At 67.4% G+C, this 227,459-nt stretch carries 221 protein-coding genes, 2 pseudogenes and 1 riboswitch (2 of these 224 cut by a window edge); of the genes and pseudogenes, 150 read left to right on the forward strand and 73 right to left on the reverse strand.

The features are described from left to right. From ACIP5Y_RS27595 to ACIP5Y_RS27625, 7 genes are all read left to right on the forward strand, one after another. On the forward strand, positions 1-130 hold the 3' end of the coding sequence (locus ACIP5Y_RS27595; RefSeq protein ID WP_400354283.1) for a M48 family metalloprotease. Its footprint begins 812 nt before the window's first position; the window shows 130 of its 942 coding nt (coding positions 813-942); its start codon lies off the left edge, out of view; the stop codon is at positions 128-130. Then, positions 123-1,550 (forward strand): DEAD/DEAH box helicase, encoded by a 1,428-nt coding sequence (locus ACIP5Y_RS27600; protein ID WP_400354284.1) that lies wholly within the window; start codon positions 123-125, stop codon positions 1,548-1,550. Before ACIP5Y_RS27595 ends, ACIP5Y_RS27600 begins: the two co-directional genes overlap by 8 nt. A 149-nt stretch (positions 1,551-1,699) precedes the next feature. Continuing rightward, positions 1,700-1,918: a hypothetical protein gene (locus ACIP5Y_RS27605; RefSeq protein WP_400354286.1), complete on the forward strand. Its 219-nt coding sequence runs from the start codon at positions 1,700-1,702 to the stop codon at positions 1,916-1,918. A gap of 1 nt (position 1,919) precedes the next feature. Further along, on the forward strand, positions 1,920-3,356 hold the full coding sequence (locus tag ACIP5Y_RS27610) for a GuaB1 family IMP dehydrogenase-related protein (protein WP_400354288.1): 1,437 nt from the start codon (positions 1,920-1,922) through the stop codon (positions 3,354-3,356). A gap of 288 nt (positions 3,357-3,644) precedes the next feature. Next, entirely contained in the window at positions 3,645-5,033 is a 1,389-nt protein-coding gene (locus ACIP5Y_RS27615; RefSeq protein WP_400354289.1) for a hemolysin family protein, read from the forward strand. After that, positions 5,026-6,090 carry a hemolysin family protein gene (locus ACIP5Y_RS27620; RefSeq protein ID WP_400354291.1) on the forward strand — a complete coding sequence of 355 codons (1,065 nt, stop codon included), beginning with the start codon at positions 5,026-5,028 and terminating at the stop codon, positions 6,088-6,090. Before ACIP5Y_RS27615 ends, ACIP5Y_RS27620 begins: the two co-directional genes overlap by 8 nt. Further along, positions 6,087-6,992 carry a 3-methyladenine DNA glycosylase gene (locus ACIP5Y_RS27625; RefSeq protein WP_400354293.1) on the forward strand — a complete coding sequence of 302 codons (906 nt, stop codon included), beginning with the start codon at positions 6,087-6,089 and terminating at the stop codon, positions 6,990-6,992. Before ACIP5Y_RS27620 ends, ACIP5Y_RS27625 begins: the two co-directional genes overlap by 4 nt. On the opposite strand, the gene ACIP5Y_RS27630 is transcribed toward ACIP5Y_RS27625, so the two are convergent. Further along, complete coding sequence (locus ACIP5Y_RS27630; RefSeq protein WP_400354295.1) at positions 6,989-7,798, reverse strand: helix-turn-helix domain-containing protein; 810 nt, start codon at positions 7,796-7,798, stop codon at positions 6,989-6,991. The genes ACIP5Y_RS27625 and ACIP5Y_RS27630 overlap by 4 nt on opposite strands. A 175-nt stretch (positions 7,799-7,973) precedes the next feature. Here ACIP5Y_RS27630 and ACIP5Y_RS27635 point away from each other — a divergent pair, with 175 nt between their 5' ends. The 3 genes from ACIP5Y_RS27635 to ACIP5Y_RS27645 all read left to right on the forward strand — a co-directional run bounded on the left by ACIP5Y_RS27635 (position 7,974) and on the right by ACIP5Y_RS27645 (position 10,627). Next, on the forward strand, positions 7,974-9,551 hold the full coding sequence (locus tag ACIP5Y_RS27635) for an LVIVD repeat-containing protein (RefSeq protein WP_400354297.1): 1,578 nt from the start codon (positions 7,974-7,976) through the stop codon (positions 9,549-9,551). Then, the gene (locus ACIP5Y_RS27640) at positions 9,548-10,261 is read left to right on the forward strand and encodes a DUF305 domain-containing protein (protein ID WP_400354299.1); all 714 of its coding nucleotides are present in this window, start codon (positions 9,548-9,550) and stop codon (positions 10,259-10,261) included. Before ACIP5Y_RS27635 ends, ACIP5Y_RS27640 begins: the two co-directional genes overlap by 4 nt. Positions 10,262-10,483: 222 nt before the next feature. After that, positions 10,484-10,627, forward strand: a complete 144-nt coding sequence (locus ACIP5Y_RS27645) for a hypothetical protein (protein ID WP_400354300.1) — start codon at positions 10,484-10,486, stop codon at positions 10,625-10,627. A gap of 36 nt (positions 10,628-10,663) precedes the next feature. Here the strand turns inward: ACIP5Y_RS27645 and ACIP5Y_RS27650 are convergent, their stop codons facing one another. Then, on the reverse strand, positions 10,664-11,005 hold the full coding sequence (locus tag ACIP5Y_RS27650; protein WP_400354302.1) for a hypothetical protein: 342 nt from the start codon (positions 11,003-11,005) through the stop codon (positions 10,664-10,666). After that, entirely contained in the window at positions 10,942-11,634 is a 693-nt protein-coding gene (locus tag ACIP5Y_RS27655) for an RNA polymerase subunit sigma-70 (protein WP_400354304.1), read from the reverse strand. Before ACIP5Y_RS27655 ends, ACIP5Y_RS27650 begins: the two co-directional genes overlap by 64 nt. Before the next feature lie 116 nt (positions 11,635-11,750). Between ACIP5Y_RS27655 and ACIP5Y_RS27660 the strand changes: the two genes are divergently transcribed. Continuing rightward, positions 11,751-12,146, forward strand: a complete 396-nt coding sequence (locus ACIP5Y_RS27660; protein ID WP_400354306.1) for a PPOX class F420-dependent oxidoreductase — start codon at positions 11,751-11,753, stop codon at positions 12,144-12,146. A gap of 62 nt (positions 12,147-12,208) precedes the next feature. Then, the gene (locus tag ACIP5Y_RS27665; protein ID WP_400354308.1) at positions 12,209-12,928 is read left to right on the forward strand and encodes a PaaI family thioesterase; all 720 of its coding nucleotides are present in this window, start codon (positions 12,209-12,211) and stop codon (positions 12,926-12,928) included. Here ACIP5Y_RS27665 and ACIP5Y_RS27670 read toward each other — a convergent pair. The 4 genes from ACIP5Y_RS27670 to ACIP5Y_RS27685 all read right to left on the reverse strand — a co-directional run bounded on the left by ACIP5Y_RS27670 (position 12,925) and on the right by ACIP5Y_RS27685 (position 16,019). Then, positions 12,925-13,251, reverse strand: a complete 327-nt coding sequence (locus ACIP5Y_RS27670) for a VOC family protein (RefSeq protein WP_400354310.1) — start codon at positions 13,249-13,251, stop codon at positions 12,925-12,927. The genes ACIP5Y_RS27665 and ACIP5Y_RS27670 overlap by 4 nt on opposite strands. Before the next feature lie 92 nt (positions 13,252-13,343). Continuing rightward, complete coding sequence (locus tag ACIP5Y_RS27675) at positions 13,344-14,633, reverse strand: acyl-CoA dehydrogenase family protein (protein ID WP_400354311.1); 1,290 nt, start codon at positions 14,631-14,633, stop codon at positions 13,344-13,346. A 10-nt stretch (positions 14,634-14,643) separates the two neighbouring features. Further along, positions 14,644-15,276 (reverse strand): TetR/AcrR family transcriptional regulator, encoded by a 633-nt coding sequence (locus ACIP5Y_RS27680; RefSeq protein ID WP_400354313.1) that lies wholly within the window; start codon positions 15,274-15,276, stop codon positions 14,644-14,646. Next, a complete protein-coding gene (locus ACIP5Y_RS27685) occupies positions 15,273-16,019 on the reverse strand; it encodes an SDR family NAD(P)-dependent oxidoreductase (RefSeq protein ID WP_400354315.1) in 747 nt (248 codons plus the stop codon). Before ACIP5Y_RS27685 ends, ACIP5Y_RS27680 begins: the two co-directional genes overlap by 4 nt. Before the next feature lie 195 nt (positions 16,020-16,214). Here ACIP5Y_RS27685 and ACIP5Y_RS27690 point away from each other — a divergent pair, with 195 nt between their 5' ends. From ACIP5Y_RS27690 to ACIP5Y_RS27720, 7 genes are all read left to right on the forward strand, one after another. Continuing rightward, positions 16,215-18,398, forward strand: coding sequence for a malate synthase G (locus ACIP5Y_RS27690; protein ID WP_400354317.1), 2,184 nt, complete (start codon positions 16,215-16,217; stop codon positions 18,396-18,398). Positions 18,399-18,575: 177 nt separating this feature from the next. Next, complete coding sequence (locus ACIP5Y_RS27695) at positions 18,576-19,760, forward strand: ROK family transcriptional regulator (RefSeq protein WP_400354319.1); 1,185 nt, start codon at positions 18,576-18,578, stop codon at positions 19,758-19,760. A gap of 22 nt (positions 19,761-19,782) precedes the next feature. Beyond that, positions 19,783-21,129 (forward strand): ABC transporter substrate-binding protein, encoded by a 1,347-nt coding sequence (locus tag ACIP5Y_RS27700; RefSeq protein WP_400354321.1) that lies wholly within the window; start codon positions 19,783-19,785, stop codon positions 21,127-21,129. After that, a complete protein-coding gene (locus ACIP5Y_RS27705; protein ID WP_400354323.1) occupies positions 21,104-22,090 on the forward strand; it encodes a carbohydrate ABC transporter permease in 987 nt (328 codons plus the stop codon). Before ACIP5Y_RS27700 ends, ACIP5Y_RS27705 begins: the two co-directional genes overlap by 26 nt. Positions 22,091-22,092: 2 nt before the next feature. Further along, positions 22,093-22,989 carry a carbohydrate ABC transporter permease gene (locus ACIP5Y_RS27710; protein ID WP_400354324.1) on the forward strand — a complete coding sequence of 299 codons (897 nt, stop codon included), beginning with the start codon at positions 22,093-22,095 and terminating at the stop codon, positions 22,987-22,989. Then, positions 22,989-24,275: a 6-phospho-beta-glucosidase gene (locus ACIP5Y_RS27715; RefSeq protein WP_400354326.1), complete on the forward strand. Its 1,287-nt coding sequence runs from the start codon at positions 22,989-22,991 to the stop codon at positions 24,273-24,275. Before ACIP5Y_RS27710 ends, ACIP5Y_RS27715 begins: the two co-directional genes overlap by 1 nt. Then, on the forward strand, positions 24,272-25,303 hold the full coding sequence (locus ACIP5Y_RS27720) for an N-acetylglucosamine kinase (RefSeq protein ID WP_400354327.1): 1,032 nt from the start codon (positions 24,272-24,274) through the stop codon (positions 25,301-25,303). The genes ACIP5Y_RS27715 and ACIP5Y_RS27720 overlap by 4 nt, the downstream gene beginning before the upstream one ends. 171 nt (positions 25,304-25,474) lie before the next feature. On the opposite strand, the gene ACIP5Y_RS27725 is transcribed toward ACIP5Y_RS27720, so the two are convergent. Next, positions 25,475-26,452 (reverse strand): helix-turn-helix transcriptional regulator, encoded by a 978-nt coding sequence (locus ACIP5Y_RS27725; protein ID WP_400354329.1) that lies wholly within the window; start codon positions 26,450-26,452, stop codon positions 25,475-25,477. A 106-nt stretch (positions 26,453-26,558) separates the two neighbouring features. On the opposite strand from ACIP5Y_RS27725, the gene ACIP5Y_RS27730 reads away from it, so the two are divergent. Next, positions 26,559-27,398 carry an alpha/beta fold hydrolase gene (locus ACIP5Y_RS27730; protein ID WP_400354331.1) on the forward strand — a complete coding sequence of 280 codons (840 nt, stop codon included), beginning with the start codon at positions 26,559-26,561 and terminating at the stop codon, positions 27,396-27,398. On the opposite strand, the gene ACIP5Y_RS27735 is transcribed toward ACIP5Y_RS27730, so the two are convergent. Next, the gene (locus ACIP5Y_RS27735; protein ID WP_400354333.1) at positions 27,332-28,564 is read right to left on the reverse strand and encodes an NADH:flavin oxidoreductase; all 1,233 of its coding nucleotides are present in this window, start codon (positions 28,562-28,564) and stop codon (positions 27,332-27,334) included. The genes ACIP5Y_RS27730 and ACIP5Y_RS27735 overlap by 67 nt on opposite strands. 94 nt (positions 28,565-28,658) lie before the next feature. On the opposite strand from ACIP5Y_RS27735, the gene ACIP5Y_RS27740 reads away from it, so the two are divergent. The 5 genes from ACIP5Y_RS27740 (at position 28,659) to ACIP5Y_RS27760 (ending at position 35,369) form a co-directional block, all read left to right on the forward strand. Beyond that, a complete protein-coding gene (locus ACIP5Y_RS27740) occupies positions 28,659-30,005 on the forward strand; it encodes an FAD-binding oxidoreductase (protein WP_400354335.1) in 1,347 nt (448 codons plus the stop codon). A 135-nt stretch (positions 30,006-30,140) separates the two neighbouring features. Beyond that, a complete protein-coding gene (locus tag ACIP5Y_RS27745; protein ID WP_400354337.1) occupies positions 30,141-30,923 on the forward strand; it encodes an ABC transporter ATP-binding protein in 783 nt (260 codons plus the stop codon). Further along, positions 30,923-33,430, forward strand: a complete 2,508-nt coding sequence (locus ACIP5Y_RS27750) for an ABC transporter permease (protein WP_400354338.1) — start codon at positions 30,923-30,925, stop codon at positions 33,428-33,430. The genes ACIP5Y_RS27745 and ACIP5Y_RS27750 overlap by 1 nt, the downstream gene beginning before the upstream one ends. Then, positions 33,427-34,737, forward strand: a complete 1,311-nt coding sequence (locus ACIP5Y_RS27755; RefSeq protein ID WP_400354340.1) for a sensor histidine kinase — start codon at positions 33,427-33,429, stop codon at positions 34,735-34,737. Before ACIP5Y_RS27750 ends, ACIP5Y_RS27755 begins: the two co-directional genes overlap by 4 nt. After that, entirely contained in the window at positions 34,722-35,369 is a 648-nt protein-coding gene (locus ACIP5Y_RS27760; RefSeq protein ID WP_400354341.1) for a LuxR C-terminal-related transcriptional regulator, read from the forward strand. The genes ACIP5Y_RS27755 and ACIP5Y_RS27760 overlap by 16 nt, the downstream gene beginning before the upstream one ends. Here the strand turns inward: ACIP5Y_RS27760 and ACIP5Y_RS27765 are convergent. Further along, a complete protein-coding gene (locus ACIP5Y_RS27765; RefSeq protein WP_400354343.1) occupies positions 35,356-36,402 on the reverse strand; it encodes an ABC transporter permease in 1,047 nt (348 codons plus the stop codon). The two genes, ACIP5Y_RS27760 and ACIP5Y_RS27765, sit on opposite strands and share 14 nt — an antisense overlap. A gap of 136 nt (positions 36,403-36,538) precedes the next feature. On the opposite strand from ACIP5Y_RS27765, the gene ACIP5Y_RS27770 reads away from it, so the two are divergent. Then, positions 36,539-39,799 (forward strand): arabinosyltransferase domain-containing protein, encoded by a 3,261-nt coding sequence (locus ACIP5Y_RS27770; RefSeq protein WP_400354344.1) that lies wholly within the window; start codon positions 36,539-36,541, stop codon positions 39,797-39,799. Between the two features lie 9 nt (positions 39,800-39,808). Here ACIP5Y_RS27770 and ACIP5Y_RS27775 read toward each other — a convergent pair whose 3' ends face one another. From ACIP5Y_RS27775 to ACIP5Y_RS27785, 3 genes are read right to left on the reverse strand one after another with little or no spacing between them, the layout of a single operon-like run. Continuing rightward, on the reverse strand, positions 39,809-41,305 hold the full coding sequence (locus tag ACIP5Y_RS27775; RefSeq protein WP_400354346.1) for a sensor histidine kinase: 1,497 nt from the start codon (positions 41,303-41,305) through the stop codon (positions 39,809-39,811). A 23-nt stretch (positions 41,306-41,328) separates the two neighbouring features. After that, positions 41,329-42,036: a response regulator transcription factor gene (locus tag ACIP5Y_RS27780; RefSeq protein ID WP_400354348.1), complete on the reverse strand. Its 708-nt coding sequence runs from the start codon at positions 42,034-42,036 to the stop codon at positions 41,329-41,331. 21 nt (positions 42,037-42,057) lie between these two features. Beyond that, positions 42,058-43,011 (reverse strand): UTP--glucose-1-phosphate uridylyltransferase, encoded by a 954-nt coding sequence (locus tag ACIP5Y_RS27785; protein ID WP_400354349.1) that lies wholly within the window; start codon positions 43,009-43,011, stop codon positions 42,058-42,060. 266 nt (positions 43,012-43,277) lie between these two features. Here ACIP5Y_RS27785 and ACIP5Y_RS27790 point away from each other — a divergent pair, with 266 nt between their 5' ends. From ACIP5Y_RS27790 to ACIP5Y_RS27800, 3 genes and pseudogenes are all read left to right on the forward strand, one after another. Then, positions 43,278-45,161, forward strand: a complete 1,884-nt coding sequence (locus tag ACIP5Y_RS27790) for a glycosyltransferase family 39 protein (protein WP_400354351.1) — start codon at positions 43,278-43,280, stop codon at positions 45,159-45,161. Next, complete coding sequence (locus ACIP5Y_RS27795) at positions 45,136-45,708, forward strand: hypothetical protein (RefSeq protein WP_400354353.1); 573 nt, start codon at positions 45,136-45,138, stop codon at positions 45,706-45,708. Before ACIP5Y_RS27790 ends, ACIP5Y_RS27795 begins: the two co-directional genes overlap by 26 nt. A 54-nt stretch (positions 45,709-45,762) precedes the next feature. Continuing rightward, positions 45,763-46,359, forward strand: a pseudogene (locus ACIP5Y_RS27800) (phosphatase PAP2 family protein); the annotation flags it as partial. Between the two features lie 195 nt (positions 46,360-46,554). Here the strand turns inward: ACIP5Y_RS27800 and ACIP5Y_RS27805 are convergent. Further along, a complete protein-coding gene (locus tag ACIP5Y_RS27805) occupies positions 46,555-47,109 on the reverse strand; it encodes a GtrA family protein (RefSeq protein ID WP_400354355.1) in 555 nt (184 codons plus the stop codon). Between the two features lie 397 nt (positions 47,110-47,506). On the opposite strand from ACIP5Y_RS27805, the gene ACIP5Y_RS27810 reads away from it, so the two are divergent. The 15 genes from ACIP5Y_RS27810 (at position 47,507) to ACIP5Y_RS27880 (ending at position 77,922) form a co-directional block, all read left to right on the forward strand. Further along, a complete protein-coding gene (locus tag ACIP5Y_RS27810) occupies positions 47,507-48,334 on the forward strand; it encodes a type II CAAX prenyl endopeptidase Rce1 family protein (protein WP_400354357.1) in 828 nt (275 codons plus the stop codon). A 12-nt stretch (positions 48,335-48,346) separates the two neighbouring features. Then, a complete protein-coding gene (locus ACIP5Y_RS27815; protein ID WP_400354359.1) occupies positions 48,347-51,610 on the forward strand; it encodes a type I polyketide synthase in 3,264 nt (1,087 codons plus the stop codon). Beyond that, positions 51,594-57,020 carry a condensation domain-containing protein gene (locus tag ACIP5Y_RS27820; protein ID WP_400354360.1) on the forward strand — a complete coding sequence of 1,809 codons (5,427 nt, stop codon included), beginning with the start codon at positions 51,594-51,596 and terminating at the stop codon, positions 57,018-57,020. Before ACIP5Y_RS27815 ends, ACIP5Y_RS27820 begins: the two co-directional genes overlap by 17 nt. Continuing rightward, entirely contained in the window at positions 57,017-60,310 is a 3,294-nt protein-coding gene (locus tag ACIP5Y_RS27825) for a type I polyketide synthase (RefSeq protein ID WP_400354361.1), read from the forward strand. Before ACIP5Y_RS27820 ends, ACIP5Y_RS27825 begins: the two co-directional genes overlap by 4 nt. Then, positions 60,303-65,978 carry an amino acid adenylation domain-containing protein gene (locus ACIP5Y_RS27830; protein WP_400354362.1) on the forward strand — a complete coding sequence of 1,892 codons (5,676 nt, stop codon included), beginning with the start codon at positions 60,303-60,305 and terminating at the stop codon, positions 65,976-65,978. Before ACIP5Y_RS27825 ends, ACIP5Y_RS27830 begins: the two co-directional genes overlap by 8 nt. Continuing rightward, positions 65,975-67,843 carry a fatty acyl-AMP ligase gene (locus tag ACIP5Y_RS27835; RefSeq protein ID WP_400354363.1) on the forward strand — a complete coding sequence of 623 codons (1,869 nt, stop codon included), beginning with the start codon at positions 65,975-65,977 and terminating at the stop codon, positions 67,841-67,843. Before ACIP5Y_RS27830 ends, ACIP5Y_RS27835 begins: the two co-directional genes overlap by 4 nt. Next, positions 67,840-68,997 carry a hypothetical protein gene (locus ACIP5Y_RS27840; RefSeq protein WP_400354364.1) on the forward strand — a complete coding sequence of 386 codons (1,158 nt, stop codon included), beginning with the start codon at positions 67,840-67,842 and terminating at the stop codon, positions 68,995-68,997. The genes ACIP5Y_RS27835 and ACIP5Y_RS27840 overlap by 4 nt, the downstream gene beginning before the upstream one ends. Continuing rightward, complete coding sequence (locus ACIP5Y_RS27845) at positions 68,994-70,745, forward strand: HAD-IIIC family phosphatase (protein ID WP_400354365.1); 1,752 nt, start codon at positions 68,994-68,996, stop codon at positions 70,743-70,745. The genes ACIP5Y_RS27840 and ACIP5Y_RS27845 overlap by 4 nt, the downstream gene beginning before the upstream one ends. Then, on the forward strand, positions 70,735-70,986 hold the full coding sequence (locus ACIP5Y_RS27850) for an acyl carrier protein (protein WP_400354367.1): 252 nt from the start codon (positions 70,735-70,737) through the stop codon (positions 70,984-70,986). The genes ACIP5Y_RS27845 and ACIP5Y_RS27850 overlap by 11 nt, the downstream gene beginning before the upstream one ends. Before the next feature lie 50 nt (positions 70,987-71,036). Further along, positions 71,037-72,692 (forward strand): SDR family NAD(P)-dependent oxidoreductase, encoded by a 1,656-nt coding sequence (locus tag ACIP5Y_RS27855; RefSeq protein WP_400354369.1) that lies wholly within the window; start codon positions 71,037-71,039, stop codon positions 72,690-72,692. After that, positions 72,655-73,635 (forward strand): ABC transporter ATP-binding protein, encoded by a 981-nt coding sequence (locus ACIP5Y_RS27860; protein ID WP_400354371.1) that lies wholly within the window; start codon positions 72,655-72,657, stop codon positions 73,633-73,635. The genes ACIP5Y_RS27855 and ACIP5Y_RS27860 overlap by 38 nt, the downstream gene beginning before the upstream one ends. Continuing rightward, positions 73,622-74,413 (forward strand): ABC transporter permease, encoded by a 792-nt coding sequence (locus ACIP5Y_RS27865; RefSeq protein ID WP_400354373.1) that lies wholly within the window; start codon positions 73,622-73,624, stop codon positions 74,411-74,413. Before ACIP5Y_RS27860 ends, ACIP5Y_RS27865 begins: the two co-directional genes overlap by 14 nt. 57 nt (positions 74,414-74,470) lie before the next feature. Continuing rightward, positions 74,471-75,607 (forward strand): AbrB family transcriptional regulator, encoded by a 1,137-nt coding sequence (locus ACIP5Y_RS27870; protein ID WP_400354375.1) that lies wholly within the window; start codon positions 74,471-74,473, stop codon positions 75,605-75,607. Continuing rightward, the gene (locus ACIP5Y_RS27875) at positions 75,604-76,239 is read left to right on the forward strand and encodes a LysR family transcriptional regulator (RefSeq protein ID WP_400354377.1); all 636 of its coding nucleotides are present in this window, start codon (positions 75,604-75,606) and stop codon (positions 76,237-76,239) included. Before ACIP5Y_RS27870 ends, ACIP5Y_RS27875 begins: the two co-directional genes overlap by 4 nt. A gap of 63 nt (positions 76,240-76,302) precedes the next feature. Beyond that, on the forward strand, positions 76,303-77,922 hold the full coding sequence (locus ACIP5Y_RS27880; protein ID WP_400354379.1) for a DUF222 domain-containing protein: 1,620 nt from the start codon (positions 76,303-76,305) through the stop codon (positions 77,920-77,922). Positions 77,923-78,200: 278 nt separating this feature from the next. On the opposite strand, the gene ACIP5Y_RS27885 is transcribed toward ACIP5Y_RS27880, so the two are convergent. Beyond that, positions 78,201-78,395 (reverse strand): hypothetical protein, encoded by a 195-nt coding sequence (locus tag ACIP5Y_RS27885; protein WP_400354381.1) that lies wholly within the window; start codon positions 78,393-78,395, stop codon positions 78,201-78,203. A 63-nt stretch (positions 78,396-78,458) separates the two neighbouring features. After that, a complete protein-coding gene (locus ACIP5Y_RS27890; protein WP_400354383.1) occupies positions 78,459-79,286 on the reverse strand; it encodes an SDR family NAD(P)-dependent oxidoreductase in 828 nt (275 codons plus the stop codon). Between the two features lie 61 nt (positions 79,287-79,347). On the opposite strand from ACIP5Y_RS27890, the gene ACIP5Y_RS27895 reads away from it, so the two are divergent. Next, complete coding sequence (locus ACIP5Y_RS27895; RefSeq protein WP_400354385.1) at positions 79,348-80,331, forward strand: dimethylarginine dimethylaminohydrolase family protein; 984 nt, start codon at positions 79,348-79,350, stop codon at positions 80,329-80,331. A 40-nt stretch (positions 80,332-80,371) separates the two neighbouring features. Here ACIP5Y_RS27895 and ACIP5Y_RS27900 read toward each other — a convergent pair whose 3' ends face one another. Further along, positions 80,372-80,806 carry a Fur family transcriptional regulator gene (locus ACIP5Y_RS27900; protein WP_400354387.1) on the reverse strand — a complete coding sequence of 145 codons (435 nt, stop codon included), beginning with the start codon at positions 80,804-80,806 and terminating at the stop codon, positions 80,372-80,374. Positions 80,807-81,001: 195 nt separating this feature from the next. Between ACIP5Y_RS27900 and ACIP5Y_RS27905 the strand changes: the two genes are divergently transcribed. From ACIP5Y_RS27905 to ACIP5Y_RS27990, 18 genes are all read left to right on the forward strand, one after another. Beyond that, a complete protein-coding gene (locus tag ACIP5Y_RS27905; RefSeq protein WP_400354389.1) occupies positions 81,002-82,144 on the forward strand; it encodes a HoxN/HupN/NixA family nickel/cobalt transporter in 1,143 nt (380 codons plus the stop codon). A 35-nt stretch (positions 82,145-82,179) separates the two neighbouring features. Then, positions 82,180-82,554: a hydrogenase maturation nickel metallochaperone HypA gene (locus ACIP5Y_RS27910; RefSeq protein WP_400354391.1), complete on the forward strand. Its 375-nt coding sequence runs from the start codon at positions 82,180-82,182 to the stop codon at positions 82,552-82,554. Next, positions 82,512-83,408, forward strand: coding sequence for a hydrogenase nickel incorporation protein HypB (hypB, locus tag ACIP5Y_RS27915; protein ID WP_400354393.1), 897 nt, complete (start codon positions 82,512-82,514; stop codon positions 83,406-83,408). Before ACIP5Y_RS27910 ends, hypB begins: the two co-directional genes overlap by 43 nt. Before the next feature lie 100 nt (positions 83,409-83,508). Continuing rightward, the gene (locus ACIP5Y_RS27920; protein ID WP_400354395.1) at positions 83,509-84,564 is read left to right on the forward strand and encodes a hydrogenase expression protein HypE; all 1,056 of its coding nucleotides are present in this window, start codon (positions 83,509-83,511) and stop codon (positions 84,562-84,564) included. Positions 84,565-84,574: 10 nt separating this feature from the next. Beyond that, positions 84,575-86,371: a nickel-dependent hydrogenase large subunit gene (locus tag ACIP5Y_RS27925; RefSeq protein ID WP_400354397.1), complete on the forward strand. Its 1,797-nt coding sequence runs from the start codon at positions 84,575-84,577 to the stop codon at positions 86,369-86,371. 30 nt (positions 86,372-86,401) lie between these two features. Next, positions 86,402-87,559: a NifU family protein gene (locus tag ACIP5Y_RS27930; RefSeq protein ID WP_400354399.1), complete on the forward strand. Its 1,158-nt coding sequence runs from the start codon at positions 86,402-86,404 to the stop codon at positions 87,557-87,559. Beyond that, positions 87,556-88,188 (forward strand): DUF5947 family protein, encoded by a 633-nt coding sequence (locus ACIP5Y_RS27935; protein WP_400354401.1) that lies wholly within the window; start codon positions 87,556-87,558, stop codon positions 88,186-88,188. Before ACIP5Y_RS27930 ends, ACIP5Y_RS27935 begins: the two co-directional genes overlap by 4 nt. After that, positions 88,185-88,835, forward strand: a complete 651-nt coding sequence (locus tag ACIP5Y_RS27940) for a DUF6084 family protein (protein WP_400354403.1) — start codon at positions 88,185-88,187, stop codon at positions 88,833-88,835. The genes ACIP5Y_RS27935 and ACIP5Y_RS27940 overlap by 4 nt, the downstream gene beginning before the upstream one ends. Next, on the forward strand, positions 88,832-90,169 hold the full coding sequence (locus tag ACIP5Y_RS27945; protein ID WP_400354405.1) for a hypothetical protein: 1,338 nt from the start codon (positions 88,832-88,834) through the stop codon (positions 90,167-90,169). Before ACIP5Y_RS27940 ends, ACIP5Y_RS27945 begins: the two co-directional genes overlap by 4 nt. Before the next feature lie 82 nt (positions 90,170-90,251). Beyond that, positions 90,252-90,371 (forward strand): DUF6893 family small protein, encoded by a 120-nt coding sequence (locus ACIP5Y_RS27950; RefSeq protein ID WP_400354407.1) that lies wholly within the window; start codon positions 90,252-90,254, stop codon positions 90,369-90,371. A gap of 47 nt (positions 90,372-90,418) precedes the next feature. Further along, a complete protein-coding gene (locus tag ACIP5Y_RS27955; RefSeq protein ID WP_400354409.1) occupies positions 90,419-90,910 on the forward strand; it encodes a hydrogenase maturation protease in 492 nt (163 codons plus the stop codon). A 3-nt stretch (positions 90,911-90,913) separates the two neighbouring features. Next, positions 90,914-91,171 (forward strand): HypC/HybG/HupF family hydrogenase formation chaperone, encoded by a 258-nt coding sequence (locus ACIP5Y_RS27960; RefSeq protein ID WP_400354411.1) that lies wholly within the window; start codon positions 90,914-90,916, stop codon positions 91,169-91,171. Further along, entirely contained in the window at positions 91,168-93,474 is a 2,307-nt protein-coding gene (gene hypF / locus ACIP5Y_RS27965) for a carbamoyltransferase HypF (RefSeq protein WP_400354413.1), read from the forward strand. The genes ACIP5Y_RS27960 and hypF overlap by 4 nt, the downstream gene beginning before the upstream one ends. Positions 93,475-93,492: 18 nt before the next feature. Next, a complete protein-coding gene (locus ACIP5Y_RS27970; RefSeq protein ID WP_400354414.1) occupies positions 93,493-93,819 on the forward strand; it encodes a HypC/HybG/HupF family hydrogenase formation chaperone in 327 nt (108 codons plus the stop codon). Further along, positions 93,816-94,928 (forward strand): hydrogenase formation protein HypD, encoded by a 1,113-nt coding sequence (hypD, locus tag ACIP5Y_RS27975; RefSeq protein WP_400354416.1) that lies wholly within the window; start codon positions 93,816-93,818, stop codon positions 94,926-94,928. Before ACIP5Y_RS27970 ends, hypD begins: the two co-directional genes overlap by 4 nt. After that, a complete protein-coding gene (hypE, locus tag ACIP5Y_RS27980) occupies positions 94,921-96,039 on the forward strand; it encodes a hydrogenase expression/formation protein HypE (protein ID WP_400354418.1) in 1,119 nt (372 codons plus the stop codon). Before hypD ends, hypE begins: the two co-directional genes overlap by 8 nt. A gap of 117 nt (positions 96,040-96,156) precedes the next feature. Continuing rightward, complete coding sequence (locus ACIP5Y_RS27985; protein ID WP_400354421.1) at positions 96,157-96,909, forward strand: DUF6390 family protein; 753 nt, start codon at positions 96,157-96,159, stop codon at positions 96,907-96,909. 117 nt (positions 96,910-97,026) lie between these two features. Further along, positions 97,027-97,284 (forward strand): hypothetical protein, encoded by a 258-nt coding sequence (locus ACIP5Y_RS27990; protein ID WP_400354423.1) that lies wholly within the window; start codon positions 97,027-97,029, stop codon positions 97,282-97,284. A 66-nt stretch (positions 97,285-97,350) separates the two neighbouring features. Here ACIP5Y_RS27990 and ACIP5Y_RS27995 read toward each other — a convergent pair whose 3' ends face one another. The 3 genes from ACIP5Y_RS27995 to ACIP5Y_RS28005 all read right to left on the reverse strand — a co-directional run bounded on the left by ACIP5Y_RS27995 (position 97,351) and on the right by ACIP5Y_RS28005 (position 98,651). Then, complete coding sequence (locus tag ACIP5Y_RS27995; protein WP_400354425.1) at positions 97,351-97,509, reverse strand: hypothetical protein; 159 nt, start codon at positions 97,507-97,509, stop codon at positions 97,351-97,353. A 3-nt stretch (positions 97,510-97,512) separates the two neighbouring features. Then, entirely contained in the window at positions 97,513-97,722 is a 210-nt protein-coding gene (locus tag ACIP5Y_RS28000; RefSeq protein ID WP_400354427.1) for a CsbD family protein, read from the reverse strand. Positions 97,723-97,832: 110 nt separating this feature from the next. Then, positions 97,833-98,651 (reverse strand): SigB/SigF/SigG family RNA polymerase sigma factor, encoded by an 819-nt coding sequence (locus ACIP5Y_RS28005; RefSeq protein WP_400354429.1) that lies wholly within the window; start codon positions 98,649-98,651, stop codon positions 97,833-97,835. A 259-nt stretch (positions 98,652-98,910) separates the two neighbouring features. On the opposite strand from ACIP5Y_RS28005, the gene ACIP5Y_RS28010 reads away from it, so the two are divergent. Continuing rightward, positions 98,911-100,221 (forward strand): PP2C family protein-serine/threonine phosphatase, encoded by a 1,311-nt coding sequence (locus ACIP5Y_RS28010; protein WP_400354430.1) that lies wholly within the window; start codon positions 98,911-98,913, stop codon positions 100,219-100,221. Here ACIP5Y_RS28010 and ACIP5Y_RS28015 read toward each other — a convergent pair. Further along, entirely contained in the window at positions 100,161-100,517 is a 357-nt protein-coding gene (locus ACIP5Y_RS28015; RefSeq protein ID WP_400354432.1) for an STAS domain-containing protein, read from the reverse strand. The genes ACIP5Y_RS28010 and ACIP5Y_RS28015 overlap by 61 nt on opposite strands. A gap of 218 nt (positions 100,518-100,735) precedes the next feature. On the opposite strand from ACIP5Y_RS28015, the gene ACIP5Y_RS28020 reads away from it, so the two are divergent. Beyond that, positions 100,736-101,152, forward strand: a complete 417-nt coding sequence (locus ACIP5Y_RS28020; RefSeq protein ID WP_400354435.1) for an ATP-binding protein — start codon at positions 100,736-100,738, stop codon at positions 101,150-101,152. Between the two features lie 18 nt (positions 101,153-101,170). On the opposite strand, the gene ACIP5Y_RS28025 is transcribed toward ACIP5Y_RS28020, so the two are convergent. From ACIP5Y_RS28025 to ACIP5Y_RS28050, 6 genes are all read right to left on the reverse strand, one after another. Further along, entirely contained in the window at positions 101,171-101,431 is a 261-nt protein-coding gene (locus ACIP5Y_RS28025) for a GlsB/YeaQ/YmgE family stress response membrane protein (protein WP_397002218.1), read from the reverse strand. 168 nt (positions 101,432-101,599) lie between these two features. Next, a complete protein-coding gene (locus ACIP5Y_RS28030) occupies positions 101,600-102,277 on the reverse strand; it encodes a PAS and ANTAR domain-containing protein (RefSeq protein WP_400354438.1) in 678 nt (225 codons plus the stop codon). A gap of 68 nt (positions 102,278-102,345) precedes the next feature. Further along, complete coding sequence (locus tag ACIP5Y_RS28035; protein WP_400354440.1) at positions 102,346-102,855, reverse strand: anti-sigma factor; 510 nt, start codon at positions 102,853-102,855, stop codon at positions 102,346-102,348. 97 nt (positions 102,856-102,952) lie between these two features. Beyond that, positions 102,953-104,917 carry a potassium transporter Kup gene (locus ACIP5Y_RS28040; protein ID WP_400354441.1) on the reverse strand — a complete coding sequence of 655 codons (1,965 nt, stop codon included), beginning with the start codon at positions 104,915-104,917 and terminating at the stop codon, positions 102,953-102,955. Between the two features lie 22 nt (positions 104,918-104,939). Continuing rightward, positions 104,940-105,257, reverse strand: a complete 318-nt coding sequence (locus tag ACIP5Y_RS28045; RefSeq protein WP_400354443.1) for an STAS domain-containing protein — start codon at positions 105,255-105,257, stop codon at positions 104,940-104,942. 198 nt (positions 105,258-105,455) lie between these two features. Continuing rightward, the gene (locus ACIP5Y_RS28050) at positions 105,456-105,725 is read right to left on the reverse strand and encodes a hypothetical protein (protein WP_400354445.1); all 270 of its coding nucleotides are present in this window, start codon (positions 105,723-105,725) and stop codon (positions 105,456-105,458) included. A 243-nt stretch (positions 105,726-105,968) separates the two neighbouring features. Here ACIP5Y_RS28050 and ACIP5Y_RS28055 point away from each other — a divergent pair, with 243 nt between their 5' ends. Further along, on the forward strand, positions 105,969-107,420 hold the full coding sequence (locus ACIP5Y_RS28055; RefSeq protein ID WP_400354447.1) for an aminotransferase class V-fold PLP-dependent enzyme: 1,452 nt from the start codon (positions 105,969-105,971) through the stop codon (positions 107,418-107,420). 68 nt (positions 107,421-107,488) lie between these two features. Next, positions 107,489-108,052 (forward strand): DUF4142 domain-containing protein, encoded by a 564-nt coding sequence (locus ACIP5Y_RS28060; RefSeq protein ID WP_400354449.1) that lies wholly within the window; start codon positions 107,489-107,491, stop codon positions 108,050-108,052. On the opposite strand, the gene ACIP5Y_RS28065 is transcribed toward ACIP5Y_RS28060, so the two are convergent. Beyond that, complete coding sequence (locus ACIP5Y_RS28065) at positions 108,013-108,222, reverse strand: hypothetical protein (RefSeq protein ID WP_400354451.1); 210 nt, start codon at positions 108,220-108,222, stop codon at positions 108,013-108,015. The two genes, ACIP5Y_RS28060 and ACIP5Y_RS28065, sit on opposite strands and share 40 nt — an antisense overlap. Before the next feature lie 75 nt (positions 108,223-108,297). On the opposite strand from ACIP5Y_RS28065, the gene ACIP5Y_RS28070 reads away from it, so the two are divergent. After that, positions 108,298-108,864 (forward strand): ArsR/SmtB family transcription factor, encoded by a 567-nt coding sequence (locus tag ACIP5Y_RS28070; RefSeq protein WP_400354453.1) that lies wholly within the window; start codon positions 108,298-108,300, stop codon positions 108,862-108,864. A 9-nt stretch (positions 108,865-108,873) separates the two neighbouring features. Here ACIP5Y_RS28070 and dgoD read toward each other — a convergent pair whose 3' ends face one another. The 3 genes from dgoD to ACIP5Y_RS28085 form a co-directional block, all read right to left on the reverse strand. Then, on the reverse strand, positions 108,874-110,022 hold the full coding sequence (gene dgoD, locus ACIP5Y_RS28075) for a galactonate dehydratase (RefSeq protein ID WP_400354455.1): 1,149 nt from the start codon (positions 110,020-110,022) through the stop codon (positions 108,874-108,876). Between the two features lie 52 nt (positions 110,023-110,074). After that, complete coding sequence (locus tag ACIP5Y_RS28080; RefSeq protein ID WP_400354457.1) at positions 110,075-110,698, reverse strand: 2-dehydro-3-deoxy-6-phosphogalactonate aldolase; 624 nt, start codon at positions 110,696-110,698, stop codon at positions 110,075-110,077. Between the two features lie 64 nt (positions 110,699-110,762). Further along, positions 110,763-111,752 carry a 2-dehydro-3-deoxygalactonokinase gene (locus ACIP5Y_RS28085; RefSeq protein WP_400354459.1) on the reverse strand — a complete coding sequence of 330 codons (990 nt, stop codon included), beginning with the start codon at positions 111,750-111,752 and terminating at the stop codon, positions 110,763-110,765. 66 nt (positions 111,753-111,818) lie between these two features. On the opposite strand from ACIP5Y_RS28085, the gene ACIP5Y_RS28090 reads away from it, so the two are divergent. Beyond that, positions 111,819-112,586 (forward strand): IclR family transcriptional regulator, encoded by a 768-nt coding sequence (locus ACIP5Y_RS28090; RefSeq protein ID WP_400354461.1) that lies wholly within the window; start codon positions 111,819-111,821, stop codon positions 112,584-112,586. 48 nt (positions 112,587-112,634) lie between these two features. On the opposite strand, the gene ACIP5Y_RS28095 is transcribed toward ACIP5Y_RS28090, so the two are convergent. Then, positions 112,635-113,846, reverse strand: a complete 1,212-nt coding sequence (locus tag ACIP5Y_RS28095) for a M20 family metallopeptidase (protein WP_400354463.1) — start codon at positions 113,844-113,846, stop codon at positions 112,635-112,637. A gap of 136 nt (positions 113,847-113,982) precedes the next feature. Between ACIP5Y_RS28095 and ACIP5Y_RS28100 the strand changes: the two genes are divergently transcribed. Both ACIP5Y_RS28100 and ACIP5Y_RS28105 read left to right on the forward strand, forming a co-directional pair. Then, positions 113,983-115,011, forward strand: a complete 1,029-nt coding sequence (locus ACIP5Y_RS28100) for an Lrp/AsnC family transcriptional regulator (RefSeq protein ID WP_400354465.1) — start codon at positions 113,983-113,985, stop codon at positions 115,009-115,011. A gap of 218 nt (positions 115,012-115,229) precedes the next feature. Beyond that, positions 115,230-115,679, forward strand: a complete 450-nt coding sequence (locus ACIP5Y_RS28105) for an SRPBCC family protein (RefSeq protein ID WP_400354467.1) — start codon at positions 115,230-115,232, stop codon at positions 115,677-115,679. Positions 115,680-115,704: 25 nt separating this feature from the next. On the opposite strand, the gene ACIP5Y_RS28110 is transcribed toward ACIP5Y_RS28105, so the two are convergent. Beyond that, positions 115,705-116,271 carry a TetR/AcrR family transcriptional regulator gene (locus ACIP5Y_RS28110; protein WP_400354468.1) on the reverse strand — a complete coding sequence of 189 codons (567 nt, stop codon included), beginning with the start codon at positions 116,269-116,271 and terminating at the stop codon, positions 115,705-115,707. 91 nt (positions 116,272-116,362) lie between these two features. On the opposite strand from ACIP5Y_RS28110, the gene ACIP5Y_RS28115 reads away from it, so the two are divergent. The 3 genes from ACIP5Y_RS28115 (at position 116,363) to gcvH (ending at position 120,003) form a co-directional block, all read left to right on the forward strand. Further along, the gene (locus ACIP5Y_RS28115) at positions 116,363-117,484 is read left to right on the forward strand and encodes a zinc-binding alcohol dehydrogenase family protein (RefSeq protein WP_400354470.1); all 1,122 of its coding nucleotides are present in this window, start codon (positions 116,363-116,365) and stop codon (positions 117,482-117,484) included. Positions 117,485-117,534: 50 nt separating this feature from the next. Next, the gene (locus ACIP5Y_RS28120; RefSeq protein ID WP_400354472.1) at positions 117,535-119,295 is read left to right on the forward strand and encodes a CocE/NonD family hydrolase; all 1,761 of its coding nucleotides are present in this window, start codon (positions 117,535-117,537) and stop codon (positions 119,293-119,295) included. 27 nt (positions 119,296-119,322) lie between these two features. Continuing rightward, positions 119,323-119,410, forward strand: a riboswitch (glycine riboswitch). A gap of 158 nt (positions 119,411-119,568) precedes the next feature. Then, the gene (gcvH, locus tag ACIP5Y_RS28125; RefSeq protein WP_400354473.1) at positions 119,569-120,003 is read left to right on the forward strand and encodes a glycine cleavage system protein GcvH; all 435 of its coding nucleotides are present in this window, start codon (positions 119,569-119,571) and stop codon (positions 120,001-120,003) included. Positions 120,004-120,016: 13 nt separating this feature from the next. Here gcvH and ACIP5Y_RS28130 read toward each other — a convergent pair whose 3' ends face one another. Next, a complete protein-coding gene (locus ACIP5Y_RS28130) occupies positions 120,017-120,163 on the reverse strand; it encodes a DUF6307 family protein (RefSeq protein ID WP_400354475.1) in 147 nt (48 codons plus the stop codon). Positions 120,164-120,386: 223 nt separating this feature from the next. On the opposite strand from ACIP5Y_RS28130, the gene ACIP5Y_RS28135 reads away from it, so the two are divergent. Further along, positions 120,387-121,478 carry a fatty acid desaturase family protein gene (locus ACIP5Y_RS28135; RefSeq protein WP_400354476.1) on the forward strand — a complete coding sequence of 364 codons (1,092 nt, stop codon included), beginning with the start codon at positions 120,387-120,389 and terminating at the stop codon, positions 121,476-121,478. On the opposite strand, the gene ACIP5Y_RS28140 is transcribed toward ACIP5Y_RS28135, so the two are convergent. After that, entirely contained in the window at positions 121,475-122,695 is a 1,221-nt protein-coding gene (locus ACIP5Y_RS28140) for an alpha-hydroxy acid oxidase (RefSeq protein ID WP_400354478.1), read from the reverse strand. The two genes, ACIP5Y_RS28135 and ACIP5Y_RS28140, sit on opposite strands and share 4 nt — an antisense overlap. Beyond that, positions 122,692-123,453, reverse strand: a complete 762-nt coding sequence (locus tag ACIP5Y_RS28145) for an SDR family NAD(P)-dependent oxidoreductase (RefSeq protein WP_400354480.1) — start codon at positions 123,451-123,453, stop codon at positions 122,692-122,694. Before ACIP5Y_RS28145 ends, ACIP5Y_RS28140 begins: the two co-directional genes overlap by 4 nt. A 186-nt stretch (positions 123,454-123,639) precedes the next feature. On the opposite strand from ACIP5Y_RS28145, the gene ACIP5Y_RS28150 reads away from it, so the two are divergent. From ACIP5Y_RS28150 to ACIP5Y_RS28175, 6 genes are all read left to right on the forward strand, one after another. Next, the gene (locus ACIP5Y_RS28150) at positions 123,640-124,995 is read left to right on the forward strand and encodes an enolase C-terminal domain-like protein (RefSeq protein ID WP_400354482.1); all 1,356 of its coding nucleotides are present in this window, start codon (positions 123,640-123,642) and stop codon (positions 124,993-124,995) included. After that, the gene (locus ACIP5Y_RS28155; protein ID WP_400354484.1) at positions 124,992-126,104 is read left to right on the forward strand and encodes a sugar ABC transporter substrate-binding protein; all 1,113 of its coding nucleotides are present in this window, start codon (positions 124,992-124,994) and stop codon (positions 126,102-126,104) included. The genes ACIP5Y_RS28150 and ACIP5Y_RS28155 overlap by 4 nt, the downstream gene beginning before the upstream one ends. Beyond that, complete coding sequence (locus ACIP5Y_RS28160) at positions 126,104-127,660, forward strand: sugar ABC transporter ATP-binding protein (RefSeq protein ID WP_400354486.1); 1,557 nt, start codon at positions 126,104-126,106, stop codon at positions 127,658-127,660. The genes ACIP5Y_RS28155 and ACIP5Y_RS28160 overlap by 1 nt, the downstream gene beginning before the upstream one ends. 170 nt (positions 127,661-127,830) lie before the next feature. Beyond that, positions 127,831-128,838: an ABC transporter permease gene (locus ACIP5Y_RS28165; RefSeq protein ID WP_400354488.1), complete on the forward strand. Its 1,008-nt coding sequence runs from the start codon at positions 127,831-127,833 to the stop codon at positions 128,836-128,838. Positions 128,839-128,840: 2 nt separating this feature from the next. Then, positions 128,841-129,152 carry an L-rhamnose mutarotase gene (locus ACIP5Y_RS28170; protein WP_400354490.1) on the forward strand — a complete coding sequence of 104 codons (312 nt, stop codon included), beginning with the start codon at positions 128,841-128,843 and terminating at the stop codon, positions 129,150-129,152. Between the two features lie 5 nt (positions 129,153-129,157). Beyond that, entirely contained in the window at positions 129,158-130,072 is a 915-nt protein-coding gene (locus tag ACIP5Y_RS28175) for an aldo/keto reductase (protein ID WP_400355839.1), read from the forward strand. Between the two features lie 65 nt (positions 130,073-130,137). Here the strand turns inward: ACIP5Y_RS28175 and ACIP5Y_RS28180 are convergent, their stop codons facing one another. Further along, complete coding sequence (locus ACIP5Y_RS28180; RefSeq protein WP_400354492.1) at positions 130,138-130,806, reverse strand: FadR/GntR family transcriptional regulator; 669 nt, start codon at positions 130,804-130,806, stop codon at positions 130,138-130,140. A gap of 38 nt (positions 130,807-130,844) precedes the next feature. Here ACIP5Y_RS28180 and ACIP5Y_RS28185 point away from each other — a divergent pair, with 38 nt between their 5' ends. The 4 genes from ACIP5Y_RS28185 (at position 130,845) to ACIP5Y_RS28200 (ending at position 135,129) form a co-directional block, all read left to right on the forward strand. Beyond that, positions 130,845-131,687 (forward strand): amidohydrolase family protein, encoded by an 843-nt coding sequence (locus ACIP5Y_RS28185; protein ID WP_400354493.1) that lies wholly within the window; start codon positions 130,845-130,847, stop codon positions 131,685-131,687. A gap of 117 nt (positions 131,688-131,804) precedes the next feature. After that, positions 131,805-132,737 carry a VOC family protein gene (locus tag ACIP5Y_RS28190; RefSeq protein WP_400354495.1) on the forward strand — a complete coding sequence of 311 codons (933 nt, stop codon included), beginning with the start codon at positions 131,805-131,807 and terminating at the stop codon, positions 132,735-132,737. 66 nt (positions 132,738-132,803) lie between these two features. After that, positions 132,804-133,646, forward strand: coding sequence for a fumarylacetoacetate hydrolase family protein (locus tag ACIP5Y_RS28195; protein ID WP_400354497.1), 843 nt, complete (start codon positions 132,804-132,806; stop codon positions 133,644-133,646). Positions 133,647-133,671: 25 nt separating this feature from the next. Further along, positions 133,672-135,129, forward strand: a complete 1,458-nt coding sequence (locus ACIP5Y_RS28200) for an aldehyde dehydrogenase family protein (protein ID WP_400354499.1) — start codon at positions 133,672-133,674, stop codon at positions 135,127-135,129. A gap of 18 nt (positions 135,130-135,147) precedes the next feature. On the opposite strand, the gene ACIP5Y_RS28205 is transcribed toward ACIP5Y_RS28200, so the two are convergent. Next, positions 135,148-136,293 carry an FAD-dependent monooxygenase gene (locus ACIP5Y_RS28205; protein WP_400354501.1) on the reverse strand — a complete coding sequence of 382 codons (1,146 nt, stop codon included), beginning with the start codon at positions 136,291-136,293 and terminating at the stop codon, positions 135,148-135,150. A gap of 10 nt (positions 136,294-136,303) precedes the next feature. After that, positions 136,304-137,308, reverse strand: a complete 1,005-nt coding sequence (locus ACIP5Y_RS28210) for an LLM class flavin-dependent oxidoreductase (RefSeq protein ID WP_400354502.1) — start codon at positions 137,306-137,308, stop codon at positions 136,304-136,306. Positions 137,309-137,461: 153 nt separating this feature from the next. Here ACIP5Y_RS28210 and ACIP5Y_RS28215 point away from each other — a divergent pair, with 153 nt between their 5' ends. The 4 genes from ACIP5Y_RS28215 (at position 137,462) to ACIP5Y_RS28230 (ending at position 141,622) form a co-directional block, all read left to right on the forward strand. After that, positions 137,462-139,249 (forward strand): FAD-dependent monooxygenase, encoded by a 1,788-nt coding sequence (locus tag ACIP5Y_RS28215; RefSeq protein WP_400354504.1) that lies wholly within the window; start codon positions 137,462-137,464, stop codon positions 139,247-139,249. Between the two features lie 24 nt (positions 139,250-139,273). Next, positions 139,274-139,972 (forward strand): GntR family transcriptional regulator, encoded by a 699-nt coding sequence (locus ACIP5Y_RS28220; protein ID WP_400354506.1) that lies wholly within the window; start codon positions 139,274-139,276, stop codon positions 139,970-139,972. Positions 139,973-140,199: 227 nt separating this feature from the next. Continuing rightward, positions 140,200-141,105, forward strand: a complete 906-nt coding sequence (locus tag ACIP5Y_RS28225; RefSeq protein WP_400354507.1) for an oxidoreductase — start codon at positions 140,200-140,202, stop codon at positions 141,103-141,105. Positions 141,106-141,319: 214 nt separating this feature from the next. Next, positions 141,320-141,622 (forward strand): hypothetical protein, encoded by a 303-nt coding sequence (locus ACIP5Y_RS28230; protein ID WP_400354509.1) that lies wholly within the window; start codon positions 141,320-141,322, stop codon positions 141,620-141,622. Positions 141,623-141,709: 87 nt separating this feature from the next. On the opposite strand, the gene ACIP5Y_RS28235 is transcribed toward ACIP5Y_RS28230, so the two are convergent. Then, the gene (locus ACIP5Y_RS28235) at positions 141,710-142,561 is read right to left on the reverse strand and encodes a helix-turn-helix domain-containing protein (protein WP_400354511.1); all 852 of its coding nucleotides are present in this window, start codon (positions 142,559-142,561) and stop codon (positions 141,710-141,712) included. Positions 142,562-142,728: 167 nt separating this feature from the next. Here ACIP5Y_RS28235 and ACIP5Y_RS28240 point away from each other — a divergent pair, with 167 nt between their 5' ends. From ACIP5Y_RS28240 to ACIP5Y_RS28255, 4 genes are read left to right on the forward strand one after another with little or no spacing between them, the layout of a single operon-like run. Continuing rightward, on the forward strand, positions 142,729-143,187 hold the full coding sequence (locus ACIP5Y_RS28240; protein WP_400354513.1) for a cupin domain-containing protein: 459 nt from the start codon (positions 142,729-142,731) through the stop codon (positions 143,185-143,187). Between the two features lie 37 nt (positions 143,188-143,224). Beyond that, on the forward strand, positions 143,225-144,031 hold the full coding sequence (locus tag ACIP5Y_RS28245; RefSeq protein WP_400354515.1) for an alpha/beta fold hydrolase: 807 nt from the start codon (positions 143,225-143,227) through the stop codon (positions 144,029-144,031). Positions 144,032-144,070: 39 nt separating this feature from the next. After that, positions 144,071-144,817 carry an MBL fold metallo-hydrolase gene (locus tag ACIP5Y_RS28250; protein ID WP_400354517.1) on the forward strand — a complete coding sequence of 249 codons (747 nt, stop codon included), beginning with the start codon at positions 144,071-144,073 and terminating at the stop codon, positions 144,815-144,817. Between the two features lie 2 nt (positions 144,818-144,819). Further along, positions 144,820-145,269, forward strand: a complete 450-nt coding sequence (locus ACIP5Y_RS28255) for a putative quinol monooxygenase (protein WP_400354519.1) — start codon at positions 144,820-144,822, stop codon at positions 145,267-145,269. Here the strand turns inward: ACIP5Y_RS28255 and ACIP5Y_RS28260 are convergent. Beyond that, on the reverse strand, positions 145,223-145,711 hold the full coding sequence (locus tag ACIP5Y_RS28260) for a cupin domain-containing protein (RefSeq protein WP_400354521.1): 489 nt from the start codon (positions 145,709-145,711) through the stop codon (positions 145,223-145,225). The two genes, ACIP5Y_RS28255 and ACIP5Y_RS28260, sit on opposite strands and share 47 nt — an antisense overlap. Before the next feature lie 167 nt (positions 145,712-145,878). Between ACIP5Y_RS28260 and ACIP5Y_RS28265 the strand changes: the two genes are divergently transcribed. After that, positions 145,879-147,408 carry a flavin-containing monooxygenase gene (locus ACIP5Y_RS28265; RefSeq protein ID WP_400354523.1) on the forward strand — a complete coding sequence of 510 codons (1,530 nt, stop codon included), beginning with the start codon at positions 145,879-145,881 and terminating at the stop codon, positions 147,406-147,408. On the opposite strand, the gene ACIP5Y_RS28270 is transcribed toward ACIP5Y_RS28265, so the two are convergent. After that, positions 147,366-148,121, reverse strand: coding sequence for an IclR family transcriptional regulator (locus ACIP5Y_RS28270; RefSeq protein WP_400354525.1), 756 nt, complete (start codon positions 148,119-148,121; stop codon positions 147,366-147,368). The genes ACIP5Y_RS28265 and ACIP5Y_RS28270 overlap by 43 nt on opposite strands. A 126-nt stretch (positions 148,122-148,247) precedes the next feature. Between ACIP5Y_RS28270 and ACIP5Y_RS28275 the strand changes: the two genes are divergently transcribed. Genes ACIP5Y_RS28275 through ACIP5Y_RS28285 form a run of 3 tightly spaced genes read left to right on the forward strand, consistent with a single transcriptional unit; the run spans position 148,248 to position 150,612 of the window. Then, positions 148,248-148,751 (forward strand): cupin domain-containing protein, encoded by a 504-nt coding sequence (locus ACIP5Y_RS28275; protein WP_400354526.1) that lies wholly within the window; start codon positions 148,248-148,250, stop codon positions 148,749-148,751. Next, the gene (locus ACIP5Y_RS28280) at positions 148,748-149,641 is read left to right on the forward strand and encodes an alpha/beta fold hydrolase (protein ID WP_400354528.1); all 894 of its coding nucleotides are present in this window, start codon (positions 148,748-148,750) and stop codon (positions 149,639-149,641) included. The genes ACIP5Y_RS28275 and ACIP5Y_RS28280 overlap by 4 nt, the downstream gene beginning before the upstream one ends. After that, positions 149,638-150,612 (forward strand): hypothetical protein, encoded by a 975-nt coding sequence (locus ACIP5Y_RS28285; protein WP_400354529.1) that lies wholly within the window; start codon positions 149,638-149,640, stop codon positions 150,610-150,612. Before ACIP5Y_RS28280 ends, ACIP5Y_RS28285 begins: the two co-directional genes overlap by 4 nt. On the opposite strand, the gene ACIP5Y_RS28290 is transcribed toward ACIP5Y_RS28285, so the two are convergent. Then, positions 150,510-151,733 carry an FAD-dependent monooxygenase gene (locus tag ACIP5Y_RS28290; protein WP_400354531.1) on the reverse strand — a complete coding sequence of 408 codons (1,224 nt, stop codon included), beginning with the start codon at positions 151,731-151,733 and terminating at the stop codon, positions 150,510-150,512. The two genes, ACIP5Y_RS28285 and ACIP5Y_RS28290, sit on opposite strands and share 103 nt — an antisense overlap. A gap of 111 nt (positions 151,734-151,844) precedes the next feature. On the opposite strand from ACIP5Y_RS28290, the gene ACIP5Y_RS28295 reads away from it, so the two are divergent. Further along, entirely contained in the window at positions 151,845-152,624 is a 780-nt protein-coding gene (locus ACIP5Y_RS28295) for a helix-turn-helix transcriptional regulator (protein ID WP_400354533.1), read from the forward strand. Between the two features lie 3 nt (positions 152,625-152,627). Here ACIP5Y_RS28295 and ACIP5Y_RS28300 read toward each other — a convergent pair whose 3' ends face one another. Then, positions 152,628-153,467 carry an LLM class F420-dependent oxidoreductase gene (locus ACIP5Y_RS28300; protein WP_400354535.1) on the reverse strand — a complete coding sequence of 280 codons (840 nt, stop codon included), beginning with the start codon at positions 153,465-153,467 and terminating at the stop codon, positions 152,628-152,630. A gap of 132 nt (positions 153,468-153,599) precedes the next feature. On the opposite strand from ACIP5Y_RS28300, the gene ACIP5Y_RS28305 reads away from it, so the two are divergent. Next, positions 153,600-153,983 (forward strand): DUF4282 domain-containing protein, encoded by a 384-nt coding sequence (locus ACIP5Y_RS28305; protein WP_400354537.1) that lies wholly within the window; start codon positions 153,600-153,602, stop codon positions 153,981-153,983. 1 nt (position 153,984) lies between these two features. On the opposite strand, the gene ACIP5Y_RS28310 is transcribed toward ACIP5Y_RS28305, so the two are convergent. The 5 genes from ACIP5Y_RS28310 to ACIP5Y_RS28330 all read right to left on the reverse strand — a co-directional run bounded on the left by ACIP5Y_RS28310 (position 153,985) and on the right by ACIP5Y_RS28330 (position 158,046). Next, a complete protein-coding gene (locus tag ACIP5Y_RS28310) occupies positions 153,985-154,398 on the reverse strand; it encodes a lipopolysaccharide assembly LapA domain-containing protein (protein ID WP_400354539.1) in 414 nt (137 codons plus the stop codon). 76 nt (positions 154,399-154,474) lie between these two features. Next, positions 154,475-155,443 carry a glycine betaine ABC transporter substrate-binding protein gene (locus ACIP5Y_RS28315; protein WP_400354541.1) on the reverse strand — a complete coding sequence of 323 codons (969 nt, stop codon included), beginning with the start codon at positions 155,441-155,443 and terminating at the stop codon, positions 154,475-154,477. Continuing rightward, positions 155,440-156,192 carry an ABC transporter permease gene (locus ACIP5Y_RS28320; protein ID WP_400354543.1) on the reverse strand — a complete coding sequence of 251 codons (753 nt, stop codon included), beginning with the start codon at positions 156,190-156,192 and terminating at the stop codon, positions 155,440-155,442. Before ACIP5Y_RS28320 ends, ACIP5Y_RS28315 begins: the two co-directional genes overlap by 4 nt. Then, on the reverse strand, positions 156,189-157,403 hold the full coding sequence (locus ACIP5Y_RS28325; protein WP_400354545.1) for an ABC transporter ATP-binding protein: 1,215 nt from the start codon (positions 157,401-157,403) through the stop codon (positions 156,189-156,191). Before ACIP5Y_RS28325 ends, ACIP5Y_RS28320 begins: the two co-directional genes overlap by 4 nt. Beyond that, on the reverse strand, positions 157,396-158,046 hold the full coding sequence (locus tag ACIP5Y_RS28330) for an ABC transporter permease (RefSeq protein ID WP_400355840.1): 651 nt from the start codon (positions 158,044-158,046) through the stop codon (positions 157,396-157,398). The genes ACIP5Y_RS28325 and ACIP5Y_RS28330 overlap by 8 nt, the downstream gene beginning before the upstream one ends. 312 nt (positions 158,047-158,358) lie before the next feature. On the opposite strand from ACIP5Y_RS28330, the gene ACIP5Y_RS28335 reads away from it, so the two are divergent. Genes ACIP5Y_RS28335 through ACIP5Y_RS28355 form a run of 5 tightly spaced genes read left to right on the forward strand, consistent with a single transcriptional unit; the run spans position 158,359 to position 164,107 of the window. Continuing rightward, the gene (locus ACIP5Y_RS28335; protein WP_400354547.1) at positions 158,359-160,083 is read left to right on the forward strand and encodes a hypothetical protein; all 1,725 of its coding nucleotides are present in this window, start codon (positions 158,359-158,361) and stop codon (positions 160,081-160,083) included. Positions 160,084-160,118: 35 nt separating this feature from the next. Beyond that, positions 160,119-161,354: an FG-GAP repeat domain-containing protein gene (locus ACIP5Y_RS28340; protein ID WP_400354548.1), complete on the forward strand. Its 1,236-nt coding sequence runs from the start codon at positions 160,119-160,121 to the stop codon at positions 161,352-161,354. Further along, a complete protein-coding gene (locus ACIP5Y_RS28345; RefSeq protein WP_400354550.1) occupies positions 161,351-161,791 on the forward strand; it encodes a hypothetical protein in 441 nt (146 codons plus the stop codon). The genes ACIP5Y_RS28340 and ACIP5Y_RS28345 overlap by 4 nt, the downstream gene beginning before the upstream one ends. A 13-nt stretch (positions 161,792-161,804) precedes the next feature. Beyond that, on the forward strand, positions 161,805-162,326 hold the full coding sequence (locus ACIP5Y_RS28350; protein WP_400354552.1) for a hypothetical protein: 522 nt from the start codon (positions 161,805-161,807) through the stop codon (positions 162,324-162,326). A 29-nt stretch (positions 162,327-162,355) separates the two neighbouring features. Continuing rightward, a complete protein-coding gene (locus tag ACIP5Y_RS28355) occupies positions 162,356-164,107 on the forward strand; it encodes a hypothetical protein (protein ID WP_400354554.1) in 1,752 nt (583 codons plus the stop codon). A 46-nt stretch (positions 164,108-164,153) separates the two neighbouring features. On the opposite strand, the gene ACIP5Y_RS28360 is transcribed toward ACIP5Y_RS28355, so the two are convergent. Both ACIP5Y_RS28360 and ACIP5Y_RS28365 read right to left on the reverse strand, forming a co-directional pair. After that, positions 164,154-165,761, reverse strand: a complete 1,608-nt coding sequence (locus ACIP5Y_RS28360) for an FAD-dependent oxidoreductase (RefSeq protein ID WP_400354556.1) — start codon at positions 165,759-165,761, stop codon at positions 164,154-164,156. A gap of 98 nt (positions 165,762-165,859) precedes the next feature. After that, positions 165,860-166,903 (reverse strand): AraC family transcriptional regulator, encoded by a 1,044-nt coding sequence (locus ACIP5Y_RS28365; RefSeq protein WP_400354558.1) that lies wholly within the window; start codon positions 166,901-166,903, stop codon positions 165,860-165,862. Positions 166,904-167,092: 189 nt separating this feature from the next. Between ACIP5Y_RS28365 and ACIP5Y_RS28370 the strand changes: the two genes are divergently transcribed. The 10 genes and pseudogenes from ACIP5Y_RS28370 to ACIP5Y_RS28415 all read left to right on the forward strand — a co-directional run bounded on the left by ACIP5Y_RS28370 (position 167,093) and on the right by ACIP5Y_RS28415 (position 174,859). Then, positions 167,093-168,799: a hypothetical protein gene (locus tag ACIP5Y_RS28370; RefSeq protein WP_400354560.1), complete on the forward strand. Its 1,707-nt coding sequence runs from the start codon at positions 167,093-167,095 to the stop codon at positions 168,797-168,799. Between the two features lie 11 nt (positions 168,800-168,810). Next, positions 168,811-169,584 (forward strand): annotated as a pseudogene (locus ACIP5Y_RS28375) (NAD(P)-binding protein); the annotation flags it as partial. A 220-nt stretch (positions 169,585-169,804) separates the two neighbouring features. Further along, complete coding sequence (locus tag ACIP5Y_RS28380) at positions 169,805-170,038, forward strand: GMC oxidoreductase (RefSeq protein WP_400355842.1); 234 nt, start codon at positions 169,805-169,807, stop codon at positions 170,036-170,038. 261 nt (positions 170,039-170,299) lie between these two features. Next, positions 170,300-170,656, forward strand: coding sequence for a hypothetical protein (locus ACIP5Y_RS28385; protein ID WP_400354562.1), 357 nt, complete (start codon positions 170,300-170,302; stop codon positions 170,654-170,656). 50 nt (positions 170,657-170,706) lie between these two features. Beyond that, positions 170,707-171,228 carry a carboxymuconolactone decarboxylase family protein gene (locus tag ACIP5Y_RS28390; RefSeq protein WP_400354563.1) on the forward strand — a complete coding sequence of 174 codons (522 nt, stop codon included), beginning with the start codon at positions 170,707-170,709 and terminating at the stop codon, positions 171,226-171,228. Further along, positions 171,225-172,025, forward strand: coding sequence for an SDR family NAD(P)-dependent oxidoreductase (locus ACIP5Y_RS28395; RefSeq protein WP_400354565.1), 801 nt, complete (start codon positions 171,225-171,227; stop codon positions 172,023-172,025). Before ACIP5Y_RS28390 ends, ACIP5Y_RS28395 begins: the two co-directional genes overlap by 4 nt. 103 nt (positions 172,026-172,128) lie before the next feature. After that, on the forward strand, positions 172,129-173,337 hold the full coding sequence (locus ACIP5Y_RS28400; protein ID WP_400355844.1) for a hypothetical protein: 1,209 nt from the start codon (positions 172,129-172,131) through the stop codon (positions 173,335-173,337). 59 nt (positions 173,338-173,396) lie between these two features. After that, a complete protein-coding gene (locus ACIP5Y_RS28405) occupies positions 173,397-173,744 on the forward strand; it encodes an ArsR/SmtB family transcription factor (protein WP_400354567.1) in 348 nt (115 codons plus the stop codon). Continuing rightward, the gene (locus ACIP5Y_RS28410) at positions 173,741-174,265 is read left to right on the forward strand and encodes an SRPBCC family protein (protein ID WP_400354568.1); all 525 of its coding nucleotides are present in this window, start codon (positions 173,741-173,743) and stop codon (positions 174,263-174,265) included. Before ACIP5Y_RS28405 ends, ACIP5Y_RS28410 begins: the two co-directional genes overlap by 4 nt. A gap of 12 nt (positions 174,266-174,277) precedes the next feature. Further along, positions 174,278-174,859, forward strand: a complete 582-nt coding sequence (locus ACIP5Y_RS28415; RefSeq protein WP_400354570.1) for a dihydrofolate reductase family protein — start codon at positions 174,278-174,280, stop codon at positions 174,857-174,859. On the opposite strand, the gene ACIP5Y_RS28420 is transcribed toward ACIP5Y_RS28415, so the two are convergent. The 3 genes from ACIP5Y_RS28420 to ACIP5Y_RS28430 all read right to left on the reverse strand — a co-directional run bounded on the left by ACIP5Y_RS28420 (position 174,794) and on the right by ACIP5Y_RS28430 (position 177,518). Further along, positions 174,794-175,348 carry a DUF1097 domain-containing protein gene (locus ACIP5Y_RS28420; RefSeq protein ID WP_400354572.1) on the reverse strand — a complete coding sequence of 185 codons (555 nt, stop codon included), beginning with the start codon at positions 175,346-175,348 and terminating at the stop codon, positions 174,794-174,796. The two genes, ACIP5Y_RS28415 and ACIP5Y_RS28420, sit on opposite strands and share 66 nt — an antisense overlap. Then, positions 175,341-176,624, reverse strand: coding sequence for an amidohydrolase family protein (locus tag ACIP5Y_RS28425; protein WP_400354573.1), 1,284 nt, complete (start codon positions 176,622-176,624; stop codon positions 175,341-175,343). The genes ACIP5Y_RS28420 and ACIP5Y_RS28425 overlap by 8 nt, the downstream gene beginning before the upstream one ends. Before the next feature lie 243 nt (positions 176,625-176,867). Beyond that, entirely contained in the window at positions 176,868-177,518 is a 651-nt protein-coding gene (locus tag ACIP5Y_RS28430) for a GntR family transcriptional regulator (protein WP_400354575.1), read from the reverse strand. A gap of 90 nt (positions 177,519-177,608) precedes the next feature. On the opposite strand from ACIP5Y_RS28430, the gene ACIP5Y_RS28435 reads away from it, so the two are divergent. The 3 genes from ACIP5Y_RS28435 to ACIP5Y_RS28445 all read left to right on the forward strand — a co-directional run bounded on the left by ACIP5Y_RS28435 (position 177,609) and on the right by ACIP5Y_RS28445 (position 180,555). After that, entirely contained in the window at positions 177,609-178,688 is a 1,080-nt protein-coding gene (locus ACIP5Y_RS28435) for an acetamidase/formamidase family protein (RefSeq protein ID WP_400354577.1), read from the forward strand. Continuing rightward, positions 178,685-179,812 (forward strand): amidase family protein, encoded by a 1,128-nt coding sequence (locus ACIP5Y_RS28440; protein WP_400354579.1) that lies wholly within the window; start codon positions 178,685-178,687, stop codon positions 179,810-179,812. Before ACIP5Y_RS28435 ends, ACIP5Y_RS28440 begins: the two co-directional genes overlap by 4 nt. 74 nt (positions 179,813-179,886) lie before the next feature. Continuing rightward, positions 179,887-180,555 (forward strand): hypothetical protein, encoded by a 669-nt coding sequence (locus tag ACIP5Y_RS28445; RefSeq protein ID WP_400354581.1) that lies wholly within the window; start codon positions 179,887-179,889, stop codon positions 180,553-180,555. A gap of 34 nt (positions 180,556-180,589) precedes the next feature. Here ACIP5Y_RS28445 and ACIP5Y_RS28450 read toward each other — a convergent pair whose 3' ends face one another. Beyond that, positions 180,590-180,760 carry a hypothetical protein gene (locus ACIP5Y_RS28450; RefSeq protein ID WP_400354582.1) on the reverse strand — a complete coding sequence of 57 codons (171 nt, stop codon included), beginning with the start codon at positions 180,758-180,760 and terminating at the stop codon, positions 180,590-180,592. A gap of 104 nt (positions 180,761-180,864) precedes the next feature. Between ACIP5Y_RS28450 and ACIP5Y_RS28455 the strand changes: the two genes are divergently transcribed. After that, complete coding sequence (locus ACIP5Y_RS28455) at positions 180,865-181,335, forward strand: hypothetical protein (RefSeq protein WP_400354584.1); 471 nt, start codon at positions 180,865-180,867, stop codon at positions 181,333-181,335. Positions 181,336-181,340: 5 nt separating this feature from the next. Here the strand turns inward: ACIP5Y_RS28455 and ACIP5Y_RS28460 are convergent, their stop codons facing one another. After that, on the reverse strand, positions 181,341-181,949 hold the full coding sequence (locus tag ACIP5Y_RS28460; protein ID WP_400354585.1) for a hypothetical protein: 609 nt from the start codon (positions 181,947-181,949) through the stop codon (positions 181,341-181,343). 371 nt (positions 181,950-182,320) lie between these two features. Between ACIP5Y_RS28460 and ACIP5Y_RS28465 the strand changes: the two genes are divergently transcribed. Next, the gene (locus ACIP5Y_RS28465; RefSeq protein ID WP_400354587.1) at positions 182,321-182,800 is read left to right on the forward strand and encodes a hypothetical protein; all 480 of its coding nucleotides are present in this window, start codon (positions 182,321-182,323) and stop codon (positions 182,798-182,800) included. A 45-nt stretch (positions 182,801-182,845) separates the two neighbouring features. Here ACIP5Y_RS28465 and ACIP5Y_RS28470 read toward each other — a convergent pair whose 3' ends face one another. Continuing rightward, positions 182,846-183,316: an ester cyclase gene (locus ACIP5Y_RS28470; RefSeq protein ID WP_400354589.1), complete on the reverse strand. Its 471-nt coding sequence runs from the start codon at positions 183,314-183,316 to the stop codon at positions 182,846-182,848. Positions 183,317-183,404: 88 nt separating this feature from the next. Between ACIP5Y_RS28470 and ACIP5Y_RS28475 the strand changes: the two genes are divergently transcribed. Both ACIP5Y_RS28475 and ACIP5Y_RS28480 read left to right on the forward strand, forming a co-directional pair. After that, on the forward strand, positions 183,405-183,878 hold the full coding sequence (locus ACIP5Y_RS28475; RefSeq protein ID WP_400354591.1) for a winged helix-turn-helix transcriptional regulator: 474 nt from the start codon (positions 183,405-183,407) through the stop codon (positions 183,876-183,878). Continuing rightward, a complete protein-coding gene (locus ACIP5Y_RS28480) occupies positions 183,817-184,296 on the forward strand; it encodes a hypothetical protein (protein ID WP_400354593.1) in 480 nt (159 codons plus the stop codon). The genes ACIP5Y_RS28475 and ACIP5Y_RS28480 overlap by 62 nt, the downstream gene beginning before the upstream one ends. A 29-nt stretch (positions 184,297-184,325) precedes the next feature. Here ACIP5Y_RS28480 and ACIP5Y_RS28485 read toward each other — a convergent pair whose 3' ends face one another. Then, the gene (locus ACIP5Y_RS28485; RefSeq protein WP_400354595.1) at positions 184,326-185,522 is read right to left on the reverse strand and encodes an MFS transporter; all 1,197 of its coding nucleotides are present in this window, start codon (positions 185,520-185,522) and stop codon (positions 184,326-184,328) included. Between the two features lie 73 nt (positions 185,523-185,595). Next, positions 185,596-185,790 (reverse strand): hypothetical protein, encoded by a 195-nt coding sequence (locus tag ACIP5Y_RS28490; protein WP_400354597.1) that lies wholly within the window; start codon positions 185,788-185,790, stop codon positions 185,596-185,598. 239 nt (positions 185,791-186,029) lie between these two features. On the opposite strand from ACIP5Y_RS28490, the gene ACIP5Y_RS28495 reads away from it, so the two are divergent. Further along, positions 186,030-187,748 (forward strand): MFS transporter, encoded by a 1,719-nt coding sequence (locus ACIP5Y_RS28495; protein ID WP_400354598.1) that lies wholly within the window; start codon positions 186,030-186,032, stop codon positions 187,746-187,748. A gap of 101 nt (positions 187,749-187,849) precedes the next feature. On the opposite strand, the gene ACIP5Y_RS28500 is transcribed toward ACIP5Y_RS28495, so the two are convergent. Beyond that, positions 187,850-188,809, reverse strand: a complete 960-nt coding sequence (locus tag ACIP5Y_RS28500) for an SDR family NAD(P)-dependent oxidoreductase (RefSeq protein WP_400354600.1) — start codon at positions 188,807-188,809, stop codon at positions 187,850-187,852. Positions 188,810-188,990: 181 nt separating this feature from the next. Here ACIP5Y_RS28500 and ACIP5Y_RS28505 point away from each other — a divergent pair, with 181 nt between their 5' ends. Next, positions 188,991-190,559 (forward strand): LVIVD repeat-containing protein, encoded by a 1,569-nt coding sequence (locus ACIP5Y_RS28505; protein ID WP_400354602.1) that lies wholly within the window; start codon positions 188,991-188,993, stop codon positions 190,557-190,559. Between the two features lie 20 nt (positions 190,560-190,579). Here the strand turns inward: ACIP5Y_RS28505 and ACIP5Y_RS28510 are convergent, their stop codons facing one another. Next, entirely contained in the window at positions 190,580-191,182 is a 603-nt protein-coding gene (locus ACIP5Y_RS28510; protein WP_400354604.1) for a TetR/AcrR family transcriptional regulator, read from the reverse strand. 58 nt (positions 191,183-191,240) lie between these two features. On the opposite strand from ACIP5Y_RS28510, the gene ACIP5Y_RS28515 reads away from it, so the two are divergent. Further along, positions 191,241-191,909: a DUF305 domain-containing protein gene (locus tag ACIP5Y_RS28515; protein ID WP_400354605.1), complete on the forward strand. Its 669-nt coding sequence runs from the start codon at positions 191,241-191,243 to the stop codon at positions 191,907-191,909. Positions 191,910-191,929: 20 nt separating this feature from the next. On the opposite strand, the gene ACIP5Y_RS28520 is transcribed toward ACIP5Y_RS28515, so the two are convergent. After that, positions 191,930-193,174 carry a helix-turn-helix domain-containing protein gene (locus ACIP5Y_RS28520; protein WP_400354607.1) on the reverse strand — a complete coding sequence of 415 codons (1,245 nt, stop codon included), beginning with the start codon at positions 193,172-193,174 and terminating at the stop codon, positions 191,930-191,932. A 144-nt stretch (positions 193,175-193,318) separates the two neighbouring features. Between ACIP5Y_RS28520 and ACIP5Y_RS28525 the strand changes: the two genes are divergently transcribed. Then, positions 193,319-194,296, forward strand: coding sequence for a hypothetical protein (locus ACIP5Y_RS28525; RefSeq protein ID WP_400354609.1), 978 nt, complete (start codon positions 193,319-193,321; stop codon positions 194,294-194,296). Positions 194,297-194,373: 77 nt separating this feature from the next. Here ACIP5Y_RS28525 and ACIP5Y_RS28530 read toward each other — a convergent pair whose 3' ends face one another. Continuing rightward, on the reverse strand, positions 194,374-195,399 hold the full coding sequence (locus ACIP5Y_RS28530; RefSeq protein WP_400354611.1) for a phosphotransferase family protein: 1,026 nt from the start codon (positions 195,397-195,399) through the stop codon (positions 194,374-194,376). A 2-nt stretch (positions 195,400-195,401) separates the two neighbouring features. Then, positions 195,402-196,517 (reverse strand): hypothetical protein, encoded by a 1,116-nt coding sequence (locus ACIP5Y_RS28535; RefSeq protein ID WP_400354613.1) that lies wholly within the window; start codon positions 196,515-196,517, stop codon positions 195,402-195,404. Positions 196,518-196,643: 126 nt separating this feature from the next. Here ACIP5Y_RS28535 and ACIP5Y_RS28540 point away from each other — a divergent pair, with 126 nt between their 5' ends. From ACIP5Y_RS28540 to ACIP5Y_RS28550, 3 genes are all read left to right on the forward strand, one after another. Further along, a complete protein-coding gene (locus ACIP5Y_RS28540; protein WP_400354615.1) occupies positions 196,644-197,258 on the forward strand; it encodes a TetR/AcrR family transcriptional regulator in 615 nt (204 codons plus the stop codon). A gap of 9 nt (positions 197,259-197,267) precedes the next feature. Beyond that, positions 197,268-197,702, forward strand: a complete 435-nt coding sequence (locus ACIP5Y_RS28545; RefSeq protein ID WP_400354617.1) for a GNAT family N-acetyltransferase — start codon at positions 197,268-197,270, stop codon at positions 197,700-197,702. A gap of 63 nt (positions 197,703-197,765) precedes the next feature. Then, positions 197,766-199,169, forward strand: coding sequence for a DUF2252 domain-containing protein (locus tag ACIP5Y_RS28550; protein WP_400354619.1), 1,404 nt, complete (start codon positions 197,766-197,768; stop codon positions 199,167-199,169). A 20-nt stretch (positions 199,170-199,189) separates the two neighbouring features. Here ACIP5Y_RS28550 and mftR read toward each other — a convergent pair whose 3' ends face one another. Next, positions 199,190-199,804: a mycofactocin system transcriptional regulator gene (gene mftR / locus ACIP5Y_RS28555; protein ID WP_400354621.1), complete on the reverse strand. Its 615-nt coding sequence runs from the start codon at positions 199,802-199,804 to the stop codon at positions 199,190-199,192. Between the two features lie 112 nt (positions 199,805-199,916). Between mftR and mftA the strand changes: the two genes are divergently transcribed. From mftA to ACIP5Y_RS28605, 10 genes are read left to right on the forward strand one after another with little or no spacing between them, the layout of a single operon-like run. Then, positions 199,917-200,033, forward strand: a complete 117-nt coding sequence (mftA, locus tag ACIP5Y_RS28560; RefSeq protein WP_400354623.1) for a mycofactocin precursor MftA — start codon at positions 199,917-199,919, stop codon at positions 200,031-200,033. Further along, entirely contained in the window at positions 200,011-200,310 is a 300-nt protein-coding gene (gene mftB, locus ACIP5Y_RS28565) for a mycofactocin biosynthesis chaperone MftB (RefSeq protein ID WP_400354624.1), read from the forward strand. The genes mftA and mftB overlap by 23 nt, the downstream gene beginning before the upstream one ends. Before the next feature lie 16 nt (positions 200,311-200,326). Further along, positions 200,327-201,559, forward strand: coding sequence for a mycofactocin radical SAM maturase (gene mftC / locus ACIP5Y_RS28570; RefSeq protein ID WP_400354626.1), 1,233 nt, complete (start codon positions 200,327-200,329; stop codon positions 201,557-201,559). Next, positions 201,556-202,248, forward strand: coding sequence for a mycofactocin biosynthesis peptidyl-dipeptidase MftE (gene mftE / locus ACIP5Y_RS28575; RefSeq protein ID WP_400354628.1), 693 nt, complete (start codon positions 201,556-201,558; stop codon positions 202,246-202,248). The genes mftC and mftE overlap by 4 nt, the downstream gene beginning before the upstream one ends. Beyond that, the gene (locus tag ACIP5Y_RS28580; protein WP_400354630.1) at positions 202,245-203,048 is read left to right on the forward strand and encodes a mycofactocin-coupled SDR family oxidoreductase; all 804 of its coding nucleotides are present in this window, start codon (positions 202,245-202,247) and stop codon (positions 203,046-203,048) included. Before mftE ends, ACIP5Y_RS28580 begins: the two co-directional genes overlap by 4 nt. Beyond that, positions 203,045-204,511 carry a mycofactocin biosynthesis glycosyltransferase MftF gene (gene mftF / locus ACIP5Y_RS28585; protein WP_400354632.1) on the forward strand — a complete coding sequence of 489 codons (1,467 nt, stop codon included), beginning with the start codon at positions 203,045-203,047 and terminating at the stop codon, positions 204,509-204,511. Before ACIP5Y_RS28580 ends, mftF begins: the two co-directional genes overlap by 4 nt. Beyond that, on the forward strand, positions 204,511-205,686 hold the full coding sequence (gene mftD / locus ACIP5Y_RS28590) for a pre-mycofactocin synthase MftD (protein WP_400354634.1): 1,176 nt from the start codon (positions 204,511-204,513) through the stop codon (positions 205,684-205,686). The genes mftF and mftD overlap by 1 nt, the downstream gene beginning before the upstream one ends. A gap of 7 nt (positions 205,687-205,693) precedes the next feature. Next, positions 205,694-207,283, forward strand: a complete 1,590-nt coding sequence (locus ACIP5Y_RS28595; protein WP_400354636.1) for a flavin-containing monooxygenase — start codon at positions 205,694-205,696, stop codon at positions 207,281-207,283. Then, a complete protein-coding gene (locus ACIP5Y_RS28600) occupies positions 207,280-208,098 on the forward strand; it encodes a mycofactocin-coupled SDR family oxidoreductase (RefSeq protein ID WP_400354637.1) in 819 nt (272 codons plus the stop codon). The genes ACIP5Y_RS28595 and ACIP5Y_RS28600 overlap by 4 nt, the downstream gene beginning before the upstream one ends. Then, positions 208,095-209,249, forward strand: a complete 1,155-nt coding sequence (locus ACIP5Y_RS28605; protein ID WP_400354639.1) for an alpha/beta hydrolase fold domain-containing protein — start codon at positions 208,095-208,097, stop codon at positions 209,247-209,249. The genes ACIP5Y_RS28600 and ACIP5Y_RS28605 overlap by 4 nt, the downstream gene beginning before the upstream one ends. Before the next feature lie 189 nt (positions 209,250-209,438). On the opposite strand, the gene ACIP5Y_RS28610 is transcribed toward ACIP5Y_RS28605, so the two are convergent. Next, positions 209,439-209,906 carry a DoxX family protein gene (locus tag ACIP5Y_RS28610; RefSeq protein ID WP_400354640.1) on the reverse strand — a complete coding sequence of 156 codons (468 nt, stop codon included), beginning with the start codon at positions 209,904-209,906 and terminating at the stop codon, positions 209,439-209,441. 88 nt (positions 209,907-209,994) lie between these two features. On the opposite strand from ACIP5Y_RS28610, the gene ACIP5Y_RS28615 reads away from it, so the two are divergent. Beyond that, positions 209,995-210,609: a TetR/AcrR family transcriptional regulator gene (locus ACIP5Y_RS28615; RefSeq protein WP_400354642.1), complete on the forward strand. Its 615-nt coding sequence runs from the start codon at positions 209,995-209,997 to the stop codon at positions 210,607-210,609. A 49-nt stretch (positions 210,610-210,658) separates the two neighbouring features. Here ACIP5Y_RS28615 and ACIP5Y_RS28620 read toward each other — a convergent pair whose 3' ends face one another. Next, positions 210,659-211,066 carry a MerR family transcriptional regulator gene (locus ACIP5Y_RS28620; RefSeq protein ID WP_400354643.1) on the reverse strand — a complete coding sequence of 136 codons (408 nt, stop codon included), beginning with the start codon at positions 211,064-211,066 and terminating at the stop codon, positions 210,659-210,661. A 28-nt stretch (positions 211,067-211,094) separates the two neighbouring features. Here ACIP5Y_RS28620 and ACIP5Y_RS28625 point away from each other — a divergent pair, with 28 nt between their 5' ends. The 3 genes from ACIP5Y_RS28625 (at position 211,095) to ACIP5Y_RS28635 (ending at position 214,270) form a co-directional block, all read left to right on the forward strand. Then, the gene (locus ACIP5Y_RS28625) at positions 211,095-212,582 is read left to right on the forward strand and encodes a DHA2 family efflux MFS transporter permease subunit (protein ID WP_400354645.1); all 1,488 of its coding nucleotides are present in this window, start codon (positions 211,095-211,097) and stop codon (positions 212,580-212,582) included. A 56-nt stretch (positions 212,583-212,638) separates the two neighbouring features. Beyond that, positions 212,639-213,187 (forward strand): SRPBCC family protein, encoded by a 549-nt coding sequence (locus ACIP5Y_RS28630; RefSeq protein ID WP_400354647.1) that lies wholly within the window; start codon positions 212,639-212,641, stop codon positions 213,185-213,187. Positions 213,188-213,505: 318 nt separating this feature from the next. Next, complete coding sequence (locus ACIP5Y_RS28635) at positions 213,506-214,270, forward strand: SDR family oxidoreductase (protein ID WP_400354649.1); 765 nt, start codon at positions 213,506-213,508, stop codon at positions 214,268-214,270. Positions 214,271-214,338: 68 nt separating this feature from the next. On the opposite strand, the gene ACIP5Y_RS28640 is transcribed toward ACIP5Y_RS28635, so the two are convergent. Continuing rightward, positions 214,339-215,304 carry a hypothetical protein gene (locus ACIP5Y_RS28640; RefSeq protein ID WP_400354651.1) on the reverse strand — a complete coding sequence of 322 codons (966 nt, stop codon included), beginning with the start codon at positions 215,302-215,304 and terminating at the stop codon, positions 214,339-214,341. Positions 215,305-215,396: 92 nt separating this feature from the next. Here ACIP5Y_RS28640 and ACIP5Y_RS28645 point away from each other — a divergent pair, with 92 nt between their 5' ends. Continuing rightward, the gene (locus ACIP5Y_RS28645; RefSeq protein ID WP_400354653.1) at positions 215,397-216,509 is read left to right on the forward strand and encodes a lycopene cyclase family protein; all 1,113 of its coding nucleotides are present in this window, start codon (positions 215,397-215,399) and stop codon (positions 216,507-216,509) included. Between the two features lie 17 nt (positions 216,510-216,526). Here the strand turns inward: ACIP5Y_RS28645 and ACIP5Y_RS28650 are convergent, their stop codons facing one another. Together ACIP5Y_RS28650 and ACIP5Y_RS28655 are read right to left on the reverse strand one after the other, a co-directional pair. Further along, positions 216,527-216,868 (reverse strand): 4Fe-4S binding protein, encoded by a 342-nt coding sequence (locus ACIP5Y_RS28650; RefSeq protein ID WP_400354655.1) that lies wholly within the window; start codon positions 216,866-216,868, stop codon positions 216,527-216,529. Next, a complete protein-coding gene (locus ACIP5Y_RS28655) occupies positions 216,868-218,460 on the reverse strand; it encodes an FAD-dependent oxidoreductase (RefSeq protein WP_400354657.1) in 1,593 nt (530 codons plus the stop codon). The genes ACIP5Y_RS28650 and ACIP5Y_RS28655 overlap by 1 nt, the downstream gene beginning before the upstream one ends. Positions 218,461-218,641: 181 nt before the next feature. Here ACIP5Y_RS28655 and ACIP5Y_RS28660 point away from each other — a divergent pair, with 181 nt between their 5' ends. From ACIP5Y_RS28660 to ACIP5Y_RS28675, 4 genes are read left to right on the forward strand one after another with little or no spacing between them, the layout of a single operon-like run. Further along, positions 218,642-219,580: a metal ABC transporter solute-binding protein, Zn/Mn family gene (locus tag ACIP5Y_RS28660; RefSeq protein WP_400354658.1), complete on the forward strand. Its 939-nt coding sequence runs from the start codon at positions 218,642-218,644 to the stop codon at positions 219,578-219,580. Between the two features lie 2 nt (positions 219,581-219,582). Then, a complete protein-coding gene (locus tag ACIP5Y_RS28665) occupies positions 219,583-220,491 on the forward strand; it encodes a metal ABC transporter ATP-binding protein (protein WP_400354660.1) in 909 nt (302 codons plus the stop codon). Beyond that, entirely contained in the window at positions 220,488-221,393 is a 906-nt protein-coding gene (locus ACIP5Y_RS28670; RefSeq protein ID WP_400354662.1) for a metal ABC transporter permease, read from the forward strand. Before ACIP5Y_RS28665 ends, ACIP5Y_RS28670 begins: the two co-directional genes overlap by 4 nt. Next, positions 221,390-222,259, forward strand: a complete 870-nt coding sequence (locus ACIP5Y_RS28675; RefSeq protein ID WP_400354664.1) for a metal ABC transporter permease — start codon at positions 221,390-221,392, stop codon at positions 222,257-222,259. Before ACIP5Y_RS28670 ends, ACIP5Y_RS28675 begins: the two co-directional genes overlap by 4 nt. Before the next feature lie 12 nt (positions 222,260-222,271). Here ACIP5Y_RS28675 and ACIP5Y_RS28680 read toward each other — a convergent pair whose 3' ends face one another. Together ACIP5Y_RS28680 and ACIP5Y_RS28685 are read right to left on the reverse strand one after the other, a co-directional pair. Then, a complete protein-coding gene (locus tag ACIP5Y_RS28680; RefSeq protein WP_400354666.1) occupies positions 222,272-222,931 on the reverse strand; it encodes a response regulator in 660 nt (219 codons plus the stop codon). Beyond that, the gene (locus ACIP5Y_RS28685) at positions 222,928-224,082 is read right to left on the reverse strand and encodes a sensor histidine kinase (protein WP_400354667.1); all 1,155 of its coding nucleotides are present in this window, start codon (positions 224,080-224,082) and stop codon (positions 222,928-222,930) included. Before ACIP5Y_RS28685 ends, ACIP5Y_RS28680 begins: the two co-directional genes overlap by 4 nt. 257 nt (positions 224,083-224,339) lie before the next feature. Here ACIP5Y_RS28685 and ACIP5Y_RS28690 point away from each other — a divergent pair, with 257 nt between their 5' ends. Beyond that, positions 224,340-224,969 (forward strand): VC0807 family protein, encoded by a 630-nt coding sequence (locus ACIP5Y_RS28690; RefSeq protein WP_400354668.1) that lies wholly within the window; start codon positions 224,340-224,342, stop codon positions 224,967-224,969. 10 nt (positions 224,970-224,979) lie between these two features. Here the strand turns inward: ACIP5Y_RS28690 and ACIP5Y_RS28695 are convergent, their stop codons facing one another. Further along, entirely contained in the window at positions 224,980-225,891 is a 912-nt protein-coding gene (locus ACIP5Y_RS28695; protein ID WP_400354670.1) for a LysR family transcriptional regulator, read from the reverse strand. A 140-nt stretch (positions 225,892-226,031) separates the two neighbouring features. Here ACIP5Y_RS28695 and ACIP5Y_RS28700 point away from each other — a divergent pair, with 140 nt between their 5' ends. Then, entirely contained in the window at positions 226,032-227,111 is a 1,080-nt protein-coding gene (locus ACIP5Y_RS28700; RefSeq protein ID WP_400354672.1) for a tartrate dehydrogenase, read from the forward strand. Positions 227,112-227,117: 6 nt separating this feature from the next. After that, on the forward strand, positions 227,118-227,459 hold the 5' end (the start) of the coding sequence (locus ACIP5Y_RS28705; RefSeq protein WP_400354674.1) for a 2-hydroxycarboxylate transporter family protein. 960 nt of this gene lie beyond the right edge of the window; the window shows 342 of its 1,302 coding nt (coding positions 1-342); its start codon is at positions 227,118-227,120; its stop codon lies beyond the right edge, outside the window.

Consider the following 227,459-nt stretch of genomic DNA (forward strand, 5'->3'; position numbering starts at 1 on the left):
CGGTCCCATCGGGGATATGCGCGTCGCGGTGGCCGCTTATGTGGCCGCGGCCGCGATTCTGGTGGTGCCCACCATGGCGGTGGCCATTCCGTGGCTGGTCGAACTGAGCCGATTGCTGAATCGTGCCTGAGCCCACGAGTTTTGCGGCGCTGGGCCTGTCGCCGGTGCTGGTGCACGCCCTGCGCCGGGACCGGATCGAAACGCCGTTTCCCATTCAGGCAGCGGTGATTCCGGACATTCTCGCCGGTCGCGATGTATTGGGCCGGGCCGCAACGGGTTCAGGCAAGACCCTCGCCTTCGGTTTGCCCATGATGATCCGGCTGGCGAAGTCGCCCAGCCTCCCCGGTCGCCCGCGCGGGCTGATCCTCGCGCCCACCCGCGAGTTGGCGATCCAGATCGAATCGGCGCTGGACGAACCGTCATTGGCGCTCGGGCTACGCGTGGCCACCGCTGTCGGCGGGCTGCCCATCAAGAAGCAGGAAGAGCGCCTGGCACGGGGGGTTGACGTACTCATCGCCACGCCGGGCCGGCTCGCCGATTTGCTGGGGCGCAAGGCAGCGCATCTGGGCGATGTCCGGGTCGTAGCGGTCGACGAGGCCGACCACATGGCCGAATTGGGCTTTCTGCCGCAGCTCACGGCCCTGCTCAACAAGATTCCCGAGGATGCCCAGCATCTGCTGTTCTCCGCGACGCTGGACGAGACCATCGACGCGCTGGTGCAGCGGTATCTGAACGATCCGGTGCGGCACGCGGTGGATGCCGATCCCGCCGCCACGCCGAAGCGCACGACCGCGAAGGGCGCCGGACCCGACTCCACCGAACCCGGTGCCGCCGAGGCGGATTCCGGTCAACTGGCGGCCGTCCCGGATATCGCCCACTACACGGTGCACATCCGCCGCAGCGACAAGCGGAACGTGGTCACCGAGATCGCCGCGCGCCAGGGTCGCACACTGCTGTTCGTCCGGACCCAGTACGGCGCCGACAAACTCGCGCGCCGCCTGCGCGAGATCGGCATCTCCGCGGTCGCCCTGCACGGCGGCAAGGTGCAGAACCAGCGCTCCCGCACCCTCGCGGCCTTCGCCGAGGGTAAGGCCGATGTGCTGGTTGCGACCGATGTCGCGGCGCGCGGCATCCACATCGACGACGTCTCACTGGTCGTGCACGTGGACCCGCCGGAGGATCCGAAGAGCTATCTGCACCGCACCGGGCGAACCGCCCGCGCCGGTGCGTCGGGCACCGTCCTCACCCTGGTGAGCGAGGAGGTCCGCGCCGAGGTCGAGACCCTCACCCGACAGGCCGGAATCACCCCGGTCGAGCTCGAGGTCCGCCCCGGTGACCGCGGGCTGGCCGAGCTCACCGGTGCGCGGCGCGCGCCCGGCAGCCCGATCGCCGATCCCTCCGCCTTCGTGGCGGCGCAAGCCGATCCCGTTGCGGCCGAAGCCGATTCGGCCCGGGCCCGGAAACGTCCCGGTCCGGCCCGCGGCGAAAGTCGCAAGCACACCAAGAAGCGGGGCAAACCGGACTCGGCCCGCCGCCGCACCACCCGCTGACCCGACACGCGCGATAGTGGCGGACACGCCCGGTATTGCCGGTGAATTTCCGCCACTCCCAGCCGACTCCCAGGCAATAGCAATTCCGTGGCAATCAGCAGGGTGACCACGCGAGTTCCACACCGCACCGCGCCCCCGAACGACAGTGGGTGGTGGTGCTGCGCGGCATCATCGACACGACCACCAGCGACCGCGAGCAGCGGCGCTTCGAAGCCGGCGACATCACCCTCGCCCTCGACACCGAAGGCCGCGGCCACCTCGCCGACGCGGTGGGTGACGAGCCGCTCGAAGTGCTGTTCATCCCGTACGTGGGACGATTTCCGGCCCGGTTGCCACTACTTGTAAAGCATTCAGCTACCATGGCGTAACGTGCAGTTTCTTCCTGGGCAGAACCCGCCCTACGACCTGACCTACGACGACGTCTTCCTCGTCCCGAGCCGGACGGATGTGGCGTCGCGATTCGATGTCGATCTCTCCACACTGGACGGGACCGGCACCACCATTCCCCTCGTGGTCGCGAACATGACCGCCGTCGCCGGCCGCCGCATGGCCGAGACGGTGGCGCGCCGCGGCGGCATCGTGGTGCTGCCGCAGGATCTTCCGATCCCGGCCGCCGCCGAGACCATCGGCTTCGTCAAGAGCCGCTCGCTCACCGCCGACACCCCGGTCACCCTCGGCCCGGAGGCCTCGGTCTCCGATGCCCTGGCGCTCATCCACAAACGCGCGCACGGCGCGGTCGTGGTGATCGAGAACAACCGCCCGGTGGGCGTGGTGACCGAGGCGTCCTGCGCGGATGTGGACCGCTTCGCGCGGCTCAGCACCGTCGCCGAGACCGACTTCGTCAGCGCCCCCGCCGACACCTCCCCGCGTGACGTCTTCGACCTGCTCGAGGCCGGACGCGGCCACGTCGCCGTGCTGGTCAACCCCGACGGCACCCTCGCCGGCGTGATGACACGCACCGGCGCCATCCGCACCGGTATCTACCAGCCGGCCGTCGACGCGAGCGGCAAGCTGCGCATCGCGGCCGCGGTCGGCATCAACGGCGACGTCCCGGCCAAGGCCAAGGCCCTGGTCGACGCGGGCGCCGACGTGCTGGTCATGGACACCGCGCACGGCCACCAGCAGAAGATGCTGGAAGCCCTCGCCTCGGTGGCGAGCCTCGGCCTGGGCGTGCCGCTGGTGGCGGGCAATGTGGTGTCCGCCGCGGGCACCCGTGATCTGATCGCCGCCGGTGCGGACATCATCAAGGTCGGTGTGGGCCCCGGCGCCATGTGCACCACCCGCATGATGACCGGCGTGGGCCGACCGCAGTTCTCCGCGGTCGCCGAATGTGCCACGGCCGCAGCCGAACTGGGCAAGCACGTGTGGGCCGACGGCGGTGTCCGGCACCCGCGCGATGTGGCCCTGGCGCTGGCCGCCGGCGCCGCCAACGTGATGATCGGTTCCTGGTTCGCCGGCACCTACGAGTCGCCCGGTGACCTGCGGGTGGACCGCGACGGCAACCGGTACAAGGAGTCCTTCGGCATGGCGTCCAAGCGTGCCGTGGCCGCGCGTACCGCCACCGATTCGGCGTTCGACCGGGCCCGCAAGGCGCTGTTCGAGGAGGGCATCTCCTCCTCGCGCATGCGGCTGGACCCCGAGCGTCCGGGCGTCGAGGACCTGATCGATCACATCACCTCGGGTGTGCGCAGCTCCTGCACCTACGCGGGCGCGCGCAGCCTGACCGAGTTCCACGAGCGCGCCACCCTGGGTGTGCAGTCGGCCGCCGGCTTCGCCGAAGGCCGTCCGCTGCCCTCCGGTTGGTGAGCGCCCGGTAGTACTGCACAGCGGAACCCGGCGGGGTCTCCGGTCTCGAATGATCGGCTCCTCGCCGGGTTTCGCGCGTCCGGACCCGCCGTGCGGAAACCGTAAAGGGCACCCGGTAGCATGGGCGTACCCGGATCCCGCTCACCGCGGATATCCGCCGAGCACATCCGCCGACCCCTGCGAAAGGAACAAGTTGTCACCCGCGTCCGAGGGCGCCGCACAGGAGGGCTCCTCTACCGAGCCGGGTGACAAACCCGGCGTTGTTCTACCGGCACTACAGACAGCCAGGTGGTGCTGACCGTGTCAGCCGTGCTCACCATTCTCAGTTTGATCGGCTTCATCGCATTGACCGCGGGTACCGCGTTGTTCGTTGCGGCCGAATTCTCGCTCACCGCATTGGAACGCAGCACCGTGGAGGCGCACGCCCGCGAGGGTGACCGCCCGGCCCGGCAGGTGCGTCAGGCGCATCGCACGCTCTCGTTCCAGTTGTCCGGCGCGCAGCTGGGTATCACCATCACCACACTGATCACCGGCTATATCGCCGAACCGGTACTGGCCCGGCTGCTGGAGCCCATCTTCCACGCCTGCGGCCTGAATACCGGTACCGCACACGGGATTTCGCTGGCGCTGGCACTGCTGCTCGCGACCTCGCTGTCCATGATCTACGGCGAGCTGGTGCCCAAGAACATCGCCATCGCCTCACCGCTGAACACCGCACGGTGGACCGCGGGCCCGATGATCGCGTTCTCCATGACTTTCCGCTGGCTCATCAATGCCCTCAACGGCGCCGCCAACTGGGCGGTGCGGCGAATGGGCGTCGAGCCGGCCGAGGAATTGCGTTCCGCGCGTTCACCGCAGGAGCTCGGATCCCTCGTCCGCACCTCGGCGCTGCACGGCGCGCTCGATCAGCGCACGGCGCAGGTGGTGGACCGCTCGCTCGAATTCGGTGAGCGCACCGCCGAAGAGCTCATGACCCCGCGCGTGAAGATCCACGCGCTCGATCGCGACGACACCATCGCCGATCTCATCGATGCCGCGCGCGAGACCGGGTTCTCCCGCTTCCCCGTCATCGACGGGGACCTGGACAACACCGTCGGCGTGGTACACGTCAAACAGGCTTTCCTGCATCCGATCGCGGCGCGGCGCAAGGTGCAACTGGAGTCCATCGCCAAGCCGGTGCCGATCGTGCCCGCCAGCCTGGACGGTGACGAGGTGCTGGAGCGGATCCGCGCCGACGGTATGCAGGTGGCGCTGGTGGTCGACGAGTACGGCGGCACCGCGGGCATGGTGACCATGGAGGACGTCATCGAGGAGATCCTCGGCGACGTCCGCGATGAGCACGACGAGGAAGAGGTCGATGTACGCCGCACCCCGGCGGGCTGGAACTGCTCGGGCCTGCTGCGGGTCGACGAGGTCTCGCGCACAACAGGTTACGACGCCCCCGAAGGCGAGTACGAAACCCTCGGCGGTCTGGTGCTGACGCGGCTGGGCCGGATCCCGGTGGCCGGTGACGAGGTACTGCTACCGCAACCGGGCAACGGCCATCACCCGGAGCCGCACACTCGTGGCGGCTGGATCGCGAAGGTGGAGCGCATGGACGGCCGGCGACTCGACCGGATCCTGCTACGCCCGGTCGACGCCGAGGAGCTCGCGAGCTGGGAGCACGACCATGGGTGACGTGTACGCGGTGCTGCTGACGCTGGTGCTGTTGCTGGGCAATGCCTTCTTCGTGAGCGCGGAGTTCGCGCTCATCTCCGCGCGCCGCGACCGGCTGGAAGCCCTTGCCGCGCAGGGTAAGCGGAGCGCGAACACGGTGATCGCGGCCGGGCAGAATCTGTCCATGATGCTGGCGGCCGCGCAGCTGGGCATCACCATCTGCTCGATCCTGCTGGGTCGGGTGGGCGAGCCGGCGGTGGCGCATCTGCTGCAGCAGCCGTTCGATCTGCTGGGCGTGCCGGATTCGCTGCTGCATCCGATCTCGTTCGCGCTGGCGCTGGCGATCGTGGTGGTGCTGCACATCCTGATGGGCGAGATGATCCCGAAGAACATCGCGCTCGCCGGGCCGGAACGGGCGGCGCTGCTGCTGGTTCCGCTGCATCTGATGTGGTTGCGGCTGGCCCGGCCGCTGATCGCGGTCTACAACTTCGCGGCCAATATCACGCTGCGGGCGCTGCGCATCGAACCCAAGGACGAGCTGGATTCCACGGTGTCCTCGGTGGAGCTGGCGGAGATGTTCGGTGAATCCCGTTCGGAGGGGCTGCTCGACGAGGAGGAGCACCGCCGCCTGACGCAGGCGCTGGGCTCCAGCGACCGGGTGGTCGCCGATGTGATGGTGCCCCTCGACAAGACCCGCTCGGTACCGCTGCGCGGTGACGGGACCACGCTCGGCGATATCGAATCCGCCGTCGCCGAAACGGGTTTCTCGCGGTATCCGGTGCGCGCGGCCGACGGATCCATGGTCGGCTACCTGCACGTCAAGGACGTCCTCGACCTGGTCGCCGATGACGATGCGGGTCCGGGCACCCCGATCCCCCGCACCGATATCCGCCCACTGCCCACGGTCAGCATGGGCACCACGCTGTTCGAGGCACTGGCGCGGCTGCGCCGCACCAACTCCCATCTGGGCCGGGTGGTGGACAGCCGCGGCAATACGGTGGGCATCGTGGCGCTCGAGGACCTGATGGAGGAGTTCGTGGGCACCGTCCGCGACGCCACCCATCGCATCGCGGAATGACAGTGAACGCCTCGGATACCGATCTGATCCTGCTTCCGGCGGACGAGTGGCGTGCGCGCGCCGCCGCCCACCGGGAGCGGGTGGACGCCTTGGTCGGGCCGTATCTGACTGTGCGCGCGTCGGGTTCGAAGCATCCGGTGATCGATTTCCTGTTCACCTACTACGGGCACAAGCCGGCGCAGCTGAAGCGCTGGCATCCGGGTCACGGTGTGGCGCTGGCGGATGCGGCGGAGTATGCCGGAACCCGCGGCTATCACGAGATCTCACTCCCCCGGCCGGCCGGCGATCCGGCGGTCGCGTGGACCGCCGATCCGGAATTCCTCGAAAAGCGCCGGAATACCGTCGAGTTCGTGGCCCGCCTATTGTCGGCGACCGCCGCGCGACCGGCCCAGCTGTCCTGCTTCGGCCTGCACGAGTGGGCGATGGTCTATCGCACCGACGAGGTCCGCCATCAGCAGGTTCCACTACGGCTCGGCCACGCCGGCACCGATGCGGTCGTCGAATCGATGCAGTTGCGCTGCACGCATTTCGACGCCTTCCGCTTCTTCACTCCGGAGGCGGTACCCCGCAATATCGAGCCGCTCACCCGTGAGCTGCAGGTCGACCGGGAGCAGCCGGGCTGTCTGCACGCGAATATGGACATCTACAAGTGGGGCTTCAAGTTGACCCCGCTCATCGGTTCCGATCTGCTGCTGGAGTGCTTCGAGCTGGCCTGCGCGGCCCGCGAACTCGATATGAAGGCCAGTCCGTACGACCTCCTCGAATTCGGCTACGAACCGATTCGCATCGAAACACCGGCCGGCCGCGCCGAATACGTACGCAGCCAAGCCGATATCGCCACGCGAGCCGAGACATTGCGCCTGCGCCTGCTGGATGCCTGTCGCACGTTATCCGAGCATTAACCGCCGGTGGACGGCCAGGCCCGGTCGTCCACCGTGAGGAAGGGTTCGGCCGCGGCGGACGCCGGTGGGGCGCCGGTGAATTCGCGGACGTCGCGATGCAGGTGGGATTGGTCGGTGTAGCCGGTGTCGGCCGCCACCCGTGCGGGGGCCTGGCCGCGGACGAGGCGATGGACGGCGTGGTCGAAGCGGACCAGCCTGGCGGCCCGTTTGGGAGTCAGGCCGATCTGGGCGCCGAATCGGGACCAGAGTCGCTGCCGGCTCCAGCCGATCTCCGAGGCCAGCTGCTCGATCCGGTAGCGGCCGTGGCTGCCGGCGATCCGGCGCCAGGCCCAGGCGACCTCCGGGTCGGCCGGCAGATCGTCGCGCAGCCGCGCCGCCAGCGTCGCCTCGATCAGCGCGAATCGTTCCTGCCAGCAAGGCATTTCGTGCAGGCGTTCACACAGCCGCGCCACGTCGCGCCCCCAGAGCTCGTCGAGGCCGACCATCGTTCCACTCAGCTCACTGGGTGGCATCCCCAGCACGGCGGACGCGGCCAGCGGCGACATACGCACCTGTACGCATTCCAAGGCTTCGACGCGCAGCGGGACCGCATCGCGGAGGAGGCCGAGAGCCAGGCTGCCCGTCCGCGTCCGGCCCGCCGGATCCTGGATATCGAAGCGCCCCTCACCGAATTCCAGCAACACCGTGACAGCGGGGTGCGGGATGGCACGCAAAAACTCCGAGCCACCACCGTGGATACGGAATCCGGCCATGTCGAGGCCTCGCACAGCGAGTGCCCGCGACGGTCGCGCAACCTCCCAGGACACATGCCGATTGTAGGCCGCCGACCTTCTTCGATACGGACCCATTGCCGTGTAGCGGCGTTGTCCCCTACCGGCCGGTCAGTTTATGAGTTAGGTTCTCGAGATGTAACCGTGACCACACCGCACATCCGATGTGTGGGCGGCCACGTGAGTTTCGGAGAAGTTCGGGGGTACCGCGATGAGGCGGTTGACTGGGATACGGCGATCCAGGGCCGGAGTGCTGGCCGCGGCCGCGCTCCTGGGCGTGGCGGTGCTGCCGATCGGCGGGGCGTCGGCGGATCTGCAATCCGATATCCAGAATCAGGTGCAGCAGTTCCTGGATGTCGGGCGCACCTCGGTGCCGCGGGCGGAGTGCGGGCCGGATTCCTTGCCGGAGAACGGGATGCAGGGCGATGTACCCGCCGCGGATCGCGACAGTGGGCGCAGTACCCAGGGGTACCGGTGCAATATGTCGTTCGTGGGCGGGTATACCGGGCGCGGGGCGGGTATCACTTCCGCCAGCTACGACCACTGCTCGTACACGGGGTCGATGTTCCCGGGCAATATTCTCGGGCCCGCACAGGGTGTACAGGTGCTCGATGTGTCGGATCCGGCGAACCCGGTGGTCACCGGGAGCCTGACCGAACCCGCCATGCTGGCCGGGACGTGGGAGTCGCTGAAGGTCAATCCCGCGCGGAAGCTGTTGGTGGGCACCGGTGTTCCGGTCGGTGAGGGCGCCGGATACCTGTCGGTGTACGACATCTCCGACTGCGCGCACCCGCGGCTGCTTAATGCCGGTGCGGGCACGAATCTGCTGATGCCGCTGCCGATCACGACCCATGAGGGCGGGTTCTCCCCCGATGGGCGCACCTACTGGGCGTCGGGTATCGCGCCCGGGTTCGTGAGCGCGGTGGATCTCACCGACCCCGCGAATCCGCACGTGATCTGGCAGGGGCTCACCGGGATCGAGGCGCACGGGTTCGGCATCAGCCCGGACGGGAACCGCATGTATCTGTCGGCGCTGGGCGGGTTCACCGTGCTGGATATCAGCGCCGTGCAGCGACGTGATCCGAATCCGCAGGTCGATCACATCGGCCGGGTGTTCTGGACGGACGGCTGGGCGACCCAGCACAGCATTCCGGTCACCTATGACGGCAAGCCGTACCTGTACACCGTGGACGAGGGCGGCGCCGGCGGCGTGAAGCTGGTCGACATCTCCGACGAGAACAATCCCAAGGTGGTCAACAAGATCAAGCTGGAGATCAACCTGCCCCAGCATCAGGATTCGGCCATGGCCTCGGCCATGGGCGGCTCGGTCTTCTCCTACGACGCCCACTACTGCGCGGCCGACCGCCCCGCCAATCCGACCGCATTGGCCTGCGGCTGGGAAGAATCCGGCATCCGGGTCTTCGACGTGAAGGACCCCTTCCATCCCCGCGAGATCGCCTACTTCAACCCGCCCGCGAAAAAGGGCCAGAACCTGCAACTCTGGAACTCCCCGCACGCGCTCGCGTCGATCATCGGCTTCCCGCTCATGGAGTTCCCGTCGGCGGCGCGCGCGATGCTGGAGGGCAAGTTCGATCCGGCCAAGGCGCTCTCGGCCCGCACCGGCCAGATCGCTTTCGGTGACCTCTCCACCGACTGGTGCTTCTCCCCGCCCGAATGGCACGGTCGCCAACTCTGGACCACCTGCAACGACAACGGTTTCATGGTGCTGCAGCTGGCAGACAACGTGTACACCGCGCCGGACGACCAGCATTCGGTGATCGGCTCATGAGGACGCGCCGGCTCGACCGCATCCGCCGCCGCCTCCGCGGCTTCGGCCACCGCTGGCGACGCCCCGCCGGCTTCACCGTGCTCGCCCTGGCCCTGCTCACCACCGGCTTCCTGGTACGGCCACTGATCGTTCCCGAAAATGTCTCCGCCGCACCGGTTCTCACCCCCGTGGAGATCGGCTTCTCCCAAGACATGCTCGTCCACCACGAACAGGCCCTGTTCCTGGTGCAACGCCTGGACCCGGCCGCCGACCCCACGATCCGCCGCCTCGCCCAGCAGATCGCCGACACCCAGCGCACCGAAATCGGCACCATGCTCGGCTGGCTGCGCCTGGCCGACGCCTCCCCCACCAACGCACACCCCATGGCCTGGATGCACACGAAAAGCGCAGCCACAGCCGACAATTCGATGATGGCCATGCCCGCCATGGAAATGCCCGCAACCCAACCGGGCACAACCATGCCCGGCATGGCCACCCAAGCCGAACTCGACCACCTGTCCACCGCCCGCGGCACAGACGCGGAAACCCTCTTCCTCCAACTGATGCTGCGCCACCACCGCGGCGGCGTAGCCATGGCCCAATCCGTCGACCAACTCCTCCCCTCCGGCCCGGTCAAGGAAGCGGCCCGCGGCATGATCACCACCCAAAGCCAGGAAGCCGGCCTCATGTCCCTCCTCCTCGCCCAACGAGGAGCCCAGCCCCTGCCCTGACACGCGCCTCACTCGGCACACCGATCCCACGACGACAATTCCGGACATCAACTCTGAAACCTGCTGGCAACCGCTAGCTTTGCCCCGTGCCTTCCTTCCACGGCAGCGAAGAAGCGATTGGAGGCAATGATGGCTATCAGGTACGAGTACCAAAGCGACTTCGCGCGGCGGTACGTAGCAGAAGGTCGAGCCGAAGGACGGGCCGAGGAGGCTGGGCGGGCCGTGCTCACCGTCTTGGAGGCTCGCGGGATCGAAGTTTCCGCGACCACGCGCGAACGCATCACGCAATGCGTCGACCCGGCCCTGCTCGAAGTCTGGCTGCGGCGGGCGGTGACGGCTGAATCGGCCGAGGAGCTGTTTCTCTGATCGCGGTTACCGTCGATCCGGTGGGGGATCCGGCATTCACACAGAATGGCGGGCCGGGAATCCGCAGTGCCGCACCAGGTTCGGATCTGCGAATACCGTGATGCCGAGGAGCTGCCCTTCCCCGATGGTGAGTATGGCGACTCCGTAGGCGTTATAGGCTTCGTCGTCTCGGTAATAGGCGACGGCGGCGGGGCTGCCGTTGATGCTGGTGGGGAGCATGTGCCAGTCGCCGGGGGTGCCGACGGCGTGGGCGGTGAGGAAGGCTACGCAGGTCTGTTTGCCGGAGAACCAGGTTCGGGAGGGGGGTAGTTCGATCAGGGCGTCGCGGTGCAGGATGCGTTCCAGGGCTGCGGCGTCGGAGGTTTCGAAGGCGTGCATGTATTCGTCGAGCAGGGCTCGGCCGCGGGATCGATCGGGTGGTTGGGGCGGGTTGCGGTGGCGGCGATTTCGGTGAGGTGGGCGCGGGCGCGCTGGAGTTGGCTCTTGACGGCCGCGGTGGTGGTGCCGAGGAGGTCGGCTACTTCGGCGGCGGGGAATTCGAGGACTTCGCGGAGCAGGAAGACGGCGCGCTGGCGGCCCGAAAGGTGTTGCAGGGCAGCGATCAGGGCCAGGCGGAGGCTGTCGCGGGTGGCGGCCAGGGTGGCGGGATCGTCGGAGTCCGAGGTGACCAGCACATCGGGGAGCGGGCCCAGCCAGGGCACGTCCGGATCGGTGGTTGCGGCGGCATGCGGATCACCGCTGGCGGCATCCAGGCCCGAGGGCAGGACGCGGCGGCCGCTCGCGGTGAGCGCGGTCAGGCAGGCGTTGGTGGCGATCCGGTAGAGCCAGGTCCGCAGGGATGAGCGGCCTTCGAAGGCGCCGTAGGACCGCCAGGCGCGCAGATAGGTCTCCTGCACCAGGTCCTCGGCATCGTCGAGTGAGCCGAGCATGCGGTAGCAGTGCGCGAGCAGCTCGCGCCGGAACGGTTCCGTGCGCGCGGCGAACTCCGCCGAGAGATCATGCGTCACCGCTCCATTCTGACGCGAACTCCCTTTTCACCCCGATCTTCGGAGCACCCGATTCCTTCAGGACGCCGGCGCGGTCCATATGTGCGTACCGTCTCCCGATTCCCGAAGGACATGCCATGACCACCGCACTCGACACCCGCACCCGGGCGCTGTTCGACGGCCCGCACACCTCGATCCTCGCCACCAGCGACACCGCGGGCCGGCCGCAGTCGTCGGTCATCTTCGCGATGTACGACGGCGACACCGTCATCTTCAGCACGATCAAGGGTCGCTTGAAGACTCGCAATATGCACCGCAATCCGTGGGTGAGTCTGCTCGTGGTGAGCAAGGAGACCGGGGCCTACGCCGATATTCGCGGCCGGGTCGAGATCACCGAGGATCCGGAGAAGAAGCTGCTGTATCAGATGTACGACCGCTACATGGGCGGCAAGACCCCGCCGCCCGAGCCGGAGGCCGAGCGTTTGATCGTGCGCATCGTTCCCGAGCGCGTCTACGCCTTCCCACCGCGCTGACCGCCGCGGCAGTGCGGAAATTCACTGGCGATCATGGGTCCTGATTTCGATATCGTCGATGCATGACCCAGGCCGCGGCACTGCTGATTCCGGACCGTATCCACGGCTATCCGGAGATCGCCTTCGGTGGTTATGTGGCGGGCGTGCTGGCCGGGCACCACGGTGCGGAGACCGTGCGCGTGGACTTCCGCCGTGCGGTCCCGGTCGGCGCTCCGCTGCAACTGACGACCACCGGCGATATGACGGCCTTGACCGATGGCGAGGGCACGCTCCTCGCCTCGGCCGCGGCCGCCACGCTCGAGTTCACCGTCCCGCCCGCCCCCAGCTGGGCCGAGGCGAAAACAGCTTCCGAACAGGCTCTTTCGTCTCCGCACCGGCCGATCGGCGACTGCTACGGCTGCGGTGCCGCCTGCGCACCCGGGCAGGGACTGCGGCTGTTCCCGTGGGGTCTGCCCGATCGCGAGATCATGGCGGCGGCCTGGACGCCGGATCCGGGTCTGGCGGGCGAAACCGGTGAACTCCCGCCCGAAAACGTCTGGGCCGCACTCGATTGCCCGGGCGGCATAGCGGCCTGGCATTACGCGAAGATGGCCCGCGGGGCCGTCACCGCGGCCCTCACCGCCACGCAACTGCGCCCCGTCCTGGCGGGCGCCGAATACATCTCGCACGCTTGGCCGCTCGGCCGCGATGGCCGCAAACACACTGTCGGCGTGGCACTCTCGACCGCCGACGGTGAACTCTGCGCGCTGGGCGAGGCGTTGTGGATCGAGCCCAAAGCCTAGCGGCGACCAGCGATTTGATAGACGTTGCCGAACGGGTCGCGCACCATGGCGCGATGGTCGCCGTACGGGGTGTCGAGCGGCGCTTCGATACTGACGGCGCCCGCCGCCAGCGACCGCTCATAGGTCGCGGCGACGTCCTCGACGTAGATGTACAGGAAGGCCGGGAACACTTCTCGTTCACCGGTCCCCGACACCATGACCAGCGAATCGCCGATACGAACCTCGGTCGGCCGATTCGCCTCGACCTCCCCGGCCGCGTCGAACACCGTCCGCAGGAATTCGACCGTGGCGGCTTGATCACCGACCACCATGCGCGGTGTCACCGAATGGAACCCTGGCGGAGGAACAGATGCCGTAGCCATGCCGAGAGTCTCGCATGCGACCGAGGGCCTCGGTCATGGCTTTCGGCGATCGGCTACAGGTTGCCCACCGTGTGTTCGAGCCGGCGGGCAACCAGGTCCCGGGCCTGCTCACGCAGGGCGGGGCGATAGCCGCTCGGATAGACCGGGTCGCCGGGGGCGTAGGTCTTGAGTACCTCTTTCGCGAGGGTGATCTTGTGAACCTCGGTGGGCCCGTCTGCGATGGCCATGACCTGCGCGTAGTTCATCATGTCGATGAACGGGAGGTCGGTGCTGACGCCGATGGCGCCGTGCAGGTGCATGGCGCGCTGGGCGATATCGTGCATGACCTTGGGCATGGCCACCTTGATGGCGGCGATATCGTGGCGGACCTTCAGGTAGTCCTGTTCCTTGTCGATGCGCCAGGCGGTGCGCAGCACCAGCAGGCGGAACTGTTCCATCTCGATCCAGGATTCGGCGATCTTCTCCTGGGTCATCTGCAGGCCGCCGAGCACGCCCTTGCGCATGGGACGCGAGACGGCGCGTTCGCACATCATGTCGAAGGCCTTGCGTACCAACGCGACCGTGCGCATGGCGTGGTGGACGCGGCCGCCGCCGAGGCGGGTCTGGGCGACGATGAAGCCCAACCCCTCGGTGCCGAGCAGGGAGTCGGCGGGGATGCGGACGTCGGTGAAGCGCAGGTGGCCCTCGTGCTCGCTGAAGCCGGGAACGGTGAAGTTCCGCACGATCTCCAGGCCGGGGGTGTCGGCGGGCACGATGAACATGGAAAGCCGCTGGTGCGGCGGCGCTTCCGGATCGGTCACGGCCATCACGATGTGGAAGGTGGCGAATTCGGCGGCGGAGTTGAACCACTTCTCGCCATTGATGACCCAGGAATCGCCGTCACGCACCGCGAGGGTCTTGAAGGCGGTGGGGTCGGAGCCGCCGGTGGGTTCGGTCATGGCGTAACAGGAGCCGATGTCACCGTCGAGCAAGGGCTGCAGGTATTTCGCCTTCTGTTCGGGTGTGCCGAAGTGGGCGAGGATTTCGGCATTGCCGGAATCCGGCGCCTGGCAGCCGAACACGAGCGGCGCCCACAGTGAGGTGCCGAGCACCTCGTTGAGCAGGGCGAGTTTGAGCTGTCCGTAGCCGGGTCCGCCGAGTTCGGGGCCGAGGTGGCAGGCCCACAGTTCCTGGTCTTTCACCTTCTGCTGCAACGGCTTCATGAGGGCCCGGATCTCGGGGTTCTGCCGGTCGTAGGGGTTCGGGTAGAGCAGGTCGAGGGGTTCCACCTCGGTTTTCACGAACTCCGCGACCCAGTCCAGCTTCTTCTGGTATTCCGGATCGGTCTCGAAATCCCAAGCCATGGTCAGCCTTTCATCGATGGTCGGCCGGTGCGGCGGCACCGTCGAGGATGGTGGTGAGCAGAATGTCGGCGATCTCGGCGGGGCGGTATTCGCCGTCTTCGCGATACCAGGCGGTGACCATGTTCAGCATGGCCACCACGCTGAGGGTGACCACGTGGTCGTTGGTGCGCAGCAGGCCCGCGGCGTGGCCTTCGTCGAAGACGCGCTGCCAGGCCCGTTGGATGCCGTCGCGGAACACCTGCAGGTCGGCTTCGCGTTCGGCGGTGAGCGCGCCGGCGTCGCGGAGGGCGATGGTGACCTCGTGCCGGTGTTCGACGATCAGCACGACGTGCGTGCGAACCAGGCTGCGCAGCTTGCCGATCGGATCGAGGTCGCTGCCCGCGATGCGTTCGGCCTCGTCGCGCATGAGTTCGGTGTAGGTGCGCCGGATCTGGAAGAGCAGTTCCTCCTTGGATCCGATGTGGTAGTACAGCGCCCCGCGCTGGATACCGGCCCGGTCGCCGATCTCGGCGACGCTGGTGGCGTGAAACCCCTTCTCCGCGAACAGTTCCATGGCCGCGCGCATGATCCGTTCCCGCGTCTCGCCCGGATTGACCTCGGCGGCGGGCGGCCGGCCGCGCCGGCGGACGGGTGCGGCGCTCATCGGTACCCGCCGTCGAGGGCGAGGGTGGAGCCCGTGCAGAACGCGGAGGCGTCGGACGCGAAGTACAGTGCGGCGCCGACGATATCGGCCGGTGTCCCGATGCGCCGCATGGCGGTGTGCCGCACCAGGTAGTCCCGCATCTCCGGCGGCCACGCCTTGGCGATATCGGTATCGAACGCCCCGCAGCGAATGGTGTTGACCCGCACCGCGGGTGCATAGGTCTGCGCGAGGCCGTTGCTCATGGCCTCCAGCCCGGCCTTGGCGGCCGCGTAGGGCACGGCGAGGGGTTCGGGATGGGTCGCTTCGATCGAAGATATATTCAGGATCGACCCGTTCCCGGCCACGGCCATGCGCGCCGCGATGAGCGCGGAGAGCCGGAAGGGCCCCTTCAGGTTGGTGGCGATCACCTTGTCGAACATTTCCTCGGAGACCTGGTCCAAGCTGGGGTAGAGCAGCGACATGCCCGCATTGTTGACGAGCACGTCGACCCGTCCGAACGTCGTGTAGGCCGCTTCGACGAGGGCCTCGCATTGGGCCCAGTCCCCCACATTGCAGGCCACCGGGAGCGCTTCCCGCCCGTATTTCTCGCGCACAAGGGTGGCGAGCGCCTCGCAGGCGTCGAGTTTGCGGCTGGCGATGATCACGTCCGCGCCGGCGTCGGCGAAGGCGAGCACCATCTCGCGCCCGAGCCCGCGACTGCCCCCGGTGACCAGAACGACCTTGCCGGACAGCGTGTTTCCCATGGATTCGCACCTTTGCGCACCGAGAACTGTGAAATGTTCCAGCCAGTACATTAAATGTACCGCCCGGAACATTCAAGCCCCCGCACACGGCCCCTGAGGTGCACTTCACCCGATCCGGCGCACGACCCTCATCTACCCGCGAGTAGCATTACGGGCGTACTTTTTCCACCCGGCTTCTCGAAATGAGGCATGTAGATGACAGAGCGGATCCAGGTCGGCGGGCTGCAGGTTGCCAAGGTGCTCCACGATTTCGTGGAGAACGAGGCGCTTCCCGGCACCGGCGTAGATTCCGCCGCGTTCTGGTCGGGTGCCGAGGCCGTCATCAACGACCTCGCCCCCCGTAACCGTGCTCTGCTCGCAGAACGCGACGACATCCAGGCCAAGATCGACGAGTGGCACCGCGCCAACCCTGGCGCCGGCTACGACAAGGCTGCCTACAAGCAGTTCCTCACCGAGATCGGCTACCTGCGCCCCGAACCGGCCGATTTCCGGATCGGTACCGAGAACGTGGACGCCGAAATCGCCACCCAGGCCGGCCCGCAGCTGGTCGTGCCGGTGATGAACGCCCGCTTCGCCATCAATGCGGCGAACGCGCGCTGGGGCTCGCTGTACGACGCCCTGTACGGCACCGACGCCATCTCCGAGGAGAACGGCGCGGAGAAGGGCACCGGCTACAACAAGGTCCGCGGTGACAAGGTCATCGAGTGGGCCCGCAACTTCCTCGATGACGCGGTGCCGCTGATCACCGGTTCGCACATCGGTTCCACCAAGTACTCGATCGAGGACGGCGAGCTCGTGGTCGGCCTCGAGGACGGCACCGATATCGGCCTGGCCGATGCCGATGCGCTGGTCGGCTACCTGGGTGATCCGGCGAATCCGACCTCGATCCTGTTGAAGCACAACGGTCTGCACATCGAGATCCAGATCGACCCGTCCTCCCCCGTCGGTTCCACCGACACCGCCGGCGTCAAGGATCTGGTGCTGGAGTCCGCGGTCACCACCATCATGGACTTCGAGGATTCGGTCGCCGCGGTGGACGCCGAGGACAAGGTGCTCTGCTACCACAACTGGCTGGGCCTGATGAAGGGCGATCTCGCCGAGCAGGTCAGCAAGGGCGGCAAGACCTTCACCCGCACCATGAACCCGGACCGCGTGTACACCGCGCTGGACGGCAGTGAGCTTGTGCTGCACGGTCGTTCGCTGCTGTTCGTGCGGAACGTGGGTCACCTCATGACCTCCGACGCGATCATCGACGCGCAGGGCAACGAGATTCCCGAGGGCATCCTGGACGGTCTGATCACGGTCCTGATCGCCAAGCACGCCCTCAACGGTGACACCAAGCTGAAGAACACCCGTACCGGCTCGGTCTACATCGTGAAGCCGAAGATGCACGGCCCGGACGAGGTGGCCTTCGCCAACGACCTGTTCGCGGCCATCGAGACCGTGGTGGACCTGCCGGTCAACACCCTCAAGGTCGGCATCATGGACGAGGAGCGCCGCACCACGGTGAACCTGAAGGCGTCCATCTTCGCCGCCAAGGACCGCGTGGTCTTCATCAACACCGGCTTCCTGGACCGCACCGGCGACGAGATCCACACCTCCATGGAGGCCGGGCCGATGGTCCGCAAGGCCGAGATGAAGGCGCAGCAGTGGATCAAGTCCTACGAGGACTTCAATGTCGACACCGGCATCGCCACCGGCCTGCCCGGCAAGGCGCAGATCGGTAAGGGCATGTGGGCCATGCCCGATCTGATGGCCGACATGCTGGTGCAGAAGATCGCCCAGCCCAAGGCCGGCGCCAACACCGCGTGGGTGCCGTCGCCGACCGCGGCCACCCTGCACGCCACCCACTACCACCTGGTGGATGTGTTCAAGCGCCAGGCCGAGATCGCCAAGGGCGGCCCGCGCGCCACCGTCGACGAGATCCTGGAGATCCCGCTCGCCCAGGACACCGACTGGACCGCCGAGGAGAAGCAGCAGGAGCTGGACAACAACTCCCAGGGCATCCTCGGCTACGTGGTGCGCTGGATCGACCAGGGCGTCGGCTGCTCGAAGGTGCCCGACATCAAGGATGTCGGCCTCATGGAGGACCGCGCGACCCTGCGCATCTCCAGCCAGCTGGTGGCCAACTGGCTGCGCCACGGCATCGTGTCCGAGGCGGATGTCATTGCCTCGCTGGAGCGGATGGCCCCGGTCGTGGACCGGCAGAACGCCGGTGACGCGAGCTACTTCGCCATGGCGCCGGACTTCAACGCGTCCATCGCCTTCCAGGCTGCGAAGGAGCTCGTGCTGGAGGGCACCAAGCAGCCCAACGGCTACACCGAGCCGATCCTGCACCGCCGTCGCCGCGAGGCGAAGGCTGCCGCCAAGTGCGTGTAGTTCGCGCGGCCGAATAGGCTGAGCTGCAAAGAAATCCCCCGATCGAGGTATCGATCGGGGGATTTCTTCGTTCCGGGGCGGAACCGTCGCGACGCTGCTACATTCCTCTGCAATGAACTGGAAACTTTCCTAACAGTTCATGACAAGATCACCCGGATGCGAAGCGAGAGTCGGCCTTTGACCTCCAGTCGACGCCCCCTGGCGGGCACCCCCAGCCTGTTGCGCGCCATCAACGATCGCGCCGCGCTCGAGCTGCTGCTCGCCGAAGGACCGCTGTCCCGCACGCAGATCGGCGCCCGCACCGGACTGTCCAAGCCGACCGCCTCACAGCTGCTGGCCCGGCTCGAGGAGAGCGGCCTGGTGATCGTGGTGGGCACGTCGGCAGGCGGGCCGGGACCGAATGCGCAGCTCTACCAGGTGAATCCGGCGGCCGGGTATGTGGCGGGACTGGATGTGACCGCTGCCGCGGTGCGGGTCGCCGTCGCCGATATCACCGGCACGACGCTCGCCGAGTACGAGGTGAGCACGCGAGGCTGGGCCGCCGCCGAGACCATTGCGAAGGTGGCCGAGGCAGTCGCCGAGACCGCCGGCCGCGCGGGCCTCACGGTGACCATGCTGCGCCGGGTCGTGATCGGCATAGGAGGCGCCCTCGACCCGGTCACCCGCCGCCTGCGCTACGCCACTCACCTGCCCGGCTGGCACTCCCCCAGACTGATCGGCGAGCTGGAAGACGCCCTCGGCGTGCCGGTTTCGATCGAGAATGATGTCAATCTCGCCGCCCTGGCCGAGCAGACGCACGGCGTGGCACAGGATTCCGAGGATTTCGTGCTGCTCTGGGTGGGCGAGGGCATCGGCGCGGCCATCATCATCGGCGGCCGGCTGCATCGCGGATTCACCGGCGGCGCAGGCGAAGTCGGGTACATGCCGCTGCCGGGTGCGCCGATCGTGCATGATGTGCGGCGCAAGAATTCCGGCGGCTTCCAGGAGCTCGCGGGCGCACCGGCGGTCCGGGCGCTGGCCCGGCAGCACGGTATCACCGCACCGACGGCCGCCGATGCCGTCGCGGCGGCGGTCGAAACGCCGGATGCGGGTGCGGCTTTCCTGACCGAGTTCGCGGGGCGATTGGCCCTCGGGCTCGCCGCGATCGTGTCCGTGGTCGATCCGCAATTGCTCATCCTGGCCGGTGCGGTACCGCGCGCCGGCGGCGAACCACTGCGTGCCCTCGTCGAGGAGGCACTCGCCGAGCTCGCCATCCCCCGGCCGGTCATCCGGTCCAGTTCCATTGCCGGCGCGCCGATTCTGCGGGGTGCGCTCGAACGCGCCCTGGCGGCCGTCCGGGACGACGTCTTCTCAACACACTGATAGTCACCTCAGGAGAACACCCATGCGCGCCATGATCCGCCGCCGTACCAGCGCCGCCCTCATCGCCAGTGCCACCGTCGCCCTCATCGCCACCGCCTGTACCGGGCAGAGCGCCGGCGGTGGTGACGACGGCTCCGATGCCGGTAAGGACGTGACCATCACCTTCTGGCACGGCTGGTCACAGGACAACGAGGTGAAGGGCATCAATGACAATGTGGCCGCGTTCGAGAAGGCGCACCCCAATATTCATGTGAACGTGGTCGGCAATATCACCGATGACAAGAGTCAGCAGGCGCTGCGGGCGGGCGGGCCGGATGCGCCGGATGTGGTGTCGTCGTTCAGTACCGATCAGGTCGGCAAGTTCTGCTCGTCCAATGTGTGGACCGACCTCAATCCGCTGCTGCAGAAGTCCGGTATCGATCCTGCGAAAACGTTCCCGACGGCAATGCTGAAATACAGCCAGTACCAGGGCAATCAGTGCTCACTGCCGTTGCTGGGTGACACCTACGGGCTCTACTACAACAAGGCCGCCTTCGCCGCCGCCGGAATCAGCGCGCCCCCGAAGACCTTCAGCGAATTCCAGGCCGATGCGGTCAAACTGACCATCCCGGCCGGGGACGGGTACAAGCAACTCGGGTTCATGCCGAATTTCCACGGCTACGAGACGCTGCCGAGCCATTACCTGGGCCAGTACGGTGCCACGTATTTCGACGGTGACGGCAAATCGACCATCGCTTCCGATCCGACCGTAGCGGCCATGTACAGCTGGCAGAAGGACCTGGTGGGCAAGCTCGGCGGCTACGACAAGCTGGAGAAGTTCCGCACCACCTTCGGCGACGAGTTCAGCGCCAAGAACCCGTTCGAAACCGGCCAGGTGGCCATGTCCCTCGACGGTGAGTGGCGCACCGCCTCCATCGCCCAGGACGGCGCGAACCTGGACTGGGCGACCGCCCCGTTCCCGGTGCCGGACGATCAGGCCGCCACTTATGGCCGCGGCTATCAGACCGGCACCATCATCGGCATCGCCAAGTCCAGCCGGAAGCAGACGGCCGCGTGGGAATTCGTGAAGTTCCTGACCACCGATACCGACGCGGTGGTGGGCTTCGCCAATGCCATCCACAATGTGCCGAGCACCAATGCGGCGCTGAATTCGCCGAAGCTGGTGGCGGATCCGAACTTCAAGACGTTCATCGATATCGCCAAGAACCCGAACTCCTCGACCACACCGTCCAGCATCAATGGCGGCGCCTACATTCTGTCGCTGCAGAACTTCGGCTACGACTTCGAGTCGGGACGGAAGACCGATCTGCAGGCGGGCCTGAAGGCGACCGCCAAGGAGATCGATGATGCTGTCGCGCAGGCGAAGTGAGCCCGCTGTGCTCACGCCTGCCGCGAAATCGGTGGCGCTGCGCCGCAAACGGCTGCGGGGCGCCACCCGGACGGTGATGTTCCTGTCCCCGTGGTTGATCGGGTTCGGTGTCTTCTTCGTCTATCCGCTGCTGTCGACCGTCTATTTCTCGTTCATGAAGTACGACGGCTTCACCGCGCCGACCTTCACCGGTCTGAAGAATTGGAAGTACGTGCTCACCGAGTACCCGCCGTTCTGGCAGGGCCTGGGGAACACGGTGTGGCTGGTGCTGGTGATGGTGTCGCTGCGGGTGGTGTTCGGGCTCGGCATCGGGATGCTGGTGACGAAGATAAAGATGGGGACCGGATTCTTCCGTGCCGCTTTCTATCTGCCGTATCTCGCGCCGCCGGTGGCCGCCACCATGGCCTTCGCGTTCCTGCTCAACCCTGGCACCGGACCGGTCAACCATCTGCTCGGGGCCGTGGGCCTGCCGCAGCCCGGCTGGTTCACCGATCCGACCTGGTCCAAGCCGGCGCTGACCATGCTCGGGCTGTGGGGCATCGGCGACCTCATGGTGATCTTCATGGCGGCACTGCTGGACGTGCCCCGCGATCAGTACGAGGCGGCGCAGCTGGACGGGGCCGGGGCGTGGAATCGCTTCCGCTACATCACCTTTCCGAATATCACGCCGATCATCCTGTTCGCGATCGTCACCGGCGTGATCCAGACCATGCAGTACTACACGCAGGCCATCGTGGCCGGCAAGGTCGCCAGCGGCAAGATCGGCGGGGCCGGTGAGGCGTTCGAACCCGGATATCCGCACGGTTCCACCTGGACGCTGCCGCAGTTGATCTACAACCTGGGCTTCCAGCGCTTCGATACCGGGTCGGCGTGTGTGGTCGCGGTGATCCTGTTCGCCATGGCCATGGCCTTCACCTCGCTGCTACTGCGGCGTAAGTCCGGCTTCATGCGGGAGGACTGATCATGACCCTGACTTCGACCGCGCCGGTGCCGGTGGCGGCTGCCGAGCCACCGGCGCGACCTCGCAGGTTCCGGCGCGCCGCCGTGCTGGACTTCGTGGCGGTGCATGCGCTCGCCATCGCGGCGGCATTGGTGTTCGTACTCCCGTTCGTGTTCGTCTTCCTGACCTCGGTCATGACCGACCAGCAGGCGCTCACCACCAATCTGTGGCCCGCGCACTGGAAGTGGGGCAACTATGCCGAGGTCTGGCGCACTCCGGGCTTCCTGACCTGGTGGCGCAATACGCTGGTGTACGCGTTCGCCGGTACCGCGCTCAGCATGGTGTCCAGCTTCCCGGTGGCCTACGCGCTCGCCAAGTTCCGGTTCCGGGGCCGGAATCTCGCACTGATGGCGGTCATCTCGATGATGATGCTGCCGCCGCAGGTGACGGTGATCCCGATGTACCTGTTCTGGGCCAAGCAGTTGCACCTGGCGGGCTCACTGTGGCCGTTGATCATTCCGATGGCCTTCGGGGACGCGTTCACCATCTTCCTGCTGCGCCAGTTCCTGCTGACCATTCCCGACGACTATCTGGAAGCCGCCCGCATCGACGGCTGCGGGCACCTGCGCACCATGCTGCGGATCGTGCTGCCGATGGCGCGCCCGGCCCTCGCGGCGGCGGCCTTGTTCCAGTTCTTCTATTGCTGGAACGACTATTTCGGCCCGCAGATCTACGCCAGCGAGAATCCGGCGGCCTGGACGCTCAGCTACGGGCTGGAGTCCTTCAAGGGCGCGCACCACACCAATTGGAATCTCACCATGGCCGCCACCGTGCTGGTGCTGGCTCCGGTGCTCGTCCTGTTCTTCTTCGCACAGAGGGCCTTCGTGGAAGGCGTGACATTGACAGGGGTCAAAGGCTGATGCCCGCACTGAAACTGGCCATCGTCGGCGGTGGCTCCACCTATACGCCCGAGCTGATCGACGGCTTCGCCCGCCTGCGCGACGCTTTGCCGATCGGCGAGCTGGTGCTGGTCGATCCGGACAGCGAACGACTCGAACTGATCGAGGGGCTGACCCGCCGGATATTCGCGAAACAGGGCCACGGCGCCCGGGTTTCGACCGCAGCGACCATTGCCGACGGGGCCCAGGATGTCGACGCGGTGCTGCTGCAATTGCGCGTGGGCGGGCAGGCCGCGCGCGCCGAGGACGAGTCCTGGCCGCTCGAATGCGGGTGCATCGGACAGGAAACCACCGGTGCGGGCGGACTGGCGAAGGCGCTGCGGACCGTCCCGGTGGTGCTGGACATCGCCGAGCAGGTCCGCCGCGCGAACCCGGACGCGTGGATCGTGGACTTCACCAATCCGGTCGGCATCGTGACCCGTGCGCTGCTGGCGGCCGGGCACAAGGCGGTCGGGTTGTGCAATGTGGCAATCGGCTTCCAGCGCAGGTTCGCCCGGCATCTGGGCGTGGATCCGGAGCGGATCCGCCTCGACCATGTCGGGCTCAACCACCTCACCTGGGAGCGAGGTGTCACGCTGCTCGACCGTCCCGGCGCGGAGACCGGGCGTGCAGTACTGCCCGAACTGCTCGCGAATTACGGCGACGCGATCGCCGGCGACCTCGGCATGCCGCTGTCGCTGCTCCGGCATCTCGGCGTGGTGCCGTCGTACTACCTGCGCTACTTCTATCAGCACGATGTGATGGTGGAGGAGTTGCTCGCCAAGGGCACCCGCGCCGAAGAGGTGGCCGCCATCGAGCGACAGCTGCTGACCATGTACGCCGACCCGACGCTGGACACCAAGCCGGAACTGCTCGAAAAACGTGGCGGCGCCTACTATTCCGAGGCAGCGGTGCAGTTGCTCGCGGCACTGCTCGGGACCGCGGGCGGCAGCGTCCAGGTGGTGAACACCCGCAATGACGGCATCCTGCCGTTCCTGCCCGACGACGCCGTGATCGAGGTGCCCGCCCGCGTCGACGCCGCAGGCATCCGGCCGCTCCCCCAGCGGCCGGTCGAACCGCTCTATCGCGGCCTGATCGCGCACGTCACGACCTACGAAGAGCTCGCACTCGACGCGGCGCTGCACGGCGGCCGCAGCCGGGTGTTCGACGCACTGCTGGCGCATCCGCTGGTGGGCCAGGTCGAACTCGCCGACGAGCTGACCGATCTGCTGCTCGCCCACAACCACGAACACCTGAGCTGGGCGTGAGCGTGAGCCTGTCCGCACACGAACAACTCTCGGGTGTACTCGCCATCGACGGCGGCAACAGCAAAACGGATGTGGCGGTGGTAGCGCTCGACGGCACGGTGCTCGGCAGCGCACGCGGTGAAGGCTTCCGGCCGTATAGCGACGGATCCGAACAGGCGATCGAGAAGCTCGCGCCCACGGTGGCGGCCGCGGCGACGCAGGCCGGGCTCACCCTCGGCGCTGTCCTTGCCACACGGGTCAGCGCTTGCATGGCCAATGTCGATCTGCCCGTGGAGGAACGGCGTTTCCGGGCCGCCATCACGGCCCGCGGCTGGGGTGCGAGCGTGGCCGTCACCAACGACACCTTCGGCCTGCTGCGTGCGGGCACCGACGGCCCGCGCGGCATCGCCGTGGTGTGCGGCGCCGGAATCAATTGCGTCGGTTTGCTTCCCGACGGTCGCACGGCCCGCTTCCCGGCCCTGGGCAAACTCACCGGCGACTGGGGTGGCGGTAGCAGCATATCCTCGGAGGCCATGTGGCATGCCGCCCGTGCCGAGGACGGCCGCGGCGAGCCGACCGCGCTGTCCGCCTCCATCGCCGCACATTTCGGCATGTCCGGCGCGAATGCCGTGGCCGAGGCCATCCATCTGGGCCGGTTACCCGAACAGCGCCTGCACGAACTCGTCGCCGTCCTGTTCGCCACCGCCGAGGCGGGCGATCCGACCGCCCTGCACCTGATCGACCGCCAGGCCGACGAGATCACCCGTCTCGCCGTGGTCGCCCTGCGCCGCCTGGACCTGCTCGGCGAGCCGGTCCCGATCGTCCTGGGCGGCGGGGTGATCGCCGCCCGCCACCCCCTGCTCATAGACAACCTGCTGACCCGCCTCGCCGAGGCGGCTCCGCACGCCGAGCCCCGAATCGTCGTCGCCCCACCGGTTCTCGGCGCGGCCCTCCTCGGCCTCGACCACCTCGCCGCAGGCCGCGCCGCGGAACGCCGCCTGCGCGCGCACTACCCGACGGCAACCACCGAACCCGAGGCCGCCTGCTAGCCCCTCTCGCAATACCGCACTGCCGCAGCAGCTCTCGGCGCATGTGGGTCCACCGGTGGCCGCTACTGCTCCGGGTGGCGGCTCGGATCCCGTGCGTCGATCTGCCTGCTGTATCTGCCCGGTCGACCGGATGCCGGGCCTACGCTGCCGAGGCGCGGCCGCCGGTGTCTGCTACGTCGTGCGGTAGGCGCGAGCCATGGCGGTGACTTCGGCGGCAATACGCTGCCGGAGTTCCTCGGGGGCAACGACTTCCGCTCCCGCACCGAGGCGGAGCAGGTCGGGGACGGCGCGGTCGAAGGATTCGATGGGGATGGTCACCCGGACGCGGCCGTCCGGACCGGGAGCAGTGGCGGTGGCGCGGGCGGCGTTGACGGCGGCGGGCTCCAGGAGTTCGATCAGGCGATCGTAGGCCCGGCCCTCCAGGAGGAGGGTGGCCGAATCGTGGTGCCGCCGTTGTTCGAAGTCGTCCAGGTACTCCGCCCAGTAGGCGGCGAGGTCGAAATCCGCGGGACGGTCGACAGGTTCGTCGAGGACCTCGAGTTCCATGATGCGGGAGATGCGATAGGTGCGGATCTGATCGCCGCTGCGGCCGACCAGGTACCAGTTGCCGGATTTGAGGACAAGGCCGAGGGGGTCGGCGGTGCGGGTGACGATGTGCGGCTTGGCCCATCGGATGTAGGTGAAGTGGAGGGCGTGCTCGTTCCATACGGCGTCGGCGACGGTGGTGAGGTGGCGGGCGGGTTCCTCCTCGCCGTACCAGCCAGGCGTGTCGAGGTGGAAGCGTTCGGCGATACGGCCGGCGCGATCGCGGAGTTCCTCGGGCAGCGCGGACATGAGCTTCAGGCGGGCGCCGGTCACCAAACCGGTCAGGCCCAGGTCGGCGGCCACGCCGGGCAGGCCCGTGAACTGCAGCGATTGCGCTTCGTCGGTGGTGAGCAGGTTGAGGCGGGCGCGGAAGCCGTCCAGCAGCCGGTAGCCACCGTCGTGACCAGGCTCGCCGTAGACGGGAATGCCCGCGGCGGCGAGGGATTCCATATCGCGGTAGACCGTGCGGACCGAAACTTCGAGCTGGGCGGCGAGTTCCTCCGCGGTGACCCGGTCACGGGTCTGTAGCAGCAGGAGGATGGACATCAGCCGGCTCGCACGCACGAGACAATTCTCCCGGAATCCACTGACACAAGATGTCAGTGAAGTGGTTCTACCTTCTCCTCGTTCGAGAAACACCTCGAAGATCACCGAATGGGGAGTTACCGCAATGCCTTTCATCCAGACCCGCTCCGGCACCTCGATCTTCTACCGCGACTGGGGTACCGGCCGACCGGTGCTGTTCTGCTCCGCCTGGGGCATGGAAAGCACCGAACCGTGGGGCGTCATGGCCGAACTCGTGGGCCACGGGTTCCGCGCCATCTCCGTCGACCGCCGCGGACACGGACGTTCCGACGATCCGGGCCACGGCTATGACTACGACACGCTCGCCGATGATCTCGGCGATCTGATCGAACAGCTCGACCTGTGCGAGGTGACCCTGGTCGGCCATTCCCTGGGCGGCGGCGAGATCGCCCGCTACCTCACCCGGCACGGCTCCGGCCGCGTGGCGCGCATCGTCTTCGTGGCCGCCGCGCTGCCGTTCCTGCTTGCCACTCCGGACAATCCGCAGGGCGTGCCCGGCGAGCTCGCCGAACAGGTGCGCCAGTCCTGGAAGCATCACCTCGACACCTGGCTCACCGAGAACGGCCCCGCGTATGTGGGCGACGGCCTGCGCGGCTGCGCGGTGCCGAATATGGCCCGGGACCGGGTGCTGGCCTCGATCTACGGCACCTCGCGATTGGCCGCCATCGAATGCAATCGGTCGGTGGTGACCACCGATTTCCGGGCCGAGCTACCGAAGATCACCGTGCCCACCCTGATCATTCACGGTGACTCCGATGCCTCGATCCCGATCGAGCTCGGCGGGTATCGGCAGGCCGAGCTCATCCCGGGCAGCGAGCTGCACGTCTACGAGAACGGCCCGCACGGGCTCTACCTCACTCATCCGGAGCGCTTGGTCGCGGATCTGCTCGCCTTCCTCGGCGCGGCGGTCCCGGCCTCGGCCTGAGGGACAGCGAGACGGTAGACGCATCGCGTACCGCTGTAGATGGTGGGCATGCACTCGTTGCAGTGGATACAGGCCGACCGGAAACCCGCGTCGGCCTGTATGCGCCGCAAGAGATTCGGCTCCCGCAGCAGGGCCCGGCCCATGGCGACGAAGTCGAAACCCTCGGCCATGGCCTGCTGCATGGTGTCCAGATTGGTGATGCCGCCCAGCAGGATCAGCGGCATGGTCAGCTCCCGGCGAAACTGCCGCGCGCGCTCGAGCAGGTAGGCCTCCTGATATGGGTACTCCTTCAGGAAGACCCGGCCCATCGCGCGAAAACCCAAGCGCGCCGGGGTCGGCAGGGTTTTCGCGAAGGAGCGTCGCGGTGCGGCGCCGTGGAACAGCAGCATCGGATTCAGCAGCGAACTGCCCGCGGTGAGTTCCAGTGCGTCCAGATGGCCGTCGTCCTGCAGCCAGGCCGCCACTCGCAGGGATTCCGGCACGGTCAGTCCGCCGCGGACGCCGTCTTCCATATTCAGTTTGGCCGTGACGGCCAGTCTGCCGCCGACGGCCTCGGCCACCGCGGCGGCGACTTCCCGGGCCAGCCGGGCCCGGTTCTCCAGCGCACCGCCGTAGCGATCCTTGCGGCGGTTGAGCAATGGGCTCAGGAAGGAGCTGGTCAGATAGTTGTGCCCGAAGTGGATCTCCACCGCGTCGAAGCCGGACTGTTCGGCCAGGCGCGCCGCATTCGCGTGCGCGGCAATGAGTTCCCGGAGCTGCGCCTCGTCGGGCACCTGCATTTTCTGCATGCCGAGCGGACTGAACATGGGGCTGGGCGCGAGCGCGGGCAGGCGATTGGAGGCCGCGTTCGCGACCGGGCCCGCATGTCCGATCTGTGCGCAGGCCGCCGCGCCCTCGGCGTGCACGGCATCGGTGAGCCGCCGCAGGCCGGGCACGGCGTCGGGGCGCATCCAGATCTGATGCCGGTCGGTGCGCCCGCCGGGGGCGACGGCGCAGTACGCGACCGTCGTCATGCCCACGCCGCCGGCCGCGACCTCGCGATGGAAGGCGATGAGTTCCGCGGTGACCAGCGCATCCGGTGTGCGTCCCTCGAATGTCGCCGCCTTGATCACCCTGTTCCGCAGCGTGATCGGACCCAGTCGCGCCGGCGTGAATACCTCGGTCATGGGCACAGCAAACCACCCGCCGGACCAGAATTCAATCAATGATTGAAACATCGTCACAAAATGCGAATGCCCGCCCCGAACTATCATGGCGACGGTGACCCTCGCTTTCGACGGGCTGCCGCTCGAGATCGACACGCGGCCCGCGGTACTCGACCAGTTCACCGTCGACGAGACCGGACGGCCCGGCAGCAGACCACGCGGCGTGGTGTATCCCGCCGATCATGACCAGGTGCTCGCCGTCGTGCGGTGGGCCCGGGACAGCAAGACGCCGCTCATCGCCCGCGGCGCGGGCACCAGCCTCGAAGGCCATCTACTGGCCCGCGGCGATGAGGTGATCCTGGATCTGTCACAGGCGAATTCGATCCTCGACATCTCCCCTACCGACTTCACCGCCACCGTGCAGCCGGGCGTCACCCGGACCCGGTTGAACACGGCCGCAGCCGAATTCGGCCTGCAGTTCACCGTCGACCCCGGCGCGGACGCCTCCCTGGGCGGCATGGCGGCCACCAATGCCAGCGGCACCACCACCGTCCGCTACGGCGGCATGCGCGCCAATGTACTTGCGCTGCAGGCGGTCTTCGCCGACGGCACCGCGGCCCGGCTGGGCCGCGCCGTGCGCAAGTCGTCCAGCGGCTACGACCTCAAGGATCTGCTGATCGGTTCCGCGGGCACGCTCGGCATCATCACCGAGCTCACCGTGCGGCTGCATCCGATCCCGGAATGGATTCACTCCCTGCGCATCTCGTTCCCGACGGTGGCCGAAACCGTGGACGCGGCGGTCGAGATCCTGGGAATGTCACTGCCGGTGAGCCGGCTCGAACTCGTCGACGCGCCGAGCATGGCCGCCATCAATGCCTTCCGCGGCACCTCGTACCCCGAATCGCCCGCGCTGTTCATCGATACCGAATCCTCCTCGGCCGCGGCCGTGACCGCCGACGAGCAGGAGATCCAGCGCATCGCCCTGACCCACGGGGCCGTCGATATCGCGACGGCCCGCAGTTTCGGCGAACGGCATGCGCTCTGGGAGGATCGCCACAACCTGTACTTCGCCGTCAAATCCTGCAATCCGGGCCGCCGGTTCCTGATCACCGATACCGCGGTCCCCTTCTCGCAGATCGCGACGACGGTCGACACCACCGCCCGGCTCGGCGACGAATTCGGTCTGCATGTCACCATCGCGGGGCATATCGGCGACGGCAATGTGCACACCATCGTCCCTTATACCGAGTCCGAAACCCAAGCGGCGGCACAGTTCTCGGATCGCGTGGTGCGGCATGCCCTCGGCGTCGGCGGCACCGCGACCGGCGAGCACGGCATCGGCCTGGCCAAGAAGAAGTACCTGCGCGCCGAACACGGACCGGCGGTCGATCTGATGACCGCCATCAAACGCACCCTGGATCCGAACGGCCTGCTCAACCCGGACAAGATCCTCGACGCCTGAGCATCGGGTAGAGAAAACTACACCCGGGATTCGCTATGCAGCGCCATATCCGGCGCCCGGGCAACTCCATAGCGTCGTACTCATCAGCATTACCCCTGCACACGCCGGGGGCCATCCACTGATGAGGAGCACACGATGCCAGCCAGAGCGAACGGCACGAACCCGTACGCGGTTCGTCTCGACGCCGTCACGAAAACCTATGGCGCCGGCGAGAATGCGGTCACCGCGCTGCGCGGCGTGAGCCTGGGCTTCGCCGCCGGGACCTTCACCGCCGTCATGGGCCCGTCCGGCTCGGGCAAGAGCACCATGATGCACTGCGCGGCCGGACTGGACCGCCCGGATACCGGCCAGGTGTGGATCGGGGACCAGGCGCTGGGCGAACTCGACGAGACCCGGCTGACCGAAATGCGCAGGGCCCGCATCGGATTCATCTTCCAGCAGTTCAATCTGCTCCCGGCCCTGACCGCCCGCCAGAACATCGAACTGCCACTGCGGCTGGCGGGTGCGCGGGTCGACCGGGACCTGGTTAACCAGGTGATCGACCGGGTCGGGCTGTCGGCGCGGGCCGGGCATCTGCCCGGTGAGCTGTCCGGCGGGCAGCAGCAGCGGGTGGCCATCGCACGGGCGCTGGTGACGCGGCCCGAGGTGGTGTTCGCCGATGAACCGACCGGCGCGCTGGACACCCGGACGGCCGCGGAAGTGCTCACCCTGCTGCGGGAATCGGTGACGACCCTGGGACAGACCATCGTCATGGTGACGCACGACCCGATCGCGGCCTCCTATGCCGACCGGGTGATCTTCCTCGCGGACGGGCAGCTCGCCGACGAGATCCGCCACCCGGACGCCCACACCATCGCCACCCGGATGACCCGTCTGGACTCCCGCGTGACCGGCGCGACCCCGGCGGGGGTGCGGTGATGTTGCGGTTGTCGTTGCGCCTGCTGCGCTACCGCAAGACCGGTATCGCCGCGACCTTCCTGGCCCTGTTCTTCGGTTCGGCGATCGTCATGGCATGTGGCGGGCTGCTGGAAACCGGTGTGCGCCTGTCGATTCCCCCGCAGCGATTGTCCGCTGTACCCATCGTGGTCACTGGAGACCAGAGTTACGACGGAGAATCCCTGACCGAACGCCGGCGCCTCGACGCCGCCCTGGCCGACCGCGTGCGCGCCACACCCGGTGTCGCCGAGGCGGTCTCCGATCTCTCGGTGCCTGCTGCCGTCATGGTGAGTGGGAAGGTCGTCGGCAATGCCCAGGCTTACGGCCGCAATTGGTCGGCCGCAGCACTGACCCCCTACACCCTCGCCGCTGGCACACCGCCGGTCGACCCGGCCGATGTCGTGCTCGACGCTCGGCTCGCCGGCGCGGCCGGTGCGCGAGTAGGCGACTATGTCGACGCCGTCGCGCGCGGGCAGTCCCTACACGTGCGCGTAACCGGTATCACCGCACCGAATTCCGTGCCGTCCCCGGCGCTCTTCTTCTCCGATGCGGAAACCACGCGACTGACGGACGACGGCGGGCAACTCGATGCCATCGGCGTGCGACCGGCGCCCGGCGCCGACCCCGCCACCGTCGCCGCGGCCGTGCGGCACGCGGTCGGCTCCGACGGTTCGGTGTTCACCGGTGACGAGCGTGGCCGCGCCGAATTCCCGGCGGCGGCCGGGGGCGGGAAGACGCTCACCATCCTGGCTTCGATCTTCGGCAGCTGGGCGGTGCTCATCGCCTTGTTCGGCGTCACCTCGATGCTCGGATTGTCCTTGCAGCAAAGGCAATTGGAGATCGCACAGCTGCGCGCGATCGGAGCCACCCCCGGCCAGGTGCGCCGGATGATCCTGCTCGAGACGCTGGTCCTGTCGGTGGTCGCCACCGCCCTGGCCGTCGCGCCCGCGTACCTGCTCGGCCGGGTCCTGCTCGATCAGCTCACCGGCAGCGGCGTGGTGTCGTCGGCAATCGCCTTCCATCAAGGCGTGATTCCCGCGGTTGCGGGCGCGGTCATCGCGGCGGTAGCGGCGCTGGGCGCGACCCTGGTGGCGGCGCGGCGTTCGGTGCGCACGAAACCGACTGCGGCGCTGAGCGAAGCGGTCGTCGAACGGCATTGGCTGACCCGGCCCCGACTGCTGCTGGCACTGCTTTTCCTGGCCGCGGGGATCAGCATGTCGGTGGTCACGGTCACCGTCATGACCGACGGGCCGACACTGGCGAGTACCGCCGGGCCGGCCTCGGTGCTGGTCGGTGTCGGCTTCGCGTTGCTCGCCCCCGGTATCGTCGCCGCGTTGGCCCGGGTCCTGCAAAGGCCCGTGCGTGCGGTCACCGCCTCGCCCGGATTCCTCGCCGTGCGTAATGCCAAGGTCCGCAATATCCGGATGGCCGGTGCGGTGGCGCCCATCGTGCTGCTGGTCGGCATCGCGGCGGGCACCCTCTACATGCAGTCGACCGAGAATGCCGTCAAGACCGGAACATACGCCAAGAGCATGCTGGCCGATTTCGTACTCGACTCCGGCACCGGCGGTTTCACACCCGAGGTGGTCACGCAGGTGCGGGCGCTGCCCGGTGTCGGGGCCGCCTCGGAGCTGGTCACCACGTCCGGGTTCGTGGACGGGCACGGGTCGGACTTCACCTTCCGCGGAGTCTCGGCGGCGGGCGCGGCACAGACGGTGTTCTTTCCCCAGGTCGCGGGTTCACTCGCGGATCTGCACGGCGCTGCGGTCGCGATCTCGGCGAAGCAGGCCACCGCGTTCGGCGCCGGTATCGGCGACACCCTGCCGATTCACCTGGGCGACGGGACGGCGATCCGCGCGAATATCGTTGCCGTACACGCCGATATCCCCAATGACGATGCCCTCTTCCTGCCCGCCGACCTGCTGGCGCGGCACACCACCGCGGGACTGGCGACGCAGATCCTGGTGCGCGCCGCCGATCCAGGCAACCTGGCGTCACTGCGGCACGATCTCGATGGTTTCGCCGCCACCATCCCGGGCGCGACCATATCGGACCGGGAAGGCCTGATCAGCAATAACTCCCGCGTCCAACAGATCCTTGTTTCAGCGAACTATACAATTGTCGCCATGATCGTCGGATACGCTGCGATCACCGTCGTCAACTCCCTGGTGTCGGCAACGCGCACGCGCCGCAGGGAATTCGCCCTGCAACGACTGACCGGCTTCCGCCCCGGGCAGGTACTGCGCATGCTCGGGGTGGAATCGGCACTGGTCTGCCTGATCGCTATCGCGCTCGGCACCGTCGCCGCCGCGGCCACCGCGGTCCCCTACAGCTGGGTCAAGAGCGGATCGGTGATCCCCTCCGGCACTCTCGGCATCTACCTGGCGATTGTCGCCGGTGCGGTAGTGCTCACCCTCGGTGCCACCTTGCTCCCGGCCGCACAGGGTATGCGCCGTCCACCGATCGAGACGGTGGGCGCCCCGGAGTGAATTCCGGCCGACTCGAACCCCCGAAGCGCCGGGGTACCCGGTGGGCCGCGCTGCGCGCGCGGGCCGCCGGCGCGGGGATCGCCACCCTGTTCGGGGTGGTGATCGCCGGCGCTTCGGAGCTGGGGTTGCTGCTGTTCATCATCAGCGGATACACGCTCGCTCTCATGGTCATCGGCATCGGCCTGGCGCTGCTGCCGGTCACCATGGCGGCGGTGCGCTGGATGTGCACGGCCGGGCGCTCGATCGCCGGACAGTACGGGGTGCCCATCGACGAGCCCTACCGGCCCGCGCCCGAGCACTTCGAGGACGGATTCGCCGGCCTGATTGCCCGCTGCCGCTGGCTGCTCACCGATCCGGCAACCTGGCGAGATCTATTGTGGCTGCTGCTCAATGCGGTGGTGGGGCTGCTCTGCCTGCTGCCCGCGGCGGTGCTCTACTACGTGGGCGAGGGTCTCGTGCTCGCCGCCGGATTCTGGCGGCATCTCACCGCACGCGGCCACTCCCGCTGGTACGGGCCGATTCTCGTGCACAGCCCGGCCACGGCGTTCGCTGCCGCCTGCTTCGCGGTCGCCCTGCTGGCGGTGTGGCTGTGGTTCGCGCCGTTCGTGCTCCAGCTGCACGCCCGCTTCACCGGTGCACTGCTGCGGCCCACCGAGGCCGGCGAGATGGCCGCCCGTGTGCGGCACCTCACCGACACCCGCCGCGATGCCCTCGAAACCCAGGCCGCCGAATTGCGCCGCATCGAACGCGATCTGCACGATGGCGCACAGGCCCGGCTCGTCGCCATGGGACTCGCGCTCGGCGCGGCGGAACGGCAACTCGACAAGAATCCGGAGGCCACCCGGCGGCTCATCGCCGACACCCGCGCGGCGTCCGCGGCCGCCCTGGCCGAGCTGCGAGATCTGGTGCGCGGCATACATCCCCCCGTCCTCGCGGAGCGCGGACTGGCCGACGCGCTGCGCGCCCTCGCCTTGGCCAGCCCGCTGAGCACTCGCGTACGAGTGGAGTTGCCCGGAGAACCGTCACCGGCCATCGCGGCCGCGGTGTATTTCGCGGTCTCGGAGCTGCTGACCAATGTGCTCAAACATGCTGCCGCCGAACATATCGAGCTCGATGTCCGCCACCGCGCCGGAGTGCTGCTCGTACGGGTTACCGATGACGGGCGCGGCGGTGCGGACTCCGCCGGCGGCAGCGGGCTCGCGGGCATCCGGCGCCGCCTGGCCACCTTCGACGGAACCCTCAGCGTGACCAGTCCACCCGGCGGCCCCACCGCCATCGATCTGGAGGTGCCATGCGTGTTGTCCTAGCCGAGGATCTGTTCCTGTTGCGGCAGGGGCTGATCACGCTGCTGGAGGCCTACGACTTCGAGGTCACGGCCGCCACGGACACCGGCGACGGGCTGACCGGCATCCTGCTGGAACAGCGGCCGGACATCGCCATCCTCGATGTGCGGCTACCGCCGACCTTCACCGCGGAAGGACTCACCGCGGCCCTCGCGGCCCGCCGGGAACTGCCCGGGCTGCCGGTGCTCATGCTGTCCCAGCACGTCGAACAGCTCTATGCGCGTGAGCTGCTCGCGGACGGACGCGGCGGCGTGGGCTACCTGCTCAAGGAGAGCGTCTTCGAGTCCGAGCAGTTCATCGACGCCGTGCGGCGGGTCGCGGCGGGCGGCACCGCCATGGATCCGGGCGTGATCGCCCAACTGCTGCAGAGCAATTCGCGCCGCAGCCCCATCGACTCCCTGAGCGCGCGCGAACGCGAAGTGCTGGAGCTGGTCGCCGAGGGCTGGTCCAACAATGCCATCGCAGGAAGGCTGGTCGTCACCGAGGGCGCTGTGGCCAAACACATCAGCAGCATCTTCACCAAACTCGACCTGACGGCCGACACCGACACCAACCGCCGCGTCCGCGCGGTCCTGGCCTACCTCAACTCGGACTGACCACCGCGTCGGCAGCAGCCGCGGCGACGGACCTCCGGTGCTGCACCCACAGAAATACCGTGCAGGACAACACGATCCACCCGGCCAGCACCAGGAACGGTTCGGCATGCTGGTGACCACGGAAGTACACGGCGGTGTGCTGAGCGTTCATCGACGCGCCGGGCGGCAGCCACCGGCCGAGCACCCCGAGCACCGTCGGCAGCAGCGGCCACGACACCGCGCCACCGGAGGAGGGATTGCCCAGCACCACGATGAGCAGCCAGGTGGGAATCATGGCCCACCGCCCGAACAGCGTGTTGAACATGGTGAACACCATGCCCGCACAGAACATGGTGAGCGACAGGATGATCAGCGACTCCGGGAAGCGCAGCCGGATCACGTGCAGACCCCAGTCCACCACCGCGATCACCGCCAGCCCGCCCACGATCGCGTAGGCCGCGGTGAAGGCTATGCGCTCCAGCGGTTTCAAGGCGGCCGCGTGCACCGTGAGCTGCACCCCGCCCATCATGCCGACGACACCCGCGGCCAGCGTGATGTAGAACAGCCCGAGTCCCCGGGGGTCCCCGGATTGCAAGGGAATCAGATCCTGCACCCGCACCGGGCCCGCCGTGGTCGCGGGAATCGCCTGCGCGGTCTGGGCAAGCAGTTCCGCGACCGAGGCCCCGGACGCACTCGCGGTGGACACCTCGATGCCGGTCGAATCCTTGTCGACGATCGCGAAGATCTCCTGCGCTTCGAGCGCGTCGCGCGCCTGGGCCGCGGACGGGTAGTGGCGCATCGTCAACGCGTCGTTCAGCGCATGATCCATATCCGCGAGAAATGTCCGCACCGGCGGTTCACTCAGCGGATCGACCACTCCGATCGGCAGATCACGCGGTGTCGGTTTGGCCATCGTGTAGGTATAGGAGCCCGCGAAAAGCGCCGCCGCGGCCGCGATGATGAAAACCAGGACGGTCGCCGGGAGATACGGGCCGGACCGGAATCGCGCGAACCATTCGGATATCGAATGCCGCTGTTCATGCCTGCCGCGCATGCGCCTCCTGAGTGCCGCCTCGCGAGCTCCGGAATCACGACCCCAGCGAGCATACCGAAGAACGGATTTCGGATATTCGAGCCCGGTATTCGAGCCTGGCAGACCCACTCAGGTTCGATTGCTACGATGCGCAACCGTGACCTTGCTGCTCAGCCGTCGAAAGCCATCCGACGATCAACCGGCGGATTCGAGCGTTCGACAGCCCGAGTCCGCCCGGCTGTGGCGGCTCATCGCGATCCTGGCGGGAATCCTCGGCGCACTGCTGGCCGTGGCGGTCCCCTTCCTCCCGGTCCAGCAGCAACAGGCCTCCTACAGTTGGCCGCAGCACGGCCAGGCCACGAGCCTGACCTCGCCGCTGGTGTCGTATTCGCCGGTCAGCCTGGATGTGAACATCCCGTGCACCGCGATCACCGGGCTCGGTGACAAGGGCGGCAACCTCCTGTCGACCGTGCCGCCCAATTCCGGTCAGGCCTGGCATTACGGCCTGAATGTGGTTGTGGCAGCGGCGGACAGCGGTCCGCGACTACGGGTAGTGCTGCGGGACAAGACGCTGCTCGACACCCCGGTGTCGAGCCTGCCCGCCGGCTGCGGGCTGGCCATCGCCTCCGACGGCACCCGCACCACCGTGGATGCCGCGGGATCCGCGCCGATCGCCCTGGACGGCGACTTCCGACCACAGGTCGTGGGCCTGTTCACCGATCTGAAGGGCGCCGCGCCCAATGGCATGACCGCCGATGTGACGATCGACTCCCGATTCACCACCGGGCCGAGCGCCCTCAAGCTGGTCGCGATCATCGGCACCTTCCTCGCCGCCGCGCTGGCCCTGTTCGCCCTGCATCGGCTCGACTGCCTGGACGGCCGCCGCAATCGCCGGGTGCTGCCGCGCCGCTGGTGGCGGCCGCGCTGGGTGGACGGCGTGGTCGTCGGCGTGCTCGTGCTCTGGTATTTCATCGGCGCCGGCACGGCCGATGACGGCTATATCTTCGGCATGGCCCGCACCGCCGGGCACGCGGGCTACCTCGCGAACTACTTCGCCTACTTCGGGGTGCCCGAGACGCCCATCGGCATTCCCTACGACAGCACCTTCGAGCTGTTCTCGCGGCTGTCGACCGCGAGCATCGTGGTACGACTGCCCGAACTGATCTTCGGCATCCTGTGCTGGCTGCTCATCAGCCGTGAAGTGGTGCCGCGCCTGGGCATGGCCGCACGCCGGCAGCAGGCCGCCATCTGGGCGGGCGGACTGGTGTTCCTGTCCTTCTGGCTGCCCTACAACAATGGCCTGCGCCCGGAACCGGCTGTGGCGCTGGGTGTTCTGCTCACCTGGGTGTCGATGGAACGGGCCCTCGCCACCAAGCGGCTGGCCCCGGCGGCGCTCGCGCTGGTTCCGGCGGCGCTCGCGGTGGTCGCGAACCCGGAGGGGCTCATCTGCTTCGCGGCACTGCTGGCCGGTGCGCGGCCGCTGGTGCAGATCATCGTCGAACGCGCGCGCAAGGTGGGTTACCTCGCCCTGGTGGCGCCCGCGGCGGCGGCCGGACTGGCGATCCTGGCGATCGTGTTCGCCGGACAGCCCTTCGCCGAGGTCAGCGCGATGCGGCAGGCGCACAAGGTGGTCGGCCCGGATATGCCGTGGTACGACGAATCACTGGTCTACCAGGACCTTTTCCAGCCCACACCCGACGGTTCCATGGCCCGGCGCTTCGCGATGCTGGTCATGTTCCTGGCGCTGGCGGTCTCGGTGCTGGCATTGTTGCGCCGCAACGGCCGGATTCCGGGTCTGGCGGGCGGACCCACGCGACGCATCATCGGTACCACCATTGCCGCGATTCCGCTGATGGCGCTCTCGCCGACCAAGTTCACCCACCATCTGGGCGTCTTCGCCGGGCTCGCCGGCGCGGTCACCGTGGTGGCCGCCGTGGCCGCCGGACCGGCGGTGCTGCGCTCGGCCCGTAATCGCGCCCTGTTCGCCGCCGCGGCCCTCGCCGTGCTGGCGGTATCGTTCTCCAGTTCCAACGGCTGGTGGTACGTGGCCAGCTATCGAGTGTCCTGGTGGGACAAGCCGATTTCGGTGCACGGCATCGGCGCGGGCACGGTGCTGCTGGCACTGGCCGTGCTCATGGTCGGCGTGGCCGGCTGGCTGCACATCCGGGAACCGTTCCGCGGCAAGGAAACCGCGCCGCGGCGGACGATTCCGGTGCTGACCATCGCCGCGGCGTTCGTGGTGCTGTTCGAGGTGCTGTCGTTCGTGAAGGCCGGCGTCGAGCAGTATCCGGCGTATTCGCTGGCCAAGGGCAACTTCCGCGCGCTCACCGGCAATACCTGCGGATTGGCGAACGACGTCCTCGTCGAACCCGACCCGAATGCCGGGCTGCTGCAACCGCTGTCGGGCGATCCGGCGACCGCGCTGGGAGCCACCGGGACCGGCTTCACCCCCGACGGCATCAACTACAACGACCTCACCCCCGACGCCTCCGACACCGCCTCCGCGTCGGTCGGCCAATCCCTGGGCAGCGCCGGCACCACCACCAAGGCCGGCACGACCAGCACCGGCGGCACGGCGGATACGACTGTGCCGCACGGCATCAACGGCAGCACCATTCCGCTGCCGTTCGGCTTGAACCCGGCCACCACGCCGGTGCTCGGCAGCTACGGCAGCCCGGGAGCCCAGAAGACGCTCGTCTCCGGCTGGTACAAGCTGCCCGCCCGGGACGCGCAGCACAGCATCATCTCCATCGCCGCCGCCGGGCGCATCGCCTCGACCGATATCGACAATCTGCCGGTGCCGGGTCAGAGCGTGCAGATCGAATACGGTGTCGCGGGCGGCGCCGACGCGCAGGCCCTGGGCCGCGTCACCCCCGACGATGTGAGCGAGCTGCAACCGTCCTGGCGCAACCTGCGGGTTCCCTTGCAGCAGTTGCCGCCCCAGGCGGACGTGGTCCGCATCGTGGCCACCGTGGACAGCTCCGATCCGCTGCAGTGGATCGCGCTGACCCCGCCGCGCGTCCCGCAGCTGCAGACCCTCGACGCGCTGGTCGGGCACACCACTCCGGTGCTGCTGGATTGGCTGGTCGGACTGCAGTTCCCGTGCCAGCAGCCCATGCAGCACCGCTACGGCGTCGCCGATGTGCCGAAATACCGCATCCTGCCGGATCTTTCGGGCTCGGTCATGACCAGCAACTGGGAGAGCCACGCCTCCGGCGGGCCGCTCGGTTACACCGATCTGGTGACCCGCTCCGAGGTCATGCCCTCGTATCTGAAGGACGATTGGAAGCGGAACTGGGGTGAGATCGAGCGTCTCGTGCCGCTCGACCCGACCGCCACCGCGGCCCGGCTCGACGTTTCCACCGAGCGGCGTTCCGGGCTGTGGACCCCGGGACCGCTCAACTTCGGGATCCGCTGAGCCGAGAACTCAGCCGGCGGTGTGCGCCGAACGCGCATCGCCGGCCCGGCCCGCGGCGAACACCATGCGGAAGATCGCGCCGCGCCCGGGCCCGGTGACCAGCTGGATGCGCGCGCCGTGCGCGGTCAGGATCGCGGAGACGATCGCCAGGCCCAGGCCGGAACCGCGCGAGCGGGAACGTGATTCGTCGACGCGATAGAAGCGATCGAAGACGTGCGACGCCTTCTCCAGCGGAATCCCGGGGCCGGTATCGGCCACCTCCAGGAGCACGAACGATTCGGCCGCGGGCAGTTCGGCACCGGATTCGGCGACGGCATCGCCGGGCACACCGCGCACCCGGCCGACCCGGACGTCCACCGCCGCGGTCGCGGGCGTGTGGGTCAGCGCATTGGTCACCAGGTTCGACAGGGCCTGCCGCAATTTGCCCTCGTCCGCCAGAATGCGCGGCGTCTCCGCCGGAACATGCAGGCCGACACGGCGTTCCGGATAGCGGACCCGCGCATCCTGCACCACCTCCGCGGCCAGCGCGGCCGGATCCACCTCACCCAGATCCAGGGGCCGCTGTTCGTCCAGCCCGGCCAGCAGCAGCAGATCGTCCACCAGCACACCCATCCGGGTGGCCTGCTCCTCGATGCGGCCCATCATGCGCGCGACATCGGCGTCGGTGGCCGCACCGCCGTGGCGGTAGAGCTCGGCGTAGCCGCGAATCGAGGTCAGCGGGGTGCGCAGTTCGTGCGAGGCGTCCGCGACGAAGATCCGCAATCGGGATTCGGACTCCCCGAGCCTGCGCAGCGTCGAGGACAATTGGGCCAGCATGAGATTGAAGGCGCCGCCGAGACGGCCGACCTCGGTCCGCGAATCCGTATCCGCCACCCGGCGATCCAGATCGCCCGCGGTGATCGCCTGCGCGGTCTGCTCGATGCGGGTCAACGGCCGCAACCCGACCCGCACCAGCCAGGCCGCGATACCGCCGGTCACCACCAGCAGGCCGATGCCCGCGATGATCTCGATGGCGCGCAGTCCGTGGGTGGTGGCGTAGTAGGTGTCGAGCGACATGACGACCGCCGCGGTGCCGCCCTGTGTGTCGTTCTTGTTCGGGTGCCGGACGACGCTGCGCACCCGCCAGTGCGCGCCGCTTTCATCCGGCACGGTCACGATCTTGTTCCCGCGGGCCTGCACGGCGCCGAGGTCCATCGGGGGCAGCGCCAATCGTGAAGCGCCGATACCGATCTGGCCCAGCGGCGCACCGGAGTTGTCGAAGAACAGCACCCGGAACGTGGACGGCAGACGGGGATCGTTGCTGTCCGAGGCCGGCGGCGGAGGCGGCCGGTTCCCGGTGGTCAGATCACCGGCGACCGCGTTCAACTGGCCGTCGATCCGGGACAGCTGGGAGCGACTCAGCAGCGAGGCGGTGAGCAGGCCGAAGGCCAGCAGCCCGACCGCGGTAATGGTCAGCACCGCCGCCAGCAGGCGAGCCCGCAAGGTCCAGCGGCGCAAGGCCCGCACGCGGACAGCAAAGGCGGGACGCCTCACGAAGGCTGTCCGGGGGCGCGCAGCGAGTAGCCCACGCCGCGCACGGTTCGGATCAGCGACGGCCCCTGGGTATCGATCTTCGCGCGCAACTGGCTGATGAAGGTCTCCACGATCCGGTCGCTGCGACCGTCGGCCTCGGCCCAGACCCGATCGAGGATCTGCCGTTTGCTGAGCACCTTGCCCTCGTTGAGCATCAGGTAGTGCAGCAGATTGAACTCGGTGGCCGATAACCAGATCTGCTCGCCGCCGCGCTGCGCGGCATGCGCGTCGACATCCAATTCCAGATCGGCGCAGCGCAACCGCCCGGCCCGCTCCTCCCCCTCGGCGCCGGCTCGGCGCAGGATGGCGCGCAACCGCAGGATCACCTCTTCGAGGCTGAACGGCTTGGTCACGTAGTCGTCGCCGCCCGCCTGGAGTCCGGCGATCCGGTCCTGCACCGCATCCCGCGCGGTCAGGAACAGCACCGGCACGTCATTGCCCGCCTCCCGCAGGCGCCGGGCGACGGTGTAGCCGTCCATATCGGGCAGCATCACGTCCAGGACGACGATGTCGGGAGCGCGTCGCGCCGCCGCGGCCAGGGCCGCGGTGCCGCTGTCGGCGGACAGCACATCGAACCCGCTCAGCCGCAGGGCGGAACTGAGGAGATCCAGGATGTCGGGCTCATCGTCGACCACCAGCACGGTCGTGCCGCTATCGTCGTTCACGGTTCATACCGTACCCAGCGGTTATTCGGCGAGGCGGGTACGCAGCCAGGAGCGCATCGGCGCGGCGTACTCCTCGCGCTCCAGGGCGAAATCGACTGCCGCGCGCAGGTATCCCAGCGGGGTACCGATATCGTGGCGAGTGCCCCGGTGCACAACGACGTGCACGGGGTGTCCTTCGGCGATCAGCAGCGCGACGGCATCGGTCAATTGCAGTTCGCCGCCGGCGCCCGGGGTGATGCGGCGCAGCGCGTCGAAGATCGCACGGTCGAGCAGGTAGCGGCCGGCGGCCGCGAAGGTCGAGGGGGCCTCGGAGACGGCGGGCTTCTCCACCATGCCGTTGACCCGCAGCACATCCGGATCAGCCGGATCGTCCGGATCACCCGAATCGGCCACGGGCGCAACGTCGAAGACACCGTAGGCGCTCACTTCGTCCGCGGGCACGTCGATCGCGCACAGCACACTGCCGCCGCGCTCGCGGCGTACCCGGGCCATGACTTCGAGGGCGCCGTGCGGCAGCACCAGATCGTCGGGCAGCAGTACCGCCACCGCGGTCTCGTCGGCCGCCAGCAGCGATTCCGCCTGCAGCACGGCATGACCCAGGCCCAGCGGCTGCTGCTGGACGGCGGTCTCGACCTCCAATAGTTTGGGCGCGCGGCGTACCTTCTCCAGCAGATCGAACTTGCCGCGCTGGGCGAGCACGCTCTCCAGGGCGGCGTCCTCGGTGAAATGCGCTGCCAGGCCCTGCTTTCCGGGTGAGGCGACGATGATCATGCGGTCGGCGCCGGCCGCGGCGGCCTCCTCGGCGACCAGTTCGATGCCCGGGGTGTCCACCACCGGGAGCAGTTCCTTGGCTACCGTCTTGGTCGCGGGCAGGAAGCGGGTGCCCAATCCGGCCGCGGGGACGACCGCGGTGCGGAACTGCCGCGGGATATTCGAGATGTTCTCAGCCACGCCGGTCTCCGTATTCTCGGTCATGCCGGACTCCTTCGTTTGCGGCGGACACCTTCCACCTGCGGGTCGCCCGCACCGCGATCACGATCATCGGTGCCGAGACTAGGAATCGAAGCTCCGGCGAACTTGGGAACAACCTTGGTATTGCCCGGGGGAGCTGATCTTGGTCTCCCAGGGAAAACAGCAGGTCCGCTCACAGCAAGTTGGCAGGTTCGGCCGAGGTTGCCGAGAGGCGCCGGTCGTATGCTCCCGTGAGTTCACGGCAATACCACCTCCAGGGAAGGCAGGACATGGCTTCGACGCCCGCAGTGCTGGAAGCGGCACCGGACACACCGGCCGAGGCGACGCCCCGGCGCTGGGAGCGACCGGCGCTACTCCTGCTGCTGCTCGGCACCGGCCTGCTCTACCTGTGGAATCTGTCGGTCTCGGGCTGGGGCAACGAGTTCTACGCGGCCGCCGTGCAAGCGGGCACCCAGAGCTACAAGGCCTGGCTGTTCGGCTCGCTCGATCCCGGTAATGCGATCACCGTGGACAAGCCGCCCGCCTCGCTGTGGGTGATGGCCCTGTCGGGCCGGATCTTCGGATTCAATTCGTGGTCGCTGCTGATGCCGCAGGCCCTCATGGGCATCGGATCGGTGGCCTTGCTGTACGCGACCGTGCGCCGCTGCGCCGGATCCGCCGCGGGACTGCTCGCGGGCCTCGCGCTCGCGGCGACACCGGTGGCCGCCATGATGTTCCGCTACGACAACCCGGATGCGCTGCTCACCCTGCTGCTCATCAGCGCCGCGTATTTCACCGTGCGCGCGATCGAATCGCCGAATCCGCGCTGGTATTCGGCGGGCACCGGCTGGCTGGCGCTGGCGGGCACGGCGATCGGCTTCGCCTTCCTCACCAAACTCATGCAGGCCGTACTCGTGCTGCCGGGGCTTGGCCTGGCGTTCCTGATCGCCGGGGCCGGTGGAATCGCCGCGCGGATAAGCAAATTGGCCACCGCGTGCGCCGCCATCATCGTGAGCGCCGGCTGGTATCTGCTGCTGGTGGAGTTGTGGCCGGCCGATTCCCGGCCGTACATCGGTGGATCGACCACCAACAGCCTGTGGCAGCTGGCGGTCGGCTACAACGGCATGTCGCGGCTGCTCGGCGGCCATGGCGGGCCGGGCGGCGGTCACGGTCCGGGCGGTGAGGAGGCCCCGCGAAACTTCTTCGCGAACGCCGCATTCGGCGGTAAGCCCGGTATCACCCGGTTGTTCCGCGATCTGATCGGCACCGAGGCGTCGTGGCTGTTGCCCGCGGCCCTGATCGGGCTGATTGCGGGACTGTGGCTGTATCGGCGCGCCTCCCGGACCGATCCGGTGCTCACCGGCCTGATTCTGTGGGGTGGCTGGCTGGTCGGTACGGGTCTCGTGTTCAGCTACATGAGCGGGACCATCCATCCCTACTACACCGTCGCGCTGGCTCCGGGCATCGCGGCGACGGCGGCCATCGGCAGCACGCAATTGTGGAGCCGGCGAGCGCATATCGCGGCCCGAGCGACACTGGCGGTCATTGTCGCGGTGACCGGTGTGTGGGCATTCGTGCTGCTGCACCGGACGCCGGACTGGCTGCCCGCGCTGCGCTGGATCGCCCTGATCGGTGCGATCGCCGCCGCATCGGCGGTCCTCGCCGCTGCGAATCGCACCCGCTGGACCGCGGTGACCGCCACTGCCGCACTGGTTTTCGGGCTGCTCGGCACCGGCGCCTACGCCATCGAGACGGCTTCCCAGGCGCATGCGGGCGGTATCCCGTCCTCGGGCCCCGCACGGCAGAACGCCTTCATGGGACCCGGCGGCTTCGCGGAGATCGACAGTCCGCAGTTGCAGCAGATGCTCACCTCCGCCGATACCCGCTGGTCCGCGGCCATGATCGGGTCGTTCGACGTGAGCTCGATCGAATTGCGCACCGGCGCTTCGCTCATGGCGATCGGCGGCTTCGGTGGCGGCGACAACTACCCGAGCCTGGCCCAATTCCAGCAGTACGTCGCCGATCACCAGGTGAAGTACCTCGTCCTCGGCACCCAGCAACGTGGCTTCCACGGGTCCTCGGGAACCACCGACGGCGATCGGATCCAGGCCTGGGTCAAGGCGAATCACGCGCCCGTGAAGATCGGCAATGCCCTGGTCTACGAGTTGTTCTGACGGTTCGGCCGTCCGCGGTCCCGGCGAGCTCGTCGAGGACCGCGGGCAGCCCGACATCGAGCATCTTGCGGCGGACCGACCCCAGGAACACGGACATGAAGAATCCGCCGACCCCGGTGAAACCGACGTGGTCGTAGGTGAATACGTTCTCGATCGGGAGTTGCGGGCGCTCACGGGACCGCTGGCCGACGCCGTCGATCCGGCCGCGGTCGCGGCGGCCGTCCGCCGGTTCGGCACGCTCATTCGCACGACGGCGTCGCTCCGCGCCTACCGCAATGACATCGGCGATCGGCTCGCCGGCGTGGCGGCCGAACTATTGGCCGAGCGAACCGGCCTGAGTGTCGACGATCCCGAACCCCAGATCGCGGGCCGAGCCCTTGCCGCGCTGTGGCAGGTGCAGGCCGACAGCCTCTACCGCCATCTCGACGACACGGTCCCGCCCGATGCGGTCTACCGCGCGGTGACGGACGATGTCACGCGGGCCGCCGGGTTGCTCGACACCGGGTTCGGCTCCGGCTGGCCGAAACCCGAGAGCCCGAGGCGGTAGCGAATATCATCGCCCTGCGACCGTGCCGTCAACCGTTCGGAGGCGAATCCGTAGATGGGCTTTCCGGGGAAGTATCAGACCGCGTTGCGCTGGCCCGTGATCGCCGGGGTGAGTGCGGTTCTCGTGCTCGTCGTCTATCTCGTCGCCGTGCGGACGGTGGATGGGCAGTTGGTGGAGAACGCCGCGCTGCGCGGGGCCAACGAGGCGGGGCGGCGAAATATCGTGCAGGCCACCGATGCCTTGGATCGGATCACGGTGTACTCGCTGGCCGCGGCGGTGCTGCTGGTGGCCGGGGCGGCCTTGCTGCGGCGGCGGTGGGATCTCGCGGTCGCGGGCGTAGGTGTGATCGTCGGCGGGCAGGTGATCGTGCAGGGGTTGCAGCGGGTGCTGCCGCGGCCGGAGCTGGTGCCGGTGTCGAAGGCGGACCTGGGCAACAGTTTTCCGAGCGGGCATACCGCGGTGGCCATGACGGTGTTGTTCGCGACGCTGATCGTGGTGCCGTATCGGTGGCGCGGGGTGGCCTTGCTGATCGTGATGACCTGGGCGGTCGGCATCGGTCATTACACCCTGACCGCCAAGTGGCACCGGCTCAGTGACACGCTCGCGGCCGATGCGATCGCGCTGGGTCTGGCAGCGCTCGCGTCCTGGTGGCTGGATCGCCGTGGCGCACTGCACCGGTATACCGGGCCGCCGCGGGTGCTGGCCGTGGTCTGCACGGTGGTGGTTGCGGCGGTGGGCTGCACCGGTATCGGGTTCGGCAGCGTGCTGTGGGCGGTGCCATTGTCGCGGGAGGGTGTCCGGGCCGCCGCGCATCAGGATGCGTGGCTGATCTATCTGGGCGCAACATCATTCGCGACGGCCGGGTCCATTCTGGCTGCCCTGGTCTTCCTCTGGAGCTGGCGACGCATCGACACCGACGGCGGTCCGGCGGAATACGAAGCGGCGCATCGCCGTATAGAGGAACAGCGCCTCGCCTAGGCCGCCGAGGATTCGGGCGAGGCGATAGTCGAGGCCGAGTGCGGCCAAACCGCTTGTCACGCCGAGGATGAAGAGCAGGTAGTTCAGTACGACCGCGACGACGTAGATCGCCAGCTGCGGTCCGACGGGTGCGTGCGAGGCGAAGTTGAGTGTTCGGTTCAGCAGGTAGCTCAGGGCGAAGGCGGTGACGTAGCCCGCGGTGACCGCGATCGGCAGCGGCAGGCCCAGTCCGCCGTGCACGCCGGTGAGGATCAGCAGATCGACGGTGAACGTACATCCACTCACCAGCAGGTAGCCCACGAAGGTCGGCGCCACCAGGCGCGCGAGTCCGAACGGCAGTCGCTCGGTCACGCCCGCGCAGGCCCGGTGGAACCAGCGCACCGGCCGCGAGCGATCGGTCCGGGTGACTGTCTCTGTTCGCACGTGATCACCGTGCCATCGGCACATGGCGCGCAGGTGATCACGAGGCCAACTCCGGTGCCGCGATTAAACGCGCTATGATCCGAATAGGTCCAGCAAATATCGAGCAACAATGCCTGGTAGCTAACCAGACAAATCGGGCGAGCAATTCGTTTTTAATGTGCTGAATAAATAATAGCTGGTGACCGATGTCATACGCCTACGTTTGGACAGTAATTCCATTCGGTAGTACCGTCTCCGGCATGCTCAGCAAATCTTCAGCGGGTGCGTGAATCCGGATTTACCACGCCGCACCGCATCGAAACATAGCTGACATACAAATGAACGTAAGGTGAACCGTTCCAACGTTGTCAACTGGATCACCTCCACTCCCCCGAATCACCTGTGGACGGATTCAGCCATGAAGTTGTTCTGCTTGTTGTTTCTTTTATATCTGGCCCTGGCGGAGCCGTACTTCGAGATAAGTTCGGTGCGGAAGTTCACGCAGCGTTTCGGTCGCCGTGACGACGCCAGAATCCGCCTCTATCAGGGCGGCGTATTCCGCACCTGGCTGGCGCTGGCGGTCGTGCTGATCGCGTTCCTGGCCGGGCACGTGTCCCTCGGCCAACTGGGTCTCGGCGGCTTCGACGGCTCGGTTTTCCGTGCGCTGACCCCGGCCGAAAAGGTCATCGGCCTGGCCATCATCGTGGTCTACGTGGGCTATCTGCTGATCCCCGCGCTGCTGCCGCTGACCGGACGGGCCGGGCGCGACTTCATTGCCCGCAAGATCGAGTACGTCGTGTTCATCACCCCGGCGAATCCGTCCGAACGATTCTGGTGGCTGGCGAATTCGTTCAGCACGCCGGCCGAGGAGATCGTGTATCGCGGATTCACGATCTACGCCGTGGATCTATTGTTCCCGAATTTGCCGTTCTGGGTGCTCATAGTGATCGCCGGCGGCGTCATCGACGGATTGCGGCACGCTTTCCGGCCGCTCGTCGCGGCGCAGGTCATATTCGGCGGCACCGCGCTGGCATTGCTCTATCAATTCACCGGATCGCTGTGGCTGACAATTGCGGTGAAGCTCTTCCACGATCTGCGGGTACTCGCATTTCCGCTCGAACTCGCGCGGCAGAATCTCGCGGCCCGCGGTGTCTCCGAAATTCCGGGTGGCGAATCCGGTAGCGGAGATTCCGATCCGCATGTGCCGCCACTCCGATCCGCCGATAAATCGGTGAGCGCGCAGTAGGGACCCGAGTTCATGTCGACCGAATCGGTTCGTCGTAGCGCCGACGAGATCAGTGACTTCCTGGTGCGCAACCTGGCAGAACTGCTGGACACCGGGACTACCGAGATAGCCCTCACCGAGCCCTTCGCGAACTTCGGCCTCACCTCCGCGGTCGCGGTGGTCCTGGTCGGCAGGATGTCGACCTGGCTCGGGCGGTCGCTGCCCCCGGATCTGCCGTGGCAGTACCCGACCGTGCGGGCCATGGCCGACGGCCTCGCCGGCGAAGCGGCGCCGGACTCCCCCACATCCCCATCTCTGCCGGAGCCCGTGCTCGCCCACCGCGCACAGGAACCGATCGCGATCATCGGCATCGGGTGTGTAGCCGCCGATCGGCGCGGGCCCGAACAACTATGGGAAACGCTATGGCGCGGTGAGGAATTGGTCGGCAAGACACCCGATCATCGTTGTGATCAAGCGGGTCCGCGGTTCGGCTCGTTCGTGCCCGACCCGTACGCCTTCGACGCCGGTTACTTCGGCATCGCCGCCGATGAAGCCGCCTATATGGATCCGCAGCATCGCCTGCTCGCCGAGACGGTCGCCGACGCCTTCGCCGATGCGGGCGTCCCCACGGCCCGGCTCGCCGGCACCGCCGCCGGCGTGTTCGTGGGCATCAGTTCCGGTGAGAACGCCCGCGACCTCGACCCGGCCGGGCGTACCGGACTACCGATCGCGGCCGTGACCGGCAATGCCGCCAGTCTGGCCGCCAATCGGCTGTCCTATCTGTTCGATCTGCGCGGCCCGAGCCTCAGCGTGGACACCGCCTGCTCGTCCTCGCTGGTCGCGGTGCATCTGGCCCTGCGCAGCCTGCACGACGGGGATTGCGAACTGGCCGTGGCCGGCGGCGTGAACCTGACGCTCGAGCCCGGCATCACCGATGCGCTGGCCGAAGCCGGGATGCTGGCCGCAGACGGTCGCTGCAAGACCTTCGACGATCGCGCCGACGGCTACGTCCGGGGCGAAGGGTGCGGCGCCGTGGTGTTGAAACCCTTGGCACTGGCCGAACGCGACGGCGATCACGTGTATGCGGTGCTGCTGGGCAGTGCCGTGAACCAGGACGGCCGGACCAATGGGCTGACCGCGCCGAGCTTCGGCGCGCAGGTGGATGTGCTGCACCGGGCACATCGGCGCGCGGGGGTCGGCGCCGCCGATCTCCAGTACATCGAATCGCACGGCACGGGAACCGCGCTGGGCGATGCCGTGGAGGCGCGGGCGCTGCACACGGTGCTCGCCGACCGGTCCGAGGAGCCGGCCGAGACGGGTTCCGCGAAGACAGTGGTCGGGTCGGTCAAAACCGTGCTCGGCCATCTCGAGGCCGCTGCGGGAATCATGGGCCTGATCAAGACCGCACTGGCCCTGCGGCATCGGCAGGTTCCGGGCAACTTGAACTTCGAGACCCCCAGCAGCCATGTCGATTTCGAGCAGCTGGCCTTCACCGTGGCTGCCGCAAACGCGGATTGGCCGGCACATGACGGTCCGGCGCTGGCCGGGGTCAGTTCCTTCGGTTTCGGCGGCACCAACGCGCATGTCGTCCTCGCCGAGGCTCCCGCTGCCGCCGAGCCCGCACCGGCGCCCGGAACACCTGGTGTGTTCCTGGTTTCCGGCCGTAGCGAGCAGGCCACACTGGCACAGCTCGGCAATTGGCTGGGCCTGCTGGACGGTCCGCACCGACCCGATCTGGCTGCGCTGTCGTACGCATCGACCAGGCGCAGCGCGCATCACCCGTTCCGGGTCGGCATCGTCGCCACACACCACGAGGAGTTGCGCGAACGGCTCAGCGCGGTGGCATCCGGTTCCTTGCCGTGGGGCGCGGCTGCCGCGAAGACGCCGCGTGGCGCGGCGGGTCCGGTCGGCTTCGTGTTCAGCGGTCAGGGCAATCAGTGGATCGGCATGGGCCGCACCCTGATTCGGCGGCAACCGGTCTTCCGTGATGCCCTGATGGCGGTGGATCGGGAGCTGCGCCCGCTGCTGGGCTGGTCGCCGTTCGCCGTGGTCGAGCGCGGCCGGGACGCCGAGGCGCTGTCCGATACCGGGGTGGCGCAGCCCGTCATCTTCGCCGTGCAGGTGGCGGTGGCCGAGCTGTGGCGGTCCTGGGGCGTCGTTCCGGCGGCCGTGGCCGGGCACAGTGTCGGCGAGATCGCCGCGGCACACGTCGCCGGCGTGCTGGATCTGGCCACGGCGTCGGGCATCATCGCCGCGCGTGCACGCGCTACCGCGCGGGTCCGGGGCAATGGGTCGATGGCGGTGGTGAATCTGCCTGTCGCGGAGGCCGAAGCCGGGCTGCCGCCGGGCGTGCACATCGCCGGTCGCAATGCTCCGCGTTGGACGTTGCTCTCCGGCGAGACCACGGCCGTGGAGACCGCTCTCGCCCGCTGGGAGCGCGAGGCGGTGCTGACCCGGCGCTTGCCCGGCGACTATGCCTTCCACTCTCCCGCCATGCGGGACGCCGTACCGGAATTCGCCTCGGGTCTGACGGCATTCGCACCGTCCGGGGGCGATATCTCCTTCTATTCGACGGTCACCGGCGGCCGGGTCGACGGCGGCCTGCTGGACGCGGACTACTGGGTGGATCAGGTGGTCCGTCCGGTCGCCTTCGCGGAGGCCGTGAGCGCCATGATCGAGGCCGGCGTGCACGATTTCGTGGAGATCGGCCCGCATCCGGTGCTGGGCGGCATGGTGAAGAGCCTGCTCCGCCACCATGATCGAGCAGGTATCGCGGTCCCCTCACTGGCCCGCGATCTCGACGATCTCACCGTGCTGCTGTCCTCGGTCGCCGAACTGCACGTGCACGGTCACGAGATCGACTGGGCAGCAGTCGATCCGACGCCCCGGCCACCTGTCCGGCTGCCGCTGTATCCGTTCGACCGCGGCTCGTACCGGATCGCCGACGGCCTCCCGCGCATCGAGCCGCCCGAACCGCTGCCGCCGACCGGATTGTTCGCCGCGGACGCCGATTACGTGGCTCCGCGCACCGAATACGAGCAGTTCGTCGCCGAGCAATGGGCGGAACTGCTCGGGGTCGAGCGGGTCGGCGTCTTCGAGAACTTCTTCCGTATCGGCGGGCATTCCCTGCTGGCCACCCGGTTCGCGCATCGGGTCCGAGAGCTGTTCGACATCGAGTTCCCGCTACGGCTGGTCTTCACCGAACCGACGGTGGCGTCCGTGGCCGCGACGCTGGAGCGACTGCTGATCGAACAGGCGAACGCAGTGTTGGAGAAAGATCATGAACTCACCAGCTAGCAATCTGGCCCTCGAACGCCTGCGCGCCAAACGCGATGCGGGCACTACCACTTACGGCATCCCGCCGCGCACGGGCACCGGGCCGTTTCCGGCGACGCCCGCCCAGCGCGGCATCCGGTTGCACGAGCAGCTGGCGAGCAATGCCGCCGTCTATCACGTGCCATTGGGCCTGCGGCTGACCGGAACACTGGATACGCACCTGCTGCGGGAGGCCGCGGTCGCGGTCGCAGCAAATCAACACGCGTTGCGTACAGTGTTCGCCGAGGACGCGCAGGGTCTATCGGCGCGGGTGCGCGACGATATCGGTATCGACTGGCGCACCGAGGATCTGCGGTTGCTGCCCGGCGAGGCCCGCACGGACGCCGCCGATGAACTGCTCTCCGCCTTCGCCACCGCGCCATTCGAGCTGACCTCTGGACCGCCGGTGCGCTGGCTGCTGCTGCGCCTGGCGGACACCGATTGGATACTCGCGGTCACCGCACACCACCTGGTGCTGGACGGTGTGTCGATCCCGCTCCTGATCGATCAGCTGTGGGCCGCCTACGGCGCACGCACCGGTGGTCTGCCGCCGGCGCCGCCACAGCGCCAGTACGCCGATTACGCGGAATGGCTGCAACGGCAGTCACCCCGCGCGGCCGCCATCGACCGGCGGGCCCGCCTGCTGGATGGCACACCGCCGCTGGATGTCTCGATCGGACTGCCCCGCCCGCACCGCGTGACCAACGACGGGGCCCGCATCCATCAGCCGATCTCGCCGGAGCTGAGCGCCGCCATCCGGGAAGCCGCCGCGGCACAGGGCGTTCCGCCCTTCGTCTGGTTGCTGGCCTGCTATCAGGTGGCGCTGGCGGCACACACCGGGCAGGACGATTTCGCCATCGGAATCCCCATGGCCGCCCGTCCGCACGACGAACTGTCCGGCACCGTAGGTCATTTCGTGAACACCGTCCCGGTGCGCTCCGAGGTGGCCGCCTGGCAGGCGTTCACGGATCTGCTGCGGCTGGTCCGCGACAGCGCCTTGTCGGCCTACGAGGACGAGACGGTCCCGTTCGAGTCGGTGGTCGAGCAGATCGGCGGACCGTGGGATCCGCGGTTCAGTCCGGTCTTCCAGGTGCTGTTCGTGCAGCAGCGGCTGCATCGCCCGGATCTGAGCCGCTTCGGCCTGAGCGTGGAATGGCATTCGATCGATACCGGCGCGACGCTGTACGACCTGGTGCTGCATGTCGCCGAGGCCGATGCGGAGCTGGTCTGCGAGCTGACCTACAACACGGCGCTGCTGGACCGCTCCGCCGCGCACGCGCTGACCCGCGATTTCCTCGCCATCGTGGCGGCTACGACCAACGATCCGGGTATCGCCGTGGCGGAGTTGCTGTGCGAGCGACGGCATCTCGCGGTCGCGGTGGCCGGGCCGGACGCGGAAGGGATCACGCTGGGGCTGGCCGCGGCACTGCATCGCGGCGGCATCCCGGCCCGGGTGACGGCCGAGACGAAAACCGAAGCGGCGCAGAGCAGTATCGAGATACAAGGCCGGATAGATCTGCTCGTCACCGCGGCCGGTTTCGCTGCCGGAGACGCGGCGGCCACGCCGGGTCCGGCCGGGCAGTACGTCCCCGTCGGGGCGACCCTGCTGACGGTCGTTCCCACCGGATACGTCCCCGACCAGGCTTTGTCGACCCGAGCCGTCGTCACCGAGGTGGATCCTCGGGCAGCCGGGGATGCCTACGGCATCGGCTGGCAGCTGGGCCGCGCATTATTGTCCTGGACTCGGGAGACCGCACCCGTCCAGGCGACCGAGCCCGTCCTGGACCGCCTCATACGACCGTCCACGACGCAGATTCCGGCCGTCCCGGATCGCACTGCGGCACACACGGATCTACCGAACACGGTGCCGGACTTCGAAGCTCCCGCCGGCCCGCTGGAGATCCGGCTCGCCGAATTGTGGGCGCAGGCATTGGATGTGCCGGCGGTCGGCCGCCACGACGACTTCTTCCTGCTCGGCGGCACCTCCCTGGCCGCGACCCGGCTGCTGTCGCAGTTGCTGGACGAGTTCGGTGTCGCGGTCTCCCTGCGTGAACTGTTCGAACGCCCCACCCTGGCGCGCGCGGCGCAGCTATTGGAATCGGCTGCGACGGAAGAGAACTCGCTGCGACCCGCGGATCGCACGGCGAACGATCTGCTGCCGGTCTCCTACGCCCAGGAGCGCCTGTGGTTCCTGGAGAACCTGGACCCGGGAAACAGCACCTACATCATGCCGGGCGGCCTGCGCCTGCACGGCAGCATCGATACCGGCGCACTGCAGGCGGCGCTCGCCCGCGTCGAAGAGCGGCACGAGGTGCTGCGCACCGTCTACCTGACGACCGACGACGGGGAACTGCGCCAGCAGGTCCGCCCGCACACACCGCGCCCGCTGCCGGTCACGGATCTGACCGAGCACTCACCCACCGAGCGCGAGTCTGCCGAAAACACCATCACGGCAGCCCTTTCCGGAGCACCCTTCGACCTGGCAGCGGGTCCGCTGTGGCGGTATCACCTGATCGCGACCGGCCCGGACGAGTACCTGCTACTGATCGCCCTGCATCACATCGTGTGCGACGGCTGGTCCATCGCCGTACTGAGCCAGGAGATCTCCGCGCATTATCAGGCCGAGTTATCCGCCAGGACTGCCGAGTCCTCCGGTGCGACAGCCGAATTGCCAACGCTCGCGGTGCAATACGCCGATTACGCGATCTGGCAGCGCGACAATGCGACCCGCATGGACGACCAGCTCGAGCACTGGCGCATCGCACTGGCCGACGCTCCCGTCACCGAGGTTCCCGGTGACCGCCCGCGGCCGGCGCGCCGTACCTCCCACGGCGCGGTCGAGCGAGCCGCGGTGGACCCGGAAGTCCTTGCCGCCGTGCGGAAGATCGCCGCGGACCAGGGCGTCACCGTCTTCGCGGTCTTGCTGGCCACGTTCTATGTGGTGCTGCATCGCCATATCCACCAGCGCGATCTGGTCGTGGCCGCACCTATTGCGGGCCGTACCCGCTCGGCGACCGAGCCGTTGATCGGCTGCTTCCTCAATACCTTGGCCCTGCGCGTCGAGCTGGATCCGACGCAGCCCTTCACCGATCTGGCCGCCGACGTCGGCCGGATCCTGCTGTCGGCGTACGCGAACCAGGACTGCCCGTTCGAGCGGGTGATCTCGGCCGTGGCGCCGGATCGGGATCTGAGCCGGACGCCGGTGGCGCAGATCATGTTCAACTATCTGAACACCCCGCCGCCGGTCCTCGATATGGCCGGGCTGCGAGCCGAACTCGTGGACGCACCGCGTCGGACCGCCAAACTCGATCTGGATCTCACCGTCGACGAAACCGGTGACGAGCCCCGGCTCTCCCTCGAATACAGCACCGATCTCTACGATTCCGACACCGCGCGCCGCTTGCTGCGGCATTATGCGGGCGCGCTGGCGAGCGTCGCCGCCCGGCCGGACGGTGCACTGCACGAGCTGTCGCTCGGCGATCCGATCGCGCGCGACGCCTCCACCGGCTGGGAATTGCCCGGCACTCCCGCCACGCCGGAAGCGGAATCCGGTGAGACCCTGGGCGAACGGCTCGCCCAGGTCGCCGTGGTTCGCGGTCACGCCACCGCGCTGAGCAATGACGAGCACAGCATCACCTATGCGGAACTCGACATGCTTGCCGAGGACACCGCACGACTGTTGTTGCGCACCGGGGTCGCCGGTGGCCGGGTCGGACTGCTCTATCGCCACACACCGGAGAGTTTCGTGGCGGTGTGGGCGGCCCTGCGGGCCGGTGTCACCTACGTGCCGCTGGACCCGAGGGCTCCGCTCGACCGCCTGCTCACCATTGTCGAAGAGGCGAAAATCGCGGCGCTGCTGTGCGATCCGTCGCTGGTCGACACCGCGCGCAAGATCGCGGGATCGGCCCGCATTCTGCCGGTGTGCGATCAGCCTGGTGAGGCGCACTTCCGGCCGGTACCGGTCGATCATCTGATCCCCGCCTCGATCGCCGGCGGCCCCGCGTACATCACCTACACGTCCGGTTCCACCGGCCGCCCGAAAGGCGTGGCACAGAGTTCGGAATCCGCGCTCGCGCATGCCGTGCGCTATGCGCGGCGGTTGCGGATCGGACCGGGCGATGTGGTCGCCGCACCCGCGCGCTACACCTTCGACGCGGGCATCCTGAATTCCTTCGGCGCGGCCGTGGCGGGCGCGGAATTGCATGTGATCGATCCGCACCTGTTCGGTCCCGCCGCCCTGCGCGCCGAGCTCGACAGTGCCGGCGTCACCGTCCTGCACTGCACTCCGACGCTGTTCCGCTATCTGCTCAGCGATACCGAGGAGCCGTGGCTGCCGTCGAAAATCCGCATCGTCGGGCTCGGCGGTGAGCAGGTGGTGCGCGGCGATGTGCTGGACTTCCAACGCCATTTCGGCCCGGACTGCCGGTTGGTGAGCCTGTACGGGCCCACGGAATGCTCGGTGGCGCTGCAGCATGCGGTGACCGCGGCCGATGCCGATCGCGCGGGCGTGCCGATCGGCCGTCCGGTGGCGGGCGTCGAGGCCGGGCTCGTCGACGAAAACGGCTTCCCCACCGAGGTTTTCGGTGAACTCGTGTTGCACAGCCCGCATGTCGCGCTGGGCTACTGGGAGCGGGCGGAGCTGACCGGCAAGGTCTTCGGTACCGATCCCGCGGGCTCCTTCTATCGCACCGGCGATCTGGCGCGGCGGCTCACCGACGGCCGCCTCGTCTATGCCGGACGCGTCGATCGGCAGGTCAAGATTCGCGGGCACCGGGTCGAGCCGGGTGAGGCGGAGACCGTGCTGCGCGGGCATCCGACGGTCGGTGAAGCGGCTGTCGTGCTGGATCCGGCGGCGCGTGAGCCCCGCCTGGTCGCCTACGTCACCCAGGACGGCCCGCTGCGGCCCGATGCCGACGAGCTGACGGCCTTCATGCGAACTCGCCTGCCCGACTACATGATTCCGTCCGCTCTCGCGGTGCTCGCCGAACTGCCGCGTGGACTCACCGGCAAGCTCGACGAGCGCCGATTGCCCCGCATCCTGCCGGTCGCCGAGCCGGCGTGGACACCACCGCGGACCGAGCTGGAACGGGTCGTCGCGGAGGTGTGGGCGCAGGTGCTGGATCGCGAAGTAGGGCTGGGACAGAACTTCTTCGACCTCGGCGGGCATTCGCTGGCCCTCGCCCGGGCCCGCGGGCTGCTGGAGCGCCGCCTGGGCGTGCAGCTGGCGATGACCGATCTGTTCGCGGCGCCGACGGTCGAGGACCTGGCCCGGCTGCTGGAGGGCCGCACCGCACCGGCCGCGGATGCCGATCGCGGACTACAACGCCGGGCCGCCGCGGCACGCACCCGTCACCGGGCCGGCGCCCGGGAAACCGAGGAGAGAATCCGATGACCCCCGTGGACAATGATTTCCGCATCGCGGTGGTCGGCATGGCCTGCCGCTTCCCCGACGCCGACACCGTCGGCGCGTACTGGCGGAACCTGTGCGCCGGTCACGAATCGATTCGGCCGCTGCCGGATGCGACCCGCCCCGCCGATCCGCCCGCGGGCTATGTGCACGCCGGATCCACGCTGCGGGATTACGACCGCTTCGACGCGGAGTTCTTCGAGATGACCGCGCGCGAAGCGCAGCTGACCGACCCGCAGCATCGGCTGTTCCTGCTCTGCGCGTGGGAAGCGTTCGAGGACGCGGGCATCGTGCCATCGGAAAACCCGTCTCCCGTCGGTGTTTTCGCGGGCGCCAGCCTGAGTACCTACCTGCTGCGCAATCTGATCGGCCACGCGCGCCTGTTCGACAGTCCGTCGGCCCAGTTGCATGCCCTGCACGGCAATGCGTCCGACTACCTCGCCAGCAAGGTGTCCTACAAGCTCGATCTCACCGGCCCGAGCGTGGCGGTGCAGTCGGCCTGCTCGACCTCGCTGGTGGCGGTGCATCAGGCGGTGCAGGCGCTGCTGGACTTCGAATGCGATGTCGCGCTGGCGGGTGGTGCGAGCGTGCAGGTGCCGCAGGAGTCGGGCTATATCTACGAGGAGGGCTCCATCCTCTCCCCCGACGGTCACTGCCGGGTGTTCGACGCCGAGGCCGCGGGCACCGTATTCGGCTCCGGCACCGGTGCGGTGGTGCTGAAGCGCCTCAGCGACGCACTCGCCGACGGCAACCGCATCCATGCGGTGATCATCGGTTCGGCGGTCAATAACGACGGCGCCCGCAAGGTCGGCTACACGGCGCCCGGTATTGCCGGGCAGCGCGCGGTGATCCGGGATGCGCTGTCGGTGGCGGGCATAGGCGCGGACAGCATCGGCTATGTCGAGGCGCACGGCACCGGCACCAAACTGGGTGACCCGATCGAGGTGGCCGCGCTCAGCGACGCCTACCGGGAACACACGCAGGAGCGTGGGTACTGCGCTATCGGCTCCGCCAAATCCGCTGTGGGACATCTGAATGCCGCCGCGGGGGTGGCCGGATTCATCAAGGCCGTGCTCACGGTGCGTGAGGGCGTGCTGCCGCCGACCCTGCATTTCACCCGGCCGAATCCGGAGATCGATTTCGCGGCGAGTCCGTTCTTCGTCAATACCGAATTGCGGTCGTGGACGGATGCACCGCGCCGGGCCGCGGTGAGCGCGTTCGGGATCGGCGGCACCAATGCGCATGTCATCACGGATGCACCGCGCCGGGCCGCGGTGAGCGCGTTCGGGATCGGCGGCACCAATGCGCATGTCATCGTCGAAGAGCCACCGGCGGCCACGGCAACCGGACCCGCGAACGGCCCACGCGCACTGCTGGTTTCGGCTCGCACCGAGGCGGACGCCGATCGCCTCACCGAGCGTCTGGCCGCCCACCTCGACGAGACGCCCGATGCGCTCGCGGATATCGCCCACACGCTGAGTGCCGGGCGGCGCAAGTTCACGCACCGCCGGGTGGTGGTCGCCCGCGACACCGCCGAGGCGGCAGCCGCGCTCCGCGCTCCCCTCACCGGGCATGCGGCGTCGGCTCCGGCGCTGGCCTGGTTGTTCCCCGGCCAGGGCAGCGCGGTCGGGCCGGTGTTCACCGAGATCGCCACGGCAGTACCCGCCTTCGGTGATCGGCTGCGCCACTGCGCGCAATTGTTGCGCTCACACAGTGGATTCGACCTGGACGCGGCGCTGCGCGATCCGGCAGGCACCGCACACGCGCAGGTGGCGCTGTTCACCGTCGAGTACGCGCTGGCGGAAATGTGGCGCGAATTCGGGGCCGAGCCGCGAGAGCTGCTCGGGCACAGCCTCGGAGAGCTCGTGTGCGCCACCCTGGCCGGCGTCTTCGAACTCCCCGATGCGCTACGCCTGGTGGTAGCGCGCGGGCGGCTCATGGCGGCGGCCCCGCCCGGAGCCATGCTCGCGGTATCGGCCGGTGCGCAGCAGCTGGCCGACCGGCTGCCCGAGGATGTATGGCCGGCGGCCGACAATTCCGCCACCCGCAGTGTCGTGGCCGGTTCCGCCGCGGCGGTGCGACGGCTGGCCGAGACGCTGGCGCAAGACCGGATACCGACCTCGGTGCTGCTGGTCGAGCACGCCTTCCACACTCCGCTCATGGATGAGGCGGCAGCGCGATTCGCTCACGAAGTCGCCGCCGTCACGCGGCACGCCCCCCGGGAACCGTTCTGGTCCAACCTCACCGGCGCCCCGATCACCGCAGCACAGGCCACCGATCCCGACTACTGGGCCAGGCAGATGACGAGCACGGTCCGCTTCCGCGAGGCCGCCGAACAACTGACCCGCACCCACCCGGCCCTCGTCGGCCTGGAGGTAGGCCCCGGCAGATCGCTGGTCTCCTTCCTGCGCACCGCCGACCGAGCTGTATCAACTGTCACGACTGCCGCCACTGCCACTGCGGAGGGCGCCACCGATGACTCCGCCGACGCCGCCACCCGCATTGTGACCGCCGCCGGGCGCCTCTGGCTCACCGGCCTCGAACCGAACTTCGCCGCCATACACGGCAAGGGCGAACCGCAACTCGTCAATCTGCCGACCTATCCGTTTGCCCTGCAACGCTATTGGGTCGACCCACCGGAGAGCCACGTGGCTCGCGCAACCACGCTGACCGCCACCCGTTCGACGGCCCACGCTCAGGTACCCACTGCCGATGCAGCGGCCCTGACAGTCATGGCCGAGGCCGCCACGCAGACCGCCGCCGACGACGGGCAGGCCGCCGCCGCGGGCGGGCAGGCCGCGGCGGACGACGGAACGCCGACTTCATCCAAAGCCGCCGAACGGACCGCAACGGCCACCCGCGGTGCAGACGTGCGACCCCAGGCCGAACCGGCGATCGCCGCCCCTGCGACCACGCTGCCGGGCGCCGAGTCCGACCCAGCCGCCGACACCGGCGATGAATTCCTCGCCGCCATTCGTACGCAGGTCGCCGAGGTGTGGTGCGAGGCGCTGGGTGTGGATCGCGTCGGCGTCGATGTGAATTTCTTCGAGGCGGGCGGGGATTCGCTGCTGGCCGTGCACATTGCCACCCGGCTGCGCGCGGTGTTCCCCGTGCGCGTCGTGCTCTCCGACCTGTTCGCCCGGCCGACCATCGCGGGCGTCGCCGACGCCATCGCGGCCGACCTGATCGACCGGCTCGACGAGCTCTCCGACAGCGAGGTCGCCCTGCTACTGGACGACCGCGAAACCATCGAGGAGCACACCGAAAATGCCTGAGCTCATTGATATCCGCGCCTCTCGCCGCGAACTGCTGCACCGCTGGGCCACCGGTCGCGCCGAACGGCACACCATTCCCCGCCGCGAGCGCTCGGGAGCCGTCCCCTTGTCGGCCGCGCAGCAGCGACTGTGGTTCCTGGAGCAGCTGTTCCCCGGCCGCGCGACCTACACCATGCCGCTGGCGCTGCGGCTGTCCGGCCCGCTCGACGTCCAAGCCCTGCGCGAGGCGCTGGCCGCGGTCATCGACCGGCATGATGCTCTGCGCACCAGTATCGAACTGCGCGACGGCCTCCCGGTTCAGGTGGTGCATCCGGCCGGTGAGGTCCGCATGACCGTCGTGGATAGTGCCGAACTGGATTCGCAGCGACCCGAGCAGGACGCGGTGGCGCGCGCCGAGGCCTTCGCCCGCACCGTCTTCGATCTGTCGGGACCGCTCTTCCAGGTGTTGCTGGTCCGTCTGTCGGCGACGGAGTCGATCTTCGCGGTCGCCATGCACCACATCGTGTCCGACGGCTGGTCGCTGGGTGTCTTCGCCACCGAGCTCATGACCGCCTACGGTGCCCTCACCACCGGCCGTCCCCTGGCGCTGCCGGAGCTGCCGGTGCAGTACGGCGATTACGCCGCCTGGCTGCACGAGCGGACCACCGGCGACGCCTTCGACCGCGATCTCGACTACTGGCGCCACATCCTGGGTGACGAACCGCCGCTGGTGACGTTCCATCCCGATCGGCCGCGTATCCCCAACCCGGAAAATCGCGGCGCCAGGCTCTCTTTCACCATTCCGGCGGACACGGTCACCGGACTGAACGATCTCGCCGCCCAGGTGCGCCGAAGCCAGCGGCCCGCAACGCTTTTCGTCGCACTCATGGCCGGATTCAAGGCTTTGCTCCGTTATTACACCGGAGCCGAGGACATCACCGTCGGCACACCGGTCGCCAATCGCACCCGGCCCGAGGTGGAGCCGCTGATCGGCTTCTTCGTCAATGCGCTGGCCCTGCGCACGGATCTGTCCGGCGCGCCGACCTTCCGGGAGCTGCTGGCCCGCGAGCAGGCCACGGTCTTCGATGCCCTCGACCATCAGGAGACCCCGTTCGATGTCGTCGTCGAACAGCTGCGGCCCGATCGGGAGCTGAGCCATTCACCGCTGTTCCGCACCGCTCTGGTACTGCAGAACACCGCAATGCCGCAGCTCGATGTCGCCGGTATCCGCGCCGAGTATCTCGAAGTGCATTCCGGCACCGCCAAATTCGATGTACTGCTCACGCTGCGGCAGGTCGACGGCGAACTCATCGGCGGGATCGAGTACGACACAGATCTGTACGACGAGACCACCATCGCCGGGATCGCACGGCATTTCACGGCGCTGCTGGCCACCGTGGTCGCGCACCCGGATACCCCGCTGCCCGAGCTGGACTTCCTGGAACCCGATGAGCGTGAACGCGCATTGGCCGCGGCGCTGCCCGCGGTCACGGAATCGGCTGCGGCACTGCACAATCTGCCCGGACTGTTCCATCTGCAGGCGATCCCCACCCCCACCGCGGTGGCGGTCACCGATGGCGACGAGCACCTGACCTACGCCGAATTGGCCGCCGCGGCCTCGCAGTTGGCGCGGCGGATCCGGGCCCACGGCATCGGGCGCGGTGATTTCGTGGGCATTCACCTGGAGCGGTCCACGGCCGTCGTGGTCGCGATTCTCGCGGTGCTCGACGCCGGCGCGGCCTATGTCCCGCTGGATCCGATGAATCCGGCCGAGCGCACCGCGTTCATGATCGCCGATTCCGGTGCGCGCCTGGTGCTCACGACCGAGGCGCTCGCGGCGGCGCTACCGGGGTCCGACGGCCCGCGACTGCTGCTCGTCGACGCCACCGACGCCGATGCCGACACGGAAGCCCCAGCCGGCGGTGAATCACTGCCTGCGGACCCGCACGACCCGTGCTACATCATCTATACCTCGGGCTCCACCGGTGTCCCGAAGGGCGTGATCATCGAGCACACCAATGTCGTCCGGCTGTTCACCACCAGCGCGCGCCTGTTCGATTTCGGCCCCGATGACGTGTGGACGCTGTTCCACTCCTACTCCTTCGACTTCGCGGTGTGGGAGATGTGGGGCGCGCTGCTGTACGGCGGCCGGCTGGTGGTCGTGCCCGGCGAGATCAGCCGCACCACCGAGCAATTCGCCGAGTTGCTGGTGCGTGAGCGCGTGACGGTGCTCAATCAGACGCCCTCGGCGTTCCTGCGGCTGATCCCCGCCCTGGACGGGCCGCGCGGTGACCGGACGGCGCTGCGCTGGGTGATCTTCGGCGGCGAGGCCCTCGATCTCCCCGGCCTGCGCCCCTGGTACCGGCGGCACGGTGAGACGGCCCGGCTGGTGAACATGTACGGCATCACCGAGACCACGGTGCACGTCACCTACCGCGAATTGTCCGAAGCCGACGTGGATTCCGCCGCGGGCAGTCTCATCGGCGTCCCGCTGCCCGATCTCGGCGTACTGGTGCTCGACCCGGCCGGTCGCCCGGTCCCCGATGGCGTGGCCGGTGAGATGTTCGTGTGCGGCGCGGGCGTAGGTCGCGGCTATCTGAATCGGGACGACCTGACCGCGGAACGCTTCTCCACCAGCGCGCTGGTCGGCGGTGAGCGGCTCTACCGCACCGGTGATCTGGCTCGCCGTCGCGCCGACGGCGAGCTGGAATACCTGGGCCGCATCGACCATCAGGTGAAGGTGCGCGGGTTCCGCATCGAGCTCGGTGAAATCGAGTCCGTCATCGACGCGCATCCGGGTGTCGAGCAGTCGGTGGTGCTGGCACGGGAGGACGCCGGCGGCAATGTCGCACTGGTCGCCTACCTCACGCCGCGACCGGAGGTATACCGCGACGCCGCCGAATCGGATCAGGTCTCCGATTGGGAGACCGTCTTCGATACCACCTACGGCCAGCAGCGGGCCGGGAGCACCGCCGATTTCGATATCACCGGGTGGAACAGCTCATACACCAATGCCGCCATACCCGACGAAGAGATGCGCGAGTGGGTCGACTCCACGGTGTCCGCGGTCCGGGCCCTCGAGCCGCGCCGCATTCTCGAAATCGGCTGCGGCACGGGCCTACTGCTCTCGCGCCTCGCGCCGGGCCGCGATGTCTACGACGCCACCGACATGTCGTCCACCGCGTTGGAGCGGGTCCGCGGCGATATCGTCGCCGGGGACCCGGAACTCGCCCACGTGCGATTGCACCTCGGTGACGCGGACCGTCTCCCGGACGACCTCACCGGCCCCTATGACGTAATCCTCGTCAACTCGGTCATCCAGTACTTCCCGAGCGCGGAATACCTGACCCGCGTCCTCGACCGGGCTGCCGAGCTATTGGCCCCGAACGGCGTCCTCTACCTCGGCGATATCCGCGATCTCGGTCTCGCCCATGCTTTCCACACCACCGTGGAGATGGCCGCCGCACCGGCGGCAGGCGCAACCGAACTCGCCGCCGCGGTACGAACGGCAGCCGACCGGGATGCCGAATTGCTGCTCGCACCCAGGTATTTCCTGGACTTCGCGGACTCGCACCCACGCCTCTCCGGTGCCCGTATCCGATTGCGGCGCGGCGCCCACCTCAATGAGATGTCGCGGTTCCGCTACGACGCGGTGCTCTACGCGGGCGAGGCCGGTCAGCCCGTCACGAGCCGTGTGCTGGACACAGCCATCACTCCGGCGCAGCTCGCCGAACTACTACGGCGCGAGCAGCCCGCAGCGGTCATCGTCGCCGACCTGATCGACAAGCGCGTGTCCGGACCGCTCGCCGCGGCTGCCGAGACGGCACGCGGCCGAGCCGGCGCGGCGGAGTTGCGGGCACTGGCGGCGGACGCCGGCGGCGCCGATCCGGAGGCGTATCTCGCTCTGTCGGAGGAGCTTTCGTATCGCATCGAAGCCTTACGCCGCCCGGACGGCCGCTTCGATGTGGTTGCGACCCGCTGGGATATCGCCCTGCCCGCGGCTCCGTCCCGCCCCGCGGTCTGGCCTGCGGAACCGGTCGCGTCGGATCCCCTGCGGGTCAAGGCGCACGACGACCTCGCCGTCTCCGTACGCGCACATCTGGCGCGCCGCCTGCCGCGGCACATGATCCCCGCCGGAGTGCTCGTGCTGGAACGCTTCCCACTCACCACCAACGGCAAGCTCGACCGCCGCGCCCTCCCCGCCCCCGCCCTGCGCCGCAATCCGGTCGCCTACGAACCACCCCGCACCCCACTCGAACAACGCATCGCGGCCGTCTTCACCCAGGTGCTCGGCGTCCCCACGATCGGCCGCACCGACGACTTCTTCGACCTCGGCGGCCACTCCCTGCTCGCCGCCCAGCTCATGCTGCGCCTGAAAGAGACCTTCGGCGAGGACATCCCACTCGGCTCCCTCTTCACCGCCCCCACCGTGGCCGGAGTCGCTGCCCTCCTGGAAGGCGGCACAGCAATCGAGGAGATCATCGACTACACCGCCGAAGTACGGTCCCATACCGCCGCCTGGCCGCCCGCCCCCTGGACAGGGCGCGACGCGGCGCGCGGCCGGACCGGGGCGGTCCTGCTGACCGGAGCGACCGGCTTCGTCGGTGCCTTCCTGCTGCGTGAGCTGTTGGAGCGCACCGACTTCCGGGTGCACTGCCTGGTGCGGGCCGACAGCCGGGGTGCGGCCATCGACCGGCTGGCGCGCACCTTCGACGGATTCGGGCTGCCCCGCACGGACTTCGATCGGGTTTCGCCGGTGCTCGGTGACCTCGGCGCACCGCGGTTCGGGTTGAGCGAGAAGGACTTCCTGCTGCTGGGCCGCGATATCGATGCGATCTATCACAATGGGGCGCACGTGAATTTCGCGCTGCCCTATCGGGTGCTGCGCGCGGCCAACGTTTCCGGCACCGAGCAGATCATCGAGCTGGCGCGGAATGCCGGTGCGCCACTGCATTTCGTTTCGTCGCTCTATGTGCTGGGTCCCGGGGACGGGGTCGAGGGCACGGTGGGTGCGCCGGCACCCGCGCAGGATCCGTCGCGTTTGTCGCTGGGTTATCTGCAGACCAAGTGGGTCGCGGAGCAGCTGGTGTGCGAGGCCGGTACCCGCGGGCTGCCGGTGGATATCGTGCGGCTCGGCCGCATCGGCGGCGACAGCCGGACCGGCGCTTGCCAGACCGGGGACTTCTTCTGGCTGCTGGTCAAGGCCGCGCTGGAGGTCGGGCTGGCACCGGAGGTCGATATCACCGTGGATCTCGCGCCGGCCGACTATGCGGCTGCCGCGATGGTCGAACTCGCGCAGCGACGGCTGCCGTCGGACGCCGACAGGGGTGTCGAGCCCGGCACGCGTATCTATCACCTGCGCAATCCACAGCCGTGCTCCTTCTACGACGTCGTCGGCTGGTTGCGGGAGACCGGCCGGCCGCTGCGCCTGGTCGATGCCGCCGAGTGGCAGTCGGCGGTCGCCGCCCACGCGGCCGCGGCCGGACCGGAGTCGGCCTCCTACCGCGTGCTCGGCCTGCTCGGTTCGGGTGAAGGCCTCGCGCCCGCACTGCGTTTCGAGGTCGACGAGGCGGTCCGCGAGTCCGGTGTGCCCTGCCCGCCGGTGTCCCGCGAGCTGTTCCTGCGCTACCTGAACTACTTCCAGGCGATCGGATTCCTGACGCCGACCGGACAGGAGGTCCGAGCATGACCGCGACGTCGCCCACCGCGCCGGCCATCGGCCACGACACCATGATCAGCGCCCTGCGGGCCTGTGCCGCACAGCGTCCCGAGGCAGTGGCCTACAGTGTCGTCGACTATCCCGATCCACGGGATGCGCACGGCATCACCACGGCGCTGACCTTCGCCGAGATCGATACCGCCGCACGTGCTTTCGCCGCGGGACTGCTCCAGGTCGCACAGCCGGGCGAGCGCGCCGCGCTACTGCTGCCGCCCGGAGCGGATTATGTGACGGCCTTCTTCGGCTGCCTCTACGCCGGGATCACCGCCGTGCCGCTCTCGCCGCCCGGCACCCACAATGCGGGCGACCGCCTCGGCGCGGTGTGCGCGGACGCCGATCCGGCCTGCCTGATCACCAGCGACGCCGAAACAGCCGGTGTCACAGCGTGGTTGGATGCCGCACCGTCAGGGATCACCCGGATGCTGCTGAGCACCGGTGAGATCGACGCCGCCCTCGCCGACACCTGGCAGCCGCCCGACGTGGACGGCGAGTACACCGCGCTGCTGCAGTACACCTCCGGCTCCACCCGGACCCCCGCCGGCGTGATGGTCCCGCACCGCGGCCTGCTCGCCAATGGCCGCCAGGTGTACGACGTGTTCGACCGTGTCGATCTCGGCGCCGACGAGGATCTTGCCTTCGTCAGCTGGCTGCCGCTCTTCCACGATATGGGCCTGATGGTCGGCGTGGTGCTGCCCATCATCCGCGGGCATCGCGTGGTGCAGATGTCGCCCTCGGCCTTCCTGCGCCGCCCGGAACGCTGGCTGCAGGCCATCAGCGACCTGCCGCAGCAGACCTTCTCCGCCGCACCAAATCTCGGCTACGAACTCTGTGCCCAGCGCATCGCCCCCGACCGCTGCACCGAACTGGATCTGAGCCGCTGGCGGTACAGCCTCGCGGGAGCGGAACCGGTGCGCGCCGAAACCATGCGCAAATTCCAGGCCGCCTTCGGGCCGTACGGCCTGTCGGAATCCACGCTGTGCGCGGGCTACGGTCTGGCCGAGTCGACGCTCATCGTGTCGGTCAACTGGCGCACCCGGGGCGGGATCCAGACCCTTACGGTGGATCGCGACCTGCTCGCGGAAGGCGTTGCCGCGGTAGTAGGCAGTACCGACGACAGCAGTACCGACGAGAGCAATGCCGCTGACAGCAATGCCGGCGACAACGATGCTCGTGACAACAATGCCGCCGACGTCGTCGGCGCCGGTTCCGCGGTGCCCGGTACCCGGATCACGATCGTCGACCCGGTCTCCCTGGCGCCATTGCCCGAGGACCGGCTCGGCGAGGTGTGGGTCACCGGCCCGGCCATCGCCTCCGGCTACTTCGGCCGGCCCGAGGAGACCGCCGAGGTATTCGAGGCCGAAACCTCACCCCCGGACGGCGCCCGATACCTGCGCACCGGCGATATCGGCTTCCTGCACGACGACGAGCTGTACCTCACCACCCGGCTCAAGGACCTCATCATCGTCGACGGCCGCAACCTGTATCCGCCCGATCTGGAAACCACTGCCGAACAAGCGCATTCGCTGGTGCTGCCGGGCCGCTGCTCGATCTTCGGCATCGACGACGGACGGCGCGAGCAGATCGTGGTGCTGGTGGAGGCCAGGCTGCGACTCGGCACCACCGACGGCGACACCACCGCCGATCAACTGCGCACCGCGGTGCGGCAGGCCATCTTCGACACCCATGCGGTAGGCGTGCACGAGGTCGTCCTGGTCGCCCCCGGCGCGATTCCCCGCACCTCCAGCGGCAAGATCCAGCGATCCGCCTCCCGCCGAGCCTATCTCGACGCGACCCTCCGGCGGCTGCGCATCACCTCACCGGCGGAGGCGCGATGACCACGGCACTGCACACCCACGGCGACAAGCTGACCTGCTTCACGGCGGCACTGGCGAGCGCACTGGCAGCGCGCGGCGAAACCCAGTGGTGGCGTCCACTCCTCGCGGACGGCCCGTTCCTGGCTGTGACTCCGGCCGCCGCGCTGCTCCGCTTCGAACACCACGCCACCCCACCACTACCCGCCCTCGGCCTGCGCATCACCGGCGACAATGACTGGGACACAGCGTATTCCGCTATCAGCGCGCAGATCGCCGAGCACGGCGTGGCGGTAATCCTCGCCGACACCTACCGCCTCCCCTGGCAGCGCGGCCACCGCCGTCTGCACGCACCGCACTGGCTGGCCATCGTCGACGAGGGTGGCTGGGTGGCCGAAGACCCACTCAGCATGACCACCGAGTACGGCCCCCAGCCGGGCACCCGCGTCCACATCCCGGACCCGGACAAGCTCCGCACCTGGGCAGTGAGCCTCGGCGCCACCGACCGCGCCCTCACCCTCCGCGAGGAGGCCATGGCCGGCACCACCGATATCGCCGCCCACCGCACCTACCGCTGGCTCGAGGCCGATCCCGCACGAGCCCAGCGCACTCCGCAGCGCGCCGACCCCGACCGGCAGCAATCCCGGCTCGGGTCCCACCACGACCCGCTGCGCGCTCAGCTCGACCAACAACGGCTCCCGCTCGATCCGTTACGATCCCCGCCCCGGCTCGATCCACCGCTACCTCAGCCGAGCCCGCGGCCATTCGGGCTCGGCTCGGAGGGACTCAAACCTACCGGCCATATGTCCGCCGACCGTGACCGTTTGAGCGGGCCGGATGCGCTGCGCGCCCTGGCGGCGCGTTACCGATTCGCGCGCACCGAAGCCGATTTCGATCAGATCGATGATCTCTGGCAGGCCCTGCGACAACGCGAACTGTTGCTGTGGGCGGCCGAACACGATCCGGGTCTGCTCGACGAGGCCGGACGCGCGCATTGGGAGCAGGCGGTGGCCCGCTGGCGCACGCTGCCGCCGTTGCTGCTGCACGCCCGGATGCGGGCCGCGTCCGGCAAGACGGCCGATACCGGCCGTCTTGCCGAAACTCTCTCGGAGCTGGCCGAACTCGAACCAGGACCGCGGGTGCCCGCGACATCCTCGCCGACGGGAGACCACTCGTGAACACCCATCTCGCAACCGAACTCTCCCCCGCCGACGGCTACACCGCCTGGGCCAGCCGGGTGAAGAGCGGGGAAGCCATTGCGGCATTGGGCATCCCGGTGCGCATCGCTCTCCTGGCGACTTACACGACCGATTTCCTGGCCGAGCTGATTCCCTTGGCCGGGGCGCGCGCCGGGATCACACCGGAGCTGGTGCCATTCCCCTTCGGACAACTCGAACAGGTGCTGCTCGACCCGCAGACCGCGTTGCGCACAGGCGATTACGCAGTGCTGTGCGGCACTCACCACGATGTGGCCGGCACCGTCGACGAGACCGTTCGCCGCTGGACCGCGCTCTGGGATGCCGCCGACCGCCGCGGCATCAGGGTCGTGCAGCTCGGATTCGTTCCGCCCGCCGTGGATTCCTATGGCGCGGCGGCCTGGCGCACCGAGGCCTCGCGGTCGGGCCTGGTGCGGGCGGTGAACGCCCGGCTGGCCGAATTGGCCGCGGACCGGGTGCGATTCGTCGATACCGAGCAACTCGCCGCCCAGATCGGGTTGCGGAACTGGGATGATCCCCGCGGCTGGTTCCGGGTACGCCAGCCGTTCGCGGCCGACAGCCTGCCCTGGCTGGCCACGGCCATCGCCGATGCGGTCGCCGCCGATCGCGGACTTTCCGCGCGCTGTGTGGTCGTCGACCTCGACGGCACCCTGTGGGGCGGGGTACTCGGCGAGGACGGCATCGACGGTATCCGCATCGGAACCGGCCCCGACGGTGAGGCATTCGCCGCCTTCCAGCACTACCTGCGCGGTCTCACCGAACGCGGCGTCCTGCTCGCGGTGGCCAGTAAGAACGACCTCGACCTGGCGCTGAAAGCCATCACCGAAGCGCCGGGCATGGTGCTCGGCATCGAGGACTTCGCCTGCATCCGCGCCGACTGGCGGCCGAAATCCGAACAGCTGCAGGATATCTCGACCACGCTGCGGCTCGGGCTGGGCAGCCTGATGCTCGTCGATGACAATCCGGCCGAATGCGCGCAGGTCGCCACCGCTCATCCGGAGGTGCGCACGCTGTGCCTGCCGCCGGCTCCGGCGCGGTTCCCGGCCGCGCTGGCGGGCCTGCCGTGGCTGCATCCGGGAACACTGTCAGCGGAGGATTTCACGCGGCAGGAGTCCTATCGGGCGCTGGCCGCGGCGGAGGAACTCGCGGCCGGGCGTTCGCTCGGCGAATTCCTCGACAGCCTCGATATGGAGGCGGCCGTGGAGCCCATCGAGGCCGCCACCGTGGATCGGGCCGCCCAGCTGCTCGCCAAGACCAACCAGTTCAATCCGACCACCCGCCGCCACAATCCGGCCCGGGTGCGGCAAATCGCCGAGGACCCGCAGTGGTTCGCCGCCACGCTGCGGCTGCGCGACCGGTTCGCCGATCACGGCATTGTCGGTGTGCTGCTGGTCCAGCAACACACCGACAATGCCGTCGCCGAGATAGACACCCTGCTGCTGAGCTGCCGGGTGATCGGCCGCACCGCCGAGGACGAGCTGCTGGCCGCCGCCGCCGAATGGGCGCTCGCACATGGATGTGCGCGCCTGACCGGCCGTTATCTCCCGACCGCGCGTAATGCGCTGGTGCGTGAGCTGTATCCGAGCCGTGGCTTCCTTCCCGAGGCCGCGTCCACCGCCGAGAACGCGGTGTTCACCTACGAACTGACCAATGGGGCACTGCCGCGCAGTCCCCACATCCGAGAGGCCCGGCTGCACCATGGCCACTGATCACGTCATGCCCCAACTGCTCGAGGTGTTCGCCACCGTCGTCGGCGAACCGGCCGCGCACGGCCCCGGCACCGCGCGCGGGGATATGGATCTCTGGGATTCGCTCGCTCAGGTCCGGCTGGTGTACGCGGTGGAAAACGCCTTCGCGGTGGAACTTCCGGAACGCCTGCTCACCAGCGAATGCTCACTCGCCGAAATCGCCGCCGCCGTCGCGACCGCACAGACGGCGCGACTGTCATGAACACCAGAACCCGCACGGGTACCAAGGCTGTCACGAGTAACGAGGCCGTCATGAACACCAGAACTCTTCCCCGCCTCGAGGCCGCCTCGAAGCACGGCCGGCCTGCACCCTTGTGCAGCAGGGCATTCCGGCTCGCCGACCGCGATGTGGGCATCTACTCGGACGCGGTGGGCGACCGGAATCCACTGCACGTCGACGAGGACTTCGCCCGCCGCTCCCCCTACGGCCGGCCCATCGCGCACGGCGCCCTGGTCCTCACCCTGGCGCTGGCCGTCCTGTTCGAGACCACCGATCCCCGTGCGCTGGAACAGATCCGGGTGACCTTCCGCCAACCGGTACTCCCCGGACGGCGCTACGAAATCAATTGGACGCGCGCCGACGGCGGAGCGGTTCGCGGGCGGGTCAGCTTCGGCGGCGTCGAGGTCGTCGGCATCCACTGCACCTTCGGCCCCGGTCTGCGGTTCTCCGAGCACACGGTGCGCCCCCGGCCGCACCGGCCCCGGCCCCGCCTGTTCGATCCCGCCGATCCACCCGGCCTGGAACAGGGTTCGTACGCCGCCGATCACCGGTTCATCGCGAAGCTGACCGAGCGGCTGGTCGGCGGCCGGGTGCCCGAGCACATCGCCACCCTGCTCGGCTGGGTGAGCTACTGGACCGGCATGAGCACTCCCGGCCGCGACGCCCTGCTGGTGGCCTGCACCATCGACCTGCAGCAGGCCGGATTCGGCGCCCTCGAATTCCATACCGACGCAGCCGAAGTCGATCGCCGCTCAGGCCTGGTGACGCTGCGGGCGCACACCCGGTGCGGCGTGAACGCCGATGTCACCGTGCAAAGCCTGGTGCGAGAACAGGTCCCGGCGCCCAATCCCGATTCGCTCGCCGAATTCGTGCCGCCTTCGGACCTCTTGGCCGACCGCACCATCCTGGTCGTCGGCGGCAGTCGCGGCCTCGGCGCGGCGGTATCACTCGGCCTGGCCGCACAGGGCGCCACCGTACTGGTCAGCTGCAGCCGGCCACCCACCCAACTGCTGGCCGCCGCGGGACCGTACCGGGATCGGCTGAAACTGGTGCTGGCCGATGCCCGCAACCCGCACGCCCTGGCCGCGGCACTGCCCGCGATTCCGCTCGACGGCGTGGTCGTTCCCGCCGCACCGGCCATCCCGAGTCTGCCGCTGGCTCCCGACGCGGTGGACTGCGCGGCCGACTTCATCGGTGACAGTGCGCGATTGGTGCTCGCCCCGCTGTCGGTGTGCGCCACCCGACTGCGGCCGTACGCGACCGTGGTGCTGGTCTCCTCGGCCGCGGTGGACGATCCGCCACGCTGGTGGGCGCACTACACCGCCGCGAAATGCGCCACCGAGGCCCTCGCCCGATACGCGGCCGAACACCATCCATGGCAGGTCGCGGTGGTCCGCCCACCACGACTGTGGACGGATCTCACCAATACGCCCGGCGGTCGCGCCGCGAGCGCGCCCATGGGCCCGGTCGCCGCCGCCATCGTCGGCGCCTTCACCGCACCGGATTTCGCGCCCGGCGAAGTGGCGGTACTGGAGAGCCGGGTCACGGAATCCGGGCAACCGGACCATTCGATCGCACCGACGACATCGGTCGAGACCCCGGCCACATCTGTCGAGACCGTTCCGGCCACATCGGTAGAGGAGGTGCGCCATGCTGGAAATTCAGGGGCTGAACAAGTCCTACGGTGACAAACAGGTCCTGACCGGAATCGATCTCACCGTCGCGCCCGGCGAGGTGCTCGGCCTGCTCGGGCCCAATGGCGCCGGCAAAACCACCATGGCCGAGATCACCGCGGGCCTGATCCGCCCCGACTCGGGCACGGTACGCGTCGCCGGAATCGATATGGGCGCCCAACCGCGGGTCGCGCGCCGCCAATTGGGTTTGGCGCCACAGGTACTCGGCGTCTATCCCACGCTCACCGCACGCGAGAACATGGAGTTCTTCGGCCGGCTCATGGGTGTCGGACGCACCGAACTGCCCGGGCGGATCGCGGAAGTGGCCGCGCGCCTGGGGATCACGCCCTTCCTGAACACCCGGGCGCATCACCTGTCCGGTGGTCAGCAGCGACGACTGCACACCGCGGTCGCACTGCTGCACCGGCCGCAGGTGCTGTGGCTGGACGAACCCACCGTCGGCGCCGACGTGTCGGCACGCCAGGATCTGCTCGGCGAAGTCCGCGACCTGGCCGACCAGGGCGCAGCGGTGGTGTACGCGACCCACTATCTGCCGGAACTGGAAGTGCTCGGAGCACGCGTGGTGGTCCTGCACCACGGGCGGATCCTCGCCACCGGTCTCGCCTCCGATCTCATCCGGCGCTATGCGAAATCCGCTGTGAGCCTGGAGTTCTCCGGGCCGGTGCCGGACCGGCTCAGCGCATACCGGGTCAACGCCGAGGCCCGGCAGTTGCGCATACCGACCGATGCGCCAGGGCAGCTGCTGGCTCAGCTGTTCACCGCGCTCGGCGGCGAGACGGAACGCCTGCTGTCGGCGGAGATCCACCACCCCGACCTGGAGAACGCCTACCTGGCCATCGTCGCGGAGGCCGACGCCGAGGCTGAATTTACCGGGGGCACAGCAGATTCGGCGGATATCGCCGAGTCGGCAAAGAGGAGTTCCGATGCTCTTGCATGATTCCGCACTGGACCGAGTTCGCGCCCTGTCGTGGGCCGACTTCCATCGCATCCGCTCCGATCCCGCGCAGCTGGTCGTGATCACCCTGCTGCCGATCGGCATGATGGCCTTCCTGACTCCGATCGACAAGGCGCAGTTGCGTTTCTCCGCCGGCTATCCGCACGCCAATGGCGTGGAACAGGCCGGACCGGGCTCGATCGTGCTGTTCGCCTTCTTCATCACGACCTTGCTGGGCGCCTCGTTCTTCCGGGAACACGAATGGGGCACCTGGGATCGGCTGCGCGCCGCCCCCGTTCGGGCGGCGGAGATCATCGTCGGGAAATCGCTACCGCTGCTGGCCTTCTCGGCGGTGCAGCTCACCCTGCTGTGGGTGGTGGCGTTCCGCGTTTTCAATCTGCACAGCAAGGGCCCGATCGCGGCGATCGGATTGCTGACCGCCGCCCTGGCCGTGGCTACCTGGGGATTCGGCATCGCGCTGGTGTCGTTGTGCCGCACCATCGATCAGCTCGCCATCATGGCGCAGCTCGGCTCGCTCGCACTGGGTGGGCTCGGCGGTACCATCGCCCCGCGCGACACCCTGCCGCACTGGGCGCAGACGCTCTCGCCGATCACACCGCAGTACTGGGCGCTGCGCGGTTTCAAGGACGTCATTCTCGACGGCGCCGGATTCGGAGCCGTCATCGCCCCGTGCCTGGTGCTGCTCGGCGTCGGCGGCGCGGGAGCCCTGCTCGCCGTCTTCCGATTCAGATTGAGCCATGCCAAGGTTGGACGGAGTTGAGCGGTGAAAGTGCAAGCAACAGTGGAGCTCGCCCGAGCCCCCCGAGTATGGAGACAGGTGATCGGCTGGATACTGCTGCTGACCGGACTGCTCGCCACCTCAGAAGTGCTGGACCGACTGCAATTCCCTGCCTCCCAGATGATCCTGGGCCTGGCCGCCGGCGCCGTACTGGCCATCACGGGACGCCTCCCCGCACCACTGCCCCGCCCGATATCGATCGGCGTACAGGCCATGATGGGCGTGCTGATGGGCAGTTATCTGGAACCCTCGCTGCTGTCGTCGATCGGCGTCGCACTGCTTCCGGTACTGGGGATCACCGTCGCGACCCTGGTGGTGAGCGTGCTGGTCGCCATGGTGTTCGCGCGCTGCACTCGAATCCCGCTGCCCACCGCCGTGCTGGGGCTGCTGGCCGGCGGGTCGGCGGCGGTGGTGTCCTGCGCCGACGAACTCGATGCCGATTCCCGGCAGGTGGCGTTCATGCAATACCTGCGCGTCATGCTGGTAGCGCTCAGCGCCCCGCTGGTCACCCATCTGCTCGGCCGTGGCAGCTCCGGCGAGGAGGCCGCCCCCGTACTCAGCCGTGTCACCAATCCTGATCTGCCGCACTGGATGATCGTCGGCCGCGGCGATCAGATCGCCGGCCTGTGCATCGCAATCATGCTCGGCCTCATCGGACTCCGGCTGGCCCACCTGCTCCGCATCCCCAGTCCCGCCCTCATCGGGCCCATGCTGCTCACCGCCGCCATCACCGCCATGGGCATCAGCCACGGCTACGCCCCCACCAACCTCTTCCGCGAATTACTGTTCGTACTCATAGGTTTCGATGTCGGCGCCCGCTTCACCCGATCCACGGTGATGGCCATGGCCCGCATGATCCCCGGCATGACCCTCGCCATCGCCGTCCTCTCCGCAGCCATAGCCGCCCTGGCCTACCTGCTCTCCCGCTGCGTCGCCCTCAACCTCTCCGACCTCTACCTGGCCACCACCCCCGGCGGCATCAATGCGGTACTCGCCACCGCACAGGACATGGGCGCCAATATGCCCTTGATAACCAGCGTCCAAAGCGTCCGCCTGGTCCTGATGGTCGCCATGGTCCCGATAGTCGCCCGCCTCTTCCGCCGCCGAGCCCCCACTCCCGCACCGGCAACCGCCGCCCCCGTACCGGTGGCAGCCAGTTGGGAAGACCCGCGATGATCTCGACCTCGCTACCCCGCCAGCGCTCCTCCACCCGCCCGCCCCGCCCCATCGACGACCTGCGAAACATCGAACTCCGCCACCTGAACCTGCTGGCCGTGATCGCCGAAACCGGCACGATCACCGCCGCCGCCCGCCGACTCGGCATTTCCCAGCCCAGCCTCAGCCAGCAGCTCAAACTCCTCGAACGACGCGTAGGCACAACACTGTTCGACCGCACCACCACCGGAATGCGCCTCACACCCAGCGGCGAAGTACTCCTGGCCAGCGTCAACCGAGCCACCGAAGAACTCCGCACCGGCCTGGCCCTCGCCCGCAACCAGCCCCTGCGAGTCCGCATAGGCCTCCCATTGGATATCCCCCAAGCGGCCCTATCCGAAATCGACCGCCAACTGACCACCCGCCACGCCATCACCCCGACCTACGTCCCCGCCGACCCCACCACACAAGTCGCCCAATTACGCAGCGGTCGCTTCGATTTCGCCGTCCTACGTCTCCCCACCGACCTACGCGGCCTGGTCGCCCACCCCCTCACCGAGAACTCACCCGAAGCATCACTGGCCCTCATCACCCGCGCCAACAGCAACTGGAGCCGACTCCTGGAGAGCTGGACCGAAGATCCCAAGGTCTGAAAAGCCTTATATCACAACAGAATTAGACTAGCTCGAACGTGTGTTCGATAGTAGAATTGGGGTATGGATACCGGGGGGAACCAGTTCACCGCAGACGCCACAGCAGCTTTCGCTGCCGCGGTCGACGCGCTGACCGAGTTGAACCCGACACCGTTCACCGACGACCAGATCACCGAGATCCTGCGCGAAATCGAAACCAGCAAAAGGCGCTTGGTCGCCGTGGAACACCGGCTGCTGGCCGAGGTCGACGAACGCCATATCCCCGAACGAGTGGGAGCCAAGAGCACCGCCCAATACCTGGGCACGGTGCTGCGTCTGTCGCATGCCGAGGCTGCCGCGCGGGTGAACGCGGCGAAGCTGTTGGGTCCGCGTCTGATCGGTGGGGAGGAACTCGAACCTCTGTTGGCCCATACTGCTGCCGCGCAGGCCGCGGGGGAGATCTCGGTCGATCATGCGTGGCGGATCGCGAAGATCCTGAAGCGGTTGCCGATGCATGTGGATGCGGTACAAGCCGAAGCGGTCGAGCAGCAACTCGCCGAGTATGCGCGCACGGGCTGGCCGGATGATCTGCCGAGGATCGGTGATCGGATTCTGGCGTTCCTGGATCCGGACGGGGTCTTGGTGCAGGACAAGGATCGTCAGCGGATGCGGGAGCTGGTCATCGGTAAGCAACGTGTGGATGGCATGTCGGCGATTCGTGGGGAGATCACCCCGGAGTTGCGGGCGTTGTTGGATCCGGTGCTGGCGAAATTGGCGCGCCCGGGCATGTGTAACCCCGAGGACGCGCAAAGCCCCTGGACTACCGGTGATTCCGTCGGTGACGGGATCGACCCGGAAGTGCTGCAGGGGTGCGTGAAACGCGACCTGCGCAGTGCCGGGCAGCGTAATCATGATGCGGTGTTGGCGTTGCTGCGCCCGGAAATGGGCCCGGCCCACCTGGGCCAGCACCGCGGGATGCCGGTCAGCACCGTGGTGACCATGACCGTCGCCGAACTCGAAACCGCGGCCGGGGTCGCCGTGACCGCCTCGGGTGGGCGAGTCTCGATCGAGGAGGCGTTGAAACTGGCACAGAAGTCGATTCCGTGGCTGGCGGTACTCAACCACACAGGCATGCCCCTGTATCTGGGTAAGGGCAAGCGAATGACGGGCAAGGTGCCTCGTATGGCGAACTCGGCGCAACGGATAGCGCTGATCGCTGCCGAGCGCGGCTGCACCCGTCCGGGTTGTGATGCCCCCGCCACCATGTGCCAGGTGCACCACGTCACCGAGTGGGCCAAGGGTGGCCCGACCGATATCGACAACCTCACCCTGGCCTGCGACGCCTGCCACGCACGAGTCCACGACGGGCCCGGTGGCTGGAAAACAGTGAAACTGGGCGAGGATTCGACGTATGCGGGTCGCACCGGCTGGATCGCACCTGCCCACATCGATCCGAGTGGGATCGCGCAGGTCAACCACCGCCACCACGAGAGAGAAGCACTGGCGGATTCCGCGGCGCGGATTCGGGCACGCACCGAGCGGGAGTCTCGCCGCCATCGTGAATGGCTGGCGCGCCGGACGTGTTCGGGTGGGGCGCAAGACAATGGGCCGGACGCCGGGGCAGACGCTGGATCGCAAACCGTGCCAGCAGCCGGACCGCAAGCCAGGCCGGAGGGCGGGCTCGACGGTGGGCTAGAGGTCTAGAGAGTGTGAAAGGGGCGCGGCCAGTACACCAGCGTGGGGGAATGAGACATATCCCCGCACTGGTGTACTGGTCGTGCCTGTTTCAGTTTCCTTCGGGTTCCGGGGTTTTCGTGCTTTCGGTTTTCGTGTTTCGGTTTTTCGGGTTTGTGTCTCGAGAAGGTGATGCGTGCAGTCCGTGGGCTGGGATAGAGAGTGACGGCTCCCCACTGGGCGTCAGCCCCGGTCCGGCAGGGCAGACGACGCAACCACACCTCCAGTTTTTAATCTTTGCCTCTGCCCTACCGCCGCAGCACCCGATAACCCACCCAAACCAGCAAGCCCGCCCCCACCACGACGAGCACGCCACCGATATAGCTCCACTCGGAATGCCCGGTCATCGGAGACCCGTGAAGAGACCCAGCGCCCTGCACTATCCATATCGCGCCGACGACGCACAAGATCACGCCGATCGCCGCCATAACGATCCGTCCCATGACACCTCCACTCGGATGTGACGACCGTATCGCCGCGCTCGGCGACAGCGATAGAGAATGCCGCTAATCAGGCATCAAGTTGCGGACGGTGAGCAACCTGCGGGTGAGCTCGTCCAACTGCCGGGCGGCAGCCGGGTCGAAGGGCGAGCCCTCTATCGGGATGCGGTGACCTTCGATGAAGGCGCTCAATAGGGCGGTCGGCGGGTCGTCCACCAGTTCGATGATGGGATCGGCGGCGAGGGGAATCGGTTTGGCGGACGTGCGCATGCGCTCGACCATCAGCTCGGTGCCCGGGTCGTAGTCGCCGGCTTGGCTGGTGGCGGTGACGCCCGGATGCACGAGGACATAGCGGGTACGGCCGTCCGGATACTGTTCGGCGAAGGAGACGCCGAGCAGGTCGTTGAGCTTGCCGCCCTGGCCGAGCGCGGCGCCACCGGAGTAGTGGCCTGAGAACTGGAGGTCGCGCCATTGCACGATCGACAGATCCGCTCCGGGTCCGGCGACATTGACGATCACCGGTTTGCCGGCCCGCTCCAGCGCCGGCCGGAGTTCATGACTGAACAGGTAGCGGCTCAGGTAGAAGTGGGCGAAGGTGCTCTCGATGCCCTCAACTGTTTCCGCGCGGTACGACCGGTAGAACCGCGCGCACAGCACCAGCGTATCTATGACCGGATAGTCCGCCAGTAGCGTGGCGATGACGGCCCGGTTCTCCGCGAGCAGAGCGAGATCGGCCTGCAGGAAGACTCCGCGCCCACCCGCCGAATCCTGAAATGCCTTGCCCTTCTCAATGTTCCGGCCGATGACCACGACCCGGTCACCGCGCTCGGCATAGTGGTCGGCCAGGTATCGCCCGATCCCGTCGGTACCGCCGGTGATCACGATCGTCTTCATCAGACCTCCACGCTCGACCTCGTGAGACTATCGGCCCGGCGCGATGGATATCGTTCCACTTATGGTTGCCGACACTTTGCTGGTTCGCGTGGACAGTGAGTTCGCACCGTTGAAGACGGTGGTGGTTTCGCAGAGCGAGTTCCGCGCGCCAGCCGATCCTTCGGTTGCAGGGCATGCGATGCCGGTCGAGGCCGGGGCCGTCGAGATCCTCGACGCGGTGTGGGGGAAGACGTTCGGCGAGGTGTATCCCGAGAAGCAGGTGGCCTGGGAGGGCGAGCGGGCGGCGTTGGCGGCAGTGCTGCGGCGGCATGGGGTCGAGGTGTTGCGGCCGCGGTTGTTGACGCGGGCGGAGAGGGCCGCGGCGGGTCGTGCGGGGTATGCCAATTTCTTCGTTCGGGATCCGTGGTTCACGGTGGGTGAGCATGTGATCGAAGGGGTGCTGCAGTTTCCGCATCGGCGGATGGAAGTGCTGCCGAGCCGGCAGTTGCTGTTGGACCGGGTCATGCCCTCCGACGCGGCTTATGTGTCGTTGCCGCAGCCGGAGAAATCCACGCCCGGTGAGCCCGGGGCCGGGCCGTTCCTCGAGGGCGGTGATGTGCTGGTGCTGGGAAAGCAGATTTTCGTGGGCCTTTCGGGCATGGCCACCAATGAGATCGGCGTGCGGTGGCTCGCGAAATACCTGCGCCCCTTCGGATTCACCGTGACCACGGTGCGACTGCCCGAACATGTGCTGCACCTCGATTGCGCGATCGGGCTGGTCCGCGACGGTCTCCTGATCGCCTGCCCCGACCGGCTGCCCGACGGCCTCCCGGAAACCTTGCGCGCCTGGGACCGCATCGAGGTCAGCGAGGACGAGGCGGCGGCCATGGCCACCAATGGGCTGCCGATCGATTCCCGGACCTACATCACCGATCCGGAATTCGAGCGGGTCGGCGCCGCGCTGGAGGCACGCGGAATCACCGTGGAGTACATCGATTTCTCGGTGTCGCGACTGTTCGGCGGCGCCTTCCGATGCTCGACCCAGCCGCTACTCCGGGCAGATTGAGCAACGCGCAGATCGAACAACGAGCAGACTGACCGACCGATCAACTCTGCTGGCAGTTCGGGCACAGCCCGTGCAGGGTGAGTCCGGCGGTCTCGGGCAGGGCGAATCGGCTGCGCAGGCGGGCCTCCGCCAGGGCGGTGGTGAGGTGCTCGGACGGGACTTCGTCGATAGCGCCGCAGCGGTTGCAGACCGCGTGATGGTGCGGAATATCGGTGAGCCCGTAGCTGGTCACGCGCTCGTCGATGACCAGGGCATGCAGCACATGCGCATCAACCAGCGTTGACACAGTGCGGTAGACGGTCGTGAGATCCACATCGCGACCGGCCTCGGCGAGCCGCTCCTGAATCTGCGACACCGTGAGATGCCCGCGATCCCGCGCCCGCTCCAGGATCGACAGCACCGCCAATCGCGGTGCGGTGCACCGCAATCCGCGACCGCGCAGTAGACCGCGCGCATATTCCTCACCATTCCCCATCGGGGCATGGGCACCGCCTCCGGAGGCGTGGGCATGATGCGGCACTGCGGGCATGGCCACAGTCTGCCCCGTCCACCCCCGGCTCCGCCAACGCGTTCCCGGCCGGCGAACCACCACCCCTCCTGCCAATGACTTGCAACAAGGATCGCTCGCGCCTACCTTCAAGAAATTCGGTTCGCACGGAGAGGGCAGACGGTGACGTCGACAGTTCAGCAGCGCAGGCCCTTTCGATTCCTCACCGATCGGCTCGCGCTCACCAAACAGGAGTGGCTACGCCTGGGCGGTATGGCCGCGGTGATCATCGGCCTGCACGTGATCGGCTGGTTCACCCTGGTCACCTTGGTCGCGCCGCAGCATTTCAGCCTCGGCGACCGCACGCTCGGTATCGGAGTGGGACTCACCGCGTACACCCTGGGCATGCGGCATGCCTTCGACGCCGACCATATCGCCGCCATCGACAACACCACCCGCAAGCTCATGCACGACGGGCAGCGGCCGCTGTCGGTGGGATTCTTCTTCTCGCTCGGGCATTCCACGGTGGTGTTCGGCCTGGCGCTGCTGCTCTCGATCGGCGTGAAGACCATTGTCGGCCCGGTCCAGGACGATTCCTCGTCCCTGCACCACTACACGGGTTTGATCGGTACCACGGTCTCCGGCACCTTCCTGTACATCATCGCGATCATCAATATCATCGTGCTCATCGGCATCCTGCGGGTTTTCCGGCGCATGCGCGGCGGCGATCTCGATGAGGCGGAGCTCGAAAACCAGCTCGCCCGAAGAGGTTTCGCCAACCGTTTGCTGGGCCCGGTGATGAAATCGGTCACCAAGCCGTGGCAGATGTACCCGATCGGCCTGCTGTTCGGCCTCGGCTTCGATACCGCGACCGAGGTCGCCCTGCTGGTGCTGGCCGGCACCAGCGCCGCGGCCGGGCTGCCGTGGTACGCGATCCTGTGCCTGCCGGTGCTGTTCGCCGCGGGTATGAGCCTGCTCGACACGATCGACGGCACGTTCATGAATTTCGCCTACGGCTGGGCTTTCGCCGAACCGGTGCGCAAGGTGTTCTACAACATCACGATCACCGCGTTGTCGGTTGCGGTTGCACTCATCATCGGCAGTGTGGAACTGCTCGGACTGCTCGCCGAGCAATTCGGCTGGACCGGCGGGATCTGGAATTGGCTGAGCGGACTCGATCTCAATATCCTCGGCTACTTCGTCGTCGGATTGTTCGTTCTCACCTGGGCCGTCGCCCTGCTGACCTGGCGGTTCGGCCGGATCGAGGAGAAGTGGAACGCGGGGCTGAACGCCGAAGGGGCCCCTGCCATTCGACCCGGGGAGTAGCGTGAAGCTACTCCGATCGTCGAACCGAGGCCGCCATGCACGAGATGGCGATAACCCAGAGTGTGATCGACGCCGTCTGTGCGCATGCGGCCGGCAGGCGCGTGCACCGGGTGACGGTCGAGGTCGGCGCACTGTGCGCGGTGGTGCCCGACGCCATGGAGTTCTGTTTCGAACTGGTCGCCGAGGGAACCGTCGCAGCCGGCGCGCACCTCGACATTTGCATCGTCCCGGGCACAGCGTCGTGCCGGACGTGCGGTAATCGATTCGCTCTCGCCGGCCCGATCCTGTTGTGCCCGTGTGGCAGTGCCGACGTCGAGCTCGAGTCCGGGCGCGAGCTGCGTATCCGGTCGATGGAGGTGAGTACGACATGTGCGCAACCTGCGGCTGCGGAGACGACGGAGCAGCGGTGATCACCGTTGTACCGCAACATGATTCACACACAGAGCAGCACGCTCATTCACATTCCGAGCATCAGCACACGCACGACCACGATCATGACCACGGCCATCAGCACGACAACGAGGGCCCGCACGACCATCAGCACGGTCACGGCCCCGGCGAGCATGTACACGTGCCACCCACCGAGACGATCACCCTCGAGCAGAAGGTGCTGGCCAAGAACGACGAACTCGCCCAAGGCATTCGGCAGCGCCTGGCCGAGCGCAGCATCCTCGCGCTCAACCTGACCAGCTCCCCCGGCTCCGGCAAGACCACCCTGCTCGAGCGCACCCTTCGCGACCTGCCCGAGGTCCCGATCGCCGTGATCGAAGGCGATCAGGAGACCCTGCTCGACGGCGAGCGCATCCGCGCGACGGGCCGCCCGGTGGTGCAGGTCAATACCGGCGCCGGCTGCCATCTGGACGCCGCCATGATGGGCCACGCCCTCGAAGCGCTGGACCCGGACCCGGGCACGCTGTTGTTCGTCGAGAACGTCGGAAATCTCGTCTGCCCCGCCCTGTTCGATCTTGGTGAGCACGCCAAGGTGGTGGTGATCTCGGTGACCGAGGGCACCGATAAACCCTTGAAATATCCGCACATGTTCGCGGCCGCGGCCCTGGTGCTGGTGAACAAAATCGATCTGTTGCCCTACGTCGATTTCGATCTAGGCAAATGTTGCGAATATGCGAACTCTGTCAACCCCGGTATCGAGCTGCTGCCGCTCTCGGCTACCACCGGCGCCGGCCTGCCCGCTTGGTACGACTGGGTATTCGCACAACGATCGAAGCTGTTCAGCGTCCTTGAGGATGAGTCGCCCGGGGCATAAACTCACGTGATCAGGGTCACAGTCGAGCCCGGTTCTTCAGCCCAGCAGGAACCCGGCGCGGTGGCCGACAGCTTCAGAAGCTTCCGAAGGGGTGGCGTCAATGCCAACTCGTGAAGCAGTCAAAGCCGAAGAGACGTTGATCCACGTCCTATGGATCAATGCCGGCCTCAGTTGTGACGGTGATTCGGTGGCGTTGACTGCCGCCACCCAGCCCAGTATCGAGGAGATCGCTCTCGGAGCTCTCCCCGGGCTGCCCAAGATCGCCGTCCATTGGCCGCTCATCGATTTCGAATGCGGCCCCACCGGCGGAGCCGACGACTTCCTGGAATGGTTCTTCAAGGCCGACCGCGGCGAACTCGACCCGTTCGTGCTGGTCGTGGAGGGCTCGATCCCCAACGAGCAACTGCACACCGAAGGCTACTGGTGCGGATTCGGCAATGATCCCGCCACCGGCCAGCCCATGACCACCAGCGAATGGCTCGATCGCCTCACACCCAAAGCGACCGCGGTGGTCGCGGTCGGCACCTGCGCCACCTACGGCGGCATCCACGCCATGGCCGGTAATCCCACCGGCGCCATGGGCGTCCCCGACTATCTCGGCTGGGAGTGGAAGAGCAAGGCCGGCATCCCGATCGTGTGCGTGCCCGGCTGCCCGATCCATCCCGACAACCTCTCCGAGACCCTCACCTATCTGCTCTACATGGCCACCGGCCAAGCCCCGATGATTCCGCTCGATGAAGCTTTGCGGCCGAAATGGCTGTTCGGCGCCACCGTCCACGAGGGCTGCGATCGCGCCGGCTACTACGAGCAGGGCGACTTCGCCGACGAATACGGCTCCCCCAAATGCATCGTCAAACTCGGCTGCTGGGGTCCGGTCGTGAAATGCAATGTGCCCAAACGCGGTTGGATCAACGGCGTGGGCGGTTGCCCGAATGTGGGTGGTATCTGCATCGGCTGCACCATGCCCGGATTCCCGGACAAGTTCATGCCGTTCATGGACGAACCGCCGGGCGGGAAGCTCTCGTCCACTGCTTCCGGACTCTACGGGTCGGTGATCCGCAGTCTGCGCCACATCACCGCGCGCACGGTCGACAAGGAGCCGCACTGGCGGCACCGCGGCACCGAGCTGGAAACCGGTGCGACACGCACCTGGTAGGAGAACTGCGATGACCCACATCATCCCGGAACCCTCGCACCGCACCATCGAACCCGACTCTCTCGTCGAAATGGCGTGGGATCCGATCACTCGCATCGTCGGCAGCCTGGGCATCTACACCAAAATCGATTTCGCCAATCGCGAAGTGGTCGAGTGTCACAGCACCTCGTCCATCTTCCGCGGCTATTCGATATTCATGCGCGGCAAGGATCCGCGCGACGCGCACTTCATCACCAGCCGCATCTGCGGTATCTGCGGGGACAATCACGCCACCTGTTCGTGCTACTGCCAGAACATGGCGTATGGCGTGAAGCCGCCGCACCTCGGTGAATGGATCGTCAATCTCGGCGAGGCCGCGGAATACATGTTCGACCACAATATCTTCCAGGAAAATCTGGTCGGTGTGGACTTCTGCGAGAAGATGGTCGCCGAGACCAATCCGAGCGTGCTCACGCTCGCGGAGAAGACCGACGCCCCGCAGGCCGGCGCGCACGGCTACCGCACCATCGCCGACATCATGCGGGCGCTGAACCCGTTCACCGGCGAGTTCTATCGGGAAGCCCTGCAGGTCAGCCGGTACACGCGAGAGATGTTCTGCCTCATGGAAGGCCGCCACGTACACCCCTCCACGCTGTATCCCGGCGGGGTCGGCACGGTGGCGACCATCCAGCTGATGACCGATTACATGTCGCGGCTGATGCGGTACGTGGAATTCATGAAGAAGGTCGTGCCCATGCACGACGACCTGTTCGACTTCTTCTACGAAGCCCTCCCCGGCTACGACAAGGTCGGCTTGCGGCGCACCCTGCTCGGCTGCTGGGGCTCCTTCCAGGACCCGGAGGTATGCAACTTCGCCTACAAGGACATGGAAGCGTGGGGACGGCGCATGTTCGTCACCCCGGGCATCGTGGTGGACGGGAAACTCGTCACCACCTCGCTGGTCGATATCAATCTCGGCATCCGAATCCTTTTGGGCAGTTCGTATTACGACGACTGGACCGATCAGGAGATGTTCGTGAAGAACGATCCGCTCGGTAATCCGGTCGACCGGCGCCACCCGTGGAACCAGCACACGAACCCCAAACCACAGAAACGCGATCTGGAGGACAAGTACAGCTGGGTGATGTCGCCGCGCTGGTTCGACGGCAAGGACCACCTCGCCCTCGACACCGGCGGCGGGCCACTCGCACGACTGTGGTCCACCGCGCTGGCCGGGCTCGTCGATATCGGGTACGTGAAGTCCACCGGGCACAGCGTGCAGATCAACCTGCCACGCACTGCCTTGAAAGGACCCGTCGAATTCGAATGGAAGATACCGGCTTTCGGTAGCAACACCATCGAACGCAACCGCGCCCGCACCTACTTCCAGGCCTATGCCGCGGCGTGCGCCCTGCACTTCGCGGAACAGGCGCTCGCCGAGATCCGCGCCGGGCGCACCAAGACCTGGGAGTCCTTCGAGGTACCCGACGAGGGCATCGGCTGCGGCTTCACCGAGGCCGTGCGCGGCGTGCTGTCGCATCACATGGTGATCCGCGACGGCAAGATCGCCAACTATCACCCGTATCCGCCCACCCCGTGGAATGCCAACCCGCGCGACAGTTTCGGCACGCCGGGCCCCTACGAGGACGCGGTCCAGGGCCAGCCCATCTTCGAGGAGAACGACAGGGAGCACTTCAAAGGCATAGACATCATGCGCACCGTGCGCAGTTTCGACCCGTGCCTGCCGTGCGGCGTGCACATGTACCTCGGTGACGGCAAGACCCTCGAGCTGCTGCACTCCCCCACCCAAACCCCGCTCGCCCAGTGAGCACGATCCGATCGGCGGTGGGAGCGGCAGATGGCCAACGAACAGCCGGTCGGATCCGGCACACCCGGCGCATCCGGCGCGCCCCGACAAGATAGCGCCCACCGGGCCGGCGACGCCCACTGGCGCGACGCCGGGCAGCGGATAGAGACACTGCTGCAAGCCAGTTCGGCCGGCGGCGCCGCGGCCCGGGAACGCGCCGAGCAACTCGTCCATGAGTTGCTCAGCCTGTACGGGGCCGCACTCGAGCGCATCGCGGTATTGCTGGGGGACACCGAGATGCGCAAGCTGGCCGACGACGATCTTGTCGCCAGCCTGCTCCTGGTCCACGGCCTGCACCCGCACGACGTGGACACCCGTGTCCGGACCGCCCTCGACAGCGTGCGACCCTACCTGGGGTCGCACGGCGGCGACGTCACCCTGCTCGGCGTCGAAAACGGCGTGCTGCGACTGGAATTCGCGGGCAGTTGTCGTACCTGCCCGTCCTCCTCGGTAACGCTGGAGCTGGCCGTCGAGGAAGCGGTCCGCGCCGCGGCGCCGGAGATCGAGAGCATCGAAGTCGTTGCCGCCCAGGAGGATACGACGCACCCCGGCGTGTTCTCCTCGGAATCGCTGTTCAGCCATGTGCGGCCCGCGGGCGCCTGGATCACGGTGCCCGAGCTCGCCGAGCTGGCTCCCGGTGAGGTCGGCGGATTCCAGATCGGCGGGATCGCCACGCTGGCCTGCCGGGTCGGCGACAACCTGCTCGTCTACCGCGACCACTGCCCCGCCTGCGGCAACTCCCTGGCCGGGGCAGTGCTACACCGGCGCATGGGTTTCCCCGTGGGCGATGCCGTCCTCCGCTGCCCGACCTGCCACGCACACTACGACGCGGTACATGCGGGCGCACGCCTGGACCGCGACGGGCCGGGCGGGGGCGTGTCCGACGGCCGTGTTGGGGTCGGCGATACGCCGGCTGGCAACGGCGACGCCGCAGCTATGAGCAGTGCGCCCGCGGGCAACGGCGCTGCCACGACCATGGGCAATGCGCCCGCGGGCAATGGCACCCATACCGGCACCGGCACCGGCAACGGGGCGACGCCCGACCACGCGGCAGAGCTCGCGGGAGCGGCCGATCATCTCGAACCGTTGCCGCTGCTCACGCGGGACGGCCTGCCTGCCGTCGCCATCCCCGCGGAGGTGCCGGGGTGAATCCGTCGTTCTCGGTGCTGCGCCGCCTCGCCGCCGCCGGCCCGCCCACGGATCGGGCCGAGCCGCGTTGTGAGATGTGCGCGGTGCCGATCTCGGAGCCGCATACGCATGTGGTGAATATCGAAGGCCGGCAGCTGATGTGCGTGTGTCGCGGCTGCTATCTGCTGTTCACCGAGCCGGGGGCCGGGCTGCGCTACCGCGCGGTGCCCGACAGATATCTGGCCTTCCCCGGCACTGTCGTAGGTCCTGCCGAATGGGACGGGCTCGAGATACCCGTGGGGCTGGCGTTCTTCTTCCGGAACTCGGCGCTCGAGCGCACTGTGGCGTTCTACCCCGGACCCGCCGGTGCCACGGAATCCGAACTGCCGCTGGAGAGTTGGCAGTCGGTGTTGCAGCAGCACCCGGAGCTCGATGTGCTCACCGATGATGTCGAGGCGCTGTTGATCCGGATGCCCGAGCGTGGCACGGCGGGCGGCTGTCTGCTGTTGCCGATCGATGCCTGTTACGAGTTTGTCGGGCGGATGCGGCTGCTGTGGAAGGGGTTCGACGGCGGGTCCGAGGCTCGGCGGTATGTCGAGGAGTTCTTCACCACGATGAGCTCACGCGCGCGAGGCGGTGGGCGGCCATGAGCCCGGCCTACTCGATCACCTTCGCGGTGCTCGATATCAAGCCCGAAGCCTATGCCGTCAGCCCGATCCTGTCGGCGCGGGTGGGAATCGCGGCGCTGGCGGACGACCCGGTGCACGCCATCGCGCTGCGCGCGCAGGTGCGGATCGAGCCCAATCGCCGGCCCTACCGCGAGGATGAAAGCGCCGGGCTGCTCGACCTTTTCGGCACCCGGGACCGCTGGCGCGATACGCAGCGCTCGTTCCTGTGGATGCACGCCACCACCATGGTCCCGGGATTCACCGGCGGCACCGAGGTGGATCTGCCGCTGCCGTGCACCTACGACCTGGAGGTCGCGGGATCGAAGTATCTGCACGCGCTGCGCGACGGAAAGGTGCCATTACTGTTCCTGTTCAGCGGGACCGTGTTCTTCAAGGGCGCTTCAGGTTTCGCGGTGCAGCAGATCCCCTGGGATCGCGATGACCGGTTCGATATGCCGGTGACGGTATGGCAGCAGCTCGTCGGCCTGCACTTCCCGCATGCGGGATGGCTGCGATTGCGCAGCGAGACGCTCGACGCCCTCACCGCCTACAAGTCCGAGCAAGGTCTCCTCGACTACGACCAGACGGTCGGCGACCTGCTGGCCACCCGTTCCAAGGGGCCGGCATGAGCAGCGACACCGGGGCCGACATGGTGCGGGCACACGCTCGCGCGGTCGCCGACGCCGTGCTCTACGAGGGTTATCTCCTCTACCCGTACCGCGCGAACTCCCGAAAGAACCAGTCCCGCTGGCAATTCGGTGTGCTCGGCCCGCAAGGCGCCGCCGCGGACGGTCTCGGCGAGGACTCCGAGTTGCGCGCGCAGTTCCTGCTCGAAGGCCCGCCCGCCACCACGCTCACCTTGGCATTGCGGTTCCTGCAACTGCAGCAGCGCGCCGTCCACGACAGCACCGGACAGGTTCGGGCCGAACTACTGGTGGACGGCCGCAGCTGGCTCGGCTGGGACGAGGCCGTCGAACAGGAACTGACCTTCGGGCCGATCACATTGGCCGACAATATCTTCCGAGCCGAAGTCCCCGGCGGCACCGACACAGCGGAGATTCCCGCCGCCGACGGCACGCACGCCGGACAACTGGTACGCACCCGGCAACCGCTCACCGGCCTGGTCGAGATCACAGCGCACCAGGTCGGCAACTATCACCGGATCAGTATCTCCGTCCGCAATACCGGCCGGCCCGCCGCCGACAAGGACGAGGCCATTGCCCGCTCGTTCATCGGCGCGCACCTCATCGCCGAAACCGACAGCGGCGCTTTCATTTCCCTGCTCGACCCGCCGCCCGATGCGGTGACCGCGGTCGAGGACTGCACTCAGCATCGCTGCTTCCCGGTCCTCGCGGGTCCCGAAGGGGCACGCAACCTGCTGCTGATCTCCCCCATCATCCTCTACGACCATCCCGAGATCGCCGAGCAGAGCGACGGACCGCTCTTCGATTCCACCGAGATCGACGAGATCCTGACCCTCCGGGTACTCACCCTGACCGATGAGGAGAAGGCTCAGGCCCGCGCCACCGACCCGCGCGCCGCACAGCTCATCGACCGCTGTGAAGCGATGACGCCCGAGCAGATGCAGCAGCTACACGGCGTCCTGCGCACTCCCGCGGCCGAACCCGCACGCGTGCTGCCTGATACCGCGGCAGACCTGCCCTGGTGGGATCCCTCGGTCGACGAAGCCGTGCGCCCCGACGCCGACATGGTCATGGTCGCCGGCGTGCCGGTAGCCAAGGACAGCCGGGTGCGACTGCGTCCTTCCCGCCGCGCCGACGCGCAGGACCTGTTCTACGCCGGGCGCACCGCACGCGTCGCCGCCGTGCACGAGGACGTCGACGGCCAGGTCCACATCGCCGTGGTCGTCGACGACGATCCGGCCGCCGAAATGCACGAATGGTACGGCCGCTACCTGTATTTCGCGCCCGACGAGGTAGAGCCGCTCGACGGCCGACCATGATCGCCCCGCCATCGCAGCCCTGCCGGCTCGGAAAGCTACCTCAGCCCTGACACACGTCAGCCCGAAAAGAAAGGCACTACCCATGGAAGCCGTAGGAATCGTCGCCACCGTAATCGTGGCGCTGATCGTGCTGGCGTTGGCCGCTGTCGGCGTGCGCTCGATACCGGATGTCCGGCGCTACATGAGAATTCGCCGCATGTAGCCCGGACGGCAGACCTGGAAAATCAGCCCCGGAGACGAGGTGATCCCGTGACGCGAGTGCTGGTCGCCGGCATCGGCAATATCTTCCTCGGCGACGACGGCTTCGGCCCGGAGGTGGTGCGGCGCATACCGCCGCTCACCGACACCGCCGTGCGCGTCACCGATTACGGCATTCGCGGTATGCACCTCGCCTACGACCTGCTCGACGAGTGGGACGCACTGGTGCTCGTCGACGCGCTGCCCGACCGCGGCGCTCCCGGCGAACTGCGGGTCTTCCGTGCCGAACCCGATACGGCCGCGGCCGGACTCGACGCACACGCCATGGATCCCGGCGCGGTATTCGCGGCCGTGCAAGCGCTGGGCGGCACTGTCCCGCCCACGGTGATCGTCGGCTGTCAGATCGCCTCGATCGCCGAGGGCATCGGCCTCACCGCGCCCGTGGCCGCCGCGATCGAACCCGCCATCGCCGCGGTCGAATCGGTGCTGGCTGATATTTCCCAGAACCAGAACCAGAATCACAGCCACCGGCAGGAGGTGTGAATCATGTGTCTCGGCATCCCCGGCCACGTGATCAGCATGGTCGAGGGCTACCACGATCAGATCGCGCTCGTCGACGTATCCGGCGCACAGCGCACGGTGAATGTCGGCATGCTGGAGGACGATCCGGTGCACCCGGGTGACTGGGTGATCATCCACATGGGTTTCGCCGTCGAGAAGACCGACGCCGCCGGCGCGGCGACCGCGCTGCACGGATTGCGCCTGCTCGGTTCCGGCGAGCAGCCTGCCGGGGAGCAGCCGTGAACACGCCACGGATCAGGCGGCGGATCGTGGTCCGCGGCGTGGTCCAAGGCGTCGGATTCCGGCCTTTCGTCTACACCACCGCGGCCGAACTCCACCTGTCCGGGGAAGTCTGCAACGACAGCTCCGGAGTGATCGTCGAAATCGAGGGCGCACCCGCCGATGCCGACGCCTTCGCCGCACGACTGCGCTCGCGACCGCCGCCACTGGCGGTCATCGAATCCATCGAACAGGCCGGCATTCCGGTGCGCGGCGGCACCGGATTCCACATCGGCGACACCACCCGCGGCGGCGGCCGCACCCTGGCCTCCCCCGATGTCGCGCTGTGCGCCGACTGCGCGGCCGAACTCCGCGACCCGGGCAACCGGCGATACCGCCACCCATTCATCAACTGCACCAACTGCGGTCCGCGATTCACCATCATCGCGGCCCTGCCCTATGACCGCCCGCAGACCTCGATGGCAGACTTCCCTATGTGCGCGGACTGCGCCCGGGAGTACGCCGATCCGTCTGACCGCCGCTTCCACGCCCAGCCCATCGCCTGCCACAACTGCGGACCCACGCTGTCTTTCCGCGCCACACAGGCATTTCCCGCCCCCGGCAGTTCCGATCCCGGCATGCCGATCCGGGCCGCGCGAGAACTACTGCGGCGCGGCGGGATTCTCGCCGTGAAAGGCATCGGCGGCTATCACCTGGCCTGCGATGCGGCCGATGAGCGCGCCGTGGCCGAACTGCGCCGCCGGAAACGCCGCGGCGACAAGCCTTTCGCCGTCATGGTGCCGGATCTCGCCATGGCCGAGTCGATCGTCGAGGTGGACGCTACCGCCGCGGCGCTGCTCACCGGCCCGGCGCGGCCCATCGTGCTGCTGCCCCGCCGAGCGGCGGCGCCCACCGCCGACGCCGTGGCCCCGCGTAATCCGGATCTCGGCGTGATGATCGCCTACACACCACTGCATCTGCTGCTGTTCGGCCTGCCCGGCGATCCACCTAGCCCGCAGATACTGGTCATGACCTCGGGAAACCTTGGCGGCGAACCGATCTGCTACGCCGACGCCGACGCCGAGTCGAGGCTGTCCGGCCTCGCTGACGCCGTACTGTCGCACGACCGCCGGATCCTGGTGCCGTGCGACGACTCGGTGATCAGAGTGATCGACGGCTTCGAAATGCCGCTGCGGCGTTCGCGCGGTTACGCGCCGCTGCCGCTCGCCCTGCCGATTCCCGCGCCGCCCACCCTGGCCGTCGGCGCCGACCTGAAAAACACCTGCGCGGTGGCCGACGGCCGCTACGCCTGGCTGAGCCAGCACATCGGCGATATGGATGATCTCGCCACGCTGCAAGCCTTCACCGCCACCGAGCGGCATCTGGAACAACTCACTGGAGTGCTGCCGGTGCAACTGGCCGCCGACGCCCACCCCCGCTACCGTTCTTCGGCCTGGGCTGCCCAGCATGCCGAGGGCCGCCCGGTGCACCTCGTCCAGCACCATCACGCGCATCTCGCGGCGGTCATGGGTGAGCACGGTCTCGACGCCGACGCCACGGTCCTCGGATTCGCCTTCGACGGCACCGGTTTCGGACCGGACGGCGCCATCTGGGGTGGTGAGGTGCTCGCCGCCGGATACAAGGGCTTCCGCCGCTTGGCGCACCTGCGCTACGTCCCGCTGGCCGGCGGCGACACCAGCGTCCGGCGACCGTACCGAATGGCCCTGGCGCACTTGCACGCCGCGGGCATCCCGTGGTCGGAGGACCTGCCCGCGGTACAGGCCTGCCCGCCCCGCGAACGGGAAGTGCTCGCCCATCAACTCGAGACGGGATTCGGTTGCGTACCGACCTCCAGCATGGGCCGCTTGTTCGACGCGGTCGCCTCGCTCTGCGGGGTCCGGCACGTAGTGGATTACGAGGCGCAGGCCGCCATCGAATGGGAGGGACTGGCCCGCGGCATCGGGCCCGGTGTAGCCGGGTACCGGTTCGGAATCACCGAGGCAGGGACCGATGAGCCAGTGGTCATCGACCCGGCCCCGGTGCTCGCCGAGGTGATAGCGGACATCCGGGACGGGCGCTCCCCAGCTGTTATCGGCGCGCGTTTCCATACGGGCGTCGCGCGACTCGTATTGGATATCGCGCTCCACCACGGCGACCCGGCGACGCCGGTAGCCCTCTCCGGCGGCGTGTTCCAGAACGCGCTGCTACTCGGCACCGTCGTACACCTGCTACGCGACAACGGTTTTCATGTGATCAGCCACCGCAGGGTCCCGCCCAATGACGGCGGCCTCGCGTTCGGCCAGCTACTCGCCACCGCGGCGAGATGAGCGGAAGGGAGAAGCGATATGTGCCTGGCAGTTCCCGGAAAGGTGCTCAGCCTGCACGAGCGCGACGGCACTCAGATGTCGATCGTCGATTTCGGCGGTGTGCACAAGGACGTGTGCCTGCAATACATTCCGGACGTGGCGGTCGGCGATTACGTCATCGTGCACGTCGGATTCGCGCTCCAGCGCCTCGACGAACAGTCCGCCCTGCAGACCTTGGCGGAGTTCCAGCATCTCGGCGTACTCAAGGAAGAATTCGGCGATGGTTTCGCGATCGCCGCCGCGCAAGCGGGTGTGGCCAATCCGGAGACCACGCCACGGGCCGCGGAACCGGAGGTGAAATCATGAAGTACCTCGACGAATTCAGCAATCCCGAGCTGGCCAGGATCCTGCTCGATCGCATCCGCGCCACCACCACCAAACGTTGGGCCATTATGGAAGTCTGTGGCGGGCAGACGCATTCGATCATCCGGCACGGGATCGATCAGCTGCTCCCGGACCAGATCGAGATGATCCACGGACCGGGCTGCCCGGTCTGCGTCACCCCGCTCGAGGTCATCGACAAGGCCCTCGAGATCGCCGCCCGGCCGAATGTCATCTTCTGTTCGTTCGGCGACATGCTGCGTGTGCCCGGTAGTTCCAAGGACCTGTTCCGCGTCAAGAGCCAGGGTGGCGATGTGCGCGTGGTGTACTCACCGCTCGACGCACTCGAACTGGCCCGTGCCAACCCGGACCGCCAGGTGGTGTTCTTCGGCATCGGCTTCGAGACCACCGCACCCGCCAATGCCATGACCGTGTACCAGGCCAAACGCCTGGGTGTGCAGAACTTCTCGCTACTCGTTTCGCACGTCCTGGTGCCGCCGGCTATCGCCGCCATCATGGAATCCCCGAAATGCCGGGTACAGGCGTTCCTGGCCGCCGGTCATGTGTGCACCGTGATGGGCACCGCCGAATATCCCCCACTCGCCGAGAAATACCGCGTTCCGGTGGTGGTCACCGGCTTCGAACCCCTCGACATCCTCGAGGGCATCCGCCGCACGGTGGAGCAGCTCGAATCCGGCCGCCACGAGCTGGACAATGCCTACCGGCGCGCGGTCACCCCCGAGGGCAATGTCACCGCCAAGGCCATGCTCGACGACGTCTTCGACGTCACCGATCGCGCCTGGCGCGGCATCGGCGTGATCCCCGCCAGCGGCTGGCGGCTCTCGGAACGCTACCGTGAATTCGATGCCGAGCACCGGTTCGCGGTCGCCGACCTGCACACCGAGGAATCCGCGATCTGCCGTTCCGGTGAGGTGCTGCAGGGTCTGATCAAACCGCACGAATGCGCAGCCTTCGGCAAACAGTGCACGCCGCGAAATCCGCTGGGCGCCACCATGGTCTCCTCCGAGGGGGCCTGCGCGGCGTACTACCTGTACCGGCGGCTGGATCTGCCCGCAGAGGTGGCTCATGCCTGACATCATCGGCACCGATTCCGGGGCAGTCGATTTCGAGAACTGGGTATGCCCCATGCCCTTGCGGGACTCGCCGAACATCGTGATGGGGCACGGTGGCGGCGGGGCCATGTCGGGTGAACTCATCGAGCACCTGTTCCTGCCGGCCTTCGGCTCGGCGGCCGAGGCCGGGCTCGGCGATTCCGCGGTGCTCACCCTCGACGGCGCCCGGCTGGCCTTCAGCACCGACTCGTTCGTGGTGAAACCCCTGACCTTTCCGGGCGGCTCGATCGGCGATCTCGCGGTCAACGGCACGGTCAACGACATAGCCATGTCGGGCGCCCGGCCGGTGGCATTGTCCACGGCCTTCATCCTCGAAGAGGGCACCCCGCTGGTCCGCATCGCCGCGGTCGCCGCGGCCATGGGCACGGCGGCGTTGGGCGCCGGGGTCAAACTGGTCACCGGTGACACCAAGGTGGTCGATGCCGGCCACGGGGACGGCATCTTCATCAATACCGCGGGCATCGGCATTCTCGAACCGGGCGTGGATATCCGGCCCGAACTTGCCCGGCCCGGCGATATCGTCATGGTCAGCGGTGAGATCGGCTTGCACGGCATCGCGGTGATGTCTTGCCGGGAGGGCCTCGAGTTCGGGACCACCGTGTGCAGTGACACCGCACCACTGCACGGTCTGGTCGCCGCAATGCTGGGCGCCGGGACCACCGCCGGGAACGGGAATGGCACCGGTAACCCCACCTCGGGCGTGCACGTGCTGCGCGATCCGACCCGGGGCGGGGTGGCGGCGAGCCTGAACGAGATCGCCCGCGCGGCGCAGGTGGGAATCGCGCTGGAAGAGACCCGGATTCCGATTCCCGCCGGAGTGCGGGACGCGTGCGGGCTGCTCGGCCTGGATCCGCTGTACGTGGCCAACGAGGGCAAGCTGGTGGCCTTCGTCGCACCCGAGTACGCCGACCGCGTATTGGCGGCCATGCGCGAGCATCCACTGGGCGCACACGCCGAGATCATCGGCCGCTGCGTCACCGAGCACCCGGGCATGGTGACCGCGCGCACCGCGCTCGGCGGCACCCGCGTGGTCGATCTACCGGCGGGAGAGCAGCTTCCGCGCATCTGCTGAGCAGCACCCGGAGACGGGAGGAGGACCGCAATCGACCGATCACCCATCCGCGCCGTACGGACCGAACCGGCCACGCCGCCAACGCCGTCCACGCCGAGCGCACCGGCCACGCCCGGCATGCCGGGCGTGCGCCTGTCCGAGAATGCTGCGGGTCCGCGCATGTTCGCGCGTTATGCGTACGCGCCCAACGCGCTCGGCTACTGCGGACCGCCCGACGCCACGGCATTACAGCGCGGCTCACCCGCCGAAATCCGGGCCGCCGCACGCCGTTTCACCGGCGCCTGGCCCTATCTGCGGGTCATGTCCGCGATGACGGGCATTGCCGACCCACTCGATCCACGCCTGGTCGAATCCTATTGGCATGGAGGCGGAATCGGCGCGACTCTCGACCCCACCGCATTCACTCGTGAGTTGCTGGCCATCCTGGGTCCGGCAGCGGGAAACTACTGGACCCATCTGAGCATCGAGCTCGCCGCGGAAGCGGCGCCCAATCACTGCTTCCACGTTTTCGGCATCTACCCCTGGAGTCGCCTACTCGGCTCGCGCGCATCCGTTACCGCCCTGCAGATCCTGGACAGCTGCCGCATCACCGCCGCGCTGGTGATCACACGCGATGGTCCGGACCTGCTGTTACGCAGCCGCCGGCTGGCCTGGGACGGCGCCCGCCTCACCCTGAGCCCGCCGGAGGACCGCCATCTGGCGATCGGCTCCGACGATTGCCCGGCTGCCGACCCGCAACCGGGCGATGTCATTGCGCTGCACTGGGATCAGCCCGTCGCCACCCTGACACCGCCTCAGGTGGTGGACCTGACCGCAAGCACCAGCCATCAGATCGAAGTCACGAACCAGCGACTGCTTCGCGACTCCTGACCGTTCTCACCTTTCCCTCTCACCTTTGCCCTGTTCACCTCTGTGCGAGGGGTTTCGCATGGTGCACAACGGGCATCCGATGCGTGGGGAAAGCCCGCACTGAGAAGGAGCGCCTCGATGACCGCTGACTACGCCACACCTGCCGCTCGGTCCGAACTGCCGACCACCATCCTCGACGGAGTCAACTGGCCCGGTCCGGCGCTGCTGCTGCTCGGTGTCTCCACGCTCGCCTGGGCATTGACCGACACCGACGGTGATGTCGGCATCCGCACCGTCGTCGGTTCGGTCGTGACACTCATCGCGCTGATCGCGGGCTTCGTATGGATCACCGTCGAGCACACCCGATTTCGCGCCGATGAGGACGCGAAATCGTGACGTGCTCGCTGCGGCACTCCCTTTTTTCAGTTGGCTCGGTCAGTTGGCTCGGTCGGTTGACTCGGTTCAGTTGGCGCCCGGCACTCGCCGGACCGGCTCGCCGGCCACCACCGGCTCGGTATCCAGCATCACCGCTTCCCACCAATCGTCGAGGGGGCTCGGATCGGGCCACACGACAGCGTTCTCGCCGGATTCTCTGCTACGACTGCGATTTCGATTCGTCATGATTCAGCGCAGCGTCCGGGGTCCGCGTACACGCCGGGTGCGCCCTGAACGCACCGCGTCTTTGACTCGCTCACCTACATTTTTGAGATCCGCTTTCAGCTGCGTGCGCCGGCCGCGGTCGATCATGCGCTGATCGCCGAGCACCTGCCCCGTCGCCTCCCGGACCTGTCCGCCGAACTTGTCGATCCTGTTTCTGATCTTGCCGCTCTTCATCGTGCTGTTCCTCAGATCTCAATGTCCCTGTGCTGCGGCATTACCCGCTACAGGTCGATCGAATCGCATTGGGTCACATCGGCGTGGCTGTTTGACGTATCGCGACCGATTCAGGCGGCGCGGCTCTGTTCGCGTAACTCAGCGATGGTTCGCGAAAGCAAACGGGAGACGTGCATCTGCGATACGCCGATCTCGCGGGCGATCTCGGACTGGGTCTTACCATCACCGTAGCGCATGACCAGGATCCCGCGTTCCCGCTCGGGCAGAGCCGCCAGCAGTGGGCCCGCGGTCAATGAGTCTTCGACCAGGGCGTATCCCGGGTCCTCGGTGGCCAATCGGTCGAGGCGGGAAGCGATTCGATCGGTGTCCTCGCCCATGGCCGGACCCGATTCGAGGGAATCGGTGCTGTAGCAATTGTTTGCGATGAGCGCCTGGGTGATCTCGGGCAGGTCCAGCTCCAGATGGCCGGCCAGCTCCCGCGCGGTGGGCTGATGACCCAGCTGCTGGAACAGCTCCGGTATTGCGAGCTGCACCCGCTGGCGCACTTCCTTGGTGCGCCGGGGCACCCGCACCGCCCAGGTACTGTCCCGGAAATATCGCCTGACCTCGCCCATTATCGTCGGTACCGCGAACGACAGAAATGACGCGCCATTGCCGGGATCGAATCGGTCCACGGCGAGAATCACCCCTACCGAGGCGATCTGGGCGAGATCGTCGAAATCGACGCCGCGGCCGCTGTAGCGGCGGGCGATGTGCTCGCCCAGCGGCAGGCATTTGCCGATGATTTCCTCGCGCAGTCGCGCGCGTTCGCCGCCGTCGAGGGGCAGTGCGGCCAGTTTCGCCAGGCTGGGTTCGATGTTGTCGTATGAATCGCCACCATCCGGGCCATCGAACGATGTTTCCGGCCGAGCTGCGCATTCATTTGACATTGCAATTCCTCACTATAGGGTACGAGGATTCCGCTGTATTTATCGTTTACCCAGTACCGTTTACCCGATATCGATCAGTTCCAAACATCTATCCTTCATATCACAGGCAAATAACGAGCGACGCCGCTCCGCTACGAACCCCGAGGTCTGCCACCGTTTCCGCCGGTGACGGCCGGATCATCGGCTACGATCTGACTGCCCTGCGGTCCAGAAATCCGCCGTGGAGCTGGCGGTTGCGCCATTCGCAACATGCGACCACATGGTGCCCGTGCTTCCTGATTCACCGAACGCCACCCGCAACGCCGGCAACACCCGGAACACGCCGAACACCCCGAACGTCCCGAACCCGCGGAACAACACCGTGGCTCCGGCGCACTCGGCTCATGCGAATGTGCTGTTGATCGAGGATGATCCGGCCGACGCACTGCTCGTCGAGGCGATGATCGAGGACGACACCCCGGGTATCCGCCTGACCTGGGTGCGGTCGCTGGCCGAAGCCACCGACAAACTGCGGCAACAGATCCCCGATTGCGTACTGCTCGATCTCGATCTGCCCGATGCGCAGGGCCTGGACGCACTGGCCCGGGTGCGGGCGGCCTCCGATGCGGCGGTCGTGGTGCTCACCGGTCTCGACGAAAAGCTCATCGGTCTCGCCGCAATGGCCGCGGGCGCACAGGATTACCTCGTCAAGGGCCGGGTCGAACCGGACCTGCTGAGCCGCGCCGTGCGCTATGCCATTCAGCGCAAGCAGGCCGAGCGCACCAGTGTGGCCTTGCACGCCAGTCAATTACACGCGCAGGAGAACGCGCGCCTGGAACGCGGGTTGCTGCCCACGCCGCTGTTGAACCCCGACAGCGCGGTCGCCGTCGTCCCCCGCTACCGGCCCGGTCGCGCCCACGCGCTGCTCGGCGGCGATTTCTACGATGTGGTCGAGGACGCGGACGGACTCGTGCACGCCGTCATCGGCGATGTCTCCGGCCACGGCCCGGATGCGGCGGCCACCGGCGTCGCCCTGCGATTGGCCTGGCGCACACTGGTTCTGACCGGCGTCACCGGGGAACGACAGCTGCGGCTGATGGAACGGGTGCTGCTGGCGGAACGTTCGGACCGGCACACCTTCGCCACCGCGACCACCCTGACCCTCGCACCCGCGCACCGCACCGCGCGCATTCGCCGCGCGGGACACCCGGGCGCCCTGTTGCGTTCGACCGCCGGCTGGGAGTGGCTGGAGGTACCGGGCGGTCCCGCACTGGGATTCCTGCCGGGCCGGGCAATGTGGCCCGAAACCACCGTGGCGCTTCCCGATGACGCCGCCCTCGCCCTGTTCACCGACGGACTGTTCGAAGGTTGCGTCGACGCGCACCGCGACCGGCTCGGCGAGACCGGCCTGCTCACCCTCGCGCGGGCGATCGAGACCACCTGTCCGGAGGCCTTCGTGGACGAATTGATCGAGCGGGTCGAGGAACTCGCCGTCCCGTCAGGCGGCCTCGACGACGATGTCGCGCTGCTCTATCTGCGCTGGAAGTCCGCCAGCGCCGCCTCGAGGGAATCGAACAACGCCAGCACCTGATCGAGTCCGGTCACTTCGATCGGCCGGCGCACCTGCCGCGAGGCCACCACGCGCACTCGATCCGGATCCGCCTTCTCGGCAGCCGCCAGCAGCAGGCTCAATCCCACCGAGCCCATGAACTCGACCCGGGACAGATCGACGACGGGACCGGGTGCGCCAGCCGGGATTTCCTCCAGCACGGTGCGCAAACGCGGCGCCGAGGTGATGTCGATCTCCCCCACGGCCCGCACCACGACGGCCGCACCGGAATGGCTGAGCGACACGGTCAACAGATGCGAAACTCCGCTGTCGGTCACGGTCTCTCCTTCTCTGCCCGCACTTGTCGATGCCCCTCGGCATCATGCGTCTGCTCGGCCGGTTACCCCACCTGCACGGATTCGATCCCGATCGATCGGATCGACCGATATCGGTCCGCGTATCGGGACAAACCGAATAGCTCTGCGAGCCAAGGGTATATCCATAGCGACCCCCGGAACGGGGCGCGGGACGACAGCCGAGCGGAGAGGTGCGGACTATGCATTCGGTGCACAGCGAATCGACGGAGACCACCGCACGAATTCGGCTGTCGTACGCCGCGGAGGCGTCGGTGCTGGCACCTATCCGCCGGAGTCTGCGAAAATGGCTGTCGCACTCCACCATCGGCCACGAGGACACCTGTGACCTGGTGCTGGCCGTCACCGAGGCGTGCACCAATTCCATCGAACACGCCTACGGCGCCGAGGCGGGCACCCTGCGCGTCGAGGGCGAAATGCACGACGACCACGTGTGGATCGCGGTCACCGACGACGGCCGCTGGCGCCCGGCCGTCCAGGACGCGGCGGCACTACGCGGGCGCGGCATCGGGATCATCCGCACGCTCATCCCGGACTCGATCATCTCCACCAGCGCGGCCGGCACCACGGTGGAGATGCGAGTGCCGCTGTGCGCCTGACCGCCGGGACAGCCCCGGTCAGGCCCGTCGCACCCGCCCGACGACGAACAGCAGAATGACGGCGCCGAGCAGGCAGGTCAGGAAGCTGAAGATCAGTCCGCCGCCCGAGACGTCGACACCGAACAGCCGCAACAGGAATCCGCCGATCAGGCCGCCGACGACGCCGACCACGATATTGAGAAAGATGCCCTGCTGCGCATCGGTGCCCATGAATTTGCTGGCAATCCAGCCCGCGAGTCCGCCGATCACGATCCAGCCGATAATCCCCAGTCCGAGCACAGGCTCCTCCTCAGAGTGCGCGGCGCCGCTGTGCAGCGGCCCCGTATGGCTAGCTGACAGAGCCGCAGCGTGACTCGATGGCCGAGCCTCGGTATGGCCTCGCTCGCAGACTACGGTCCGGCGCTACGAAGACGTGGGAGGCATACCGGTCTGTCGTTGCAACCCCTGCTACGCCTCGGCGGCGATCCGCTCGTGGACCGTCAAAAGCAGGTGGTCGAACTGACTGCGCGTGACCGAATCGACGAACGCCGCCGAATCCACCTCGGACATGAGCCGACCGGCCAGCACCCGCAGCTTGATATTGGTCTCCTGCGAGCGCCACACCAGGATGCGGAAGGCCTGCTCCGCGGTGATCTGATAGATCGCCATGAGCGCGCCCTTCGCCTGTTCGATCACCGCCCGGGCCTCGAGCAGTTCCGGTAGTGCCGCACTGAGGGCTTCCCGTCGCGTCTCGTCCAAGGTGTGGGTGATGTCGATGTAATAGCCGGAGGTACCGGCCACCGTGCCGTCGGCATCGAGCATCCGGTCGGCGACGACCAGCACCTTGTGCTCCCGGCCCGCGGTGTCGATGAAGCGGTGCCGGCTGGAGAAGGATCCGCCCGAATGCAATGCCCGGTCGAGCAGATCCTCGACGTGCGCGCGATCCTCCGGATGTTTGTGGGACAGCAGCAGTTCCGTCGTGGGTGTCACGGCGCCGGGCTCGTAGCCGTGCATCCGCGCCACTTCATCGGACCATTCCCACCGTTGTCCGGCGAACCAGAACCTGAAGGCGCCCACCTCCGAGGTGGGCCCCGCGAGGCCTGCCCCTACCGGCTCACGGGGCCGGGCTTCCGCCGAGGATGTCACGATAGGAGTATCCCACCGCTGGCCTGCGCGAAGTCCGCAATCGGCACGGGCCCGGCGGCTTCACGGGTTCACCGATCGGCGTCCACGTTCCGGCTCCGGCTGAAGTCGACCACCACGGGATATCCGCGCAGCTCGGTATCGAAGGGGCTGTACACGGTCCGGATGGAATCGGTCAGGGTGTCCAGCAGATGCCGGCCGAAACTGTTCTCCCGCAGGGCCTCGTCCGTCTGCACGACCGTGGTCACCTGCACCTCCACCTGCCGCAGGTCGTAGCGGAAATCGCAGTCGATCTCGCGGCCGGGCGCGGCCGACAGGATCAGGGCCGTCGCCACCTCGTCCAGCGCCACCCGCACATCGGTCACCACGTCGAGCGTGAAATCGGCTGTCAGCAGGACCGTTTCGGCGACCGCACGCAACATGGGCAGCTGTTCCAGCTCGGCCGGTATCCGCAGTCCGATCCCGCCGGTACAGAGTTGCGACTCCACATCCGAACCGTCGACGAACATCTCGGCCTCCCTGCCATGCAGCACCTCCACACCCAGGACCCGGCCGTGTCCGGCTCCGCCAACCCCTCGCATTTCAACCATGCTCCCACCGCCTTCGGCGCCGATCACGTTGTCCATCCGAGCGATGTACCCATTGCCACTCGCCAGCGGTATACCCAGGATCGGACTTCTACACCTGAATCTGCGATCCCATGATGATGGTTCGATCCCGGGGCAGGCCGAAATACGAGGCGGCATCGGCGGTGAGATACGAAGCGGCGATGAAAAGCTGTTTACGCCAAGGCATCATCGTCGGCGCCGGGCCGCGGCGGAGTTCGATCGTGGAGAGAAAATACGACGCCCGGTCCAGATCCAGCGGCCCGTCGGTGGCCGCCGGATCCACCATCGCCAGCGCTTGCGGAATATTCGGCGTCTCCATATAGCCGTAGCGGGCCGTGACATGGGTGATGCCGTCCTCGGCAGGGCCCAGATGCTCGACCGACAGGCGCTCGCCGTCGGGGATGCGGGGCACGGGCTCGACCTCGACCGACATGATCACGATGTGTTCGTGGCGCACGTGATTGCGTTCCACATTGGCGCGCAAGGCGAGTGGCGCCGTGTCCTTGCCGCGATTGAGGAAAACCGCGGTGCCGGGCACGGATACGGTGGGCGGGGTGCCGGTGGCGAGTTCGTCGATGAACTGATGCAGCGGCCCTTCCCGGCGGATCCGCTCGGCGGTGACGATCTGGCGGCCGCGCTGCCAGGTGGTCATGACGGCGAACACGGTCAAGCCGATCAGCAACGGCAGCCAGGCGCCGTGCACGAGCTTGGTGATATTCGCGGCCACGAACAGCAGATCCACCCCGAGCAGCGGAATCGCACCCGCCGCGATAAGCCAGCGCGGAATGTTCCAGCGCCGCCGCGCGACATAGAAGAACAACAGGGTGGAAATGGTGATGGTCCCGGTCACGGCCATACCGAAAGCGAAGGCCAGCGCGGCCGAGCTGCGGAAGGCGAATACCAGCGTGAGCACCGAAACCATCAGCAGCCAGTTGATCCACGGCACATAGATCTGCCCGATCGCCGACTCCGAGGTGTGCGCGATCCGCAAACGCGGCAGATACCCCAACTGCGCCGCTTGCGACGCAACCGAATACGCGCCGGTGATCACCGCCTGCGAGGCGATCACCGTGGCCAGCGTGGCCAGCAGCACCACCGGCACCCGCGCCCAGTCCGGCGCGAGCAGGAAGAAGGGGCTACTGGCATGCGCCGGATCTTCGAGAATCAGTGCGCCCTGCCCGAAGTAGTTGAGCACGCAGGCCGGGAACACCAGCCACAACCACGCCCGGGTGATCGACCGCCGGCCGAAATGCCCCATATCGGCATACAGTGCCTCGGCGCCGGTGACCGCCAGCACGATCGCCGCCAGCGCGAAGAAGGCCGTGCCGAAATGACCGGCGAGAAAGCCGAGCGCATAGGTCGGCGACAGCGCCTCGAGAATCCGCGGATGCCTTGCTATGCCCCCGATTCCACACGCGCCGATCGTGCTGAACCACACGATCATGACGGGACCGAACATCCGGCCCACGGCCGCCGTGCCACGCCGCTGCACCAGGAACAACGCAATGATGATCACCGCGGTGATGGGGACGACGAGATCCTTCAGCGACGGCTGAATGACCTTGACGCCCTCCACCGCCGACAGTACCGAGATGGCCGGGGTGATCATGCTGTCGCCGAAGAACAGTGACGCCCCGAAGATTCCGAGCGCCGCCAGTATCGCCGCGGTGCGCCGCCCGCCCACCGAACTCCATCGGCGCACCAGCGTGATCAGGGCCATGATCCCGCCCTCGCCGTCATTGTCGGCGCGCATGGCCAGCAGCACGTAGGTGACGGTCACGATGATCATGACCGACCAGAACACCAGCGAGACAACGCCGTACACATTCTCCGAGCTGACGCGCACCGGATGCGGATCACCGGGATCGAACACGGTCTGCAAGGTGTAGATCGGGCTGGTGCCGATATCGCCGAACACCACCCCCAGCGCCCCCACGACCAGTCCCCAGCGCACGGTGTCGTGCACACCGGACTTCCCGCCCCGGTCGACGACGAACGCGGGGCCGCCGCCGACCGTCCCCTTCACCTCTGACATACCGCTCCTCAGCCGGTCCGAATCACTGGGCCGGAATATCGGACAGCGCTCGGATACCGGCTAATTCGAGCACACGCTCGATCTCGGGGCGACCGGCGAGCACGGTGATCTCGATCTTGCCGCGCACCGCGGTGTCCACGATCTCGGCCAGGGCCCACGCATTGCGCAGACTGAGGAAGCGCGCCCGGCGCAGATCGACGACGACGGACGGACCGGCGGCCAGCGCGAACGACAGTGCGGTGCGGAATGCCCGCAGCGACCCGAAATCGAGCTCGCCGTCCGCCTGGACGATCACGCAATCGTGCCCCACCTGATGGTGCGCAATGGAAATCGCTGACATGGCAAACCTCCCGAAGGGGGTGTCCGGTGCGGTCGGCAGTACGAATTCGGGAGCGCCAGAACACCTGCCCGAACCGTGGAAAACGGCGCGCCGGACCGAGGGGCGGCTGGAGTCTCAACCTGGCCTCAGTCTGCCACGCACTCGGTGCGACGGCCAGGTCGGCCGCGCGGGCGCCGAGCCGGGCGCATCGCACCGCGGCTACAGCTCCGGGGAAAGGCCGAGGGCGGCCGCGAAACGCGAATACTCCTCATCCGGCACGCACAGTTCCCACCCGGCCGTGCGCGGCGCGGCGGCCGGCCAGCAGGCCGCGGGCACCACCACGGCGGGTTCGCGGCGTCGCAGATAGGCGGACCCGATGCTGGGCAGATATTCCAGCGCGGCATCCCAATCGATTGCCCGGTCGATTCCCCGGACTTCGGCATCGCTCTCGGCGGCCACCACCACTGTGCAAGGCTTTCGAAGACTCATCCCGTTCAATCCGGACACCCCCGGGCTGCCGCAGGTACGAAACAGATGCCATGTGCAACATTCAGTCTATTGCGATACCCACAGCGCCACAGCATTTTTCGACGAACCGCAGCAAGCCGGAGAAATCCTGGCCCCGGCGGCGGAGACGGACTATCGTGGACAAATGGCATCGTTCTACGTCGTTGTAACCCAACGACTTTGCGGGCCAGGCACGACCGCGGGCCTTCGGATAGTGTCGATCCGATGAGCGGTGGATCGGTGGATGAGCGTGCGGCGGCATTCTCGGCGTTCCTGGACGGCTGGCACGGATACACGGCCACCGCCGAGCTGGATGTGCTGCGGGCCAGGGAGTTCCAGCGCCTGGACGCCACCGGGCAGGTCTATCTCGACTACACCGGCGGCGGGTTGTACGCCGAGTCGCAGTTGAACGATCATCTGCGGCTGTTGCGTGACAATACCTTCGGCAATCCGCATTCCGAGAGTCCCGCCTCGCGGGCGGCCACCGAACTCACCGAGCGGGCGCGGGCAGCGGTGCTGGATTTCTTCCATGCCGCCCCCGAGGAATACCGGGTGGTCTTCACCCCGAATGCGACCGGGGCGCTCAAACTTGTCGGCGAGTCCTATCCGTTCACACCGGATGGGCGATTCACGCTGACCTATGACAATCACAACTCGGTCAACGGTATTCGCGAGTATGCCCGCGCCGCCGGAACCGCGGCCGCGTATGTGCCGGTCACCGCGCCCGAGTTGCGGGTGGACGAGACCGAACTGCACGCGGCATTGGCCACGGAGGCGGCGGGACCGAAACTGTTCGCCTATCCGGCCCAATCGAATTTCTCGGGTGTGCAGCATCCGCTGGAGTGGATCGCGCAGGCGCAGGCGCAGGGCTGGGATGTCCTGCTCGACGCCGCGGCCTACGTACCCACCAACCGGCTCGACCTGGATCGGTGGCGGCCGGATTTCGTGGCGGTGTCGTTCTACAAGATGTTCGGCTACCCCACCGGGATCGGCTGCCTGCTGGCCCGGCACACCGCGCTGGCGAAGCTGCGCCGGCCCTGGTTCGCCGGCGGCAGCATCTGGGCGGTGTCGGTGGAGAGCGAGCGGGTCTTCCGGCCCGACGGCGAAGCGGCCTTCGAGGACGGCACCATCGACTACCTCGGCCTGCCGGCCATCGAGCTGGGGCTGCGGCAGTTGCAGCGCACCGGAATGGAGCTGATCCATACCCGGGTGCAGTGCCTGACCGAATGGCTGCTCACCCGCCTCACCGCCCTGCGGCACCGCAATGGGACGCCGCTGACCAGGCTCTACGGGCCCGCGAACGGGAACCGGCGCGGAGGCACGATCTCGCTGAACTTCCTCGACCCGGCGGGCTGCGTGATCGATGAACGCCGTGTCGAGCACCGGGCCCGGACCTGGCGGATCTCGCTGCGCACGGGATGCTTCTGCAATCCGGGTGCGGGGCAGGTCGCGCTCGGGATCGACAAGGCGACGATCACCGCGAATTTCGACCGCACGCAGCGACCCGATTACGACCGGTTCCTGCGCGATATGGGCATGACAACCGGTGGCGCGGTACGGGTTTCGCTGGGTCTGGCGACGACCTTCGACGATGTGTATCGCTTTCTCGGTTTCGCAGAAACGTTCCGCGACAACGCTTCCGACGTCTCGGGCCTGCCGCCGCGCCGGCACTGCTGACGCGCATAATGGATGGGCCGGTAGCCACCCCGGCTGCCTGCGTAGAGCTCGAGAGAGTGGGTACGAACGTGACCACGAAATTCTTCTCGGCCACAGCGACCATCGGGGCGTCATTCATCGTGATCGCTGCCCTCGCCGGATGCAGTTCGAACAGTAATTCCGCAAGTTCCACCACGACCTCGTCGGCCGCCGCCGACAGCACCTCACCGGCCGCGAAATGGCTGACGGCCGTCCACGAAGACGATCTGGCCGAACAACAAGCCGGCGCCCTCGCGCAGAAAACCGGTTCCACCCAACCGGTCCGCGATACCGGCGCCATGCTGGTCTCCGACCATGCCCTCATCGACGCCGGCATCACCATGCTGGCCAAGCAGCACAATGTCCCCCTCCCCACCCAACTGAACGACACCCTGACCGCCGAAATGACCAAGCTCAACGGACTTCAGGGCGCGGCCTTCGACAAGGAATTCGTCACCTTCTTCATCGCGGGACACCAAGGCGCGGTCAAGGCCACGCAGGGCGAAATCACCACTGCCGACCAGCCTGCCGACGTCGTCGCCTACGCCAAGGTCGTCCTCCCGGTCATCCAGCGTCACCTCAACGATCTGGAGATGGACAACACCGCCCACTGACTACAGAACAAAGCGAGCAGGAGTTCGCCGGTGCCGGAGCACGCGGCTTCCACGGAGTCCGGTCCGATGGCGGCGAGGGTCAGGTCGTAGCAGCCGCTGAGCAGGGCGGCCGATCCGATCGTCACGGGCAGCCACGAAATCCGGTGTATGACGGTTCGTTTCGGTCGCATGGGAACCAACGTACGATTGCCTACAGATTTCTGCAAACATTTCTTTGCAGAGATGCCTCTGCTAATGTGGGGCACATGTCTAAACGCGCCGTCGAGCCTCAGACCAGCGTCGAACGCACAGCGCTGTACCGGACGCTGGCCCATCCCCTGCGGGGGCGGATCCTGCAGCATCTGGGCGCGAATGCCGAAGCGAACTCGACGACATTGGCCGGTCTCCTCGGCGAGAGCACCGGCACGACCAGCTACCACCTGCGCAAGCTCGCCGAGTCCAAGCTCATCGAGGAGATCCCGGAGAAGTCACAGGGCCGCGAAAGGTGGTGGCGGGCAATACCGTTCAGCCACACCATGCCGGATCCGGCCAGCATGCAGCCCGAGGAATACGCCGCCGCGAAACAACTCGCCGAACTGAAGATCAACGCCGATATCGACCGATACGTCCGCGCCAACCAGGAGTGGACCGGGCCCGACGGCTGGGCGCAGGTGCAGCGGCACGGCACCTATATGACCCATGAGGAGCTGCTCGCCTTCATGGACGAGTACATGGCACTACTGGAGAAGTACGGCCACCCACTGCGCACCGATGCCCCGGACGGCGCCCGCCCCATGGCAATCCGCCTTTTCGCCGTGCCCGACGAACAATGATTGCTCCGGTCACCACTCCGCGAACGAGCCGTCGGCGTGCCGCCAGATCGGATTGCGCCAGCGATGGCCCTCGGCGGCGCGTTCCGCCAGGTACTCCTCGTTGATCTCGATGCCGAGGCCGGGTCCGGACGGAATCGCGACCTGGCCGTCGGCGTAGGTGAACACGCTCGGATCGACGAGGTAGTCGAGCAGGTCGTTGCTGGTGTTGTAGTGGATGCCCAGGCTCTGTTCCTGGATGGTGGCGTTGTAGCAGCCGGCGTCGATCTGCAGGCAGGTGGCGAGGGCGATCGGCCCGAGTGGGCAGTGCAGCGCGAGTCCGATGTCGTAGGCCTCGGCCATGTGGGCGATCTTGCGGGTTTCGGTGATACCGCCGGCATGGGAGGGGTCGGGCTGGATGATGTCGACCGCGCCCGAGGTGATGATGTCCTTGAAATCCCAGCGCGAGAACAGCCTTTCGCCGAGTGCGATGGGAATCGGGCTCTGGCGCAGCACATCCAGGCAGCTGTCCACATGTTCGGAGAGCACCGGTTCCTCGACGAACATCAGCCGGTACGGTTCCAGTTCCCGCAGTAGCACTTTCGCCATCGGCTTGTGTACGCGACCGTGGAAGTCCACGCCGATCCCGATATCCGGCCCGACCGCGTCCCGCACCGCCGCGACGTTCTGCACGCAGCGGTCGATCTTGTCGAAGGAATCCAGGTACTGCAGTTCATCGGTGCCGTTCATCTTCACGGCCGTGAAGCCGCGGTCGACCACCTCGCGGGCCGCCTTCGCGGTATCGGCGGGGCGGTCGCCGCCGATCCAGGAGTACACCTTCATACGGTCGCGCACGCGGCCGCCGAGCAGTTCGTGCACGGGCACGCCGAAGCTCTTGCCCTTGATGTCCCACAGCGCCTGGTCGATGCCGGCCAGGGCGCTCATGTGAATGCCGCCGCCGCGGTAGAAGCCGCCGCGGTACAGCACCGTCCACAAGTCCTCGATCCGCATCGGATCCTGCCCGATCAGGTAGTCGGACAGCTCCTCGACGGCGGCCGCCACGGTGGCCGCGCGTCCCTCGAGCACCGGTTCGCCCCAGCCGACGAGGCCGGTGTCGGTCTCGATGCGCAGGAACAGCCAGCGCGGCGGGACGGGAAAGGTCTTGACGGACGTGATCTTCACTGATTCCTCCTGTACGGCTGGCCGCGACGGCGCCCGGCGATGAATACGGGGGTCAGGCCGTGACGGATGACCAAGCGGCGCAGAGCTTCCGGGCCCGCGCGCGGACGGCGTCGGCGCTGTCGCCGGGGCGGTACACGCTGGTGCCGACGCCGGCCCCGCCCGCGCCAGCGGCGGCCCACGCGCCGATATTGTCCTCATCGATGCCCCCGACCGGCAGCAGCTCGACCTCGGCCGGTAACACCGCGCGCAGGGCCCGCATGCCGGTGATCCCCAGCAGATGGGACGGGAACAACTTGAGACTACGAGCACCGGCGCGAATGGCGGCGAAGGCCTCGGTCGGTGTCGCCACCCCGGGGTACGGGCGCAGGCCGCGTTCGATCGCCGCGGTGATGACCTCGATATGGGTATCGGGCGACACGATGATGCGGGCCCCGGCGGTGTGCGCCCGGGCGACATCGTCGGCGTTCAGGACCGTACCGGCGCCGACGACGCAGACCTCGCCGATGGCGGCGGCCAATCGCTCGATGGAGTGGAAGGGCTGCGGTGAGTTCAGCGGCACCTCGACGGCGCCGAAACCCTCTTCCGCCAGTACGGTTCCGATCGCGGCGACCTCGTCGGGTGTGATGCCGCGCAGGATGGCCACCAGCCCGGAGGAGGTGGTCGCGGTGTCGGTCATGGCGTGCTCCTTCATGATTGCTGTGCCCGTGTCGAGTGCACCGATTGTCCAGTGCACCGAGCATTCATTGCGTCGCTCCGACCAGACCGGCGGTGCGGGCGATCGTCCAGAGTCCTTGTGCGGCAGCATCTTCACCGACGATCTCGGCGTCGATATCGTGCCGCACGAGTGCGGCAGCATACCGCCGGCACAACTCCGCATTGCCGCACAGGGTGATTCGCCCCGGCTCGCGATAGTGCGGCAGCAACCGGCACACCTCGTCGCCGATGATCACGCCGGACACGTAATCCGGTAGCGCGGACGATGCGAGCGCTCCCGCGAGAACCAGTACCCGCGCACCGAAGAGCTCGGCGGCGAGCCCGCGTGCCGCCGGCGCCGAGCTCGCGGCCAACCCGCGGGCGAAGGCCGTGTCATCATGTTCCGGCGCGGTAGCGGTGTGGGCGAGGATGCCGTGTTCGGTGACGAGCGCGTACAGCTCGCCGGACATGGCCGTGGTGAAGCCGGTGACCTCGCGGTCGTGGATGCGCAGCCATTTGCTGTGCGTCCCGGGCAGCACGAGGGTTTGTGTGGCAGCCGGATCGGGCAGCTGCGCGAGGATGCCGATGGCCTGGGTCTCCTCGCCACGCAGCACATCGCCGGGGAGCATGCGGGCGGGATCCTGGGCGACCCGCAGTCCGGGTACCAAGTGCAGCACGCCTTCTCGGTGACGCACGGGTGTGAGGTCGTCGGCACGGAAGGTCAGCGGGCTCGGCACGGTGCGATATTCGGCTTCCTGCCAGCCGCGCGCGCTGCCCACCATGCCGCAGGCGATCGCGGGCAGGCCGGGGTGCGCTCGCAGCCAGTCGCCGACCAGCGCCAGGAAGGCCGCTTCGTGGCCGCGCGCCCGTGCGGCGGAATCGGTCAGGTCGATACCGGCCGAGGTGCTGAGCAGTCCGGCGCCGGACCGGCGAGCCTCGAGTACGCGGCCGTCGGCGCCGAGCAGCCAGGCCCGTTGCGAGGACGTACCCCAGTCGAGCGCTATCAGGCACGGTTCCGGGGCCGGGTGCTGAGTCACGCCACCACTATGTTCGGGGCATCCCAAAATTACTAACGTGTTCCCTATATCTGGGACACTCGGGTGGTGACCGCCTCTCCGACCGACATTCCCCCCGGTACCCAGACGCTGGCCCGCGGGCTGGCGGTGATCCGTGCCGTCGCCGATGGCGCGCACGATCTGCGGGCGGTGGTGGAACGCACCGGTCTGGGCCGCAGTACCGCGCATCGGCTGATCCAGCTGCTCGTGCACGAGGGTTATCTGCGCAGCGGTCATCGCGGCTACACGCTGGGCCCGGCGCTCATCGAGCTCGGATTCAAGGCGCTGCACGGTAATCCGCTGCCGGTGGTGGCCCGGCCGATCCTCGAGGAGCTGTCGGCGAAGGTGCTCGATACGGTCCACTTGGCGGTCGAGGACGACGGATCGGTCCTTTACCTCGACAAGCTGTCCGGGTCCCGGGGCGCGGAAATGCGATCCCGCGTCGGCTATCGCATGCCGCTCACGCGCGCGGGCGTGGGCAAGGCCCTGCTGCTGGATTCCGCCCCGCGCTGGGCGGCGCTGTTCGCGGCCGACAATGCGCGGGCCGCCGATGGAAAGGGCGGCGACGCAACGGAATTCCTCGCCCGCATGACGGAGTACAGCCGGATCGGCGCGAGCCTGGATCTGGAGGACAACGAGCCGGGCATCCGCTGCGTCGCGGCCCCGATCCGCGATGCCTCACGAAATATAGTGGGCGCCATCAGCGTTTCGGCGACCACGCCCTATATGCCGGCCGAGCGCATGCGCGGCCTGATCCCGGTGGTGCGGCAGGCGGCGGGACGAATCTCGACCGATCTCGGCTATCGCGAGAACTGACCGAACGCCGTGACCCCCAGTCGTTTTCGAGAGTTCCGCCGTGCCGCGCTACGCCACCTCGGAGGGATGGTCCTGCTCCACCGCGAGGCGCCGCATCGCCAGTTCGGCGTACAACGCCGCACCGTCGGCCAGTACCGACTCGTCGAATACCGCGTGCGGTGAGTGATTCGCCGGTGCGCGTTCGGGTTCCGATCCGGCCGGCGCCGCGCCCAGCAGGAGCATGACGCCCGGGACCTCGTCGAGCACACGGGAGAAGTCCTCGGAACCGGCGATCGGGTTCGGCGCCCACCGGTAGCGCTCCGCGCCGTGCAGTTCGGCGACGGTGGCCGCGGCGAACTCGGCCTCGCGCGCATCGTTCACCGTGACCGGATACAGCTCCTCGTAGTCGATGTCGGCGGTCAGCCCGTGCGCCTCGGCCAGACCGCGCACCAGGCGCACGATGCCGTCCTTGATGCGGGCATGCGCCACAGCCGAATACGAGCGCACGGTCGCCTCGAAGTGGACCTCGTCGGGGATGACATTGTGGGTGGTGCCGCCGTGGATGGATCCCACGGTGATCACCACCGGATCGTGGATGTCGAAGCCGCGCGTCACCAGAGTCTGTAGTGCGACGACCATTTCGCAGGCGGCGGGGATGGGGTCCTTGGCCAGATGCGGCATGGAACCGTGCCCGCCCGCACCGCGCACCATGACCCGCACATTGTCGGAGGCCGCGAGGCAGGGTCCGCGGCGGGTGCTGAACAGCCCGGTCGGGGCCATGCTCATGACGTGCAGCGCGTAGGCGGCGATCACCCGGTCGCCCGCGGCGTCGAGCACGCCCTCGCCGATCATGTGCCGCGCACCGTCGTAGCCCTCCTCCCCCGGCTGGAACATGAACACCACATCGCCGGCGAGCCGGTCGCGGTGCGCGCTCAGCAGCCGGGCCGCACCGGCCAGCATGCTGGTGTGCATATCGTGGCCGCAGGCGTGCATCCGATCACCGTGTGCGGCGAAGTCCAGGCCGCTGCGCTCGGCCACCGGTAGCGCGTCCATATCCCCGCGTAGTAGCACCGACGGACCCGGCCGGGCCCCGCGCAGCACCGCGGTCACCGAGGACAGCGATGAGCCGAGGCTGATCTCCAGGCCCAGTCCGTCGATGGCGGTCAGGACCTTCTCCTGGGTCAAGGGCAGGGTGAGACCCAGCTCCGGTTCCAGGTGCAGACTCCGCCGCAAGGTGACCAGCTCGCCCTGTAGCTCCTGTGCGTCATCGCGAACCGACATCAGGGTTCTCCTCTTTCCTTGCGGCAGTGACCAGATCGCCTTTCGGGCAGACGAGCGAACGGCCCGATTCGGATGTTAGATTGCCGTGGCAATCAGACAGCCATCGCTGCACATATCAGTCAGAACTTGGAGAAGGATGCAGCATCCGCTCGAAATCGATGATCTGGAGCTGAAACTGATCAACGGCCTGCAGATCGATCCGCGCGCGTCCTGGAGCCTGCTCGGCAGTGTGCTCGGCATCGACCCGGCCACCGTGGCCCGGCGCTGGAATCAGCTGCAGGCCGACGGCCGCGCCTGGATCGCGGTCTACCCGGGGCCGGCCTCGCTCGCGTCCCTGGTGCTGGCCTTCATCGAAGTGGGTTGCGCCGCAGGCGAAGCGCACCGGGTCGCGCAGCGACTCTGCGCCGAACCCGGTGTCGGCACCATCGAACACATCACCGGAGAGGGTGATCTGCTGCTGACGGTCGTCCTGCACGACCTGGCCGAGTTGTCGTCCTACGTGCTGACCTCGCTGGGCACCACGCCCGGCGTGCAGAGTTGCCGCACGCATGTCGTGACCTCGGTCCTCACCGAGGGCAGCCGCTGGCAGTTGCGTGTCCTCGATGCCGCCCAGCAGGAACGCATTCACGCCTTCGTCCCCCGGACCGCCCACGGCACGACGCCTGTCCCCCGCCCCGATACCGACTTCCTGACCGCGCTCGAGCTCGACGGCCGCGCGAGTTCCACCGAACTCGCCGAGCGCACCGGCGGCAGCGCCAGCACCATGCGCCGCCGTCTCGGCACCGCCCTGTCGAGTGGTCAGGTGACCATGCGTTGCGAAGTGGCGCAATCACTCTCGGGCTGGCCGGTCAGCGCTTCGCTCTGGTGCCGGGTGCGCCCCGAACGCCTCGACGCCATCGCCAGGCAACTCGCCACCCTCCCGGAAACCCGCCTCTGCTGCGCGGTCACCGGTGGCCGCCCCAATATGCTGATCTCCGTCTGGCTGCGTTCGGTCGCCGATATCAACCGCCTGCAGGCCGCCCTCGCCGAACGCGTCCCCGACGTCGAAATCCTCGATGTCGCCTTGGCACTGAGCCATGTCAAGCGCCTCGGGCGCGTCCTGGACGACCGAGGCCGCGCGACCACGATCGTCCCGATAGGCATATGGCCCTCGACCGCACCGTGATTCGCGCGGACTACGATGTAAGCGGCGGAGCGCTTGCGAATGCGATTTCATTTGCAAAGTCGCAGTTCAAGTGAATTTACGCTGCTGTTGTGCTCTGATTTCCCGTATGTCAAGATCGTTCTCGCCGGCGCGGGGGGAATGAAGGCAGAGGCTGTCGGTTTTCTGGATCGATCATCCATTCATTAACCGCGCCTGCTTATTTCGGAGGATCAGTTCTCTTGGGAGCGATACACCTCAGCAAAGACGTCCCCGGCACCCCCGAGGCGTTGTTCCGCACCATCGTCGCCCCACCCACGTGGGAGTACTGGCTGGGCATCCACCGCGAGTTCGTCGGCCGCCCACCGCAAACGCTGGTCGAAGGCTCCACCCTCGTCTCCGAGGTGCTGGTGCACGGCATGTCCGAAGAAGTCGAGTGGACCGTCAAGAAACTAGAGGAGCCGACCCGAGTCGTGTTGCGCGGCAAGGGAAGAGCCGGTGTCCAATGCGACCTGGCCTACCAGCTGCAGGGCTCGGAGAGCGGGACCACCGTCACCGCCAGCGTCGCCTTCACCGGCCCGCTGATCACCACCAATGTCACCAAGGTGCTGGTCGAACAGGGCTACCCCCAGCTCGACCGTACCCTCGGCCAGCTAGCCGAACTCGCCTACGCCCTGCACGGGCAACGCTGACCCCGATTCGGCGCAGGGGGCCGAATTACGAAGGCGCGCCGACGGCTCGGCGCAGATCGGCGAGCGATTGCTGCATCAAGACATGCAGGTCTGCGGTGGCGTCTTCGACCCAGGCGGCGTAAGCCGCGGTGAAGACGGCCACCGCCGCCTGCGCGGCCAGGGTGGCGATACGGGCCGGGACGCCGCGCCGGCCCAAACTCTCGGCAATGGCCGCGGCCAGTGCGGTCATTTTGTTCAGATCGCGTTCCTGCAGTTCGGATGAGGACGCGATGAGTTGCTGCCGGGCAGCGGCGAATTCGCTGTAGCCCGCCAATTCCTGACCGGCCCGCGTCAGCGCGGCGATGGCGACCTCGATGGGGGCGAGGTTCGCGTCGCTGTCGGTCAGATGGCCGACGACGCCGGCTTCGAAGGCCTGCGCTCCGGCGAAGAGCACTTCCCGTTTATCGGTGAAGTAGTTGAAGAATGTGCGCTTGGTCAGGCCGGCGCGCTCGGCGATCTCGGCGATCGTCACCGCGGCGTATCCGCGTTCCGCGAACAGCTCCATGGCTGCCTGCTGCAGCCGTCTCTCGGTGTCCGGTTCCCAACGTGCCATGCGGCCAAGATACGGCATTGCACTTGGTGTAATCACATGCGACACTCGTGATTGCACCAAGTGCAATCACTCGATTCCGAGGAGCCGTCCAATGCCGACCAATGCCGCCGCCTGGATCAACGCCGAAAAAGCCCAGCTGGAAGTGGGTCCCGCGCCCTACACCCCGCCCGCAGCGGACCAGATCGTGGTCCGCAACCACGCTGTAGCCATCAACCCGCTCGACTGGATCATCCAGATCGCAGGCAGCCTCGCCTACCGCTGGCTGCGCTATCCGGCCGTGCTGGGCGCCGACATTGCCGGCGAGGTGGTCGAGATCGGGAGTGCCGTCACCCGTTTCCGCGTCGGCGACCGGGTGCTCGCCCACGCGGTCGGCACCGACAAGGACAGCAACAGCCCCGCCGAGGGCGGATTCCAGCTCTACACAGTCGTTTTGGAGCGGATGACCGCACCGATCCCCGACACCCTGCCCTTCGAAGACGCCGCCGCACTCCCCCTCGCTGTCTCGACCGCGGCCTGTGGGCTGTTCCAAACCGACCAGCTGGGATTGCGGCATCCGACGGCGAACACCACCCCCACCGGGGAAACGCTCCTGGTGTGGGGTGGCTCGACGAGCGTCGGCTCGAACGCCATCCAACTGGCCGTCGCCGCCGGATACGAAGTCATCGCAACCGCCTCACCACACAACTTCGACTACGTGAAATCCCTTGGCGCAAGCGCTGTCTACGACTACAACGGCTCGGCGGTCGTCGCGGAGGTCACCGCCGCATTCGAAGGCCGCAAGCTGGCGGGCGCCATTGCCTTCGGCCCCACCTCCGCCCGATCGTGTGTGCAAATCGCCGGCGCATGCCGAGGCAACAGGTTCGTCGCCCTCGCCACGCCGCCGGTCTCCTTCGACCACTTGGCCGACCCCGACCGCAGCCGATTCGCGGTCCCCCGCCTCATCCTGCGACTCATCACTTCGAATGTGGCACTGCAGTTCTCATCGAGACTGCACGGTATCCGCACCAAGTACATCTTCGGCACGACCCTCAAGGCGAACGACGTCGGCACCGCGATCTACCGCGACTTCCTCCCGGCAGCCCTCGCCGACGGCCGCTATCTCGCCGTGCCGAAACCCTTCGTCGCCGGACACGGCATCGCGGACATCCAGTCGGCCATGGACATCCAGCGCAAGGGCGTATCGGCCGCGAAGGTCATCGTCACCCTTCCCTGAGCCATTTTCGACCATCGCTGCTATTCACCAGCCACCAGAGGACACCGACCATGAACGATCCGACAACCCCAGGCACATTCCGTGTCGATGTGATCGGCGATATGACCATCGAATGGGACGTCCCCATCGAAACCGACGACGGAAACATTCTGCGCGCCGATGTCTTTCGCCCCACGGCGGAAGGCGCCTACCCCGTCATTCTCGCGTACGGCCCCTACGGTAAGGGCAAGCCGTTCCAGCAGTCCTGGCCCGCACAGTGGCAGGAGATGGTCGCCGCCCATCCGGAGATACTCGAGGGCTCCAGCGGCAGGTACCAGGTTTTCGAGCTGGCAGATCCCGAGCAATGGGTACCGGACGGATATGTGTGCGTACGAGTGGATTCCCGAGGCGCCGGTCGGTCCCCGGGTTTCCTGGATCCCTTCTCCCGGCACGAGACCCGGGACCTGTACGAGTCGATCGAATGGGCCGCGGTGCAGCCGTGGAGCAATGGCCGAATCGGGCTCAACGGCATCTCCTATTTCGCCATGGCCCAATGGCCGGTCGCCGCGGCGCAACCGCCACATCTGAGCGCACTGTGCGTCTGGGAGGGCGCAGCCGACCGCTACCGCGATGCCACCTACCACGGCGGCATCCTGTCGACCTTCACCGACTCCTGGTATGAGCGAACGGTTTCGGGCTCGCAGTACGGCATCGGCGCCAAGGGCGACCGCAACCCTCATACGGGGCTGCTCGTCTGTGGCGACGAGACGTTGACCGAGGACGAGCTGGCGCAGCGCCGCGTGGACCTCGGGCGGGTGGTCAGAGATCATCCTTTCCTGGATGACTATTACCACGACAACACACCCGACTGGTCCCGAATCACGGTGCCGCTGTTATCCGCGGGAAACTGGGGCGGCATGGGACTGCATCTGCGCGGCAACACGCGGGGCTTCGAACTGGCTGCGTCGCAGGACAAATGGCTCGCTATACATGATGACGACCACCTATCGCTCTTCTATGCCCGTTATGGCTTGGACCTGCAGAGGCGGTTCTTCGGGCACTTCCTGAAAGGCGAGGACACCGGCTGGACCGAACAGCCCCGCGTGCATCTGCGGACTCGGCACGCGGATGGCCACGTCGGCGAGCGCACCGGAGCGGACTGGCCACTGCCCGAAACCGACTGGACCCGTTTGTATCTCGACGCGCGCGATGGTTCGCTGAGCTCGGAGCCGGCCGACGGCGCATCGGTGACCTACATGGGCAAGGAAGGCCGAGTCTCCTTCAGTTACCTCGCCCCGGTCGACCTGGAGTTCGCGGGACCGGTCGCGGCCAAGCTGTTCATCGCATCGTCCACCACCGATGCGGACCTGTTCCTCGTGGTGCGCGCCTTCACACCCGATGGCAAGGAGATCGTCTACCGCGGCGCCAACGATCCGAATGTGCCCATCGCCCAGGGCTGGTTGCGCGCTTCGCATCGCGCCCTGGACCCGGAGCGGTCACGGCCGTATCTGCCTGTCCACCCGCATGACCATGCCGAACCACTCAGCCCCGGCACCGTGTACGAGCTGGATATCGAAATCCTGCCGACCAATCTGCAACTGCCCGCCGGTTACACGCTCACGCTCGATGTCCAGGCCCACGACTACATCTACCCCGGCGCCGTCACCGAAGTCCGGACGGACCTGCAGATCCCGTTCACCGGCTCCGGCCTCTTCCTCCACGACGACCCGGATGATCGGCCGGCCGATATCTACGCGGGCAGCCTGACCTTGTATACCGGTGAGAAGTACGCCTCACATCTACTGCTTCCTGTACTGTTCCAAACACATTGAAGATCGCCCACAATTGAAGATCGCCGTCGACGCGCAGCGGGAGAGTCTCTTCGGAGACGCCGTAGGAGCAACACCCTCCCCGGGAATCTCTCAGGCCCAATACCGCAGTGCCGAGGCAACTCTGGAGAAAGGCATCGGTTCCGGCCGATCCTTACCGAAGGTGAACAGCGCACTCGCGGGTGCGCCCAAACTCTCAGGTCACAGGACAGAGCGGGGAGGTGACCATGCCGATGTCCGGCGCCTGCCGGACGCTGTCGAACAGGGAGTCACCTCATGCCCGAACCGCGTACCGCCGCTGCCGCACTGTCCGCTGCCGCATTGCCCTACGATCGCAGCTACTCCGATGAGCACGAGTGGGTGGCGCTGGAGCCGGGTTCGGCGCTGCCGGATCATCCGGTCCGAATCGGGCTCACGGCGGTCGCCGTCGCGGCGCTCGGCGATCTGGTTCATGTCGAACTGCCGGCGGTCGGGTCGACGGTCATGGCCGGTGAGACCTGTGGTGAGGTCGAATCCACCAAGGCCGTCTCCGATCTCTATGCGCCGGTGACCGGCCGGGTCACGATCATCAATGCCGCGGTCGTCGAGGACCCGGCGCTCATCGGAACGGATCCATACGGGGAGGGCTGGCTGTTCGCGGTGCAGCCGACCGCCCTGGGCAAGTTGCTCAGCTCGGCCGAATATGCCGCTGTCACTGAGCAACCCGCCTAGCGACGGCTGGAACTCAGCGGATCGTCTCGGGGATCGTGTCGAGTGCGCGCAGCACCTGGACGGCGAGTTCCGTCGCGGCCTTCTCATCCAGCTTCGAGTTTTCCCGCACCGCGTCTCGGACACGGATCACTCGACGCTCGTAGGGCGTTTTCACTGCCATTGTCTTGCCGCCTATCGGTAGTTGGGCATTCGTGATCGGCCAGTTGGCAGCCTCGACTGGACCTACAGCGTAGACATACGTCGCTGACACTTCGAGCCTACCGCACCGGACGACGGCGGTAGACTGGGGAATCCTCTCGTCCTGTGACGATTCAGCTGGGCACCAGTGTCGCGGCCGGCGATATCGGCATCGATCATCGATATCCGAAAGTCAGGCGACCACTATGTCCACACTCGTCGCGTCCACGGACGGCCCGTTGACCCTGAGCCCGGCGCAGATCGAAGAGATCGGCCGGCAGCTGGACGGGCTGCGTGCCCGTATCACCGCCGATCTGGGCCAACGGGATCGCGACTACATCTACTCGATCATCAAGGCGCAGCGCAGTTTCGAGGTCGCGGGGCGGGGCCTGATGTATCTCGGGCTACTGCCGCCGTGCTGGCTGGCGGGAGTGACCGCGCTGAGCCTGTCCAAGATCTTGGACAATATGGAGATCGGCCACAATGTCATGCACGGCCAGTGGGATTGGATGCGCGAACCCGGTCTGAACTCGCGGGTCTTCGAATGGGATCTGGTGTGCCCGGCCGATCAGTGGAAGCACTCGCACAACTACATCCACCACACCTTCACCAATATCCGCGGGCGCGACCGCGATCTCGGCTACGGCTTCCTGCGCATCGACCCTGGGCAGCAGTGGAATCCGTACTACCTGGGCAACCCGCTGTACGCGTTCCTGCTGATGATGCTGGTCGAGTGGGGTGTGATGCTGCACGACCTGGAGGTCGAGAACATCGTGCAGGGCAAGCGCCGGTGGCCCGATCTCAAACGGCTGCTCACCGGCCAGTGGCGCAAGGCCGGTCGCCAGGTGGTCAAGGATTATCTGGCGTTCCCATTGCTGACCGGCCCGCTCTTCCTGCCCACCCTGGCGGGGAATGCCACCGCCAATATCGTCCGCAATATCTGGGCGTACTCGATCATCTTCTGTGGTCACTTCCCTTCCGGGGTGCAGACTTTCACCGAGGAGGAGACCGCGAACGAGACGCGCGGCCAGTGGTACGTGCGGCAGATGCTCGGATCCTCGAATATCACCGGCAGCAAGCTGTTCCACATTCTTTCCGGCAATCTGTCCCATCAGATCGAGCACCATCTGTTCCCCGATCTCCCGGCCAACCGGTACCAGGAGATCGCGCCCGAGGTGCGTGCGCTCTGCGCGGAATACGGCCTGCCCTACAACACCGGTCCACTGAGCCGGCAGATCGGTTCGGTGTGGCTGAAGATCTTCCGGCTGGCACTGCCGCCGATCATCACCGGGACCTAGCCGCGGCCGAGTAGCCGGACGTGCCGCGGTTCGAGTTCGGCGATGGAGGTGACGCCGAGCAGTTTCATGGTGCGCAGGAGTTGGGTGCGCAGGATTTCTATGGCGCGGTCGACTCCCGCTTCTCCGCCTGCCATCAGGCCGTAGAGGTAGGCGCGGCCGATCAACGTGAAGTCGGCGCCCAGGGCCAGGGCGGCGGCGATATCGGCGCCGTGCATGATGCCGGTGTCGAGGTGGATTTCCAGGTCCTTGCCGACTGCGCGCGCCACGTCCGGGAGCAGGTGCAGTGGGACTGGGGCGCGATCCAGTTGGCGGCCACCGTGATTGGACAAGACGATGCCGTCCACGCCGAGGTCGGCCAGGCGCTTGGCGTCCTCGACCGTCTGAACGCCCTTCACCAATACCTTTCCGGGCCAGCGGTCGCGGATCCAGGACAGATCGCCGAAGCCGACGGTCGGGTCGAACATGGCGTCGAGGAGTTCGGCGACGGTGCCCGACCAGCGGTCGAGCGAGGCGAAGGCCAGGGGTTCGGTGGTCAGGAAGTCCCACCACCACCAGGGGCGGCGCAGGGCATCGAGCGCGCCGGCGGCGGTAATGGACGGCGGGACCGTCATGCCATTGCGGGCATCGCGCAACCGGTTTCCCGCTACCGGCACGTCGACGGTGACCACGAGGGTCTCGAATCCGGCACGCGCGGCGCGCTCGACCAGCGCCAGGGATCGGTCACGGTCGGTCCACATGTAGAGCTGGAACCAGTTCCGCGCGGCCGGGCCGGTGGCGGCGGCCAGGTCCTCGATGGCGGTGGTGCCCATGGTGGACAAGGTGAACGGGATGCCCGCGCGTTCGGCGGCCCGCGCGCCGGCCAGTTCGCCCGCGGCGTGCATCATGCGGGTGAATCCGGTGGGGGCGATACCGAAGGGCAGCATGACCCCGGCGCCGAGAACCGTGGTGGCGGTGTCGGTTTTGGAGACGTCGCGCAGGATGGCGGGGCGAAACTCGAGGTCCGTGAAGGCTTGCCGCGCCCGGTTCAGGCTGATCTCGGCATCGGCGGCGCCATCGGTGTAGTCGAAGGCCACTTTCGGGGTGCGCTTGCGGGCCAGCTCCCGCAGATCCCAGATCGTCTGGGCGCGTTGCAGTTTGCGTTCGCGCCCGGGAAACGGGCGTTCGAATTTGATCAGCGGTGCGAGCTCGCGCGGGCGCGGCATGCGGCGGGCGGTCATCGAGGCGCCACCACGGGTGCGCGCAGCCGCAGCGAGTGCATGCCCGCGTCCACTTCCAGCATGGTGCCGGTGGTGGAGGCGGCGGCGGGCGAGGCCAGATAGGTGACGGCGGCGGCCACCTCGGCGGCGCTGACCAGCCGACCGTGTGGCTGACGGGCTTGCAGCGCAGCCAGTTCCGCGTCCGGATCGGCGGCCGCGGCGAGCAGTCGTTGCACCCACGGGGTGTCGACGGTGCCGGGATTCACACAGTTCACGCGAATGCCTTCACTCAGGTGATCGGCGGCCATCGCGCGGGTGAGCGCGAGCACCGCCCCTTTGCTGGCACTGTAGACCGCGCGCTCGGGCAGGCCCGTGGTGGCGGCGATCGAGCAGATGTTCACAATGGCCGCGGCGGACGAACGGCGCAGGTGGGGCAGCGCTGCCCGGCTGACCCGCACCAGGCCGAAGACATTGACCTCGAACACCTTTCGCCATTCGGCGTCGGTGTGATCGGCGATGGTGCCCTGGGCGCCGATGCCCGCGCAGTTCACGACGATGTCCAGACCGCCCATGGCCACGGCCGCCGCGGCGACCGCGCTGCGCACTTCGGTGTCGTCGGTGACATCGCAGTGCAGGAACCGGCCGTGCGGCGGCGGCTCCAGATCGAGGACGGTGACCTGTGCGCCTGCGGCCCCTAGGGTTTCGGCGACGGCCCGCCCGATGCCGGAGGCTCCACCGGTGACGATGGCGGCTGTTCCGTCGAGTGTCTGCGGCGACATGTCGATCCACTCCCGTGCGATAGCTCCGATGTTTAACCGCACCGACCGTAGCATCGTCCCGCGGTCCGGATAGTGGATTACGCACTGAAAGCCCGACTTTCACCGATTCCTCGCCACCCCTTGCCACCGTAGACATCCGATGTATAGTCGTGACCCATATCACTCTTCACGACGGGGGCGCAGCCGATGCCACACATCACGCAGCTGGACACGCTCGACGTCCGGTTCCCGACGTCACGCGAATTGGACGGCTCGGATGCAATGAATCCGGATCCGGATTACTCGGCGGCCTATGTCATCCTGCGCACCGACGACCCGGACGGCCCGACCGGTCACGGGTTCGCCTTCACCATCGGCCGCGGCAATGAGGTGCAGCAGGCGGCCATTCGGGCGCTCGAACATCTGGTGGTCGGGCGGCCGGTCGCCGGGATCATCGCCGATCTCGGCGGCTTCGCCCGCACTCTCACCGACGATTCGCAGCTGCGCTGGCTGGGCCCGGAGAAGGGTGTCGTTCATATGGCGGCGGGTGCGGTGATCAATGCCGCCTGGGATCTGGCGGCCAAGTACGCCGGAAAACCGGTGTGGCAGTTGGTCTCCGAGCTGGAACCGGAACAGCTCGTGGACCTGGTCGACTTCCGCTACCTCACCGATGCGCTCACGCCCGGCGAGGCCCTGGACATCCTGCGCGCCGCCGCACCCGGCCGGGCCGAGCGCACCGGAAAGCTGCTCGCCACCGGATATCCCGCCTACACCACCTCCGCGGGCTGGCTCGGCTACTCCGACGCGAAGCTGACCCGGCTGGCCCGCCGCGCGGTGGCCGACGGATTCGGCACGATCAAGATCAAGGTCGGCCGCGATCTCGACGAGGACGTGCGCCGGGTCGGAATAGCCAGGGCCGCGATCGGTCCCGATATCGGGCTGGCCGTGGACGCCAATCAACGCTGGGACGTCGACCGCGCGGTCGAGTGGATCGATGCGCTCGCACCCGCCGGACTGGCCTGGGTCGAGGAACCGACCAGCCCCGACGACATCCTCGGCCACGCCGAGATCCGCCGCCGGGTGCGGCCGGTGCCGATCTCCACCGGCGAGCACGGGCAGAACCGGATCCTGTTCAAACAGCTCCTGCAGGCCGGCGCGGTCGACATCCTGCAGATCGACGCCGCCCGCGTGGGCGGCGTCAACGAGAATCTCGCAATCCTGTTGCTGGCGGCCAAGTTCGGCGTCCCGGTGGTGCCGCATGCCGGCGGGGTCGGGCTGTGCGAACTGGTCCAGCATCTCGCGATGATCGACTACATCGCGGTGTCCGGCACCATGACCGGCCGGGCCATCGAATACGTCGACCATCTGCACGAGCATTTCCGCGATCCGGTCGTGGTCTCCCGAGGCCGCTACCGGGCCCCGCGTGCACCGGGTTTCAGCGCCGAGATGCTACCGCGGACCCTGGCCGCCTACACCTATCCGACCGGCGCAATCTGGCGCACCGAACCCACCAATCCCCCATTGGCCGAGGCACTCTCGACGAAGGAGTACGAGAACTCATGAAATCCGCCCCGCCGCCGCGCACATCCAGATTCCTCGCCGTGGCCTGCGGCGTCCTCCTACTAGTGGCCGCCGGTGCGTGCTCGCGCGAATCCACCGGCACCACCTCCAGCGGCCCGGCCGCCAGTGTCGGCGCGGGCGCGGACAACGGCGTGCTGGTCGGGGCGGATCAGCCGCGCTCGGACTCCGACTTCTGGAGCGCCTACGCCGGATACCTCGGCCCCAAGGCCGCCGCGGTCGGCGTCAAGCTGGACAACACCTCCTCCGACAATGACTCCGATCGGCTGAAAGCCAATGTCGACACCCTGCTGTCGAAGGAGGTGAAGGCCCTCATCATCGCGCCGCAGGACACTGCCGCGGTGAAACCCGCGATCACGGCGGCCACCGCCAAACATGTGCCGGTGATCAGCGTGGACACCCGCCCCGACAGCGGCGGCGCGTACATGGTGGTGCGCGCCGACAATCGCGCCTACGGCACCAAATCCTGTATCTATCTCGGTGAAACGCTCAAGGGCGCGGGCAAGGTGGTGGAGTTCCAGGGCGATCTGAGCTCGATCAACGGCCGCGACCGCTCCGAGGCGTTCGCCCAGTGCATGTCGACCCGCTATCCCGGCATCAAGGTGATCGAGATCCCCACCGACTGGCAGGGTGATCGCGCGGTCTCGGGCCTGCAGGACAAGCTGCTCACCGATCCCGATATCAATGGCATCTACATGCAGGCGGGCGGCGTGTTCCTGCAGCCCACCCTCGCTCTGCTCAAGCGCAGCGGCAAACTGGTGAAAGCCGGTCAGCCGGGCCACATTACGATCGTCTCCAATGACGGCATCAAAGCCGAGCTGGATGCCATCACCGCCGGCGATATCGATGCCACCATCTCCCAGCCCGCCGATCTCTACGCGCAGTACGCCACGGTATACGCCAAGGCCGCGATCGACGGCAAGAAGTTCGCGCCGGGACCGACCGATCACGGCTCCACCATCATCGACACCGGCGTCGGCGGAATGCTCGAGGATCAGCTGCCCGCACCGGTGGTCACCCGCACCGGCGGCAAGGTAGGCGAGCTGGACACGCTGCCGCCGACCGCGCCCGGACTGTGGGGACACGGCGGCTGATGAGCGGTCAGATACTCCCCGAGCCGACGGACTCGCCCGCGGCGGCCGCCGATTCGATTGCTGCCGTGCAGGTTCCGATCGCCGAGGCGATCGGCGTGACCAAGTGTTTCGGCCGCAATGTCGCCCTGCAGCGCGTCCGGCTCGCGGTAGCTCCGGGCCGCACGCACGCGCTGGTCGGGCGTAATGGCGCGGGCAAATCCACGCTGGTGTCCATCCTGACCGGACTCGCAGCTCCCGATGAGGGGGAGGTGCGCTTCCAGGGCGAGCCGGCGCCCGCGCCCGCCGACCGTGACGGGTGGCGGGCCCGGGTGGCGTGCGTGTATCAGCACTCGACCATCATTCCGGACCTGTCGGTGGCGGAGAACCTCTTCCTGGGCCGGCAGGGCTTCGGCGGGCGAATCGTGCACTGGCGCACGCTGCGTGGCCGCGCGCGCGAGCTGCTCGACACGTGGCAGGTGCCGGTGGCGGTGGACACGCTGGCGCGCGATCTATCGGTGGAGCATCGCCAGCTGGTGGAGATCGCGCGCTCGCTGTCGTACGGCGCGCGGTTCATCATTCTCGATGAACCGACCGCGCAGTTGGACAGTTCGGCCATCAAGCGGCTGTTCGCTCGCATCGCCGATCTGCAGGCGCAGGGCGTGACATTCCTGTTCATCTCCCACCATCTCGACGAGACCTATGAGATCTGCCAGGACATCACGGTGTTCCGCGATGCCCGGCACGTGATCACCGCGCCCGCCGCCGAGCTGAGCAAGCCCGAACTGATCGCGGCGATGACGGGCGATGGCGCGCAGCTCGAGGCCGAGGTGACCCGGCCCGCAACACAACTCGGAGCAACCCCGACACTAGAGATCGAGGGGCTCACCCGCACCGGCGAATTCGCCGATATCGGATTCAGCGTGCGACCCGGGGAGATCGTCGGCCTGGCCGGCGGTGGCAGCAGCGGGCGCACCGAGGTGGCGGAGACCATCGTCGGACTGCGCAAGGCGAGCGCCGGTTCGGTCTGTGTGGACGGAAAAGCCCTGCGCCGCAGCGGTGTCGCGGCAGCGTTGCGGGCGGGCATCGGATTCGTGCCCCGCGATCGGCACGATCAGGGCCTGATCCTCGACATGAGCATCGGCGACAATGCCACGCTGACTGTCCCGCGGCAGCTCGGTCGTTTCGGTCTGCTGTCGGGTCACGCCCGGAACAGGCTCGCGGGCACGGCCATTCGCGATCTCGATATCAAGGCCGACAGTCCCGACCAGAGCGTGGCCGAGCTGTCCGGCGGCAATCAGCAGAAGGTCGTCTTCGCCCGGGCGCTGGCCACCGATCCGGCCGTGCTGGTGCTGATCACCCCGACCGCAGGAGTCGATATCCGCTCCAAGGACACCCTGCGCGCCGTCCTGCGCGATACCGCCGCGCGCGGCACCGCGGTGCTGGTGGTCTCGGACGAACTCGACGATCTGCGCGACTGCGACCGGGTGCTGGTGCTGCGGCAGGGCCGCCACGCCGGGGATTACGAAAAAGGCTGGGACGAACGCGAACTCGTCGCGGCCATGGAAGGACTGTCATGACCAGTTCCGCCGAGACCTCGCACACGCAACCATCGCGGGCGGAGACCTCGCACGTCGAAACATCGCAGACCGAGGCTTCGCAGACAGCGGCATCGCACGCAGAGGCTTCGCACACCGAGACATCGCACGCCGCGCCATCGCAGGCAGACGCATCGTCGGAGGCACCGGCCGTGACCGACGGTTCCGCCGCGGTGCGGCCGGGGCGCGGGCCGGCGTCGGTGCGGTGGGGTGCGCTGCGCGACTTTCTGCTGGTGCCGCCGATTCTGCTGGTGCTGGTGGTCGGCTACTTCATCAATCACAACTTCGTGTCGCTGACCAACCTCACCAATGTGCTCACCACCATGAGCGGGATTTCCCTGCTGGTACTGGCCGAAGTGCTGGTGCTGGTGGTCGGGCGCATGGATCTGTCGCTGGAATCCACGTTCGGGCTCGCACCCGGCGTCGCCATCTGGGCGACCATGGGTACCGCGAAAGTCGGTGCCTTCACCTGGGCTTCGCCGTGGATGGCGATTCCGATGGCGTTGCTGGTCGGGCTGGCGGTGGGCGCGGTCAATGGCGTGCTGATCGTGCGGTTCGGCCTCAACGGGTTCATTGTCACGCTGGCCATGCTCATCGCGCTGCGCGGGCTGCTGACCTTCCTCACCGGCGGGTTCACCCTCACCAAGATTCCGGACTCCATCGACTGGCTGGGCAACACCAGGGTGCTCGGGATTCCGGTGGATGTACTGGTGTGCCTGGCGCTGTTCGCGCTCGGGTACTTCGTACTGACCTATACGACGGCAGGACGCGCGCTGTACGCGGTCGGCGGCAATGAGCCCGCCGCGCGCGCGGCCGGAATCCGCACCGACACGGTGGTTCTCACCGTGCTCGTCATCGCCGGTGGGCTGGCCGCGATCGGCGGGCTCATCTACTCCGGTCAGTTCGCCAGTGTGCAGGTCAGCCAGGGCGACGGAATGATCTTCCAGGTGTTCGCGGCGTGCGTCATCGGCGGCGTATCGCTCAATGGCGGGCGCGGATCGGTGCTCGGCGCGTTCTTCGGCATCCTGATCCTGACGCTGATCCAGAAGCTGCTGTCCTACGGCGGCGTCAGCGCCGACTCACTGAAGTTCATCAATGGCGCGCTGATCCTGGTGGCGCTGGTGATCACCCGCATCGCCAGCGGCCGCAGGCAGGAGTAATCATGCGAATCGCCTTGCACACCAAGCTGAAACCCGGCGCGGAGCCGGCCTACGAGGCGGCGCATGGGGAGGTGCCCACCGAATTGGTCGCGGCCATCCGCGCGGCGGGCGCCACCTCGTGGACGATCTGGCGCAGCGGCACGGATCTCTTCCATGTGATCGACTGCGCCGCATACGAGAAGCTGCTCGCCGGACTTGCCGAGTTGCCGGTCAATATCGCGTGGCAGGCTCGGATGGACGAGTACTTGGATACCGCCCACGACTATTCGGCCGCGGGCGCGGCGGCGCCATTACCGGTGGTGTGGCAGCTGTGACCGATATGACGCAGATCGTGCTCGGCGGCGCCGGATACGCGGGATTGTTCCGCGCCGTCGACGCCACCGCCGCCCAGGCGACCTTGGAAGCGGCTTGGGCAGCGGGGATTCGGGCCTTCGACACCGCACCGCACTATGGGGCCGGACAGAGCGAGGAACGGCTCGGACGATTTCTGGGCGGGCAGCCCGAGCCGGCGGAGTTCGCGGTGTCCACCAAGGTGGGCCGGCTGCTCTACAAGGACCCCGCCGCATCGGACGGCACGGACGACTTCTACGGTGCGCCGAAACGGTCACGGCGGCTCGACTATTCGGCGGCCGGGACTCGCCAATCGGTGACCGAGTCGCTGACCCGGCTCGGGCTGACGCGGATCGATACCTTGCTGGTGCACGACCCGGACAACCACCAGCCGCAGGCACTGGCCGAAATGGTGCCGGAGCTCGGCAGATTGCGCGCCGAGGGCGTGTGCTCGCGCATCGGCGTGGGCGTGAACCATGTCGACGTGGCGTTGCGCTTCGTCCGGGAATCCCCTATCGACGTCGTGCTGATCGCCGGGCGCTACACCCTGCTGGATCGGCGCGCGGAGGCCGAACTACTGCCCGAGTGCGCACGCCGCGGTATCCGGGTGCTGGCGGCCGGGGTGCTGAACAGCGGCATTCTCGCGGATCCGCTGCGGCAGGCCACCTTCGACTATCGCCAGGCCCCGCCCGACATCATCGGACGGGCCCGCACGATGGCCGAGCGCTGTGCCGCCTACGACGTCCCGCTGCGCGCCGCGGCCCTGCAGTTCCCCGGCAGGCATCCCGCGATCGGCGGCACCGTCATCGGCGCGGGCAGCGTGGCAGAGGTCGAAGATACCGTCGCCATGCTGAAAGTGGCCGTGCCGCAGGACCTCTGGGATGAGCTCGAGCAATGCTGCTGACGACCGTGGCTCCGGCCCGACCTGCGGGCCGGAGCCGAGTGCAATCGACCGGCGCCGCGGGGTATTCAGCCCGCGGCCATGCGCAGCCACTCCATGACGCCGCCGACGTGGGCCAGCGCGCGGGCATGCGCCAACTCCGGGTCGTGTGCGGCTATGGCATCGCAGATGCCGCGATGCTCGGCCACCGTGCGCTCGAACGCGCCCTCCTCGGTGATGCCGCGCCAGATGCGTGCCCGGGTGGTCGGCATCGACAGCGAATCCAGCAGCGAGGCAAGCACTTTATTGCCCGACGCGGCGGCGATGGCGGCATGGAAGCTCAGATCCAGGGCCACCAGGTCGGTGACCGAGTGGCTGGGCGGTTCCACCAGCGTGCGCAGGTGCTCGATCTCGGTCTCGCTCATCTGCCGGGCGGCCAGCGCGGTGGCGGCCGGTTCCAGAATGCGGCGCACGCCGAGAATGTCGAGCACCGAATCGTCCTGGTGGAATTCCAGCAGGAAGCTCATGGCGTCGAGCAGCGAATTCGGTTCCAGGCTCGACACATACGTGCCGTCGCCCTGTCGCACGTCCAGGATGCGCACCAGCGACAGCGCCCGCACCGCCTCGCGCAGCGAGTTGCGCGAGACGCCCAGTTCGGCGGCCAGATCGGCCTCGCGCGGCAGCCGCGAGCCGGGCTTCAGGTCGCCGGAGACGATCATCGCCTTGATCTTCGCTATCGCATCGTCGGTGACCGACACCTGATTCCTTCTGTCGAGGATGTGACACCATGCCTCCGATGACTGTAGACGCCCACGTCCACATTTGGACGATCGGTGGTGGAAAATCCCATGTCGAATACGATTGGCTCACAGATACATCGGATGTTTTATACCGAACCTACACTCTCGGCGATGCCGAACCGGAGTTCGCCGAGCACGGTGTCGACGCGGCCGTACTGGTCCAGGCCTCCGATTCACTCGCGGAGAACCACGCCCTGCTCGAGGCCGCCGCACACGCGAAACGCCCTACCGCGGTGGTCGGCTGGCTGCCGCTGCATCGCCCGGCGGAGGTCGCGACCGCACTGCCCGCGCTCGTGCGGCGTCCCGAGTTCGCCGGCGTCCGGCACATGATTCACCGGGACCCCGATCCGAACTGGCTGCTGCGCCCGGAGGTTTCCGCGTCGCTGGATCAATTGTCCGAGGCCGGACTGGTTTTCGACGCCGTCGCCGAACGCCCCGATCTGCTCGCCCAGGTCCCGATCATCGCCCGCGCGCATCCGGCGCTGACGGTGGTCCTCGACCATCTGGGCAAGCCGCCGATCGCCACCGCCGAATGGCAGCCGTGGGCAGAGCTACTCGCGGCCGCGGCCGCCGAACCCAATGTGGTGGCCAAGATTTCGGGTCTGGCCACGGTCTCCGGCGCAGAGATCACCGCGGCCCGCTGGCAGCCGTATATCGATCACGCGCTGTCGGTCTTCGGCCCGAACCGGCTGATGCTCGGCGGCGACTGGCCCTTCACCCTGACCGCCGCCTCCTATCGCACGGTGTGGCGCACCACCCTGGCGACCCTCGACGGCCTCGATACCGTCGACCGCGCCCTGGTCCTCGGCGAGGTCGCGGCCTGCACCTACCGACTGTAGACCCGCAAAGATCGCTACTGCCTAAAAATGTCGATATTTTGTTGTTCTGTCGATGATTCAGTGCCATGCTTGGAGGAGTTCGACGCAGCGCTTCCTGCAGAACGGAGTCTCGAGGTCATGCCTCTCCACCGCCTGACATCCATCACCCTCGGCATTCCCAATGTCGAGGCGACCGCCGCCTACTACGAGGACTTCGGGCTGGTCCGGGTCGGTGACCCGGAAGAGTACCGATTCGCCACCCAGGACGGCGGTGAGCAACTGCGGCTGACGCACTCGCCGCTCCGCCGGCTCGTCAAGCTGGGCGTCGGGGTCGACGACACCGACGATCTGGACCGCATTGCCGCCAATCTGACCGGGCTCGACATCCTCCACAAACGCGAGGCGGAATCCCTGAGCGTGCTCGATCCGCACTCGAATCTGCTGGTAGAGCTGGAGATCGCGGCGCCACTGGTCGAAGTGCCCGCCGAACAGGTGCCCTATAACGGCCCCGGCCGGCCGTCGCGACCGAACGGTCGCGCCCCCGGGGTGGAACGCGAAAACCGGGTACGCCCAAGGAAACTCGGGCATGTGGTGATCGGCTCGCGTGATCAAGATGCGAGTCAGCGCTTCTTCCGCGAGGGACTCGGATTCAAGGCCTCCGATCACGTGCCCAGCCTGGCGACGTTCCTGCGCTGTTCGACCGATCATCACAATGTCCTGATCCAGAAGGCGCCGGTGGATTTCCTGCATCACACCGCGTGGGAGGTCGACGATGTGGACGAGGTCGGGCGCGGCGCCACCACCATGCTGGAGGGAAATCCCGAGCGGCACGTGTGGGGACTGGGCCGGCATCACATCGGCTCCAACTTCTTCTGGTATCTGAAGGACCCCGCGGGGAACTTCTCCGAGTACTACAGCGATCTCGACTGCATCGTCGAGGACGCGCTGTGGAAACCGTCGGTCGTCGAAGGCGCCCGCGGCATCTACAACTGGGGGCCGCCCATTCCGCCGTCGTTCCTGGCGCCGGAAGATCTGGCCGCACTCATGATCGGCGCGCATTCGCCGCGCTGATCGCATTCAGGCTCATCTCGATTCACTCCACACAGGATTCACTCCACACAGAAGGCAGGACAACCCATGCGGTTCGGGAACATCAACGGCAGGCTGAGCCTCATCGACGGCGCGAAGGCGCTCGATGTCGAGAAGGCCAGTGATGGCCGGTTCGCGCCGGATCCCGGCCTCGTGTTCGAGCGCTGGGAAGAGTTCCTGGCATGGGGACAGCGCCAGACCCTCGACGACGCCGTCCCGTTCACACCCGAAAGCGTCGGCCCGCCGGTGGTCCGGCCCGCCCAGGTGTTCGGCATCGGGCTGAACTATCAGGCGCACGCGAGCGAATCGGGAATCCAGGAAGCCGTACCCGCTCCGGCGGTCTTCACCAAGTTCGTCACCAGCATCACCGGCCCCTACAGCCGGGTCACCCTGCCCAGCGACACGGTCGACTGGGAGGTGGAGTTGGTCGTGGTCATCGGACGGCACGCGAAAGACGTACGGACCGAGGACGCCTGGAGTCACGTCGCCGGTCTGACTGTCGGCCAGGACCTTTCCGAGCGCACGATCCAGCTGTCGGGGCCGGTCCCCCAGTTCTCGCTGGGCAAGTCGTATCCGGGCTTCGCCCCGATCGGCCCGGCGGTCGTCACCGTCGACGAATTCGCCGATCCCGACGACCTCGCCCTGTCCTGCGATCTCGACGGCGAGATCCTGCAGGACGGCCGCACCCGCGACCTCACCCGGTCGGTCCCGGAGTTGATCGCCTATCTCTCCTCGATCGTGCCGCTGCTGCCCGGCGATCTGATCTTCACCGGCACCCCGGCGGGCGTGGGAATGGCACGCCGGCCGCAACGATTCCTGACACCCGGCGCGACCTTGAACAGCCGCGTCGAGGGCATCGGAACCATGAGCAACACATTCGTCAGCGGATAGCCGCCGACGGGACCCGGAGCACATCATGACCGACATCGGCACCCGCATCTACCAGTGGTATGCGGGCGGGCAATGGCGTGACGCGCCAGGCGTTTTCGACGACTACGAGCCCTATACGGGACAGGTCTACGCGCAGGCCCCGCATTGCGGGCCGGAGGAAGCGAGAATCGCCATCCGGGCGGCCGACGACGCCTTCCCCGCCTGGGCGGAGACCCCGCCCGCGGAGAAGGCCCGGCTGTTCCTGCGGGCCGCGGCGATCGTCCGTCGCCGCGAGGAGATGGCCACCGTCCTGGCGCGCGAAACGGGCAGCACGCTACCGTTCGCCGCCGCCCAGCAGGATATGGTCGCGACCACCTTGGAGCAGGCCGCCAATTGGGTATTCCTCCCCAAAGGCGAAGTGCTGCAGTCGAATCTGCCCGGCACCCACTCCATCGCAGTGCGCCGCCCGGTCGGGGTGGTCGCGAGTTTCACCCCGTGGAACGGTGCGAACATCCTGGGCTGGCGAGCCGTGCTCAGCCCCCTGGCGGCGGGCTGCACCGTCGTGGTCAAACCCTCCGAGTACGCGCCCATTTCGGCCGGGCTGATGATCGCCGAAGTCGCCGAGGAGGCCGGGTTCCCGCCGGGAGTGATCAATGTCGTGCCGCACGCGCCGGGCGGGGCCGCGCCGATCGCCGAGGAGTTCTTCGCCAGTCCGCAGGTGCGGGCCATCAACCTCATCGGCGGTGTCGGCACCGCGCGAATACTGGCCGAACGAGCGGGACGCACCCTCAAACGCACCGTTCTCGAACTCGGCGGCTACAACCCGATGATCGTGCTCGACGATGTGGACATCGACTACGCGGTACGCACCGCGACTTTCGGGTCGTTCTTCCATCAGGGCCAGATCTGCCTGAACACCCGGAAGATCATTGTTCAGCGCGGGATCCACGACGAGTTCCTGGCGAAGTTCATCGCCCGCACCGAAACCCTGCCCACCGGCGACCCGTTGGATCCGAGAACGATCATCGGGCCGCTCGTGCACCAGGGTGCGGTCGATCTGATGGAAACGCGTATTGCCGAGGCGGTTTCACTCGGCGCCACTGTTCGAACCGGTGGAACTCACGAGGGTCTGGTTTTCAAGCCGACCATTCTCACCGGCGTGCCGTACGAGGCCACCATCTCCAATGAGGAAACGTTCGGCCCGATGGTCATAGTCGAGCCCGTCGACACCGCCGAAGACGCTGTCGCCGTGGCCAATCGCGTCCGCTACGGCCTCACCTCGAGCATCCTCGCCGGTGATACCTACAAGGCGTTCGAGCTCGCCCCGCGGCTCATGCACGGCGTCGTGAACGTCAACTCCCCCACCGTGAACGATGAGCTCCACGCCCCGGTGGGCGGCGTCCGCGAGAGCGGCTGGGGCCGCACCGGCCCGCACAGCATCGAGGACTTCACCGATGTCATCTGGATCAACAGCACCAGTGGCGAACGCCGGTACCCGTTCTGACCGATCAGGCTTCGACGATCAGGCTTCGAACAGCCAGCCGAGGCCGTCGAGGCCGAAGATCTCGCCGCGGCTCATGGCCCCGTCCCGCGCACGCTGCTCGGGGCCATCGGGCAGGTGGTAGGCAATGTTGTTGTCCCAGGACATCTTCTGGATGCGGGAGGCGCGGGGCAGGCGGCGGTTCTCGTAGCGCTGTAGTGCGGTCTTCGGGTCGGCGGCCGCGAGGCTCTCTGCCAGGACGCCGGCGTCCTCTATCGCCTGTGCCGCGCCCTGTGCCATGAACGGCAGCATCGGATGGCAGGCGTCGCCGAGCAGCGCGAGGGCGGGCGCGAGCCAGGTCGGCAGGGGTGCACGGTCGTAGAGTGCCCAGCGGTAGACCGGTGCGGTGACCCGCGCCAAGAGCTCGGTCACTTCCGGGGACCAGCCGCGGAAGCGGCTCCGCAGCTCATCGGGATCGCCAGGGGTGATCCAGGATTCGGTGCGCCAGTCCGAGGCGGTGTCCACGCAGACGAGGTTGAGGTAGCGGCCGTCGCGGCCGACCGGGTAGGCGATCAGGTGGCGGCCGGGGCCCAGCCAGTTCCGCACGGTCCGCTCGGCGCCGTCGGCGGGGATCACGGCCCGGTAGGCGCACATGCCCGAAAACCGGGCGGGCACATCACCGATGGTGCGGGCGCGCATGGTGGAGTGGATGCCGTCGCAGCCGAGCACCAGATCACCCTCGAGCCGCCGTCCGTCCGCGGTCGATACGGCTGCGCTGCCGAGGGCGCCGGTCACCTCGACCACTTCGGCGCCCAGCAGCAGGTCTTCCGGCGGCTGCGCGGCGGCCAGCAGCGCGATCAGGTCGGGCCGGTACACGGTGTAGTACGGCGCGTCGAACCGCTGGCGCAGTTGCGATTTCAGCGGCCATTCGGTGAGTACGCGGTCATCGGCCCAGCGCAGGAACCGCACCGTCTCGGGGGCCACGCCCACCTCGGCCAGCTGCTCGCCGAGTCCCAGTCGCTCCATGATGCGAGTCGCATTGGGGCCGAGCTGGATTCCCGCGCCCACCGCACCGAATTGGGCCGCGCGCTCGACCACGGTGGCGCGCCAACCGGACTGCCGCAGGGCCACGGCCGCGGTCAGCCCGCCGATGCCGCCGCCGACAATGATGGCGTGCAGTGTCTTCACCGTGCCGCCTTCACCGGGTCGCGGCCGCCGGAGCGCCGGGCGCACCGGCCGCGGCTTCGAGCGCGGGCTCGAGATCGGTGCCGGGCGGGGCGCTCAGCAGGATCTCCGTCGCGCCGGCCCGGCGGTATCGTTCGATGCCGTCGCGGACGGCGGAACCGTCGCCGAGAGCGCACAGTTCGGCGATGAAGGCGGCGCTGATCGCTTGTTTGCGGCTTTCGAGGTCGGTCGCCGCGTCGAATTCGGCGAGCTCCTTGTCGAATCCGGCCGCGGCGAACATCGCCCGGTAGAAGGGCAGGCCGAAGTATCGATGCAGCTCGGTGCGGACGGCATCGAGCATGACGGACTCGTCCCCGCCGACGGCGGTCGGCATGGCGGCGGTGATCGTGAAGCCCGCCAATGTTTTTCCGGCCGCCGCCCGTGCGGCGGCGACCGTGGGCACGACCACCTCGTGGATGTAGTTGGCGGGGCAGGCCCACAGCACGATTCCGTCGGCCGCCTCGGCGGCAAGTTTCAGCATTGCCGGCGACAGGGCGGCGAGGACTATCGGGATATCGGGGCGCGGCGTGAATCCGGTGAACGCGAAGGTCGTACTCCACCGGTGGCCTTCGGGCACGGGCTCGCCGGTCAGCAAGGCGCGCACCGCACCGAGGTATTCGCGCATCTCGGTGACGGGTTTGCCGATCTCCTGCCCGTGCCAGGGGCCCATTGTCGACCGATGCCCCACCCCGAGGCCGAGACGATAACGGCCACCGGACAATTCGTCGACCGTCGCGGCGGCCTGCGCCATCGAGGCCGGGGAGCGCGGGTAGATGGGCGCTACCGCGGTGGACAACTGCGCTCGCCGGGTCTGCACGGCGATGGCCGCCAGCAGGCTGAACGAGTCCCGGGCCGCGATGTGCGAGGCGGTGATCGAGGAGTACCCGAGCTCGTCCGCACGCCGCGCGAGCCGCAGGATGGCGTCGATGCTCGCCCACGGCGGAATCATCAACCCGATATCGGCGCTGGTCGCATCCATTGTTCAAGTATCGAACAGCCCTGCCGACACTTCAAGAAGATATCGATATTTTCTCACTTCAAGACATTTTACTGATTTATCGTTTTTACGTTGACCTGCGGGCGACCGGCTGCTTCAGTTGATTCATCCCGCAAGTCAAGGAGCGCAGCCGCCATGCCGACAACAACGGAACTGGAAGTGCCGGTCCTGATCGTGGGCGCGGGCCCCGCCGGACTGACCTCGTCACTTGCCTTGCGGCGGTACGGAATCGATCATCTGGTCGTCGAGCATCATGCGGGCACCGCGCACACGCCGCGGGCCCATATCGTCAATCAGCGGACCGTGGAGATCCTGCGCCATCTGGGTATCGAGGATCGGTTCCGGGCCGTGGCCACGCCGCAGTCCATGATGCGGAACAACCTGTGGGTCACCACGCTGGCCGGCCGGGAGATCGCACGCTCCGAAACCTGGGGCACCTCCCCCGAGCGGATCGGCGAGTACACCGCGTCGAGCCCGGTGCAGATGGCGAACTGCCCGCAGACGGTATTCGAACCGCTACTGCTCGCCGCCGCGCGCGATGCGGGCGCCGACATCCGCTTCGAGGTCGACTTCCTGAGCGCGGAGCAGACCGGCGAGTGGGTCGTCTCCACGCTCGTCGATCGCCGGACCTCGGCGCGGTTCACGGTCCGCTCGCGCTATCTGCTCGGCGCCGACGGCGCCCGCAGCCGCGTCCTGTCCGCGGCGGGACTCTCGGTCGAGGGACCGGCGGGACTCATCCATGCCGCCAATGTCTGGTTCGAGGCCGACCTCGGCCGCTACCTCGCGCATCGACCGGGTGTGCTGACCTGGAATGTGATGCCCGGACCGCTGCCGCCACTGCGGCTCGGAACGCTGATCTGCCACAAGCCCTTCAGCGAATTCGTGCTCGCCTTCTTCTACGATCCGGCGCAGCACGACCTCGCCGAGATGACCGAGGCCGAGCTCACGGATCGGGTCCATGCCGCCATCGGCGATCCGGTCGTGCCCGTCAGGATCAAGAACGTCTCCGGCTGGCAGGTCAATGCCCAAGTCGCACAGTCCTATTCGGCGGGGCGCATATTGTGTCTCGGCGATGCGGTGCATCGGCATCCGCCGACGAACGGCCTCGGGCTGAACATGTCGGTCGCGGACGCCTTCAACCTCGCCTGGAAGCTCGCGCTCGTGCTGCGCGGCCGCGCGACGCCCGCCCTGCTCGACACCTATTCCCAGGAGCGTCAGCCGATCGGCGCGGCCGGTGTGCAGCGAGCCATCACCAGCCTGATGGAGGGCGCGGAGATCGAGAAGGCGCTCGGGTTGGCGCCCGATCAATCCGCCGAAGACGGCTGGGCCGCACTCGATGTGCTCGATGACCCGGGACCCGACGGCGCGGCGCGGCGGCAGGCCTTGCGCGCGGCGATCGAGCTGAGCAACTTCCAATTCAATGCGCACGGAATCGAACTCGGATATCGGTACGAGCGCGGGGCACTCGTCGGCGAGCGCGAGACGACTCCCCCTGTGCCCGAGGCGGAATCGGTGCTGCACTACACGCCCACCACGGCCCCGGGCACACGAGTCCCGCACGCGCGCATCGAACGTGACGGAGAGCCGCTCTCGACCCTGGACCTCGTCGACGGACTCGGGTTCGCGCTGCTCACCGGCGTCGGCGGCGAAGGGTGGTGCGAGGCCGCGGCCGCGATCCGCGGCAGGTTCGGGGTGCGCCTCGATGTCCATCTCATCGGCGGGCACGCGAAGGACTCCGTCGCCGACCCGCTGGGCGAATGGGCGCAGGTGCGGGAGGTGGGCCCGAGCGGCGCGGTCCTCGTCCGGCCCGATCGGCATATCGCCTGGCGCTGTGCGGATTTCTCGCCGGCGGCGGTGGCCGGGCTGGAAGCAGCGTTCGATCATCTCCTGACACGATCGAATATCGATATTCTGCATCTTTGACGTTATCGTGCTAGAAAGTGTCTTGTGGCTACCAAATCTGCTTCCGCGAGCAGAACCGAGGAGATCTTCGAGCAGCTCCGCGCCGATGTGCTGAACGGCCGCTACGTCCCCGGGCAGCGCATGAAGAGCGCGGAACTCGCCGAGCGCTTCCAGGTGAGCCTCACCGTCATCCGCGAGGCCCTCACCCGACTGGCGGAACAGGATCTGCTGGTCGCGAACCCGCAGCGCGGGTTCAGTGTTCGCACGCTCTCGATCGCCGACCTGGAGGATCTCACCAGCGTCCGCATCCAGTTCGAGACCGCGGCGCTCCGGCAATCCTTCGAACGCGGCGATCTCGCCTGGGAGACAACCGTTCTGGGCGCACACCACACCCTGGAACGCACTCCGGTCGTGCTACCCGACGGCTCCTTCAACGAGACCTGGCCGACCATCCATCGCGACTTCCACCGCGCCCTGCTGGCGGGCTGCGGCAGCCCCCGCCTGGAGGCCATCACCATCTCCCTGCGCGACAGCGCCGAGCTCTATCGCCGCTGGTACTACGCCATGACCGACGACCACGACCGCGACATCCCCCAGGAACACCGCGACCTCAAGGACTTCGCGCTCGCCCGCGATATCGACGCCGCGATACCCCTGTTGTCCGAGCACATCGAGCGGGCCCCGCGCCGCCTGATCGCCTACGCCGCCGAGCACGGCCTCGACACCATGCCGGTCCAATCCTGAATCACCCTGCACGAAAACACATTTCACCAGGCGCCGCCGGTTCACCGGAATCAGGTGACCACTTCTCACCTGCCCGAGTGCGACTCTCGAAGCCATGGAGCACACCATGCCCGATCGCCCCGGAAGCACGAGCGTCCTGATCGTCGGCGGAAGCTCGGCCGGTGCGGTCCTGGCCGCGCACATCTACCGCCGCGTCTACGACACCCGATACTGACCGAGGAGAAGTCATGGCCAACCCCGACTCCGGCCTGGAACGCGCCGGAACGTTCCCGCTCGGTGATCGCCGGGTCCACCGAATCGGCTACGGCGCGATGCAATTGGCCGGCGACGGGGTCTTCGGGCCGCCGCACGACCGGGACGAGGCGTTGCGGGTGCTGCGCGCCGCCGTCGCGGCCGGGATCGATCACATCGACACCGCACAGTATTACGGGCCGGGAACCGTCAACGAGCTGATCCGGGAGGCCCTGCATCCCTATCCGGACAATCTGGTGATCGTCAGCAAGGTCGGCGCTCGGCGCGGCAGCGACGGCTCGATACTGCTGTTCGACGAGCCCGATGAACTCACCATGGGTATCGAGGAAAATCTCGAGACGCTCGGCGTCGACCGGCTGGGCGCGGTCAATCTGCGACTGCTCGACGGCGCGGTGCCCGGCAAGCGATTCGACGCGCAACTGGCGGCCATGATCCGGGCCCGGGAGGCCGGATTGATCGAGGGCATCGGGTTGAGCAATATCTCGCGGCAACATTTGCTGCGCGCCCTGGATCAGACCCCGATCGTGTGCGTGCAGAACCTGTTCAATGTGGTCGAGCGCGGCTCTTCGGATTTGCTGGCCGAATGCGCGGCGCATAATGTCGCATTTGTCCCTTTTTGCCCCTTGGGAATGTCACGCGAGGCACGCCGCCGGATCCGCACCGACCCACAATCGGTCTCGATCGCGAAGCGCCTGAACGCCACTCCCGCCCAGGTCGCCCTCGCCTGGCTACTGGACCTCTCCCCCAATATCCTGCTCATTCCCGGCACCAAGAACAGCACGCATCTGGCCGAGAACATCGACAGCGGCACGGTGGCGCTCGATGATGCCGACCGCCGATCATTCTTCGTACGCGTGGCGGCCGGACCGGAAATCATATAAATATAGTGTGGCGCAGCGAGTTCTACGGATTCTCATGCGATGGAAGTCCCGAATCGGCCACCCTGTGAGGCAGAGGCATTTCGGACTCCTCGTGAACCATGGGCTTTACTGAGCCAGCACACCTAGGTGATCGAAATGCCCCGATCCGAACTCGGCCTACCGGTACGCCGGAACGCCCCCGGATCAGATCACCACCCATCACGAAAGGCTGAACATGAAACGACTCATCGGAGTACTCGCCGCTACGGCTGCCGCCGGCGCCACCATTCTCCTGGCCGGCCCGGCCCAGGCCGATGGCAACTACGTGATGGTCGGCGGCTCGCAGTACAACGATCCCTCGGGTTGCTTCGTCTCGGAAGACACGGCAATTCCTCTGGCCATCTCGAACCAGTCCGACCAGACCGTGTACGTCTACAAGAGCACCACCTGCGGCCAGGGCGCCGCGATCGCCCAGATCCCGCCGGGCGGCGCCGGCACCATCCCGGCCGGCTCCCTCTCCGAGGGCCCCGCGAGCTGACGCTGACAGTTCGATGAACACCCCGGGCATGATCCACAATGCCGGATCATGCCCGGGTATCGGTAGGCCGGACACCCGGCCCGAAAATCATTGCGGGTAATGGAACGACCGCTCGTGGTCCTCGCCCAGCGCGGCCAGGCGGTGCGCATCGCGGGTTCGCGGCCGCGCGGTGAAGACGACCAGCTTGAGATCGCCCTCGGGCACCGACAGCGCGTTCGCGTCCAGCGTGATCTGCCCGACGGCGGGATGATGCGTCACTCCGGTGGTGCCCACGAATTTCGCGGCGGATCCACTGCACCACAGCTCGTCGAAGCCGCCGTGCGAGGCGCGCAGCTCGGCGGTGAGTTTCGCCAGCTCCTCGTCGTGCGGATAGCGGCTCACCGCGTCGCGTAGGTCGGCGACCAAGGCCGCCTTGAAGTTTCGCTCCTGCGCATCGCATTCCCAGTCGAAGTTGGCGGGTTCCATGAAGAAGCGCCAGGCCATATTGCGCTGGTTGTAGTTCTCCGCCGGTTCGCCGAAGACGCGAACGCCGAGTGCGTTGTAGGACAACAGGGTCCAGCCCGCGTCGTAGACCCCGACAGGCACGTCCGAGAGCCGGTCGAGCAGTTGCTGCGTCGCCGCGCCGATGGTGCGATGCACCGCGCCGGGAGCGGCTATCGCATGCCCGGACAGCGCCGAGAGCTGCTCGTACTCGGCCTGTGAGAGACGCAGCGCGCGAGCCAGCGAGTTGACGACCGAGGCCGACGGATGGCTGCGTCCCTGTTCCAGTCGCTTGATGTAATCCTCTGACACACCGGCCAATTGGGCCAGCTCCTCGCGTCGCAGTCCGGGTGTGCGGCGTGCGCCGGGCGGCCGCGGCAGGCCGGACTCCTCGGGCGAGAGGCGATTGCGGTATTCGCGGAGCAGCGGCCCGAGACTACGAGCGTTCTTGGTGGCCATACCAAAGTGTGAAGGCAACCGCCCCGCATCGCAGACGAGGAATTCCCGTGGGCGGGACAACTGCTCATGGGTGGGACAACTCGGCCCTGGTTGGTGGTCGCCACCGGGAACAGGCTGATTCCGGGTCCGGAAATCGCTCGGACAGTCCCACTCTCGAGGAGACCACCATGAACGACGTATCAGTCATCGGCCCCGATGACGGGGAGAGCATTCGACTCGGGTCCACCCGCATGCGGATCCTGGAGGACGGATCCACCACCGGCCATCGCCTCGGCATCGGGGAGATCACCGTCGCCCCGCACACCGACGGCCCGCCGCAGCATCGGCACGCCCAGCACGACGAGGGCTTCTACGTGGTGTCCGGCACGGCCCGGTTCACCGTGGGCGACACCACCTATGACGCGCCCGCCGGCACCTTGGTCATGGTCCCGCCCGGCGCCCCGCACACCTTCGCCAATCCGACCGACGAAACGACGGTGCTGCTCAATACCTTCACCCCGGATCTGTACGTCCAGTACTTCCGGGACCTGCGCGCCATGATCGCCGACGGGCAGCCGCTCACGCCGGCCGCGCAGATCGAGGCGATGAGCCACTACGCCACCGAGCCCGCGACCGACTTCGCCTAGCCGCCGGGCCGATCAGACCAGTCTCAGGAGAAATCTCATGTCCACCACGACAATCCACACCGTCGTCCCCGCGGGGATCGGCCCGGTCGAACTGACCGTCACCGATCACGGCTCCGGGCAACCGTTCCTGCTGCTGCACGGCGGGGCGGGCCCGCAGTCGGTGAACGGCTTCGCCGAGCTGTTCGCCGCCAGCTACGACGTGCGCGTGCTCGCCCCCACCCATCCGGGCTTCGGCGGCACACCCCGGCCCGAAAGCCTCGACGGCATCGCCGATCTCGCGGCGCTCTACGATGCGCTGCTCGAACAGCTCGACCTCGATGACGTGACCGTCATCGGCAACTCCGTCGGCGGCTGGATCACCGCCGAGATCGCACTGTTGCAGAACCCGCGCGTGAGCGGCATCGTGCTCATCGACGCGGTCGGTCTCGAGGTGCCGGGACATCCGGTCGCCGACTTCTTCGCCCTCACCCTGGATCAGGTCTTCACCCTCAGCTTCCACAATCCCGGCCCGTTCCGCGTCGACCCGGCCACGCTGCCCCCGGCGGCACAGGCCATCGCCGCGGGCAACCGGGCCGCGCTGCAGACCTACGCCGGCGCCTCGATGACCGATCCGGGCCTCGCCGATCGGCTGGCCGAGCTGGAGATTCCGACATTGGTGCTGTGGGGCGAATACGACCGCATCGCCGACCTCGACTACGGCCGCGCGTACGCCACGGCCATTCCCCTGGCCCGGTTCCAACCGCTGCCCGATACCGGGCACATGCCGCAGCTGGAAACTCCGCACCAGGTACTGCATGCCCTCTGGCACAGCGCGGACACCGACTTCTCCGCTTTCGCGCGCTGACCACTCATCCACAGCCACTCCAGAATTCGAGGACCGGCAATGTCCACCATCGCAGTCACCCGCGTGACGCACAGCTGCCACCTGATCGAGATCGGCGGCCGCACCTTCCTCACCGACCCCTGGTTCAGCACCAGACCCGGCTACTACCAAGGCGAACCGATCGCCCTGAGCATCGCCGAACTCCCGCAACTGGACGGCGTGCTGATCAGCCACGACCACTACGACCATTGCGACCTCGAAACCTTCACCGCCTACCGGGACCACTCGGTGCCCTTGCTGGTCGCCGAAACCGTTGTCGAACACGCGAAACGCACCGGCTTCGACAATGTGACCGGGATGCGGCCCTGGGACAGCGGCGAGATCGGCGGGGTAACCATCACCGCCGTGCCGGCGAAGCACGGGGTCCACGAGATCACCTTCGTCCTGCGGGCAGGCGCCGATGCCGTGTACTTCGCCGGCGACACCCTGCTGATCCCTGAGCTCTCCGAGATCCCGCAGCGTCTCGGCCACATCTCCCTGGCCCTGCTGCCCACCAACGGCCTGCACGTCCGCCCCGCCGGCAATATGCAGGTCGTCATGAATGCCGAGGAGGCAGCCGAATTGACGGCCATCCTCCGCCCCGAACTCGCCATCCCGCACCACTACGCCTTCACCAAGGGCTGGCTCGGCGACCGCCTCATCACCAGCAGCGACCGCGATCCGAGCCACTACCTCGAAGCCGCCCGCAAACTCGCCCCCGACACCACCGTCCGCATTACCGAACCCGGCACCCGAGTGGAGCTGTGACCATGCCCGACAACGACTTCGTGACCGCGAGCCTGCAGCACGGCAACCTCCAGGTGGACATCACCGACCCCGGCCCGCGCCCCATGATCGCCATCCTGGATGCGAAACCCGATATGGTCGAGGAATTCCGGGACAGCATCATCGAGCTGGTCCGCGCGGTCCGCACCGAACCCGGCTGCGTCGCTTTCACCGCCTACCAGGCCCGCGACCTCCCCGGCCGCTTCTACCTCTACGAGATCTACACCGACGCAGCCGCTTTCGCCGCGCACCTCGCAACCGATCACACCCATGCCTTCATCGCCTCGATCCCCGGATTGAGCACCGGCGGCCCCGGCAGCCTCATCCAACTCGACGAAGTCCCGATCCCCACCGTGGCTGCGACCTCGCCGGCGCCCACTGTGCCGGTCAGCCGGCGGGCTTGGGGACGAGCGAAAGGCCGTGGTGGCGCATGATTTCGGCGACCTTGGTCATGTCCCGGGGGCCGGGCGGAAGTTGGCTCAGGTCCCGGTAGTAGTCCTCGAGACCCGGCGGGGAGACGACCGCGACGATGCGGGTCTCCTCGTCGAACGGGTTGTAGAAGACGTGGGGGACATTGCGGGGCAGCAGGATCGAGGCGCCGGGGACCAGGGTGCGGGCTATACCGTCGAGTTCGACGACGACCTGTCCGGCGGTGCAGATGAACAGTTCGTCCTGGCGGGTGTGGATGTGGGTGGGCGGGCCGCCGAGGCCCGGCGGGACCACGTATTCGAACAGTGAGTACGCGCCGCCGGTGGCGGCGCCGTCGAGGCGGAGATGGATGCCGAGTCCGATCGCCCCCATATGCTCGCCGCTGTCGGGCAAATTCAGCGCGGTATCGTCCGCCCGGTGGTCCCGGGTCTGCTCGTCCACATCCACGATCGGCTCCTTCGTTCGCCGCGGCCGTCCCGGCCGTGCGGCTGGAGCTCCAGCCTGACGCGGGTGAGCGCGGAGTGCAGCCCCTCGTCTCCCTGGGAGAGACGATCGTTTGCGGATCGGCCGCCGGGCATCGAGGCTGTGATGACCTAGACAGCAGGGGTTCAGACATGCGAATCGCGATCATCGGCGCCGGCGTCGCCGGTCTCACCACAGCGAAGGTGCTCACTCAGGCCGGGCACGCGGTCACGGTTTTCGAGAAGGCCCCGGACGTCGGCGGGGTGTGGAGCCGTACCCGGCGCTATCCGGGTCTGACCACGCAGAGCCCGAAGGCGCAGTACTCGTTCTCGGATTTCCCCATGCCGCCCGGCCTGCCGGAGTGGCCGGCGGGACCGCAGGTGCAGGAGTATCTCGCCGCCTACGCGACCGCCTTCGGGCTCGATCAGCTCATCCGGCTGGACACCGAAGTGACTGCGGCACATCCGGATACCGATGGCGGATGGACGATCATGTCGGTGACGCGGGCCGCCGCACCGGTGACCGAGACCTTCGATCGCCTCATCGTCGCCAATGGGGTCTTCTGCGAGGCCGCGGTGCCGGCATATCCGGGTGCGGGGGAATTCCGTGCCGCGGGCGGAATCCTGTGTGCCGGAACCGAATTCCATGATGCCGAGCAGGCCCGCGGCAAGCATGCGCTGGTCGTCGGCTACGGCAAATCCGCCTGCGATGTCGCCGTGCCGATCAGCGAGGTCGCGGTGAGCACGGAGGTGATCGCCCGGCAGATGCTGTGGAAGGTGCCGCGACGGGTCGGCGGGCGGGTCAATTTCAAGATGCTGCTGCTCACGCGTCTCGGCGAGGCGCTGTTCCGCTACGCGCGTTTGCGCGGGGTGGAGAAGTTCCTGCACGGGCCGGGCAAGCCGCTGCGTGATCGCATGATCAATTCCGTCGGTACCGCGTCGATCCGGCAATACGGCCTGGATACGCTCGGCCTTGTTCCGGCGGGGCAGATGGAGGATATCGTCCGGGGCGCAATCGGTTTGGCGACAGAGGGTTTCTACGAGGGTGTCGCGGCGGGAGCCATCACGGTGCATCGCGACCGGACCATCGCGCGGCTGTTCGCCGTCGAGGGCCGTCCGTTCGCCGAACTCGACGACGGCCGCACCCTGCCGGCCGAGCTGATCGTCTGCGCGACGGGATTCACCCAGGGCGTGCCGTTCCTGCCGGCGGACGTGCGGGATCGCCTGCTGGACGAGCGCGGAAACTTCATGCTCTATCGGCAGATTCAGCCGGTGGACGTGCCGGGCCTGTACTTCAACGGCTACAACTCCTCGTTCTTCAGCCCGCTCAATGCCGAGATGGCGGCGGTGTGGATCGCGGCCGACCTGGCCGGACTGCTCACGCTGCCGGACCCGGAGGCCAAGCGTCGCGCGGTCGCCGATCAGCTCGCATTCCTGGACTCGGCCACGAACGGTCATCACTGCCGGGGCACGAAGATCATTCCGTTCTCCATGCACAATGTGGACGAGGTGCTCGGCGATATCGGCCTGGACATTCCCGCGCCGGTGCGTGCCTGGCATTGGCTCGCGCCGATCGATCCCGCCGCGTATCGCCGGATCACGCCGGCGCTCATCCGGCGGCAATCGGCGCCGCCCGCGGCCTATCGCAGCACCGTATCCGCACGCGGAGCCGCCGCGAAGTAGGCCCGTGACGACGCGGCGGCGGCCATGCAGACGGCCGGGGCGACCCGGTCCGCCCGCACCGCCGCACTCGGCCCGGTCACCGAAACAGCCGCGACGACGTCTCCGAGCGGACCGAAAATCGGTGCGGCGACACAACTTACGCCGACATTGCCTTCCTCCCGCTCGGCCGCCCACCCGCGCGGCGGCACGGCAGCGAGTTCCCGCATGATCGCGATCTTGTTCGTCAAGGTACGCGGAGTTCGTTGCGGCAGTTCGGAATCCAGCACCAGGTCGACCGTCTCCCGATCGGAGTAGGCGAGGATGGCGCGTCCCATGGCCGAGCAGTAGGCCGGGACGCTGCCGCCGGTCTGGGAGAGCATGGGCATCGGCCGGTGGCCGCTGATCTTCTCCACCACCAGGATCCGGTCGCCCTCCAGCACGCCCAGCTGCACCGTGGTCATGGTGGCATTGTGCAGGTCGTGCAGGAACGGCAGCACGGCCTCGCGCAGTTGCAGGCGGATCGGGGCCAGGCTGGCGATCTCGAAGAGATGACTCCCGATGCGGTAGCGGCCGCCGAACTTGTCCAGCCAGCCGAGCCCGGCCATCCGTTCCGCCGAACGGTACACGGTGGAACGCGGCAGCCCGCAGCGGGCGACCAGGCCGGCCAGGCTCAATTCGCGATGTGTGGCGTCGAAAGCGCCGAAAATGGCGGCAGCACGATCCAATCCACTCATCGGGGAGTCATGTTCGGTCTCGTCGCGCACGTCGCCAGCCGTTTCTCTCAGCGGAACGACTTGTCCACGTTCCGGCCGATACCAGCCAGGCTAGACCTCGACGGCAGCAGAACGGAGCCAAACCCCATGGCGAACAGCGGCAGCGATTTCCACCTGATGGACTTTCTCGGCGGCCTCGCCGATACCGTCCCGCCCGGCACGGCGCGACCAGTGGTGGTGCACGCCGATCAGTTGACGCCACTACCCGCCGATCAGGTGCACAATCCCACCACCTTGGCGATCGCCGGACGGCTGCCCACCGTCACCTTCGAGATCTTCCGGCAGACCATCCCGGCGGGGCTCAGCTCGGATATGCAGCGCCACCACCACGAAACCGTGCATTACGTCATTTCGGGCGACGGGCACAGCGATATCGAGGACGACACCGAACCCTGGGCGACCGGGGCCTTCATCTACACCCCGCCGTGGACCTGGCACCGCCACTACAACGACTCCCCCACCGCGCCGGTCGAATTCCTCACCATCGAGAACTCCCGGCTGCTCGGGATACTCGGCGTGGGACGCCGGCAGAGCGCGGGACTGGTCACCGTCGCCCAGGCCCGCGCCCGATTCGGTAAGGACCCGCAATGAACACACCCTCCGGCCGGCCACTGCCCGAGCACATCGGCATCTGGGGCGAACTATCCACCACCGCACACGAATTGCGGTTCGTCGACGTCGCCGGCGTACGCACCCGCGTGCTGCGTGCCGGGTCGGGACCGGACCTGATCCTCTTGCACGGCACCGCGGGTCACCTGGAGGCCTACGCGCGCGATATCGCCGGCCTGGCCGAGGACTTCCGGGTGACGGTCTACGACATGGTCGGCCACGGCTGGTCCGCTCTCCCCGACTACCCGTATACGACCGAGGTGCTGTCCACCCACTTGATCGGCCTGATGGATGCCCTCGGCATCGAATCCGCGCATCTGTCGGGCGAATCGCTGGGCGGGTGGGTGGCGGCCTGGGCCGCCGCACACCATTCCGACCGGGTGCGCCGGCTGATCCTCAACACTCCCGGCAATATCGCCGACAAGCCGGAGGTGATGGTGACCATGCGCGAGAGCACAATGGCCGCCGTACGCGACCCGAACCCCGCCACCGTCCGCCGCCGTGTCGAATTCCTGTTCCACCACAAGGAATTGGTGACCGACGAACTGGTGAACCTGCGCCGCGCCGTCTATGCCCGCCCCGGCTTCGTCCGTGCCGCCGAGAACATCCTGGTCCTCCAGGATCCGGTGGTGCGCAAGGACTTCGCATGGCGGCCCGAATGGGTCGGCCGGATCACCGCGCCGACCCTGCTGCTGTGGACCGACCACGACCCGACCGGCGGACTCGACGAAGCCGAACTGCTCCTGCACTGGCTACCCGACGCCCGCCTGCACGTGATCACCGACGCCGGCCACTGGCCCCAATGGGAGCAACGCGACGAATTCCTGCACGCCCATCGCGAATTCCTGCTGCTCGGCAAGGATCCCGCATGACGGAAATCGCCGGCCTGGTAGCCATCTCCCACTCCCCCTTCGCCGAGCTACTGCCGCCGACCGGCCCGACCGCACCCGGCGCCCGCTTCCTGGCCGACGCCGCCCGAGTCGCGACAGCGGTAGCCCGCCTCTCCCCCGACGCGGTCATCGTCATCGGCCCCGACCATTTCCACGCCAACTTCTACGACCTGATGCCCCCCTTCGTACTCGGCGTCGAGCAGGTCACCGGATTCGGCGATTTCGGCAGCCGCCCCGGCCCACTCCCGGTAGCGACCGCCCTGGCCTGGTCGATCCAGCACCACATCACGGCAGCCGGTTTCGACCCCGCCCTCTCCTACGCCCTCACGGTCGACCACGGCATCGTGCAGAGCTACGAAATGCTCTGCGGCACAGCCGGTATCCCCATAGTGCCACTGGTCGTCAACGCCAGCGCCCCACCCCTACCATCTCTACAACGCTGCGTACAAATAGGCCAGGCCCTCGGCGAAGCCATCCACACCTCCGACGTCGCAGGCAGCGTCCTCCTCATAGCCAGCGGCGGACTATCGCACTGGCTGCCATCCAGCGACCCCCGCGATCCAGCGGTCGACGACGAACGCCGAGCCGGGGTAATCCACGGCCGCCGAGACGCCCACGCCTTCGCCGCAGCCCGAGAACCCCGCATCCGCGCCCTGGGCGGCGACCCGGCCGCCCGCGTCAATATCGAATGGGACAACTGGTTTCTCGACCACCTCCGCGCCGGCGACCTGACCCCGATCACCGCCCTCACCGAAGATGAACTGGAACAGGTCGCAGGCCGCGGCGGCAACGAAATCCGCAACTGGCTGATAGGCGCCGCTGCCGCCGCGGCACCTCTCGCATGGACGAGCTACGAGCCCGTCCCCGAATGGATCACCGGGATGGCCATCGGAACGACCTTCCCGATCGACTCGCGCTCGACGACGTCCAGCGCGACACGCTCGGCGTCGTAGGTGGCCAGTTCCAGGCGGTCGTAGAGGTCGACGATACCTTCGGATTGTTGGTTCGGGGACAGGGTGGTGGAGCGGTAGAGTTCGCCGGCGACGCGGGCGCCGTTGTGTACCTGGCGGTTTCGTTCGATGCGGAGGGTTTCGTAGGTGCGCAGGCGGGATGGGATGTCGGCGGGGTGGGCGTGGGTGAGGAGGACGGCGAGGGTGATGGCGTCTTCGACGGCCTGGTTGGCGCCTTGGCCCAGGTTCGGGGTGACCGCGTGGGCGGAATCGCCCAGGAGGGTGATGCGGTTGGTTGACCAGCGGTGTTGTGGGGTGCGGTCGTAGATGCCCCAGCGGAAGGTGTGGTCCATGGTGGCGATGACCTGGCGTACCTGCTTGTCCCAGTGGGTGTAGGCCGCGGCCAGTTCGGTGATGTCGCCTGGGGCGCTCCAGGATTCCTCGATATCGAGGTTGGTCGGGACGGAGGCGACGACATTCAGCATGGCGCCGGCCGATACCGGATAGGTGAGGAAGGTTTGGCCGGGGCCTATCCACATCGACCAGACACTCATGTCGTAGATGCCGGCCAGGCGGGCGGCGGGGATGAGTCCGCGGTAGGCCATGATTCCTTCGCTGACGGGGTCGGTTTCCACGCCGACCGCCGCCTGGATCACCGAGTGGATGCCGTCGGCGCCGACCAGGAGATCAGCGCGGGTCTGCGTGCCGTCGGCGAAATCGATCCGCACGCCGTCGTCGTCTTCGATCGCACCCACGCATTCGCGGCCGAGCCGGACGGTGCCGGGCGGGAGTGCGGACACGAGCAGGCGCTGGAACTCCGCGCGATGCAGCGGGTAGGTCCGGTCCATCGGATAGGCCGGCCGATATCCGGGAAGCGGTTCGCCGCCCAGGGTTTTCATTGCCATCGTCGAGACCTTGCCGGCGATAGCGGCGAGATCGTCCAGGAGGCCGAGGCTGTCGAAGACTCGGGCGCCGTTCGCTCCGATGAGCACGCCGGCGCCCAATTCCCTGAGTTCGTGTGCCTTCTCGTAGATCGCCACGTCGATGCCGCGGCGGTGCAGGGCAATCCCCGCCGTCAGCCCGCCGATGCCCGCCCCGATGATCGCGACCCGTAATCCACCCATGATCCTCGGCCTTCCTGCTGGTCCACCCTTTCCCTCAGCGTCGCCCCGGCCGACCCGCGGTTACCAGGACATATGTCTCCTAGGAGTGCCACACCCACCTAGCATGACGAGGTGTCAGCCAACAGGTTGGGAGAGTTCCTCCGCGCACGCCGCGAAGCCGCGCGGCCCTCGGACGGCCCGTCGCCGCTCCGGCGGCGCACACCGGGCCTGCGGCGTGAGGAAGTGGCCACGCGCGCCTCGATCAGCGCCGACTACTACAGCCGCCTCGAGCAGGGACGCGAGCGGCATCCCTCGGCGCAGGTGCTCGACGCCCTCGCGGCGGCGCTGGGACTTTCGACGGCCGAGACCGGCTACCTGCACAGTCTGGTCGCGCCACCGCCGGGGTCGGAGATCGTGCGGGCAGGTCGTGCGACGCCCAATGAATACCTGTTGCTGGTCATGGGGTCATGGTCGCTGGGCCCGGCCTATATCGTGAACCATCGCAGCGATGTACTCGCCCGTAATCAGCTGGCGCAGAGGATCTTCGAGCGTTTCGAATACCCCGACAATGTCCTGCGCATGCTGTTCCTGGATCCGGCCGCGCGGCAGACCTGGGCGGAGTGGGATACGTTCGCGAGATTCCTGGTCGGCGGCGTCCGCCGGACCATCGGCCCCGCCGTCGACGATCCGGCCACCGCGGCCCTGCTCGCGGACGTATCCGGTAAGAGCCCGGCCTTCGCGCAGCTGTGGAACAGCCACGAGATGAACGTGCACGAACACAAGGAAAAGACGCTCCGCGATGCGGACCTCGGCGAAATCAAGCTCGACTTCGAGCTGTTGACCGCGATCGACACCCCGAACCAATTCCTGGTTCTGCACCGGACAGCTACCGAATACGTCCTGCCGCAATGAGATTCAGGCCAATGGAGCCAAAGCTTCCGCGAGTGGGGCCAGGATCTTCGGGGTGTGCGGGGTCGGCAGGTAGACGATGGCCAGATCGAGGCCCTCGGCGGCCAGGGCGGTGATCTGGTCGATGGCCGGCCCGAACGAGCCGTCCTCGCCCAGGCGGATGTGGCTGGACAGGGTGATCTCGCGGGGATCCCGGCCGATATCGGCGCAGTGGGCGTGCAGCACATCGCGTTTGCGGGCGAATTCCTCGGCGGTGCCGCCGACGAAGTTCCAGTGTTGTGCGAAGCGGGCGGTGGTGCGCAGGGTGCGCTTCTCGCCATTGCCGCCGATGCCGATGGGCGGGTGCGGGCGCTGCGGGCCCTTGGGCTCGTTGCGGGCCTCGGTCAGATCGTAGAACTTGCCGTGGAAGCTGGTGGTCTCCTGCGACAGCAGGCCGACCAGTACCTCGCACGCTTCCTCGAAGCGGTCGCTGCGATCGCGCACACTACCGAGCTCCAGACCGTAGGCGCCGGATTCCTCCTCGTTCCAGCCCGCGCCGATGCCGAGTTCGAGGCGGCCGTTCGAGATGATGTCCAGCGTGGACACCATATTGGCGAGCACGGCCGGATGCCGGTAGTGGATGCCGGTCACCAGCGTGCCCATGCGCAGCCGGCGCGTTGCCTGCGCGAGCGCGGTGAGGGTGATCCAGCCTTCCAGGCAGGGCCCGGTCGAATCGGAGAAGATCGGATAGAAATGGTCGAAGTTCCAGCCGGATTCGAAGATTTCGATGTCGTCGGCCTCCCGCCACACGGCGAGCATGTCGGCCCAGGTCGTGTCCTGCTGTGAGGTTTTGAATCCGAAGCGCATGTCCGCCAGCGTAACCGGGTCGGTGCTATTGGCACGGGATGTCAGACGCCTGCCACAACGGTTCCGCCGCGGTGCCGATGACTGTGTCACGCTTTATGCGGGCGTCTCTAGCAAGGTGAGGAGACGATGCTCATGACCTTTCAACCACCGCCAGGACCGGGTGTCCCCGGTAACCCGGCGTTCCAGCCCCCGCTCGGCAGCACCGGATTCGATACCTCTCCGAAGGGGTTCTTCGCATCGCTGTTCGACTTCAGTTTCAGTTCCTTCGTCACACCACGGGTCATCAAGGTGCTGTATGTGCTCGTGATGATCGTGGCGGGTTTCGGCGCATTGGGCCTGCTCATTCTGGGATTCGAAGTCAATCCCATCGTCGGCATTCTCACCCTGATCATCGCCTGCCCGCTCTACTTCTTCATCGTCGTGGCGCTGTATCGGGTTGCCTTCGAGTTCTTCATGGCCATGTTCCGTATGGCCGAGGACATTCGAGTGATCCGCAACAGAGGCGGCCTCCGGTAACTCACTGCTCTCGGTGAGTGCGCGCCAGGCGGGTGAACGCCTGGCGTAGCTGAATGATCCGGACTCCTCCGGCCACCGCCATGACCAGTATTCCGACGCCGACGGCGACCAGAATGGCGACGCCCACCGGCAGGACGAAATGCCAGCCGAGGAAGCCGAAGCGCACGCCGGTCGTGTTCTGGACGACGAAGATCAGGAGGATTACCAGGAATACGCCGCCCAGACTCAGGCTCACCCAGATGCTGCCGGCTCGGGTTCGCTCGACCTTGGCCTGCGGTGGCGGTTCGATGGGCGCCGGCTGGATGGGTGGCGGCTCTATCGGTGCCGGCGGGGCAGGACCGGGTTCGGGCTGCGGGTGTTCCGGCTGGCGTGGATACGCCAGGCTCTCGCTGGGTGGGTTGTCGGTCGGGTTCACGGTGACCTCCCTTGACCTGCGGCGGCGGAACAGCCCGCTATCTCCGGCATAACCGCATTCGGCCTGTTCAAACGTGTCAGTCCGTCACGAACTTCTCCGAGACGAGCCACTCGCGAGCGACGGCGGCGGGATCGCGGCCTTCCAGGTCGACCTTGCGGTTCAGGCCGGTGATCGTTTCGTTGGTCAGCAGGCGTGAGATCGGTGCCAGGACGTCGGCCACTTGCGGGTGGGCGTCGGCGAAGGATTTCCGCATCACCAGTGCCGCATTGTATTTCGGGAAGAAGCCGAGATCGTCGTCGAGGATCTTCAGGTTCAGCGCCTGGATGCGGCCGTCGGTGGTGGCGACCGACCCGAATTGGCAGGAGCCGCTCGCGGTGGCGGTGTAGACCAGTGCGTCGTCCATGATCTTCTTGTGGACCTTGCCGACGTCGATGCCGTATTTGCGGGCCATGCCCGGGAAACCGTCCTGGCGCACACTGAATTCGGTGCCCAGGCAGGTGGCGCCGGTGCTCGGCTCGGTGTTCACGGCGCGGGCATAGTCGGAGAGGGTTTTCGTCCCGGTCCGCTCGGCGCTCGCAGCATTGGTCACCATCGCGTAGGTGTTGTTCATCGGCGCCATATCCGCCCACAGCATGCCGTGCGCCGCCAGGTCGGCGGCGCGGACCGCCTCGAACTGTTTCTCCGAGTCCGGGATCGGCGTTTCATTGCCGAGGTAGTTGATCCAGCCGGTACCGGTGTAGTCGTAGGCGATATCGACCTGGCCGTGTAACTGGGCGTCCCGCAGGCTGTTCGAGCCGGTGATATTGGTGAGGTCACGTACCTGCGCGCCCGCCGCGGTGAGCACGAATTCGATGATGTAGCCGAGAATGTTCTGTTCGGTGAAGTCCTTGGAGCCCACCGTGATTGCCACGCCCTTCAGCTGCGGCACGGGACGGATGCTGCCGGGCCCGACATGCAGTGGCACGGCGCCACCGGATTCCAGCCCGCAGCCCGCCACCAGCAGCAGACCGATCGCGGCCAGCACCGCACCCCAGCGCACCCTCATCGCAGACCCCGCGGACCGAGGAACTGCTCGGCCAGTGCGCCCAGCCAGTCGACCAGCAGCGCCAGCGCCACCGCCAGCAGTGCCCCGACCCACAGCGTGACGTTATCGCGCAGCTTGTAGCCGGTATCGATGAGAATGCCGAGCCCGCCCGCACTGACCAGGAAGGACAGGGTCGCGGTCCCGACCGCCAGCACCAGCGAGGTACGCAGGCCCGCCAGAATGTAGGGCACGGCGAGCGGAAACTCTATGCGGCGCAATACCGTCAGCGCGGACATGCCCTGTCCGCGCCCGGCGTCCACCAGCGTCGGATCGACCTGCTGGTAGCCGAGAATGGTGTTGCGCAGTACCGGCAACAGCCCGTAGAACGCGATCGGCGCCACCCCGACCCAGAATCCGGTCTGCTGGGTGAGCAGGTAGTACAGCACGATCAGGCCGATCGCGGGGGCCGCAGCACCCACATTGGCGATGCCCACGAAAAGTGGTGCCAGCCTGCGATATCGGGGCCGGGTCAGCAGTGTCCCCAGCGGCACCGCGACCACGATGACTATCGCGACGACCGTCGCCGTGATCACCACGTGCTGGCGGGTCGCGGTAATGATGTTGGTGGCATTCACACTGGCCTGCTGGGTGGCGTTCAACTGCCGATCGAATGCCCACACCAGGACCCCGGCCGCCAGCGCCACTGCCAGCAGCGGCTGGACCAGCAACCGGATCAGGTCGGCGCGGCGCTCGGTGGACGGCGCGGTCATGGCTGCTCACCCGCAGCCCGCTCGCCCGGATCCTTTGTGGCTCCGGCGCTTTCGGCCCGCATGCCGGACAGGTGCGCGACCAGCGTATCGATGGTGATCAGGCCCGCGTACTCGCCACGGCGACCTGTCACAACAGCATTCGCGGTGCTCTCCGCGAGCAGTGTCTCCAGGGCCTGCTGCAAGGACGAGCGCAGCGCCACCGTACCGGTGACCGGTAATCCGACGTCCCGCAGCGATTCCGCCTGCGCCAGCCGCTCGGCCGACACCCAGCGCAGCGGGCGGCGCTGGGCGTCGAGCACCAGGCCCCACTTCCACTCCCGTTCGGCGAGCGCGGCCCGCAGCGGCGCGATCTCGTCGGTGACCGCGGCCGTGGGGCATTGCCCGAGTTCGACATCCTCGACCCGGGTGAGTGTGAGCTGCTTCAGCGCGGCATCCGCGCCGACGAAACCGGCCACGGTGTCGTCGGCGGGGGCGGCGAGGATCGCGGCGGGAGTGTCGTATTGCAGGAGCCGGGACTGGTTGCCCAGCACCGCGATTCGATCCCCCAGCTTGACCGCCTCGTTGAAATCGTGGGTGACGAATACGATCGTCTTGTGCAGCTCGGCCTGCAGCCGCAACAGTTCGTCCTGCAGCAGCCCGCGAGTGATCGGGTCGACCGCGCCGAACGGCTCGTCCATCAACAACACCGGCGGATCCGCGGCCAGCGCACGCGCGACGCCGACCCGCTGCTGCTGCCCGCCCGACAACTGCCGCGGATACCGGCGGCGGAAGGTCTCCGGATCCAGGCCGACCAGCTCGAGCATCTCGTCCACCCGCGCCCCGATCCGCGCGCGATCCCAGCCGAGCAGCGTCGGCACCGTCGCGATATTGCGCGCCACCGTCTGATGCGGGAACAGTCCGGCCTGCTGGATCGAGTAGCCGATCTGCCGGCGCAGGCGATCCGGATTCTCCCGCGTCACATCGCGACCGGCAATGGTGATGGTGCCCGAGCTCGGCTCGATGAGCCGGTTGATCATCCGCATGGTGGTGGTCTTGCCGCAGCCGGACGGGCCGACGAATACCACGATCTCACCGGCCGGAATCGTGATCGAGAAGTCCTCGACCGCCGGATCCCGTTGCCCCGGATACCGTTTGGTCACCGAGTCCAGCACGATCTCGGCCCCGCGCGGCTCCTGCGCGGAATCGTTTCCCGCGGTGGCGGTTTCAGTCACGAATCCCCCTCGGGGTGGTGAGCCGGCCGACCAGGGCCAGCACGGCGTCGAGCAGCAAGGCCAGCACGATGATCAAGACTGTTCCGGTCAGCGCCTGCGGAACGGCGGTCGGGCTACCCAACCGCGCCAATCCCGACAGGATCAGATTCCCCAGCCCTGGCCCCTTCGCATACGCGGCCATGGCGAGGATGCCCATGATCATCTGGGTGCTGACCCGCATGCCCGTCAGAATGGACGGCCAAGCCAATGGCAATTCGATGCCGATCAGCACCCGCACCCGATTCATACCTACCCCGCGCGCGGCATCGGCCACCGCCGGATCCACTCCGGCCAGCCCGATGATCGTATTCCGCAGAATCGGTAACAGCGCATACAGCACCAGCGCCGTCACCGTCGGTCGCACGCCGAGACCCAGCACGGGAATCAGCAAGCCCAGCAACGCAAACGACGGCACCGTGAGAATAATGCTCGCCACCGCGGTGGCCAGCGCCGATCCCCACCGGCTGCGATGCACCGCGATCCCGATCGCCACCGCGATCACCGTCGCGATCAGCATCGACTGAACAACCGCGGAGACATGCAGATACGAATCCGTCAGCAATTGCTGCCGATGATCGGCAATGAAGGTCCACAGCGTGTTCAGAGTCCCGCCCTCCCATCTAGGAGTCCACCGGACAGTGTATTGATGCGAACCGGACAGCGGGTACTTTCAGGACTCCCGGGCGATTCCTTCGCCGGTGCCGGTCGGTCGGTTGCGGGATGATCGGAGCGGCCGGCGGCCACACTGCCGCGGGCTCACCCGGTTTCGTTACCCGCCCAGTCGTGCTTGTCGGCAATTGTCAACTTCCTGGCCGTCCGCGAACTGCCGATTCGATCTCCGAGGCACTTCAATTCGGACATGAGACCTGGATCACTGCCGATCCGGGCCGAGCCTGAGTTGAGCCAGGAGGTCCGGGTGCGTAGAACCCGTCGTATTCGTGGTCTGGCCGCGCTGCCGGCGGCGGTGCTTCTCGCCTGGGGTGGGTGTGTGGCCGCCACACCGGCACAGGCCGACCCTTATCCGGCGCCGCAACCGCCGGATCCGTCGTATCTGTTCACCGAGGTCGGGCAGCTGTTCACCGGGACCGTCGTCGACGCGCTGACGCCCGGACAACTCGAATACTTCGTCAACGCAGGCATTCTCACCAATGCGGGCCGGTTGGCGCAGCCGTTCGTCGATCTGACCAGGCCGGAGACGTGGCATACGCCGCAGGGCGCGGCGGGGGCGCTCGCCGCGGCGCAGAAGTTCTGGGACGCGCTGACTCATGTCGCGCCGTTCGGGGTGAGTTTGCCGACGCATCCGGCCTATGTCCCGGACTGGAATCACAATGGGCAGTTCGGCGTCGCGGACGCGGACGATCAGACCCACGACGACGACTACGACGATCCGCAGTACGCCGAGGCCGAATTCCGGATGCCGTGCAACAATCCGGACGGCAGCGTGTGGTTCGAAACCACCGGCGGCTCCTGCGCCCCGGGCGATTCCGGCGCCGAGTTCGCGCTGGGCACGGTCAAGAAGTTCCGGATGGTCAATGCGCGCGGCATCTCCCTGGCGGGCAAGGTGTTCTTCCCCGCGGGCGTCGACCCGGATCATCCCGGCAGCGAAAAGTATCCGGTGGCAATCGGATTCCCGGGCGCCAGCGAACATCAGAGCGATGTCGGCATGTACGCGGAGGGCGCGGCCCGCAACGGCTTCGTCAGTTTCACCTTCGCGCAGGCCGGGCAGCCCGCCAGCGACGGCAACGCGCTGGATCTGATCACACCGCTGCTGGCGTCCTGGGGTTGCTTCGCTCCCGGCTCCTGCTTGGATGCCCAAGATGTCACGAGATGGGTTGCGGGCCAGGACATCACGCCGATCAGTGACCTGAACAACGAACTGGGCAATCTGCTGCGGCTGCAGAACCCGCGCCTGGTGCGGATCAACCCCGCCTATGCACCGGCCGGGGAGAATCAGCGCAATCCATGGCTGGACCTGCTCGATCTCGATCACATCAATCTGTGGGGCCAGTCCGTCGGGTCGGTCGGCATGTCGTCGTATCTGCGCTGGCAGGATCAGGGTCACGGCTATGACGGCCGCCCGATCCCCAAGGTCGACTCGTTCGTGGGCATGTCCGGCTTCACCCAGGCGCCGTCCTCGGCCGCCGTGCAATATCAATCTGCGGATTTCGATATTCCCGGCCTCAACGAGAACGGGCTCATCATCCCCAATCCGGTGTTCTCGGTGACCGACGGCCCGATCGGTACCAAGGATCTCTACGATATGGAGCGGCGCGATCCGCGCAGCACCGCCCCGATGATGACCGTCACCTACGAGGGCGGCAGCCACGGCGACTCCATCAACTGGCTCGGGGTGCCGCACAATGCGAAATCGCCTGCGCTGTCGGTGCATTACGCCATGGCCTGGTTCAACTGCTACGGCCGCGCCGATGCCGATCAGGCGGCGTGTGACGCATTGCGGCAGCCGACCGATGGGCTCTCGCGCGCGGTCGCGACCGAATACGCGCCGCAGGGCCACGACGGCCCGAGCCTGTGCGTCACCATCCCGGACCGCGCCACTCTGGAACAGGTGCTGCGTCCGCAGATCTTCATCCAGAACCTCACCAGCAGTCCGGGCTGGCACGACTGCACTCCCCAGCAGTAACCGGCACCCGCGCGAATTCGGCAGGGAAACAAGATATGTGGACACACAGGACACTGCTCACCACGGGCGCGATAGCGGCGGCGCTGACCTTGCCCGGGCCGATCGTGCCCGCGGCGACGGCGGCACCGGACTCCGGTTCCAGCGCAACAGGATCCACCGGACCGAATCCGGTCTTCGAGGATTCCGTGGAGTATTACGCGGGCGGACTCGGCTCAGGCTATGGCTCGCAGACCATGGCGACCGGCGATTTCTTCCATGACGGCAATCAGTCCGTCGCGGCCACGGGGGTGGCGGGCGGCGTCGCCATCCTGCGCGGCGACGGGCACGGCCATCTGGCGCGCACGCAGTTCATTCCCACCGAGATCGGCGCGAATGCCGTAGTGGCGGGCGATCTCCGGGGAACCGGGAATCTGGATCTGGTGGTGAGCAATCAGCTCAGCATCACGGTGCTGTTCAATGACGGGAGCGGCCACTTCACCGTCGACCGCAAGTACTCGCGGGATCCCAACCCGAATGTCACGTATCGCACCGGCGGATTGCCGGTGGGCGTGCAGCTCGCGGATTTCGACCACACCGGGCATCTGGATATCGCCTTCAACAATCTGGTCCCGTTGCCCGGCGCGATCGGCGTCATGCACAACGATGGCACCGGGCATTTCGCCGATCCGCAGTGGCTCGCGGCGGGTCTGATCCGTTCGACGGTCCTCACCGCCGACCTGACCAATTCCGGCTACGCCGACATCATTACCGGTGATCTGGGTACGACCGGATTCTGGGTGCTGCTCAACGATCATCACGGCGGTTTCCTGCCGCCGCGCTGGAATTTCCTGCCGCTGCCCGATGAGGATCTCAAGGCCGTGGACATGGACGGCGACGGCAATATCGATGTCATCTCCGCCAATGTGGCGGCCTTCAGCTTCTCGGTCATGTACGGCGATGGGCACGGCAATTTCGGGCCGCCACAGATGACCTTCGGTCCCATCGGCCCGTGCGCTGTCGCGGTCGGCGATTTCACCGGCAACGGCCGCATGGATGTCGCGGCCGAACAGTTCGCACCGTCGACGGCCATGATCTACCGCAATAACGGCGATCGCACCTTCAGCTACGTCGAACAGCACACCGTCGGGCTGGGTTCGCAGGCCGCCGAGGCCGCGCGGCTGGACAACGACCGCCACGACGACCTCATCTCCATGAGCATGCTCTCCGAGTCGGTGGCCGTGCTGCGCAACCGCATTCCGCTCAATCCCGATGAAGGGCAGCAGGATCGATGAAGAACAAGATCGCGGCCGGACTCGCCGTGGCGGGCGGAACGCTCGCCGTCACGTTGGGCGCACCGCAGGCGCATGCCGTGGAACCGACCCTTTCCTGGGGTGCGAGCTTCGGCGGCACCAGCGTCAATCACTTCACGACCGTGCCGGCGGGCGCACTGCTCGACGGTGATATCGCCACCCTCACCCCGGCGATCCAGCCCGGCATCCTCGGCGTGCTGTCCACAACCGCAGGCAGACATTGTGTTTCCGGCCGGTTCGCCTTCTATCCGAAGGATGGCAGCGCGCCCGAGCTGGTGCCCGTGGGGCAGACGTGCGGACTGCCCATCGTCTACGCGGTCACCGCGAGCCGCCCCGCCGGGGACTACGCGGAGGTATGCGGCGAAGTCGCGACCGATCCGTACCTGACGCGAACCTGCCTGCGCTTTCCCAACGACTGACGAAAGTTCCGCCATGACTTCGACTTTCACCCGCCGCATCGTCCTCGGGACGGCGCTGGCCGCCCTGGCGGTCGTCCCGGCCGCACCGGCACTGGCCGATACTCCCCTGCCGCCCGCCGTGAACGAACCGGCGGCACCGGAACCCGCTCCCCTGCCACCCGGCCTCACCACCAGCGCCGGCTGGCTGCCGCCGATCGACTTCGACATCGATATCGCCGGATTCGACTTCAAGCACACCGACCTGACGCCCGAGTGGACGACCTACGACGCGGGCAATTGGTATGTCAGCCCTGACCTTCCGATCTTCACCCTGGGCTGGCTGGCGGACCTGAAGCTCGGTGACGCCGGCGGGGCGGACGGCGAGATGACCTTCTATCTCAAGGACGGCAGCCAGGAAGTGGTCCCGCTGCACTCGAATCTGACCATCTGGAACTACCTGTCCCAGCATCCGGGCCGCGACTACGCCATGGTGTGCCACCGCGCCGCCCGCCCGGGTGACGCGGGGCAGCGCACCTGCTTCCGCTTCGTCAACTGACCCGCCGCGAGCAGAGAGACAGCACATCGATGGGATCCCCCACCCGCCTCCGCGGCCTGACCGCGCTCACCGCCGTGACGGTGGCCGCCTCGAGCTATCTGGCCACCGGCGCCATCGCGGCCGCGGACACCGAAACCCCGGGCCGCACCGAACGAGTCGTCGAGAACTGGGGCGGTATCGAGGTCCGCGAGATCACCCTGGACAGTCCGATGCTGCCTGCCGCGGGCCCGCATCCGCCGGCGTGCGACAAGATCAGCTACCTGCGCTACCGGCTCACCGACGGCCCCGAGAATCCGGAACGGGCCGACGCGGTGCTGGTCATGCAGCCCGGCGCCACCGGCAGCGCCTACTCGATGGATCGGGTCGCCCGGAATACGCTGCACGACCTGGCCGCCCAGGGTAAGCAGGCCGAATGGTGGTCGCTGGCCCGGCGCGGCGTGTGCCAGCAGGACGACACCGGTATCGAAGCGGCACGCGCGGCGGGCGACTACCGCATCGCCATCGACTACTACTACAACCATAAAGAGATCGGCGGGAAGCAGTTTCCGGGCTGGCGCGGATTCTGGGGCGACAAGATGGGCGCGGACTTCGGCGTCGCCCAAACCTCGCAGGACGAAAACGAGATCCTCACCCGCGAACTGCCCGATCAACGCTTCCGGCAGACCAAGACGCTGTGCGGCGGGCATTCTCAGGGCGGTCTGCTCACCGGCCTGTTCGCCGCCACCGACTTCACCGGCCACCGCGAGGACGCCGGCTACAACCAGTGCGCCGGTTTCGTCGCCCTCGATACCCTGGTCACCGCCGATCCGGTGGGCCTGAAGGTGGATCCGCTGTTCAGTCAGCTCAGCACCCTGGGATTGGCGCTGCCCGAGGCGATTTCGACGGCCCTACTGAAGTTCGGCCTGGCCCCGGCCGACAATGCGCTGATCCCCATCTTCAATCCGCAGACCTTCAATGCCCTGTCCATCCTGGGCCTGGCCGCCCAATTCGAGCCCGACGCCGAATCCGATGTACTGAAACGGCTTCCGGTCACCTGGGGGCTGGACAGCACCTTCCGGGTCGGCGGTGCGAACACCTGGCTGGATGCGCTCACGGGCGCGAATAATCTGCGTGACTTCCGGTTCACCAATCGTGCGGCCTTCGGCCAGCTCCTCAGCAAGAACGGCATGAACATCGGCCTGGACCAGGTCAGCCTGGGCGCGCTGGCGGGCGGCCAGGTGCAGGAGAAGACATTCCCGCTGCCCGATGGGCTGCAACGCATTCCGCTGATCGGTCTCGGTGTGGGCGGTGTGCTGGGGCACGAGAAGCGGGTCGGTCCCGTCGATCCGGCCACGCTCTACACCTGGGACGACTACCGCCACACCCCGACCACCTTCTACACCGACCCGTCCAAGGAGGTCGTCGATATCGACGACTTCGCCCGGATGGTCAGCGGCCCACTAGGATTCACCGAGTGGTACTTCCCGACCCGGGTGCTCTACGACACCTTCCTGGCCTTGGCGGGCAGCCGCACCGGATCGCTGTCGAATATCAAGTACAACGCCGAGGTCATGCAGAAGCCGATGATCACCATCAACGGAACCGGCAGTGTCGTCAAGGATTTCCTGGACGCACAGGACATCGCGGCCTCGATCATCCCGTTCGCACCGCACTTCCAGCGGGTGCTCGTCCCGAATTACACCCACATCGACACCCTCGCCGGCGCCGAAACCCAGAACGACGGCAGCCCGGACCCGGTAGGCGTCGCCATTGCCGACTTCACCGACCGAACCATCGGCTGAGACCGCCACGGCCGGAGTGCTCATGCCCGGGCTCGAGTGCATTGGTTCAGCGCGCCATCGAGGAGGCGGCGTGCGGCACCTGTGCCATGGCGGCCTCCGTCATGGCACAGATCGTCAGGCTCGGATTGACCCCGACATTCGCGGGCACTGCCGAGCCGTCGCAGATCAGGAGATCGGGGTAGCCGAAAACCCGGTGGTGCCGGTCGATCACGCCGTGGTCGCGGTCGGCGCCGATGACGGCGCCGCCCAGGAAATGTGCGGTCATGGGTGCGGAGCCGAGGGTTTCGGTGAGGGCGGCGAGCGGGCTGCCGTTCATGTGTTGCGCGGCCAGCGCCGCCACGCGCCGCGCGGTGTCGACGGCAGACGTTCCGGCCGGCGGCGCACCCGCCGCCTGCGTCCGCAAACGGCCGGGACCGAATCCCCTGCGCAGGCGCAGTGATACGTCGGTGCCGCGCATGACCGTGAAGATGATCGTCCGGCGTGACCAGTGCCGGTGTCGCAGCAGCCGCAGCAGGTATGCCGGATAGTCCCGCAGGAACTGTGCGCCGCGTCCCCACCGGGTGCGGGCCGTGGGGACGGGACCGTAGGACAGGGCGAGTAATCCGCCGCCGTCGCCGTAGGTGTTGTTGGTGATGTGGGTGTGCTCGTCGAGGAAGATGCTCGACGTGATCGCCACATCGCTGCGGTAGTCGGCCTCGGGTTTCGTGGTCGAGGCGGCCGGGATGGATTCGTCGTTGGTGCGCACCATGTCTCCGAGCCGGTCCGAGAGATTCGGCAGGGAGCCCCGGCGTTTACAGGCGGCCAGCAGTTCGTTGGTGCCCAGCGCGCCCGCGGCGATCACGACCCCGCGCGCGGTGAATTCCCGGGTGCGGCCGCGCGGCAACCCGGGCCGGCGGGCTCGCACGCGGAAACCCTCCGCGCCGGCGCTGTCACCCAGCGGGGCTATATCGGACGCCTTGAGTTCGGGAAGCACTGTGGCCCCGGCCTTTTCCGCCAGCCACAGGTAGTTCTTCGGCAGGCTGTTCTTCGCGCCGTAGCGACAACCGAGCATGCATTGCCCGCACCGGACACAGCCGGTCCGCGCCGGGCCCGTGCCGTCGAAATACGGGTCCGGAACCGTCTTTCCGGGCGTACCGAGGTAGACCGCGGTCGGTGTGTGCCGATAGCCCTCGGGCACGCCGAGTTCCGTCGCCAGTTCCCGCATGAGACTGTCCACCGGTCGCTCGCCACGATAGGGCGCCACCCCGAACATGTGCCTCGCGGTGCGGAAGTGGGGCGCCAATTCCGCCCGCCAGTCGGCCAATTCGGCCCACTGCGGATGCCGATAGAAATCATCGTGCTGCGGCTCGTACATGGTGTTGGCGTAGACGAGGCTACCGCCGCCGACGCCTACTCCGGCCAGCACCGTGGCATGCCGGTACGGGGCCAGGCGCAGAATTCCCCGCAGCCCCACGCTCGGCAGCCACAGGAATCGTCGCAGCTGGGTGGCCCGCTCGGCGAAATCGGTATCGGCGAAGCGGCGGCCCTGTTCGAGCACGCCGACCCGATATCCCTTCTCCGACAGTCGCAATGCGCTCACCGCGCCGCCGAATCCGCTGCCGATCACGATCCAGTCGAAATCGAACCCGCCGTCGCCGGGCCGGGAAGTATCCACGTCTCATCCTCCGCACTGCCTTGTTCCCGGCACGCTATCGATGCCGATATCGGCACGACCAGGGCAGTCGCGGACTCGCGATTGATATTTCCCGACGGCTACACCAGTTCGGGTATCCGTGCGGGTCCGCGTCCCCTGCGGGCGCGGTATTCCTGTGGCGGGCAGCCCTTCCAGCGCCGGAAGGCCCGGATGAACGAGGCGGCCTCCGCGTAGCCCAGCCGGGAGGCCACTTGTTCGGTGGTCATGGCGGTGCGGTCGAGCAGTTCCTCCGACAGCGCCTGCCGCACCTCGTCCAGGAGCGCCCGGAAGGAGGTGCCCTCCTCGTTGAGCCGCCGGGACAGGGTGCGGGAACTCATGAACAGTTCCGCCGCGACCGTCGCCTGGTCCGGGATGTGCCCGGGGCTGCGCACCAGCCGATCTCGGACCGCGCCCGCGAATCCGGTCCGGGCGTGCCGCCGGGCGAGCAGATCACGGCACATCTGTTCACAGGTGCTGCGGGCCCACTCGTTGGCCTGCGGCAGCGGCATGTCCAGGTAGGCCGCGGCGAAGGCCAGTTCGTTGCGGGGCGCGCCGAATTCCGGCTCGATGCCGAGCACCTCGCGATGGCGAGCGGTATCGGTGGGCATACTGTGCCGGAAGGTGATGCGGTGCACCGGGACTCCGGCCGAGAAGAGTTCCTTGCTGAGCATCTGGATACCGGTCATCACCCGCTCGGTGAGGAAAGCGCGCACATCCTCGGGGACCTCGTCGTCGTCGAAGACCAGCCGGGCTTCGGTCTCGTTCTCCTCGAAGCTCAACTGCCCGAAGGCGAAAGCCAACTCCACGTACCGCAACGCTATCTCCACCGCATCGCGCAGGGTGCGACTGGACAGCATGGCCAGGCCCCACGGACCGTAGAGCGAGACGTGATACCGGCTGCCCGCCTCCACCCCCAGCCCGGGTTCGGCACCGAACCGGGCGAGCAGATTGCGCACCACGGTCACCTCCTGGCGGGCCGTGGCTTCCGCGTTCGGATCGATCACCGCCTCGGTGGACAATCCGGTGCCCGCGAGGCACGCGGCCGCGGGCATTCCCCGTTCCTCCCCGATCCGCGTCATGATGTGGACGCTGGAGGTATTCCGCAATAGATCCCAGTCGAACATGTGCGCACAGTCCTCATCGACTACCAGCTGATGTGCCGAATATTAACCGATGTTCGGGCGATATTGACCCAGACAGCCGGATCCTTTACCTACGACGCCGTTCTTCCCCCGGTCAAGCCCCGGTTTCGCTGATCTTCCTACCCTCGATTCAGGGTATCGAAGTAGTGAGATCGAGCGAGAGGTTCGGCAGTGACCCGTACAGAAGAGATCCTGGAAACCGCCGACGACATCCGGGTCAGCATGGTGACGCGGCACGCACCCCTGCCCGATGGCTTCCCCGCTCATCCCGCCGACTGCGATGTCCTGCGGCACCTGCGGGTCAAACGCGTTGCCGCGCCCGATGATCCCGCCGCCGCCGACGTGATCATCGCCCTGCTGCCGGGCGCCATCGCGGGCGCACGCTCGCTGCAACCGCTGGGCCGCAATACCGTTCGCAATCTGGCGGCGGCCGGGCTCACGGCGGAGGTGTGGGTCCTGGACCGCCGCGCCAACGGTGTGGAGGACCACTCGGCCATCGAGATCGCCATGGCCGAGGGCGACTACCACCTCGCCTTCGACTATTACTACGGCGGGAAATCGGTCGGCGGCCGGGTCTTCGGCGGCTTCCACCGCGACCGCGATCTCGGATTCCTGGCCGAATTCGGTTCCGCCCGCACGGTCGAGGACACCCACGAGGTGCTGCGCCGGGAGATCCCCGATGCCGATCTGCGCGCTCAGAAGGTGATTCTCGGCGGGCATTCACTGGGCGCGATCCAAGCCGGCACCTACGCCGCATGGGATTTCGCCGGTCGGCCCGGACACGAGCAGATCGCCGCACTGGTGGCGCTGGATTCCATCACCCACCTGGATCCACTGCGGCTGTCCCGGCGGCGCGCGCTGGCCGGACCCACCGGAATAGCGGCCCGCGCCATCGAGCGCGCTCCCCTGCTCATGCGCCGCGGGCTCGCGCCCAACAGCACCGCGGTCCTGAAGGGCGGCTGGGGCAATGCCGAAGCCTTCGCACTCATCGCGGCCGTGGCGGCGGCCGCGACCCTGGCGCCGGAGGAAGAGTCCGATATCCTGCGACTGCTGCCCCGGCACGGCACCCCGGATCTCCTCGTCCGCGGCTCGACGGCGCGCACCTGGCGCGAATTGCTCACCCGTACACCCGATTACCGCCGGTTGCGGCTCACCAACCAGGCCCTGCTGGGCCTACTGGGCGGCGCGCACACCTCGGTGAACTTCGCGGTGCTGTCCATGAGCTGCGGCACCCTCGACAGCGCCGAAGTCGCACCGCGGACCTTCCCGCTCTCCTTCGAAGCCGGCCAAGCCCCGGGCGTGCGCACGCTGTACCGCGCCGCCTGCGGCACCGCACCCCGCTACAGTCCGACCTCGTTCGAGACCCTGTATCGCTGGCGCGACTACGACCGTTGCGGAACCGGCGACGCCCCAGCACAATTCACGCGCACCGGCATACCGGCCGTCACCGCCGACAGCGAAGTGGTCAGCCTCGCCGAACTCGCGCCGATGCTGGCGGGCGGGCGGCTCAATGTCTTCGAGGACTACTTCCCGATCCGCCAGCCCCTCGACGCCGCCGCCGCCCTCGGTGGCTGCCGCACCGGATCACTCGCACCGCTGCGCCACGAACAAGGCGCGGCCCGGCTGCCGTTCATCAATCTCATGGGCCGCTCCAGCTTCACCCACGCACTGACCGGACTCGGGGTCTTCCCCGACCAGGGCGTGCACTGGTTTCCCGGCTACCTGCACTGCGATGTAGCGGCCGGCGCCGACCCGCGCGCGGACGGCACCCCGGAACCCATCGCGGCGACACTGGCGGAATTCGCCCGGACCACCGTGACCTCGACGCGGAGGAGCAGCGATGTCGGCGGCCTGGACGGCGCGCTGGGGCTCAAATGACGGGGGCAGGCATGACACACGATTTCGATTGGCTCGTCATCGGTTCCGGCTTCGGCGGCAGCGTGTCCGCACTGCGGTTGCGGGAGAAGGGATACCGGGTCGGTGTGCTCGAGGCGGGGCGGCGATTCTCGGACACCGATTTCGCCGAACGCGCCTCCCAGGTGCGGCGTTATTACTTCCTGCCTGCGCTCGGCATGAAAGGCATCTTCCGGCCCACGCTGTTCAAGGATGTCTTCGTGGTTACGGGCGCGGGGGTGGGTGGCGGATCGCTCGCCTACGCGAACACGCTCTACCGCAGCCGCCCGGAATTCGCCCGCAACCCGCAGTGGGCGCATCTCGGCGACTGGGATGCCGAACTCGCACCGCACTACGACACCGCCGAGCACATGCTGGGTGTGACGAGCCTGGTAGAGGACACTGCCGCCGACACCTTGCTACGGGAGTATGCCGCCGAGCACGGCTTCGGCGGCACCTATGCCCGCAGCCGGGTCGGCGTCTTCCTCGGCGAACCCGGAAAGACCGTTCCCGATCCGTATTTCGGCGGTGCGGGCCCCGAACGCGCGGGTTGCGTCCGGTGCGGCTCGTGTCTGCTCGGCTGCCGCCACAATGCCAAGAACACCCTCGTCAAGAACTACCTGTGGTTCGCCGAGCAACATGGCGCGCAGATCCTGGCCGAGCGGACCGTGATCGATATCCGGCCGCTCGGCGCGGCCGACGGCAGCGACGGCTACGCGATCACCAGTGAGCGCACGGGCCGCTGGGTGCGCCGGGATCGCCGCACGCACACCGCACGCGGCGTCGTGGTTGCGGGCGGGGCGCTGGGCACCAATCGATTGCTGTTGCGCTGCAAGCTGTCCGGATCCCTGCCCCGGCTCTCCACCCGGCTCGGGACGCTCCGGGTATCCGGTGCTCACCACCGTGCAGGATCCCGAACATCCCATCCCGCAGTTCATTCCGGCGGCCTACGCCGCCGCCGAGGCCATCGCCGCCAGGATCGGCGGCGTGGTGCGGGCAGCGGTACCGGAGGCGATCCTGTCGATTCCCACCACCGCGCACCTCCTCGGCGGCGCGGCCATCGGCGATTCACCCGCCACCGGCGTCATCGACGCCCGGCATCGGGTTTACGGCTACCGGAACCTCCTGGTCTGCGACGGGGCGGCGATCCCGGCCAATGTGGGCGTGAATCCGAGCCTCACCATCACCGCCATGGCCGAGCGGGCCATGAGCTTCATCGAATAGCCGACACGCGGATCACTTTCCCGTCCAACGAGGTTCGCGACGTTCGCGGGCGGTTCATCCGGATCACCAGGGTCCGGCCGTCGCGTACTCGTTCCACGGTCATCCGCTGATCATTGCGGACCGTCCGGTTCGCGCCCAGCGGGGTGGCCGCCGCGGTCAATCGATCGGCCGGTTCGGTAATTCCGGGCTCGCGGATGCATGATGTCGGCACTCTCCGGCATCCTCGGAAGAGACCGACGTTCATCACGCCCGGAGCACACCATGACGACCCGCCGAAACACCTCCACCTCATTGTCCGACACAGATATCCAGCGGATCGCCGCAGAAGTCGAAGCAGGCCGCTCGCCCCGAGTCTGGTTCACCGCCGACGCCGTCGGTATCGACGAAGGCCGATCCGGCAAGGTGGTCGCCGTCGCCGACCCCACCGAACCCGATTACCTGCACGTGCTGCCCACCGGCAGCGACGACGCCCTCGCCTTCTCCCCCGACGAGCTCAGCATCACCAGACCACCCAGGCGACAACACACCACCCACAAGCAGCACCACCACGCCGACACCACCTCCCCCTCACTGTTCGACGACTTCGACGGCCACAACCGTGTCGCCGAACGCCCATAACGGAATAATGGCCTTCGGCGAGTGATACGTCCGGCGAAAGGCGTTGTGCGATGCGGATTCCCCTCACTGACGAAGCCGACTGGGACGAGCGGACCCGGAAGACGCTCGATCAGCTCCAGCGGTTGAACATCTTCAGGGCCCTCGCACATCATCCCGATCTACTGCATCGGTGGCTGGTGTTCGGGCGGCATGTGCTCGGCGGTTCGACCTTGCCGGCGCGGGAGCGGGAACTGGTCATTCTGCGGACCGGGTGGCGGTGCGGGTCGGAGTACGAGTTCGCGCAGCATCGGGTGCTGGGGCGGCGCACTGGGCTGACCGACGCGGAGATCGACAAGGTCGCCTCGGACGCCACCGACTGGGCTGCGCGGGACACGGTGTTGTTGCAGGCCACCGACCAGCTCATCGCCGACCATCGCCTGGACGACGAGCTGTGGAAGGCGTTGTCGCAGGATTGGTCTCGACAGCAGATGATGGATCTCGTATTCGCCGTCGGGCAGTACACGCTGGTCTCTACCGCGCTGAACACCTTTCAAGTCCCCCTCGACGAGGGATTGCAGGGGTTCCCGTCATGACCGGACGGCTGCAGGACAAGATCGCGATAGTCTGCGGCGCCGGACAGACTCCCGGCACCACCATCGGAAACGGGCGCGCCACAGCGATTCTCTTCGCCCGCGAAGGGGCGCAGGTGCTTGCCGTGGACCGCGACGCGAAGTCACTGGAGGAGACCTGTGCGATGATCGCCGAGGCGGGCGGCACGGCCCAGCCACTGGTCGCCGACATCACCGATACCGCCGACTGCGGCACGATCGCACGCACGGCGATCGATGTCTTCGGCCGAATCGATATCCTGCACAACAACATCGGTATCGGCAGTCGCGACGGCAGCGCGCTGGACATCACCGAGGAAGCCTGGGATCGCATCCACGCGGTCAATCTGCGCGGGCCGTGGATCCTCTGCCGCGAGGTCGTTCCGCATATGCGGGAACACCGCGCGGGCGTGATTCTCAATGTCTCGTCCATCGCCGCGGTCTGTTCGGCGCCGCTGGTCGCCTACAAGGTCTCCAAGGCGGGCCTCAATGCCCTGACCCACGCCCTGGCAATGGAGAACGCCGCCTTCGGAATTCGCGCGAACGCCATCATGCCGGGCCTCATCGACACCCCGATGGCGATCGAGGGCATCTCCGCCGCACTGGGCATGGACCGCGATGAACTCCGCGCGGCCCGCAACCGGATGGTCCCCTTGAATCGCCACCAGGGCACCGCCTGGGATGTCGCCCACGCCGCGCTCTTCCTCGCCTCCGATGAGGCCGCCTTCATCACCGGCGTCCTGCTGCCCGTCGACGGCGGCCAGAGCGCCCGAATCGGCTGACCTCCCGATCCGGGCACGTTTCTCAGCGTCGCCACAGCGACCGATCACTACCGTCCGATCCGTGACTGACAAGACGACAGCCGAGGTCGGCCTCACCCGCCGGATGCTGAGCAAGGTTCCCGAGGTCACGGTGTGGTTCTGGATCATCAAGATCCTGTGCACCACCGTGGGCGAGAGCTTCGCCGACTGGATCAACAGCTCACTGGGAGTCGGTCTGAGCGGCACCGCGCTGCTGTTCACGGCGATACTCGCCGCGACGCTGGGCTGGCAGCTGCGGCTGAATCGGTACGTGCCGTTCGTGTACTGGCTGACCGTCATCGTGGTGAGCGTGAGCGGCACCCTCTACACCGACATCCTGACCGACAACCTCGGTGTGCCACTTGCGTTGAGCACCGGTGTTTTCGCGCTGGCATTGGCGGTCGTGTTCGGGATCTGGTTCGTCCGCGAGCGCACCTTGTCGATCCACAGCATCACCACCTTGCCTCGTGAATTGTTCTACTGGCTGGCGGTTCTGGTCACCTTCGCCCTGGGTACCGCCGCCGGCGACTGGACGTTGCAGCTGACCGGCTGGGGACCGGGCACCTCGGTGCTGTTGCCGGCCGGACTGATCGCCGCGGTCGTGCTCGGCCGGCGTGGCGGCGCCAATGCCGTGCTGTCGTTCTGGCTCGCCTACATCCTGACCCGACCGCTGGGCGCCAACCTCGGTGACTGGTTCGCCTCCTCGTCCGCCGATCACGGTCTGGGCCTCGGCACCGCGCTGACCAGCATCATCTTCCTCATCGCGATTCTGGCGGTGGTCGTCTACCTCACCGGTACGCGCAGGGACGTCGTCGATGAGCAGCGTCCGTCGCACATATCCACTGCCGCCGACCCGAAGCGCGAGCGCCTCATGCTCGGCTACTACGCGGTCGTCGCGATCCTGGCCGGGGCACTGCTGGTTTGGGCCGCCAACCAGCCGCACGCCGATTCGAACAGTGACGAGGAAACAGCGACCACGTCGGCCGCAGCGGCCGGACCGGGAGGCCCGACGGCCCATTTCCCGGCCGCCGAGGTCGCCAAATTCCGCGTCATCGCCCAGGACACGCTGACCACAGTGCAGGCCGGTCAGCAGAGCGAGGCCGTCACCCGGATCAAGGACCTGGAAACAGCCTGGGATCAGGACCAGGACACGCTGCAACCGATGGACGACGCCGGGTGGAAGGTGCTCGACGCCAGGATCGACGCCGCATTGAAGGCGGTACGCGCCAAGACTCCGGACGCCGCGACCGAATCACGGGCCCTGACAACCCTTCTCACCGCGCTGGGATCGTAGCGCTGGAATATTCAACCAAAGGGTTGACAATCTTGCCGGGCGCTGCAATATTCAACCTTGTGGTTGAGAATTCATCGCAGCAGCTGGATGCCATCTTCCACGCGCTGGCGGACCCCACCCGCCGGGCCATGCTGCGCATGCTCGCCGGCGGTGAACTGTCGGTGAGCGAGCTGGCCGCACCGTTCCCGGTGTCGCTGGCGGCGGCGTCGAAGCACATCAAGACGCTCGAACGCGCGGGCATGATCCGCCGATTCGTCCACGGCCGCACGCACACCTGTGCACTGGACGCCGCGCCACTGCGCGACGGTGTCGCGTGGCTGCGCTACTACGAGCGGTTCTGGAACGAGCGGCTCGACGCACTCGAAGCGGCCCTGGCCGACGACGACCTGGACAAGGAACAGCCTTGAGCGACAACGAATACTGCGCCCTGACCACCCCGGACACCGTGCGCATCGAACGCGAGCTGCCCGGGCCCATCGAGCGGGTCTGGGCCTTCCTGACCGAACCGGAGAAGCGCAAGACCTGGCAGGCGGGCGGCACCTTCGATCCGCGCGTCGGTGGTGCCGTGAACCATGTTTTCCGCAATGCCGAACTCACCGGGGAACCCCGCGGCCCCGTCGACGAGTACTTGATCGACAGCACGATATTGGCGTGGGAGCCACCGCGATTGCTGTCCCACACCTGGGAGGACGGCTCGGTGGTGACGTTCGAGTTGACGCCCGTCGGCGACCGGGTCCGGTTGGTCGTCACCCATCGCCGGATCGCCGATCGGAACGGTCTCCTCAATTACAGCGCGGGCTGGCATGCACACCTCGACCTGCTCGCCGACCGCCTGGCGGGACGCACACCACCGCATTTCGACGACACCATGACAGATCTGCGCCTTCGATACGCGGCGCGACTCAACGGAGAACGTGAAACACCTTAGGAGACAACGACAATGCGCCAACTCATCGCAGCTTTCAAGATATCGGCAGATGGCAGGATCGAAGGCTCAGAGGGCTACGCCGACTGGGTCGACGGCTGGTCGGACGACTACGGCCTGACCGCACAGGTGGACGCCTGCGTTCTCGGCGGCCGCATGTACCCCGGCTACGAGCAGTACTGGACACAGATCCAGAACCATCCGGACGAGGTACATCCGCAAAGCGGCAGCGTGCCAACAGCTTCCGAGGTCGAATGGGCAAAAACCATGACGGCCCTGCCGCACTACGTGGTCTCGAAATCGCTCACCTCGACCGAATGGCCCGATACGAAATTCCTGCGCGGTCTCGATGATGTCGAGGCCCTCAAACACGAAGAGGGCAAAGACATCTACCTCATGGGCGGCGCCCGCATCACCGCCGCCGCCGTAGATGCCGGACTGGTCGACGAATTGCGGCTGATCGTCTACCCGCTGATCGCGGGCGAAGGCACCACCTTGTTCGCGACATCCACGCAGCGCCGCCCACTCGAGCTACGCAGTTCCGAGCGATGGCCGGACGGCCGCCTCAGCCTGGTGTACCGCGTCGCCCGCGCCTGACGTCGACAAGGTCGACAGGTAGGCGAACACCGGGCCCAGGAAGTTCATCGCCACCACCGCCACCCAGGCGGCCAGCACATTGCCGTGCTCGAAGCCGAAACCGCCGAAGAAGGTGGCGAAGTAGGAGGCGAATCCGAAGAACATGCCCGGGATCAGCGAGAAGACCGGGATGCGGCCGGTGTACATGAGAGCGGTGTTGACCACCAGGATTATCAATGCGAGGACCGTGTCCTGCGCGACGCGCGAGGAACCCAGCACGGTCCCGATATGCTGGTCGGCGACCACGATCACCATGGCGAAAGTGGAGCCGACAGGCATTGCGGCCCAAAGTTTCCGGGCCACCGCCAGCGAGGGCCCACCGGCCAGGAATGTCCCGGCCCAGCCGATGAAGATGGCCCACGGCGGGAGGTTGAGCGCGGTGCCGCCGATGAAGGCCGTCAGGCCGGCCAGGACGGAGGCGACGATCTCGTGGGGTATGCGGTCACGCATGGGTGAGTACTCCGGTCTCGAAGGTGTTCGGGCGCACCAGTTCCCGGGTGCGGCTGGTGCGGGCGACGATGCGGCCGCGTTTGATCACGTAGCAGCGGTCGGGCCGATCCAGCAGGACGTCGGCGACGCGGCGGGTGGACAGCACCACCAGATCCGCGGTGGCGCCGGGCCGGAGGCCGTACGCGTCGTGCAGGCCGACCACGCGGGCGGCGTTGCCGGTGACCATGTCCAGTACGCGGGCCAGGTCGGCGTCACCGGACAGGTGGCTGGTCTGGGCCAGGAACAGGCCGATATCGAGCAGGTCGGCATTGCCGTACGGGGTGAAGGCGTTGCGAACATTGTTGGAGGAGAAGGCGGTCAGCACGCCGGCTTCCCACAGTTCGCGGATCGGGGCGATGCCGCGGCGGGTGTTGACGGTGTCGGTGCGGCCGCCCAGATGCATATCGGTCGCCGGTAGCGGAACCACCGCGACGCCGGCGGCGGCCAGCCGGGTCATGGTCGCGTGCCGTTCGGCGGCCGGGCGGCCGGCCAGAGAACTCATGTGGCCCAGGCTGACCCGGCCGTGCATGCCGGTGCGTGCGGTCACCTCCGCGATCCGGTCGGCCAGTGCGAATCGGGGATCGGTGGCGTCGTCGGCCAGGTCGGCGTGCATGTCGACCGGTACGCCGAATTCCGCGGCCAGCTCGAAGACCAGATCGATGTGCCGGTGGCAGTCGGTGAGATCGGCCTCGTTGTAGCAGCAGCCGCCGACCACGTCGGCGCCGCGGGACAGGGCCTCGCGCAACAACTCCAGCGTGCCCGGCGCCTTGAGGATGCCCTCCTGCGGGAAGGCCACGATCTGCAGGTCGAGCAGGTCGCGGTATTCCTCGCGGAGTTCGAGCAGCACCTCGACACCCAGCAGGCCCACGATCGGATCGACATCGGGGTGGGCGCGCACGACGGTGGTGCCGTTGCCGATCGCCATATCGAGCAGTTGCCGGGCGCGGCCGAGTACCGCTTCACGGGTGAAGCCGCGCTTGAGTTCACCGGTGACCGCGATGGCTCCGGCCAGCGTGCCGTCCGGGTTGGGGCGCTCGCGGTCGAGCAGCGCCTTGTCCACGTGCAGGTGGGATTCGATCAGGCCGGGAATGACAACTCTTCCGGCACAGTCGATTTCGGTATCTCCGGTGCCGGCGAGCGCGGGGGCGATCGCGGTGATGACGCCGTCGGAGACGGCGATGTCGACCGTTCCGCTGTCGTCGTCGACGCGGGCGGTGCGGAGCACGAGATCCGCCATGGGTACCTCCGAGGGGAGAGCAGGAACCCGTTTTGTATACGAACCGCGTGTTGCCATCTCCCACCGCGACTTTGTCCGCGATGTTACGAACTGCTCGCAGCACCCTCGAAATGTTTGCTACGGCAGCGATATGCGCTGAAGAAGTGAGCAGCAACGCTGCCTACCACTAGAATTGCGCTCGACGGTCGATGAATTCGCGAATAGTCAGCAAACACAGCCTGCGGGCGGCGAGTTCGTATACGACTAGGATTCGGCAGCGCCGCGCAGCCGGTACGCCGAAGCCGCCCGGGAGATGTGCTCGGCCACGATGCGACCGGCCAGCTCCGGATCCCCGGCTTCTACGGCGGCACAGATCTTTTCGTGCTCGGCCCAGGAATCCGGGCCGCGCCGCGGCAGCTCCACCGCGTACACCCAGGCGATCTTCTGGCTGAGCTGAGTGATCTGCTGCAGCAGTACGGCACTGCCGGACGCCTCGGCCAGCACCTCGTGAAAACGGCTGTTCAGCCGTGCCAGCTCGGCGAAGCGCCGATCGGTCAGCGCGTCCAGACCCAAGCGCACCAGTTCCTTGAGCCGCCCCACCTGTTCCGGCGTGCGGCGCTCGGCGGCGCGACGGGCGCACAGCGGCTCCAGCAACGCCCGGATCTCGAGCAGGTCGGCGGCCTCGGACTCGGTCAACTCGGCGACGAACACGCCAACATAGGGGCGTGACCACACGAAACCCTCGGCTTCCAAGGTGCGCAAGGCTTCTCGCACCGGCACCCGCGATACCCCGTAGCGTTCGGCCAGCGCCTCCTCGGTCAGCCGCTGCCCCGGCGGCAGCGTGCGCCGGATGATGTCGTCCCGGACGGCCCGGCACAGTTGCTGCGGCGACAGCCGCCCGGTGGCACTGGTCACACTGACTTCCTTTGCGCGGCCGCTGAAGTGGCGGGCCCGGCCCGGCAGTGGTTGTATACGACCACCTTCCACACCGATCCGGGATGCTCGATGAATCTACTACAACCCAGCTCCGGCACCATCTCCGGCGATGTATACCTCGACGCCGATCCGGACCGCGTCAGCTGGGGCCTGTTGCCCAATGCCCTCGCGAAACCCGTGCTCACGGTTATCTCGGGCACCGTCGTGTGCGTGGACACCATCAGTCACGAGGGCATCCTCGAGGATCAGGGCCGTGATCCGGCGAACTTCTTCGCCGCGGCCGGGATCAGCGAAATCCTTTCCGACACAGCCGCCGTCGCGGCGACGGTCGCTCACGATCCGGTGCGGCAGGGCCCGCATGTGATCACCGGGCCGATCGCGATCTCCGGTGCGCGGCCCGGTGACGTGCTCGAGGTGGAGGTGCTCGAACTGCGCCGCCGCACCGACTACGGAGTGATCAGCAATCGGCACGGCAAGGGCGCGCTGGCCGGCGAATTCCCGCGGCCGCCCGCCGGGCACGATCCGGCGCTGCCGGTGCCCCCGGTCTGCACGGTGGCCACGGTCGACGACGACCGCGGCGTCATCAGCCTGGGCGACGGCCGCGCGATTCGCTTCCCGCTCAATCTGTTTCTCGGCATCATGGGCGTCGCGGCGGGCACCGAACAGCCGGTGCACTCGGTGCCGCCCGGACCGCACGGCGGCAATCTGGATATCCGGATGCTGGGCGTCGGCGCACGACTGTTCCTGCCGGTGCAGGTGCCCGGCGCGTTGTTCTACACCGGCGATCCGCATTTCGCGATGGGCGACGGCGAGGTGGCCCTGACCGCCTTCGAGGCGCCGCTGCGCGCCACGCTCCGGCTGACCGTGCACAATGATGCCCGGATGCGTTCGCTGGCAAGCACATTGGCCACGCCGTTCGCCGAGACCGCCGCCGATCACCTGGTGGTCGGACTGGATCCGGACCTCGATATCGCCGTGCAGCAGGCCACGCGTAATGCGCTGGCTTTCTTGGCCGAGCGCTACGCGGTGCCCGCGCCGCTCGCACTGGCCTATCTGTCCGCTGCGGCAGATTTCCGTATTTCGCAGGTGGTGGACCAGGTCAAGGGTGTGCACTGCTGCCTGCGCAAGAGTGATCTGGAGGGGCTGTGAACGGGTTCGTCTCCTGGCTGCCGGTCACCGATGCTCCCGCCGGGCTGCGGCTGGCGGTCAAGGATGTCGTCGATGTCGCGGGTATGCCGACCGGCGCGGGCAATCCGCGCTGGCTGGCCACCCATCCGATCCCGGAGCAGGACGCGGTCGCGGTGCAGCGGCTGCGCCGGGAGTTCACCGTGGTCGGCAAGACCCACACCGACGAATTGGCGTACAGCCTGACCGGCACCAATGCGCATTACGGCACGCCGGTCAATCCCGTAGCCCCGGACCGGATGCCGGGCGGTTCGTCGAGCGGCACCGCGACCGTGGTGGCCGCCGGACTGGCCGATCTGGGCCTGGGCACCGACACCGCCGGTTCCATCCGGGTGCCCGCCTCCTACACCGGTCTCTACGGCCTGCGGCCCAGCCATTCTCGCGCGCCGCGCACCGGAATCGTTCCGCTGGCACCGTCGTTCGATGTGCCCGCGCTACTGGCTCGCGATCCGCAGACCCTGCGCGCCGGCGCCCGACTGCTGCTGGACGCCGCCGCGCCCGCCGCGCACCCCCGTACGGTCTGGTGGCCCAGCGATATCCCGGTGGCACCGGACGTGCGAGACCTCTTGCGCGGCACTCTCTCCCGGCTGGTGGGCGCGGGCCTGGAACTGACCACCGCGCCGCTGTTCGACGCCGGTGGCTGGGATCGGATCCGCGCGGCGTTCACCACCGTGCAGGCGGCCGAGGTCTGGGAACAGCACGGCGACTGGATCCGCCGCGAGCGCCCGATCTTCGGCCGCAACGTCTCCGCCCGCCTGCAACTCGCCGCCGAGGTCACCCCCGCGCTCGCCTATGAAGCACGCTCGATACTGCGTGAGGCGGCCGATCGCCTGTCACGCATGCTCGGCGAGGATCGAGTGCTGGCGCTGCCCGCCACTCCCGAACCCGCTCCCCCGCTCGACGATCCGGGCCACGCTCGGGCGGCGGTCGTGCGGCTCACTTGTCTCGCCCCGATCCTGGGCGGCCCGTCCGTGAGTCTGCCAGTAGCGCGCTATCGAGGCCTGCCGCTGGGACTTTCACTCCTGGCCGCGCCCGGAGGCGACGAAACCTTGCTGACGCTGGCCGAATTGCTGAGTGGTCACGGCTGAGTGGCCGGGGACGGCAGACCGGGTGCGGCGTGTTGCACATCAGAAACGAGACTGGTCGGTTTAGATAGCGCTCGATGGCGAATTCCTGGCAGGAGGTTGCGGTGGGCTCGTCCGGACCGGCGCGCATCGGTCGATCGACCGCTCCGATGGCGCTGATCGTCATGGCGTGCGCGCTGACAGCAGCCCCGCCCGCACCGGTATCCGCGGCTCCGCTCGATGCAGGGGGCACATTCCTGGCCACGAACATGCGAGACGCGGGCGCACGGGTAGCGCTGGAGACCGGGCGCTTCGTCCTCGACGGCGCTACCGGGGCGGTCGATGTCGTCGATCGGGCGGGCCGGGTCACCGAACGGCTGGTACCGACAATCCTCGTCGACGGCCAGGTCCGGAACATGAAGTTCACCATCGGAAATACCGGTAGGGAGTTGTCGGTCCAGGTCGCCGGCGGGCTGTCCGCGGGCTCGCAGATCGCGGCCACCCTCTCCGAGAAAGTAGGAATCGCCGCGCAGGCTTGTTTCGAGAAGGGCCTGCCCGCCGCGATCCTGCCCGGCATTCTCGCCGCCCTCGCCGGCGGCCTGATGGCCCTGCCGTCCGGCCCGGCGGGCATCGTGACCGCCGCCGCGCTCGCCGGCCTGGCCGGCGCCTGGACCGGATTCGTCACCGCATGCACCATGGCCGCTCAGGAGAGCTGGGAGAACACCACTGCGACACAGGTCCACCGGCTCCACCAACTCACGCCCTGACCGCCGGATATCGGACTTCGATTGCGCGGCAGCGTCAATAGATCATCCGATTCGTAGCCTTTCGCACTCCGCCGTAGATCCCGCGCCGCACGATGAGCGGCTGCAGTAACGACCAGGCCGGAATCCGGAAGGATCGGCCGCCCGGGGTGGCCGTCAGCAGCCCGGTGTCACCCAGACCTGCCACCAGCACACGTCGGCGGTTCATGCGATGACGGTACCTAGAACACGTTCTCCTTTGCGCCGCAATCGTGATCAGGATGGGACCGGACAGAGTCCAGCCGTCGCCGGTCCCGCCATAGCCTGGAACGCGTGCCCGAACAGCGAATCGTCAGCGACCAGCGTCCTCCCGTAGTCGTGCGGATCGCAGGAGCGTTGGTGGCAATGGAAGGACTGGCCGGGGCGGCCGCGGCGGTGATACCGGTGGCCGGGATCTCCACCGCGGAGGGCCCGGACCCGGTCTCCGCCGGGGCGACGCTGTTGGTGCTGTTGTCGCTCGCCGCCGCGGTGGCGTCGTTCGGGGTTGCCTTGTATCGGGGACGCTGGTGGCCACGCACGCTGACGATCATCGTGCAGATCCTGCTGCTCGCATATGCGTGGATGTCGTTCACCCAGGGCGCGGTGGTGACCGGCGCCGTCGTCGGCGTGACCGCGGCCACCGTTCTCGCACTGACCTTTTCACCACCGGCAAGCCGCTGGATGGCGAAAGCCTTCGATCTGTCGACGCTGCCCTCCGAGCCGCCTCGCCGGCGCGGGTGGTTCGCCTCCTCGAATGCCTCCTGATCGCGTCAGACAGCCAGCAACTGCTTGCCCAGCCGCCAGCGCGGGGGAATCACGCCCTCGGTGCGGAACATTCGCAGCAGCGTCACCGCGGCGTGATGGTGGGTCGGGCTGACGGGGATGCCGACACCGGCCAATTCCCGTGGCAGCGGCCGGCTGGGATGCGGGATACCCCTCGCCCGCATGCCCAAGGTGCAGGCATCCAGCAGTCCGGACGTGGAATTCAGCAGCGCGACAACGTTTTCCGATGCCATTCCCAGTGAGTCGAGCACGGTCCGGTGCAGGTCGATCGGCGTGTGGCGCTCGGCGAAGTCGCCGACGACAATGCTGGACACCGGCTCGAACAGCCCCGGCATGAGGTCGGTGAGCACCGCCGCGTACCTGGCCGGCGCCGTGGTGGCCACGACCACGGGCACATGCGCGGCGACGGCGTGTACCAGCGCTTCGGCCCCCGGCACCGGCTCGAGGGTATCCGCCCGCTCCAGGACGTAGTCGGTAGCCGACTCGTGCACCGCGACTTCATCTCCGGTCGCCGCGCTGTCTCGCCGTGCGGCCCGCCAGAGGTCGGTCGATTCGATCAAGGTTCCGTCGAGATCCATCACCACTGCGGCGATCACGCATACCTCCAACAGTCGTCAATCAGGACAAATCACCCACAAGCCTAGCCAAGCCGGCGGCACACCAGCGGCAAATATCGAAGCAACAGCAGGTCAGACAGTTGAAATCGCACCCAACCGAAATGGTACAGCCGCAGCTGCGAGCACCGAAGTGATCCGCGCGCACCTCACTGCAGGACAAGTCACCTCAACAGGCCAATGGTGTTGGCGCACAGCTCGATCCGTACCAGTGGACCTTACTGAACACCGGTCTTACGGTCGACCTGCTCCGGCTTCCGATCGGGGAATGGAGAGGGTTCGAGGTGCGCGGGACCGAACCGGAATCGGAGCGTCACGGTTTCATAACGGAGCGAGAGGGGTAACCCCCCGCCATGACGGTGATGCAGTGCGAAGAAATGGTGCTACCGCTGTCCGGTCTGCGAGTCGAGTGGCGGCCCACCGATGAACACTTCCGGATCTCCCCGTCCGACGACGCCGCGGAAGCGATCGCAGGCACCCAGCCGTGGCGAACATGGCTGGGCCACAACGCAATGGCCGTAGGAGCCTCCGGAGTGCTCCCCCGGGACCCCGAGACGACATGGTGGGCGGTCTGGGGCGAATACACCGGCAGCGACGTACAGATCACCTTGGACGACCGGACTCGTCCACGCGTCGAGGTCTTCGGTAACCTCTGGATCAGCGAAGGCCGCGGACCCGAACGTGAAGCCACGGTAGAGACCGCGGGACGCCGAGCAGAGATCAAGTTCGCCCCGGCCGCTTCCCTCTCCCAACGGAGGGCGGGCCGCTTCGCCGACAGCAGTACCGGAACCTCGAGCTACATCGAGACACCGGCAGCATTTCACGAATCCTGAACGCCCGCACACCCATTGGTCAGGGCAGGCGGGTTGCTCGGACGGTCAGCCGGCGTTGACTTGTGCGGTCATCTGGAGAAGTTCCTCGACGTGGTAGATCTCGGTGATCTCGTCGTCGACGACTCGCACGATGTCGGTGCCGTTGAACCGCACCGGTTTTCCGCTGGCCGCCAATCCGAAGGCGTCCCCGGTATGGGTGGCGGTCATCTGCCAGTGGTTGACCACCCAGCCGCCGGGCAACTCCTGCTGGAACCAGATCCGATGCTGGGTGCCGGTGAATCCGTCACGGACCTGACCGATCAAATATCTCATCCCCTCGATGGCGGTGGCGACGCCCGGCACCGGGTTGTGGTCGATGACATCGAGGGCGAAGACCTCGTCGACGCCGGCGACATCGCCGGTGTCGTAGAGCTGGTAGTTGCGGCTCGCCACCCGCAAGGCCGTACTGGTGGCGCTGCGGACCTTCTCCGCGGCCGTGTCGGCCCGCAGGTTCGAAGTCTCGGCGGTAGCGGTCATTGTTCCTCCTCGGATGAGCCGATTGGGCGTACAACCGCTATAGTTCCCTCAAGGAACCAGTTACCTCAAATGAACTATTGGAGGAATCGTGAGTGAGGTCGATCACCTCCTACCGGAATGCCCGATCGCCCGGTTCCTGACCGTGCTCGACGGACCCTGGGCCACCCTTATCGTCCGGGAACTGCTGACCGGCCCGAAACGCTTCACCCAACTGCGCGCGGCCCTGCCCGGAATCAGCCCCAAGACCCTGTCCGCCCGACTGCAGCGTTTCCAGCAGACCGGGCTGGTGACACGCACCGCCTATGCCGAAATCCCGCCTCGCGTGGAATACGAACTCACCCCCGCAGGCCGGCGACTGGACGTCGTACTGGCGACAATGGCCGACTGGGCCGAACGTGACCTCCCGAGAACGAGGCCACCTGGTCCGCTTGCAGACGATCTCGCAACGCCACAGTCAGATCCCAGCACCACGGGTGCGACTGCAGTGCCCGCTCTGCCAAATGATCCGTCTCACCCGGCCGCCCAGCAGGGCTCTGCAATGCGGTCAACAACGCGAGAATGACAGCAATCCGCTCGTCCACATCCCAGGACTCGACGAGCGCCTGCCGAATCGCGCCCCGCAACACGGCTTTCCCGGCACAATCGAGCGTCGGCCGATCCCACCCGGAGAACACACCGAACCGCCGCGCCGGCATCACACAAATCCGATTCCGCTCCGCAAGCCGCCGCAGCACCGCATCGACCTGCCTGCGGCGACGCCGCGCAGCACCGAACCCCTCGCAGCCGAACAAATCCTGCACGCCGATATCGGCAACACACTCTGCCTCGTCGAGCCGCAGCGCCACATCGACAGCCAAGGCCGCGTGACCGCGCTCAACGAGCAGCTCACCCCCGCCATCATCGAGCAGCAGCCACAGCAGATCATCAGCAATCGAAATCATGGCATCCAGACTGCGAAAAACCCACTGAGAACACGCTGAGAGCGAACCTCAGAGCGCTTTCACCGTAGTCAACCTGCGGTAATCCGCTCCCGAACCCGCAGGGGGTGCAGTCGGGTTCGCGACACCATCGCGACGAGAACCGCCATGCCGACGCCGGAGATGAGGCCGAGGATTGCGGCTGATCCGAATCCGGCGCGGAAGCCGCCGAGGTCGATGGCGAAACCGGCGAGCGAAGCGCCGATGCCGCTGCCGAGGGTCATGGCGGCGCCGTGCCAGCCCATCGCCTCACCGCGGCCGCCCTCGGGCACTATTCGGCTCAGCTGGTCCACGGAGGCGGTGAGGGTGGGGGCGCAGAAGACGCCTGCGACGAATCCGGTAATGCCGAGTAGCAGTGGGCCGTTCGCGAAAACCATCGGTAGTGTGACCACGCCGAGCCAGGCCAGTAGCGAATAGGTCGAGATCGGGCGGTGCAGCATGCCGTAGACGAGTCCACCGAGCAGCGAGCCGAAAGCCCAGATCGCCAAGACCACGCCCAGCCAGCCTTGCGCGTCGAATTGCCGGATCGCGGAGACGAACGTCAGCTCGGTCTCGCCTAGCACCGCCACCGCTACCCCCGCGCCGACGCACAGTGCCACGAATTCCACGCCGAACCATTCACGGCGCGGTACCGCCTGTGTCCGGACCGAATCATCCGAGCGCAGCGCCGGATTCAGCACCCACATCAGCACACCCGCCAAGACCAGGCACACCTGGACAGCGAAGAGCACCGTCCTCGTCGAGCCCGCGGCGGTCGCGGCGATACCTACCACCGGCCCGACCATGAAGGCCATCTCCAGCGAGGCCGCCTCCAGTGCCAGCGCCGATTTCCGGCTGCCCTCCGCCGTCGCGGCGATCACCGCTTGACGCACCACCGTGAAGATGGGCACCTCGAAAAGTCCTGCGACAGCGGCAATCCCGAGCAATACCGGATATCCGACAAAGGGCGCGATCACCCAGCACACCGCACCGACCGCGATCGACGGCGCAATCGTGCGCCGCAGGCCGAGCCGATCCAGCAGCCGTCCCCGCCACGGTCCGCTCACCGCACGACAGCCGGTGATCACCGTCGTCAGCACACCGGCCTGCATATAGGAGCCGTGCAGCGTCTGCACCACATGCACCGGAAGCAGAATCGCGCCGGCGAAATACGGGATTCGCACCAGCGCCCCGATCAGCAATACCTGCCGCACCGCCCGACTGGCCAGAACCTCCCGATACGCCTGCACCCCCCGAGCTTCCCCTCCCCCTCAGCCATCCGCCAACGATTTATCCCATCATCCGCTCATAGCTCGTAGCGGCTCAGTCCTCGAGCTCTTCCACTTCCACCTTGAATCGCCTGGCCGAACCATCGACAAAGGCCGTCACGTGGAGCGTTGTGGCTGTGGGCAACTCCGCGCTGTACTCCACCTCTTCCAGCTCGTACCCGTCGATGGCGAGTACCAAGTCGGCGGCCACCTGGTAGACGTCGAGTTCTTCAATGGTGATATCCGACATTCCCTTACTTCTCTCTTACCTTGTGCGCCAGCCGCTGACGCGAAGCTCCCCGGGATCATCGCACAGCCCCATGACTGGCTAACGGCAGTATTCTGATCCAGTTCTATTCCGAACAGGCATATTTCAGAGAAGTGCGCATTCTCGAGTCCCGGTGAGTGGGATCACCCGCAGCAGGCCAGGTCAGGGATGTGACACGTTGCACGCCGACGTGTTACCCACCCCCTTCTGGAGGACGCTCCATGTCCACCTCTGTCGACAATGCGGGGCCCTCGAGCCCCGGCCTCGACGATTCAGCCCGCCTCGATGGCGCATCCAGCCTGAGGATCTACTCGGTGCTCGCGATCATCGTGCTGTTCACCGAGATCTCCCCGATGCAGTACGTGATGGTCGCGGCGGCACTGCGGCAGATCGCGCCCACATTCCCCAGCGAAGGCGCCAATATCAATTGGGCCATCATCGTTTTCGGCGTGATCGGCGCCGCGGTATCGCCGCTGATCGGCAAGCTCAGCGACATCTGGGGCAAGAAGAAGATGTTCTTGGCGTGCGGTGTGCTGTTCCTCATCGGCACTGCCGTGTGCGCCGTCACCAGCAATTGGGGGCTGTTCCTGCTCGGGCGCGCCCTGGAGGCCACCGCCATCGCGACCACCGTGGTGTCCTACGGCCTGATCCGAGACCTGATGCCGCGCAAGCTGGTTCCGGTCGGCCTGGGCATCGCGTCCACCGGTCTGGGCGTCTCCGCGCTGATCGGCCCGCTCATCGGCGGCTACATCACCGATCACTACAGCTGGCGCGGGCTGTTCTGGTTCCTGTTCATCTTCACCCTGATCATGATTCCGCTGCTGATCATCGTGGTGCCGGAGACCGGGCTCCGTACTCCGCAGCGCCTCGATCTGCTAGGCGTACTGCTGCTCGGCTCGGGCGCCACCCTCACACTGATCTATCTGGACAAGGGCCAGGATTGGGGTTGGCTGCGGCCGGGCACGCTGGCCTGGCTGATCGGCGGCCTGGTGTTGCTGGCGCTGTTCCCGCTCGTGGAAATGCGTGCGCGCCAGCCGATCATGGATATGAAGCTGCTGTTCACCCCGCGGGTGAGCGTGGTGTTGTTCATCGCGCTGCTGGGCTCACTGATGATCGGCGTCCAGTCCTACGGACCCAGTTACATGATTCAGTCCCCGCCGGCCGCCCAGGTGGTCGCGCAAGCCAAGGCGGCAACTTATGAGCAGGTGAAGACGCAGGCCCTCGCGCAGGCGCAAGCACAAGCCGAAGCGCAGGCGAAAGCGGCGCTGCCACCCGGTGTCACGCTGCCGCCGGGTTCGGTGAAAGTACCGGAAGCGGCGGTACTCGCCCAGCTCCCACCGGACATGGTGCAGGTGAAGCTGAATCCGGGCTACACCTACGGCAACGGCTTCAGCCTGATGAAGTTCGCCACCCACGTCACGCTCCCGCAGTCGCTGATCGCCATGCTGTTCGGCTTCCTGGGCGGCCTGTGGATCCGGCGGATCGGCGGGCGGCTACCGCTGGTGACCGCACTGGTGGTCTTCGTCGCCACCGCCGTCGCCTACGCGATGCTCGGACACGGCTGGGTGACACTGGCTTTGATCGGCGCGGTGACCGGCGTCGGGTTCGCGATGTATTACGCCTCCACACCCAACCTCATAGTCGAGGCGGTACCGGCCGAACAACAGGGCATCAGCGCGGGCATGCTCGGTGTCATGCAGGCCATGGGCGCGGGCATCGGAATCGCGGTGGCCACGGCCTTTTTGAACGCCCACCCGGTGAAAGCGGAGGTGACGGTGACGGGTCAGCCGACCGTGACGAAGGAGATTCCACTGCTGTTCGCCGACCGCGGGTACGAGCTCAGCTTCTACTTCGTGGCGGCGACCTCGGTGATCGCTCTACTCGGCGCGCTGATCATGAAGGCCGGGCGGACACCGGCCACCGGCGGCACCGCCTTCTGATCACCGCACCGTCGCGCCGGATCCGGCACTGCCCCGCCGGATCCGGCGCTACGTGTTTCCCCGAGTGCTGAATAGTCGTGCAAGCCAGCACAATCCGATCGTCAAAGCCGCACTGCCAGCCTGGTGGACCGGTTCCACAACTCCTGCGCCGTGTCGAGGTCGGTGGCATGGCCGCCGGCCTTGCCGACCGCGCAATCGGCGAGGTAGGCGCCTCGATGCCGATCCAATTCGGGTGCGGTGGCGGCCCATACGGTGGTCGCGGCGGCCTGTTCCAGTGATTTCGGCTTGGCCGGCTGCCCGGGGTTGCGGACGGTGAGCTGCCGCATGCGGGCGAAATCGTCGCGAGACATGAAGCGCGCCAGCCCGGTTACGCAGATACCCGGATGCACGGCATAGGCGGCGACCGGCGCGCCTGACATCCGCCGCTGCACCTCGACGGTCATCAGCACATTCGCCGCCTTCGATTGCGCGTAGGCGATGAACTTGTCGTACGGGCGCTGAAAGAACTGCATATCGTCCAGGTCCACCGGATAGGCGCGGTGGGCATCGGAGGACAGCGTGATCACCCGTGCCGGAATCCCGGTCCGGGTGGCGGTGGCGGCCAGTTGCGGGAGCAGTTCGGTAGTGAGCACGAAGTGCCCGAGATGATTTGTGGCGAACTGCAATTCGAGGCCGTGAACGGTTCTGGTGAGCGGCGGATACATGACTCCCGCGTTATTGATCAGCAGATCGATGCCCGTGGGCCGCAACGCCAGCACGCCCGCGGCGGCGCGCACACTGCCCAGGTCGGTCAGGTCCAGGCCGATGACATCCAGGTCGGCGTTCGGATGCAGGGCCTGGATGTGGCGTGCGCGTTTGACCGCCGCGTGGAAATCGCGGGCGGCGAGCACGACGGTCGCGCCGGCGGCGGCCAGTGCGCGCGCTGTCTCGGCGCCGAGTCCGCTGGTCGCGCCGGTCACCAGGGCGGTGCGACCGGTGAGGTCGACGCCGTCGAGCACGTCAGCGGTGGTCCGCACCGCGCCGTCGAGGGTTCGTGCCACTACGCCGGGAGTGGTGTTCATGAATCGGGTCCTTCCATTCGGCTGCGCGAGCGGCTGTCTCGACCAGGCCCGCCGAGCTACAGATCGACCCTAACAATTACATAGCACCATGTTACGTTATTGAGGCGTGCCCGAGGTCACGCCCACTCTCCGTTTCCCAGAGCCCTGAGCAGGAAGGCGCCCTCGTCGGCGAGGGCATGACATGAGATCTCTCCCGGCCCGCCGCACCCGGCGCTCCCTGGTAATCACCGCAGCCGCAGCCCTTCTCCCCATGGGCACCTGCAGTGCGCAACCACCCCTCAGCTCCCCCGACTCCGTCCAAGAGTTGAACGACATCGCGAACACCGCCGTCCCCCGCGCGCACTGCGACGACAGTTCACTCGCCGAAACCGGCCTGCAGGGCGATGTTTCCGCCGCCGACCGCAACAGCGGACGCAGCACGCAGGGCTACAGCTGCAATATCGTTCGCCTGGGCGGATATGCCGGACGCGGGGGCGGCATCACCTCGACCAGCTTCGATCACTGCGCGTACATGGGCAGCTTCTTCCCCGGCAATCTGGTCGGCTCCACCAATGGCGTGCAGGTCGTCGACGTATCCGATCCGGCGAACCCGGTACTCACCGATACCCTCACCGCGCCGGCCATGCTGGCGGGGACGTGGGAGAGCCTCAAGGTCAACGATGCCCGAAAGCTGCTGGTAGGCATCGGCGTTCCCGCACTGACCGGATACGGCCTGATCGCGGTCTACGACGTCTCCGACTGCGCGCACCCCGTCCTGCTCAATCCCGGCCCGGGCACGAACCTCTCGATGCCGGTCCCCCTGACCGGCCACGAAGGCGGGTTCTCACCGGACGGCAGGACCTACTGGTCCTCGGGCGTCGTTCCCGGCATCGTCAGCGCCGTCGATCTCACCGATCCGTCGCAGCCGCACGTCATCTGGCAGGGCATGCCGGGCATGTCCATGCACGGCATGGGCCTGAGCGCGGACGGCAATCGGATGTATCTGGCGAACAATATGGGCGGCATGAGCGTCCTCGACACCAGCGCGGTGCAGCGCCGCGATCCGAATCCGCAGGTCCCGGTGCTGTCGCAGACCACCTGGACGGATGGGTGGGCTACTCAGCACGCCATCCCGGTCACCTACGGCGGCAAGCCCTATGTCTTCGCCGCGGACGAGGCCGGCTCCGGCGGCGTGAAACTCATCGACATCTCCGACGACAGTCGGCCGCGGGTGGTGAATTCGATCAAGCTGGAGATCAACCTGGTCGAAAATCGTGCCCCCGCTATCGCTTCCAGCATGGGCGGCTCGGTCTTCGCCTACGACTCGCACTACTGTGCCGCCGACCGCGCCACCGATCCGACGGCTCTGGCCTGCGGTTGGATCTCCTCCGGCATCCGGGTCTTCGATGTGCGCGATCCACTGCATGTCCGAGAGATCGCCTACTACAACCCGGGAGCTCGTACCGGGCACAACACCGAGCTGTGGAACTCCCCGCATGCCCTGGCCTCCATCATCGGGATCCCCCTGCTCAGTACACAGTCGGTCATGCAGGCCCTGAATCAAGGCCAGTTCGATCCGAGGAAGGCGTTGAGCTCCCGCAGCGGGGACGTCGCGTTCGGTGATCTGTCCAGCGACTGGTGCATGTCACCCCCGGAATGGCACAGCTCGCAATTGTGGGTCACCTGCGCCGACAACGGCTTCATGACACTGCAATTGCCACCCGACGTCTATTCCCCGCCCGTGGACCAGCATTCGACGGTCGGATCCTGACGCCGGAAGCGGTGCCGGCCTCAGGCGTAGCGCATCGCCGCGCCCTGGGACGCCATGACGTACAACGCGTCCGCCAGGCTGGACACGAACGAGTCGGATTCCCTGCCGCCGCGCACCAGGGCATGGAATGTCGTTGTCCCGGACAGTATCTCGAAGAGGAACTCGGGGTCCGCGCCCGGCGGTATCCGGCCGTCGTCCACCGCACCGCCGAGCAGTTCGGCGAAGGCCTTGCGGGCCGGAGCCCCGATGGCCAATAGCCGGCGGCGCGCCTCTTCGGTCTGTGAGTCGGCGAGCAGACCGGGCACACCGGCCCGCGCGGCGGGACTGTCGGCGCGCACCAGGAAGATCCGCACCCACGTGGCCAGGTCGGCGCGCAGATCACCGGTCGGCTCCGGTGGCGCATGCCCACCTGGACCGTGAATGGCCTCCTCCAGCAAGGCTTGCCGGGTGGGCCAGCGCCGATAGATCGCCGGGGTGTTCACTTCGGCACGCTTGGCGATCGCCACCACCGTCGTCTGCTGGTAGCCGACCTCGGCCAGCAGGTGCCGGGCCGCGATGAGCACCGCGAGGTCCTTGTCCGCATCGCGCGGGCGCCCGGGGCGCGGCTGGTTATCCGAAGTCACAATTACATATTAACCTGTTACGTTATTCGTATCGATGCAGATCAGGCGAGATTCGACGATGAAAACCTCACCGGCGCGACACCGCTGGACCACCGCCCTGGCGCTCGGCTCGCTGGCACTGCTGCTGCTCGTGCTGGGCGCGGCGGGCAAGCCACTGTTCATCTCGGAAAAGCACTCCCCCACACCGATTCTCACTGCCACCGAGATCGGGTTCGTACAGGACATGCTCGCCCACCATCAGCAGGCGCTGATCCTCGTGCAACGACTCAGCCCCGACACCGACCCGACAGTGCGCAAGCTGGCCCAGCAGATCGCCGACAACCAGCGCATCGAGATCGGCATGTTGCTCGGCTGGCTCCGGCTGGCGAATGCGGTGCCCACCGATCCGCATCCGATGGCATGGATGGACGATCCCGGCGAGACCGCGATGCCCAGCCACGGACATCAAATACCCTCCGCAACAACGAATCCGATGACCACCATGCCGGGAATGGCAAGCCCGGCCGAGCTCGACGCGCTGTCCGCCGCAACCGGGCGCGACGCGGAAATCCTCTTCCTGCAACTGATGCAGCGCCACCACTACGGCGGCGTCGCCATGGCCCAGGCCGCCGACGCGCGGCTCACCGGCGGCCAGGTCAAACTCGCCGCGCGAGACATGATCAGCACACAGAGCCAGGAAATCGGTGTCATCGGCATGCTCCTCGCCCAGCGCGGCCAGCTCGGGTAGCGCCGGGTCTCGCCTCCGGTTCAGTGACGGGCCGTGAGTTCGGCGATCGTGGTGCGCACCGCGCGAATCTCGGAAACCTCGGCGAATTCGCGTGATTCGTGGTGGAAGTCGCGCAGCCGGGCGGCCGTACGGCTACCGGCGCGCGCTCCGGCGGACGGCAGAGCCATGCCGACGAGCTCGGCGGCACGTTCCGGCTCGCCCAGCATCAGATGCAGGCGAGCGGCGGAGGTCAGTGTCATGGCCGGCTCGACGATATTGCCGGGCAAGGGAGTTCGATCCATACCGAAGGCCGCGCCGGCCAGCTGCGGGCGGGTCGCGACCAAGTGGCGGTAACCGGGGCCGAGCAGTTCCGACTGTCGGCCGCGGCTCGGCCAGGTGCGCCGGGGTCCGAGCAGGAAGCTCAGATTCAATGAGGTCAGGCTCCGGTCCACCGCCGTATCCGCCGGCGGGTTCGCGGCCGCCTCGAGGTGACACTCGGTGGCGTAGGCGGTTTCCCGTTCGAATGCCATGGTGTCGCCGACGATGCCGTAGGCGGTGGCTTGCAGATGCGCCAATGCGGCCCGTAGTCGCGGGGTCGCGGACCGCCGGGCGACGTACTGCGCCGATTGCGCGACCTCCAGCCCGTCCTCGGGTCTGCCCTGGTCCAGGTACTGCATGGCGAGCCCGGCCAGGGCAGCGGCCGTCAGGCTCGGATCACCCGCGGTGTGCGCCAAGCGCGCGGAGACCAGGTAGAACCGGCGGGCCGAGTCGGTGTCCTCGATATCCCAGGACATGGCGGCAGCGATATCGGCGAGTTCGGCGCCTACCCGCAAGGTCTGCCCCGCCCGGCCGGTGCTGGGCGAGAGCTGTTGCAACCGCGGCAGATTCGTCTCCAGCCAGTCGATCACCAGGCGGCGGGGCGGCGTCGATTCCGACCATTGCAGCCCGCGCGCCCACCTCGCCGATCGCTCGGCCGCACCCAGCTCACCGAGCGTGAACCCGCCTTCGCCACCACCCGCCGGGACCATCGGCAGCAGCAGCGACGCCAGCTCCATCGACAGCTCGCCCTCGGACTGCGTGGCCATCGGCAACTGTGCGTACAGCGGGCTCAGCGAGGTACCGAGCGCCGACTCGTAGGCGGTGACATGTTCCGCCCGCACGACGCGGGCGCCGGTTTCCAGCTGCCCGAGATACGGCTTCGAATAGTTCGTGCGCCGCGCCATGCCCTGCAGGCTCAGCCCAGCGGCCTGCCGCGCCGTGCGCAGCGCACGCCCGATCTCCGTCATGCGCCCCGCCTCTCTGGGTGCCAACCGGTCATGCCGGATCGAAGATTTCGCCAGAATACGTTCACCGCAACCGCCGTCTGCAAGTGTCTGCAGAACAACCCGGACGGGCTCCGACCAGATTCCACGGCCCTAACGTCGGCCATCGTGAATCAGAAGTCTGCACGGCAGCGCGGCCGTGTCCATACCGTCGCGGCGGCAATCGCGCTGTCCTACGCCGCAATCTCGGCCGTGGCACCGGCTCAGGCCACCCCCGACTATCAACCCGCCGGACCGGTCGAAGCCACATACCATGCGGCGGGACCGCATCCGGTAGCCAAGCGGGCCGGGACCGACTGCTGCAGTTCCACCGGAGATGCCTACGACATCTGGTACCCGGCGGATCTCGCTGCGAGCGCGACCCGCCACCCGATCATCACCTGGGGAGACGGCACGCTCGCGCATCCTCGCGAATACGATTATCTGCTGGCGCACCTGGCCTCCTGGGGTTTCGTGGTGATCGCCCCCGATCTGACCAACACCGGCACCGGCGCCCAAATGCTCGACGCGGTCACCTATCTGACGCAGCAGAACAGCGATCCCGCCAGCGAGTTCTACGGGAAGCTCGACACCGGCGCGATCGGCGCGATGGGCCACTCCCAGGGCGGACTCGGCACCCTCAACGCGGCCGCGCATTCGAACGGTCTGATCAAGACCGCGGTCACCATCGAAATGCCGTCGCAGAGCCTGTGTTCGAGCCTGCCGCCGCTCATCCCCGGCAAGAACGTCTGCGATATCCCCACCGCGCTGATCTCGAGTTCGGTGCTGCTCGTCAGCGGCACCGCGGACCCCGTACCCTCCACCGGCACATCCGGTGGCATGCAAGGCGTCTACGACGCACTGCCCGCATCGACCCCCAAGGCACGCGCCGCGCTGATCAATGCCAGCCACAACGACATTCAAGGTCAGCCCGGATGCACCAACTTCGGCTGCAACGACGGCGTCGACGGCTACCTGGGCTACCTGACCGCGTGGTTCATGGATCAACTGCGCGGCGATGCGCAGGCGCACAGTGTATTCGTCTCGGGAACAGGCGAATTCCAGCACAACGCGCACTGGACCGACCAGCAGAGCAATATCCATTGAGGTATCCCTATCGGCTGCCGCGCGAATGAATTCAGCTCCCGGGGGCGGCCCCGGGGGCTGAATTCTTTCCGTATGGATCAGGGCAGCAACTGCTCGATGCGGGTGGTGCAGAAGCCGGTGATGTTCATCTCCGGCGGCAGCTGCACGCGATTGGCCATGCGTAGCAAGGGAACCGAGAGCAGTACGGCGGCGAGTATCTCGTTGTATCGGAGGTTGCGGACCGGCATCCCGGTGCGGTGCTCGTAGTGGGCGATGGTTTGCTCGCGGGTCGGTGTGCCGGGCAGTGGCGCGTGACCCTCGAATTCGCTACTGGCCCAATCCAGGAACAGGAGCCAGCCCAGATCGGCCTCGTGATCGCCGAGGTAGGCGATCTCCCAATCCAGTACGCTGCTGACCTGGAAGTCCTTGTCGTACAGGATGTTCGACATGCGGGCATCGCCCCAGCAGAGCGTGGTGTGCTGCGGCTCGTAGAGGTTGTCGCGCAGGTAGGCGATGGCCCGCCGGTAGGTTTCCGGCTGATCGCCTTCGGTGGCCCAGCTCAGCGCGGCGTCCAGATAGTTCACGATCTGTTCGACGGGCCCGGCGCCATGTTCCGGCAGGGCCAGGAAGTCCAATCGCAGTGCCCGCCAATCCAGTCGGTGGATATCGGCGATGGTGTCGATGCAGCCCCACCACATGCGCTCCCGTTGCTCGGGCGTGGCCTCGAAGTAGTTGCCCGCAGAGTGGTAGGAGGGATAGTCACTGGGCGCGTCGCCCGCAAGCCGGTTCATCACGAAGTACGGGCTGCCGAGGTCGCTGCCCTCCCGGTCCAGCCACAGTGGTCTGGCGACCGGGATAGCGGTGACGGCCAAGCGCTGCATGACCAGCACCTGCCGCAACAGGTCATAGTCGGGGAACAGCGACATCTCCGGTGGCCGCCGGAACACCAGCGGCAGCGTGCCGCTCTCGTCCTCGACGTCGAAAAGGTATGTTTCGGTGGCGAATCCGCGATCGGTGCGCTTGAAATTGCGGACCCGGGCCGCGCCGGAGACCGGAAAGTTCCGGTGCACGGCGGGTTCCAGCGCCGCGGCCAGCTGCTCCGCGGACAGTCGAGTGGTGCTCAAGCTCAGTATCCTTCGTACCCGTAGCGCTCATTGCGGCCCATGAAGACCATTTCGACCAGCCCGTAGCCGACCTTGCCGCCGGTCTCTACGCGGCAGAAGGTCTCGCTGAGCATGCTGGCCTGCTTCAGGTCCTGCGTATCGGTGAGGTCGGCGACGAAGCTGTCACTCCAGTCCGCGCCCTTCCAGATGCCCGATGCGTAACCGCGGTAGAAGTCGTAACCCGCTATGCCGGGCCAGAAGTCACCGACCGGGGTGATGGTGAATTCGCGGCTCTTGCCGGCGGCGTCGACGATGGTGAAGGCGCCGCCGCTGACAATGCGGAAATCGTCGCGGAAGGTCAGATCGTGACCGGCATCGCGGACCGGCTGCGGCTCGGTGTCGGCACCGAGCGGCGACAGCACGGTGCCCTCGAAGTGCCAGCGAGCGCCCTCGGGGGTCTCGCGCTGCGCGAAATGCACCAGCTCGTCCTCGAATTGGAAGATGCCCATGTAGTAGAGGACGCCGTCGGGGATCTCGCTGGGCTGCAGAATGCCGCCGCCCTCGTTGATGGCGCCACCGCCACCGCCGTGCCGGGTGCCCCAGGAGTGGTCGCGCCCGAACCACCAGTCCGCGGGATCGATCTCGAGGCGCTCGCCCTCGTACTCCAGCCAACCGGAGACGCGGCCGTTCTGGTAGTACCGCCGCGCATCCTCGCGCACCCGGCCACGGGTACGGAAGAAAGCGGGCTCCTGCTCGTAAGCCGGGAACTGCGCATCGAATTCGAGCTGCAGCTTGATGCCGTGCTCATTGTCGGCGAGGGTGGCGCGCACCTTCCGCAGCGGTTCGACGATCTCGTAGGTGAACGGGCCGACCTGCCAGGAGCCGAGGCCGTCGTACCGGGTGTCGATCTGCCGGGACATGCGCACCACATGCGCCTTGTCGCCGACGGTGATCATGGCGTAGGCGTCGATCAAGTTCCGGTTGGGGTAGCGCGCCATGCCTGTCATGACGCTCACCCGGCGGGTCTTGTCGAAGCCGTACATGACCACGCGTTCGGTCCAGCGCAGATCGCTCTGCTGGACGTGGTCGAAGGTGGTGGGCAACTGATGGCAGAGCAGTTCGTCCTGGGGTGTCAGCATCGACGGGGCCTTCCGGGAGCACTGTGGCCGCGGCCACATAATTCGAATACGAGGTGCAGCGTATTTGAACCAGGTTCTGGATGTAACCTCAATCGCAGAATTTCCCTGACCGGATCGGAGAGTCTCGTGAGCGCACCCCCGCGGCCGACGCGGCCCGGCCCGGGCCGGCCACGCGATCCGCAACTGGATGCGCAGGTACTGGCCGCCGCACAGGAATTGCTGGTCAGCGAGGGCTATCAAGCCACCACCCTGGCCGCGGTGGCACGCCGGGCGGGCGTGGTCACCACCTCGATCTATCGCCGCTGGCCGAGCAAGCGGGCACTGGTGGAGGACGCCATCTTCGCCCTGGACGAGTTCGCACACCCCGAACCGAGCGGCGATCTGCGCGCGGATCTACTGGCCTGGACCCGCCTGTTCCTGTCCGCGGCAGCACATCCGGCAGCCCGCTCGGCCATCCCCGGTCTACTGTCGGAGTACCACGACGACCACGACAGCTACCGCCGCCTGCTCGACCGCGGCGAGCAGCCCACCCGAGAAGCGTTGCGCGAGTTGCTGACCGGCGCAGCAGTAGCGGGCCAGGCCTCCCCCGACTGCGATGCCGACGCGGTGTTCGAACTCCTGCGTGGCGCAACCCTTTTCCGCGCGCTCACGCACGGCACCGACGCGGCAGAGGAATTCTGTCATCAGATCGCGGACGCCTTGATCGCCGTGGCCGCGACGCCCTCGTCACGGTGCCGGTAATGTGGTCCGATGATCGAGGTAGGCAACCTGCAACCGAGTGACCACGCCGTGTGGCTGCGACTGTTCCAGGGCTACAACGCTTTCTACGGACGCGAACTCGCGACAGCTCGGGCCGACCGCACGTGGTCGGAGATCCAGAACGGTGATCGGATCCACGGTCTCGGCGCTCGCATTGAAGGCCGGCTCATCGGCATCGCACACTTCCTGGTTCACCCCAGCACAACCTCCGACGATGCCTGCTACCTCCAGGACCTGTTCACCGATCCCGACGCCCGCGGCCAGGGCGCCGGGCGGGCACTGATCACCGCTACCGAAGACTGGGCACGAACACGCGGCTGCGCACGCCTCTACTGGCACACTCATGAAAGCAACACAACCGCGCGCACGCTCTACGATCAGGTCGCGGAGAACAGAGGATTCATCCAATACGTCCGCCCCCTGTGATCGCTGGAATTTCATAACCTGTTTCGTCTCCGCTCGGACAAGGCCAGGGATGAAAGGACCACGATGACCACAGCACATCTCGAGTCCGCAGCAACCTCGCCGACCTCGGTACGAGTCAGGGCGATACCCGCGACCAGCCGAGATGCCGAGGCCGGTCGTGCGGCACGAACGCGCGCTCCGCGGCGAGCGGCGGGCGAATGGAATCCGGACGAGCGCACCCTGTCGGCTCTCGGGAGGTTGCAAGCCCAGGAAGCTGTCCGCGACGCCGAATTGCTGCCCTTGCGGTATGCCAGGATGGCGTCGTCGCCGTGGGCGTACCTGCGGGGCGCCGCGGCGGTCATGGCCGCGGATCTGGCTGCTCGCGAACATTCCGGATTGACGGTGCAAATGTGCGGGGACGCACACATTCTCAACTTCGGATTGTGGGCATCGCCGGAGCGGCAATTGCTTTTCGATGCCCGCGACTTCGACGAGACCCTGCCCGGTCCCTTCGAGTGGGACCTCAAACGCCTTTGCACGAGCGTGTACGTGCTCGCCGCCACCGAGGGGATCGACACCTCGACGGCCGAGGCTGCGGCAGCGGCCGCCGCGGCGGAATATCGCTCGGCCATGCGCCGCTACGCCCAAACAGGCGAGTTGGACGTGTGGTACGACCGGATCAGCGCCGATGTCCCGCTACAGCAGCTCACCTCCGAATTCGCCAAAGATGCCAAACGGACGATCGAAAAGCAGAGCAGGAAACGCTCACAAGAGGGCACGGCCCGTCAGCTGGTCACCGTGGAGGACGGCCGTCGCCGCATTTCGGAGGACCCGCTCAAACGCCGCCATGTCGATCTCACCGACGAGGATCAGATCAATGTGTACGAACAAGTCTTCGACACCTATCTGGCCTCCATCCCGCCTCATCTGACACGGCTCGTCGGGCGGTTCTCGCGGGTCGATACGGTCCAGCAGGTGGTCGGGGTCGGGAGCGTCGGAATGCGCGTGTACCTGCATCTGATGGAGGGCGACACCGGGCAGTTGGTGTTCTTCCAGTTGAAGCAGGCGACCGCCTCGGTGTTCGAGGAGTTCGTCGGCGCGAGCGAGTTCGACAATCACGGCGAACGGGTCTGCGTCGGTCAGCGGTTGATGCAATCCGCGAGCGACATCTTCCTCGGACACGTACGCGTGGACGAGATCGATTACTACGCACGGCAATTCCGCGACATGAAGATCATCCCCAGCGGCAATGAGATCGCGGGCTACCTACCTCAGTTCGCCGGAATGTGCGGAAAAGCGTTGGCCAAGTCCCACGCCCGCAGCGGTGAACCCGAGGCGATCGCCGCGTACATCGGAAAGGGCGAGGCCTTCACTTCCGGAATTCTCGATTTCGCCCGCGCGTACGCGACTCAGACCCATACCGATCACGCCGCGTTGGTCGCAGCGATCGAGTCGGGCCAGGTGAAGGCGGCCGAGCGGGGCTGGTGAGAATGACCGCGCGCCGGCTCTCATTCCGGGTCGGTCGCGAAGCCTTTGCCCAGGGCGCGCAGCGCGAGATCCAAGTACTCGGTGAGATCGCCGTCCGCATCGAGGACCCATCGATCGAAAGCCGCCCGGCACACCGCGAGGGTGGCGCGGCCGATTGCCAAGGGGTACAGCGCATCCGGCGATTCCCCCAGCCGGCGGGCGGCGAATTCACTGACGGTACGCTCCCACGCGTCATAGTGCGGCCCGGCACTGGCTTGGGCGCCGGGCGCCGTGCCGAGCAGGTTCATCCGGGCGCGTAGCTGCGGTGCGTCCTGCGCGAGATACACATTGGCGGCCACCACGACCTGGCGGATCGCGTCCATGAGCTCGACATCGTCGGGTACCTGGGTGAACGTCTCCCGCAGCCGCTCGACTTCGCCGTCGAACTGATACCAGAGCACGGCCGATTTGGATTCGAAGTAGCGGAAGAACGTGCGGCGGCTGATCCCGGCCTCGGCGGCGATCTCTTCGACGGTCGTCGCCTCGAAGCCCTGTTCGGCGAACAGGCGGATCGCGATCAATTCCACGGCGCGGGCGCTCGTCCCGGGCGGTCTGCCGCGGCGCGCCTGTGCGGGGTCCTGCTCGTCGAGAGTCACTGGGTGTCCTTTTCTGGCCGGGGTATTGATTCTGTCACACAGTGCCGTTAATCTCCGAAACCATATATGGCACACAGTGTCGAAAATGGCTCGGCGCTCGAAGGAGTTGGCAATGATCGACGAATCCATCCACGGGACAGCTCCCATCGACCAGTCCACCGAGGACGTCATCACCGAAGAAGTCCTGGTGGAAGAGGTTTCGATCGATGGCATGTGCGGTGTCTACTGAAGCCGCGCCGCCGGGGTTCGACCTGGACGGCCGCTGGGGCCTGCACGCCAAGGTGTCGATCCGGCCGGAGCGATTCGGCGCGCTGCTGTATCACTTCGGCACCCGGCGCTTGTCGTTCCTGAAGAGCCCCACGCTGCTCCGGGTCGTCGAGCAGCTCGGCACCGAGCCCAGCGCCCGCGCGGCCTGCACCGCCGCCGGGGTCGCGCCCCAGCAACTGCGCGCCTACGCCGAAGCGCTTGCCACGCTGGCCGATTCGACGATGATCTGCCCACGATGATGAAAGGCCGACAGCCATGACCTTGGCCGCGGACCCCGCCGGATCGCTCGTCGATCAATTCCAGTTCGGCCTCACCGCCCCCATCTGCCTGACCTGGGAACTGACCTACGCCTGCAATCTGTCCTGCGTACACTGCCTGTCCAGCTCGGGGCGGCGCGATCCGCGCGAGCTGACCACCGCGCAGTGCAAGACCGTCATCGACGAGCTCGAGCGTATGCAGGTGTTCTACGTCAATATCGGCGGTGGCGAACCCACCGTGCGCCCCGACTTCTGGGAACTGGTCGACTACGCCACCGCACACCATGTCGGAGTCAAGTTCTCCACCAATGGAATCAAGATCACCCCAGAGGTGGCGCGACGCCTCGCGGACAGTGACTACGTCGACGTGCAGATCTCACTCGACGGCGCTACCGCCGAGATCAATGACGCGGTACGCGGGCCGGGTTCGTACGCCACGGCCCTGCGGGCCATGGAGAACCTCGCAGCAGCCGGATTCCGCGGCTTCAAGATCTCGGTCGTGATGACCAGCCGAAATGTCGGTCAGCTCGATGCCTTCAAGGCGATCGCCGACCGGTTCGATGCGCAATTGCGTATTACGCGGCTGCGCCCGTCCGGCCGTGGCGCGGACGTCTGGGACGAACTGCATCCGACCGCCGGCCAGCAGCGCGAACTCTACGACTGGCTGCTCGCCCACGGCGAGCAGGTGCTGACCGGGGACTCCTTCTTCCATCTGGCCGGATACGGCGAATCGCTGCCGGGACTCAACCTGTGCGGCGCGGGTCGCGTGGTGTGCCTGATCGACCCGGTCGGCGACGTGTACGCCTGTCCGTTCGCGATCCATCAGAACTTCCTGGCCGGCAATGTTCTCGACGCCGGTGGCTTCGAAAAGGTGTGGCAGAGTTCGGAACTGTTCACCGAATTGCGCGCGCCGCAGACCGGCGGCGCGTGCACCTCGTGCTCGGCCTTCGACGCCTGCCGAGGCGGGTGCATGGCCGCCAAGTTCTTCACCGGCCTGCCCCTGGACGGCCCGGATCCGGAGTGTGTCAAGGGTTTCGGCACGACAGCCTTGACCATGCCGACCGTCACCGATCGACCGAGGCCGTCGCTGGACCACTCGCACCGCACTCGCAAAAGCGTTCCGGTGCAGCTCGGCTGGGGACCGCCGGCAGGGAGCATCCCGGATCGCGCCTGCGAGGAAAACCCGCTCGCCGGTTTCACCCCGCCCACCACGCGGCAAGGCGGCCGATGATGCCCCAGCTCGCCGAGCTGACCTCGCCGGAGATCGAAGCGCGCGCTGCCGACTCGGTGCTGGTCATCCCGATCGGATCGACCGAACAGCACGGCCCGCACCTGCCGCTGTCGACCGATACCGAAGTCGCCGTAGCCCTGTGCGAGCGACTCGCCGCCGCCCGCGACGATGTACTGGTCGCACCGGCACTCGCCTACGGCTCTTCGGGCGAGCACGCCGGGTTTGCCGGCACCCTCTCGATCGGCCAGGCCGCATTGGAATTGCTCATCGTGGAGCTGTGCCGCTCCGCCTTCGACACTTTCCACCGGGTATTGCTGGTTTCCGCGCACGGCGGCAATCACGAGCCCCTCACCCGGGCCGTACGGCAGCTGCGCGCGGAATCGCGTGCCGTGCAATTGTTCAGCCCGAGCTGGGACGGCGATCCACACGCCGGTCACCACGAGACATCGATGATGCTGGCACTCACACCCGAGCACGTGCGCATGGAACGCGCGCTACCGGGCGATCTGCGCTCCCTCGCCGAGCTCATGCCGACCCTGCGCACCGGCGGCGTCCGCGCCGTCACCGACACGGGCATCCTCGGCGACCCCACCCACGCCGACCCCGAATTCGGCCACCACCTCCTCGAAACCTTCAGTGCCACACTCCTGCACGAGTTCACCACCTGGCTCCCCTCGGAACGAGCATGACCGGGCCGGTGGCGGTAATCACCGGAGCGGCGCGCGGCATCGGTGCTGCGACCGCGCTGGCGTTGATATCAGATGGCTGGTCGGTTCTGGCTGTCGATTGTGTCGCCGACGACCCGGCGTTGCCGTATGCGATGGCGACACCGGACGATCTCGCCGAGGTTGTCGCGCGGGGGCGGAGACTCGGCGGGCAGCCGGATCGAATTCACTGCTATAGCGCCGATGTTCGTGATCCCGAGGCCGTCGAGGCCGCAGTGGACGAGGCGCAACGACTTTGGGGCCGGGTCGACGCCGGAATCGCCTGCGCCGGTGTCGTCGCGGGTGGCGTGCCGTTGTGGCAGATGCCGCAGGAGCAGCAACAAGCGGTGCTCGATATCAATCTGGGCGGAGTGATTTCCCTTGCCCGAGCGGCGATTCCGTCCCTGCTCGAGCAACCCGAACCGCGCTCCGGCCGGTTCCTGGCCGTGGCCTCTGCCGCCGCGACCAGAGGACTACCCATGCTGGCGGCGTATTGCGCGGCGAAGGCGGGTGTCGCGGGGCTGATTCGAGCACTCGCCGTGGAGTTGGGCGGCACCGGCATCACCGCGAACGCGGTCAGTCCGGGATCGACCGACACGCCGATCCTGGCCGAGAGCGCCCGCCTCTACGACCTCTCCGGTCCCGCCGCCTTCGCGGCGCAACAGCCGCTCGGGCGACTGTTGGAGCCACGGGAGATCGCTGCCGCGCTGGCCTTTCTGGCGTCCGCTGCCGCCGGTGGAATCACCGGCGCGGTGCTCCCCGTCGACGGCGGGCTCGCGCTGTGAATCACGCACTGCCACAGGGCTTTCACATCGCCGTCGATGTCGATACCGTGCAGATCGATACCGGCACTCTGCGGGGCGGTTCGCCCGCCAGAGTGCTGCGGCTGTCGTCGACCGGAACTGCCGCTTGGGCCGAATTGCGGAGCGGTCCGGTCCGGTCCGCCGCCGGCGCAGTGCTGGCTCGGCGGCTCACCGATGCGGGCTTGGCACATCCCCGGCCCCCGGTGTCGGCAACCCGGCTCACGGTCACGATCGTCATCCCGGTCAAGGACCGAGCGGACATGCTCAGGCAATGCCTGGACTCACTCGGCGGCGACCATCCCACCGTCGTGGTCGACGACGGCTCGACCGATCGAAAGGCACTGGCGGACACCGTCGCCGAGCACTCGGCCACGCTGCTGCGGCGTTCGCGCTGCGGCGGTCCGGCCGCCGCCCGCAATACCGGCCTGACCGCGGTCGAGACCGAGCTGGTCGCCTTTCTCGACAGTGACTGCATCGCCACGGCGGACTGGCTCGGGGAACTCCTCCCCCACTTCGCCGACCCGCTGGTGGCGGCGGTCGCGCCGCGCATCGTCGCACTCGAGGGGCCGACATCGGCTGCGCGCTACGGCGAGGTCGCGGGGAGCTTGGATATGGGCACGGCCGAGGGCCGGGTGGCACCCGGTACGCGAATCGCCTACCTGCCCAGCGCCGCGCTCGTCGTGCGCCGGGATGCCCTGCGCGACATCGGGGTATTCGACGAGGAGCTGCGCTACGGCGAGGATGTCGACCTGATCTGGCGGCTGCACGAAGCCGGTCTGCGCATCCGGTACGAGCCCGCGGCGCGGGTGTACCACCGGGAACCGCATTGCTGGCCGGACTTGCTGGCCAGGCGCTTCCACTACGGGACCTCGGCTGCCCCACTGGCACAACGGCATCCGTCCGCGTCAGCTCCGCTGGTCGCGCATCGGTGGCATTCGGTCACCGTGCTCGCCGCACTGGCCGGACGCCCCACTGCGGCCGCGCTGACATTCGGGCTGTCCGCGTCGGACATGAGACGGACGCTGCGCCGGATCGATCTGCCCACCACCGGCACGCTCGCCACCACCGCCGCCGGCCTGTGGCAGACCTGGCTCGGGCTGGGCCGCTTCATGATTCAGTTCGCGAGTCCGGTCCTCGTGGTGTTGCTGCTCACCCGCGCGGGACGTCCGGCGCGTCGGCGGATGCGTCGCATATCCGCCGCTTCACTACTTCTGGGCACGCCTGTGACCACCTACTTCCGGGCGCGTCCGAGGCTGGACCCGATTCGATTCGTGCTCGGCCAACTCGCCGACCACACCGCCTACGGTGCGGGCGTTTGGGCAGGTTGCCTACGCCATCGCACCGCTGCCCCGATCACACCGATACTCGCCCGCCGCAATCACCGAAATGGCTGGGCTGCAATGGGATCGGCGGCAGCACCCTCGTCATCGAAAGGATTCGAGTAATGGCCAACCCCTGGTTCGAGACAGTGGCCGAGGCGCAACGCCGCGCCGAACGCCGCTTACCGAAATCGGTGTACGGCGCACTGATCGCCGGTTCGGAAGCCGGCGTGACCCTGAAGGACAATATCGCCGCGTTCGGCGAGCTGGGCTTCGCGCCACATCTGGTCGGTCAGACCGCGGACCGCGACCTCTCCACGACCGTCATGGGACAGCGAATCGCCTTGCCGGTCATTATCTCTCCGGTCGGCGCGCAGGCGATCCACCCGGACGGCGAGGTGGCCGTCGCACGGGCGGCAGCGGCACGCGGCACCCTGGTGGGACTCAGTTCGTTCGCGGGCAAGTCGGTGGAGGAGGTCGCCGCCGCGAATCCCCGGACGCTGCTGCAGATCTACTGGTCCGGCAACAAGGATCAGCTGATCCAGCGGATGGAACGCGCACGGGCCGCCGGCGTCGTCGGGTTGATCGTCACCCTGGATTGGTCGTTCAGCCACGGACGCGATTGGGGCAGTCCGGCCATTCCGGAGCGGGTCGACCTCAAGGCGCTGATCCAGTACGGTCCCCAGGCCCTCACCCATCCACGATGGCTCGCGCGCTTCGTGAAGTCGGGCCGCATCCCTGATCTCACGGTCCCCAATATGGGTATCCCGGGCCGGCCCGCACCGACTTTCTTCGAGGCGTACGGGGAGTGGATGCAGACTCCGCCGCCGACCTGGGACGACCTGCGCTGGCTGGTCGAACAGTGGGGCGGGCCGGTCATGCTCAAGGGCATCATGCGGATCGACGACGCCAGACGCGCCGTCGACACCGGCGCCACCGCCCTCTCGGTCTCCAATCACGGCGGCAACAATCTCGACACCACGCCCGCATCCATCCGGGCACTGGCCCCGGTCGTCGACGCGGTGGGCGGTGAGATCGAGATCGTGCTCGACGGTGGCGTCCGCCGGGGCAGCGATGTGGTGAAGGCGCTCGCGCTCGGTGCACGTGCGGTCATGATCGGCCGGGCCTACCTCTGGGGTCTGGCCAGCGCGGGTCAGCCGGGAGTCGAGAACGTGCTCGACATTCTCAGTGGCGGTATCGATTCCGCGCTGCGCGGTCTCGGCCGCAGCAGTGTGCGGGAGCTGACGCGAGCCGACGTGGTCATGCCGCCCGGATTCGGACGAAAACTAGGCAAGGATTGAAATACGAATGGCCAGAGACTATTTCGAGGTCGCCGTCATCGGGGCCGGACCCGGTGGCATCACCGCCGCCCACTACCTACAGCGGGCAGGCATCACAGACTTCGTCATTCTGGAGCGCGCCGACGACTTCGGCGGCAGCTGGCGGGACAATTTCTACCCCGGACTCGCGGTCGATGTACCGACCCTGTTCTACCAATTCCCGTTCGCGCGAAACCCGGACTGGTCCAGGCTCTTTCCCGACGGTCCCGAGATTCAGCGATACAACAGAGATGTCGCACGGCGGCTCGGCCTCTACGCCCACTTCCGTGGCAATTCCGAGGTACAGCGCGAAGTGTGGGACGAGCGAGACCAGGTCTGGGTACTCGATATCGCCGGCCGGGAATCGGTGACCGCACGCTTCGTCATCAACGCGGTGGGCGGCTATATCAACCCGAAGTCCACCGACCAGATACCCGGAACCGCGGAGTTCACCGGCACGATCCTGCGCCCCAACTCCTGGGATCCCGAATACAGCTGCGCCGGAAAACGAGTCGCGCTGATCGGCACGGGATCGAGCTCGGTGCAGATACTCTCGGCGATCGCCGACGAGGCCGCGGGTGTCGATATCTATCAGCGGACACCGGCCTGGATACTGCCCAAGCCGGACGCCGAGATCTCGCACCGGATGCGGCGGGTGCTGGCGCTGCCGGGCGTCGTCGCGGCGCTCAATGGCACGGTACTGGCGCTGATGGAATTGCCATTGCAGCTCATCTGCAATGTGCTGCCCAGACTTCCGCGCTCGGTGCTGGTGACGGTATTGCCGCAGTACGACAAGATCTGGCGGGCACTGTACCGACTACTGCTGCGCACACAGGTCTCGAACCCCGCCGACCGGGCGGCGCTGATCCCCGGTTACGGGATCCTCGCGAAGCGGCCCATTCTCAGTAGCAGTTTCTTCCCGGCGCTCGAATCGCCCACGGTGTCACTGATCACCGACCCGATCGAGCGGGTGACCGCCGGCGGAATACGGACCGAGGACGGGCTCGAGCGGCCGTACGACCTGATCGTCATGGCCACCGGCTACGAATTGTTCACCGACCCCGAGTCTTACCGAATCGGGGGAATCGTGGGCGAGTCCGGACAGGACCTGGCCGCGGACTACCGGCGAAACGGCTTGCGCAGCTATGGCGGTAGCGCGCACCCCGGATTCCCCAACCGATGGTCCCTGGTCGGTCCGCAAGGCTATGTCGGAGTCGCCTGGCACACCTTCATCGACCTGACCGCCCGGCACGCTGTCCGCATCATCGCCGAAACCACCCGGCGCAAAGCCACGGTCGCACGCGTGCGACCTGCGGCCTTCGACCGCTGGGTGAGCCGAATGCGCCGCAACGAGAAGCTCATTCGGACCTACACCGTCGACTGCAACCCCGGGCTCCGCACCTACTTCGTCAACTCGCAAGGCGACGCGCTCTATTACCGTCCCCAAACCATCAGCGGCGCCTGGTGGTTCAGCCGACACTCCCCGTTGGGCGACTACGAGTTCGCACGCGGCAGCCGAACAATCTCTCCCACAACACAACCCGTATCCGATCGACACGAGAACGAGGCAAGTGCATGACCGAGAAGACGCTGGCCGGAAAAGTCGCCTACATTACCGGCGCTGCCCGGGGACAGGGCCGATCGCACGCCCTCGCCCTGGCGCGAGCCGGAGCCGATATCGTCGCGGTCGACGCCTGCGCGAACACGAAGTTCAGCGGCTACGCAATGGCCGAACCGGAGGACCTCGCGGAGACCGCGCGTCTCGTCGAGGCAGCGGGCGGCACGGTCCTGACCAAGCAGGTCGATGTCCGAGACCTCGAGGGTCAGCAGGGCGCGGTTGCCGAGGCCATCGACCGATTCGGCCGACTCGACATCGTGGTCGCCAATGCGGGCGTCTGCAATTGGGGCCGGCTCTGGGAGATCTCGGCGGAACAGTTCGCCGAAACCATCGACGTCAATCTGACCGGCGTCTGGAACACCATCAAAGCGACGGTGCCCGCGATGATCGAAGCCGGGAACGGTGGATCGATCATGACCATCAGCTCGTCGGCCGGCGTCAAGGCGCCGCCCGGATGCGGGCACTACGCCGCAAGCAAGTTCGGTGTGGTCGGCCTGACGAAATCGCTGGCGATCGAACTCGGCGAATACGGCATCCGGGTCAATACCCTGCTCCCGTACGGAACCAATACCCCGCTCGGCAACGACACCTCGATGTACAAGATGTTCGAGGAGTTTCCCGCTTACGTCTACAGCTACACCCCCACCCTGCTGAAGACCGACGGTCTTGTTGAGCCGGAAGAGATTTCGGATGTGGTGGTGTGGCTCGCGGGTGACGGTTCCGGGGTCATTACGGGCGCGCAGATTCCGGTCGAGAAGGGTTTCCTCGCCCGGTGACCACGCAACGCAGCGCAGCGCCGGGCGTGGATCGACTCGCCCGAGCGCTGCTGCGGGGTTCGGCGTGGGCACTGAAAATCCTACGCCCGCAGGCAATCCGGAACTTCGATGTGGTGATCGACGGCCAGACTCTGGATCCCGGCCTCCGGCAGGCAATGGGGCTGTACGGCTTGATGCCCCGAAAGCCCATGAACGCCATCCCTCTTCGCTACTCCCGGGCGGCAATGAACTTCGGCGGCCGCATGCTCGGCCACGCGATACCGCAGCGCCGGATCGAAGACCTGGAGATCCCGGGCAACGGCGGTCCGATTCCCGCGCGGCTGTACGCCCCGACGACATCGACCGACACCGGCGCGCTGATCGTGTTCTTCCACGGCGGCGGTTGGACGGTGGGCAGCATCGACGCCTGCGACAACGTCTGCCGATTTCTCGCCGACCGCTCCGGAATTCCGGTGCTCTCGATCGGATACCGGCTCGCACCGGAGCATCCGTTCCCCGCCGCGATCCAGGACGCGATCGCGGCCTACCGCTTCGCCCACGACAATGCCGAACAACTCGGCGGCCGACCCGACCGCCTCGTCGTCGCGGGTGAAAGCGCGGGCGGCAACCTGGCGGCCGTCACAGCCCAGCACGCAACCGCCGCAGGCATTCCGCCCGCCTTCCAATTACTGTTCTGCCCCATCACCGACCTGTCCCGAAAACGCCACTCCTACTCCCTGTTCTCCGATGGCTACGTGCTGACCGAAGCACACATGGATTGGTTCCGGAACAACTACCTCTCAGACCCCGCCCAAGCCACCGACCCCCGCGCCTCCCCCCTCCTGGCATCCGACCTCTCCGGCCTGCCCCCGGCCTACATCGCGGTATCCGGATTCGACCCACTCCGCGACGAAGGCGAAGAATACGCACACCGCCTCCAAAACACAGGAGTCCCGACAACCTTGCGCCGCCACCCGACACTGATCCACGGCATCATCTACGGCACGGCCTTCGGCAACGCAGGCCGCACCGTCCTACTGGAGGCAGTCAGCGCGCTACACACTGCATTGGACGCAGGTCTTTCACCAGCACCGACCGTAGCGGGATGGAACCCCCTACCCCACAGCGATGTCCGGGACGCACGGGACCGCCCGTCCGGCCCGATGTGTTGAATATTTGTTGTTTTTGGGTAAGACCCTGGCTATGAAATTCCACAGAAAACACCTATCTACCAGGGGATTTGGTCGCGTGCACCTGGGGCATTCAGACGCCCCACCGAATGCCCCACCCCCATTTCGACCACTGGGCGCGCTCGGTCGCCGAGGCAGCTGATGAACAGGTCGAAACCCACCACGCGCGGATCATCGCAGGCTCAGAGCGCGCACTGGCCGAGTCCGCGCGACCACGGTGATAGTGGCGGCCAGGAAAACCAGCTGCATGATCGTCCTGGGGACGAGTTGGTCCTCGAACGCCGAGGATTGATGTGCGAGCGCGGCGTGCACGTTGGCCGGAAATATCGCTACGAGCAGCGCCGTCAACCCGATCGCGCTCCAGTAGGCGGTCTGTCGATGCCACAGGAGTCCCACGACACCGAGTAGTTCCAGCACGCCCGTGATCGTGACCAGCATTCCTGGCGCCGGCAGTCCAGGCGGGACCATCGCGATCAGTTCCTGCCGCATACCGACGAAATGGGCCGAGCCCGTCGCGGTGAACATCGCGGCCAGGCCACCGCGCAGGGCATCGACCGGGTGCTGCAAGCGTCCGATGCCGCACCTGCGGGCGACGATCAGGACCAGGGTGACGGTGATGAGGATGACCAGAGGAGCCATTGCGACCCTTTCTCGAATCTTTTCAATGGAAAGATTGCGCCTCGGGGGTAATCTTGTCAAGAGAAAGATCCGAGATACGATGGCCTGCATGACGACTGATCGGCGGCCCTATCACCACGGCGACCTGCGCCGCGCCCTCCTCGACGCCGCAGCAACGGCCATCGTCGAGAACGGCGCGAGCTCCATCAGCCTTCGCGACATAGCTCGCCGTGCCGGCGTCTCCCACGCCGCGCCGGTACACCACTTCGGAGACAAGACCGGACTATTGACCGCGCTCGCGACCGAGGGCTTCGAACTACTGGCAGGCGACCTCCACGCCGCGAGCAAGCAGGGCGGGTTGGTCGATCTGGGTGTCTGCTATGTGCGATTCGCCATCGAGCACCGTGCGCACTTCGAGGTCATGTTTCGCCCCGACCTCTACAACACGGACGACCCGGGGCTGGCATCCGCGGGAGAACGCGCATTCACGTCACTGACCGAGGGCATCGGCGACCTGGGCGCACTGAGCGATTCAGGCGCTTCGGCGGTGCTTGCCGCGTGGTCGCTGGTCCACGGATTCGCGGCGCTGTGGAACGCGGGAATACTACCAACGGAATTGGTCACCGATCCCGTCGACGGCGCACGAGCGATCGCCGAGATACTCACGCGGACAAACGATCCGGCCGAAACCACGCAGAGCACGGCCGATCCGTCACGACCCTAGGAGATCCCGCGGCGGGACACGACCATCACGAAAGCGGCTGGGCCTCCGTTCACGGGAGTGCACGTAGAGCCGCCGGGATGCGCTCGGTAATGCGATCACGGGCGTGCGGGCAGTCGTCGAAGGCGTCCGGGCACTGCATGGCGTGCTCGATGAGTTCCTTCGTCGCTTGAGCGTGGGCAATGCGCCGATCGAGCTCAATGATGTGTGTGCGCAACAATTCCGGCTGAGCCATCGGGTCCGGAGTGGACAGCAGCGTCTGCACCTGGCGTATGCCGAAACCCGCCTCACGAGCCAACAGGATGAGGGCAACTCTGCGGACATCCTCCGGGCCGTAGCATCGCCGGCTCTCACGGCGACGGGGCCGCAACAATCCCTCACTCTCCCAGTACCGCAACACATGCGACGGCAACCCGAACGCCGCGGACACCTGACCGACGGTCAGCTCGCTTGACTTCATGTGCACATTAACCTGCATCGTGGGCGGCATGCGCAAGACCGCAACGGCGGCGGTAGGCCGCGACATCGAATTTCGTTGGACCACCGGGCATGTGGTGGCACTGGCTGCGCTGTGTACCGCACAGCTGTTGGAGGCCCTGGACATCACGGTGGTCAACATCGCCCTCCCTACCCTGCAACGTGACCTGGGCTTTTCGGAACATATGTTGCAGTGGGTGATCACCGCGTACACGGTCTGCTTCGGCGGTTTCCTGCTGCTCGGTGGCCGTACCGGCGATCGATACGGCCACCGCCGGGTGTTCGTCGCCGGTACGGCGGTGTTCGGGCTCGCCTCGCTGGCCTGTGCCATTGCTCCCGACGCGGGCCTGCTGGTCGGATTCCGCGGCGTGCAGGGCGTCGCGGCCGGATTCGTCGCTCCGATGACCCTGGCGCTGCTCGCCATGCTGTTCCCCGAGGGAAGGGCGAGAACGGTCGCCTTCACCACCTGGGGCATTACTACCGCGGTGAGCGGGTCACTGGGCTTCGTCGCCGGCGGGCTGCTGGTCGACGGTCCGGGCTGGCGGTGGATCTTTGCGATCAACCCGGTGATATGTATCGCGGCGATCGTGGCCGTGCTGCGATTCGTTCCGAGGGACAAACCGGGACGCCGTGGGACCTTCGACCTGCTCGGTGCGCTCTCGTCGACCACTGCGGTGGCGCTGCTCGTCTACGGGATCGCCCAGATCGGTGCGGTCGCGTGGTATTCGCCCGCTGTCGTGATTCCGCTGGCCGCCACGGTCGCTCTTCTGCTCTTCTTCTTTGTGCACGAGGCCAGGACCACAGCGCAGCCGTTGATCCCTCCGGCGTTGTGGCGCATCCGTCCGGTCCGAGCCGCCAACCTCGTGCAGATGTTCATCTCCGGCGGCATCTACGCGCTGTTCTATCTGGTATCGCTGGAACTGCAGCAACTGCTGGGACGTGACGCGACTCAGGCCGGGTTGGCGTTGGTGCCCTTCAGCGCGTTGCTGATCGTCTGCGCGGGAGCCGGCCCACTACTGGTGCGGTACATCGGTTTTCGCGGCAGCATCACGATAGGCGCGGCGATCGGCGCGGCCGGTCTGCTGCTACTGGCGCACACGGTAACCGATTCCGGTACGGCAACGGCGGTGGTCCTACCGTCGCTCGTGGTCGCTTTCGGATTCGCGTTGACATTCGTACCGGTCACGGTGGCCGCGGTAACCGGAGTGCCGGCCGACGGACAAGGCGTGGCGTCCGGACTTGTGAACGTCACCCGCACCATCGGCGGTGCCCTCGGTTTGGCGGTGATCGCGGCGATCTCCTCCGACCGCACCACTCACCTGCTCCACAGCGGCCAGGCCCACACCCAGGCACTGGCGGCCGGTTACCGCACCGGCTTCGAAGTCGCGGCCGCAGTACTCCTGCTGGCAGTTGTCTCCGCACTCGTGTTGTTTCGCGACGAAGGGCGCGGGACCCGAATCACGATGACTGCCATGACCGGCGCAGACCAAGAAGGCTGACCGACACTCGATTACGGTCGGTACTTGATCCGACACGGCTTGAAAGGCACCACGCGATGAGCACGAACGAACCACACCGCCCCGACGCGGCTTCCCCGAGCGCGACCACGGGAACGCCTCGCAGCAGCGAAAACATCGAGCGAATCGAGGTCTCGAGACTCATCCCCGCGCCCGCCGAGGCCATCTTCGCGGTGCTGACCGACCCGCAGGGCCACGTGGATATCGACGCGTCGGGCATGCTCATGGACGCCGAAGGGAAACCGGTCGAGCAGGCCGGTGATCGCTTCGTGGTCCACATGGACCGGGAGGCCCTGGGCGACTTTCCGCTGGGCAAGTACGACGTCGAGGTCGTCATCACCAAGCTGGTTCCCGGCCGGGAGATCGCGTGGACGGTCGAGGGGCAGATCCGCCCGTTCGTCCGCCATATCTACGGCTATCGGCTCGAGCCGACCGCGGACGGCACCCTCATCACCTCGTACTACGACTGGTCCGAGCTCGACGAGGCATGGAAGGAGCGACTCACCTTCCCCGTCGTCCCCGAGTCCGCACTGAAGGCGACCCTCGGCATCCTCGAGCGCACGGTCCGCCGCCGCACCACCGACTGAGCAGGGCCCGACAGGATTCGCCTGTGGGTCAAGACCTCTCGGCGTCCAGCGGATTGCCGTTCCCGACCGAAGCAGCGGTCCGCTGGTCATCTCCCGCTCGTCCGCCCCCGATGCCGGGCGAAGAACCGCTCGACCATCCGGCCAGCCTCATCCTCTGGTCAGAGCGAATCTCGAGTACCAGCCGACTCGTGCCTGAATCCGCATGCGAGTGAACAGAAGTCGTGCTTCAGTGCGACTCGACCGGTCCACAGCGAGTGCATGAGCCCTGAACCGAGGCGAAATCGCCGGTCAGAGGTGACTGAAGTAGGGTGCCTGCACATGAGTGATGATCTGGTTGGGAAGAGTGCGCTGGTTACCGGGGCCAGTCGCGGGATCGGGTTTGCGGTGGCGGCGGAGTTGCTGTCGCGGGGGGCGAATGTGGTGGTGACGGCGCGGAAGGCGGAGCCGTTGGAGGAGGCTGCGGAGCAGTTGCGGGGGCTGGGGCACGCCGGGAAGGTTGTTGCGGTGGCGGGGAATTCGGGGGATGCGGGGGCTCGGGCCGAGCAGGTGGCGGCGGCTGTGGCGCAGTTCGGGTCGTTGGATGTGTTGATCAACAACACTGGGATCAATCCGGTTTACGGGTTTCTCATGGAGGCCGATCTGGAGGCTGTGCGCAAGATCTTCGACGTCAATGTTGTTGCGGCGCTGGGGTATGTGCAGGAGGCTTACAAGGCGTGGATGGGTGAGCACGGGGGTGCGGTCGTCAATGTGGCGAGCGTGGCCGGGCTGCGCTCTACTGGTGTGATCGCGGCTTATGGGGCGTCGAAGGCGGCGCTGATTCGGCTGACCGAGGAGTTGGCCTGGCAGTTGGGGCCGAGGATTCGGGTGAATGCGGTGGCGCCGGGCGTGGTGAAGACCAAGTTCGCGGATGCGCTCTACTCGGCGGATGAGGATGCGACGGCGGCTACTTATCCGATGAAGCGGCTGGGGTCGCCGGAGGATGTCGCTTCGCTCATCGGGTTTCTCGCGTCGAGTGAGTCGTCGTGGATCACCGGCACTACCGTGCGTGTGGATGGCGGGCTGCTTGCCACGGGCGGGATTTGATCAAGCGTCTGCGAAAAGTTGCGCCCGGCATCGGTATTCGATGCCGGGCACGAACCGCAGGGACCTGATCAGCGCCAGATCAGAGCGGCGAGGGTGTCGCTGTGGCGGTACTTGAGGTACTTCTCGACGGTCGGGACGTCGACCGCGTTGGTGGCGGTTCCCACGGTGACGACCAGGAACTTGCCCTGACTGCCGTCCTTCCATTTACCGGTCGCGAAGTCGGCGATGACGCTGTCGGAGGGCAGGTTCAGGTCGTCATCGGTGAACTGGCCATCGGCGCCGGACGCCGAATCCGAGTCGCGCATGCCGAGCACGAGCTGGGTGAGCAGGACCGCGCCGCCCTCGGTGCGCCACGTCAGTACGGAGGCGGTCTGGCAGCCGAGGCTGGTCAGCTTGCCGGCCTTCTCGATGGGCGCGCAGGTGTCGTAGTCGTGGCCTCCCACCCACGAGGCGGACAGCTGCACATTGCCGAGTTTGAAGTTCCAGTCCTGGCCGTATTCGGTGTAACTGAAACGGCCGCCGGCCGCTGCCGGGGGCTTGGAGGAGGTGGTGGGGGCCGTGGTCGGCGCGACGGATGAGCTCGACGTCGTGGTGGTCGCCGTGGTCTTGGTGGTGCTGCTCGCGGTATTGCTGCTGTCGTCCTTGGTGACGAACACGATCGCGCCGACGGCGACGGCGAGCACCGCGACTATGCCCAGCACGATGCCGACGATCAGTCCGGTCTTGGACTTGGGTGGCTGCGGCGGCGGGAAGCCCTGCTGCGGGAATCCCGGCTGCTGCGGATAGCCCTGCTGGTAGCCCGCCTGCTGCGGGTAGCCCTGCGACCCGGTCCAGGCCGGTTGGCCGGCCTGTGGCTGCTGCCAGCCGGATTGGTCGACCGGTTGGCCGGTCCACGTCGGCTGTTGCTGCTGCCCGTAGTCGGGTTGTGCCTGGGTCGGATGATCCCACCAGGCCGCGTCCTGCGGCTGCTGCCCGTGGGCATTCGGATCACCACCGAATCCGGGACCCGACGGCGGTCCGGGTGGATACGTCATCTGCCTACCTTTCGCGGCGTGCCGGACCCCTCCCGGCACGACTCTCGTTACCGAAGCGTATGACGGTTGCTGCACATGATCCAATCACGGGCATGACCGACGATCTGCTCGTTTGCGGCGCGGGCCCGGCCGGGCGTGCCCTGGCTCATCGTGCGCTTGCCAAGGGACTATCGGTCACGATCATCGAACCGCAACCGCAGCGCCCGTGGATCGCCACGTACGCGGCCTGGGCGGATGAGCTTCCGGCGTGGCTGGCGCCGGAGACCATCGCCGCCGCGGTCGATCGTCCGGTGGCCTGGGGAACCCGGCGCGCCGAGTTCGATCGGCGTTATGTCGTGTTCGATACGGCCGTGCTGCGGGATTCGCTGGACCTTTCCGGGGCGCGGATCGTGCGGGACCGGGTGATCGAGATCGTCAGGCCGACGCGTTGGGGTACGGCCGGGCACGATCTGCCCTCGGTGCGGCTGGCTTCGGGCCAGATGCTGCCCGCCGGGCGGGTCGTCGACGCGCGCGGTGTGGGCCGCTCCCCCGAGCTGGCCGAGCAGACCGCGTTCGGGGTGATGGTCGAGCGGGAGCGGTGGGCCGAGGCGGACACGCTGTTCATGGATTGGCGTGACGATAACGGCGCGGAACCGTATGAGCCGCGGTCGTTCCTGTACGCCGTGCCATTGGACGACGATACGGTCCTCTTGGAGGAGACCTGTCTGGCCGGTCGCCCGGCGTTGGACATCCGGACGTTACAGGACCGGCTCGCGCACCGATTGCGTTCGCGCGGAATCGGATTCAGCGGTTCGGAACGCATCGAGCGGGTCCGGTTCCCGGTGCACGGTGGCCGTCCGGGGCGTGGAACCTTCGGTGCGGCCGGGGCATTCATGCATCCCGCCACCGGATACAGCGTGGCCACCGCGCTCGGCGCCGCGGACGCGACCGTGCACGGCGACCCGGTCTGGACTCCGCAGGCCCGGGCGGTCCAGCTGCTGCGACTGGCCGGGTTGCGGGCCCTGCTGGCGCTGCCGCCGCAGGACCTGCCGGTGTTCTTCGATGCGTTCTTCGACCTGTCCCCCACCGCCCAACGCGCCTATCTGTCTGGACGCGAGGATCTGACCGGCACCGCGGCGGCCATGTCGAGACTGTTCGCCGCATTGCCGTGGCGGATGCGACGCACGCTGGCACAGGCCGTCGCGATTCCTCGGAAATCGTTGTAGGTAAATGGATTCCAAGATCAGCGGTCGGGCAGCCATGGCGGCGGCGTGCCGCGCGGCAGCTCGGGGCCGATGGCGACCAGGCTGCCGGGGCGCCGCCCTCGGCCCCAGCCGATCTCGGCCCGGTAGCGCCCGATCTGCTCGGGCGGGATCGCTCCGGCATCCGCGAGCGGGGTGGATTGGGGAGCGACATAGAGGGCGTCGACCGGGCAGTACGCCTCGCACATGAAGCAGGTCTGGCAATCGGATTGCCTTGCGATGAGCGGGATTCCGGAGTCGGTGCGGTCGAAGACATCGGTAGGACAGACGTCCACGCATTTGTCGCAGCCGATGCACGCCTCGGTGAGTACGAGTTCGATCATCAGGCCACCACCGGGGTTCGGGACGCGGCCGGTGTGGTCGCCGTCCAGACCTCGCCGAGCCCGCCGGAGACGATGTGATGGTGTTGCCAGGGGTCGAGTGCGGGGTGATCGGATCGTTTACTCATGCCGCGACTTTCGGTGCGCGCCAACGCCGATCGGTACATGAGCCGGCCGACCGCGGTGATGGCGGCGGCCTCGCGGGCCCGCACCCGTTCGGGTCCGCTGCGACCGTACAGCCCACCGGTCACGCGGGCCCACAATGCGTCGAGTTCACGGGCGGCGGCGCCGACCCGATCACCGTGGCGTAGAAAGTTCTTCTCGAACGGGAGCAGTTCGCGCTGAGCGGTGTCGACCACTTCGGCCGCGCCGACCGAGGCCGAGTTCTCGGGGCGAATTCCGGCGCGACCCGCAGCGCGCAGCGTCCGGGTGTCCGGCCATGGCGTGTGCAGGGAGAACAGCGCGGCACCGCGCCCGGCCCAGCTGCCGGAGGACATGGCCCAGGCCGCATTGTGGCTGCCGCCGCCGGTGAAGCCGCCGCAGATGCGTTCCCGGGTGGCGGCGTCGCCCGCCGCGTACAAGCCCGGAACCGTTGTCGCGCAATCATCGTCGACAATGTCGATGCCACCGGTACCACGCACGGTCCCCTCGGCGAGCAGGTCCACCTCGAAGCGATCAGTGAACGGGTCGATACCGCGACGGTCGAACTGCAGGAAGAAGTTCGGCTGCCCGCGCCGCATCTGGGCGCGCACCTGCGCATCGGCACGGTCGAGTTGCGCGAACACCTTCTCCGACAACAGGGTTTGCGCGATGACCGATCGCCCCTTGGCCGAGCCCGCGCCCTCCACCACCCGCCCGTCCTCGTGGAAGAAGGTCGCGTAGCTGTAGTAGGCGGTCTTGGTGATGGTCGACCCCTTGGGGACGATGCCGTACGCATTGGAGAATTCCATGCCGGAGAATCGCGCCCCGACTTCGGCGGCCATGAGTGCGCCGTCGCCGGTGTCGACATTGGTACCCAGCGCCCGCGACAGGAACGCACAGCCCCCGGTCGCGACCACCACGGCCCCGGCCGCGATCCGATAATCACGGTCCTCGCGCCGCTGATAACCGGCGGCCCCGCGCACCACGCCGTCCGCGTCCACGAGCAGTTCCAGCGCGGGCGAGTGATCGAGTACCCGAACACCGATTCGCTTGACCCAGGCCCGCATTCGCCGCATGTACTCCGGCCCTTGCACCCCGGTGCGCAGTTGCGCACCGCTCTCGGGATCCGCCGGGAAGGGGTATCGGCCTTCCACCGCAAGGCGATTCATGTTCGTGTAGGTCTGATCGAGTACCCGGTCCATCCAGTAGTGGTCGGCGAGGTATCCGCCGAGGGCCTCGCGGCTGGCTTTGGCCTTGGCGCGGGCTTCGTGCTCGGGTGCGACGTACCAGACTCCGGTGCCGGAAGGTGCTGTGGCGCCGCTGGTTCCGCAATACCCCTTGTCGACGAGGGTGACTTCGGCGCCCGCTTCCCGGGCGTGGATGGCGGCCCAACAAGCGGCGGGACCGCCGCCGATCACCAGGACGTCGGTACTGCTCTGCCATGGTTCGCTCATGCCACGGTCCTCACATGCGAAGTTGTGCCGGAACCGTAAGCCGCGCACGGGTCGCCCCTGAATGTTTCCGATCAGCAGGATCTTGACTACCAGGGGCAAGTCTCCGGGTGGAGGACCCGCATTTCACCTGCTACGGTTATGACAACGATTTTCAGTTTCAAGATCTGATGAGGGATGTAAGATGTCTGGGCTTTACGGCAAACGTGTGTTGACGGCGGCGATGTGCGCGGCCGCGCTGGCGGTGGTGGCCACCGCGTGCAGCACGTCGTCGAATTCTTCGTCGGGCTCCACCACCAGCGCGGGCAAGATCGAGGTCGTCGCGACGATCAACGCGTGGGGCAGCATCGCGGCCCAGCTCGGCGGCGACAAGATCCACGAGACCAGCATCATCACCAACCCCGACACCGACCCGCACGATTACGAGCCCTCCCCGGCCGACGCGCGCACCGTGGCCGGCGCAAAGGTGGTGATCGCCAATGGAATCGGTTACGACGCCTGGGCGGACAAGCTGCTGTCGGCCAACCCGGCCCAGGGTCGCCTGGAGCTGAATGTCGGCAAGCTGGTCGATGTGCCCGATGGCGGCAATCCGCACCAGTGGTACTCCCCCGCCTCGGTCGCCAAGGTGGTCGACGCGATCATCGCCGACTACAAGCAGGCCGATCCGGCCGACTCGGCCTACTTCGACCAGCAGCGCACCAACTTCAACACGGTGACCCTGGGCAAGTACAACAGCCTGATCGCCGATATCAAGACCAAGTACGCGGGTACTCCGGTCGGGGCGAGCGAGTCGATCTTCGCGCCGCTCTCGGATGCCTTGGGGCTCAATCTGATCACGCCGCCGGAGTTCCTGAAGGCGATCAGTGAGGGCACCGACCCGTCGGCCGCCGACAAGTCCACCATCGACAAGCAGATCGCCACCAAGGCGCTGAAGGTCTACGTCTTCAACAGCCAGAACAGCACCCCCGACGTGCAGGCGCAGGTCGACGCGTCCAAGAAGCAGGGCATTCCGGTCAGCACCGTCACCGAGACGCTGGCTCCGGCCGATGCCACCTTCCAGGACTGGCAGTCCGGCCAGCTGCAGGCCCTGGAAGACGCGCTACACCAGGCGACCGGCAAGTAGCCATGACCGAGATGAAGGCGCGGGCCGCGATGACTACGGACATCGCGGCCCCGCCGCTCGTTTCCGCTCCCGCCTCCGTGGTTCGCATGAGGGGCGCCGCGGCGGTAGTGGGCGGTAAACAGGTGTGGTCGGGAGTCTCGCTCGATATCGAGCCGGGACAGCTGGTGGCGGTGCTCGGACCCAATGGGGCCGGAAAGTCCACGCTGCTCAATACGATTCTGGGGCTGACCCCCGCCACGGGCGAGATCGAGGTGCTCGGCGGGCCGCCCGGACGCAATCGCTCCGGGATCGGGTATCTGCCGCAGCGGCGCGCCTTCGATGCGAGCGTACGCATCCGCGGCATCGATATCGTGCGGCTGGGCCTCGACGGCGCCCGCTGGGGCACGCCGATTCCGGGACTGTCGAGAATCATTGCGCCACAACGCCATGCCGAACAGCAGCGCCGCCTGCACGAGGTGATCGACCTGGTCGGCGCGAGCGCTTATGCGCGCCGACCGATCGGGCAGTGCTCGGGCGGTGAACAGCAGCGGCTGCTCATCGCGCAGGCGCTGATCCGGCGCCCGCGGCTGCTACTGCTCGACGAGCCGCTGGACAGCCTGGACGTGCCGAGCCAGGCGGGCATCAGCGCGCTCATCCGCGATGTGTGCCGGCGCGAGAACGTGGCGGTCATGATGGTCGCCCACGATGTGAATCCGATTCTGCCGTACCTGGATCGGCTGGTGTACGTCGCGCGCGGCACCGCCCTGACCGGGACGCCGGACGAGGTCATCACCGGGGAGAAACTCACCGCACTGTACGGGATTCCGATCGAGGTCCTGAAGGACAGCACCGGGCGGCTCATCGTGGTGGGCCAGCCGGATGTCGCGGCCGGGCACGCGGTACCGAATCCGATTGCGAGGCAGGACCGATGAATCCGGTCGCGACCTGGAATCTGGTGCAGGATCTGCGCGGGATGCTGGCGTACCCGTTCATGGTCAATGCCGTGCGGGCGGGCTCGATCGTGGCGGTGGTGGCCGGGGCGGTGGGCTGGATGATGGTGTTGCGGCGGGAGAGCTTCGCCGGGCACACACTGGCCACCGTCGGGTTTCCCGGTGCGGCAGCGGCGGTCTGGCTCGGCGTGGCCGCCGGGTACGGGTATTTCATCGCGTGTATCGGTGCGGCGCTGGTCATTGCGGCGATACCGCGAGCCGTGCGTTCGCGGGGCGGCGGTGAACAATCCGCCGTGATCGGCACCGTGCAGGCATTCGCGCTGGCGTGCGGAATGTTGTTCGTCAGCCTCTATCACGGCTTCCTGTCCGGGCTGACGAATCTGCTGTTCGGCACCATTGCCGGGATCACCCAGCAGCAGGTCGTGATCCTGCTCGTGGCCGCGGTGCCGTGCCTGGTGCTGTTGTTCGTGCTGGGCCGCCCGCTGATGTGGGCGTCGCTGGATCCCGGAACGGCTGCGGCGCATGGAGTTCCGGTGCGGCTGGTGTCGGCCGGGTTCTTGGTGCTGCTGGGTATCGCGGCGGCCGGGACCAGTCAGGTGACGGGCAGCCTGCTGGTGTTCGCGCTGCTGGTGGCGCCGGCCGCGGCGGCGCATCAGTTGACCGGTCATCCCGGTCTCGGCATCACACTGTCGGTTGTCATCGCGCTCGCAGCCACCTGGGCGGGCATGGGATTCGCGTTCTATACGCCGTATCCTATCGGATTCTGGGTCAGCAGCTTCGCTTTCGCGGCCTACGTGCTCTGCGTGGCCACGCGGAAACTCCTGGATCGGCGCGCACACCGCGCGGTGCGGCCGGGCCGCCTGGCTCAAGGGGTGCCCGCATGAACGCGATCACGACGATGCTCGCGCATCCTTTCATCGCGCATGCGCTGTTCGCCGGGACGGCCGTGGCCGTATTGTGCGGGCTGACCGGGTATTTCGTGGTGCAGCGTGGTGAGGTGTTCGCCGGAGACGCCCTCGGCCATGTCGGCTATACCGGGGCGATGGCGGCCCTGGCCGCCGGAATCAATCCGCGCGCAGGGCTTTTCGCCGCCGCCGTGATCGCGGGCCTGGCGCTGGGTATGGGTGGGTCTCGCGGGGGCTCCGATGACGTCGCGATCGGATCGTTCTTCTCGTGGGTGCTCGGGCTGGGTGTGCTGTTTCTGGCCTACTACACCACGCATCGCAGCGGCGGGAACGGCAGCGCCAATGTGAACATCCTGTTCGGCAGCATTTTCGGGATCAGCGCGTCCGCCGCCACGACGGCCGCGTACATCGCCGTCGGTGCGGTCATATTGCTCTTGGTCATAGCGCGGCCACTGCTTTTTGCATCCATCGATCCGGCGGTCGCACGGGCCGCAGGGGTGCCCGTGCGAGTGCTGGGTGCGGTGTTCCTCGGACTGGTGGGCCTGACCGTCGCCGAGGCCACGCCGCTGGTCGGCACGATCGTCGTGCTGGGACTGCTGGCGGCTCCGCCGGCGGCGGCCGCCCGGCTGACCAATCGGCCCTGGCGGGCGTTCTGGCTGTCGGCGGGGCTGGCCGTGTTCGCGGTGTGGGCCGGGATCATCGCGTCCTACGAAATTCCCTCCGCGCCTGCCAGTTTCACCATCATGTCGGTGGCCGCGGGCTGCTATCTCGCCGCCGCCGTTTTAGACGGAATCCGCCGGTTTCGAGCCCGAACCCATGTCATCGCGGGAATGACTGCCGTCTGACGACCGCCCGGATCAGGGTGTGCCGGGCGAGTTCTGGAAACGGAGGGCGTAGCGGACGGCGTCGGCGCGGGAGTGGAAGCCGGCCTTGGCGAACAGATTGTTGATGTGGGTTTTCACGGTGGCCTCGCTGATCACCAAGTGGGCGGCGATCTCCGGATTGCGCAGGCCCTCGCCGATCAGTTGCAGGATCTCGCGCTCGCGCGCGGTCAGCGAGATCTGCGGGTCGTCGGGCGGCGCGGCCGACGGCTGGCGGGATGCGAGGCTCAGCAGTCGCTGTTGGACCGCCGGAGCGAGGACGGTCTGGCCCTGGGCGGCGGTCCGGACCGCCTGCAGAATGGTGGCGCGGTCGGCTTCCTTGGTGAGGTAGCCGCTCGCGCCCGCCTGCAGTGCGGCCAGGATCGAGGCGTCGTCCTCGAAGGTGGTGAGCACGAGAATCGCTGTAGCGGGGTTGGTTTCCCGGATGCGCCTGGTCGCCTCGACGCCGTCGAGGACCGGCATATTGAGGTCCATGAGCAACACGTCGGGCCGATGGGTGGCGGCGAGTTCGGTGGCTTCCTCGCCATTGGTGGCGGTGGCGACGACTTCGATATCGGGATCGAGGTCAAGCATGATCGCCAGCGCCTCCCGCACCGTCGCCTGATCATCGGCCACACCCAGCCTGATGGTGTTCACGCAGGTATCTCCACTTCCACCGTCCAGCCGGAACCCGCTTCCGGTCCGGCGCGCAGCACTCCGCCCAGCAGAGCGACCCGTTCACGCATGCCGGCCAGGCCCATACCGGTGCCGTCGGCGTGCCCGGTGCCGGTGTGCGTTGCGGGTCCGTTCACGACCGTCAGCGTAGTGTGCCCGTCGGCGTAGACGAGGCGGACCGAGACGGCCGCGCCCGGTGCGTGTTTGGCCGCATTGGTCAGTGCCTCCTGGGCGACGCGGATCAGGGTGTGGGTCGCGTCGGGTGGCAGCGGCCGCTCCTCACCGAGGATCTCGCAGTCGGCCGCGAACGTTGTGGCCATGTGGCGCACGGTATCCGGCAGCGGCTGGCTGTCCTCGCGCAGCGCGTGCACCGCACGGCGGGTTTCGCCGATGCTGTCCACGGCGAGGGCGCGGGCGCGGCGGACGGCGGCGTTCGCCTCCTCGGCGCGGCCGCTCTCCTGAAGCGCGTCGGCCATATCGAGTTGCAGGGCGATACCCGACAGCGAATGCCCGAGGACATCGTGGATTTCGCGGGCGATGCGGCCGCGTTCGATGAGTGCCGCCTCACGGGCTTCGGAGGCGGCCGCGCGCCGCTCTTGTTCGACGGCGCGTTGCGCGTTGTACAGCGAGGACAGGCGATCTCGGTTGGACAGGCCGATCCAGAGCGGCAGGCCGACGGTCAGCGCCGCCCACCACGGCCACTGGCCGTGCGGGCCCACGGCCTGTCCGACCAGCCAGGTGGCCGCGGCCGCGGTAACGGTTCCGGCGATCACGATCGTGAGGGCGGCGCGCCGGGAGGAGAGTTTCTCGCCCGCCGCGGCGGCCGCGATATAGGGGAACAGTGCGCCCGCCGTGGTGTCGTGGATCAGCGGAAGCAGCACGGCCGATGACATCATGAAGACGCTCATCAGGACGATCTGCCGGCGCAGCGGTACCCGGCTCCACGGGAAGATCGCCGCCACCGCCGCGGCCGAGGTGAGGACGTACAGCGGTATCGCCCAGCCGGGGTAGACGATGTGCGACGACGGCCATTGGATGGCCGTGCCCACGATGGCCGCCAGCGCCATCAGCGGACGGACCAAGGCGTCGCGGAGTCGTTCCGGACGTTCCGCGTCCCATTCGGGTTCGCTCATCTGCAGTGCCTCCCTCCGAAGCGCATTCGAAGACTACGTCGCCGCCGCGCCGGATTCGTACGGCCCGCGGTGGAGATCCGGGTGGAGACCGCCTCCACCCGGAAATACGGTGTTCGGCGCATGACCCGCTCCTGCCGCGAAAGTAATGTTTCCAATGCCCGGCGAGGAAATGTGTTCGACAGCAACAGAATTCATTTCCGGCGAACCGGAAAGCTTTTTCATTCGGCCTATTTCTCAAAAACCAATCGGGAGCTGTCATGCCTTCTGCTGTCCGTGGCCTCGCCTCCACTCTGATCTATGACGTCGGCCTGCCCGTCATCGCCTACTTCATTGCCGACCTGTGCGGTGCGAGCAATTACCTCGCACTGCTCATCGGCACCCTCGTCTCGGGTCTGCGCATGGTGTGGGTAGGGGTGCGGCAGCGCCGCCTCGACCCGTTCGCGCTGTTCCTGCTCGCCCTGTTCGGCGCGAGCCTGGCCCTGACCTTCGCCACCGGCGATGCCCGGTTCGTGCTCGTCAAGGATTGCGCCATGTCGGGCACGGCCGGGTTGATCTTCGTCGGCAGCTGCATCATCAAGCGGCCGTTGGCCTTCTACGCGGCCCAGCGTTTCGCCCGCTCGGCCGGGACCGCCGAGCAGGCGGAATTCGAGGCCACCGCGAAAACCGGTGCCATGTGGGCTCGTTGGTACCGGGTCTCGCTGGTGTGGGGAATCGCATTGCTGATCGATGCCTCGCTGCGCATCGCGGCCATCTACGCCCTGCCGGTGCGGCTCGCGGCACCGGCTTCCCAGGTGCTCATGGTGGCGGTGTTCACCCTGCTGTTCGGGTGGACCGTGATCTCGGCCCGGCGGAATCAGGCCGCGGCGCAGCCCGCTGTCAGCTCGTAACACGCGACGATCAGTATTGCCCGATCCTGGCATTCAGGCCCTGCTCGAGATGGTCGAGCAGGGCCTTCGTGCGTCGTGGGAGGACTGCCGCGCTGACGTAGGCGGCGTAGACGTCGGCGCTGGGGGTGGGAATGCCGGGCAGTACCTGGACCAGCGACCCGTCTTGCAGCAGTGGCGCGACATGCCAGAGCGAACGCATGATCAGGCCGCGACCTTCGAGGCACCAGCGGGTGATCACATCACCGTCATTGCTCACCAGGTTGCCGGCGACACGGATGGCGGTCTCGCCGCGGTCGGGTTCGATGAATCGCCAGAGGACGTAATCGCTTTCGTTCTCGCGCAGCACTATGCAGTTGTGCTGTTCGAGTTCCGCGATATCCGCCGGGGCGCCGTGTTCGGCGATGTATGCCGGTGCGGCGCAGACGATTCGACGGTTGCGGCAGAGGCGTTTGGCGGTCAGGCGCGAATCCGGGAGCGGGCCGACGTGGATATCGAGATCGAAACCGGTCCCGGCGATATTCAGGGGTACGGCAGACAGTTCGAGGTCGACCTGCACTGCCGGATGCCGGGCGACGAACTCGGCGACCAGGTCGGCGATGTGGGCACGGCCGAGTCCGATGGTGGAGCGCACATGCAATCTGCCGCGCAGGTCGTCGTGCTGTTCGGCGATCGAGTCCTCGAGTTCCTCGAGCTGGGCGGCGAGCCGCGCGGCGCCGGCGGCATAGCGTTCACCCTCGGGTGTCAGCGTGAAGCGCCGGGTGGTGCGCTGGATGAGCGGGACGCCGAGCCGGGCTTCCAACTGGGCGAGCCGCTTGCTCACCGCCGACACCGAGACGCCGAATTCGCGCGCGGCCTCGGTCAGGCTCCGGGAGCGGGCGACGATGTCGAAGAACAGAATGTCATCGCCGAGTCCACTGCGCACGCATACCTCCGGTCACTGTTTCCGAGCGGGAAAAAGTCTCTTGCGCTGTCCGGACTTTCACTCCCGGGATACCGCAGCCTACCGTTGTGATCCAGCCGACAAACACCGAACCCTGATCGGCAGTGAGGAGATCCGCAACGATGGGGACACAGCACCGAATCGCGATCATTCCCGGCGACGGCATCGGGAAAGAGGTTGTACCGGAGGGCATCAGAGTATTGGAGGGCGCGGCGGCCGCCTTCGATTTCACCCTGGATCTCGAGTATTTCGACTATGCCAGCGCCGACTACTACACCGCACACGGCAAAATGCTGCCCGACGGCTGGTTCGATCAGCTGAAATCCTTCGACGCCATCTTCTTCGGCGCGGTGGGCTGGCCCGAGGTGGTGCCCGACCATATCTCGCTGTGGGGCAGTCTGCTGCAGTTCCGCAGGCACTTCGACCAGTATGTGAACCTGCGGCCGGTGCGGCTGCTGCCGGGCGTGGCCAGCCCGCTGGCCGGGCGCGCGCCCGGCGATATCGATTTCTATGTGGTGCGGGAGAACACCGAGGGTGAATACTCCAGCGTCGGCGGGCGGATCTTCGAAGGCACCGAACGCGAAACCGTGCTGCAGGAGACGGTGATGACCCGGACCGGCGTCGATCGAATCCTGCGGTATGCCTTCGAATTGGCGCAGCGGCGGCCACGTAAGCATTTGACTTCGGCCACCAAGAGCAATGGCATTTCCATCTCGATGCCCTACTGGGACGAGCGTGTGGCGGAAATGTCGGCGAAGTTCCCCGATGTCGCGGTCGACCAGTACCACATCGATATTCTGACCGCGAATTTCGTCCTGCACCCCGACTGGTTCGACGTGGTGGTGGCGAGCAACCTGTTCGGCGATATCCTCAGCGACCTCGGGCCCGCCTGCGCCGGCACCATCGGTGTCGCGCCGAGCGGGAACATCAACCCGGAGCGGCACTTCCCCAGCCTGTTCGAGCCGGTGCACGGTTCGGCTCCGGATATCGCCGGCAAGGGGATCGCCAATCCGATCGGGCAGATCTGGAGCGCCTCCATGATGCTCGAGCATCTCGGGGAGCATGCGGCGGCCGCCGCCGTCCTGGCGGCGATCGAATCCGTGCTCGCGGCCGGCGGGGATGTACTGACCCCTGACGTGGGCGGCACGGGCACCACCGAGTCGCTGGGCAAGGCGATCCGGGCAGCGTTGGAAATCCGGTGAGCCGCAGTGAGTTCCACAAGCAAGGCCCCGCGGGCCGCATGGCGTGTGATACCCGAGATCGACGGGGTGCCGCTGCCGGTCCCGCTGGTGCTCACCGTGATCGTCCTGGTGGCGGGAGTGTGCCGGGCGATACCGGAGAACATGATCGGCGGGCTGGCGGTGATCGTCGGGCTGGGCATGCTGCTCGGCCCGCTCGGTAACCGGCTGCCGATCATCTCGCGCATCGGCGGCGGGGCGCTGGTCTGCCTGATGGCGCCGTCGATTCTGGTGTATGCCGGGGCGTTCGACGGCAATACGGTGCGGGCGGTGTCCGCGCTGATGAAGCAGGCGAACTTCCTGTATTTCGTG

Source organism: Nocardia sp. NPDC088792 (assembly GCF_044750615.1).
Taxonomy (GTDB): domain Bacteria; phylum Actinomycetota; class Actinomycetes; order Mycobacteriales; family Mycobacteriaceae; genus Nocardia.

Coding starts and splice junctions, on each gene's coding strand:
- ACIP5Y_RS27620 (WP_400354291.1), top strand. CDS start 5,026: ATGGGTGACGTGTACGCGGTGCTGCTGACGCTGGTGCTGTTGCTGGGC.
- ACIP5Y_RS27625 (WP_400354293.1), top strand. CDS start 6,087: ATGACAGTGAACGCCTCGGATACCGATCTGATCCTGCTTCCGGCGGAC.
- ACIP5Y_RS27635 (WP_400354297.1), top strand. CDS start 7,974: ATGAGGCGGTTGACTGGGATACGGCGATCCAGGGCCGGAGTGCTGGCC.
- ACIP5Y_RS27640 (WP_400354299.1), top strand. CDS start 9,548: ATGAGGACGCGCCGGCTCGACCGCATCCGCCGCCGCCTCCGCGGCTTC.
- ACIP5Y_RS27650 (WP_400354302.1), bottom strand. CDS start 11,005: ATGCACGCCTTCGAAACCTCCGACGCCGCAGCCCTGGAACGCATCCTG.
- ACIP5Y_RS27660 (WP_400354306.1), top strand. CDS start 11,751: ATGACCACCGCACTCGACACCCGCACCCGGGCGCTGTTCGACGGCCCG.
- ACIP5Y_RS27665 (WP_400354308.1), top strand. CDS start 12,209: ATGACCCAGGCCGCGGCACTGCTGATTCCGGACCGTATCCACGGCTAT.
- ACIP5Y_RS27675 (WP_400354311.1), bottom strand. CDS start 14,633: ATGGCTTGGGATTTCGAGACCGATCCGGAATACCAGAAGAAGCTGGAC.
- ACIP5Y_RS27680 (WP_400354313.1), bottom strand. CDS start 15,276: ATGAGCGCCGCACCCGTCCGCCGGCGCGGCCGGCCGCCCGCCGCCGAG.
- ACIP5Y_RS27685 (WP_400354315.1), bottom strand. CDS start 16,019: ATGGGAAACACGCTGTCCGGCAAGGTCGTTCTGGTCACCGGGGGCAGT.
- ACIP5Y_RS27690 (WP_400354317.1), top strand. CDS start 16,215: ATGACAGAGCGGATCCAGGTCGGCGGGCTGCAGGTTGCCAAGGTGCTC.
- ACIP5Y_RS27700 (WP_400354321.1), top strand. CDS start 19,783: ATGCGCGCCATGATCCGCCGCCGTACCAGCGCCGCCCTCATCGCCAGT.
- ACIP5Y_RS27705 (WP_400354323.1), top strand. CDS start 21,104: ATGATGCTGTCGCGCAGGCGAAGTGAGCCCGCTGTGCTCACGCCTGCC.
- ACIP5Y_RS27710 (WP_400354324.1), top strand. CDS start 22,093: ATGACCCTGACTTCGACCGCGCCGGTGCCGGTGGCGGCTGCCGAGCCA.
- ACIP5Y_RS27715 (WP_400354326.1), top strand. CDS start 22,989: ATGCCCGCACTGAAACTGGCCATCGTCGGCGGTGGCTCCACCTATACG.
- ACIP5Y_RS27730 (WP_400354331.1), top strand. CDS start 26,559: ATGCCTTTCATCCAGACCCGCTCCGGCACCTCGATCTTCTACCGCGAC.
- ACIP5Y_RS27735 (WP_400354333.1), bottom strand. CDS start 28,564: ATGACCGAGGTATTCACGCCGGCGCGACTGGGTCCGATCACGCTGCGG.
- ACIP5Y_RS27745 (WP_400354337.1), top strand. CDS start 30,141: ATGCCAGCCAGAGCGAACGGCACGAACCCGTACGCGGTTCGTCTCGAC.
- ACIP5Y_RS27750 (WP_400354338.1), top strand. CDS start 30,923: ATGTTGCGGTTGTCGTTGCGCCTGCTGCGCTACCGCAAGACCGGTATC.
- ACIP5Y_RS27760 (WP_400354341.1), top strand. CDS start 34,722: ATGCGTGTTGTCCTAGCCGAGGATCTGTTCCTGTTGCGGCAGGGGCTG.
- ACIP5Y_RS27765 (WP_400354343.1), bottom strand. CDS start 36,402: ATGCGCGGCAGGCATGAACAGCGGCATTCGATATCCGAATGGTTCGCG.
- ACIP5Y_RS27785 (WP_400354349.1), bottom strand. CDS start 43,011: ATGACCGAGAATACGGAGACCGGCGTGGCTGAGAACATCTCGAATATC.
- ACIP5Y_RS27790 (WP_400354351.1), top strand. CDS start 43,278: ATGGCTTCGACGCCCGCAGTGCTGGAAGCGGCACCGGACACACCGGCC.
- ACIP5Y_RS27795 (WP_400354353.1), top strand. CDS start 45,136: ATGCCCTGGTCTACGAGTTGTTCTGACGGTTCGGCCGTCCGCGGTCCC.
- ACIP5Y_RS27810 (WP_400354357.1), top strand. CDS start 47,507: ATGAAGTTGTTCTGCTTGTTGTTTCTTTTATATCTGGCCCTGGCGGAG.
- ACIP5Y_RS27815 (WP_400354359.1), top strand. CDS start 48,347: ATGTCGACCGAATCGGTTCGTCGTAGCGCCGACGAGATCAGTGACTTC.
- ACIP5Y_RS27820 (WP_400354360.1), top strand. CDS start 51,594: ATGAACTCACCAGCTAGCAATCTGGCCCTCGAACGCCTGCGCGCCAAA.
- ACIP5Y_RS27825 (WP_400354361.1), top strand. CDS start 57,017: ATGACCCCCGTGGACAATGATTTCCGCATCGCGGTGGTCGGCATGGCC.
- ACIP5Y_RS27830 (WP_400354362.1), top strand. CDS start 60,303: ATGCCTGAGCTCATTGATATCCGCGCCTCTCGCCGCGAACTGCTGCAC.
- ACIP5Y_RS27835 (WP_400354363.1), top strand. CDS start 65,975: ATGACCGCGACGTCGCCCACCGCGCCGGCCATCGGCCACGACACCATG.
- ACIP5Y_RS27840 (WP_400354364.1), top strand. CDS start 67,840: ATGACCACGGCACTGCACACCCACGGCGACAAGCTGACCTGCTTCACG.
- ACIP5Y_RS27850 (WP_400354367.1), top strand. CDS start 70,735: ATGGCCACTGATCACGTCATGCCCCAACTGCTCGAGGTGTTCGCCACC.
- ACIP5Y_RS27855 (WP_400354369.1), top strand. CDS start 71,037: ATGAACACCAGAACTCTTCCCCGCCTCGAGGCCGCCTCGAAGCACGGC.
- ACIP5Y_RS27860 (WP_400354371.1), top strand. CDS start 72,655: ATGCTGGAAATTCAGGGGCTGAACAAGTCCTACGGTGACAAACAGGTC.
- ACIP5Y_RS27865 (WP_400354373.1), top strand. CDS start 73,622: ATGCTCTTGCATGATTCCGCACTGGACCGAGTTCGCGCCCTGTCGTGG.
- ACIP5Y_RS27875 (WP_400354377.1), top strand. CDS start 75,604: ATGATCTCGACCTCGCTACCCCGCCAGCGCTCCTCCACCCGCCCGCCC.
- ACIP5Y_RS27880 (WP_400354379.1), top strand. CDS start 76,303: ATGGATACCGGGGGGAACCAGTTCACCGCAGACGCCACAGCAGCTTTC.
- ACIP5Y_RS27885 (WP_400354381.1), bottom strand. CDS start 78,395: ATGGGACGGATCGTTATGGCGGCGATCGGCGTGATCTTGTGCGTCGTC.
- ACIP5Y_RS27890 (WP_400354383.1), bottom strand. CDS start 79,286: ATGAAGACGATCGTGATCACCGGCGGTACCGACGGGATCGGGCGATAC.
- ACIP5Y_RS27895 (WP_400354385.1), top strand. CDS start 79,348: ATGGTTGCCGACACTTTGCTGGTTCGCGTGGACAGTGAGTTCGCACCG.
- ACIP5Y_RS27900 (WP_400354387.1), bottom strand. CDS start 80,806: ATGGGGAATGGTGAGGAATATGCGCGCGGTCTACTGCGCGGTCGCGGA.
- ACIP5Y_RS27910 (WP_400354391.1), top strand. CDS start 82,180: ATGCACGAGATGGCGATAACCCAGAGTGTGATCGACGCCGTCTGTGCG.
- hypB (WP_400354393.1), top strand. CDS start 82,512: ATGTGCGCAACCTGCGGCTGCGGAGACGACGGAGCAGCGGTGATCACC.
- ACIP5Y_RS27920 (WP_400354395.1), top strand. CDS start 83,509: ATGCCAACTCGTGAAGCAGTCAAAGCCGAAGAGACGTTGATCCACGTC.
- ACIP5Y_RS27925 (WP_400354397.1), top strand. CDS start 84,575: ATGACCCACATCATCCCGGAACCCTCGCACCGCACCATCGAACCCGAC.
- ACIP5Y_RS27930 (WP_400354399.1), top strand. CDS start 86,402: ATGGCCAACGAACAGCCGGTCGGATCCGGCACACCCGGCGCATCCGGC.
- ACIP5Y_RS27940 (WP_400354403.1), top strand. CDS start 88,185: ATGAGCCCGGCCTACTCGATCACCTTCGCGGTGCTCGATATCAAGCCC.
- ACIP5Y_RS27945 (WP_400354405.1), top strand. CDS start 88,832: ATGAGCAGCGACACCGGGGCCGACATGGTGCGGGCACACGCTCGCGCG.
- ACIP5Y_RS27950 (WP_400354407.1), top strand. CDS start 90,252: ATGGAAGCCGTAGGAATCGTCGCCACCGTAATCGTGGCGCTGATCGTG.
- ACIP5Y_RS27960 (WP_400354411.1), top strand. CDS start 90,914: ATGTGTCTCGGCATCCCCGGCCACGTGATCAGCATGGTCGAGGGCTAC.
- ACIP5Y_RS27970 (WP_400354414.1), top strand. CDS start 93,493: ATGTGCCTGGCAGTTCCCGGAAAGGTGCTCAGCCTGCACGAGCGCGAC.
- hypD (WP_400354416.1), top strand. CDS start 93,816: ATGAAGTACCTCGACGAATTCAGCAATCCCGAGCTGGCCAGGATCCTG.
- hypE (WP_400354418.1), top strand. CDS start 94,921: ATGCCTGACATCATCGGCACCGATTCCGGGGCAGTCGATTTCGAGAAC.
- ACIP5Y_RS27985 (WP_400354421.1), top strand. CDS start 96,157: ATGCCGGGCGTGCGCCTGTCCGAGAATGCTGCGGGTCCGCGCATGTTC.
- ACIP5Y_RS27990 (WP_400354423.1), top strand. CDS start 97,027: ATGACCGCTGACTACGCCACACCTGCCGCTCGGTCCGAACTGCCGACC.
- ACIP5Y_RS27995 (WP_400354425.1), bottom strand. CDS start 97,509: ATGACGAATCGAAATCGCAGTCGTAGCAGAGAATCCGGCGAGAACGCT.
- ACIP5Y_RS28000 (WP_400354427.1), bottom strand. CDS start 97,722: ATGAAGAGCGGCAAGATCAGAAACAGGATCGACAAGTTCGGCGGACAG.
- ACIP5Y_RS28005 (WP_400354429.1), bottom strand. CDS start 98,651: ATGTCAAATGAATGCGCAGCTCGGCCGGAAACATCGTTCGATGGCCCG.
- ACIP5Y_RS28010 (WP_400354430.1), top strand. CDS start 98,911: ATGGTGCCCGTGCTTCCTGATTCACCGAACGCCACCCGCAACGCCGGC.
- ACIP5Y_RS28020 (WP_400354435.1), top strand. CDS start 100,736: ATGCATTCGGTGCACAGCGAATCGACGGAGACCACCGCACGAATTCGG.
- ACIP5Y_RS28035 (WP_400354440.1), bottom strand. CDS start 102,855: ATGCGAGGGGTTGGCGGAGCCGGACACGGCCGGGTCCTGGGTGTGGAG.
- ACIP5Y_RS28040 (WP_400354441.1), bottom strand. CDS start 104,917: ATGTCAGAGGTGAAGGGGACGGTCGGCGGCGGCCCCGCGTTCGTCGTC.
- ACIP5Y_RS28045 (WP_400354443.1), bottom strand. CDS start 105,257: ATGTCAGCGATTTCCATTGCGCACCATCAGGTGGGGCACGATTGCGTG.
- ACIP5Y_RS28050 (WP_400354445.1), bottom strand. CDS start 105,725: ATGAGTCTTCGAAAGCCTTGCACAGTGGTGGTGGCCGCCGAGAGCGAT.
- ACIP5Y_RS28055 (WP_400354447.1), top strand. CDS start 105,969: ATGAGCGGTGGATCGGTGGATGAGCGTGCGGCGGCATTCTCGGCGTTC.
- ACIP5Y_RS28065 (WP_400354451.1), bottom strand. CDS start 108,222: ATGCGACCGAAACGAACCGTCATACACCGGATTTCGTGGCTGCCCGTG.
- ACIP5Y_RS28070 (WP_400354453.1), top strand. CDS start 108,298: ATGTCTAAACGCGCCGTCGAGCCTCAGACCAGCGTCGAACGCACAGCG.
- ACIP5Y_RS28080 (WP_400354457.1), bottom strand. CDS start 110,698: ATGACCGACACCGCGACCACCTCCTCCGGGCTGGTGGCCATCCTGCGC.
- ACIP5Y_RS28095 (WP_400354463.1), bottom strand. CDS start 113,846: ATGTCGGTTCGCGATGACGCACAGGAGCTACAGGGCGAGCTGGTCACC.
- ACIP5Y_RS28100 (WP_400354465.1), top strand. CDS start 113,983: ATGCAGCATCCGCTCGAAATCGATGATCTGGAGCTGAAACTGATCAAC.
- ACIP5Y_RS28110 (WP_400354468.1), bottom strand. CDS start 116,271: ATGGCACGTTGGGAACCGGACACCGAGAGACGGCTGCAGCAGGCAGCC.
- ACIP5Y_RS28115 (WP_400354470.1), top strand. CDS start 116,363: ATGCCGACCAATGCCGCCGCCTGGATCAACGCCGAAAAAGCCCAGCTG.
- ACIP5Y_RS28120 (WP_400354472.1), top strand. CDS start 117,535: ATGAACGATCCGACAACCCCAGGCACATTCCGTGTCGATGTGATCGGC.
- gcvH (WP_400354473.1), top strand. CDS start 119,569: ATGCCCGAACCGCGTACCGCCGCTGCCGCACTGTCCGCTGCCGCATTG.
- ACIP5Y_RS28130 (WP_400354475.1), bottom strand. CDS start 120,163: ATGGCAGTGAAAACGCCCTACGAGCGTCGAGTGATCCGTGTCCGAGAC.
- ACIP5Y_RS28135 (WP_400354476.1), top strand. CDS start 120,387: ATGTCCACACTCGTCGCGTCCACGGACGGCCCGTTGACCCTGAGCCCG.
- ACIP5Y_RS28140 (WP_400354478.1), bottom strand. CDS start 122,695: ATGACCGCCCGCCGCATGCCGCGCCCGCGCGAGCTCGCACCGCTGATC.
- ACIP5Y_RS28145 (WP_400354480.1), bottom strand. CDS start 123,453: ATGTCGCCGCAGACACTCGACGGAACAGCCGCCATCGTCACCGGTGGA.
- ACIP5Y_RS28150 (WP_400354482.1), top strand. CDS start 123,640: ATGCCACACATCACGCAGCTGGACACGCTCGACGTCCGGTTCCCGACG.
- ACIP5Y_RS28155 (WP_400354484.1), top strand. CDS start 124,992: ATGAAATCCGCCCCGCCGCCGCGCACATCCAGATTCCTCGCCGTGGCC.
- ACIP5Y_RS28160 (WP_400354486.1), top strand. CDS start 126,104: ATGAGCGGTCAGATACTCCCCGAGCCGACGGACTCGCCCGCGGCGGCC.
- ACIP5Y_RS28170 (WP_400354490.1), top strand. CDS start 128,841: ATGCGAATCGCCTTGCACACCAAGCTGAAACCCGGCGCGGAGCCGGCC.
- ACIP5Y_RS28175 (WP_400355839.1), top strand. CDS start 129,158: ATGACGCAGATCGTGCTCGGCGGCGCCGGATACGCGGGATTGTTCCGC.
- ACIP5Y_RS28185 (WP_400354493.1), top strand. CDS start 130,845: ATGACTGTAGACGCCCACGTCCACATTTGGACGATCGGTGGTGGAAAA.
- ACIP5Y_RS28190 (WP_400354495.1), top strand. CDS start 131,805: ATGCCTCTCCACCGCCTGACATCCATCACCCTCGGCATTCCCAATGTC.
- ACIP5Y_RS28195 (WP_400354497.1), top strand. CDS start 132,804: ATGCGGTTCGGGAACATCAACGGCAGGCTGAGCCTCATCGACGGCGCG.
- ACIP5Y_RS28200 (WP_400354499.1), top strand. CDS start 133,672: ATGACCGACATCGGCACCCGCATCTACCAGTGGTATGCGGGCGGGCAA.
- ACIP5Y_RS28210 (WP_400354502.1), bottom strand. CDS start 137,308: ATGGATGCGACCAGCGCCGATATCGGGTTGATGATTCCGCCGTGGGCG.
- ACIP5Y_RS28215 (WP_400354504.1), top strand. CDS start 137,462: ATGCCGACAACAACGGAACTGGAAGTGCCGGTCCTGATCGTGGGCGCG.
- ACIP5Y_RS28225 (WP_400354507.1), top strand. CDS start 140,200: ATGGCCAACCCCGACTCCGGCCTGGAACGCGCCGGAACGTTCCCGCTC.
- ACIP5Y_RS28230 (WP_400354509.1), top strand. CDS start 141,320: ATGAAACGACTCATCGGAGTACTCGCCGCTACGGCTGCCGCCGGCGCC.
- ACIP5Y_RS28235 (WP_400354511.1), bottom strand. CDS start 142,561: ATGGCCACCAAGAACGCTCGTAGTCTCGGGCCGCTGCTCCGCGAATAC.
- ACIP5Y_RS28240 (WP_400354513.1), top strand. CDS start 142,729: ATGAACGACGTATCAGTCATCGGCCCCGATGACGGGGAGAGCATTCGA.
- ACIP5Y_RS28245 (WP_400354515.1), top strand. CDS start 143,225: ATGTCCACCACGACAATCCACACCGTCGTCCCCGCGGGGATCGGCCCG.
- ACIP5Y_RS28250 (WP_400354517.1), top strand. CDS start 144,071: ATGTCCACCATCGCAGTCACCCGCGTGACGCACAGCTGCCACCTGATC.
- ACIP5Y_RS28255 (WP_400354519.1), top strand. CDS start 144,820: ATGCCCGACAACGACTTCGTGACCGCGAGCCTGCAGCACGGCAACCTC.
- ACIP5Y_RS28265 (WP_400354523.1), top strand. CDS start 145,879: ATGCGAATCGCGATCATCGGCGCCGGCGTCGCCGGTCTCACCACAGCG.
- ACIP5Y_RS28270 (WP_400354525.1), bottom strand. CDS start 148,121: ATGAGTGGATTGGATCGTGCTGCCGCCATTTTCGGCGCTTTCGACGCC.
- ACIP5Y_RS28275 (WP_400354526.1), top strand. CDS start 148,248: ATGGCGAACAGCGGCAGCGATTTCCACCTGATGGACTTTCTCGGCGGC.
- ACIP5Y_RS28280 (WP_400354528.1), top strand. CDS start 148,748: ATGAACACACCCTCCGGCCGGCCACTGCCCGAGCACATCGGCATCTGG.
- ACIP5Y_RS28285 (WP_400354529.1), top strand. CDS start 149,638: ATGACGGAAATCGCCGGCCTGGTAGCCATCTCCCACTCCCCCTTCGCC.
- ACIP5Y_RS28290 (WP_400354531.1), bottom strand. CDS start 151,733: ATGGGTGGATTACGGGTCGCGATCATCGGGGCGGGCATCGGCGGGCTG.
- ACIP5Y_RS28300 (WP_400354535.1), bottom strand. CDS start 153,467: ATGCGCTTCGGATTCAAAACCTCACAGCAGGACACGACCTGGGCCGAC.
- ACIP5Y_RS28305 (WP_400354537.1), top strand. CDS start 153,600: ATGACCTTTCAACCACCGCCAGGACCGGGTGTCCCCGGTAACCCGGCG.
- ACIP5Y_RS28315 (WP_400354541.1), bottom strand. CDS start 155,443: ATGAGGGTGCGCTGGGGTGCGGTGCTGGCCGCGATCGGTCTGCTGCTG.
- ACIP5Y_RS28320 (WP_400354543.1), bottom strand. CDS start 156,192: ATGACCGCGCCGTCCACCGAGCGCCGCGCCGACCTGATCCGGTTGCTG.
- ACIP5Y_RS28340 (WP_400354548.1), top strand. CDS start 160,119: ATGTGGACACACAGGACACTGCTCACCACGGGCGCGATAGCGGCGGCG.
- ACIP5Y_RS28345 (WP_400354550.1), top strand. CDS start 161,351: ATGAAGAACAAGATCGCGGCCGGACTCGCCGTGGCGGGCGGAACGCTC.
- ACIP5Y_RS28350 (WP_400354552.1), top strand. CDS start 161,805: ATGACTTCGACTTTCACCCGCCGCATCGTCCTCGGGACGGCGCTGGCC.
- ACIP5Y_RS28355 (WP_400354554.1), top strand. CDS start 162,356: ATGGGATCCCCCACCCGCCTCCGCGGCCTGACCGCGCTCACCGCCGTG.
- ACIP5Y_RS28365 (WP_400354558.1), bottom strand. CDS start 166,903: ATGTTCGACTGGGATCTATTGCGGAATACCTCCAGCGTCCACATCATG.
- ACIP5Y_RS28385 (WP_400354562.1), top strand. CDS start 170,300: ATGACGACCCGCCGAAACACCTCCACCTCATTGTCCGACACAGATATC.
- ACIP5Y_RS28390 (WP_400354563.1), top strand. CDS start 170,707: ATGCGGATTCCCCTCACTGACGAAGCCGACTGGGACGAGCGGACCCGG.
- ACIP5Y_RS28395 (WP_400354565.1), top strand. CDS start 171,225: ATGACCGGACGGCTGCAGGACAAGATCGCGATAGTCTGCGGCGCCGGA.
- ACIP5Y_RS28400 (WP_400355844.1), top strand. CDS start 172,129: ATGCTGAGCAAGGTTCCCGAGGTCACGGTGTGGTTCTGGATCATCAAG.
- ACIP5Y_RS28415 (WP_400354570.1), top strand. CDS start 174,278: ATGCGCCAACTCATCGCAGCTTTCAAGATATCGGCAGATGGCAGGATC.
- ACIP5Y_RS28420 (WP_400354572.1), bottom strand. CDS start 175,348: ATGCGTGACCGCATACCCCACGAGATCGTCGCCTCCGTCCTGGCCGGC.
- ACIP5Y_RS28425 (WP_400354573.1), bottom strand. CDS start 176,624: ATGGCGGATCTCGTGCTCCGCACCGCCCGCGTCGACGACGACAGCGGA.
- ACIP5Y_RS28435 (WP_400354577.1), top strand. CDS start 177,609: ATGAATCTACTACAACCCAGCTCCGGCACCATCTCCGGCGATGTATAC.
- ACIP5Y_RS28445 (WP_400354581.1), top strand. CDS start 179,887: ATGGCGAATTCCTGGCAGGAGGTTGCGGTGGGCTCGTCCGGACCGGCG.
- ACIP5Y_RS28450 (WP_400354582.1), bottom strand. CDS start 180,760: ATGAACCGCCGACGTGTGCTGGTGGCAGGTCTGGGTGACACCGGGCTG.
- ACIP5Y_RS28465 (WP_400354587.1), top strand. CDS start 182,321: ATGACGGTGATGCAGTGCGAAGAAATGGTGCTACCGCTGTCCGGTCTG.
- ACIP5Y_RS28470 (WP_400354589.1), bottom strand. CDS start 183,316: ATGACCGCTACCGCCGAGACTTCGAACCTGCGGGCCGACACGGCCGCG.
- ACIP5Y_RS28480 (WP_400354593.1), top strand. CDS start 183,817: ATGATCCGTCTCACCCGGCCGCCCAGCAGGGCTCTGCAATGCGGTCAA.
- ACIP5Y_RS28490 (WP_400354597.1), bottom strand. CDS start 185,790: ATGTCGGATATCACCATTGAAGAACTCGACGTCTACCAGGTGGCCGCC.
- ACIP5Y_RS28495 (WP_400354598.1), top strand. CDS start 186,030: ATGTCCACCTCTGTCGACAATGCGGGGCCCTCGAGCCCCGGCCTCGAC.
- ACIP5Y_RS28500 (WP_400354600.1), bottom strand. CDS start 188,809: ATGAACACCACTCCCGGCGTAGTGGCACGAACCCTCGACGGCGCGGTG.
- ACIP5Y_RS28505 (WP_400354602.1), top strand. CDS start 188,991: ATGAGATCTCTCCCGGCCCGCCGCACCCGGCGCTCCCTGGTAATCACC.
- ACIP5Y_RS28515 (WP_400354605.1), top strand. CDS start 191,241: ATGAAAACCTCACCGGCGCGACACCGCTGGACCACCGCCCTGGCGCTC.
- ACIP5Y_RS28520 (WP_400354607.1), bottom strand. CDS start 193,174: ATGACGGAGATCGGGCGTGCGCTGCGCACGGCGCGGCAGGCCGCTGGG.
- ACIP5Y_RS28535 (WP_400354613.1), bottom strand. CDS start 196,517: ATGCTGACACCCCAGGACGAACTGCTCTGCCATCAGTTGCCCACCACC.
- ACIP5Y_RS28545 (WP_400354617.1), top strand. CDS start 197,268: ATGATCGAGGTAGGCAACCTGCAACCGAGTGACCACGCCGTGTGGCTG.
- ACIP5Y_RS28550 (WP_400354619.1), top strand. CDS start 197,766: ATGACCACAGCACATCTCGAGTCCGCAGCAACCTCGCCGACCTCGGTA.
- mftA (WP_400354623.1), top strand. CDS start 199,917: ATGATCGACGAATCCATCCACGGGACAGCTCCCATCGACCAGTCCACC.
- mftB (WP_400354624.1), top strand. CDS start 200,011: ATGGCATGTGCGGTGTCTACTGAAGCCGCGCCGCCGGGGTTCGACCTG.
- mftC (WP_400354626.1), top strand. CDS start 200,327: ATGACCTTGGCCGCGGACCCCGCCGGATCGCTCGTCGATCAATTCCAG.
- mftE (WP_400354628.1), top strand. CDS start 201,556: ATGATGCCCCAGCTCGCCGAGCTGACCTCGCCGGAGATCGAAGCGCGC.
- ACIP5Y_RS28580 (WP_400354630.1), top strand. CDS start 202,245: ATGACCGGGCCGGTGGCGGTAATCACCGGAGCGGCGCGCGGCATCGGT.
- mftD (WP_400354634.1), top strand. CDS start 204,511: ATGGCCAACCCCTGGTTCGAGACAGTGGCCGAGGCGCAACGCCGCGCC.
- ACIP5Y_RS28595 (WP_400354636.1), top strand. CDS start 205,694: ATGGCCAGAGACTATTTCGAGGTCGCCGTCATCGGGGCCGGACCCGGT.
- ACIP5Y_RS28600 (WP_400354637.1), top strand. CDS start 207,280: ATGACCGAGAAGACGCTGGCCGGAAAAGTCGCCTACATTACCGGCGCT.
- ACIP5Y_RS28610 (WP_400354640.1), bottom strand. CDS start 209,906: ATGGCTCCTCTGGTCATCCTCATCACCGTCACCCTGGTCCTGATCGTC.
- ACIP5Y_RS28615 (WP_400354642.1), top strand. CDS start 209,995: ATGACGACTGATCGGCGGCCCTATCACCACGGCGACCTGCGCCGCGCC.
- ACIP5Y_RS28620 (WP_400354643.1), bottom strand. CDS start 211,066: ATGAAGTCAAGCGAGCTGACCGTCGGTCAGGTGTCCGCGGCGTTCGGG.
- ACIP5Y_RS28625 (WP_400354645.1), top strand. CDS start 211,095: ATGCGCAAGACCGCAACGGCGGCGGTAGGCCGCGACATCGAATTTCGT.
- ACIP5Y_RS28630 (WP_400354647.1), top strand. CDS start 212,639: ATGAGCACGAACGAACCACACCGCCCCGACGCGGCTTCCCCGAGCGCG.
- ACIP5Y_RS28635 (WP_400354649.1), top strand. CDS start 213,506: ATGAGTGATGATCTGGTTGGGAAGAGTGCGCTGGTTACCGGGGCCAGT.
- ACIP5Y_RS28640 (WP_400354651.1), bottom strand. CDS start 215,304: ATGACGTATCCACCCGGACCGCCGTCGGGTCCCGGATTCGGTGGTGAT.
- ACIP5Y_RS28645 (WP_400354653.1), top strand. CDS start 215,397: ATGACCGACGATCTGCTCGTTTGCGGCGCGGGCCCGGCCGGGCGTGCC.
- ACIP5Y_RS28650 (WP_400354655.1), bottom strand. CDS start 216,868: ATGATCGAACTCGTACTCACCGAGGCGTGCATCGGCTGCGACAAATGC.
- ACIP5Y_RS28655 (WP_400354657.1), bottom strand. CDS start 218,460: ATGAGCGAACCATGGCAGAGCAGTACCGACGTCCTGGTGATCGGCGGC.
- ACIP5Y_RS28660 (WP_400354658.1), top strand. CDS start 218,642: ATGTCTGGGCTTTACGGCAAACGTGTGTTGACGGCGGCGATGTGCGCG.
- ACIP5Y_RS28665 (WP_400354660.1), top strand. CDS start 219,583: ATGACCGAGATGAAGGCGCGGGCCGCGATGACTACGGACATCGCGGCC.
- ACIP5Y_RS28670 (WP_400354662.1), top strand. CDS start 220,488: ATGAATCCGGTCGCGACCTGGAATCTGGTGCAGGATCTGCGCGGGATG.
- ACIP5Y_RS28675 (WP_400354664.1), top strand. CDS start 221,390: ATGAACGCGATCACGACGATGCTCGCGCATCCTTTCATCGCGCATGCG.
- ACIP5Y_RS28685 (WP_400354667.1), bottom strand. CDS start 224,082: ATGAGCGAACCCGAATGGGACGCGGAACGTCCGGAACGACTCCGCGAC.
- ACIP5Y_RS28690 (WP_400354668.1), top strand. CDS start 224,340: ATGCCTTCTGCTGTCCGTGGCCTCGCCTCCACTCTGATCTATGACGTC.
- ACIP5Y_RS28700 (WP_400354672.1), top strand. CDS start 226,032: ATGGGGACACAGCACCGAATCGCGATCATTCCCGGCGACGGCATCGGG.